The following is a 228,095-nucleotide window of genomic DNA, read 5'->3' as shown; positions in this document are numbered from 1 at the left end:
CGGAGCTTATGACCAGTAGCACAACGGCCGGTGCCGCCCATCTGGACACGTCCACCCAGCCTCCACTGCTGAGGATTACGGGGGATTGGACGCTTGCCCACTATGCCAACCTGAAGAAGCTGTCGGAAAAGCTCGACGGCCAGTACGACGCGGGCGCACGCATCGACCTCAACGGCCTGGGCGCCCTGGACACCGCCGGCGCCTCACTGCTGGTGGAATTGCTCGGCCCCGAGCGCATCGAACAATCCGCCGAACAGACCGACTGCAGCCTCTCGGCCGCCGACCGCGCATTGCTGAAAACCGTCTACCGCTCGCTGAACGACTTCTGCGTGCCGGTAAAAGAACCGGAAGAGGCCGCCGGCATTATGTTGCTGGCACGCATTGGCAGCGCGGTGTACACCGTCTGGCAAGACGGCATGAAGTTACTGGGTTTTATCGGCCTGATCCTCGAGACCTTCGCCCGTGGCGTATTCCGGCCCAAGCGCTGGCGCGTGACGCCGATGGTTGCGCATATCGAACAAACCGGCCTCGACGCGGCGCCCATCGTCGCCCTGCTGACCTTCCTGGTGGGCGCGGTGGTGGCGTTTCTCGGCGCCACGGTGCTGGCCAGTTTTGGCGCGAGCATCTTTACCGTGGACCTGGTGGCGTTCTCCTTCCTGCGGGAATTTGGCGTGTTGCTCACCGCGATCCTGATGGCCGGCCGTACCGCCAGCGCCTTCACCGCGCAAATCGGCTCGATGAAGGCCAACGAAGAAATCGACGCGATCCGCACCCTGGGCCTGGACCCTATGGAATTGCTGGTGCTACCCCGGGTGCTGGCGTTGCTGGTGGCGCTGCCGATGCTGACATTCCTGGCAATGATCTCGGGGATTATCGGCGGCGGCGTGGTGTGTGCGGTGGCCCTGGATATTTCGCCGGCGATGTTCCTCTCGCTGCTGCAATCGGACATTGGCGTGCAGCACTTCATCGTCGGCATGATCAAGGCGCCGATCTTCGCATTCCTGATCGCCGCCATCGGCTGCCTGGAAGGCTTCAAGGTCAGCGGCAGCGCCGAGTCCGTCGGCGCCCACACCACCTCCAGCGTGGTGCAATCGATTTTCGTGGTGATCGTGCTGGATGCGGTGGCCGCACTGTTCTTCATGGAGATGGGCTGGTGAGTCGCTTACGTCGTGCGCCCACCGAGGCGGTGATTGAAGTCCGTGGCCTGTGCAACCGCTTTGGCCCGCAAAGCGTGCACGAGAACCTCGACCTGGACTTGTACAAGGGCGAGATCCTCGCGGTGGTCGGCGGGTCCGGCAGCGGCAAGTCGGTGCTGCTGCGCAGCATCATTGGCTTGCGCCAGCCGAGCGAAGGGCAGGTGCGGGTGTTCGGGCAGAACCTGCCGAGCTTGTCGGAACACGAACGTTCGATGGTGGAACGGCGCTTCGGCGTGCTGTTCCAGAAGGGCGCGCTGTTTTCCTCGCTGACGGTCACGGAAAACGTCGCCTTGCCGCTGATCGAACATGCCGGCCTCAGCCGTCCCGACGCCGAACACCTGGCGGCGGTAAAGCTGGCGTTGGCCGGGTTGCCGCTGTCGGCTGCCGATAAATACCCATCGTCACTCTCCGGCGGCATGATCAAGCGCGCAGCCCTGGCCCGTGCCCTGGCGCTGGACCCGGACATCCTGTTTCTCGACGAACCCACCGCTGGCCTCGACCCGATCGGCGCCGCCGCCTTCGATCAACTGATCCTGACCCTGCGCGATGCGTTGGGCCTGAGCGTGTTCCTGGTCACTCACGACCTCGACACGCTGTACACCATCACCGACCGTGTAGCGGTGCTGGCGCAGAAAAAGGTACTGGTGGCGGATGCCATCGATGTCGTCTCGGAAACCGACGACGCCTGGATTCACGAATACTTCCATGGCCCACGGGGCCGCGCGGCATTGGATGCCGCTCAACTGCTCAACGAGGTATGACATGGAAACCCGAGCCCATCATGTGATGATCGGTCTGTTCAGCGTGATCGTCGTGGTCGGTGCCATGCTGTTCGGCCTGTGGCTGGCCAAGTCCAGCGTCGACAGCGCATTCCAGGATTACGAAGTGGTGTTCAACGAGGCCGTCAGCGGTCTGTCCCAGGGCAGCGCGGTGCAATACAGCGGGATCAAGGTGGGCGATGTCACCAGCCTGCGCCTCGACCCGAAAGACCCGCGCCGGGTGCTGGCGCGCATCCGCCTGGCCGGGCAAACGCCGATCAAGGAAGACACCCAGGCCAAGCTGGCCCTGACCGGCATCACTGGCACCTCGATCATCCAGCTCAGCGGCGGCACGCCCCAAAGCCCGGAACTCAAGGGCAAGGACGGCAACTTGCCGGAGATCATTGCGTCGCCATCGCCGATCGCGCGCCTGCTGAACAACAGCAATGACCTGATGACCAGCATCAACCTGCTGCTGCACAACGCCAACCACATGTTCTCCCGGGAGAACGTCGAACGCCTCAGCAATACCCTGGACAACCTGCAACAGACCACCGGCGCCATCGCCGACCAACGCGGCGACATCAAGGTGGTGATGCAGCAATTGATACAGGTGAGCAAACAGGCCAGCGCCACCCTGGAGCAAACCACCGCGCTGATGCGCAACGCCAACGGTTTGCTCAACGACCAGGGTAAGCAGATGTTCGGCAGCGCCGAGAAGGCCATGCAGTCCCTTCAACAAAGCACGGCCACCATCGACACCTTGTTGACCAACAACAAGGACTCCCTGAACAGCGGCATGCAGGGTCTCAACGAACTGGCGCCAGCGGTGCGCGAGCTGCGGGAAACCCTGGGTTCGTTACGCGCGATTTCCCGCCGCCTGGAAGCCAACCCCAGCGGTTACCTGCTGGGCAGCGACAAGAACAAGGAGTTCACGCCATGAAGCGTGCTTACCAAATGATCGCCCCCGTTGCGCTGGCATTGGTCAGTGCGTGCTCGATCCTGCCCAAGGCGGATCCTTCGGACGTGTACCGGTTGCCTTCGGCGCAGACGGCCACGCAAGCCAGCCCTGTGGCCTGGTCGCTGCGCGTGGCCAAGCCGCAGACCAGCGAATTCCTCGACAGCCCACGAATTGCCGTGGTGCCCAACGGCGACTTGATCAGCAGCTACGCGAATTCACGCTGGAGCGATCCGGCGCCGGTGCTGTTGCGTAACCGGTTGCTGGATGGCTTCCAGCGGGATGGGCGGGTGACGTTGCTGAGTACCGACGAGACCAATCTGCAGGCGGACTTTGAGCTGGGCGGGCAGTTGCAGGCGTTTCAGAGCGAGTATCGCGGCAGCGCGGTTGAGGTAGTGATACGCCTGGATGCGCGGCTGGTGCGCGGGAGTGATCAGCGGATTATTGCCAGCAAGCGGTTTGAGGTGCGGCAACCGGTGGGGGATACCAAGGTGCCGGCCGTAGTCGCCGGGTTTGGTCAGGCTGGGGATGCGTTGAACAAGCAAGTGGTGGATTGGGTGGTGGGCCTGGGAAGCCGCGCTTTTGTGGCGAGGGAGCTTGCTCCCGTTGGGCTGCGTAGCAGCCCCAAAACCAGCCAATAAGCTTCGACTGACATACCTGCGAAACCTTGCTGGGGCCGCTTCGCGGCCCAACGTGAGCAAGCTCCCTCGCCACAGTTGACCTAGGTTTTAGCCGAAGAACCAGTAGCACACCGCAATCGCCGCCACCACGCCGGCAAACTCCGCCAACAACGCACACCCCACCGCGTGCCGCGCCCGCTGGATGCCCACCGAGCCGAAGTACACCGCCAACACATAGAACGTGGTCTCGGTACTGCCCTGGATCGTCGCCGCCACCAGCGCCGGGAAGCTGTCCACGCCCTGGGTCTGCATCGTCTCGATCAACATCGCCCGCGCCGCACTGCCGGAGAACGGCTTTACCATCGCCGTCGGCAACGCATCGACAAAGCGCGTATCCATGCCGGTCCAGGCCACCACATGGCGAATCCCTTCCAGGCCGAAATCCAGCGCGCCCGACGCCCGCAACACACCCACCGCACACAGCATCGCCACCAGATACGGCAGCAGGTTCTTGGCCACGTCGAAGCCTTCCTTGGCGCCTTCGACAAACGCCTCGTAGACCTTGACCTTGCGCAACGCGCCAATCACCAGGAACAGCATGATCAACCCGAACAGCGTCAGGTTGCCAAGGATCGATGACAACCCCGCCAGCGCAGTGGCTGAGAGCGTCGCCAGCAAGGCCATGAAGCCACCCAGTACCAGCGCCCCCGGAATCAGGTACGCCAGCACCACTGGGTCCCACAGCCGCAGGCGTTGCATCACCGCCACCGACAGCAGGCCCACCAGGGTCGAAGCGCTGGTGGCCAACAGGATCGGCAGGAACACAAGCGTCGGGTCGGCCGCCCCTTGCTGGGCGCGGTACATGAAGATCGTCACCGGCAGCAGGGTCAGGGAAGAGGCGTTGAGCACCAGGAACAGGATCTGCGCATTACTGGCGGTGTTGGGGATCGGATTGAGCTCTTGCAGCGCCTTCATGGCCTTGAGGCCGATGGGCGTAGCGGCGTTGTCGAGACCCAGGCCGTTGGCGGCGAAGTTGAGGGTGATCAAGCCGATGGCCGGGTGGCCGGCGGGCACTTCCGGCATCAGGCGGCGAAACAGTGGGCCCAGCGCCTTGGCCAGCCAGTCGACGATCCCGGCTTTCTCGGCGATGCGCAGGAAGCCCAGCCACAAGGTCAGCGTGCCGAACAGCAGCACCATCACCTCGACCGACAACTTGGCCATGGCGAAGATGCTTTCCACCATCGCCGCAAAGATGCCGGCGTTGCCGCCGATCAGCCATTGCGCCAGTGCAGACACCATCGCCACGATAAAAAAGCCAAGCCACAGGCCATTGAGCATCAGTTGAATCCCCCGAAAGATGGGGCGAATGATAGCGGGGCTGACAGAAACGACAAACCCCGGATTTTCCGGGGTTTGTGTAGGAGGCAGTCCTGGCGATCAGCCGCGACTGGTCTCGCCGGCCGGCAGCACTTGCTTGGTGCGCCAGTGCGGCAGCGAGTTCCAGTAGCGCTCGCCCTTGGCGTCGTCGTACATGCCTTCCCAGCGGGAGATGACCAGTACGGCCAGGGCGTTGCCGATCACGTTCAGTGCGGTACGGGCCATGTCCATGATGCGGTCGACACCGGCGATGAACGCCAGGCCTTCCAGCGGAATGCCCACGCTGCCCAAGGTCGCCAGCAGCACCACGAAGGACACGCCCGGCACACCGGCGATGCCTTTGGAGGTGACCATCAGGGTCAATACCAGCATCAGTTGCTGGCCAATCGACAGGTCGATGCCATACAGCTGGGCGATAAAGATCGCGGCGATGCTCTGGTACAGGGTCGAGCCGTCGAGGTTGAACGAATAACCGGTGGGTACCACGAAGCTGCAGATCGCTTTCGGCGCGCCGTAGGCTTCCATCTTCTCGATCACACGCGGCAGCACGGTTTCGGAACTGGCGGTGGAGTAGGCCAGTACCAGCTCATCCTTGAAGATGCGCATCAGCTTGAGAATCGAGAAGCCAAACAGGCGAGCGATCAAACCCAGTACCGCAAAGGCGAAGAACAGAATCGCGACGTAAACCAGGATCACCAGCTTGGCCAGCGGCAGCAGCGAGGCGAAACCGAAATTGGCGACCGTCACCGCGATCAGCGCAAACACGCCGATTGGGGCGTACTTCATGATCATGTGGGTGACTTTGAACATGCTCTCGGACACGCCCTGGAACATGGTCACCAGGGGTTCGCGCAGTTCAGGCTTGAGGCTCGACAAGCCGAGGCCGAACAACACCGAGAAGAAGATGATCGGCAGCATGTCGCCACGGGCCACGGCGGCGAAGATGTTCGACGGGATCAGGTTGAGGATCGTCTCGATGAACGCATGCTCGTGCTGAACCTCTGCGGCGGTGGCGGTGTATTTGGAGATGTCGACGGTACCCAGGGTACTCATGTCGATACCGGCACCCGGATGGAACAGGTTCGCCAGCAGCAGGCCGACCACAATGGCGATGGTGGTGACCACTTCGAAGTAAAGGATGGTTTTTACGCCGATCCGACCGAGCTTTTTCGCATCCCCAACACCGGCGATTCCGACAATCAGCGACGAAATCACGATCGGGATAACGATCATCTTGATCAGGCGGATAAAGATATCGCCAGCGGGCTGCAACACGTTGCTGATCCACCAGGCCTTTTCGGCACTGAAATGGTTAAGCACCGCACCGATTGCAATCCCCAGCACCAGACCGATGAGGATCTGCCAGGCGAGGCTTAGCTTTGCCTTCTTCATGTCATTACCCTTACTTCAAGTGGACTCAGGCAGATGCGCCAGCAGCTGGAACGCTCGAGAGCGAAAAAGTGGGTGCATCTGCCTCCGTAGAAGGTCACCGCAGTTGGCCGATATGGCTCACTGGCAGGCGAAAAAAGGCGCAACTATTCCGATGCAAGGAGGCGACGTCTAATGCCGTAAACGCCTACCCTATGCCGAATCGGCATGAGTTTTTTTGAGTTTTTCTGTCTGAACGGTCAGTTCGAATACGACATTTCGGCAGGCATAAATGCCGCGAACCGGCCATTTCAGGCTCGCGCAGGGTTTTTTGAAAAATTACGGTCGCGGTCGAAAACCCCTGAAAATTCCTACGCATACCATCGAAAAACTCGTCTGGCAGGAGACAAACTTTCTCGATAGATGGTCACGTGGAAACACCAGGAAATGGTTGAGGCGACGCAAAAAGGGAAATTGCCGCTATGGGCGGTATGACAGAAGCGGGCATAAGAGGCATAAGCCCGTCGCAAGTTCCACAAGCCATCGGCTTGCGAACTTGCGTCGCAGCTTTTCACCTGACCCGGCCCTTGCGCAGGCACTCCCTGTACCCGTAGGTCACGCCGATCCGATCGATCAGAGCAACCCGGCCCCTTGGTCATGCACCGCCCCGGTCGGGCCGTGCAAACAGAAAGAAGCGTGGCGCTCCTTTCTATGGACGATAAGCCGGTAGACGACAGGGTCGTCAGACCGAACCTAGTACCAATTCGGGTCTTTCTTGAGCTGTTCCATCAGCAGCTTTTGCATGCCTTCGTCCGGCTTGCCGAGAAAGCGGTAGTCGGCGTGCCGTGTCGGCGACTTGTCCGACGGCAGGCCCGCTGGCACTTCCACCAACATGGCGTAGGCATCTTCCTTGTCGAAGCTGAAGGCGACAATCAGGCGCTTGTTCAGGCACGTGTCTGCGGTTTCACAGAGTGGCCCTACCAAGTACTTGTCACCATCCTCTTCAACAGCGTTCATTTGTTCAGCGCTGCCCGACAGGTTCATCACCCATTCCGGCAGACGCTCTTCCTTCTTGACCACGCTCTGCCAGGTTTCGCGGTATTGCGGGTCCGCACTCAGCAGTTCGTTGACCCGGGACTGGCCATCATTTGCAGCCAGCGCCAGACCGCTGCCGCCCAACAACAGGGCGGCAGCCAGGGCTTTAAGGGACGAATTGAACATGCTTAGCCTCGGCCACGACGGCCAAAGAAGAAGGAAGCGATGAACATCACCAGGAAGACCACAAACAGAATTTTTGCGATACCCGTGGCGGTGCCCGCGATACCACCGAAGCCCAGGACTGCAGCCACAATGGCAATGATCAGAAATGTGATTGCCCAACTCAACATGGTGATTCTCCTTACGCTTCTTTTAGGGGTAACAGCGGTAGTGCATGCGGTCGCTCGATTAAAGGACCGTGTCTTGCCTAGAACACCCAGCGTTCCTGAGATGGCAGGTCGCCGAGGGTGGAATCTTGCTCAACCGCCGCCAGTTGCGGGGTTGTCACGTCGGCGCTGCTGCTACCGACCGAACGGAAATGGGTCTGGGTCATCATCGGACGTTCAAAATGCGCGGTGTGCTGCTGACTCTGCTGCCAATGCGCCAATTGCTGACCACCAATCAAGGTCACCATCAGGGCCAGGCTGGCAAACAGCCCCTGTTGCAGACGCAGTGGCGATACACGCAGTTGGGTGAGGCTTTGGCGAGTCATGCTGTATCTCTCCCGCATTCTGATTATTCGGTGATGAAGCTCGTACAAGGTGTATTGCAGCCTGCGTGCCAGTTTTTTAACAAAATAAAACTTAATAAAATCAATGAGTTAAAAACAAAAGCGCTTTGACACCACGAGCATCCTGCACGATGCCCCTATCCACGCCGTGCGAAATGCACGATGGTCACTGGTCGGATTGGGGGATCGGAAGGCAGCCTTCGACTGCCGAAGTGGCAGGAGGGAGAAAAAAACGCCACGAATGGGCGCCTCTGTAAGAAGAATCGCAGATAGCTGCGCGATGACGGCTTTAATCAATCAGAATAAACCATGCAACTTGCCCGATTATTCCGGGACTAAACAACATCATTCATTCTTAAGGAGCGCGGGACAGATGGAATCAGCCAAGGAACTTCAAGGCCGCATTCTTTTAGTGGATGACGAATCCGCGATCCTTCGCACCTTCCGTTATTGCCTGGAAGATGAGGGCTACACCGTAGCCACTGCCAACAGCGCTGCCCAGGCCGATGCCTTGTTGCAACGCCAGGTGTTTGACCTGTGCTTCCTGGACCTGCGACTGGGCGAAGACAACGGCCTCGACGTACTGGCGCAAATGCGCGTCCAGGCACCGTGGATGCGCGTGGTGATCGTCACCGCCCATTCGGCCGTCGACACCGCCGTGGATGCAATCCAGGCGGGTGCCGCCGACTACCTGGTCAAACCTTGCAGCCCCGACCAATTGCGCCTGGCCACGGCCAAGCAGCTGGAAGTGCGTCAGCTCTCTGCGCGCCTGGAAGCCCTGGAAGGCGAAGTGCGCAAGCCCAAGGACGGACTCGACTCCCACAGCCCGGCCATGATGGTGGTGCTGGAAACCGCCCGCCAGGTAGCAGGCACTGACGCCAACATCCTGATTCTCGGCGAGTCCGGCACCGGTAAGGGTGAGCTGGCCCGGGCCATTCACGGCTGGAGCAAGCGTGCGAAGAAATCCTGCGTCACCATCAACTGCCCGTCGCTGACCGCAGAGCTGATGGAAAGCGAACTGTTCGGCCACAGTCGCGGCGCGTTTACCGGCGCCAGCGAAAGCACCCTCGGGCGCGTCAACCAGGCAGACGGCGGTACGCTGTTTCTCGACGAGATCGGCGATTTTCCCCTGACCTTGCAGCCCAAGTTGCTGCGTTTTATTCAGGACAAGGAATACGAGCGCGTCGGCGACCCGGTGACTCGCCGCGCCGATGTGCGAATCCTCGCCGCCACCAACCTGAACCTGGAAGACATGGTGCGCGACGGTCGTTTCCGCGAAGACCTGTTGTACCGCCTGAATGTCATCACTTTGCACCTGCCACCCCTGCGCGAACGCAGCGAAGACATCCTGACCCTGGCGGACCGCTTCCTGGCGCGCTTCGTGAAGGAATATGCGCGGCCCGCACGCGGATTCAGCGATGAAGCCCGTGAGGCGCTGCTCAACTACCGTTGGCCGGGGAACATCCGCGAACTGCGCAACGTGGTGGAGCGCGCCAGCATTATTTGCCCACAGGAAAAGGTCGAGATCAGCCACCTCGGCATGGCCGAGCAGCCGACCAACAATGCCCCGCGTATCGGCGCGGCATTGAGCCTGGATGAATTGGAAAAGGCACATATCGGCGCGGTACTGGCCACCAGTGACACACTGGACCAGGCAGCCCGGACCCTTGGTATTGACGCGTCGACGCTGTACCGCAAACGCAAACAATACAACCTGTGAGCTGTAGCCTATGAAGCTTGCGATGAAGCTGCGCACTCGGCTGTTCCTGAGTATTTCCGCGCTGATCACCGTTGCCCTGCTGGGGTTGTTGCTGGGCCTGGTGAGCGTCATGCAAATGGCCAAGACCCAGGAGTCGTTGATTCGCAGCAACTTCATCACCCTGGACCTGGGGCTCAAGCTGCGGCAGACCCTCGGCGATCAGTTGATGATCATGCTCAACGAGCAGCCCAATCCCGCCGCCCTGGAAGCCTCCAAGCAACGTTATTTCGCCCTGTTGCAGCAAGGCATCGAACACGAACAAAAGGACACGACCACCAGCGGCTTTACCAAGGCAAAAACCGACTACCTGAGCTTTCTGGAGGCATTCGATAAAAATGAGAATGCCCCACCGGCCCTGCGTAACAACGACGAACTGACCAAGCGCTTCAACATCTTGCGCAACGGCCTGATCGCCGAGCACAAGCAAGCGCTGGAAAACATCAACGACACCGAACACAAGTCCCGTGAGCGAGCACTATTGATTGCCGGCCTGCTGGGCCTGGTGGGGTTGGCGGTGCTGATCATCGGTTTCGTCACCGCCCATGGCATTGCCCGACGCTTTGGCGGGCCGATCGAGGCGCTGGCCAAGGCCGCCGACAAGATCGGCCAGGGTAACTTCGAAGTCACGCTGCCCATCTCCTCGGCTGCCGAGATGAACCTGCTGACCCGACGCTTCGGCATCATGGCCGAGGCCCTGCGCCAGCATCAGGCAACCAATGTCGATGAGCTGCTCGCCGGGCAGCAACGTCTGCAGGCAGTGCTCGACAGCATCGACGACGGCCTGCTGATGATCGACCGCCAAGGCCGCCTGGAGCACCTTAACCCGGTAGCACAACGCCAACTGGGCTGGGACGAGAATCGCCTGGGCCAAGGCCTTGGTGACGCCCTGGGCCGCCCGGAACTGGATGAACAACTGCACCTGGTGCTGCGCGGCGGCAACCTGGAGCGCGCTCCCGAAGACCTGGAAGTGGAAGTCGAAGGCGAGCTGCGCCTGCTGACGTACAGCCTGACGCCGGTCAGCCATACCCAGGGGCACATTCTGGGCGCCGTGATGGTGCTGCATGACGTCACCGAGCAACGCGCCTTTGAACGGGTGCGCAGCGAGTTTGTGTTGCGCGCCTCCCATGAGTTGCGCACGCCAGTGACGGGCATGCACATGGCATTCGGGTTGTTCCGGGAACGGGCAAAGTTTCCTGCGGAGTCTCGCGAAGCGGACTTGCTGGATACGGTCAACGAGGAAATGCAGCGCCTGATGCAGTTGATCAACGACTTGCTCAACTTCTCGCGCTATCAGAATGGCTTGCAGAAATTGACACTGGGCCCATGTGATATCAGCGACCTGCTCGAACATGCCCGCGCCCGCTTCGCGGAGCAGGCGAATGCGCAGAACATCGAATTACTGGTGGAGGAACAATCCCCGCTACCGAGGCTGCATGCCGATCGCGCGCAGTTGGAGCGGGTGCTCGACAACTTGCTGGGCAATGCCCTGCGGCACACGGCCGACGGCGGGCAGATCCGCCTGCAGGCACGTCGCCATGGCGAACGGGTGATTGTCAGCGTCGAGGACAACGGCGAAGGCATTGCCTACGGCCAGCAAGGACGGATCTTCGAACCGTTTGTACAGGTAGGTCGCAAGAAGGGCGGTGCCGGGCTGGGCCTGGCGCTGTGCAAGGAGATCGTGCAATTGCACGGTGGCCGCATGGGGGTCTATTCGCGGCCGGGGCAAGGGACGCAGTTTTATATGGCGCTGCCCCTGTAGGAGCCGGCTTGCCGGCGATGACGACCCTGAGGACGTTATCGCCGGCAAGCCGGGCTCCTACGGTTATTGGTGATTCAGTGCCCGCAGGATAGCGGCACTCTCGGCATCCGGCGTCCCGTCAAACAGCGACGCCCGGAAGTGCATCTGGAACGCAGCCATCACGTGGCGCGTCGCCACATCCAGCTCGCCGGTCTGAGGCGTCGGATAGCCCAACTTCGCCAACTCTTCCTGGAACCAGGTAATGCTCGGCAGCTCAGCTGCGTATTGCACCTGGTAACGGGCAACCGCCTTGGCGTCCGGCCACATCCCCAACCCTTCATCCGCCAGGCGCTTCCAGGGGAACAACGGCCCCGGGTCCAGTTTGCGCAGTGGGGCAATGTCGCTATGACCGATGATGTTCCGCGGATCGATACCGTTGCGCTTGCTGATGTCCTTGAGCAGCACCACCAGCGACTGCACCTGCGCCTCGGAGTACGGGTACCAGACGCGGCCTGTCGGCAAGTCGCGATACCCCGGGTTCACGATCTCGATCCCGATGGAGCTGGAGTTGAGCCAGGTGCGGCCCATCCATTCACTTTCACCGGCATGCCAGGCGCGCTGGCTTTCATCCACCAGTTTGTAGATGGTGCCTGAAGCATCGTCGCCGATCAGGTAATGGCTGCTGACCTGGCCGTGGGTCAATAGCGCCAGGGAGCGCTCAAGGGACGCCGAGGTGTAGTGCACGATGACGAACTGCACCCGGTTGTCGTGGTTCACCGACGGATGATTGGTGTCCAAACGGGGTCCACTCGCACAGCCGGCGAGCAGGAGAAGCAGAAAGGCGGAACACAGAAGTTTCATGGCAGCAGACAATACGCTTAAGACGATAATGCAACAGTGTAACGTACCGTTTGCTGCCCAGCGGCCAAATGCGACATTTTAAACAAAATGGAACATTTTCAGGCCGCCTGCACCTGATTGCGCCCAGCGGCCTTGGCGCGGTAAAGCGCCTCGTCGGCGCGCTTGAGAGCCAGGTCACTGCGCTCTCCCGGCTGAAACTGCGCCATGCCCATGGACACCGTAATCGTCACCGGCTCGCCCTTGAAGTGAAACGGGCAGGCTTCGATGGCAGCCCGCAGGGTTTCACCCACTGCCAATGCTTCTGACAAGGATGAGTTGGGCATCAGCAGCACAAACTCTTCACCGCCAAAGCGCGCGATGAAGTCGTTGGGACGCAGGCGTTTGCGAAGCACCGTGGCGATGATCTTCAGCACCTTGTCGCCGGCCAGATGACCGTAGCCGTCGTTGATACGCTTGAAGTGATCGAGGTCCAGCATCGCCAGCGACAGGCTATTGCCACGCTGATGCCAGGCGTTGACCTCTTGCTCCAGGCGCTCGCTCCAGGCCGCGCGGTTGGGCAAGCCGGTGAGTGGGTCGATCAACGCTTTCTGGCGCTGAACCTCCAGATGCTCACGGTAGCCTTGGGCTTCTTGCTCCATATTGGCGACCCGCTCGGCCAGGCCTTTTAGACGGGCAGCCACTTCCTGTTCGCGCTGGTCACGCTGGTGCTGGTGTTGGTCCATGGTGCCGAGCAGCCCTTCGAGGTGGCTTTCCAGCACATGCTTGAGGCTGTCCAGGTCCGCCGCGTCCTGCACGCTGCTTTGCAAACCATCCACTTGTTCACGGATCTGCGTATCCAGTTCCCTGGCAGCCGAGCGACTGTCGGCGTGGCCGTCACTGGCCACCTGCAGGTGACCCTGGAACGCCTCGAGGCGCTCATTGAGCTGCTTGAGATAGGCCTCAAACTCATGTTGGCCACTGTCGGTAATCGCCAGCATCAACACCGCCAGGTCATCGAGAATCGGCAGCAGTTCGTACCAGTTCAAGCCGTGGGTCAGGCGTTCACGCATGGCTTCGGCCTGGGGCCGGTGACGCTCGGGCAGCGACAGGTCTTCCAGCAGGCCGAGCAGGGTGTCTTCGATGTGTTTGGCCACCGAGCTGTAAGACGGCTCGGGGGTGTCGGGCAGGGCGTAGACCTGATCCGCTTGCAGCTCGTCGGGGTTCAACTCTTCCAACTCGGCCGCCTCTTCCGGCTCGTCGGCCAGGACCGGCGGCAGGGAGAGACTGCCGATCTCGGTTCGCTCCGGTTCGCGGGCCTGCACCTGCGGCGCCTCGACCATGGCGGCGAGGGCACTCTCGAGAGCGGGCTCAACCTCCGTTTCGATCGGTTGTTCGGGCTCCAGCGATTCGATAATCGCAGCGGGTGCCTCGATGACGGGCGCGATGGTAACGACGGGCGGGGCAGCGGGCGTCACTTCGCTGACAACCTCAGCAGCCTTTACTTGCGGTTCGGGCTCAGGGGGCAACTCGACAGGGGCCGGAACCTTCGATTGCGGTGCAAAAGCCCGCAACGCCTGGGTCAGCTCCTCGGATTGCGCCGGCGCTTCAACTTCATCCACCGCCTTGGGCTTTGGCGCAGCAGGCGCCTGAACAGCAGGGCGGGATGGCGCGCGTGGCTCAACCTCCGGGGTTTCGACCGCAGCGTCCTTGGCGCCAAACAGGCGCTGCAACAGCCCCGGACCCGAACGGCTGGCCTCACCCTCCGGCTCCAGGTTACTCAGCGCCTGCCCTTGGAGGCCGCTCAGTTCACTCAGCAACAGCGGAATCTCTCGCGCCTGGCCGACCCGGCCGTCCAGCTGTTTGGCGAACGCCTTAAGCGGGCGGCTCACTTCTCGCGGCAACGGCAGTTTTTGCAACTGAGTGACCAGGGCCGTCAACGCCGTGCCTATCTGGTCTACCCGGGTTTCACGGCGCTGTTCCGAATCCAGCACGGCCTTTTCCAGGCGCGGCAACAATGCAGCGAGGGCGGCGTCCATGTCGTCCGTACGCACAACGTCGCGCATTTCCTTCATGCATTGGTCAACTGCGCGGTCGGTCCCTTCAGCCGCCAGGGTGCTGCGCACCAGCCCCCGGCGCAGCAGGTCGAGGCGGGCGGCCCAGCGACGCTCGAGCTTTTCTTGTTGCTCGATGCTTAACAGGTATTTTTCTTTCCAGCGCTGGGCGTCGTCGCTCATGCAAGGGGTCCGCGAGGGCCGGGGCTCAACGCGGGCAATGCATCAGCCGTGAGCGAACCCGGCAGACGAATCTCTACCGCGACGGGCAGGTGATCGGAGATGGGCTGCGCCAGCACCTGCACGCTTTCGAGTGTCAGGGTCGGGCTGAGCAGGATGTGATCAAGACAACGTTGCGGGCGCCAGCTGGGAAAGGTGGCTTCGACTTGCGGCGCCAGTAACCCAAGGTCACGCAACGGGGAATTTTGCAGCAGGTCTGTGGCATGGGTGTTCATGTCACCCATCAGCACCTGGTGTTTGTAGTTGCCAATCAACTCACGGATATAGGCCAACTGCATGGTGCGGGTTCGAGCCCCCAACGCGAGGTGCATCATCACCACCACCAACGCTTCCGGCCCTTCGCCGAACCGCACCAGAATCGCCCCGCGGCCTTTAGGGCCGGGTAACGGGTGATCCTCGATCGCCCACGGTTTCAGGCGGCTGAGCACACCGTTGCTGTGCTGGCCGAGTTTGCCAAGGTTGCGATTGAGTTGTTGATACCAGTAAGGAAAGGCACCGAGCTGGGCCAGGTGCTCGACCTGGTTGATGTAGCCGGAGCGCAGGCTGCCACCGTCGGCCTCCTGCAGGGCTACCAGGTCGAAGTCTCCCAGCAGGTCGCCGATCTTTTGCAGATTGCCGGCACGCCCGTTGTGGGGCAGCAGGTGCTGCCAGCCACGGGTCAGGTAGTGCCGGTATTTCTCGGTACTGATACCTACCTGGATATTGAAACTTAGCAGGCGCAACCGGCTGTCTGCCGGCAGGCCCGTGGATTCCAGGTGGTGTTCGTTGACCTTCGGGTCATGCAGGCCAACGACACGTTCAGTACCCCAGCGACGCATGACGGGCCCCTTACTTGGCTGCGCGCTCTTTGGCGATCAACTGGTCGGCCACGTTCAGTGCTTCCTTTTCGCCACCGGCACTGCCGATGTCGAAACGGTACTTGCCGTCGACGATCAGGGTCGGCACGCCTTGCACGCCGTATTTCTGGGCCAGTTCCTTGTATTGGGCCATCTTGCCCTTCACAGCGAACGAGTTGAATGTCTCAAGGAACTTGGTTTTGTCGACGCCTTGGGTGGCAACGAAATCGGCCATGTCATCAGGCTTGAGCAGACGCTTGCCTTCTTTCTGGATGGCGTTGAACACGGCGGCGTGCACCTTGTGCTCTACACCCATGGTGTCCAGGGTAATAAACAGCTGGCCGTGGGCATCCCATGGGCCGCCGAACAGGGCAGGAATACGTTTGAAGTTCACGTCCTCAGGCAGCTTCTCGACCCACGGATTGATGACCGGCTCAAACGCGTAGCAATGCGGGCAGCCATACCAGAACAGCTCCACCACTTCGATCTTGCCCGGTACGGAAACCGGGACAGGATTGGCCAATTCAACATAGGTTTTACCGGCTTCAAGCGGCACGTCGGCAGCTTGTGCGGTCATGCCGAAAAGGCTGGCAGTGACGAGAGCGGCGCTGAGGATCAGATTACGCATGCTTTACTCCTGGACAAATAAAGTCGCCTCACGCGACCTTTGTTGTGACAGGTCTACGCGGGCATGAGTTCGTTAGTGTAACGGCACCGGCCACAAAAAAGGGCGGCCTAAGCCACCCTTTTTATGCTTGCATCGACGGATTAATCGAGCGTTAACGTAGCCGGGACACTTAGTGCAGGCCCTGGATGTATTGGGACACGGCTTCGATGTCCTTGTTGCTGAGTTTCCCGGCGATGCTCTGCATGATCTTGGTGTCGCCGTCGTTGGTGCGATTACCTTCGCGGAAGTCCGTCAGCTGCTTGCCGATGTACTGGGCATGCTGGCCGCTCAAGTGCGGGAAGCCAGCAGCCGCAAGGCCTGCGCCGTTAGGCGAGTGGCAGCCGATGCAGGAAGGCATGCCTTTTTCCAGGTTGCCGCCACGGAACAATTCCTCACCGTGGGCCACCAGTTTCGGATCAGCAGCTCCCACGCTGCCCTTTTGGCTGGCAAAATACGCCGCGATATCTGCCAGGTCCTGATCGCTGAGGTTGGTCAGCAAGCCGGTCATTTCCAGGACCGTACGCTTGCCGTCCTTGATGTCGTGCATCTGCTTGGTCAGGTAACGCTCACCCTGGCCGGCCAGTTTTGGAAAGTTTGGCGCCGGGCTATTACCGTCCGGTCCATGGCAAGCACCACATACGGCGGCTTTCGCCTGGCCGGCAGTGGCGTCGCCTGCGGCATGGGCAACACCGGTGATGCCCAAGGTCAACAGCAGACTCACGATCAGTTTGTTCATCAGCTAATCCAACTACGGCTAAGGGTTAAAGAGTTATGGACCGGGTTTACTCACCATCAACTGAATGATGGCCTGGTAATCCTCGGTACTGCAGTCCATGCACAAACCACGCGGCGGCATCGCCTTGAAACCCTGGGTCACGTGTTGCACCAGCGTGTCCATACCTTGAGCCAATCTTGGCTTCCAGGCTGCCTGGTCACCCCGTTTCGGGGCGTTGGGCAACTGTCCGGCATGGCAGGCCCCGCAAACGCGGTTGTACACAGCCTCCGGATCCTGTGTAGCCTGCGCACTGTAAAGTGGCATCAAGACACCGAGGGCCAGCAGCCACTTGGTCATACATCGACCTTTTCAGGGTTTGAGAGCGTTTTGCGTTCTAATGCGCAATAAAGGTCTATCGCTCCCGTGAACTTCATCCTTCGCTGGGACAAAGCACACACAAAATCTGCGGCATTATATACTGGCGCTACTGAAACGGAAACGACACCGCTTGCCGCACCCATTCCCGGCACCGCCCACATCGGAAAACTCATGCAACTCAAGAATCCCATCCTCGGCCTGTGCCAACAGTCCACCTTCATGCTCAGCGCCGCAAAAGTCGACCAATGCCCCGATGACGAAGGCTTCGAAGTCGCATTCGCCGGCCGTTCCAACGCCGGTAAATCCAGCGCGCTGAACACCCTGACCCACGCCAGCCTGGCCCGCACCTCGAAAACCCCGGGGCGCACACAGCTCCTCAACTTCTTCAAGCTAGACGATGATCGGCGTCTGGTCGACCTTCCGGGCTACGGTTACGCAAAAGTACCTATCCCGCTGAAGCTGCACTGGCAGCGTCACCTGGAAGCCTATCTGGGTGGCCGGGAGAGTTTGAAGGGTCTGATTCTGATGATGGACATCCGTCATCCAATGACCGACTTCGACCTGTTGATGCTCGATTGGGCCGTCGCCAGCGGCATGCCGATGCATGTCCTGCTGACCAAGGCCGACAAGCTGACCTACGGCGCAGCGAAAAACACCCTGCTCAAAGTGCAGGCAGAAATCCGTAAGGGTTGGGGTGATGCGGTCACTATCCAGCTGTTCTCGGCGCCAAAACGCATGGGCCTGGAAGATGCCTACACCGTGCTGGCAGGCTGGATGGAACTGGCTGACAAGGGTTCGGAGGTCGCCGAGTAAAAACTCGGGGCAAAAAAAACCCCGGACTTCGTATGGGGAGGGGAAGTTCGGGGTCCAAGTTCCGGACCGCTAGGGCGGGGTCCAGATATCTGCCAACACTTAACACAACATAGGAGCATTGAAGGGCTTCACCACCCATTCAGTAACTCTGAGTAGCAATTCACGGGTTAAGTTCCGGCACGTTCAAAAAACTATTGGAAATAACCCGCGGCGTTTTCCGATCTATAGCGCCACCGCGGCATGACGCCGCGGCCCAAGCCCAGCGCTTAGTGCGCCTCGTCCCAGTTGTCGCCCACGCCGACGTCTACTACCAGCGGCACATCCAGCTTCACCGCCTCGCTCATGTGCTCACGAATCTTCGCGCTGACTTCAGCCACCAGGTCCTCACGCACCTCCAGCACCAATTCATCGTGCACCTGAAGGATGACCTTGGCGTCCAGGCCCGAGGCCGTCAGCCAGTTGTCGACCTTGACCATGGCCTTCTTGATGATATCGGCTGCAGTGCCCTGCATCGGCGCGTTGATCGCCGTACGCTCGGCGCCAGCGCGCTCCTGGGGCTTGTTGGAGTTGATATCCGGCAGGTACAGGCGGCGCCCGAACAGGGTTTCCACGTAGCCCTGGTCAGCCGCCTGGGCGCGGGTACGCTCCATGTACTCGCGAACCCCCGGGTAGCGGGCGAAGTACACATCGATGTAAGCCTTGGCGGTCTTGGTGTCGACGCCGATGTCCTTACCCAGCTTCTGGGCGCCCATGCCGTAGATCAGGCCAAAGTTGATCGCCTTGGCACTGCGACGCTGATTGGACGTGACCTCGGTCAACTCAACCTTGAACACCTCGGCCGCCGTGGCGGTGTGCACGTCCAGGTCGTCGCGGAACGCATTGAGCAAGCCTTCGTCCTTGGACAAGTGCGCCATGATGCGCAGCTCAATCTGCGAATAGTCCGCCGCCAGCAGCTTGTAGCCCTTGGGCGCGACAAATGCCTGGCGGATGCGCCGGCCTTCGGCGGTACGCACCGGAATGTTCTGCAGGTTCGGATCGCTGGAGGACAGGCGCCCGGTCGCCGCGACGGCCTGGTGATAGGACGTGTGAACGCGCCCGGTACGCAGGTTGATCTGTTCCGGCAGGCGGTCGGTGTAGGTGCTTTTCAGCTTGCTCATGCTGCGGTACTGCATCAGCACTTTCGGCAACGGATAGTCATCTTCAGCCAATTTGGCCAAGACTTCCTCGGCCGTCGACGCCTGGCCCTTGCCGGTCTTCTTCAGCACGGGCAGCCCGAGCTTCTCGTAGAGAATCGCTCCCAACTGCTTGGGCGAACCGAGGTTGAACTCCTCGCCGGCGATTTCATACGCCTGGCGCTCCAGGTCCACCATCTTGTTACCCAGCTCGATACTCTGGATACCCAGCAACGCCGCATCCACCAGGGCACCCTGACGCTCAATGCGCGCCAGCACCGGCACCAGCGGCATCTCGATGTCGGACAATACGCTGGCCAGGGTAGGAATAGCGGCGAGTTGCTTGTGCAGTTCCTGATGCAAGCGCAGGGTCACGTCGGCGTCTTCCGCCGCATAAGGCCCGGCCTGCTCCAGGGCAATCTGGTCAAAGGTCAGTTGCTTGGCGCCCTTGCCGGCGATGTCCTGGAAGCTGACGGTGTCGTAGTCCAGGTATTTCTTCGCCAGGCTGTCCATGTCGTGGCGAGTCGCGACGGAGTTCAGCACGTAGGACTCAAGCATGGTGTCGAAGGCGATGCCGCGCACGGTGATGCCATGTGCCGGGTCGCCGCCGATGGCGCAGTTGGCCAGGATATTCATGTCGAACTTGGCGTGCTGGCCGACCTTGAGTTTTTGCGGGTCTTCGAGCAACGGCTTCAGGGCCAGCAGGACGGTGTCCCGGTCCAGCTGTTCCGGCGCACCAATGTAGGAGTGGGTCAGTGGAATGTAGGCCGCTTCGTGGGCCTGTACAGCAAAGGACACGCCAACCAGTTGGGCTTGCTGGGCATCGATACCGGTGGTTTCGGTATCGAAGGCGAACAGCTTGGCATCGTTGAGTTTCTTCAGCCAGACATCGAATTGAGCCTGGGTAAGGATGGTTTCGTACACCGATTCCACAGAAACCGGGGCGACCGTCTCAACCGCTTCTTCAGTGACAGCCGCCGAGGGCGCCGCACTCAACTCGACCCGCTTGGCATCACGCTGAATCTCGTCAATCCAGCTCTTGAACTCCAGCAGCGTGTACAGCTCCAGCAGTTTCTCGCGATCCGGCTCGATCAGGTGCAAGTCGTCCAGGCCCACATCCAGCGGCACGTCGATCTTGATCGTCGCCAACTGGTACGACAGGAACGCACTTTCCTTGTGTTCTTCGAGCTTGGCGACCAGGGTCTTGGCGCCACGAATCGGCAGGGTCGGCACGATATCGAGTTGCTCGTAGAGCTCTTTCAAACCACCGTTGACGCCCACCAGCAAGCCGGAAGCGGTCTTTGGACCAATGCCCGGAACGCCCGGGATGTTGTCGGACGAGTCGCCCATCAACGCCAGATAATCGATGATCTGCTCGGGAGCGACACCGAATTTCTCCTTCACGCCCTCAACGTCCATGGCGCTACCGGTCATGGTGTTGACCAAGGTAATGTGCCCGTCCACCAGCTGCGCCATGTCCTTGTCACCGGTGGAAATCACCACCGGCCGGTCAGCGGCCGCGCTGCTGCGGGCCAGGGTGCCGATCACGTCGTCCGCTTCAACGCCTTCGACGCACAGCAGCGGGAAACCCAGGGCGATCACGCTCTGGTGCAGCGGCTCGATCTGCACGCGCATGTCATCCGGCATGCTCGCGCGGTTGGCCTTGTATTCGGCGTACAGGTCATCGCGAAATGTCCCGCCCTTGGCGTCGAACACCACCGCGAACGGGCTGTTCGGGTACTGCTTGCGCAGACTTTTGAGCATGTTCAGCACGCCCTTGACCGCGCCGGTGGGCAGGCCTTTGGAAGTGGTGAGCGGTGGCAGCGCGTGAAAGGCGCGGTACAGGTAAGAAGAACCGTCCACCAGGACGAGGGGGGCTTGGCTCATGAGCAGGATCAACCTTTTCGGCGGGTCAGGCGCTAGAATAGCCGGACCAATGACGACAAAGGGACAAGGTTATCATGCGTACAGTAAATCGCCTGTTGTTGACCGGCTTGATTGCACTTACTCCGATGGCGGCCATGGCGGCAGATACTGCCCCCACGGGCGACCCGGAAGTCACCATTCGCACGGAAGGCGACAAGACTATTCAGGAATACCGCCAGAATGGTTTCCTGTACGCGATCAAGGTGACCCAGAAAGGCTTTCCGCCGTATTTCCTGGTGCGCGCGGACGGAACCGATGCGAACTTCATCCGCTCTGACCAGCCGGATATGCTGATCCCGTCATGGAAGATCTTCGAATGGAAATGATTTCTTAACTTTAATCGGCGCTGCTCCCCGCAGCGCCCGTAACGGCAGTTTTAACCATGTCTGTGTTCACCCCCCTGGCTCGGCCCGAGCTGGAAACCTTTCTTGCCCCTTACGGGCTCGGCCGCCTGCTTGATTTCCAGGGGATTGCCGCTGGTAGTGAAAACACCAATTTCTTCATCAGCCTGGAACAGGGCGAATTCGTCCTGACCCTGGTCGAACGCGGCCCCGTGCAGGAAATGCCGTTCTTCATCGAACTGCTGGACGTGCTCCACGACGCCGACCTGCCGGTGCCTTACGCCCTGCGCACCACCGACGGCGTGGCCTTGCGCGAATTGGCCGGCAAACCGGCGCTGCTGCAACCGCGCCTGGCGGGCAAGCACATCAAGGACGCCAACGCCCAGCATTGCGTGCAAGTGGGTGAATTACTCGGCCACCTGCACCTGGCCACCCAAGGCGAGAAGGTACTGGAGCGCAAGACTGATCGCGGGCTGGACTGGATGCTCAGTGAAGGCGCGCAACTGATTTCGCACCTCGACGCGCAACAACAGGGCCTGCTGCAAGCTGCGCTGGATGAGATCGAGGCGCACAAGGCGCAGATCCTCGCGCTGCCCCGGGCAAACATCCACGCCGACCTGTTTCGCGATAACGCGATGTTCGAAGGCACCCACCTGACCGGGCTGATCGACTTCTACAACGCCTGCTCGGGGCCGATGCTCTACGACGTGGCGATTGCCCTGAATGACTGGTGCTCGGACGCCGACGGCGTGATCGACGGCCAGCGGGCACGGGCATTGTTGGGAGCGTATGCGGGATTGCGGCCGTTTACCGCCAAGGAAGCGGAGCTGTGGCCGACCATGTTGCGTGTGGCGTGCGTGCGGTTCTGGCTGTCACGCCTGATTGCCGCGGAATCGTTTGCCGGGCAGGACGTGCTGATTCACGACCCGCGAGAGTTTCAAGTGCGTTTGGCGCAACGCCAGCAGGTCAAGACTCCGCTGCCGTTCGCGTTGTAGCACACGGTCAGTGTGGGAGCTGGCTTGCATGCGATAGCGGTGGGTCAGTTACATTTGAGTCAGCTGGCCCACCGCTATCGCAGGCAAGCCAGCTCCCACATTTGATCTGCGTTGTGGCTTATAAAGACTCCAGACACCCAGCCAGGTCATTCCCCAGCTTTTCCAGCACCTGCTCATACCCCTGGGCCGAGGCCGGCGTGTATCCGCCCAACGCATCCAGCTCCGCCAGCTTCACCGGCAAACCGGCCACCAGCGTTTCCGCCAGACGCGGCCGCAGCGGCGGCTCGCTGAACACACAGGTCTTGCCCACTTCCTGCAACCGCGTGCGCATCGCCGCCACATGCTGGGCGCCCGGCTGCACTTCCGCGGCCACGCTGAATACACCGGTGTGCTTGAGGCCGTAGGCATCCTCGAAGTAATCGAACGCCTCATGGAACACGAAGTACGGCTTGCCGGCGACATCCGCCATACGTGCTTTCAAGCGCGCGTCCAGCGCGTCCATACGGCCATCAAACGCCTTCACGTTGCTCTGATACCGCTCGGCGTTGGCTGGGTCAGCAGCACTGAGGTCCGCCGCCATGCGGTTCGCAATCACCCGGGCATTGACCGTCGACAACCACAAATGCGCATCCAGGCTACCCGGGCGATGATCGTGATCGTGTTCGTCGGCATCTTCAGCGTGGGAGTGGCTATCTTCGGTGAACCGGCGCAGTTTCATCCCCGCAAGGTCCTGCACGGCTACCGTCGGCAAGCTGCGGCCTTTCAAGACGCGTGGCAGAAAGCTCTCCATGTCCGGGCCAATCCAGTACAGCAGGTCCACCGACTGCACGCGCCGTACGTCGGAAGGCCGCAGCGCATAGTTATGCGGCGACGCGCCCGGCGGCAGCAATACCTCGGGAATCGCCACGCCGTCCTGCACGGCGGCGGCAATCAGCTGTAACGGTTTGATGCTGGTCAGCACCCGAACCTCCGCCTGGGCGGCACCTGCAAGCAACAAACTGGTGACAAATACGACAAAAACGGGAAAAAGTCTGGACACGATGACCACTCAAGGAGGCAGGAACAGGTAACATAATAACGTCTCTCACAAATATCTGTCGCCGCTCATGCCTAAAACACCGCTTGCCAGCCGTCCCCATGACCACTCTCACTGCGTGCACAGCGCACTGTCAGAGGCCGACGCCTTGTGCGCGCGCCAAGGCCTGCGCCTGACCGCCCTGCGTCGCCGGGTGCTGGAGCTGGTGTGGCAAAGCCACAAGCCGCTGGGTGCCTACGACATCCTCGGCGTGCTCAGCGAGCAAGATGGCCGCCGCGCCGCGCCGCCCACGGTGTACCGCGCGCTGGACTTCCTGCTGGACAACGGCCTGGTGCACCGCATCTCGTCGCTCAACGCCTTTGTCGGCTGCAACCACCCGGAACACGCGCACCAGGGCCAGTTCCTGATTTGCCGCGAATGCCACGCCGCCATCGAGCTTGAGCAAAAAAGCATCAGCGACAGCATCATCAAGAGCGCCGGCGACGTCGGCTTCAAGGTCGAAGGGCAAACCGTCGAAGTCGTCGGTGTGTGCTCGGGCTGCCAGGGGGCTTGATGAGCACTGCGTTAATCCGCCTGGAGCAGGTCGGGGTCACGTTCGCCGGGCAAAACGTGCTGGACAACATCGCCCTGAGCGTCGAACCGAGGCAGATCGTCACGCTGATCGGCCCCAACGGCGCCGGCAAGACCACCCTGGTGCGCGCCGTGCTCGGCCTGCTCAAGCCCGACAGCGGCAGCGTATGGCGCAAGCCGAAGCTGCGGGTCGGCTACATGCCGCAAAAGCTGCATGTGGACCCGACCTTGCCCCTGTCGGTGCTGCGCTTCCTGCGCCTGGTGCCCGGCGTAGACCGTGCCCGCGCACAGTCGGCCCTCAAGGAAGTCGGCGCCGAACAGGTGATCGACAGCCCGGTGCAAAGCATCTCCGGCGGCGAAATGCAGCGCGTGCTGCTGGCCCGCGCCTTGTTGCGCGAGCCGGAACTGCTGGTGCTGGATGAACCCGTGCAAGGCGTCGACGTCGCCGGCCAGGCCGAGCTGTACAGCCTGATCACCCGCCTGCGCGACCGCCACGGTTGCGGCGTGCTGATGGTCTCCCACGACCTGCACCTGGTGATGAGCACCACCGACCAGGTGGTGTGCCTCAATCGCCACGTGTGCTGCTCCGGCCACCCGGAACAGGTCAGCGGCGACCCGGCCTTCGTCGAGCTGTTCGGCAAGAATGCCCAGAGCCTGGCGATTTATCACCACCATCACGACCACGCCCATGACCTGCATGGCGCCATCGTCGATGACCCCGCCGCCACCCACACCCACGTTCATGGAGATAGCTGCAAGCATGGCTGATTTTCTGCTCTACGCCCTGCTGGCAGGCTTGGCTCTGGCGCTTGTAGCGGGCCCACTGGGCTCGTTCGTGGTCTGGCGGCGCATGGCCTATTTTGGCGACACCTTGTCCCACGCCGCGCTGCTGGGCGTGGCCATGGGTTTTCTGCTGGATGTGAGCCCGACCATCGCCGTCACCGTCGGCTGCCTGTTGCTGGCGGTGCTGCTGGTGACCCTGCAACAGCGCCAGCCGCTGGCCTCGGATACGTTGCTGGGCATCCTGGCGCCGAGCACCTTGTCCCTTGGCCTGGTGGTGCTGAGTTTCATGCATGAAGTGCGCATCGACCTGATGGCCTATCTGTTCGGCGACTTGCTGGCGATCAGCCCCACCGACCTGGCCTGGATCCTCGGCGGCAGCGCGGCGGTGCTGGTGTTGCTGGTAACCCTGTGGCGCCCACTGCTGGCAATTACCGTCCACGAAGAACTGGCCACCGTCGAAGGCTTGCCCGTGGCGGCGCTGCGCATGACCCTGATGCTGCTGATCGCCGTGGTGATTGCTGTCGCGATGAAGATTGTCGGCGTATTGTTGATCACATCGCTGCTGATCATCCCGGCCGCTGCGGCCCAGCGTCACGCCCGCTCGCCGGAGCAAATGGCGGTTGGCGCCAGCCTGTTGGGGATGCTTGCGGTGTGTGGTGGCCTGGCGCTGTCCTGGTTCAAGGACACCCCGGCCGGGCCGTCGATTGTGGTCACGGCGGCCGCCCTGTTTCTGCTGAGTTTTGTCCTGCCCCGTCGCGGGGTGTAGACTTGCTCGCTTTTTGCGCAATTAGAGAGTCGCAGGAATGAAGCTGTTCAACTTCCGTTATCTGCTCCTTGCCGCATTTTCCTTGCTGCTGGGCGCCTGCCAAAGCACCCCGCCCGCCGCCCCAGAGGCGCCGGACGCGCGTGCTGCGGCCATCGCACAGCTGGAGCAAAACCTCGCCAGCAGTGAACTGGCCACCGCCGAAGACGAGCTGGCCGCGCTGCAGGCCCAATCGCCCAACGACCCGGCATTGGAGTCTTATCAGCGCCAACTGGCCGAAGCCTACTTGCAGCGCAGCCAGATCGTCCTGCAAAAAGGTGACGTCAACGCCGCCGCCACAGCCCTGAGCCGCGCACGGGCATTGATGCCCAAGGCACCGGCGCTGACCGGTGGCGTCAACAGCGCGATCACCCACGCCCGCAAAGTCGAGCTGGATAAAGCCGAAGCTGCGCTGAAAGCCGCCGAAGCCAAGCCACCCGCCAGAGTCATCGACCCTGCGGCCGAAAGCACCACGGTTGCGCTGAACCTCACCGACATCGAGGCGTTGCGCCATCAACTGGATGAGATCGCCACCGATGTGGTGAATTACCAGTGTGACGTGAGCATCCAGGCGCCGCGCACCGAAGATTACCCATGGCTGGCCACATTGCTGACCAAACGGGTGAAGCGCATTGATTCGGGGTATGACCTGAAGATTCACCGGCAGATCCTGAAGAAGGTTCCGGCGCAGGTTGTGCTGATTCCGCGCAAGACCGAATAAAGCATCGCAGGCAAGCCAGCTCCCACACTTGAATGTATTCACAATTCAAAATGTGGGAGCTGGCTTGCCTGCGACAGCGGTCTTACAAACAACCAATAACTTAAGCCGGAACAGCTTTAGCCTTCGGCTCCCGATCCCAGACCCGATGCTGGGCAATCGCGGCAAAAAACGCCTTCAACGCCTTCGCATCACCGCCCACTATCAGCCCCGCATCCGCCTCAAGCTTGAGCACATCCAGCAACTGCTTCGCCTCACCGGCCAAGGCAATCGCCTTCAAGTGCTTGTACGCCTCCAGCAAGTAATGCAACGCCACGCCATCGCCGCTCAACGCCTGCACTGACTTGGCACCGCCCGGCACAAACACCGCATCGAACGCCACCGACGGCAAGCCCTCCATGGAGGCATCCACCGGCAGGCTCTTGCCATCGGCCGTCGTCACCGGCGCCGAGGTCGGCCCCAGCAGCTTGGCGTGCGCACCGGCGGCTTCCAGCGCCTTCTTCAGCGCCGCAATCGCGGCACCATCAACACCGTTCGCCGCCAGAATCGCTACTTTCCGGGTCTTGATATCACCCGACAGCAAGTTGGCCTGGCTCAATGCCGGCGAACGTTCCGGAGACGTCTTGCGCTCCGGCACCGTGCCTTTCTTCGGCGCTGGCAAGCCCAGGTTCTGCGCCACACGCTTGGCCAGCTCCAGGTCGATGTTGGCGAGGATCTCGTTCACCTGACGCGCCCGGATGAACTCGCGCTCCACCTTGCCCAGCTCGAAGCTGTAGGCCGCGATGATGTGCTCCTGCTCGTGCTTGCTCATGCTGCGGAAAAACAAGCGTGCTTGGGAGAAGTGATCGCCGAACGACTCACTGCGCTCACGGATCTTGTGGGCATCGATGCGCTCTGGATACGTCTCAAAACCACCGTCTTCGGCAGCCGGCGGGGTTTCTTTCGGCCAGCCACCATCAATCGAGTTCGGCTCGTAGGAGGCACGCCCCTTGTCGATGGTGGTGCGGTGCATCGCGTCACGCTGCCCGTTATGGAACGGCGCGACCGGACGGTTGATCGGCAGCTCATGAAAGTTCGGCCCGCCCAGTCGGCTGATCTGCGTATCGGTGTAGGAAAAAAGGCGACCTTGCAGCAGCGGGTCATTGGAGAAGTCGATACCCGGCACGATATGTCCCGGACAGAACGCCACTTGCTCGGTCTCGGCAAAGTAGTTGTCCGGGTTGCGGTTGAGCACCATCTTGCCCAGCGGCGTGATCGGCACCAGCTCTTCGGGGATCAGCTTGGTCGGGTCGAGGATGTCGAAATCGAACTTATGCTCGTCTTCCTCGGCGATGACCTGCACGCCCAATTCCCATTCCGGGTAATCGCCGCCTTCGATGGATTCCCACAGGTCGCGACGGTGGAAGTCGGTGTCTTTGCCCGCCAGCTTCTGCGCCTCGTCCCACACCAGGGAACAGGTGCCGACGGTAGGCCGCCAGTGGAATTTGACGAAGTTGGATTTGCCCTCGGCATTCACCAGGCGGAAGGTATGCACGCCAAAACCCTGCATGGTCCGCAGGCTCTTTGGAATTGCGCGGTCGGACATGGCCCAGATCACCATGTGCGCCGACTCCGGTTGCAGCGAGACAAAATCCCAGAACGTATCGTGGGCCGAGCCGCCGGTAGGAATTTCGTTGTGGGGCTCAGGTTTTACCGCATGCACGAAGTCAGGAAACTTGATCGCGTCCTGAATGAAAAATACCGGCATGTTGTTGCCCACCAGGTCGAAGTTGCCTTCGTCGGTGAAGAACTTCACGGCAAACCCACGCACGTCACGCACGGTATCGCCCGAGCCGCGCGGGCCCTGCACCGTGGAGAACCGCGCAAAGACCGGGGTTTTATGTTCGGGGTTACGCAGGAACCCGGCCTTGGTCAGCGCCGAATGGTTTGCATAGGTCTGGAAATAACCATGGGCGCCGGTGCCGCGGGCATGGACGATACGTTCCGGGATGCGTTCATGGTCAAAGTGCGTGATTTTCTCACGCATGATGAAGTCTTCCAGCAGCGAGGGGCCACGGGAGCCGACCTTCAAGCTGTTCTGGTTATCGGAAACCTTCACGCCCTGGTTGGTGCGCAGCGCCTGGCCGGTCGCGTCGGAGCGGAAAGTTTCCAGGCTTTGCAGCTTGGCGTTGGTGTTGCCACGGTCCAGAGTGTCGGTACCCGCAAGTTCGCTCTTGGGCGGGGTAACTGGCTTTTTAGTGCTCATCAGACAAAAACTCCTCGTTTGCGTAGGCCAGAGCGATCCCCGGCTCTTCTTGAGCAAAACCCCAGGCACGGCACCCGGGAATTTCGAGTTGCTTAAGTAGTGACTGACACGGTTTTGCACCGTTCCTTTTTTATGAACTTTGATCGCGTTATTGCCAAATCGCTGGTCGGATGAGAAATAAATGCTAAGAAACGCTATACGGACAGGCTAAAATGCGCGCCCGGCTAACCGCTGATCCCTTTTTAATGCGCCCCACAAGGTTCGCTACGTGATCGAGTTTCATAACGTCCATAAAACCTACCGGGTCGCCGGTAAGGATATCCCCGCGCTGCATCCCACCAACCTGCGCGTCGAAAATGGCCAGGTGTTTGGTCTGATCGGCCATTCCGGTGCGGGAAAAAGTACTTTGCTGCGTCTGATCAATCGCCTGGAGCAACCCAGCGGCGGTCAGATCAAGGTCGATGACGAAGAAGTCACCGCCCTCGACGCCAACGGCCTGCGCCGTTTCCGGCAACAGGTCGGGATGATCTTCCAGCACTTCAACCTGCTGGCGTCCAAGACCGTTGCCGACAACGTGGCGCTGCCGCTGACCCTCGCGGGCGAACTGTCCCGCAAGGAAATCGACCTGCGGGTGGCCGAACTGCTTGCCCGGGTCGGCCTGTCCGACCACGCCAAGAAGTACCCGGCGCAGCTGTCGGGCGGCCAGAAGCAGCGCGTCGGCATCGCCCGCGCCTTGGCCACCAAGCCGAAGATCCTGCTGTGCGACGAAGCCACCAGCGCCCTCGACCCGCAGACCACGGCCTCGGTCCTGCAACTGCTGGCCGAGATCAACCGCGAGCTGAAGCTGACCATCGTGCTGATCACCCATGAAATGGACGTGATCCGCCGGGTCTGCGACCACGTGGCTGTGATGGATGCCGGTGTGATCGTGGAGCAAGGCACCGTCGCCGACGTGTTCCTGCACCCCAAGCACCCGACCACCAAGCGTTTCGTGCAAGAGTCCGAGCAAGTCGACGAAGGCGAGCAGCGTGATGACTTCGCCCACGTGCCGGGCCGCATCGTGCGGCTGACGTTCCAGGGTGAAGCGACCTACGCGCCACTGCTGGGTACCGTCGCCCGCGACACGGGTGTGGACTACAGCATCCTTGCCGGCCGTATCGACCGCATCAAAGACATCCCCTACGGGCAACTGACCCTAGCCGTCACCGGTGGTGACATGGAGGCCGCGTTCGCCGCCTTCACCGCGGCAGACGTCCATATGGAGGTGCTGCGCTAATGGAAATCCTGTTGAGCTTTTTCTCGAATATCGACTGGTCGGAAATCCTGCTCGCCACCGGCGACACCATGACCATGCTGTTCGGCTCGCTGCTGTTCACCGTGCTGCTGGGCTTGCCGTTGGGCGTGCTGCTGTTCCTGTGCAGCCCGCGCCAGCTGTTTGAACAAAAAAACCTGTACGCCCTGCTGTCGCTGATCGTGAACATCCTGCGCTCGCTGCCGTTCATTATTCTGCTGATCGTGATGATTCCGTTCACGGTGCTGATCACCGGCACGTCCCTGGGGGTTGCCGGTGCGATTCCGCCACTGGTGGTGGGGGCCACGCCGTTCTTTGCGCGCCTGGTGGAAACCGCGCTGCGTGAAGTGGACCGCGGGATTATCGAAGCGACCCAGGCCATGGGCGCGACCACCCGGCAGATCATCACCAACGCCTTGCTGCCCGAAGCTCGCCCCGGCATCTTCGCGGCGATTACGGTGACGGCGATTACACTGGTGTCCTACACGGCCATGGCCGGTGTGGTGGGTGCCGGTGGCCTGGGTGACTTGGCGATCCGGTTTGGCTATCAACGCTTCCAGACCGACGTGATGGTAGTCACCGTGGTGCTGCTGTTGATCCTGGTGCAAATTCTGCAAACCGTCGGCGACAAGCTGGTGGTGCACTTTTCTCGAAAATAACGGCTATTGCCGGCGCGAAGCCGGCCAATACCCGAACAAGGAGCTTGTTGAATGAAAAAACTACTGGTTGCTTTCGCCGCCGTTGCCGCGTTTTCCGCCCACGCCGCCGAAACCCTGACCGTGGCCGCGTCCCCGGTGCCTCACGCTGAAATCCTCGAATTCGTGAAGCCGGCCCTGGCCAAAGAAGGCGTGGACCTGCAAGTCAAAGTCTTCACCGACTACGTCCAGCCCAACGTACAGGTGGCCGAAAAGCGCCTGGACGCCAACTTCTTCCAGCACCAGCCGTACCTGGACGAGTTCAACAAAGCCAAGGGCACTCACCTGGTGAGCGTCGGCGCTGTGCACCTTGAGCCTCTGGGCGCTTACTCCAGCAAGTACAAAAAACTGGAAGAGCTGCCAAGCGGCGCCAACGTCGTGATCCCGAACGACGCCACCAACGGCGGCCGTGCGCTGTTGCTGCTGGCCAAGCACAACCTGATCACCCTGAAGGACCCGACCAACATCCTGTCGACCATCAAGGACATCACCGGCAACCCGAAAAACCTGAAATTCCGCGAACTGGAAGCCGCCACCCTCCCGCGCGTGCTGACCCAGGTCGACCTGGCGCTGATCAACACCAACTACGCGCTGGAAGCCAAGCTGGATCCATCCAAGGACGCCCTGGTGATCGAAGGCAATGACTCGCCTTACGTGAACATCCTGGTGACCCGCGAAGACAACAAGGATTCGGACGCGGTGAAGAAGCTGGTAGCAGCCCTGCACACCCCGGAAGTGAAAGCGTTCATTCTCGAGAAGTACAAAGGCGCGATCCTGCCGGCGTTCTGATCCATCAAATGTGGGGGCTGGCTTGCCTGCGATGGCATCGCTGCGGTGTATCAATAACACCGCGCCGCCTGTATCGCAGGCAAGCCAGCTCCCACAGTTTCAAGCGCTACACGCCCGGCAACACCTTGGGCATATCCCGCAGCCGGATCCACGGCTCATTGCGCCACCGCAACACACTCAAACTTGCCGTAGACCAGGCCAACCCACTCAGGGCCGGGCCTTCGCTTGCCTGCTGTTTACCGCGCAGCGCGGGCACTACTTCGTGGGTCAACCATTGGCGCAGGGCACGGTTTTCCGGGCAGTAGTGGTAGATCAACATCGCGTACACGCCGGACTCACTGAGCATCAAGGTTGACGCAGCGCGGCCGTGAGTGGTGGCGGTTAGTGTTTGTTGTTGGTCAGGATCGAGCTTGCGCAGCAAGGCTTCGTTGAGATGCAGGCCCATCAGATGGCCAATGTCGCGGGCGCTGAACCAGGCTTGGCCGTCGATGAGGATGGCGTGCAGTTGCTGGTGATGACGGGTGAAGACTTCGGGGGTGAAGGGTGGGTCGGGGGTAAGTGTTGTCATGGGCTGGCTCCTAACGTATTGAGGGGCCGCCAAGCACTACTTCCACGTAATGGGTGGCGGCTGTACGCAGGTGTGGAAGACCGGGACGTTAGGCACCCGGCGCGCTCGAAAGCGCCCCGCGCACAACCACCATAAAACACAGACGATAAAAAGCGCCTGACTCTAGGTGGCGCTTTGTGCGCCTAACGATATAAGGGCTTCCACACCCTGTCACTGAATTTGCAGCGACAGGGCAAAGACTAGTCAGTCGACGCATGCCAAACAAGTTCGCGCCCACCACTACAGGTTGCGGGAAAAGTCCGACGACACACATTCATGCGCTGTGCACATAACCCTGTGGGAGCTGGCTTGCCTGCGATGGGGCCGTGTCAGTCACATATCTGCTGCTGACACACCGCTATCGCAGGCAAGCCAGCTCCCACATTTGATTTGTGTCGCTCAGGGAATTGTCGCCAGGCTTATTTACGCTGCAGCAACCCCGGAAATTGCGCCACCAGCTTCTGATTGTTCAACGGCGCTCGGATAAACCCGCGCTGCGTCCCATCCGGTCCGATCAGCGCCAGGTTGCCGCTGTGGTCGACGGTGTAGTTGGGCTTGCTGGTGTCCGCCGGAATAAACGGAATGCTCACTGCGTTCGAAACCTTCTGCACCTCCTCAACATTCGCGCCGGTCAGGCCTTCGAACTGCGGATCGAAGTAACCCAGGTACTGCTTGAGCTGCGCCGGGGTGTCGCGGTTGGGGTCGACGCTGACCAGGATCACCTGCAACTTGTCCACAACGTCTTTAGGCAGCTCGCTCTTGATCTGCCGCAGTTGGGCGAGGGTGGTCGGGCAGATGTCCGGGCAGAAGGTGTAGCCGAAGAACAGCACGCTCCACTTGCCTTTCAACTCATTGACCACCACCGGCTGGCCGTCCTGGTTGGTCATGGTCACCGCCGGCAGCTGGCGGCTTTGGGGCAGCAGGATGATGCCCGCGTCGATCAAGGCCGTCGGGTCGCCCTGACCTTTTCCGCTCAGTACTTTGTTGACGGTCAGGCCCATGATCAACGCGACAATGGCCACCAGAATGAAGACAGTTTTTTGAGTTCGAGTCATAGGTTCAACAATAGGTAATGGTCTACGAGCAGGGCGATAAACAGCGCGAACAGGTACCAGATAGAGTACTTGAAGGTGTTGATCGCCGCGTGCGGCCGACTGCCACGGTACAGCACCCAGGCCCATTGCAGAAAGCGCCCACCCAGAACCAGCGCGCACACCAGGTACAGCACGCCGCTCATGTGGATCACATACGGCATCAGGCTGACCGCCAACAGGGCGAAGGTATAGAGCAGGATATGCACCTTGGTGTAATGTTCGCCATGGGTCACGGGCAGCATCGGGATGTCGGCCTTGGCGTATTCCTCCTTGCGGTGAATCGCCAGGGCCCAGAAGTGCGGCGGGGTCCAGGCGAAGATGATCAACACCAGCAGCAACGGCTCGGCACTGACGTGGCCGGTGACGGCGACCCAGCCCAGCAACGGCGGCGCAGCGCCGGCGAGGCCACCGATGACGATGTTCTGCGGCGTGGCCCGCTTGAGGAAGCCGGTGTAGATCACCGCGTAGCCCAGCAGCGACGCCAGGGTCAGCCACGCGGCCAGTGGGTTGGTAAACGCCAGCAGCAACGCCAGCCCGGCCACCGCCAGCACCATCGCGAACGTCAGCGCGGCAGCAGGTGATACACGCCCTTCCGCCAGCGGGCGTTTATGGGTGCGCGCCATCAACGCATCGATGCGCCGGTCCACCACATGGTTGACCGCCGCCGCGCCACCGGCACACAGGGCGATCCCCAGGTTGCCGAAAATCAGCACCGGCCACGGCACCCCGGCGCGGGTGGCGAGAAACATGCCCACCAGCGAGGTGATAAGCATCAGCACCACTACTTTTGGCTTGGTCAGCTCCAGGTAGTCACGCCAGATCGCCTGGCTATGACGCTCGCCGATCAAGGTCGCCATGGCATCTCTCCTTTGAGGGTTATAAGGCCCGACACGTGTTTACGCGGGCTGAAGCGCCAGCCGAACGGCAACTGGTGCCGCACCCGGACCAGGCTGGTGCGGGCGTGGTAATTGACCAACACCAGCGTCAGCAGCAACGCTGCACCGCCGGCGTTGTGAGCGACCGCTACCGGCAGTGGCAGGTGGAAATACACGTTGCTCAGGCCCAGGCAGATTTGCGCCGCCAGGGCGATCAGCAACAGGCCGGCCAGGCGGGTCATGCCGACTACCTTGAGTTGCCAGGCCAGGCCCAGCAGCACGACGGTAACCAACAGCGCGCCAATCCGGTGAGTCAGGTGAATCGCCGTGCGCGCATCACTGTCCAGTTGGCCACCGAGGTAATTGGGGCCGATATGTTGAGTCAGGTGGAAACCATTGGCGAAATCCGCCGCCGGCCACCATTGGCCGTGACAGGTCGGCAGGTCGATACAGGCCACCGCCGCGTAGTTGGAGCTGACCCATCCACCCAGCGCAATCTGGCCGATCACCAACACCAGCCCGGCCGTGGCCCAGTACTGCAAACGCCTGGGAACGATCAGCGCCGGCAGCACGCCGGACAATCGCAGCGTCAGCAAAAACAGCAGGCTCAACGTCGCGAACCCGCCCAATAAATGCCCGGTGACCACCTGCGGCCAGAGCTTCAGCGTCACCGTCCACATGCCAAACGCCGCCTGGGCAAACACCACCGCCAGCAGGAACAACGGCAGCTTCAATGGCTGCCCCGGATGATGCCGATGGGTCCAGGCGCGCGCCGCCAGCAGCACGATCAGCAGCCCGAGGGTGCCGGCGAAGTAACGGTGGGTCATCTCGTTCCAGCCCTTGTCCGCCTCTACCGGCGTGTCCGGGTAATGCAGTTCGGCATGGGCCAACTGGGCTTCGCTTTTCGGCACGCTGATAAAGCCATAGCAACCCGGCCAGTCCGGGCAACCAAGGCCGGCGTGGGTCAGCCGGGTATAGGCACCCAGCAGCACCACGATCAGGGCCAGCAGGGTGGCAAACAGCGCGAGGCGAAATCCAGGTTTGGCCATGACGGTGTCCTTATCCGATGTTCGACAGTTTCAACAGCAGGCGCAGGTCGTTGAGCAGGTCCTTGCCCTTGACCCGGGCGTCGTAGCGCAGCACCAGGTTGCCGTGGGGGTCGACGATCCACAGCTGGGCATCACCGCTGCCCTGGGCGGCGGCGTCTTTATTGAAGGTCGACAGGTCCAGGGAATAACGCTGCAGTTGCGGGTATTCGGCCTTGAGCTTGGCGTCGTAGGCAGTGCTTACCGGCTGCGCGCTGGCCAGGGCGTGGCTGGCGCGGGAGGCGTCACGACCCAGGCCGATCTGGAGTTGGCGTGCGAGGTACACCAGTTGCTGGCAGTCGGCGGCGCAGGCCGTGGGTGCGGTGACCAGCAGTTGCCAGCGGTCTTCGTCGGCCTGCACGCCGATGTCGGCGCGGGTCTGGCCATTGCCGATCATCTCGCCGTGGTAGCTGCGGCTGTCCGGCACCCAGAACTGCAGCTTGTACATGAAGGTGGCGAGCACCATCGGGCCGATCACCATCAGCAGGATCAGGATCAGTTGCCAGCGGCCCTTGCGCCGATTGGGCGCTGCTGGCGCGTCAGACATGTTGAGTGGATTCATGGCCGCTCCCATGGCGCTTCTCCTTTTTTGTGTTGTGCCATCCGAGGTAGAGGTAAAGACCGAACAGCGCCACCGCCATGGCGAACCACTGCACGGCATAGCCCAGGTGTTTTTCCGGGCCCATGGCAACCACGGGCCAGTTGGTTTCGTAGGTGGCCGGGCCCGCTTCAGCCCGCACTTCATAGGCGAATCCGCTGCGATCCAACTCGGCCCACAATGCTTCGGGATGCAGTGCAGTCAGCAATCGCGGCCACTTTGCGCCCGCCGGATCGGCGTGCAGCTGGAAGGTCTCGCCCGGGGCTACATAGACCCAAGCGTCGACATTCAGCGGTTGTTCGGGGGTATTGAAAGCGGGCGGCGTGCGCCGGTCCGGCCAGGGCAGCCAGCCGCGATTGAGCAACAGCCACTGGCCGCTGGCCTGATCATGGAACGGTTGCAGCAACTCGACGCCGACCTTGCCGTCACGAAAGCGGTTATCCAGCAACACGCTGTGCTCGGCGTCGAACTGCCCGCGCAAATGCACACGACGGAACGCCGGATCTTCGGTGGCCTGCAATTGCGTACTGCTCATGGGCTCGGCAGCGCGGCGCTCGGCGTAGGTTTCCAGCAGCGCCTGTTTTTCGTGACCACGGGACAGTTGCCAAAAGCCGAGGAACACCAGCAACGGCAACAGCACAAGCACCACCAGCGTCGGCGCAATACCGGGGCGAAAGGGTTTCATGGCATTGCCGCAGAGGTCGGTGCTGCGCTGGCTATACTGAATCTCATTGCTCGCCCCCTCCAAAAAAGAGCCCCGGAGCCCACCATGCTCAAAGCAGCCATTGCCCTGATGCTGATTGCTACCGTCGTGAGCCTGTTCAGTGGCTTGTTCTTCCTGGTCAAGGACGAGGGCAACTCCAATCGCCTCGTCACTGCCTTGACCGTGCGTGTGGTGCTGGCCGTGATCACCCTGGGGCTGATCACCTGGGGGTTCTTCAGCGGCCAGCTGGTGTCTCATGCGCCCTGGTGAAAATCCTCAAAGCACGTAAACGAAGAAAAACAGCCCGATCCACACCACGTCCACAAAGTGCCAATACCAACTGGCCGCCTCGAAACCGAACTGGTGCTCGTTGTTGAAATGCCCCTTCAGGATGCGCATCAGCATCACAAACAAAATGATCGTGCCGATGGTCACGTGGGCGCCGTGAAAACCGGTGAGCATGAAGAAGGTCGCGCCGTACACGCCGGAACCCAGCGTCAGGCCCAGTTCCTTGTAGGCGTGGATGTATTCCTCGGCCTGGAAGCCGAGAAACGCCCAACCCAGCAGCACGGTGATCGCCAGCCAGATCTTCAGCGCGCCGCGATGGCCTTTGCGCAAGGCGTGGTGGGCGATGGTGATGGTCACGCTGGAACTCACCAGCAAGATCGTGTTGATCAGCGGCAGGCCCCACGGGCTGATGGTGCCCTTGGGCGCCGGGAACAGTTTCGGGTCAGGATTGTTCAGCAGCGGCCAGGCAAATTCGAAGTTCGGCCACAGCATGTGGGCGATGCCCTTGTGGCCTTCGCCCGCCAGCCACGGTGCCGACATATGCCGTACATAAAACAGCGCACCGAAGAAGGCGATGAAGAACATCACCTCGGAGAAGATGAACCAGGTCATGCCCCAGCGAAAGGAGCGGTCCATCTGCGAACTGTACAAACCGGCACGGCTTTCCTTGATCACCGCGCCAAACCAGCCAAACATCATGTAGGCCAGCAGCAGGCCGCCGACGAAAAAGATCAGCGGGCCGTGGGATTCCGGGCGTGCGGCCTTCAGGTCGTTGAACCAGGTAGCCAGCCCGAACACCGTAATCAGCATGCCCAACGTGGCAATTATTGGCCATTTGCTTTGCGCTGGTACGTAGTACGTATCATGAGTCGACATGTATTCGTTCTCCTAATCGAGCCCGCAAGCAACGCCTAGCCGCCGGTATGGACAGCCACGGGCGGTTGGCGCGCGGTGATATCGAACAGCGTGTACGCCAGGGTCAAATGCTTCACATCCTTGGGCATGTCGCGATCGACAATGAAGCGCACCGGCATCTCTATGCGCTGGCCTGGCTGCAGCACTTGCTGGGTGAAGCAAAAACACTCGGTCTTGTGGAAGTACATCGCCGCCTCGGCGGGCGAAATGCTCGGCACCGCCTGGGCCGTCATCGGTTTGTCGGTGGGGTTGTAGGCCACGAACAGCATCTCGGTGACCGCGCCAGGGTTGACCACCACCTCGTCGGCCTTGGAGTGGAACTCCCAGACCATGTCGATGGCATTGGTGGACAAAAACTGCACACGCACCTGGCGCGTCGGGTCCACCACCTGCTCGCCTTCGTACTGCCCGGCGGTCTTGCCGTTGATGCCGAACGCCTTGCACATCACGTCGTAGATCGGCACCAGGGCAAAGCCGAAGGCGAACATCGCCACCACCAGGATCAGCAGCCGTGTGACAAGGCGCTTGATGGGCACGGACTCAAGCATGGCGGCCACCTACGAATGAATGCTCTGTGAATGGCTTTTCTGTGGGAGCTGCCTTGCCCGCGATGCTGGCAACTCGGTTTTTCAGGCACACCGAGGTGATGCCATCGCAGGCAAGCCAGCTCCCACAGGGTAGGGAGGTGTTCATTTGACCTCCGGCGGCGTGGTGAAGGTGTGATACGGCGCGGGCGAAGGGATGCTCCACTCCAGCCCTTCGGCGCCATCCCACGGCTTGGCCGGCGCGGGCGGGCCGCCACGGATGCACTTGATGACGATGAACAGGAAGAAGATCTGCGTCGCGCCAAAGGTGAAGGCACCGATGGAGGAGACCATGTTGAAGTCGGCGAACTGCAGGTTGTAGTCCGGCACCCGACGCGGCATGCCGGCAAGTCCTACGAAGTGCATCGGGAAGAACGCCATGTTCATCCCCACGAACGACAGCCAGAAGTGCAGCTTACCCAGGGTTTCGTCATACATGTGGCCGGTCCATTTCGGCAGCCAGTAGTAGGCCGAGGCGAAGATCCCGAAGATCGCGCCAGGCACCAGTACGTAATGGAAATGCGCCACCACGAAGTAGGTGTCGTGGTACTGGAAGTCAGCCGGGGCGATGGCCAGCATCAGCCCGGAGAACCCGCCGATGGTGAACAGAATCACGAAGGCCACGGCGAACAGCATCGGCGTCTCGAAGGTCAGCGAGCCTTGCCACATGGTGCTCACCCAGTTGAACACCTTCACCCCCGTGGGCACCGCGATCAGCAGCGTGGCGTACATGAAGAACAGCTCGCCCACCAGCGGGATGCCCACCACGAACATGTGGTGCGCCCACACGATGAACGACAGGAACGCGATGCTCGCCGTGGCGTACACCATCGAGGTGTAGCCGAACAGCGGCTTGCGCGAGAAGGTCGGGATGATCGAGCTGACGGCGCCGAAGGCCGGCAGGATCATGATGTACACCTCGGGATGCCCGAAGAACCAGAACACATGCTGGAACAGCACCGGGTCACCGCCGCCGGCGGCACTGAAGAAGCTGGTGCCGAAGTGGATATCCATCAGCATCATGGTCACGCAACCCGCCAGCACCGGCATCACCGCGATCAGCAGGAAGGCTGTGATCAGCCAGGTCCAGACGAACAGCGGCATTTTCATCAGGGTCATGCCGGGAGCGCGCAGGTTGAGGATGGTGGCGACCACGTTGATCGCGCCCATGATCGAGCTGATGCCCATCAGGTGGATGGCGAAGATGAAGAAGGTCACGCTTTCCGGCGCATAGGTGGTGGAGAGCGGGGCGTAGAAGGTCCAGCCGAAGTTCGGCCCGCCGCCGGGCATGAACAGGGTGGACACCAGCATCAGGAACGCCGCCGGCAACAGCCAGAAACTGAAGTTGTTCATGCGCGGCAGGGCCATGTCGGGCGCGCCGATCATCAACGGGATCATCCAGTTGGCCAGGCCGACAAACGCCGGCATCACCGCCCCGAACACCATCACCAGGCCGTGCATGGTGGTCATCTGGTTGAAGAACGCCGGCTCCACGATCTGCAGGCCCGGCTGGAACAGCTCGGCGCGGATCACCATGGCGAACGAGCCGCCGAGCAGGAACATGGCGAAGCTGAACCACAGGTACATGGTCCCGATGTCTTTGTGGTTGGTGGTCAGCACCCAGCGCATCAGGCCCTTGGCGGGGCCGTGAGCGTGGTCACCGGCATGACCGTGGTCATCGATCACAGCGCTCATGGCTTTTCTCCTGCGAACGAGTGGGCGGGACGGTTCAGGGAATACGCAATGAAGGAAGTCATTTGCTTTCCGCCTGTTTCAGAGCCAGCACGTCTTTAGGAGTGACCATGTCGCCTTTGTTGTTGCCCCAGGCGTTGCGTTCGTAGGTCACGACCGCCGCGATATCGACTTCCGACAGTTGCTTGCCGAACGCCGCCATGGCGGTGCCGGGCTTGCCGAAGTACACGCGGTGCAGGTGGTCTTCCTTGGCTCCCGTGGCGATCGGCGAGCCTTTGAGCGCCGGGAACATCGGCGGCAAGCCCTGGCCTTCGGCCTGGTGACAGGCTACGCAGGTGGTGTGGTAAACCTTGTCGCCACGGGCCACCAGCTCATCCAGGGTCCATTCCTTGGAGGTCAGCTCCTTGAGCTTGGCCGCCTCTTCCTTGCGCTCGCCGAGCCAGGTGTCGTAGTCGGCCTTGGACTTGACCTCAACCACGATGGGCATGAAGCCATGGTCCTTGCCGCACAGCTCGGCGCACTGGCCGCGGTAGATGCCGGGCTTCTCGACCCGGGTCCAGGCCTCGTTGACGAAGCCGGGAATCGCATCGCGCTTGACCGCAAACGCCGGCACCCACCACGAGTGGATCACATCGGCGGCCGTCACCAGGAAACGCACCTTGGCGCCCACCGGCAGTACCAGCGGCTGGTCGACTTCCAGCAGGTAATGCTCGCCTTTGACGGCCTGGTTATGGATCTGCTCGGCGGGCGTGGCCAGGTTGCTGAAAAACTCCACATCCTGGCCCAGGTATTTGTAGTGCCACTTCCACTGGTAGCCGGTGACCTGGATATCGATATCCGACTCGGTGCTGTCGTAGATGTTGATCAGCGTCTTGGTGGCCGGAATGGCCATCGCCACCAGGATCAACAGCGGCACCACGGTCCAGAGAATCTCCACCGTCGTACTCTCGTGGAACTTGGCCGCCACCTGGCCCGTGGAGCGCCGGTGAACGATCATCGACCAGAACATCGCGCCAAACACGACAATGCCGATCACTACACAAATCCAGAAAATGGTCATGTGCAGGTCAAACACGGCGTGACTGACTTCAGTGGCCCCTGGCGCCATATTCGTTGTCCAGGCGGCTTGCGCCTGGCCGAATACTGACCACAACAGTAGGCCCATCCAAACATGTGGATGTCGCGTCATTGCGGGTTCCCCTTATCGTTCTTGTTATCCCGCCGGTTTGCACCTGCGGCCAAGGGAGCGGCTTCCATACTGCTTACAACCGCTAAGCCTTGCCTGCTCATGCAGTCGGGCGTCATCAGCTAATTGCGTACAAAACCGAGTATAGACAGCGACCGCCACCCCGCAATGTGATCGGGCAAATGAACGAAAATGGACGAACCGACCACACAACAGGACAAGTGGAGCGACTTATCCGACGAACGATGGCGATTTGATATAACAGCAGTGCATAACCATGAAATAATTATGACAAATGCGTCTTAGGCTCTCGTATAAACGAGCTACCTTATGCTCTCCCTATTTCCTACGCCTGCACCACTGGAGCTTTCATGAACACCGCCGCATTGCGCGAGCAGATTTCCCGTGCCCATCAACACGAATCCAGCACTGGCCAGCTTGCTCAGCAGCTGGAAGTTCAGTTACCGCACCTGCACCCGGCGATCGCCCTGCCTGATGTCGACGCCAAGGGCGTGATGACGCGTTTTGTCAGCGCCTACATCGACCAGGTCCCGGATTTGCTGGACGCGGCCAACGATGTCGCCCGTGAAGCCGGCATTGAGAGCCAGATCAAACCGGTACTGAAAATCGCCGAGCATTTCTTCCTGCAGCCGCCAGCGATCCTGGCCGGGCATGAGGGCCTGGACGGTTTGCTGGACGAGGCTTACCTGGCGCATCGGCTGGTGGAAGAGGTCAACGATCTGTATATCAAGCACTTCGGCCAGCCGTTGATCCCGCTCGATACCACCGTGGCGAACGTGATTGCCCACCAGTTGATCGGCGAGACATTTGCCAACCAGCTGGATGAAGCGGTGCACCACGCGGTGGATGAGATGCTCAACGAAGACAGCTTTGCGCTGGAGTCGGTCGAGACTTACCGCGACAAGCTCAAGAGCCCGGACACGGAAGCCGCGTGGAAACGCTGGCCGTGCCTGTCGCGGCAGTTGGGTGTGGGGCTTGAGCTGGACCAGCCGGCCTAAATCTCCCGACCGACATAGATCAAATGTGGGAGCCGGGCTTGCCCACGATAGCGGTGTATCAGCCAATACATTCTTTGCTGATCTAACGCCATCGCGGGCAAGCCCGGCTCCCACGGGGTTATGCAGGGATCACACAGCAGCTGAACCTATCCCGGTCGTTGTCCTGACTCTGCCTTCCAACCTGCGCTTCAACCCTCGCGCCTCGATCACCAGCGTCGAGCCCTTGGCCGCATTCGCCCGCCCCCATTCCTCCAGCAGCTCAAGGCAGGAGTGGTCGATGTAACTCAGGTTACTGAGAGGCACGTGCACGGTCGTCCCGGCAGGTACCGTCGACAACACCTGGGTCAACGCCGGCACCTTGAGAAAGGTCGCAGCCCCCGTCAAGCGCAGCTCCATCTCGCCCTCCGGCGGCAGGTCGATCAGGCTTATCTTCAAGCGTGAAGCCTTGAACGCGAGCTTGACCAGCGTCAGCCCGAAGCCCACCAATACACCCGTCAGCAGGTCGGTAAAGATGATCGCCAGGGCCGTCGCCGCGTAGGTGAACATCGGCATCCGTCCGTAACGCGCCAAGCCACGAAACGCCTTCATGTCCACCAGCTTGATCCCGGTGTACACCAACACGCCCGCCAGGCTTGCCACCGGAATGCTTTGCAGCACGCTGGACAGCAACAGCACGAACGCCAGCAACCACAAGCCGTGGAACATCGCCGACAGCCGCGTGGTGGCGCCGGCCTGGACGTTGGCCGAGCTGCGCACGATTACGCCGGTCATCGGCAGGGCGCCCACCAGGCCACACAGCATGTTGCCCACACCTTGTGCCGACAATTCCTTGTCGAAATCGGAACGTTGCCCGGCGTGCATACGGTCGACCGCCGCCGCCGAAAGTAATGTTTCAGCGCTGGCGATAAACGCCACGGCGAACGCGGCGATCAACAGGTTGGGATCTGCCAGGTTCAGCAGGTCGCTGGGGCGCAGCCAGTCGATGGCATCGGCGAGGTTTTCCGGCACCTCCACACGCTTGACCTGCAGCGCCAGCACCAGGCTGGTAACCGTCGCCAAGCCCACACCGAGCAGGGCGCCCGGCACGAAGCGCAGTTTTTGCGGGCGAAACTTGTCCCACAGCCACATCACCAGAATCGTCGACAGCCCGAGCAAACCGGCCTGCCAACCGAGGCCGCCACCGAGGGTCGGTATCGCCTGGACCAACGCCGCCGGAAAGCCGGCGAGGTTATCCAGCCCGGAAGGTTTTGGCACACCGTCGAGCATCACATGCACTTGAGACAGGACAATCAGCACCCCGATCCCCGCCAGCATCCCGTACACCACCGCCGGCGCAGTGACGCGAAACCAGCAGCCCAGGCGCAAACGCCCGGCTACCAGTTGCAGGAAGCCCGCCAGCAACAGGATCGGCCCGAGCATGGCCATGCCATGCTGGCGCACCAACTCGAACACCAGCACCGCCAAACCCGCCGCCGGCCCGCTGACTTGCAGCGGCGACCCCGCCAGCCAACCCACTACCAAACCGCCGATGATCCCGGTGATCAGGCCCTTGGCCGGTGGCATCCCGGAAGCAATCGCGATCCCCATGCATAACGGCAGGGCGACCAGAAACACAACCACGGAGGCCAGCAGCTCCCGTGGCAGTACAGCTTTTAATTGAGCAGCACGCATGATGACTCTCCCGAGGCATTCGCCGGGCGTGGCAAGGCCTGGCTGCTCGAATGGCAGCCATCGCTTTACCCGACAGGGGGATTGTTTTAGAAGCGCGCTTTAGGCGTCGCGGATGGGATCGGCTGGGTGCCGTTCAAAGGCAGGAACGCTGCCTGATCCGCATCGTAGGCCCTGATTTCGCTGGTCTCGATGTCATAGACCCAGCCATGGATGAACAGATGCCCGTTGGCCATGCGCGAGGCCACCGACGGGTGGGTGCGCAGGTGTTGTAACTGGGCGATTACGTTTTCTTCGGTCAGCACGTGCATGCTCTCGTGCTCGTTGGCGCAATCGCAGTTGTCCTGGACCATGGTCTTGGCGACCTCGGCATGGCGCAGCCAAGCCTTTACGGTGGGCATTTTTTCCAGGCTCAAGGGGTTGAGCACCGCGCGCATGGCGCCGCAGTCGGAGTGACCGCAAATGATGATGTGCTGCACGCCAAGGGCCAGCACCGCGTACTCGATGGCCGTGGAAACACCGCCGTTCATCTGCCCATAAGGCGGCACGACGTTGCCGACGTTACGGGTCACGAACAAGTCGCCCGGGGAGCTTTGGGTGATCAGCTCGGGAACGATGCGCGAGTCGGCGCAAGTAATAAACATCGCCCGTGGGCTCTGGGCCGTGGCGAGTTTTTTGAAGAGTTCTTCCTGCTGGGGAAAGATCTCGTTATGGAAATGCAAAAAGCCTTCAACGATGTGCTGCAGCGCTGCATCGGCGGACTCCGCCTCGTGAGGGGCTGAAGCCGACACAGCCAACGGCTGTTTATCCTTGTCACTCATGATTCATCCTCTTGGTTGGAGCAGGGGAGTTTTCCAGTGCGGTTGGCGCGCAGACCATGGCGCCGACTCATTAGTCACTCGATGAACAAGGTACCCGCCGAAACTTAACTGAAACTGAATGAACCGCTCTAGATCGGGGCTCTCAGTGATGTCAAAACGCGACCATGCCTGCAAGGCAATGCGCTTTTACCCAGCAGTCTACAACAATGCCATCTGTCTGCCCGGCGGACAAAACGCCGTGCAATCCAGATTAAACCCTTCCCGGCGGTTCAGCCCCAAGCGTTTGATCGCCTTGGCGAAACGTTGCGCCAACAGATCGGCAAACGGCCCTTCGCCGCGCATGCGTACACCGAAGCGACTGTCGTAGACCTCACCGCCGCGCACCTGGCGCACCAGGCTCATCACATGGGCCGCCCGCTGCGGGTAATGAGCCGCCAGCCACTCCTCGAACAGCGGTGCCACCTCCAGGGGCAGGCGCAGCATCATGTACGCCGCGCTTTGTGCCCCAGCGGCATGGGCTTCGGTAAGCAGGCTTTCCAGCTCGCTGTCGTTGATCATCGGAATCATCGGCGAACACAAAACGCCTACCGGAATCCCTGCCTCGCGCATCACCCGGATCGCCCGCAGCCGGGCCTTGGGCGCCGCGGTGCGTGGCTCGAGAATGCGCTTGAGCTCATCGTCCAGGCTGGTGAGGCTGATCATCACGGCCACCAGCCGCTGCTGTGCCAGCTCGGTCAGCAGGTCGAGGTCGCGCAGGATCAGCGAGCCCTTGGTAATGATCGTCACCGGATGACGATAGCGCAGCAGCACTTCGAGGGTCTGCCGGGTGATCTTGTACTCGCGCTCGATGGGCTGGTACGGGTCGGTATTGGAGCCCAGGTTGATCGGCGCGCAGGTGTAGCCCGGTTTCGACAATTGCTGCTCCAGCACTTCGGCAGCGTTGGTCTTGGCGATCAGCTTGGTTTCGAAATCCAGCCCCGGCGACAGGTCCCAATAGGCGTGACTGGGCCGCGCATAGCAATAGATACAGCCGTGCTCACAGCCGCGGTACGGGTTGATTGCCCGGTCAAACGGGATATCCGGCGAGCTGTTGCGGGTGATGATGGTTTTCGCGGTTTCGATACGGACTTCGGTGCCCTGGGTCTGTGGCACTTCCTGATACCAGCCGTCGTCTTCAGCCACGCTGACGGTGGGCGCAAAACGGTTGTGCAGGTTGGTGGCCGTGCCGCGCCCGCGAGGCGGCAAAGGAATGCTCATGGTCAGACCTCGATATGTGTATGCATATACAGTATTCGAAGATCATGTGTTCGGCCAGCACCGTTCAGCAGGCGAGAGCCATAACAGTCCTCACACAGGCAAAAACGCAACTTCCTACTTCTAATTAAATATGAAATAAATCGCCACATATGAGGCATGGATTTAGCTTTAAGTACATCGCTATGATCAGCGCCTTAATTCACTCCACACCCAAAGGATATTTATGTCTCAGGATGAACTACGTTTGACGTGCGAAGACTTTGAAAAAGACAACAGCCCGGAAGTTCTGCTGGAACGCTTTACCGAAGGTAAACTTTCGTACGCGATGTATGCCTCTTCTTCCAATAAAGACGGGCACTACGACACGACTTCCTCGCCCACAGACCTGGACAATGACGGGGATTATGATGATGAAGACAAAGCTCTATTCTTGATCCTTGCCAATACTTTTGCGAAAACCTGTGCTCGCCGATAATTAGAGACTAGGTGCCGGCCTTATATATAAATAATTACAAGGCCGGCACACTTACAGTGTAATCGGAAGTTTATTCCTCCCTGACAACCGCAGTATTTTTTCGCAGTGTTGCAACTTGTGAAGTTGTCACCGCATTTGCTTTATTACCCCAACTGTCTCGCACAAAGTTCACTACATCTGCCACTTCCTGATCCGACAACCGCCAGGCAAACGCCGGCATGGTGAAGGTCGAAGGCGCCGTATGCGTAGCCGGCAACGTGCCGCCGTTCAACACGATGTTGATCAACGAAGTGGCGTCCGTTGTCTGCAACACCGGGTTACCCGCCAACGCCGGGAATACTCGGGTGTAGCCATGGCCGTCAGTACGGTGGCAGGCCGCGCAGTTGTCGATGTACACCGAGGCCCCCGGCTTGCTGTCATCGCCCTTCCACAGCGCGTCGGCGACCTGTTTGTCGTATTGGTGCGGCTGATCCTTGGGATCCACCGCCGGCAGGCTCTTGAGGTAACGGGCGATAGCCGTCAGGTCTTCTTCGGACATGTACTGCATGCTGTGGACTACAACATCGCTCATGCCACCAAACACTGCACTACGATCACTGCGGCCGGTCTTGAGGAACTGCACCAGCTGTTCCTCGCTCCAGCTCCCCAGGCCATCCTTGTGATCACCCCGCAGGCTCTTGGCAATCCAGCCTTCCAGCGGCGCACTGCCGGACAAGAACGTACTGCCATCTGTCGCACTCAGGGACTTTTCTTGCATGGTCAGCGCCCGTGGCGTGTGGCAGGCGCCACAGTGACCGAGGCCTTCCACCAGATACGCGCCACGGCTGGTCACCGGATCGGCACCCGCCTCGGCCTTGTAATCCTCGACCTTGGGCGCAAACATCCAGCGCCATCCCGCCAACGGCCAGCGCATGCTCAGCGGCCAGGGAATGTCACTGTCCTTGTTCACCTGCGCCACCGGCTCGACGCCCTTCATGAAGTACGCATACAGCGCCTGCATGTCGCTTTCGCTCACCCGCGCATAAGACGGGTAGGGCATTGCCGGGTAAAGGGTACTACCGTTCTTGGCGACGCCATGGCGCACGGCCTTGTCGAAGTCTTCGAAGCTGTAGTCGCCCAGGCCGGTTTTGTCCGGGGTGATGTTGGTGGAGTAGATAGTGCCGATCGGGGTTTCCATCGGCAGGCCACCGGCGAACGGCTTGCCACCCTTGGCGGTGTGACAGGCCACGCAGTCACCCGCTCGGGCCAAGTATTCACCCTGTTTGACCAGGTCGGTTTCAGCCGCACTCACCGAGCAACTGCTGAACAAGGCCAGGGACGCGATAACAAATGCTTTCATGGTCATCGCTCCTTATGCCTGAACCAGTGGGCCGGGGTTTTTCAGGTACTGCTCACGAATCGCCCGCGCCGACCAGTAGGTCAGCGCCGCCACCAGGCCCGTAGGGTTGTAGCCCAAGCCTTGTGGGAACGCGGAGGCGCCCGGGACAAACACGTTGTGTACGTCCCAGCACTGCAAGTAGCGGTTCAAGGCACTGGTTTTCGGGTCGGTGCCCATGATCGCGCCACCATTGAGGTGAGTGGTCTGGTAGGCCGCGGTGTTGAAGTGCTCACCGACTTTTTTGCCCAGCAGGGCAATCGCCTTGGGGTTCATGGCTTCGGCGATCTTGCTCATTTTGTCGACCATGAAGCGGTTCATCTTGATGTCGTTTTCCTGCCAGTCGAAGGTCATGCGCAGCAGCGGCAAGCCGTAGGCATCGCGGTAAACCGGGTCAAGATCAAGGTAGTTACCACGGTAGGATTGATGGGCGCCGTGGGCATCCATCGACACCTGGTGGGTGTAGTAATCGGCGGTGGCGCGCTTCCAGGCGCTGCCCCAGGCTGGCGTCCCCGGCGGGTTGGAAGTACCGGCAATCGGTCGGCTGCCCGCCTGGTTGACCCACATTGGCGAGCCGCCCACGAAACCGTGAGGCCCATGGTCGAAGTTGTCGGCGTTGAAGTCATCGATCGCCACGCCATTGCCGCCGGCGCCGATGAAGTTGTTGGTGTGCACGTCCTTGTCGAAGAACGCCTTGATGGTAGCCATGTTCTGGTAAGCAAAGTTCCGCCCCACCACGCCCTCGCCGGAGATCGGGTCGTAGGGTTTGCCGATGCCCGACAGCAGCATCAGGCGCACGTTGTTGAACTGGAATGAACCAAGGATCACCAGGTCCGCCGGCTGCTCGCATTCGCGGCCTTGGGCGTCGACGTAGGTCACGCCGGTGGCCTTGCGCTTGGTGCTGTCGAGGTTGACCTTCAGCACGTGGGAATTGGGCCGCAGTTCGAACTTGGGCTCCTGGCGCAACGCCGGCAGGATGTTCACGTTCGGCGAAGCCTTGGAATACATGTAGCAAACGTAACCGCTGCAGAAGCCGCAGAAGTTGCACGGGCCCATCTGCGCGCCGTAGGGGTTGGTGTATGGCCCCGATGTATTTGCGGAAGGCAGGTTGTAGGGTTTGTACCCCACGGAGGCAGCGGCCTTCTGGAACAGCTGTGCGGACACGGTGTTCTTCTGCGATTCCAGCGGGAAATGATTCGAGCGATCCGGCGCGTAAGGGTTGCCACCCTTGCCTTCGCCCACCAGCTGGCCCTTCACCGTCCAGGCTTGGCCGGAGGTGCCGAAGACTTTCTCGGCATAGTCGAAGAACGGCTCCAGCTCTTCGTAGCTGACGCCGAAATCCTGGATGGTCATGTCCTTGGGAATGAAGTTTTTCCCATAGCGCTCTTCGTAATGGCTGCGCATGCGCAACTCGATCGGGTCCACCCGAAAGTGCACGCCCGACCAATGCAGGCCGGCACCGCCGACGCCGTTGCCGGGCAGGAAAGCGCCCAGTTGGCGGTTCGGCATTGCGACGTCATTCACGCTATGGCGAATGGTCACGGTTTCCTTGGAGATGTCCTGGAAGAGTTTTTTACGCACGCTGTAGGTCAATTCGTCGATGACCTGGGGATAGTTGCCGTCGGGATAAGTGTCCTGCATCGGTCCGCGCTCCAGCGCTACCACGTTGAGGCCCGCCTCTGTCAGCTCCTTGGCCATGATCGCGCCGGTCCAGCCGAAGCCGACGATCACTGCATCCACTTTCTTCATGATGGTCGCCACGTTTATGCCCTCTCGCCACGGATCGAAACAGCCGGGAAGGGGTATTGCTCGTTGCGTTCAACCCAATCCATGAAATCGGCGCGGGCGCCGGGGAAGCCGATCATGGTCCAGCCGACCATGCCTTTGTTGCCACCGTGGACCGGGTCGCAGAAGAACCCCTCCTTGGTGTTTTGCAGCAGCAGGTTGAAGAAAATCTTCGGCGGAACGCTGTCGAACTGCGCGTCGCCGGCCTCCAGACGCTGGAGCAATTTTTCCTGGGTAGCGCTGTCTTGCTCGGCAAATAGCTTGCCGTTCATCGCTTTCGACCAGGCATCCGTGGCGGCGATGCCGAGGCGATAGATCTCCTTGGGCACCAATTTGCTCTGCCAGCCCATTTCAGGCGGCGCGTCGGCATTGAACGGGCCCTGCATGAACCACAGGGCGCCAGCCGCGTACGGCGTGTTCATCTGACGGTCGATGTATTCCGGTGCTCCGGCTTCCAGGGCGCCTGGGCCTTGGTCGTCAGCCGGGATCAAGCGGGCAACCGCCGCGTTGATAAAGGCCCATTCCTCGGCAGTGAAATAGCTCGGCTCATAGACCTTGCTGCTGACTGGCGCTTTTTCGGAACTGGCTTGAACCGGCTCGGGAACCGCCATCAGCATCGAACCGCCCAGGCCCGTGCTGGCGACAGTGACCACCGGGATCAAGGTCAAGGATTTGCGCAAAAACTCACGCCGGGGGTTGTCTTGATCTTGATCAGACATGGTGGCACCTCATCATGTGGTCACGGATTTATCAGTCGCTTCGAGGAGCAACTTATTAGTTTTGGCAGAAAATGGGATCCAAAGGACCCAAAGGGATAGAACACAGCAGCAATCAATAGTTACAAAGGATAGCAGGCTAAGGATCGAGGAGAATCGATTCAGCCGGAAAAAACAGCAGCCGTTCACGATTCTTTGACGAGAGCCTCACGCGGCATTGACCCCCCTTGGGCGAATCTGGGCCCCATCAGCCCTTTCCTATTCGGTTACATCGCCCATGTTCAACCATCAATTACTGCCTGCCCTCAGCCTGGCGTTCATGGCGCTGTTTTCCACCGTGCAGGCCCACGCCGAAGAGCTCACGCCCATGCGTTCACTGGAATGGGCTCAGCCAGTGGGAAGCCAATACAACCTGTATCAAATGACGCCCACGCTCTATCGCAGCGCTCTGCCGGATAGCGGCGCTGTTCCTGTACTGGAAAAACTCAAGATAGGTACGGTGATTAACTTTCTACCGGAGTCCGATGCCAGCTGGCTGAAAACACCGGGAATCAATCAGGTGCAGTTGTCCTATCGCACCAACCACGTCGACGACGCCGATGTGCTCGCGGCGCTGCGTGCCATTCAGGACGCCGAAGCCAGCGGCCCGGTGCTGATGCACTGCAAACACGGCTCCGATCGCACCGGCCTGATGGCGGCGATGTATCGGGTGGTGGTTCAGGGGTGGACCAAGGAGGAGGCGCTGAGCGAAATGACCTTGGGTGGCTTTGGCGCAAGCAGCGGCTTTAAAGACGGCGTTCGCTACATGATGAAGGCCGATGTCGACAAGTTACGCACGGCACTGGCCAACGGTGAGTGCAGCACCAGCGCCTTTGCACTGTGCTCGATGAAAAGCTGGCTGAATACCGCGGACACCGCCAAAGACGCGACAGCAGAAAAAACAGCCTTGGTGATCACCCCCTGAGCCATCCGCTCAGGGGGCGTAAACCCGTCAGTCTTTTTTCAACTTCGGATTAGGGAAGAACTGCACCGCCTGCACCTTGGGATCCGGTGCTTTCAGGGCCGAGGTATTCACCCGCGTACCCAATTCCTTGGGCACTGACAGACCTTGCTCATTGAGCGTGTCGGAATAACCGCAGGCCACGCATTCGCGGTGCGGCACGTCGTCCTCGCTCCACATCATCAACTTGTCCGGCTCGCTGCACGCCGGGCAGACCGCCCCGGCGATAAAGCGTTTTTTGGTTTTCACAGGTGCTTCACTCATGCTGCCGCGTCCTCACTCAGGCCGCTGTGGCGCAAGAGTGCGTCAATCGACGGCGCACGTCCGCGGAAATCGACGAACAGCACCATCGGCGCCTGGGAGCCGCCACGGGCCAGAATCGCCTCGCGGAACGCCCGGCCTGTCTCGGCGTTGAGTACGCCATCTTCTTCGAACTTGGAGAAGGCATCGGCCGACAGCACTTCCGCCCACTTGTAGCTGTAATAACCCGCCGCGTAACCGCCGGCAAAGATGTGCGCGAAGCTGTTCGGGAAGCGGTTGTAGGCCGGCGGACGCATCACCGAGACCTCGTCACGCACGCCTTCAAGCACCTGCAACACACTGCGGCCGTCGCCGTGAGTGGCGTGCAGCTCAAAGTCGAACAGCGAGAATTCCAGCTGGCGCACCATCATCAGGCCGGACTGGAAGTTCTTCGCCGCGAGCATTTTTTCCAGCAGGTCCTGAGGCAGCGGCTCACCGGTTTCATAGTGACCGGAAATCAACGCCAGGCCTTCGGGCTCCCAGCACCAGTTCTCCATGAACTGGCTCGGCAACTCCACCGCATCCCAGGCCACGCCGTTGATGCCGGACACGCCAGCGTGTTCAACACGGGTCAACAGGTGATGCAGGCCGTGGCCGAATTCGTGGAACAGGGTAGTCACTTCATCGTGGGTCAGCAGGGCAGGCTTGCCGCTGTCGGCCGGGGTGAAGTTGCACACCAGGTTGGCCACCGGGCTTTGCAGCACGCCGTCAACAGTGCGGCGACGGTCCCGGGCACCGTCCATCCAGGCACCGCCACGCTTGTTGGCGCGGGCGTACAGGTCGAAGAAGAAACGGCCGACGTGTTGGCCGTTTTCCTTGATTTCGAACAGGCGGACGTCCGGGTGCCAGGTGTCGAAGCCTTTCTGCTCGGCGATCTCGATGCCGTACAGGCGTTGAACAATGGCGAACAGGCCGCTGAGCACCTTGTCGATCGGGAAGTAGGCGCGCAGGGCTTCCTGGGCGACGCTGTAGCGTTGTTCACGCAGCTTTTCGCCGTAGAAACCGCTGTCCCAGCTTTGCAGGTCCGGGCAGCCTTGTTCGCCAGCGTAAGCCTTGAGCTGTTGCAGGTCCTGGGTGGCGAACGGCTTGCTGCGCTTGGCCAGGTCCCGCAGGAAGCTCAGCACCTGGTCGCTGGACTCGGCCATTTTGGTGGCCAGGCTCAGTTCGGAGAACGAGGCGAAGCCCAGCAGTTGTGCCAGCTCCTGACGCAGGTCGAGGATCTGTTCCATGACTGGGCCGTTATCGTTCTGACCGGCATTCGGGCCTTGGTCCGACGCACGGGTGCAGTAGGCCGCGTAGATTTCTTCACGCAGGGCGCGGTCGTGGGCGTAGGTCATCACCGCGTAGTAGCTCGGGAATTCCAGGGTGATCAGCCAGCCGTCGAGGCCTTTGGCCTGGGCGGCGGCGGCCATTTGTGCCTTGGCCGAATCGGTCAGGCCGGCGAGGGTCGCTTCGTCGGTGACGTGCTTGGTCCAAGCCTGGGTGGCATCGAGCAACTGGTTGGAGAACTTGCTGCCCAGCTCGGAGAGCTTGCTCTGCACTTCGGCATAACGTTTTTGCTGCTCCGGCGGCAAATCGATACCCGACAGGCGGAAGTCACGCAGGGAATGTTCCAGGATAGTTTTTTGCGCCACGTCGAAGCCGGCGGCTTCCGGGCTGTTCGCCAAGGCTTCAAAGGCCTGGAACAGTTCGCGGTTCTGGCCCATCTCGGTGGAGTAGGCGCTCAACGCCGGCAGGCACGCCTCGTAGGCTTCGCGCAGTTCGGCGCTGTTGCACACGGCGTTCAGGTGGCTGACCGGGCTCCAGGCGGCGCCCAAACGGTCATTGAGTTCGTCCATGGCCAGGACCAGCCCGGCCCAGGTCGGATTTTTACCCTGGCTTTGCAGGATGCCTTCGATGGCAACACGGTTGTCGGCGAGGATCTGTTCGATGGCCGGCTGTACGTGCTCGGCACGGATCGCCGAGAACGGCGGCAGGTCGTAGGACTGCAGAAGAGGGTTGTTCGCGCTCACGGTTGGCACCTTGGCTGAAGAAACATGTAAGAACAAAGATGGGGCCATCTTAATTACAATCAACGCCCACCGCAGCTATCAGCAGAAGAGAGAGAGCCTATCGTGACCCTTCGCACCTACCAGAATCACACGCCGGCCTTGGCCGCCGGGGCTTTCGTCGATGCGTCGGCGGTGGTGATCGGCGACGTCGAAATCGGCGACGACAGCTCGGTATGGCCGCTGACGGTGATCCGCGGCGACATGCACCGCATCCGCATCGGTGCGCGCACCAGCGTGCAGGACGGCTGCGTGCTGCACATTACCCACGCAGGGCCCTTCAATCCTGATGGCTTCCCGCTGCTGATCGGTGACGACGTGACCATCGCCCACAAGGTCATGTTGCATGGCTGCACGGTGGGCAATCGCATCCTGATCGGCATGGGCAGCATTGTGATGGATGGCGCCGTGGTGGAAGACGACGTGATCATCGGTGCCGGCAGCCTGGTACCGCCGGGCAAGAAACTCGAGAGCGGCTTTTTGTATGTGGGCAGCCCGGTTAAACAAATCCGCCCGCTGACTGACAAGGAACGGGCGTTTTTCACCTACAGCGCGGCGAACTACGTGAAGCTCAAAGACCTGCACCTGGCCGAGGGCTTCGACCAATGACAAGGATCCCCATGCATTACCAAACCGTTTTGTTCGACCTCGATGGCACCCTCACCGACCCGCGCGAAGGCATCACCCGCTCGATCCAGTACGCCCTCGCCAAACTGGGCATTGATGAGCCGGACCTGACCAAACTCGAACACTTCATCGGCCCGCCACTGCTGCAAGCCTTCATGCAGTTCTACGGCTTCGACGAGGCCAAGGCGTGGGAGGCGGTGAATTTTTACCGCGAGCGCTTCAAGGTCACCGGTCTGTATGAAAACAGGGTGTTTGACGGCGTGATGCCGCTGCTGGAGGCACTGAACGGCCAGGGCCGCCAGCTGTATGTGGCCACGTCCAAACCTTGGGTGTTTGCCCGGGAAATTGCCCGACACTTTGATTTTGCCCGGCACTTCAAAGTGATCTACGGCAGCGAGCTGGACGGCACTCGCACCAACAAGGTCGAGCTGATTGCGCACCTTATGGCAGAAGAAGGCCTGGACCCGGCCAGCACCTTGATGATTGGCGACCGCAAGCACGACCTGATTGGTGCCCGCAGCAATGGGCTGGATTCGGCGGCGGTGGGTTATGGATTTGGCAGCCATGAGGAACTGAGTGCCGAGGCGCCGACCTGGCATTTTGAAACGTTGGCCGAGATGCATCAGGCGTTTTTGCAACGGCCATAAAACAATCTCGTAGCAGCTGTCGAGCCCCAGCGAGGCTGCGTCGGGCGCGACTCGGTTCCAGCCTGGCTTGATCTGTGCAGTGCGGCCTACGCAGCCTCGCTGGGGCTCGACAGCTGCTACGGGGCTTCCAGTGTTCTCAGTGCCGCCTTACGCTGATCCACCGGCAACCCGCCCAGCCTCTCCACCGCTACAAAAAACCTCACCCAATCCCCGCCTTCCTCCCGGAACAACGCGGCAAACGCCGGCACCCACTGGTCATACAGACCAAACGGCAACAACCTTGCGTTGTTCATCGGCAGGTTCATCCAGGCGTCATAGCGCTTGTCGCCGGCCCACTGGCTATCGCGCATTTGCCGGTAGTCACGGCGCAGGCGTTCGAATTCGGCCGCCTTCGCCTCACGCATGGCATCTGCCGCCAGCGGCTGGGTGTACAACTGTTCCAGGCGCTTGCGGGTGTCGAGCACCAGCCGGGTGAACTGGTCGCGCTGCTTCAACGTCGACTCACTGGCAGGCGGCAAACCCTGGGCTGCACGCCACTGGCGGGTGCCTTCCTGCTCGACAAAGGTGGCGTACGACTCGTTGAACTCGGTGTCGTCCTTCACATAAAACCGCTGGTGCGCCAGCTCATGAAAAATCAGCGTGGCCAGGCGCTCATCGCCCCAATTCATCATCGAGTTCATGATCGGATCGTTGAACCAACCCAGGGTGGAATAGGCCTCGACGCCGCCAATCGACACGTCCATGCCTTGCTGCTTCAACAACGCCGCCTGGCCGCGCGCGGCACCCTGGTTGTAGTAACCGCGATAGGCCACGCAACCGGCAATCGGGAAGCAGTGGGTCTGGGGCGAGAGGGAAAATTCAGGCGTGGCGAAGACGTTCCAGACCACGTACTGGCGGCCGATATCGGCATACAGACGGTAACTCTGGTTATCCGGCAGGTGCAGGTGTTCGCTGGCGAAGGTGCGGGCTTTTTGCGACTGCGCCAAATGCTCGCGCAGCAGCTGCGGGCGCGAGGGGTCGGCGATGACCTTGGAGACCGGCTCCCGGGCCCGCAGCAATTGCAGTTGGCCGTCTGCCAACTGACTGTAATAACTCACGCTGGAACAGCCGCCGAGCAACAGCAGCATCAACCCGGGAAGTAAACGCCTGACCATTCGAACCTCTCGCCGGTAATCATCCCGCCAGACTATCTCGCCTGGGGGGAATTTTTCCATGGCGTGGCGTGTTTATACTCATAGGGAGCTTGCTGCAGAACGCAGCCGCTCAAAACCATTCCTACAGTTGAGTGCTTAACATGCGTCAGCTACTGCTTCCCGTCGCCGCGATTTTTCTCAGTGCCTGCGCGTCGACGCCGCTCCCTGCGGTTGACCCGCAACAAGCCTGGGTCGACTTCGCCACACCGACACCCGGTGCCAAGCTGGTGATGGCGCAACGCCTGGACGGAAAGAACCTGAACGACGGGCGCTTTTTCCAGGTGCCGCCTGGCAGCCATGAATTGATGGTGCGTTTTGATTTCGAGGTGCCTACCGGCGGCAGCTTCGGCGGGTTTGGCCAAACCACTGACCGCACCTGCTTCATGACCCTGCAATACGACCGTTTCGAGGCCGGCCAGCGTTATCGCCTGGAAGGGCGGTCACTGGGCTACAACCCGAATATCCGGCTGTACAACAAAGCGGGTCAGTTGCTGGCAGAAGAACGCAGCGTCAACTGCATCTGATCAGTCGTTGTTCTTCTGGTAGATGATGCGCTTGGTGCCGTTTTCACAAGAGCCGACGATCATGGCGCTGTCATGATTTTTGGCCTCTTCTGCGGTGATGATTTCCAGGGTGTAGGACGGAATCGCTTTGGCCTGGATTTTGACCTCGATCTCTTTCCTCAGCTCTTCACAGTCTTTCGGCGCGGCCAGTGCCGACGTGGCCAGCGCACCGCAGATAACCGCCAAGGCAATACGTTTCATGTGTGAAGCTCCCTGAATGCATGCGCACGGGTGTGCGCTGAGTCTGCAATCGGCTATTCGACCATACCTGAACGTGTAGGAGCGAGCTTGCTCGCGAAAAACGTCAACGATAACGCGCACCGCCTGGAAGAGCGCGGCGCCTTTGAGCTCTTCGCGAGCAAGCTCGCTCCTACAAGGGTTGATCAACTAACGAGGGTGCCGTCCAGGGTGATTTTGGCGTTCAACACCTTGGACACCGGGCATCCTTCCTTGGCCTTTTTGCTCAATTCATCGAACTGCGCCTGGCTCGCGCCCGGGATCTTGGCCTTGAGGATCAGGTGCACTGCAGTGATCGCAAAACCACCGTCCACCTGGTCCAGGGTCACTTCGGCCTGGGTGTCGATGCTATCGGCCTTGAGCCCGGCGTCGCCGAGAATCATGGAAAAGGCCATGGAGAAACAACCGGCATGGGCCGCACCGATCAGCTCTTCAGGGTTGGTGCCCTTGCCGCCTTCGAAACGGGCCTTGAAGCCGTAGGGCGCTTCGCGCAGCACGCCGGTTTCCGTGGAGATGGAACCCAGGCCAGTCTTCAGGTCGCCTTCCCAATGCGCGGATGCTTTTTTAACGATACTCATAGCGGTCTCCTCGAACGGTGGTTTTGCGTCAGTAAGGGTTCTGAGGATAGACGCCCCGGCAAAGTTCATCTTGTCGGAGAAACCTAGCGATTAAGTAGGAAATTTCCGCTTCGCTATTGAATCTCGGGTATATGCCCTCATTGCATAGGACATGCACATGAAGCGGCAGGTTTTGGTTCGTCTAAGAAGCCTGCGCCCCTATTGGAGAAGCAGGCTTATGAAATCGCTGTCCGACGTAAAGTTCTCGACCCTCGACCTGGTGCCCGTGCGCGCCAACGGCAGCCCGGCGCAGTCGCTGCGCAATTCCCTGGACCTGGCCCAGCATGTGGAAAAATTCGGCTACAACCGTTTCTGGGTGGCCGAACACCACAATATGGACGGTATCGCCAGCTCGGCGACCTCGGTTTTGCTGGGTTATCTGGCCGGCGGTACCTCGACGATTCGCGTCGGCTCCGGGGGTGTGATGCTGCCCAACCACGCACCGTTGGTGATCGCCGAGCAGTTCGGCACCCTGGAAAGCCTGTACCCGGGCCGCATCGACCTGGGCCTTGGCCGTGCGCCGGGCTCCGACCAGATGACCGCCCGCGCCCTGCGCCGTGAACGCTCCGGCAGCGCGGACGATTTCCCGGAAGACGTGGCCGAGCTGATGGCCTACCTGGGCCCACGCACGCCGGACCAGCGGGTTATCGCCGTGCCGGGCACCGGCACCAACGTCCCGGTGTGGCTGCTGGGTTCAAGCCTGTTCAGTGCGCAACTGGCGGGCGAACGCGGTTTGCCTTACGCCTTTGCCTCACATTTCGCACCGCGCCTGATGCATGAAGCGATTCGCGTCTATCGCAACCACTTCAAGCCGTCAGCCGTGCTGGACAAGCCCTACGTGATGCTCGGCATCCCGCTGGTGGCCGCCGACACCGATGAGCAAGCCGATTACCTGGCCACCTCGGTGTACCAGCGGATCCTCGCGTTGATGCGTGGGCAAAGCCTGGTGCAGCGCCCGCCGGTCAAGACCATGGACGGCCTGTGGCTGCCCCATGAGAAAGACGCGGTCGGCAGCTTCCTTGGCCTGGCCATGGTGGGCAGCCCGCAGAAGATCCGCGCCAAGCTGGAAGTGCTGGTGGAGCAGACCGGCGCTGACGAGCTGATCTTTACCTGTGACCTGTACGAGCACGCCGACCGGATTCATTCCTACGAGTTGCTGGCGCAGATCATGAAGGGCTAAACCCCAGGCATAAAAAAACCGACGCACTTGCGTCGGTTTTTTATGTCTGCAACACGGGATCACCCGCGCTTGTAGGCAATTTCCTTGGTACCGGCTTCACAACTGCCGACAACCGTGTGGTCACCAGGTGCAGCACCTTTGTCCACGATTTCCAGGGAGTAGCCTGAAGCGCCCTTAGCGTCGATTTTCGCCGCAATCTCGCTTTTCAGCTCTTCACAAGGCTTGCCCGCCGCCAGGGCTGTGCCCGCAATGCTCAACAAACCTACCGCCAACAAAAAGTTCTTCATCCGTCACTTTCCTTGGGTTGATCGAAAGGAAGCACGCCAACGCTCGTCACGTCGACGTACCTAAAGGTTGTAGCGGAGTTTATGGCAATCGGCCAGCGCGCAAGTTCAACCGGCTGGATCAACTACTGGCAATACGGAACCCTACCTTGAGGGTGACCTGGAAATGCGCGGCCTTGCCGTCCTTGATGTGGCCACGGGTTTCGGTCACTTCAAACCACTCCAAGTGCTTGATGCTCTTGCTGGCTTCCGCCAGGGCATTGTTGATGGCTTCCTCGATGCTGGTCGTGGAAGAGCCCACCAGTTCGACTTTCTTGTAGGTGTGATGATCACTCATAAGGTTTTTCTCCTGGGTGGTTTATGAAGCCTAGCAGTGAATTCTCGTACTGCTTCTGGCGACCATTCCCACGCGAAAGTTCAGATTTACTGCACTTTCTGAAACCGCCGCAGTCGGAAACAACACACGCCACTCAATCACTCCAGGAGAGCCCACATGGCCAACACCTCTTTACGCAAAGCGTCATTGGAAAGCATGGAAGCCGAGATTTCGAGCCTGCTCAAATCTCTGGAAAGCCTCAAGGACGATGCATCCGACGAGTCGCGCAAAACCCTGAAGGCCCTGAAAAGCAATGCCGAGAACGCCCTCAAGCATTCCCGCCACCTGATCAGCGATGCCTACGAAGAAAGCAAAGTCAAAATCCGCGAAACCAGTGTTGCAACACGGGACTACGCGCAAGAGCACCCATGGACTACCGCCGGTGTCGCCGTTGGTGCGCTGGGCCTGCTGGCGGCTTACTTGCTGTGCAAACGCGGCGACTAAACGTCCTGGCGCGCCAGCTCAGCCTTGAGCCACTGCGCCAGTTGCCGGGCGCGCCCATCCGCGGCGCGCTTGGGTAGCCACAACGCCAGTTGCGCCGGGGTTTCACTGAAACCCCACGGCGCAACCAGGCGGCCCGCTCGCAGGTCCTCTGCCACCAGCGGCTGCGGCGCAATCGCCACCCCCAACCCTGCCACCGCTGCCTCCAGCAAATAATACAAATGCTCGAAACCCTGGCCGTACTTCAACGCGCCGGCGTCGATCCCGTGGTGCTGAGCCCAACTGGGCCAGGCTTGTGGGCGCGAGGTGGTGTGCAACAGGGTTTCATTGCGCAGTGCCTCGGCAGGCGCCTGGCGCAATCGTTCGTAATGGGCAAAACGCGGGCTCATGACCGGGCCGATGCGTTCGCTGGCCAATTCGTAAACCTGCATATCCGCCGGCCACGGCGGCTCCGCGAACACCAGCAGTGCGTCCAGCCCCGGGCGACGCGGGTCGAGATCGCCTTCGCCTGCGGACAGGTGCAGGCGTAAATCCGGCAAATCCGTATTCAGGCGGCCCAAGCGCGGGATAAACCAGCGGGCCAGCAGGCTGCCGGAGCAGCCGAGCACAAACGGCGCGTCGGCACTGCTTTGAGTGAGTTCGGCGCAGGTGTCCCTTAAACGCTCGAACGCCTCGAAACTCGCATCCCGCAGGCGGATACCGGCATCTGTGAGTTTGAGGCCGCGCCCGTCCTTGACGAACAGGCTGACACCGAGATGCTCTTCCAGCACCTTGAGCTGGCGGCTGACCGCCCCATGGGTGACGTGCAGTTGCTCGGCAGCCTGGCTCACGCTGTTCAGGCGAGCGGTCGCCTCAAAAGCGCGCAGGGCATTCAGCGGGGGAAGATCTCGGCTCATCTGTGAGTTTTCCTGACAGGTTGTGGCGATCTTATCGGTTTTCAGCGCCCAGCGTCAGGGGTAGAGTGACCGTCATTGCCTCTTACATATTTTCTACCTGGAGCGTCCCATGACTCAGTCCCAGACCGATTTACGCAACGGCCCAGATGCCAATGGCCTGTTTGGTTCGTTCGGCGGCCGCTACGTGGCGGAAACCCTGATGCCGTTGATCCTCGACCTGGCCCGCGAATACGAAGCGGCCAAGATCGATCCGGCCTTCAACGAAGAACTGGCCTACTTCCAGCGCGACTACGTCGGACGTCCAAGCCCGCTGTACTTCGCCGAACGCCTGACCGAATTCTGCGGCGGCGCCAAGATCTACCTTAAGCGCGAAGAGCTGAACCACACCGGCGCCCACAAGATCAACAACTGCATCGGCCAGATCCTGCTGGCGCGGCGCATGGGCAAAAAACGCATCATCGCCGAGACCGGCGCCGGCATGCACGGTGTGGCCACTGCCACCGTCGCCGCGCGGTTTGGCCTGCAATGCGTGATCTACATGGGCACCACCGACATTGAGCGCCAGCAGGCCAACGTATTCCGCATGAAGCTGCTGGGCGCCGAAGTGATCCCGGTCGTCGCCGGCACCGGCACCCTGAAAGACGCGATGAACGAAGCCCTGCGCGACTGGGTGACCAACGTCGACAGCACCTTCTACCTGATTGGCACCGTGGCCGGCCCACACCCTTACCCGGCGATGGTTCGCGACTTCCAGGCCGTGATCGGCAAGGAAACCCGTACCCAGCTGCAAGCCCAGGAAGGTCGGCTGCCCGACAGCCTGGTGGCCTGCATCGGCGGCGGTTCCAACGCCATGGGCCTGTTCCATCCGTTCCTGGATGACACCAGCGTCGACATCATCGGCGTCGAGGCGGCCGGCTACGGCATCGAAACCGGCAAGCACGCGGCGAGCCTCAACGGCGGCGTACCGGGCGTACTTCACGGCAACCGCACGTTCCTGCTGCAGGACGACGACGGCCAGATCATCGACGCCCACTCGATTTCCGCCGGCCTCGACTACCCGGGCATCGGCCCTGAACACGCCTGGTTGCACGACATCGGCCGCGTTCAGTACACCTCGGTGACCGACGACGAAGCCCTCGACGCGTTCCACAAATGCTGCCGTCTGGAAGGGATTATTCCTGCACTGGAAAGCGCCCACGCCCTGGCCGAAGTGTTCAAACGCGCACCGACCTTGCCGAAAGATCACCTGATGGTGGTGAACCTGTCCGGCCGTGGTGACAAAGACATGCAAACCGTGATGCACCATATGGAACAGTCCCAGCAGGAGAAACACTGATGAGCCGCCTGCAAACACGTTTTGCGCAACTGAAAGAACAAAACCGCGCCGCCCTGGTGACCTTCGTTACCGCCGGCGACCCGGGCTATGACACCTCGCTGGCGATCCTCAAGGGCTTGCCGGCGGCCGGTGCCGATGTGATCGAGTTGGGCATGCCCTTCACCGACCCGATGGCCGATGGTCCCGCCATTCAACTGGCCAACATCCGCGCGCTGACTGCCAAGCAGAACCTCACTAAAACCCTGCAAATGGTCCGCGAGTTCCGCAAGGACAACAGCGACACGCCACTGGTGTTGATGGGCTACTTCAACCCGATCCACATGTACGGCGTGTCACGCTTTATCACCGATGCGAAAGAAGCCGGCGTCGACGGCCTGATCGTGGTCGACATGCCGCCCGAGCATAACGGCGAGCTGTGCGACCCGGCCCAGGCCGCCGGTATCGACTTTATCCGCCTGACCACGCCGACCACCGACGACGTGCGCCTGCCGACCGTACTTAACGGCAGCTCCGGGTTTGTGTACTACGTGTCGGTAGCCGGTGTGACCGGTGCCGGTGCCGCGACCCTGGAACACGTCGAAGAAGCCGTGACCCGCCTGCGTCGCCACACCGACCTGCCGATCAGCATCGGTTTTGGCATCCGTACCCCGGAGCAGGCCGCTGCAATCGCCCGCCTGGCAGACGGTGTGGTGGTGGGGTCGGCACTGATCGATCACATCGCCAATGCCAGCAATGATCAGCAGGCCATCGACGGTGTATTGACCCTGTGTTCGGCGCTGTCGGAAGGTGTGCGCAACGCCCGTAAGTAAGCGGCTCGTAAGCGGTAGGTAAAGTTCCTGATACAGAGGAATCATGCTGGCAAATCAGTACCTAAGCTAACAAGACCAAGGGATTTCGAACGTGGTTCGAAATCCCTTTTTTGTTCGTGCAGTACTGAGGAAACAGCCCCATGAAAATCCCCAAACGTTTGATTGCAGGTGTAGGCGTGCTGGTGCTTGGCGCCAGCGCCCTGGTCCAAGCTGCGCCCTATGACCAGGGTGGCGGACCTGACCGTGGTGGGCCACAAGGCCAGCACGATCAACGTGGCGATGACCATCGCGGGCCGCAGGACAACCACCGTGGCGGCCCTCCTCAGGACTTTGGTCCTGTGAGACAGGTCATCCGCGACAACCATGGCGACTTCCGCCGTGGCGCACCACCGCCTCCCGGTATCCACCTGGAGCGCGGCCAGCGCCTGCCGCCAAACTACTACGGCGAGCGCCTGGACCCTCGGGCGCTGGGCCATCTGCCGCAATACCCAGGTTACGAATGGCGCCGCTCGGGCGGGGATATCGTGTTGATCGCCGTGGGCACCAGCATCGTCTATCAGATTCTGGATGGCGCGCTGTACTAGAGCCGGACTGCTTTTGTGGCGAGGGAGCTGCTGTGGCGAGGGAGCTTGCTCCCGCTGGAGTGCGCAGCGCTCCCAGGATTTTGGGGCCGCTGCGCAGCCCAGCGGGAGCAAGCTCCCTCGCCACAGCAGCTCCCTAGCCATAGCAAGCTCCCTCACCACAGGTATTCAGCAGTCGCTAAATTTCGATACGTTCGACCTTGCCCACCAACAGGATGTAGGAAAGCGCCCCCAGCAACGCCAGCACCGCGATATACGTAATCGCCGGCGCAAACGAATCCCCGGTGGCCAGAAAGCCAATCACGATCGGGGTGGTGATCGCCGACAGATTGCCGATGAAATTGAACACCCCACCCGTCAGCCCCAGCAGCCTTGCCGGCGCCAGGGTCGACACCAGCGACCAGGTGATCGACGCCAGGCCATTGCCGAAAAACGCCACCGCCAGAAAGGCAATCACCCACGCCGTGGAGTCAACAAAGTTGGCGCCAATGATCGCCGTGGAAATCAACAGCCCGCCAATGATCGGCAGCTTGCGCGCAAACCCCACCGACGTCCCCCGGCGAATCAGCCAATCGGAAAACAGCCCCGAACACAGCACGCCGACAAACGCCGCGAGAAACGGCAGCGACGCCAGCAGGCCGGATTTGATGAAGTCCATGCCGCGATATTTCACCAGGTAGGTGGGGAACCACGTCAGAAAAAACCACAACGTGGAGTTCAGGCAGAACTGCCCCAGGTAGATCCCCCATAACTTGCGCTTGCTCAGCACGATGCCGAGGTCGACCCAACTGAACGGCGCCTTGGCCGCCTGCGCCTGGATATCCACCAACCCGCCGCCTGCGCGGATCAGCTCGATTTCCGCCGCATTCGCACCCTTGAAATCCCGAGGCTCGCGGTACACCGCGTACCAGATCAACGCCCACACAATGCCCACGCCGCCGGTGGCGACAAACACCATGTGCCAGCCAAAGGTGTGTTGCAGCCAGGCCAGTACCGGCGTGAGAAACGCCAGCCCGACGAACTGCCCGGAGGTGTAGACCCCAATCGCCGTGGCCCGCTCACGCTCGGGAAACCAGGTGGTGACCACCCGGCTGTTGATCGGGTAAGCCGGGGCTTCGAGGGCACCGACCGCCATGCGCAATACGAACAGTGCGATAAAACTGGCGGCGAAGCCGAGCATCACCGTGGCGATTGACCACAGCAGCAGGGCGACGCTGTAGAGAATGCGCGGCGGCACCCGGTCCACCAGCCAGCCGCCGGGGATTTGCATGGCGGCGTAGGTCCAGCCGAACGCGGAGAAGATCAGCCCGACATGCACCGGGTCAATCCCCAGCTCACTGGTCAGGGCCGGGGCGGCAATCGACAGGTTGCTGCGGTCCAGGTAGTTGATCACCACCGTGATGAACAGCAGCACCATGATGAAGAAACGCTTTCGGCTGGGCGTGACTAAAGAAGCCTGCCCGGTGAAGGACTCGGATTGCATGGGGTTGCCTCTTCTTATGATTATTGAGGACGGGTCTTACTGAAGAAACCGCGGTTCATGTGGGAGCTGGCTTGCCTGCGATGGCGGCGTGTCAGTGCCGCGGATGCAAGCTGACACTCCGCTATCGCAGGCAAGCCAGCGCCTACAGAGACCGTGTTCCGTCAGGAATAAAGGCTTACCACTCGGCAAAACTGCCATCGGCATGCCGCCAGATCGGGTTGCGCCAGCGATGCCCGATGGCCGCGCGTTCGATCACGTATTCCTCGTTGATCTCGATGCCCAGGCCCGGCCCGTTAGGGATCTTCACAAAGCCCTGGTCGTAGTCGAAAACCCCCGGATCGCGCACGTAATCCAGCAGGTCATTACTCTCGTTGTAGTGAATGCCCAGGCTCTGTTCCTGGATGAACGCGTTGTAGCAAACCGCGTCCAGTTGCAGGCACGCCGCCAGGGCAATCGGGCCGAGCGGGCAGTGCAGGGCGAGGGCCACGTCGTAGGCTTCGGCCATGTTGGCGATCTTGCGGGTTTCGGTGATACCGCCGGCGTGGGAAGCATCCGGCTGGATGATGTCGACGTAGCCTTCGCTGAGCACCCGCTTGAAGTCCCAGCGCGAGAACAGGCGCTCGCCAAGGGCTATCGGGGTGCTGGTGAGCGGCGCCAGCTCTTTCAGCGCTTCGTAGTTTTCGCTGAGCACCGGCTCTTCGATAAACATCAGTTTGTAGGGGTCGAGTTCTTTCATCAGCACCTTGGCCATGGGCTTGTGCACCCGGCCATGGAAGTCCACGCCGATGCCGACGTTGGGGCCAACCGCATCACGTACGGCGGCGACGTTGGCCAGGGCTTGGTCGACTTTTTCGAAGCTGTCGAGAAATTGCAGCTCTTCGGTGCCGTTCATTTTGACGGCGGTAAAACCACGGGCCACGGCTTCCTTGGCGGCGCGGGCGGTGTCTGCCGGGCGGTCGCCACCGATCCACGAATACACGCGGATCTTGTCACGCACCTGGCCGCCCAGCAGGTCGCTGACCGACACGCCGAGGGCCTTGCCCTTGATGTCCCACAGCGCCTGGTCGATACCGGCGAGGGCGCTCATATGGATCGCGCCGCCACGGTAGAAGCCGCCGCGGTAGAGCACGGTCCAGATGTCTTCGATATTGCGTGGGTCTTTGCCGATCAAGTAGTCGGACAACTCTTCGACAGCGGCCGCCACGGTGTGGGCGCGGCCCTCGACCACAGGCTCGCCCCAACCAGTCACGCCCTGGTCGGTTTCAACCTTGAGGAAGCACCAGCGTGGCGGGACGATGAAGGTGGTCAGTTTGGTGATTTTCATCTTCTTGTCTCTCTTGTAGATGGAGAACGCTAATCAGCCCAAGGCATTCCAGGCCGCGACGTAGGCCTGGGCATTGCTTGCCACCTGGGCGACGCTCATGCCTGGCTTGAACAAGCCGGAGCCGAGGCCGAAGCCTTTGACGCCCGCGTCGAAAAATACCTGCATGTTGTCCGGGGTGATGCCGCCCACCGGCAGCAACACCGTGCCTGCGGGCAGTACCGCGAGCCAGGCCTTGACCACCGCCGGGCCCATTTGCTCGGCCGGGAACAGTTTCAGCACGTCGGCGCCTTCGGCCAGCGCAGCAAACGCTTCAGTCGGCGTGGCCACACCCGGCGACAGGTACAGGCCCGCAGCCTTGGCGGCACGCAGCACCTTGGCATCGCTGTGGGGCATGACGATCACCTGGCCGCCGGCCGCTTTGACTTGATCGACCTGTTCCGGAGTCAGCACCGTGCCCGCGCCGATCAGGCAATCGGCAGGCAGGCTGTCCCGCAGGATGCGGATGCTGGCGTAGGGATCCGGCGAGTTGAGCGGTACCTCGATCACCCTGAAGCCCGCCGCGTACAGCACCTCGCCGATCGCCAGCGCGTCGTCCGGTCGCAGGCCGCGCAGGATCGCGATCAAACCGTTGTGTGTCAGTGCTTGCTTGAGCATGTCGGGCCTCTCGTCAGGTTGCAGGCAGCAGCCCCGCCGCCATGGCCAGCTGCCAAAGGCCACGCTCGGTAGCCTCCTGCGCCAAGGTCACGTGGGGGAAGCCACAGAGTTGGAGTGCACGCTGGTAGCGGGTGCAGAGTTGGGTTGCGCCCACCAGTACGATGTCGCGCGCCTGGGCCTGCTGGCGGGTGCGCAGGCCCATGAGTTCGTGGCCGATCAGCAGGCCGGACAGGTAGTCCGGTTGCTCGTCGGGCGCCAGTTCGCCGGTCAAGCCCAGGGTGCGGGCGCTGAATAAGGTCGATAACAGGCCGGCCTGGCCATCCACCGACAGTGCCACCTGCACGCCGCGATCAAAAGCGACGGCCTGGAACTGTTCGGAAGGACGTTGGGTGCGACCCAAAATGCTGTGTTGGCTGAGCACGGCGAACAGCTCGCCGGTCATGAAGGTGTCGAAGTGAGTGATGCAGCCTTCCACCACCTCGACCCACTTGGAATGGCTGCCCGGCAGGCCGATCAAGACGTCGCGCCCGGTATTGGCGGACAGGCTTTGCAACACGCCGAGAACCTGGGTTTCTTCGCCGCGCATCACGTTAGGCAACGCGCCGCGTTGAATCACCCCGGGAACGATGTGCACCGCGGTGCCCCGCAGGCTGCGCACAACATGCAGCGCCTGGCCAAGGGTGGCGACATCGGCCGGGGTGTCGCGGTAAACCGCTTCGCTCCAGCCCTGGGCGCTGCCGACCATGCCGCAGGCGATGACGGGGAGGCCGGGCTGGGCCTCGAGCCAGTCACCGCAGGCCGCATCGAATGCCAGCTCGAAACCGTTGCTGCTGCGAACGCCGGCAATGTCCCGGGGTTCGGTGGGCAAGTGCATGATCCCCGACGCCAGGGCGCGTCGTTCGATAACGACGCCTGCCGGGCCGAGCTTGTAAGCACGAAGGGAACTGGTTCCCCAATCGAGCGCGATCAATTGCGCCTGCATCGCTTCACCTGAGTGTTCTGAGCGGATGAGGCGAATATAAACCCAAGACCGTCAAAGTCTCAATATATAAATATCAGTCCCATATATAGGGAATAGAAGCACTCAGAATATCGACAAGTCCAGCGTGCGCATCGCCCCCATCCAGATCGCATGGTCGGTGTGGTCCTTGAGGTCATCACCGGTGGTGGGGTGCAGGAACACCACCAGGCCGTTGCGGTTGAGCGCCAGCCACGGCAGGACGACGCCGATGTATTCCGGGTCGAACGCCAACTGGCAGCTCCAGTCCGGGTGCGGGCCTACCGGGCGCTCATGCACGCGGCCCATGCGCAGCGGGAACATCTGCGCGGCGTCTTCGCAGAGTTTGCGCGCCTGGTCGATAGTGTTGGCGTCGAAGTAGATATGGGCGTGGTAGCCCTTGATACGTTGCATGACAGGCTCCGGGCTCAATGATCGGCAAATCCTAGACCGCAATGGACGGCAGGGCCAGGCCGGTCAACGATTGTGCGCTGCTGGCCTGCTCGGCCATCAGCCAGTCGACGAAACGCTCGATCAACTGGCTGCGACGTTTGCGCTGGGGCAGCACCACGTAATAGCCGAAGCGCGAGATCACCGTGTCGCCAATCGGCCGGCACAGCCAGTTTTGCTCCAGCAAGTTATCCACAAGATGGCGCCAGCCAATGGCCACGCCCTGGCCGGCAATCGCCGCCTGGATCAACAGGGTGTAGTTGTCGAAACGCAGTTGGCCCGGGGTGGGCGCGGTAGTGATACCCAGCTCGCGGAACACGCCGCCCCAGTCGAACCACTGGTTGTTGTTTTGCTGGCGCAGGTGCAACAAGGGAAACTCCAGCAGGCTCTGCAACGGCAGCGGCGCGTCGCGGTCCTGGATGAGCTGCGGGCTGCAGACCGGGAACACTTCCTCGTTGAACAGCCAATGGCTGTCGCCCTGTTTGAAACGGCCATCACCGAACAGCACCGCCACATCGATATCGCTGCGCAACGTGGCGTGATTGCGCTCACTGGTGACCAGGCTCACGTCCACCTGCGGGTTGGCTTCATGAAAACGGTGCAGCCGCGGCATCAGCCAATACGCAGCGAAGGCAAAGTCCGTCGCCACCTGCAGGACTTCGTGCTGGTCCTGCTCGGCAATCGCACTCAGGCCCTGGTTGATGCTCTGCAAGCCGGCCTGCACCTGTTCGAACAACAAGGCGCCCGCATCGGTCAGCTCGATGCCCCGGTAAATGCGATCAAACAGGCGCACTTTCAGCCGTTCTTCCAGGCGCTTGATCTGCTGGCTGATGGCCGGCTGGGTGGTGCCCAGCTCCATGGCCGCCGCCGTAAAGCTGCGTTGGCGCGCGGCGGCTTCAAACGCGCGAAGCAGATCAAGTGACAGGTTACCGAGGGATTCATACATAAGCTGTGCTTATCCTAGACATTGCTTCTCATGGGCTTTACCACGTTTTCCATGGCCTGCATGCTCATTCGCATAAACATCGACTATGGAATGCCGCGAAACCATGAAGCGCAAGAACATTCTTTTCATCATGGCCGATCAGATGGCCGCGCCGATGCTTCCGTTCTACGGTCCTTCGCCTATCAAACTGCCGAACCTGAGCCGCCTCGCCGCCGAGGGCGTGGTATTCGACGCCGCTTACTGCAACAGCCCGTTGTGTGCACCGTCGCGCTTTACCCTGGTGAGTGGCCAGTTGCCGAGCAAGATCGGCGCCTACGACAACGCAGCCGATTTCCCCGCCGATGTGCCGACCTATGCCCACTACCTGCGTCGCCTCGGCTACCGCACGGCGCTGTCGGGCAAGATGCACTTTTGCGGCCCCGACCAACTCCACGGTTATGAAGAACGCCTGACCAGTGATATCTACCCGGCCGACTATGGCTGGGCAGTGAATTGGGATGAGCCAGACGTGCGCCCCACCTGGTACCACAACATGGCGTCGGTGCTGCAAGCCGGGCCGTGCGTGCGCACCAACCAGCTGGATTTCGACGAAGAGGTGGTGTTCAAGGCCCAGCAATATCTGTTCGACCATATCCGCGAAGACGGCGACCAGCCGTTCTGCCTGACCGTCTCCATGACTCACCCACACGACCCGTACACCATTCCCAAGCCGTTCTGGGACCTGTACGACGACAACGACATCCCGTTGCCCACAACCCCGCCACAGGCCGATCTCGACCCTCACTCCCAACGCCTGCTCAAGGTCTATGACCTGTGGGACAAGCCGCTGCCGGTGAACAAGATCCGCGATGCGCGCCGCGCCTACTTCGGCGCGTGCAGCTACATCGACAGCAACGTCGGCAAGCTGCTGCAAACCCTGGAAGACACGGGGCTGGCCGACGACACCATCATCATCTTCTCCGGCGACCACGGCGACATGCTCGGCGAGCGCGGGCTCTGGTACAAAATGCACTGGTTTGAAATGGCCGCCCGGGTGCCGCTGCTGATCAGCGCGCCGGGGCAGTTTGCCGCCGGCCGGGTGACCGCCGCCGTGTCCACCGCCGACCTGCTGCCGACCCTGGTGGAACTGGCCGGCGGCGAGCTGGACCCGAGGCTTGCGCTGGATGGCCGCTCGCTGGTCTCGCACTTGCGAGGGCAGGGCGGCCACGACGAAGTGTTCGGCGAATACATGGCCGAAGGCACCATCAGCCCGCTGATGATGATCCGGCGTGGCGCCTACAAGTTCATCTACAGTGAGGACGACCCTTGCCTGATGTTTGATGTAAAAAACGACCCGCACGAGCGGGAGAACCTCAGCCAGTCACCGGAACACCGGCCACTGTTCGAGGCGTTTTTGAGTGAGGCGCGGGCCAAATGGGACATCCCGGCGATTCACCAACAGGTGCTCGCCAGCCAACGCCGTCGCCGCCTGGTATTCGAGGCGCTGACCCAAGGCAAGCTGAAGAGCTGGGACCACCAGCCACTGGTAGACGCCAGTCAGCAATACATGCGCAACCATATCGACCTCGACGATCTGGAGCGCAAGGCACGTTTTCCACAACCCTGCCAAAACCAATAAAACTGAGGGGAAGGCCATGCAAAAGTTATCCACCGTGGTGAGCGTTGCGCTGCTGGCACTGAGCAGTGCCGGCGCCTACGCGGACTCAAGCTGCGACACCGTGAAGATGGCCGATCCGGGCTGGAGTGATATCGCCGCGACCAATGCCATTACCGGTTTTTTGTTGAACGGCATGGGCTACAAGGCCAAGGTCGATACCCTTGCGGTGCCGATCACCTTTGGCGGGCTCAAGGACGGCCAGGTGGATGTGTTCCTGGGTAACTGGATGCCGGCGCAGCAGGGCTTCTACGACAAGTTCGTGGCCAATGGCGATGTGGTGCAACTGGCGAAGAACCTCGACGGCACCGAGTTCACCCTCGCCGTGCCGGACTATGTGTGGGACGCCGGGGTGCACGACTTTGCCGATCTGAACAAGTTTGCCGACAAGTTCGACAAGAAGATCTACGGCATCGGTTCGGGTGCACCGGCGAATATCTCGTTGCAGGAAATCATCAAGAAAAACGACTTTGACCTGGGCCAGTGGAAGCTGATCGAGTCCAGTGAACAGGCGATGCTGGCCGAAGTGTCCCGGGCGGTGAAGAAGCAGAAGTTCGTGACCTTCCTCGGCTGGACGCCGCACCCGATGAACGTGCAGTTGAAGATGCATTACCTCAAGGGTGGGGAAAAGTACTTCGGTGACACCGGCAGCGTGTATACGTTGACCCGCAAGGGCTACGCCCAGGCTTGCCCGAATGTGGGCAAATTGCTGACCAACCTGAGTTTCACCCAGGAGATGGAGAACGCCATCATGGCTGAGGTGGTGAACAAGAAGGTCAGCAATGCCGAGGCGGCGAAGGCGTGGATCAAGGCGAATCCGACGGTGCTGGACAAGTGGCTCGATGGGGTTAAAACCGTCGATGGGCAGGATGCGCTGGCCGCTGTAAAAGCCAAGCTCTAACGGCTGACGCCGCACCCTGTGGGAGCCGGGCTTGCCCGCGATAGCATCACCGCGGTGTCCCTGTAGGACCGAGGCGCCTGCATCGCGGGCAAGCCCGGCTCCCACAGTCAGCGGACTCCCACAGTCCGGCGTTTGTCCTGATACCCTGATTCAAACCTATCAATCCGAGCCCTAAATGCCCCGGCCCAACCGCCATACACTCTTCCCCTTCCTCAGCTGGCTCCCGCGCCAAACCCGCGCCAGCGTCGGGCGAGACGCGATCGTCGGCCTGAGCGGTGCAGTCCTGGCATTGCCGCAATCCATTGCCTACGCGCTGATCGCCGGTCTCCCACCGGAGTACGGCCTGTACGCCGCCATCATCCCGGTGTTGATCGCCTGTTTGTGGGGCTCCTCCTGGCACCTGATCTGCGGTCCCACGGCGGCGATTTCCATCGTGCTTTACGCCAGCGTCAGCCCACTGGCCGTGCCCGGCTCCCAGGACTACATCACGCTGATCCTGTTGCTGACGTTCCTGGCCGGCGTCTTCCAATGGCTACTGGGCATGCTGCGCTTTGGCGCCCTGGTGAATTTCGTCTCGCATTCAGTGGTGCTCGGCTTCACCCTCGGCGCAGCTGTGGTCATCGCCCTGGGGCAACTGCCCAACCTGCTGGGGCTGGATCTGCCCAGCCAGGCCACCGCAATCAACAGCCTGCTGGCGCTGATCAACCATGCCGGGGAGTGGAATCATCCTTCACTGGTGCTCGGGCTCGGCACCTTGCTGGTGGGGGTGCTGCTGAAACTCTGGGTACCGCGCTGGCCAACACTGTTGATCGCGCTGGCCCTGGGCAGCCTGATCCCCTGGCTGTGGCCGGCGGTGTTCGGGCAGGTGGCGTTGGTCAGTTCATTTGTCGGCAAGTTGCCGCCGTTCAGCCCGCTGCCGATGGACCTGGACATGGTCCTGCGTCTGCTGCCGAGTGCCGTGGCGGTGGGCATGCTCGGGCTGGTGACCAGCCTGTCGATTGCGCGCTCGTTGTCGGCCCGCTCACAACAGTTGCTCGATGCGAATCAGGAAGTGCGCGCACAGGGTTTATCCAACATCGTTGGCGGATTTTTCTCCGGGTACCTGTCGGCAGGTTCCTTCACCCGCTCCGGCCTGAGCTATGAGGCGGGCGCCTGTTCGCCGCTGGCGGGGGTGTTTTCCGCGCTGTGGGTGGCGCTGTTTGCGCTGTTCGGCGCGGCGCTGATCGCGCATATCCCGATCCCGAGCATGGCCGCGAGCATCCTGCTGATTTGCTGGGGGTTGGTGGACCACCGTGGTATTCGGGCGTTGTTCCGGGTCAGCCGTGCGGAGTTCGTAGTGATGAGCCTGACCTGCATCGCCACGCTGTTGCTGGAGCTGCAGACCGCGATTTACGCAGGAGTGCTGGCGTCGCTGTTTTTCTACCTCAAGCGCACTTCGCAGCCGCGAATCCAGCAATGGCGGGACGGTGAGGACGATGTACTGCGGGTGGGCGGGTCGATCTTTTTCGGCGCCAGCCATTACCTGCAAGTGCGGCTGCAAAGCCTGCACGGCCAGCGGGTGGTGATCGAGGCGCAGCAGATCAACTTTATCGACTATTCCGGGGTGGAGATGCTGCACCAGGAGGCGCGCCGATTGAACGGGTTGGGGCGCAGCCTGGCATTGCGCAAGGCCCGGCCACAGGTGGTGGAGGAGTTGAAGAAACTGGAAGGGGCCGACAAATGCCCCCTCCATTTCGAAGACTGAACGCGGTTGAAACTGTAGGAGCTGGCTTGCCTGCGATAGCGGTGTATCAGTGCCAAGTGTGTAGCTGACCCACCGCTATCGCAGGCAAGCCAGCTCCCACATTTGGATTTGCGTCAGGCCAGTTGCCTGCGCAGCTCAGCTAAAACCGGCGCCGAATCCGGGCGCACACCGCGCCACAGGAAGAACGCTTCCGCCGCCTGTTCCACCAGCATCCCCAGCCCATCCATCGCCACCGCAGCGCCTTGCTCACTGGCCCAGCGGCAGAAAGCCGTAGGCTCTTTGCCGTACATCATGTCGTAGCAAAAAGTCTTTCCGGGTTCGATCAGGCTGCCGGCAATCGGCGGTACATCGCCTGACAGGCTGGCGGACGTGGCGTTGATGATCAGGTCCACCGGCTCACGCAGCCAGTCGAAACCGCTGGCAGACACCGGGCCGAGATCGTCGAACAGCTCGGCGAGTAACTCCGCCTTTTCTACGGTGCGATTGGCAATGATCAGCGAACCCGGTTGCTCAGCCAGCAATGGCTCCAGCGCACCGCGCACCGCGCCACCGGCCCCCAGCAGCAGGATGCGTTTGCCTTGCAGGCTGAACCCGGCATTCACCGTCAAATCCCGCACCAGGCCGGCGCCGTCGGTGTTGTCTCCCAGCAGGTTGCCGTCGGCGAGCTTGCTCAGGGTGTTCACCGCGCCGGCCCGCTGGGCGCGCTCGGTCAGGGTGTTGGCCAGGCGATAGGCCTCTTCCTTGAACGGTACGGTGACGTTGGCACCACGGCCTTGTGCGAAAAATGCTTTTGCACAGCCGGTAAAATCCTCCAACGGCGCGAGCAAGGTGCTGTAGTCCAGTTGCTCGCCGGTCTGTTCGGCGAACAGGCGGTGAATCAGCGGCGACTTGCTGTGGCCAATGGGGTTGCCGAAGACGACATAACGATCCATCAGACCGCCGCCTTGGGCAGCACGCCCAGCCAGTCGCGGTCTTGCAGGAAGTAGTCGGTGAGGCGCGCTTCTTCGCTGTCGGGGGCGGCTTTCCAGTCATAGCTCCAGCGCACTTGCGGTGGCAGCGACATCAGGATTGACTCGGTGCGCCCGCCCGATTGCAGGCCGAACAGGGTGCCGCGGTCGTAGACCAGGTTGAACTCGACGTAGCGGCCACGGCGGAATTCCTGGAATTCACGTTGCTGCTCGGTATAGGCCATGGCCTTGCGGCGCTGGACGATCGGCAGGTAGGCGTCGATGTAGGCATCGCCGATGGCGCGCATGAAGGCGAAGCTGGTGTCGAAGTCCCACTCGTTCAAGTCATCGAAGAACAAACCGCCGATGCCCCGGGGTTCGTTGCGGTGCTTGATGTGGAAATAGGTGTCGCACCAGGCCTTGTAGCGTGAGTAGACGTCCGGGCCAAACGGCGCGCAGGCCTGCTCGGCCACGCGGTGCCAGTGGATGCAGTCTTCTTCGTTGCCGTAGTAGGGCGTCAGGTCGAAGCCGCCACCGAACCACCACACCGGCTCTTCGCCTTCTTTTTCGGCGATGAAAAAGCGCACGTTGGCGTGGGACGTCGGCACATGCGGGTTGTGCGGGTGGATCACCAGCGACACACCGAGGGCCTCAAAACCGCGACCGGCCAATTCCGGGCGATGAGCACTGGCGGACGGTGGGAGGCCGCTGCCAAACACGTGGGAAAAGTTAACGCCGCCTTTTTCGATCACCGAACCGTTTTCGATCACACGGGTGCGACCGCCGCCGCCGGCAGGCCGGGTCCAGGCGTCTTCGATAAAGCGAGTGTCCGTCTCGAAGGTTTCCAGGGCGCTGCAAATGCGGTCTTGCAGGTCAAGCAGGTAGGCTTTGACAGCCTCGGTGCGGGTAGTCATGACATCACCTTGAATCGGGCAAAGCTACACGAGGCCATTGGGCGTCGGCGGCAAATGGGCGCACAGGATACCACTGCACCCACTACTGCCGCAGTTGACGAAGATCAAGCTTAGGAGTCCGATAGGGGGCTACGCGAAATGACTTAAGGAGAGTGCAGATGGCCAAACGTATCCAGTTCCGTGCCCATGGCGGCCCCGAAGTGCTTGAGTATGTGGACTACACCCCGGCAGAACCCGGCCCGCAGCAGGTTCGCGTGCAGAACAAGGCCATTGGCCTGAACTTCATCGACACGTATTTCCGCAGCGGCCTGTACGCGCCACCGGCCTTGCCGTCGGGCCTGGGCGCTGAAGGTGCCGGCGTCGTGGATGCCGTCGGTAGCGAAGTGACTCAATTCAAGGTGGGCGATCGCGTGGCTTACGGCAGCGGCCCATTGGGCGCCTACAGCGAATTGCATGTGCTGCCTGCCGCCAACCTGGTGCACCTGCCGGACGACATCAGCTTCGAACAGGCCGCCGGTGCGATGCTCAAGGGCCTGACCGTGCAATACCTGCTGCGCCAGACCTATGAGTTGAAGGGTGGCGAAACCATTCTGTTCCACGCCGCTGCCGGTGGTGTCGGTTCGCTGGCGTGCCAATGGGCCAAGGCCCTGGACGTGAAGCTGATCGGTACCGTCAGCTCGCCGGAAAAGGCCGCGTTGGCCAAGTCCCTCGGCGCCTGGGAAACCATCGACTACAGCAAGGAAAATGTCGTACAGCGCGTACTGGAACTGACTGACGGCAAGAAGTGCCCGGTGGTGTACGACGGCGTAGGCAAGGACACCTGGCTCACCTCGCTGGACAGCGTGGCGCCACGTGGGCTGGTGGTGAGTTTTGGGAATGCGTCGGGCGCTGTGGATGGGGTGAACCTGGGGATTCTGGCGGCCAAGGGCTCGCTGTATGTCACCCGGCCGACTTTGGCGACCTACGCCAACAACCCGGAAAACCTGCAGGCGATGGCGGATGATCTGTTTTCAATGATCATCAGCGGGAAATTGCAGATTGATATTAACCAGCGGTATTCGCTGGGGGATGCGGCGAAGGCGCAGACGGAGTTGTCGGCGCGGCGCACCACTGGGTCGACCATTTTGTTGCCATAAGGCTTTTGGGGCTCTGGCACCTGTAAGGGCCCCATCGCGGGCAAGCCCGGCTCCCACAGTTGATCTTCAGTGCACACAAAATATGTGTTCAACAGAGATCCCTGTGGGAGCCGGGCTTGCCCGCGATGGCCGCGACTCGGTCTCAAGACGGGCGCACAACCTCACCCGTCGCCAGATCCCGAATCAGACTCGGGTTCTTGCGCCCCCCCAGGTTCCCGCCCAACACCCGATCCACCTGCCCACGGAAATACTGCTCCACACGAATCCGTGTGCGCGCCGCCGGGCGGCCTTGTGGATTGGCCGAGGTGGAAATCAACGGCCCGACCAGCGAGCACAAATCCCGCACCTGCGGATGATCGGTCACCCGCAACGCCACCGTGTCATGCACCCCGGTAATCCATTCGGGCAACAAATCCTGATGGGGCACGAGCCACGTATTAGGGCCGGGCCAAGTGCTGGCCATGCGGTCCATCCACACATCCGGGAAATCTTCGAAGAGAAAATCAAACTGGCGGATATTGTCGGCAATCAGGATCAGGCCTTTATCCACAGACCGGCCCTTGATCGCCAGCAGCCGATCCACCGCTTCCTCGTTCCAAGGGTCACAGCCCAGGCCCCAGACTGCCTCGGTTGGATAGGCAATCACCGCGCCTGCGCGAATTTCTCGTGCGGCTTCTCGCACACGCCACCTGTTGACCATTGCTCACTCTCCGGACTAAAGCTCTGCGCAGTTTACCGATCTTCGTTACAAAACCTAGCCGCGCGCAAGCCAGCGTCCGCTTTCGCAGATCACCCGGCCCTCCAGTTCCAGCTCCGTGAGGCTGGCCAGCACCTCGGACAAGGCCCTTCCGCTGGCAATCGCCAAGGCTTCACTGGTGTGCGGCGCGGCGTGCAACAGCGCCACCAGCGGATGAGTGACCGCCACCGGCGCCGGGCGGGACAGTGCCTGCCAGCCACGCAAGTTTTCGAGGATGTGTTCAATGGTTTCCACCAGCACGGCGCCATCGCGAATCAACTGATGGCAACCTTTGGCGCCTGGGTGATGGATCGAGCCGGGAATCGCGTAAACCTCGCGCCCTTGCTCAGCCGCCAGCCGCGCGGTGATCAGCGAACCACTGGCCATGCTGGCTTCCACTACCAGCACTCCAAGGGACAGGCCGCTGATAATTCGATTGCGCCGTGGGAAGTTGCCGGCCTGGGGCGCAGCGTCCAACGGAAACTCGGAAACCACCGCGCTGCCTTGGGCAATCATCGCCTCGGCCAGGCGTCGGTGGCGCTGTGGATAAAAATTTTCAAGCCCGGTGCCCAGCACGCCGATTGTATGCCCCCCGACATCCAAAGCCGCCTGGTGAGCAGCACCGTCAATACCCAGGGCAAGGCCACTGGTGATGACAAAACCAGCACTCGCCAGGCTGCGGGAAAACGCGGCGGCGGTGTCCATTCCTGGCCTGGAGGCACGGCGGCTGCCCACCATCGCCAGTTGCGGCTTTTCCAGAATCGCCGGGTTGCCGGCAACGAATAACAGTGGGGGCGCGTCATCCAATTCTGCGAGCAACGCGGGGTAGTCTGGCTGGTCCCACATCAGCAAATGCTGGGCCGGACGCTCCAGCCAGCGCAACGCGACGCTGGCGCCATCACGCACTTCCTCGCTGCGCCGGGCATCGGCACTGGTCATCTTGAGTCCCAGGGAACACCAGGCACTGGCCGGTGCGCTGATGGCTTTTGACGCAGAACCAAATGCCTCGATGAGTTTTTTAAAGCCCTTGGGACCCAGCTCCGGCAGCCTGTGCAAGCGTAGTCGGGCTTCCAGTTCTGCCGGGGAAATTTCACGGTCATTCGTCGGTAACATTTGATCGTCCTTGATCGGAACAAGCTGTGGATAACTCTGTTGGTAACTTATTTAGCAACCTAATTATTGCCTTCGATCAGGCACCTCAAACCGGTCCCCCACCGCCAGGGAGCGCGACGCGCTGATCACCAAGCCGTAACTGAGTTTTTCGTAGGTGCGGAACACCATGAGCGTTCCCACAGGCTCGTCGGGAATCTTCACCGGGGCGCCGGTTACCCTGTCCCGAACGGTTTCCCCGGTGTTCACCACGGCCAGCAAATGACCTTCCATCAGGCCGTTACGCCGGCCCTTGTTCAATGTCACCGCGTCCAGTACGCCGATCTGTGTCACGCCTCGGGGCACGTCGATGATGCGCCCGGCAATCGCCTCGGCAGGCCACTGAATCACCAGGCTCGTGAGATCGGTGGGGGCTTGGGGGCTGAGCAGTCGGTCCCCGGGACGCACCTCCTGGGTCACCCGCTGCACGCCCAATGTGCTGACATCGCCCGCGGTCACAAAACGCGCGGTGCCGATGTCGTCAGCGTTGATGCCCAGCAATTCCTGGCTTTCAGGGTCGGTGTAGGCCTTGCCCCGGCGAAAGATCCCGTAGGTTTGGACGGCGGGGTCCAGGGCGCCCCGCGCATAAACGCGCTCGCCGTTGGCGCCCAATACCCGCCCGGCATCTGCTGCAACAATATAGGGAGCGTGGTCCAGTTCCTGGGGCGTATCGAGCATGCGGTTGTGCAGTAAAAAGCGCTGGATGGCTTGCTGGGTATGAAGCGCCAGCGGCTGACCAGCCTGTGGAAAGCTGGCGGGAACCTGGGCAACAACGGCCTGGGCCCACAGCAGCAAGACGAGTAGCGATTTCCTCATGGGGTGAATCTCCTTTATTATGTGCATTCGCGTGAAACGCCTTGGCCTTCGCGGCTTCCGGACGTTTTCCCACGGCACTTACACCGGCACAGCAGGGATCCATCCCCGGCGCCGACTTGCCTTTACCTCACATGTGCAGCAATTACGCTTATGGCTATTTTGAACATCCTCGAATTTCCGGACTCACGCCTGCGCACCATCGCCAAGCCAGTGGCCGTAGTGGACGCCAAGGTTCGTCAGTTGGTCGATGACATGTTTGAAACAATGTATGAAGCCCCGGGTATCGGCCTCGCCGCGACCCAGGTCGACGTGCATCAGCGCGTCGTGGTCATGGACCTGTCCGAAGACCGCAGCGAGCCTCTGGTGTTTATCAACCCTGAGTTCGAAACCCTGACCGACGAGATGGGCCAGTACCAGGAAGGTTGCCTGTCGGTGCCGGACTTCTACGAGAACGTCGACCGTCCCCAGCGCGTCAAGATCAAGGCCCTGGACCGTGACGGCAAGCCGTTCGAGATGATTGCCGAAGGCCTTTTGGCGGTGTGCATCCAACACGAATGCGACCACCTTAACGGCAAGCTATTTGTCGATTACCTGTCCACGCTTAAACGCGACCGGATCAAGAAGAAGCTGGAAAAGAAGCATCGCCAGCAAGCTTGATTCCCTTCTTTCAAAGGCTTGCTCCGGCAAGCCTTTTTCTTTTGTGAGACGTTTCCCATGACCGAGCCACTGCGCATCGTTTTTGCCGGCACCCCCGAATTCGCCGCTGAACACCTCAAGGCCCTGCTCGCCAGCCCGTATCAAATCGTGGCGGTCTACACCCAGCCCGATCGCCCGGCCGGTCGTGGGCAAAAACTGATGCCCAGCCCGGTCAAGCAGCTGGCGCTGGAAAACAACATTGTGGTGTTGCAGCCGCCGACGCTGCGCAACGCCGATGCCCAGGCGGAACTGGCGGCGCTGAAGCCGGACCTGCTGGTGGTGGTGGCGTACGGTTTGATCCTGCCCCAGGTCGTGCTGGATATCCCGCGTCTGGGCTGCATCAACAGCCATGCCTCGTTGCTGCCGCGCTGGCGCGGTGCGGCGCCGATCCAGCGTGCGGTCGAAGCCGGCGACGCCGAAAGCGGCGTGACCGTAATGCGCATGGAAGCAGGCCTGGACACCGGCCCGATGCTGCTGAAAGTCACCACCCCGATCACCGCTGAAGACACCGGCGGCAGCCTGCACGATCGCCTCGCCGAAATGGGCCCGCCGGCTGTGGTCCAGGCCATCGCCGGCCTGGCCGCCGGCACCCTGGAAGGCGAAGTACAGGACGACAGCCTCGCCACCTACGCCCACAAGTTGAACAAGGATGAAGCCCGTATCGACTGGAGCCGCCCGGCCGTGGAGCTGGAGCGCCTGGTACGGGCCTTCAACCCATGGCCGATCTGCCACAGCACCCTCAATGGCGAAGCCTTGAAAGTACTCGCCGCTACCTTGGCCGAAGGCAAGGGCGCACCCGGTGAGATCATCGGCGCCAGCAAGGACGGCCTGCTGGTGGCGTGCGGTGAACAGGCGCTGTGTCTGACCCGTCTGCAATTGCCCGGCGGCAAGGCGCTGAACTTCAGCGATTTGTTCAACAGCCGCCGTGAGAAATTTGCCGCAGGCATCATCCTCGGCCAAGCGGTAGACGCCCAATGAACCCACGTCTGGCCGCCGCCAAGGCCCTGGCCGCCGTACTCAACGGCAAGGCTTCCCTCAACAGTTCGCTGCCGATCCAACTGGATAAAGTCGAAGACCGCGACCGCGGCTTTACCCAGGACCTGGCCTTCGGTACCGCCCGCTGGCAGCCACGGTTGTCGGCGCTGGCGGCCAAGCTGCTGCAAAAACCATTCAAGGCGGCGGATGCCGATGTCGAGGCGCTGCTACTGGTAGGCCTGTATCAACTGCTCTACACCCGCGTGCCAGCCCACGCCGCCATCGGCGAAACCGTCGGTTGCGCCGACAAGCTGAAAAAGCCTTGGGCCAAGGCCCTGCTCAACGCCGTACTGCGCCGCGCCCAGCGCGAAAGCGAAGCGCTGCTGGCCGAGCTGGAACATGACCCGGTGGTGCGCACCGCCCACCCGCGCTGGCTGCAAAAATCCCTGAAAGCGTTCTGGCCCGAGCAATGGGAAGCCATCTGCGCCGCCAACAACGCCCACCCGCCAATGATTTTGCGGGTCAATCGCCGCCATCACACCCGCGATGCTTATCTCTCTTTGCTGAGCGAAGCCGGTGTCGCGGCCACGGCCTGTGTCTACAGCCAGGACGGCATCGTTCTTACAGAGCCAGGCGATGTGCGTAACCTGCCAGGCTTCGCCGAAGGCTGGATCAGCGTGCAGGACGAAGCCGCCCAACTGGCCGCCGACCTGCTGGACCTGGCCCCGGGCCAACGGGTGCTGGACGCCTGCTGCGCCCCCGGCGGCAAGACCTGCCACATCATGGAAGTGCAGGCAGACCTGGCCGGCGTCGTCGCCGTGGACCTGGAAGCCAAGCGCCTGGTGCGCGTGCGGGAAAACCTCGCCCGCCTGGGCCTGAGCGCCGAGTTGATCGCCGCCGACGGCCGCGACACCGCCACCTGGTGGGACGGCAAGCCGTTCCAGCGCATCCTGCTGGACGCGCCGTGTTCCGCCACCGGCGTGATCCGTCGCCACCCGGACATCAAGCTGACCCGCCAACCTGACGACATCGCAGCGCTTGCCGTGCTGCAAGGTGAGTTGCTGGACGCGCTGTGGCCAACCCTGGAAGTCGGCGGCATCCTGCTGTACGCCACCTGCTCGACACTGCCGACCGAAAACACCGAGGTCATCGAAGCCTTCCTCGCCCGCACCAGCGGTGCACGGGAACTGGACCTCGACATCCAGGCCGGGATCAAGCAGCCTCATGGCCGGCAGTTGCTGGCCCAGGAAGGCGGCCACGACGGGTTCTATTACGCCAAGCTGATCAAGATTGCCGCCGCTCGCGGCTGAATGGTTTTAAGGGAGTGACCGGATGAAAATCATCATCCTCGGCGCAGGGCAGGTTGGCGGTACGCTGGCCGAGCATTTGGCCAGCGAAGCCAACGACATCACCGTGGTCGACACCGACGCGGAGCGCCTGCGGGATTTAGGCGACCGCCTGGACATCCGTACCGTACAAGGCCGCGCCTCGTTTCCTACGGTGCTGCGCCAAGCCGGCGCCGACGATGCCGACATGCTGGTGGCGGTCACCAACAGTGACGAGACCAACATGGTCGCCTGTCAGGTCGCCCATACCCTGTTCCACACCCCGACCAAAATCGCCCGGGTGCGTGAGGCGGCGTACCTGACCCGTGCCGGACTGTTCGACAACGACGCGATCCCGGTCGACGTGCTGATCAGCCCGGAACAGGTGGTGACCCACTACATCAAGCGCCTGATCGAACACCCGGGCGCCTTGCAGGTGATCGACTTCGCCGAAGGCAAGGCGCAGCTGGTGGCGGTCAAGGCCTACTACGGCGGGCCGCTTGTGGGCCAGCAACTGCGCCAGCTGCGCGAGCACATGCCCAACGTCGAGACGCGGGTGGCAGCGATCTTCCGTCGCGACCGGCCGATTTTGCCCCAGGGCGATACGGTGATCGAGGCTGACGATGAGGTATTTTTCATCGCTGCAAAAGCGAATATTCGCGCGGTGATGAGCGAAATGCGCCGTCTGGATGAAACCTACAAACGCATCGTCATCGCCGGCGGCGGGCAGATCGGTGAGCGCCTGGCCGAGGCCATCGAGAGTCGCTATCAGGTGAAGATCATCGAGATGAATCCGGCACGCTGCCGGTACTTGTCCGACACCCTCGACAGCACCGTGGTCCTGCAAGGCAGCGCCTCGGACCGTGACCTGCTGCTGGAAGAAAACATCGCCGACGCCGACATCTTCCTGGCCCTGACCAACGATGACGAAGCCAACATCATGTCGTCGTTGCTGGCCAAGCGGCTGGGGGCGAAGAAGGTGATGACCATCATCAACAACCCGGCCTATGTCGACCTGATCCAGGGTGGCGATATCGACATCGCCATCAGCCCGCAACTGGCGACCATCGGCACCTTGCTGGCCCACGTGCGGCGTGGCGATATCGTCAGCGTGCACTCGTTGCGCCGGGGCGCGGCGGAAGCCATCGAGGCGATCGCCCACGGTGATTCGAAGTCGAGCAAGGTGATTGGCAAGGCGATCCGCGATATCGGCCTGCCGCCGGGTACCACCATTGGTGCAATCATTCGTGATGAAGAAGTGATCATCGCCCACGACGACACGGTAATCGCCACGGGTGACCACGTGATTCTGTTCCTTGTGGATAAAAAACATATCCGCGATGTGGAGAAGCTGTTCCACGTGGGCCTGAGCTTTTTCTGATCAAACGGAGTGACCGACATGCTCGAATCCCTGGAAAAAATGCTCGCCAAGGGTGTGGATAATTCACTGCTGCGGTTTGGTTTGGGCAAGGGTTATCTGGATCTGAAGGACAACGCCAAGGCAGCGGAGCATTTGCAGAAATGCGTCGAGTTCGATGCGAAGTATTCGGCGGCGTGGAAGCTGTTGGGTAAAGCGCAGTTGGGGCAGGGTGACAACGTCGCCGCACGACACGCTTGGGAGAAGGGCATAGAAGCGGCCCTGGCCCATGGCGACAAACAGGCCGAAAAAGAGATGACGGTGTTCCTGAAGAAACTCGACCGCCAGGCCTGAGAGAGACTCCTGTAGGAGCTGGCTTGCCTGCGATGCAGGCAACTCGGTCTTTCAGTTACACCGAGGTGATGCCATCGCAGGCAAGCCAGCTCCTACACTAGATCTGCATGGGTCTACAGATCGACGTACATCAGTACCAGCGCGCCTCACCCGGCGGGCGTTTCTTGAAGCGCTTCATGCTCCACATGTACTGGCTCGGGTAAGCCCCCACATACCGCTCCACCACCTTGCTCATCGCCGCACACGACGTCGCGGTGTCGGTGCTGTACATGTCTTCCGGCGCCGCTTCCAGGATCACTTTGTAGCCCGAGCCATCCGGCAGCCGCAGGGCATGCAGGAACACCCCGACCGCCTTGTGCCCCGCCAGCATGTTCGGCACGAACTTGCTGGTCAGCGCTTGGGTGGCGAAGAACGGTACGAAGATCCCGGCGGATTCCGCCGGCTCCGGGTCGGCAGGAATTCCCACCTGGCCGCCTTTACGCACCTCCTTGATCACACTCAGGATGCCTTCCTTGGTGGAAGCCGCCACGCGGTTGCCCAGTTGCACCCGCTGTTTGCGCAGCAAATCATCAACCGCCTTGAGCTTGGGCGGGCGGTAGAAAATGATCGGTTTGCACTGGCTGCAATAGAAGTGGTTCAACACTTCCCAGTTGCCCAGGTGGCTGGTGATACCCACCACGCCTTTGCCCGAGGCCAGGGCTTCGTGCAGCACTTCCAGGCCTTCGACCTCACGCACCAGGTCGATGGAGCGCTGGGCCGGCCAGATCCACGCACAGGCGCTTTCGGTCAGGGATTTGCCGATGTCCATCAGGCTACGGCCCACCAGGCGCTCGCGCTCGGCCGGGTCCATGTCCGGGAAGCATTTGGACAGGTTGATCCGCACCGTCTCGCGGGAGCGGTTGGGGGTTTTCCACATGATCCAGCCAATTGCCGAACCGACCGCTTGCACCGCGCGCCAAGGCAGCAGGGCAAACAACCGAAGAGCGCCTACCAGCAAGGCGCCTTTAAACTTTTCCACAGGTCACTCCTGATCGTGTGTGGTGCGCAAAGCCGCCATTCTAACCGGCGTTGGCGAGGTCCGCGTAACGGTCGCAGTCCTGAGTGTGGTCCATGACCATGCCCGAGGCCTGCATGAACGCGTAGCAGATGGTTGGCCCGACGAACGTGAAGCCGGCTTTTTTCAGGGCTTTGCTCATGGCTTCAGCCTCCGGTGTAATCGCCGGGACCTGGCTGCGATCCTTGAAATGATTGACCTTGGGCACACCGCCCACAAACGACCACAGAAACTCCACTGGGTCCTCTAGCGCCAGCCAGGCGGCGGCATTGCGCCGGGTGGCATTGAGTTTCAGGCGGTTACGCACGATGCCCGGATCGAGCATCAGCGCCTCGATCTCGGCATCGCTCAGTTGAGCCAAACGTTGCGCATCAAAACCGAACAAGACCTTTCGATAATGCTCGCGTTTGCGTAAAACGGTGATCCAGGACAGGCCCGCCTGGAACCCTTCGAGCAAAAGCAACTCGAACAGTCCCAGCGCATCGCGCAGCGGCGTTCCCCACTCCTGATCGTGATAAGCCATGTACAGCGGATCTTCAGAACACCAAAAGCAGCGTGGCATAAGGCTCCAGGGGATGGTGGCGCGGCCGAATCGGGTATACTCCCGCTCTTTAAATCGCAGCCCAAGTAACAGGTGAATTTCGTGAGCCAGCCTACGCCAGCCGTGCGTACCTTCCAAGACTTGATCCTCGCCCTCCAGCAATACTGGGCCGAGCAAGGTTGTGTGGTACTTCAGCCCTACGATATGGAAGTAGGCGCCGGCACTTTCCACACCGCTACCTTCCTGCGGGCCATCGGCCCGGAAACCTGGAACGCCGCTTATGTGCAGCCCAGTCGTCGCCCGACTGACGGCCGCTACGGCGAAAACCCGAACCGCCTGCAGCACTACTACCAGTTCCAGGTGGTGTTGAAGCCGAACCCGGACAACTTCCAGGAGCTGTACCTCGGCTCGCTGAAACACGTCGGCCTGGACCCGCTGGTCCACGACATCCGTTTCGTCGAAGACAACTGGGAATCGCCAACCCTCGGCGCCTGGGGCCTGGGCTGGGAAGTCTGGCTCAACGGCATGGAAGTGACGCAGTTCACTTACTTCCAGCAAGCCGGCGGCATCGAGTGCTACCCGGTGACCGGCGAGATCACCTACGGTCTCGAGCGCCTGGCCATGTACCTGCAAGGCGTGGATTCGGTCTACGACCTGGTGTGGGCTGACGGCCCGTTCGGCAAGGTCACCTATGGCGACGTGTTCCACCAGAACGAAGTGGAGCAGTCGACCTACAACTTCGAACACGCCAACGTCGAGAAGCTGTTCGAACTGTTCGACTTCTATGAAAGCGAAGCCAAGCGCCTGATCGAACTGGATCAGCCGCTGCCGTTGCCGAGCTATGAAATGGTTCTGAAGGCATCCCACACCTTCAACCTGCTGGACGCCCGCCGCGCCATCTCGGTAACCGCGCGCCAGCAATACATCCTGCGTGTACGCACCCTGGCGCGTTCCGTCGCCCAAGCCTACCTGCTGGCTCGCGCCAAGCTGGGCTTCCCGATGGCAACCCCGGACCTGCGTGATGAAGTGTTGGCTAAGCTGGAGGCTGCACAATGAGTGCTCAAGATTTCCTGGTTGAACTGGGCACCGAAGAGCTGCCACCCAAGGCACTCAACACCCTGGCCGATGCGTTCCTGGCCGGTATCGAAAAAGGCCTGCAGACCGCTGGCCTGAAGTTCGCCGCAAAGAAGGTCTACGCCGCGCCGCGCCGCCTGGCTGTGTTGCTCACCGCGCTGGAAACCCAGCAGCCGGACCGCAGCATCAACCTCGACGGCCCGCCACGCCAGGCCGCCTTCGATGCTGAAGGCAACCCGACTCAAGCCGCCCTGGGTTTCGCCAAGAAGTGTGGTGTTGAGCTCAGCGAAATCGACCAGAGCGGTCCGAAACTGCGTTTCAGCCAGGTGATCACCGGCAAGCCGACCGCCAGCCTGTTGCCGACCATCGTCGAAGACTCCCTGAACGACCTGCCTATCCCCAAGCGCATGCGCTGGGGTGCGCGCAAGGAAGAGTTCGTGCGTCCGACCCAATGGCTGGTGATGCTGCTCGGTGACCAGGTCATCGACTGCACCATCCTCGCCCAGAAGGCAGGCCGTGATTCCCGTGGTCATCGCTTCCACCATCCTGAAGCCGTGCGCATCACCTCGCCGGCCAACTACGCCACTGACCTGCGTGCCGCCTACGTGCTGGCGGACGCCAATGAGCGTCGCGAGCTGATCAGCAAGCGCACCGAAGAGCTGGCCCGCCTGCAGGAAGGCACCGCCATCGTGCCGCCAAGCCTGCTGGACGAAGTGACCGCTTTGGTTGAATGGCCAGTGCCGCTGGTGTGCTCATTCGAGGAACGTTTCCTCGACGTGCCGCAAGAAGCGCTGATCACCACCATGCAGGACAACCAGAAGTATTTCTGCCTGCTGGACGTGGACGGCAAGTTGCTGCCGCGCTTCATCACCGTGGCCAACATCGAAAGCAAGGACCCGCAGCAGATCATCGCCGGTAACGAAAAAGTCGTTCGCCCGCGCCTGACCGACGCCGAGTTCTTCTTCAAGCAAGACAAGAAGCAGAAGCTCGAAGACTTCAACCTGCGCCTGCAAAACGTGGTGTTCCAGGAAAAACTCGGCAGCGTCTACGACAAGGCGGTGCGGGTTTCCAAGCTGGCGGCCTACATTGCACCACGCATTGGTGGCGACGCGGCCTGGGCTGCGCGTGCCGGCCTGCTGTCCAAGTGCGACCTGGCCACCGAGATGGTCGGCGAGTTCCCGGAAATGCAAGGTGTTGCCGGTTACTACTACGCCCTCAATGACGGAGAGCCGGACGACGTCGCCCTGGCGCTGAACGAACAGTACATGCCGCGCGGCGCTGGCGCCGAGCTGCCGACCACCCTCACCGGTGCGGCCGTGGCCATCGCTGACAAGCTGGATACCCTCGTCGGTATCTTCGGTATCGGCATGTTGCCTACCGGCAGCAAAGACCCGTATGCCCTGCGCCGTGCCGCCCTGGGCGTGCTGCGCATCCTGATCGACAAGAAGCTCGACCTCGACCTGACCCAGGCCGTGGTGTTTGCTGTCGGCCAGTTCGGTGCCAAGGTCAAGCAAGCCGGCCTGGCCGAGCAAGTGCTGGAGTTCGTGTTCGACCGCCTGCGTGCGCGTTACGAAGACGAAGGCGTGGACGTTTCGGTCTACCTGTCGGTGCGTGCCCTGCAACCGGGTTCGGCGCTGGACTTCGACCAACGCGTGCAGGCCGTACAAGCCTTCCGCAAGTTGCCGGAAGCCGATGCCCTGGCCGCCGTGAACAAGCGTGTGTCGAACCTGCTGAGCAAGGCCGACAACCTCGGCAATGCCGAAGTCGACCCGGGCCTGTTCGCCGATGCCAAGGAGTTCTCGCTGAACTCGGCCATCGCCAAGGCAGAAAATGCAGTGAAGCCGCTGATCGCCGAGCGCAACTACGCCGAAGCACTGGCGCGTCTCGCGACTTTGCGTGAGCCGGTGGATGCGTTCTTCGAAGCGGTGATGATCAATGCCGAAGACGCAGGTGTGCGGAAAAACCGCTACGCCATGCTGGCGCGTCTGCGTGGCCTGTTCATCAATATCGCTGACATTTCCGTACTGGGCTGATCATGTTGAAACTGCTGATTCTCGATCGGGACGGAGTGATCAATTACGACTCCGACGCTTACATCAAATCGGTGGCGGAATGGATTCCACTGCCCGGCTCGATCGAGGCCATCGCGCAGTTGAGCAAAGCGGGCTGGACGGTGGCCATCGCCACCAACCAGTCCGGCATCGCCCGCGGCTACTACGACATCGCCACCCTCGACGCCATGCACGCGCGCCTGCGCACGCTGGTGGCCGAGCAGGGCGGTGAAGTAGGGCTGGTGGTGTATTGCCCCCACGGCCCGGACGAAGGCTGCGATTGCCGCAAGCCCAAACCGGGTATGCTTAAAACTATTGCTGAACATTACAACGTGCCGTTGGCGGGTCTATGGTTTGTCGGGGACAGCCTCGGTGACCTGGAAGCCGCCAAAGCCGTCGACTCTCAGCCAGTTTTGGTAAAAACCGGGAAAGGCGAAAAGACCCAGGCTAAAACCCTGCCGGTAGGTACCTTGATTTTTGACGATCTGGCGGCGGTTGCCGCAGAACTTATCAACAACTAGCAGCCCTTCTGACTTCCTGACCAAGGACTGTTCGGGAGCGCGCTTTTAACAGGCGGGCGTTGTCCCGCAACGGTAAATGCCGCCATGTCGATTTTGCAGGCCATCAGAACCTTCTTCTTTTACCTGCTGCTGGGCACCAGTTCCTTTCTGTGGTGCACCCTGAGCTTTTTTATCGCGCCTTTTCTGCCGTTCAAGGCGCGCTATCGTTTCATCAACGTCTTTTGGTGCAACTGCGCGTTGTGGTTGACCAAGGTGTTCCTGAACATTCGTTTCGAGATCAAAGGCGCCGAAAACGTCCCGGACCAGCCTTGCGTGATTCTGTCGAACCACCAGAGCACCTGGGAAACCTTCTTCCTGTCTGCGTACTTCTCGCCCCTGAGCCAGGTGCTCAAGCGGGAGCTGCTGTACGTGCCGTTCTTTGGCTGGGCCATGGCCATGCTGCGACCGATCGCCATCGACCGCGACAACCCCAAGGCCGCACTCAAGCACGTGGCGAAGAAGGGCGACGAGTTGCTCAAGGACGGGGTTTGGGTACTGATCTTTCCGGAAGGTACGCGGGTGCCCTACGGCACTGTGGGCAAGTTCTCACGCGGCGGTACAGCTTTGGCGGTGAACGCCGGCCTGCCGGTGCTGCCGATTGCCCACAACGCCGGCAAGTTCTGGCCAAAGACGGGCTGGGCCAAGCGGGAAGGCACCATCACCGTGATCATTGGCGAACCGATGTATGCCGAAGGCGAAGGCCCACGGGCGATTGCAGCGCTGAACGACCGTGCCCAGGCATGGAATGAAGCGCAACAACGGGCCATGGGTTCACTGCCGCCGGAGCCGGTCGTGGTCGACACGCCGGTGATTTGAGTTTCTGTGGATAACCTGTGTACGGTTTGTTGGCGAATTGAGCTTTTTAGCTTATAGGCTGCTGATTTAATTACATATTTCTCAAGCTCATAAAACAGCGGAAAAGGTGCATAAGTTTTTCCCAGCCTCGCTCAGAGACGATTTAAAGTCATAAAAAAAAGCCCCACATCTGTGATATGGGGCTTTTTTATGGCTTTTTTCAAAGCGATCTGCAAACCAGCAAGCTCTTACCGAGACAGCGCATTCTGACTGGCATCAACCATCGCCCGCGTGAGCATTAGAAAACTGTCATCGTCGAGGCTCCCATTGCTGACTTTAGCCGCCAGATCCCCAAGCGCACCGGAAAATTGATCTTTGTAACGGAGGTCAAGGGCAGCCACAAATCCCCGGGCCTGATCCTGGTTGCTTATTACCGGTTGAGACAGTGGTTGAGGTTGCTGCGTATCAACGTTAGTCGGCGCATTAAGGGCAGGCGAAGAAAGCGACAGATGTGGACCGTTCATGAGTTACTCCAAGACATTTCAGAGCACTTGGGTGGCGAAGGCCTCATGATCAGTTCCATTCTTTCCCTTCTAACAATGGAAACAGGAGTGTGAACGTCGTGCCTTTACCGACAAAGCTCTCACAAAAGATCCGACCTTGATGTCGGTCAACTACAGCCTTGACCATCGTCAGCCCCAATCCTAAACCCTCCACATCCTTCACTGAATCAAAGCGCCGATATTGAATGAACAAATCGGGCAAATCTTCAGGGGCAATACCTGGGCCTTGATCGCTGATCCGGCATCTCAGCCCTTGGTCCGAGCAATTCAAGCTCAAGGTTACCCTCGTTCCAGACGGGCTGTATTTGACAGCGTTTTCCAACAAATTGAACAAGGCACGGGTGAGCAGCGATTGATCCGCCCAGACCATCTCGTCGCCGTCTTCATCCAGGTCGTGAACCAGCTGTATACCTTTCAACTGCGCGTGCACCGCGACTTGATCAAATGCATCCAGCACCAGCATGGCGAACAGGCTGGGCTGGAACTGATAACCGTCAGATTCAGCTTTCGCCAGTTGCACGAATGATTCGGTCAGGTTGAGGGCACGGCGGACCTGTTGTTCGATCTGGGCAAATATCGGCGCGGCGCTGTCCTGGACATCCAACAAGGCGAGGATCGCCGAATGCGGCGCACGCAAGTCGTGGGACAGAAAGCGCAGCAAGGTTTCCCGCTGCTGCTGGGCGTCGCGCTCGATACTCAGGTCTGTGAGGCTCAGCAGCCAGCCCAGGGCCACGTCACCGTCTGCGGGTAGCAGTGGGGCCAGGTCGAGGCGCAGGCTGCGATTCAGGGTGTCACGAAACTCGATGATTTCCAGCGCCGCCAGGGCAGGGCGAACGCCGCCCTGCAGCGGTGGATAACCCAAAGCGGCGAGCTGTTCCAACAGGTTTTCAGCCGCCAGTTCGTTGCCGAACACATCACGGGCGATCCGGTTGGCCAGCAGGATATTGCCCTTGGGGTCGGTAATCAAAGTCGCTACAGGCAAACACTCCAGGCCATCGGCCATAAAGCGTCGAGTGTCCCGAGTTCGGCTGACCGCCTGTTCAAGGGCGAAGATTCGTCCCTGCAATACATCGCCCTGGCTGGCGGGCGCCCGGCGGCGCTCAGGGAGTACTTTGGGCTCGTTGTCCAGGCGTGCCAGTTCCCAGCCGAAGTAGGCCAGGATCACGCTCAGGCGCCGCCAGTTCCAGATCAGGTAGCTGAGGAGCATGCCAATCAGGCTCGCCGCCGGCGACCACCAATGGCCCAGGCGCAACAGGCCCCATGAACCGAGAAGCGCGGCGCCCATGCAACCGAGGGTCAGCCACAGGGCATAACGCGGGCGAAGTAGCAGAAGGCCCAATAGCAAGGCGACCATCGCGGTGGCCAACAGCGTCGTCATCCACACGGGCAGATCGACGATGCTGCGCCCTTGCAGCAAGCCATTGAGGATGTTTGCCTGGATCTCCACGCCCGGCGTGGTACCGACGCTGGCCGACAGCGGCGTGACATAACGGTCGCCCATGCCCGGTGCAGTAGCGCCGATCAGGATCAAGCGATCGCGCAGCAGCTCGGGCGGCACCTCCCCACGTAATACGCTGGTATACGGCACGCTGGGGAAGCCGGCGCCACTTGCAATGAAAGGAATTCGAATGGCATTTTCCCGCTGCCAGTTGGCGCTGTCCGATGGACCAGGCGCGCCCGGCATCACGGATTGCTGGCCGCTCAGTTCAAAGGCCAGCCAGGCGAGCTGCGGCGTCATATTCCCTGGCGGACCTTCGCGCAAATACAGGCTTCGAACGATACCGTCACTGTCCGCTTCTACATTGATATGGCCGACACTCCTGGCGCAGTCACGCAGCGGCAGCACAGGCAGGATTTGCGCCACAGGCTGGCCATAGCGGGGCGTGCCTTCACGGATCAAGGGCAACAGGACGGTCCCGGCGTTGCACATCGCCTCGGCCAGGCGCAGGTCATTGGCCGGTTCCCGGGCGGGCTCGCTGAAGATCACATCAAACAGAATGCCTGCAGGCTTGGCCGCAGTCAGCCTATCCAGAAGGTCGGCATGTACGCGCCGGGACCACGGCCACTGGCCGAGTTCTTTCAGGCTTCGGTCATCAATGGTTACCAGCAGGATGCGGGGATCCACCGACAACGGTGCCAGGCGACGCAGGCTGTCATACAACAGATTATTGAGGGCCAGACCTGGGCTCAGCGACAGAAACGCCGTGATGGGCAACAGCAAAAGGCTGACCCAAAGCCATTCGCGCACCAGCCCATTGAACAGCCGCTGCGCCTGAGTCGGCTGGCGCTTTTCAGCCCTGTGCCACAGCCTCACCGGCACGCTTCCGAAGCGCTATTGCACACGCGTCGTAGGCGGGTAATAGAAGATGTCATAGACGCCGGTTTCTCCCTCCAGCCCGTGTTCATCATAGGCCGACAAGCGAACGTGATAGAACGATGCTTTCAGCCCAGTGAAGCGCATTTGTGGCTTATCGGAGAAGTTTTCCTGCTTGATATTCAGAAACTCCTTATCGGTCGCGACCTGAGCCCTGTACCGCTGGGCACCGGCCAATGGCCGCAGGAACAGAGTCCAGACAGGCGCGTCACCCTTTTGGCCGTCCTGGCCGACCAGCCGCGGTGCATCAAGCAGTTCCACGGGTTTGAGTTCACCTTGTTTCTTGAACGCCAGGCCCTGCCGGGCACCGACCTTCACTTCACCCGCCACCGGACCGGTAATGGGTTTTTTCTTGATGGGACGCGGGGTCGCTGGAGCATCATCACGATTGACCGCCACTTGCCCATTGAGCACTTCCACCAGCGATTGTTCGCCATCGTTGCGCACACGGAAATGCGTACCGCGTACACCCAGGACGCCCACCGGGGTCATGATCTGGAAACGGTCATAGTCGCTGGCACGCTTGATCACGTAAGCCTCGACCTGACCTTCTTCAAGAATGACCTGGGGGATGGATTGTTCTTCGACCAGATGCAGCCGGACCTGGGAGCTGGACGGCAAGACAATACGCGAGCCGTCCCCCAGCAGCAGGCTGACAAACGCCGCCGGTGAGGTTTTTACGCTCTCTTGTTCATCGATTAGCATGCCTTCTTCCAGGACCGTGGACACACCCTTGGCATCCAGTTTCCAGGCTTCACCCGTCAAGTGCTGCACCACCGCCGGAAGAGGCTGAGCGCGGCACATCTGGTTGTCGTCAATGTAAGGCGCGCGCGGAGGGGCGGGACGTGCCAAGGCCGGCAGACTCACTACGCCAAGCGTAACGATCAATCCAGAACCCAACAGGGTAGAAACGGCAAAGCGGAATCGGCAGGGGAAAAAGGTCATGGCGCTCGTCAAGATTCTAGTTCTAATGGGGCATCAGAAAGCACGTTCAGGAAGCGTCTTACAGCGGGAAGACCTTGAGTACCGTCTACGATACTCGATGAGGTATCGCGGTCGATAGCCGAAATGTCTGGGGAGTGGGATCCATGCTGAAGATGACACGTCCCTGTGTCGGAGCACTTCCCTCGCCCCAATCCGTGTGTCATCCAGCGACAGCGAATTTACCTACAACATAGGTGCATCGGATCGATTCGCAACATTTGTTCAGATTTGGCGGTACTTAAAATACCCAGCGTTGGGTCTGCTGCTGTTCGCGGAGCTGCTGAAACGGTGAGCTGGCGAAGCCCATACCATCACCGGGCTCACTCAAGGTTTGACGCTCATCGAACGGCGCTGGTGTTACCGGCTTGGATGCGCCCACCGTTTCCGTCCCCAGGGTTGCCGCCACTACCACCAACACCAGTCGTCCCCAAACACTAACCTTCTCTAGAACGGCCTCACGTCTCGAAACAGCATAAAACCAGATTGCCATTGATCCTTTTCCTGAAGGTCTCGAGCCGGTATCTTCCCAGCTTGGGTATTGACGAATTCCAATGGCTTACGGCCATTTGATATCAGCGTACCGAGAGATTCAGAGGGCCTGAGAATCTGGCCATAATTGTTCAGATTCAACGCCCGCATTCTTCAATAAGAAAGGACCCTGCCATGCGTGTCGCAATACTGGATGACGAACCTGCCGAACTGCGGCGGGTGGAACAGACACTGCGACAAATCCCCAGCGCTGCGGATCAGCCATGGACCCTGCACTGCTTCGAGCGTGGAGAAGACCTGCTACGCCAACTGCGCCGGGAAACCTTCGACCTGCTGATCCTGGACTGGCAACTGCCCGACCTCAGCGGCCTGGCGTTGCTGCGCTGGACCCGCGAGCACATGGAAGCGCCACCTGCCGCCATCATGCTCACCAGCCGCGATGCCGAGAGCGATATTGTCCAGGCGTTGAACAGTGGCGCGGATGATTACGTCAGCAAGCCGTTTCGTCCCAACGAACTGAAGGCACGGGTGAACGCCGTTCTGCGGCGTCACGGCCTGCAAAAGACCGCGGCCAGTGAAGTGTTGACCTTCAACGACCTGACCTTTGATGATGCTGAACTCACGGTGAGCAGGGCAGGGAAACCCATCAGCCTGACGGAACGTGAATACCGCCTGGCTCGGTGCCTGTTCGAAAACCTGGCCCGGCCGCTGTCTCGGGAATATCTGTATGAGCGGTTCTGGACCCATGAAGAAATGGTGTCATCACGGCCGCTGGATACGCATATTTATCGGCTGCGGAATAAGCTGGGACTGACAGCGGATCGGGGTTGGCAGTTGCTGACGATTTATGGGTATGGATATCGGTTGGAGAGTGTAACGGCGGCTACCGAGGATTGAGATGTTCCACGTGGAGCATTTATAAAACCCCGTCTTCCACCCAATAAAAAAGGCCAACGCTAAGCGTTGGCCTTTTTTGTTTTGCGCTACGACCTGATCAGAAGTCCAGGTTGGACACCGCCAGGGCGTTGCTCTCGATGAAGTCACGACGAGGCTCGACCGCATCACCCATCAGGGTGTTGAAGATCTGGTCCGCGCCAATGGCGTCTTCGATGGTCACACGCAACATGCGACGCTGAGCTGGGTCCATGGTGGTTTCCCACAGCTGATCCGGGTTCATTTCGCCCAGACCTTTGTATCGCTGAATGGTGTGACGCTTGGTGCTTTCAGCCATCAGCCAGTCCAGGGCTTCCTTGAACTCTTTTACGGCTTTCTTTCGTTCGCCACGCTGAATGTAGGCACCGTCGTCCAGCAGGGTGCTCAGTTGCGCGCCGAGGGTGACAACCGTCTTGTAGTCGTTGCTGCCGAAGAAGTCGCGGTTGAAGGTGACGTAGTTCGACAGGCCGTGGGAGATCAGTTCGACCTCTGGCAGCCAGACGTTACGTTCACGGTCTTCACGCAGGCTGGCTTTGTACACCAGGCCAGATTTTTCAACGGTGCGCAGACGCACTTCGTACTGGGCCAGCCAATCCTGCATGTGTGCATGATCGCCCAGCTGTTCCAGGGTGACGGCTGGCAGGTAGATGAAGTGCTCGGTCAGCTCCTGAGGGTACAGGCGCGACAAACGCTTGAGGGTCTTCATCACCATGCGGAAGTCGTTTACCAGGCGCTCCAACGCTTCACCGGAGATGCCCGGGGCTTCGTCGTTCAAGTGCAGGCTCGCATCTTCCAGGGCCGACTGCGTCATGTACTCTTCCATGGCGTCGTCGTCTTTGATGTATTGCTCTTGCTTGCCCTTTTTCACTTTGTACAGCGGCGGCTGGGCGATGTAGATGTAGCCGCGCTCAATCAGCTCCGGCAACTGACGGAAGAAGAACGTCAGCAGCAGGGTACGGATGTGCGAACCGTCGACGTCAGCATCGGTCATGATGATGATGTTGTGGTAGCGCAGCTTCTCGATGTTGTACTCATCGCGGCCGATGCCACAGCCCAAAGCGGTGATCAAGGTGCCGACTTCCTGCGAGGAAATCATCTTGTCGAAACGCGCCTTCTCGACGTTGAGGATCTTACCCTTCAACGGCAGGATGGCCTGGGTGCGACGGTTACGACCCTGCTTGGCGGAACCGCCAGCAGAGTCACCTTCCACCAGGTACAGTTCGGAAAGGGCAGGGTCTTTCTCCTGGCAGTCAGCCAGTTTGCCTGGCAGGCCAGCGATATCCAGTGCGCCTTTACGACGGGTCATCTCACGGGCTTTACGCGCCGCTTCACGAGCCCGCGCCGCATCGATCATCTTGCCGACGACCAGCTTGGCTTCGTTCGGGTTTTCCAGCAGGAAGTCGGAGAAGTACTTGCCCATTTCCTGTTCAACCGCGGTCTTCACTTCGGAAGACACCAGCTTGTCTTTGGTCTGGGAGCTGAACTTCGGGTCCGGAACCTTGACCGAGATAATCGCAGTCAGGCCTTCACGTGCATCGTCACCGGTGGTGGCGACTTTGTGCTTCTTCGCCAGGCCTTCCGCTTCGATATAGGTGTTCAGGTTACGCGTCAGTGCCGAACGGAAACCCACCAGGTGAGTACCGCCATCGCGCTGAGGAATGTTGTTGGTGAAGCACAACAGGTTCTCGTTGAAGCTGTCGTTCCACTGAAGGGCGATTTCAACGCCGATGCCGTCTTCACGCTGGATGTTGAAGTGGAACACCTGGTTGACCGCAGTCTTGTTGGTGTTCAGGTATTCAACGAACGCACGCAGGCCGCCTTCGTACTTGAACAGCTCTTCCTTGCCGCTGCGCTCGTCCTTGAGGACGATACCCACACCGGAGTTGAGGAAGGACAGTTCACGAATCCGCTTGGCCAGGATATCCCAGCTGAAGTGGATGTTTTTGAAGGTATCAGCCGAAGGCTTGAAGTGAATCTGCGTACCGGTGCTTTCGCTGTCACCGACGATTTTCATCGGTTCCTGTGGAACACCGTGGACATAAGTCTGTTCCCAGATCTTGCCGCTACGGCGCACGGTCAGGATCAGCTCTTCGGAAAGGGCGTTTACTACCGAAACACCTACACCGTGCAGACCGCCGGATACTTTATAGGAGTTATCGTCGAACTTACCGCCGGCGTGGAGCACGGTCATGATGACCTCTGCCGCCGAAACGCCTTCTTCTTTATGCACATCTACCGGAATGCCGCGACCGTTGTCGCGTACGGTAATGGATTCGTCCGGGTGGATGATGATGCTGATGTCGTCGCAGTGACCGGCCAAAGCTTCGTCGATCGAGTTATCGACCACCTCGAACACCATGTGGTGCAGACCGCTGCCATCATCGGTATCACCGATGTACATACCGGGACGTTTGCGTACGGCATCCAAACCTTTAAGCACTTTAATGCTGGTCGAGTCGTACGTATTCGTATTTTCTTCGCTCATGCCTTCACTCCCGATGGTCGTGGGTCTGGGTGATACGGCCTTGTTCCACGTGGAACAAAGCGACTGGCGTTTCCGTCTGCCAGCCTTCCCTCAATAATTCGTGGTCTACACAGGTGATAAACACCTGGCAGCGTAAGTCTTCCAACAAGCGGCATAACGCACGGCGGTGCTGCTCGTCCAGTTCGGACGGCAAGTCATCCACCAGATAAATACACTGCCCGCGCCGGGTCTGGCTAACCAAATGCCCTTGGGCGATACGCAGGGCGCAGACCACCAACTTTTGCTGACCGCGGGACAAGATATCCGCAGCATTATGTGCGCCCAATCTAAGGCGCAAATCAGCCCGTTGTGGTCCGGCCTGGGTGTGACCAATTTGCTGATCCCGCTGTAAGGACGTCGCGAGCACTGCACTCAGTTCCCGGTCTTTGTCCCAACCACGGTAGTAGCTCAACGTCAGCCCCTCGAGTTCAAGCAACTCGCTCAAGGTCTGCTCAAAGACTGGTTTCAAGGCTTTGATATAGGCACGGCGGTATTCATCTATTTCAGCGCTGGCCAGGCACAGTTCCCGGTCCCAAGCAGCTTGCGAAGCGGCGTCAAGTGTACCATGCCGCAGCCATGAGTTCCGCTGCCGCAGGGCCTTCTGCAGGCGCTGCCAAGTGGCCATGAAACGCGGTTCCACGTGGAACACTCCCCAATCGAGGAATTGTCTGCGGATCTTTGGTGCACCTTCCAGCAAGCGGAAGCTGTCTGGGTTGATCAGTTGCAGCGGCAGAATTTCCGCCAGTTGCGCGGCACTGCGAGCGTTTTGCCCGTCGATGCGGATTTGAAACTCTCCCTGCCGGTCTCGAGATATCCCCAGGCTGCTGTGACCGCCTTCCGCCAATTCGACTTGGCCAAATACCGTGCACGCCAGTTGTTCGTACTGAATCACCGGTAATAGCCGCGCACTGCGAAAGGAACGGGCGAGCCCCAGCAAGTGAATGGCTTCCAGCACGCTGGTTTTGCCACTGCCGTTGGCGCCGTGGAGGATATTGATGCGGGGGGAGGGGGAGAAGGTCACCGGGTGCAAATTGCGCACCGCGGTGACCGAGACACGACTGAGGGACATCTAGCTTCTGCTGAACATGATTACAGGCGCATCGGCATGACAACGTAAGCCGAGTCATCGTTGTCGGATTCTTGTACCAGGGCGCTGCTGTTGGAGTCGGACAGGATCAGGCGGACCTGTTCGGTGGTCATCACGCCCAGCACGTCGAGCAAATAGCTGACGTTGAAGCCGATTTCCAGGTTGCCGCCGTTGTAGTCGACGCCCACTTCTTCTTCCGCCTCTTCCTGCTCCGGGTTGTTCGCCTGGATTTTCAGTTGGCCGTTGGCCAATTGCAGGCGAATACCGCGGTACTTCTCGTTGGAAAGAATCGCAGTACGGCTGAACGCTTCACGCAGGGCCTGACGATCGCCGATCACCAGTTTGTCGCCACCTTTAGGCAGCACGCGCTCGTAATCCGGGAACTTGCCGTCAACCAGCTTGGACGTGAAGGTGAACTCGCCGGTGGTCGCGCGGATATGGTGCTGACCCAACACGATGCTGACATTGCCGTCCGGCTCGGTCAGCAAGCGGGCCAGTTCCAGGATACCTTTACGCGGCACGATAACCTGATGGCGATCCGGCTGACCGATATCGGCTTTCATCGAGCACATAGCCAGACGGTGACCGTCGGTGGCGACGGCGCGGATGATGCCTTCAGAGACTTCCAGCAGCATGCCGTTGAGGTAGTAACGCACGTCCTGCTGGGCCATGGCGAAGCTGGTGCGCTCGATCAAACGGCGCAGTCGGCTTTGCTCCAGGCTGCAGGTCAGCGAGCCAGGACCTTCTTCCACGGTCGGGAAGTCGTTGGCAGGCAAAGTCGACAGCGTGAAGCGGCTGCGACCGGCCTTCACCACCAGCTTCTGCTCATCAACCTTGATGTCGATCAGCGCGTCGTTGGGCAGGCTTTTGCAGATGTCCATCAGCTTGCGCGCCGGCACAGTGATCTCGCCCGGTTCGGCGGGTTCTTCCAGCTGGACACGGCCGACCAGCTCGACTTCCAGGTCGGTACCGGTCAAGGACAGTTGCTGGCCTTCTACAACCAGCAATACGTTGGAAAGCACCGGCAAGGTCTGTCGGCGCTCGACGACGCCTGCGACCAGTTGCAGGGGTTTCAACAGGGCTTCGCGTTGAATGGTGAAATGCATGGTCTAGTCCCTTGCCTTAATAAGCTGCGCTGGTGTTCATCAAGTAGTCAGTGTACGCAGCAGGTTCTTGTAGTCCTCGCGAATATCCGCGTCGGATTCCTTAAGTTCGTTGATCTTGCGGCACGCGTGCAAGACCGTGGTGTGGTCGCGACCGCCAAACACATCACCAATTTCCGGCAGGCTATGGTTGGTCAGCTCTTTGGAGAGCGCCATCGCCACCTGACGGGGACGTGCCACCGAGCGCGAACGGCGCTTGGACAGCAGGTCGGAAATCTTGATCTTGTAGTACTCGGCCACGGTGCGCTGGATGTTATCCACACTCACCAGCTTGTCTTGCAACGCCAGCAGGTCTTTCAGGGATTCGCGAATCAGCTCGATGGTGATGTCGCGGCCCATGAAGTGTGAGTGAGCGATGACCCGCTTGAGCGCGCCTTCCAGCTCACGCACGTTGGAACGAATGCGCTGGGCGATGAAGAACGCGGCGTCATGAGGCAGATCGACTTTAGCCTGGTCGGCCTTCTTCATCAGGATTGCGACGCGGGTTTCCAGCTCCGGCGGCTCTACCGCAACGGTCAGGCCCCAGCCGAAGCGCGACTTCAGACGCTCTTCCAGACCTTCGATTTCCTTCGGATAGCGGTCACTGGTCAAGATGACCTGTTGGCCGCCTTCGAGCAATGCGTTGAACGTGTGGAAAAACTCTTCCTGGGAACGTTCCTTGCGGGCGAAGAACTGAATGTCATCGATGAGCAAGGCATCAACGGAACGGTAGAACCGTTTGAACTCGTTGATTGCGTTGAGCTGCAGCGCCTTGACCATGTCGGCCACGAAGCGCTCCGAGTGCAGGTACACAACCTTGGCGTTCGGGTTCTTCTTTAACAGGTGGTTACCCACAGCGTGCATCAAGTGAGTTTTACCCAAGCCAACGCCGCCATAAAGGAAGAGCGGGTTGTAACCGTGCTTGGGGTTGTCGGCGACCTGCCAGGCAGCCGCACGGGCCAACTGGTTGGATTTACCTTCGACAAAGTTCTCAAAGGTGAACGTGCGGTTCAGGTAACTGGTGTGCTTGAGCGCACCTTCTACCTGGACGGTGCGCTGTTCAGCACGAACCGGAGCCTGTTGGGAGCTGGCGCCGGCCATTGGGTCAAAGCTGTCGCGGGACGGCTCTTCATTTATAGGCGCGTTTTTCTGCGACGAGGATTTCGAAGGCGTCTGGGCAACCGTTGCTGGCGAGTTATTAACAGGTGCCGCCGCGGCCTGAGCCTGCGAAGCACTCGCTGCCAGCGGTGCATTCGGCGCAGCACGAGGTGCCGAGCTGCGTTTGCTGCCTATTAATAAGGAGAGTACCGGAGCAAGCCCGTTGCCGTGTTCGTCGAGCAATTCGAGAACGCGGCTCAGGTATTTCTCGTTGACCCAGTCGAGAACAAAACGATTGGGTGCGTAGACACGCAACTCGTCGCCTTCGGCTTCGACCTGTAGCGGACGGATCCAGGTGTTGAATTGCTGGGCAGGCAGCTCATCGCGCAAAAGCTCCACGCACTGCTGCCAAAGTTCCACTGACACGGATATCCCCTAAGTTGAAAGCCGGTGAGGCAAAAACAGCCGCCATTGTAGCGGCCAGCCGTCCACTTATCCACATGTAGGTTGCTCACAGGGCGCCAAGAATCAATGCCTTAACCGTAAAAAAGGCGACAAATGGTCTGTGCATAAGCTCTGTGGATAAGCGACCCTAAGCCCGTTGTACAAGTGGGGTCGAAAGTCTGTGGGTAACTGGCCTGTGGATAAGTAGCCATTCCACACACAGCTTATCCGATAGCGCAGCACAGGCAGAGCACCGTTTCTCCCCCGTGTTGTCATTCTCTGTACATCACGTGGAATATGGGCTGAAGGTAGTTATCCACAGAAGATCGCGTCCCTAGCTTTTATAAGCTTTACAGAAAAGCTTTAAATAACTTCCTTCTTTATTTTTATATCTATGGCATTGCTCGTGAAAGCCGAACCGAACGGATTCGGTTCAAATGCCTCCAGAGATCTAATTAAAGGAAAAGCTGGTTGGAAATTGACCTAGAGGCTTGCTTTCTCTAGAATCGCCGGTCTCTTAAAACGGGGGCCATTCCGGCCCGTTGTGGACGAACCAGGTAACACGCCATGAAACGTACTTTCCAACCAAGCACCATCAAACGCGCCCGTACTCACGGCTTCCGTGCTCGCATGGCCACCAAGAACGGCCGTGCTGTCCTGTCGCGTCGCCGCGCCAAAGGTCGTGCGCGTCTGGCAGTTTGATAATCCGGTACTGGTGGTGAGTCAGGACTTCAGTCGGGAAAAGCGTCTGCTAACCCCCCGGCATTTCAAGGCAGTCTTTGACTCCCCCACCGGCAAGGTTCCGGGGAAAAATCTCCTGCTCCTTGCGCGTAACAACGATCTGGATCACCCCCGTCTCGGGTTGGTGATCGGCAAGAAGAGCGTAAAGCTCTCCGTTGAGCGCAATCGCCTCAAGCGTCTGATGCGCGAATCGTTTCGCCTCCACCAGGAGACTCTGGTTGGTTGGGATATTGTTATCGTCGCGCGCAAAGGCTTGGGGGACGTAGAAAACCCCGAATTGATTCAGCATTTCGGCAAGCTCTGGAAACGTTTGGCTCGTACCAACAAGCCAACACCAGCTGTCAGCACCGAAACTGTAGGGGTAGACAGTACTGATGCGTAAACTGGCACTCGTTCCGATCCAGTTTTACCGCTATGCCATTAGTCCCCTGATGGCAAATCACTGTCGTTTCTACCCCAGTTGTTCCTGCTACGCGTTGGAAGCCATAGAAAATCATGGCCTTCTGCGCGGTGGCTGGCTGACCTTTCGTCGTTTAGGTCGCTGTCATCCGTGGAATCCCGGTGGTTATGACCCGGTTCCACCTATCCCTACCTCCCGTTCTTCTTCGATGGCCGAGTAATCATGGATATTAAACGCACGATCCTGATCGTCGCCCTGGCAATCGTGTCCTACTCTATGGTTCTTAAGTGGAACCAGGATTATGGCCAAGCTGCCCTGCCGACTCAGAATGTTGCTACCAATCAGTCGGCGCCGGCTATTCCGGACACGCCACTGGGTAACAATGCTGCCGCCAGTGCCGATGTACCCAGCGCGAATGCCGATACCAGCACCCCGGTAGAAACCCCGGTCGTCACCAATAAAGACCTCATCCACGTAAAAACGGATGTACTGGACCTGGCTATCGATCCACAAGGTGGTGATATCGCCCAGCTGAAGCTGCCGCTGTATCCACGTCGCCAAGACCATCCGGATGTTCCGTTCCAGCTGTTCGATAACGGCGGCGAACGTGTATATCTGGCGCAAAGTGGCCTGACCGGCACTGACGGTCCGGATGCTCGTGCTACCGGTCGTCCGGTTTATTCGACCGAACAGAAGACTTATCAACTGGCTGATGGCCAGAACCAGTTGAACGTCGACCTGAAATTCAGTCACGACGGCGTCAACTACATCAAGCGTTTCAGCTTCACCCGCGGTTTGTACGATCTGAAAGTCACCTATCTGATCGACAACGAAAGCGCGAAGCCGTGGACTGGCAACCTGTTTGCCCAGCTCAAGCGTGACAACAGCGCCGATCCTTCTTCCAGCACCGCCACCGGCACCGCGACTTACCTGGGCGCAGCCCTGTGGACAAGTAGCGAGCCGTACAAAAAAGTGTCGATGAAAGATATCGACAAGGGCGCGCTGAAAGAAACAGTCCAAGGTGGCTGGGTTGCCTGGTTGCAACACTACTTCGTGACCGCATGGATCCCGAACAAGGGTGATGCGAACCTGGTTCAAACCCGCAAAGACAGCCAGGGCAACTACATCATTGGCTTTACTGGCCCGACGTTGACCGTCGCTCCGGGTGCCAAGGCTGAAGCCAGCGCTACGCTGTATGCCGGCCCGAAAAGCCAGGCAGTCCTCAAAGAGTTATCCCCAGGTCTGGAACTGACTGTGGATTACGGCATTCTCTGGTTCATTGCCCAGCCGATCTTCTGGCTGCTGCAACATATCCACAGCATTGTGGGTAACTGGGGTTTCTCGATCATCCTGCTGACCATGCTGATCAAGGGGATCTTCTTCCCACTGTCGGCTGCCAGCTACAAGTCGATGGCGCGTATGCGTGCCGTGGCCCCGAAACTGGCCGCGCTGAAAGAACAACATGGCGATGACCGGCAGAAAATGTCGCAGGCCATGATGGAGCTGTACAAGAAAGAGAAGATCAACCCGCTGGGTGGATGCTTGCCGATTCTGGTGCAGATGCCGGTATTCCTGTCGCTGTACTGGGTTCTCCTGGAAAGCGTGGAAATGCGTCAGGCACCGTTCATGCTGTGGATAACTGACCTGTCGATCAAAGACCCGTTCTTTATCCTGCCGATCATCATGGGCGCGACCATGTTCATCCAGCAGCGTCTGAACCCGACTCCGCCGGACCCGATGCAGGCCAAGGTAATGAAAATGATGCCAATCATCTTCACCTTCTTCTTCCTGTGGTTCCCGGCTGGTCTGGTGCTGTACTGGGTGGTCAACAACTGCCTGTCGATCTCTCAACAGTGGTACATCACACGTAAAATCGAAGCGGCTACCAAAAAAGCCGAGGCGTAATTTACTCTGTGGATAACACCACTCAAGACGCCCCCTAGTGGGGCGTTTTGCTTTCCGTCACTTTTAGCCGGGTACCCGCCATGAGCGCTCCTCGTGAAACCATCGCCGCTGTCGCCACCGCTCAAGGTCGTGGTGGTGTCGGTATCGTTCGTATTTCCGGGCCGCTCGCCGGCGTGGCGGCCCAGGCCATCAGTGGGCGGGAGCTGAAGCCTCGGTATGCGCATTACGGGCCTTTTCTAGGCGCCGAAGAAGAGGTTCTGGACGAAGGGATTGCCCTTTATTTCCCGGGCCCGAACTCATTTACCGGCGAAGATGTGCTTGAACTTCAAGGCCACGGCGGCCCGATCGTTCTGGATATGCTGCTGCAGCGTTGCCTTCAACTGGGTTGCCGCCTGGCACGCCCGGGCGAATTCAGCGAGCGCGCGTTCCTCAACGACAAGCTCGACCTGGCCCAGGCCGAAGCGATTGCCGACCTGATCGAAGCCAGTTCTGCACAAGCCGCGCGCAATGCGTTGCGCTCATTGCAGGGTGCGTTTTCCCTACGTGTGCATAACCTCACCGAGCAGTTGATCAGCTTGCGCATCTACGTAGAGGCGGCGATTGATTTCCCCGAGGAAGAAATCGACTTCCTCGCCGATGGCCATGTCCTCGCGATGCTGGATAAAGTCCGTGACGAGTTATCCACAGTACTGCGTGAAGCCGGGCAAGGAGCCTTGCTGCGCGACGGTATGACCGTGGTGATTGCCGGCCGGCCCAACGCTGGCAAGTCGAGCCTCCTCAATGCCCTGGCCGGACGCGAAGCGGCCATCGTTACCGAGATTGCCGGCACTACACGGGATATCTTGCGCGAACATATCCACATCGATGGCATGCCGCTGCATGTCGTGGACACGGCCGGGCTGCGTGACACCGATGACCAGGTAGAGAAGATCGGAGTAGAACGCGCGTTGAAGGCAATCACTGAAGCCGATCGCGTGCTGCTGGTGGTTGATGCCACCGCGCCGGAAGCTGCGGACCCGTTCGCACTGTGGCCAGAATTCCTCGAACAACGGCCAGACCCCGCCAAGGTCACGCTGATTCGTAACAAGGCTGACCTGACGGGCGAAGCAATCGCCCTGGAAGTCAGCGACGATGGCCACGTCACCATCAGCCTCAGCGCCAAGTCGGCAGGGGATGGCCTGGAGTTGCTGCGCGACCATCTGAAGGCCTGCATGGGTTACGAGCAGACCTCGGAAAGCAGCTTCAGTGCTCGCCGCAGGCACTTGGAAGCGCTGCGGCATGCCAGTGCGGCCCTCGAGCACGGTCGGGCCCAGTTGACCCTGGCAGGTGCTGGTGAGCTGCTGGCCGAAGATCTGCGCCAGGCTCAACAGTTATTGGGCGAGATTACCGGTGCTTTCAGCTCCGATGATCTGCTGGGACGGATCTTTTCCAGCTTCTGCATCGGTAAATAACGTTTACCGTTCCCCAGACAGGCCATTCGGGCCTGTCTGTTCTGCCCGTTTCAGGGCATTCAATTCTTTTTTCTGAATAACGCGAACGTCGCGACGGCTTTCCTGCGTCCGGGATTTGCCTCATTTGACGCTTTTCTGTGGATTAAGCCCTGTGAATAACCGCCCCTGTGCCCAGTTGATAACAGGGCGTAAAACCTGAGTAAAAACCCCTCTGTGGATAACCACCTGTTTAATCCACAGGCTTACACCACTTATCCAAGGGCCTCCTTGGCACCTAACCACAGACTTTTGAATCTCTGTACATAAAGTAAATAAAGGCCTGTAGCGATCTATCCACAGAAACATGCCTCAGTAGAAATAAACATAAAAACAAAGATTTAATAAATTTCTCTCTTTTAATTTCTATTGTTCGTGATTCATCCACAGCTGGTTAAATTTTGTGCAAAGGGTTCTTTAGGAAGGGCGAAGTCCCTATACTTGCCGACTCGTTCGAAAACCTGATCTCGAACGCTCATTCCTAATTACCTACAGAAGCAGGCACGAGGTGCGTGGTGGATTTCCCTTCCCGTTTTGAAGTGATCGTCATCGGCGGCGGTCATGCCGGTACCGAGGCAGCACTGGCGTCAGCACGCATGGGGGCAAAAACCCTGTTGCTGACGCATAACGTGGAAACCCTCGGTGCCATGAGCTGCAACCCCGCGATTGGCGGGATTGGCAAAAGCCACCTGGTCAAGGAAATCGATGCCCTGGGCGGCGCGATGGCCATGGCTACCGACAAAGGTGGTATTCAATTTCGCGTATTGAACAGCCGCAAAGGCCCGGCCGTGCGAGCCACTCGTGCTCAAGCCGACCGGATCCTGTACAAGGCCGCTGTCCGCGAAACCCTGGAAAACCAACCGAACCTGTGGATATTTCAGCAGGCAGCCGATGACCTGATCGTCGAGCAGGACCATGTACGCGGTGTTGTCACCCAAATGGGCCTGCGTTTCTTCGCAGAATCCGTGGTGTTGACCACCGGTACGTTCCTCGGTGGACTTATCCACATCGGTATGCAGAACTATTCCGGTGGCCGCGCTGGTGATCCGCCGTCAATCGCCTTGGCACAACGCCTTCGCGAACTGCCACTGCGCGTTGGTCGCCTGAAAACCGGCACGCCGCCACGTATCGATGGCCGTTCGGTGGATTTCTCGGTGATGACCGAGCAAGCCGGCGACACACCGATCCCGGTCATGTCGTTCATGGGCTCCAAGGAACAGCATCCGAAACAGGTCAGTTGCTGGATTACCCACACCAACGCCCGAACCCACGAAATCATTGCCGCGAACCTCGACCGTTCGCCGATGTATTCCGGTGTGATCGAAGGCATTGGGCCACGCTATTGCCCGTCGATCGAAGACAAGATCCATCGCTTTGCCGACAAGGAAAGCCACCAGGTCTTCATCGAGCCGGAAGGTTTGACTACCCACGAGCTGTATCCGAACGGGATTTCCACTTCCTTGCCGTTCGACGTGCAAATCCAGATCGTGCAGTCGATTCGCGGTATGGAAAATGCGCACATCGTGCGGCCTGGCTATGCCATCGAGTACGACTACTTCGACCCGCGTGACTTGAAATACAGCCTGGAAACCAAGGTGATCGGCGGTTTGTTCTTCGCTGGACAAATCAACGGCACCACCGGTTACGAAGAAGCCGGCGCCCAGGGTTTGCTGGCCGGAGCCAACGCCGCACTGCGTGCACAGGGCAAAGACAGCTGGTGCCCGCGTCGCGATGAGGCGTACATCGGTGTGTTGGTCGACGACCTGATCACCCTCGGCACCCAGGAACCGTACCGGATGTTTACGTCCCGGGCCGAATATCGCCTGATCCTGCGGGAAGACAACGCCGACCTGCGCTTGACCGAAAAAGGTCGCGAGCTGGGCTTGGTCGACGACGCGCGTTGGGCTGCCTTCTGCAAAAAACGCGAAAGCATCGAACTGGAAGAGCAACGCCTGAAAAGTACCTGGGTTCGCCCGGGCACCGAGCAAGGCGATGCGATTGCCGAGAAATTCGGCACCCCGCTGACCCACGAGTACAACTTGCTGAACCTGCTGTCCCGTCCGGAAATCGACTACGCTGGTCTGATCTCGGTCACCGGTGGTGGCGCAGAAGATCCACAGGTCGCCGAGCAGGTCGAAATCAAGACCAAATACGCCGGTTACATTGACCGTCAGCAGGATGAGATCGCTCGTCTGCGGGCCAGTGAAGACACCAAGCTGCCTGTGGATATCGATTACACAAATATTTCCGGCCTGTCGAAAGAGATTCAAAGCAAGCTGGGGATAACTCGACCAGAGACCCTGGGCCAGGCTTCACGTATCCCGGGCGTCACGCCGGCAGCCATTTCGCTGTTGATGATTCATTTGAAAAAACGCGGCGCGGGCCGTCAGTTGGAGCAAAGCGCTTGAGTTCGTTGGTCACCTCGCAACACGCCGAAGAGTTATCCACAGGTGCTCGCCAGCTTGGCGTCAACCTGACCGAAGCCCAGCACGAGTTGCTACTGGGTTATCTGGCCCTGTTGATCAAATGGAACAAGGCTTACAACCTCACTGCAGTGCGTGACCCGGACGAAATGGTTTCTCGCCATCTGCTCGACAGTCTCAGCGTGATGCCGTTTATCGAAAACGGCCGCTGGCTCGATGTTGGCAGCGGTGGCGGTATGCCCGGCATCCCGCTGGCGATCCTGTTTCCCGAGTCGCAAGTGACGTGCCTGGACAGCAACGGCAAGAAAACCCGCTTCCTGACCCAGGTCAAACTCGAACTCAAGCTGGATAACCTGCAAGTTATCCACAGTCGCGTCGAAGCCTTCACGCCTGAACAGCCTTTCAACGGAATTGTTTCCCGGGCTTTCAGCAGCATGGAGAACTTCAGCAACTGGACCCGCCACCTCGGCGACCGCGACACCCGTTGGCTGGCAATGAAGGGCGTTCATCCAAGCGACGAGCTGTTAGCATTGCCGGCAGACTTCCACCTCGATAGCGAACACGCCTTGGCTGTACCCGGTTGCCAAGGCCAACGCCATCTGCTGATACTGCGCCGCACGGCATGATTGGGAACACAAGCAAGAATGGCTAAGGTATTCGCGATAGCGAACCAGAAAGGTGGCGTGGGCAAAACCACCACCTGCATCAACCTCGCAGCATCCCTGGTCGCTACCAAGCGTCGGGTGCTGTTGATCGATCTCGATCCACAGGGCAACGCCACCATGGGTAGCGGTGTGGATAAACACGGCCTGGAAAACTCGGTCTATGACTTGCTGATTGGCGAGTGCGACCTGGCCCAGGCCATGCACTTTTCCGAGCACGGCGGTTACCAACTGCTGCCGGCCAACCGCGATTTGACCGCGGCGGAAGTGGTGCTGCTGGAAATGCAGATGAAAGAAAGCCGTCTGCGCAGCGCCCTGGCGCCGATCCGCGAGAATTACGACTACATTTTGATCGACTGCCCGCCCTCGCTGTCGATGCTGACACTGAACGCATTGGTCGCCGCCGACGGGGTGATTATCCCCATGCAGTGCGAGTACTTCGCACTGGAAGGGTTGAGCGACCTTGTGGATAACATCAAGCGTATCGCCGAGCTGCTCAACCCGAACCTGCAGATCGAAGGCCTGCTGCGGACCATGTATGACCCGCGCCTGAGCCTGATGAACGATGTGTCGGCACAGCTCAAGGAACACTTCGGCGATCAGCTCTACGACACCGTGATTCCACGCAACATCCGCCTGGCCGAAGCGCCAAGCTATGGCATGCCCGCGCTGGCGTATGACAAGTCATCCCGCGGTGCCATTGCCTATCTGGCTCTGGCCGGTGAGATGGTTCGTCGTCAACGCCGCAATTCACGCACCGCTGCAGCCCAGCCAACTTAAGGAATCCCCATGGCCGTCAAGAAACGAGGTCTCGGACGTGGACTGGATGCACTGCTGAGTGGTCCGACTGTCACGACCCTTGAAGAGCAAGCGGTGCAGGCCGACGAGCGTGAGCTGCAGCACCTGCCGCTGGACCTGATCCAGCGCGGCAAATACCAGCCGCGCCGGGACATGGATCCCCAGGCGCTGGAAGAATTGGCGAACTCGATCAAGTCCCAGGGCGTGATGCAGCCGATCGTGGTGCGCCCGATTGGTGCAGGCCGCTTTGAAATCATCGCCGGCGAACGCCGCTGGCGTGCCAGCCAACAGGCTGGCAAGGAAACCATCCCGGCGATGGTGCGCGATGTACCGGATGAAACCGCCATCGCCATGGCACTGATCGAGAACATACAGCGCGAAGACCTCAATCCGATCGAGGAAGCGATCGCCCTGCAGCGTTTGCAGCAGGAATTCAAACTGACTCAGCAGGAAGTCGCGGATGCGGTGGGCAAGTCCCGGGTTACCGTGTCCAACCTGTTGCGTCTGATCGCACTGCCGGAAGTCATCAAAACCATGCTTTCCCATGGCGACCTGGAAATGGGTCATGCCCGTGCTTTGCTCGGTTTGCCGGAAAATCAACAGGTTGAGGGGGCGCGACACGTTGTCGCACGAGGCCTCACCGTTCGTCAGACCGAGGCCCTGGTTCGCCAGTGGCTCAGCGGCAAACCTGCACCGGTCGAAACTGCCAAACCTGATCCGGATATTGCACGCCTGGAGCAGCGCCTGGCCGAACGCCTAGGCTCTGCGGTGCAAATTCGCCACGGAAAGAAAGGCAAAGGGCAATTGGTCATCGGATATAACTCATTGGATGAGCTTCAGGGCGTTCTTGCCCACATCCGCTGAAACAATTGCTTCTGTAGCGCGCAGTCGGAAATCACTACCCGGCAGTTGAATAGGGGCAGAACCGCCCCTATACTCTGCGCGCATTTTGTCGGCACAAATTATGCCAAGTTATTGATTTCCGGCAGCCGACTATTGAGGAGCAAGAGTGATGGAAACCCGCACGCCAAACACGTCGCCGTTCCATCGCTTGGCCGTTTTCCCGGTTTTAGTGGCTCAATTTGTCATTTTACTGATCGCCTCTTTGGCGCTCTGGTATTGGTATGGAGTCGTAGCCGGGTACTCAGGACTCTGCGGAGGCCTGATAGCCTTGCTGCCCAATATGTATTTTGCTCACAGGGCCTTTCGGTTTTCCGGCGCCCGAGCAGCCCAGGCTATCGTCCGGTCTTTTTATGCCGGCGAGGCGGGGAAACTGATTTTGACGGCAGTGCTGTTTGCACTGACCTTTGCAGGTGTGAAGCCATTGGCGCCGCTAGCTGTATTCGGCGTCTTCGTGTTGACCCAATTGGTCAGCTGGTTCTCGCCCCTGCTGATGAGAACAAGACTTTCGAGACCTTAGGGCGTTTGAGGCAACCATGGCAGAGACAACCGCTTCGGGCTATATCCAGCACCACTTGCAGAACCTGACCTTCGGTCAGCTACCCAATGGCGGCTGGGGCTTCGCCCACACCGCAGCAGAAGCCAAAGAAATGGGCTTCTGGGCATTCCACCTGGATACTCTGGGCTGGTCTGTCGCATTGGGTCTGATTTTCGTCCTGATTTTCCGCATGGCGGCAAAGAAGGCGACTTCCGGTCAGCCAGGGGCATTGCAGAACTTCGTTGAAGTATTGGTCGAATTCGTCGATGGCAGCGTGCGTGACAGCTTCCATGGTCGTAGCGCGGTGATTGCACCGTTGGCACTGACCATCTTCGTCTGGGTGTTCCTGATGAACGCCGTCGACCTGATTCCGGTCGACTGGATTCCTCAGCTGGCCATCCTGATCTCCGGCGATCAGCACATTCCATTCCGTGCAGTTTCCACCACGGACCCTAACGCCACCCTGGGCATGGCCCTGTCGGTGTTTGCGTTGATCATTTTCTACAGCATCAAGATCAAGGGTATCGGCGGCTTCATCGGCGAACTGACCCTGCACCCGTTCGGCAGCAAGAACATCTTCGTTCAAGCCCTGCTGATCCCGGTGAACTTCCTGCTGGAATTCGTGACCCTGGTCGCCAAGCCGATTTCCCTGGCCCTGCGACTGTTCGGCAACATGTATGCCGGCGAGCTGGTGTTCATTCTGATCGCTGTGATGTTCGGCAGTGGTCTGCTCTGGCTTAGCGGCCTGGGCATTGTTCTGCAGTGGGCGTGGGCTGTGTTCCACATCCTGATCATCACCCTGCAGGCGTTTATCTTCATGATGCTGACCATCGTCTACCTGTCGATGGCGCACGAAGAGAACCATTAAGACCAGTTTCGACTAGTCTGATGTCCCTCCCGGTCAAACGGGAGGGGAGCCCTGAAGGGCTATGAAACGATTTGTTTTACCGCTTTAAAATCTAAAAAACCTAAACCATACGACGTAAAAGTCGGGAGGAAAGATGGAAACTGTAGTTGGTCTAACCGCTATCGCTGTTGCACTGTTGATCGGCCTGGGCGCCCTGGGTACTGCCATTGGTTTCGGCCTGCTGGGCGGCAAGTTCCTGGAAGGCGCAGCGCGTCAGCCAGAAATGGTTCCAATGCTGCAAGTTAAAATGTTCATCGTCGCCGGCCTGCTCGACGCCGTGACCATGATCGGTGTTGGTATCGCTCTGTTCTTCACCTTCGCGAACCCCTTCGTTGGTCAACTCGCCGGTTAATCACTCGTTTTTTCGAGTGATTGGTGTGTTGTGCAACGAACGAGCGAGGTATTGGCGTGAACATTAATGCAACCATTATTGGTCAGTCCTTAGCGTTCTTGATTTTTGTTGTTTTCTGCATGAAGTTCGTATGGCCTCCGGTCATCGCGGCTTTGCACGAACGTCAGAAGAAGATCGCAGACGGACTGGACGCTGCCGCACGAGCAGCTCGCGACCTGGAGTTGGCCCAAGATAAAGCGGGTCAACAACTGCGCGAAGCGAAAGCTCAGGCAGCTGAAATCATTGAGCAAGCCAAGAAACGCGGTAACCAGATCGTTGAAGAGGCTGTTGAAAAAGCCCGTATCGACGCTGACCGTGTGAAGGTTCAGGCTCAAGCCGAGATCGAGCAGGAACTGAACGGTGTCAAAGATGCGCTGCGTGCCCAACTGGGTGCTCTGGCCGTCGGCGGTGCTGAGAAGATCCTGGGTGCCACAATCGATCAAAACGCGCACGCGGAGCTGGTAAACAAACTGGCTGCTGAAATTTAAGCGAGGGCGATCATGGCAGAATTGACCACGTTGGCCCGACCTTACGCTAAGGCAGCCTTCGAGCACGCCCAGGCCCACCAGCAGCTGGCCTCTTGGTCAGCCATGCTCGGCCTGGCTGCAGCAGTGTCGCAAGACGACACCATGCAGCGCGTGCTCAAGGCCCCGCGACTGACGAGCGCAGACAAGGCCGCCACGTTTATTGACGTGTGCGGCGACAAGTTTGATGTAAAAGTGCAGAACTTCATCCACGTCGTTGCCGAAAACGACCGTCTCCCGCTTCTGCCGGAGATCGCCGCTCTGTTTGACCTGTACAAGGCCGAACAAGAGAAATCGGTAGATGTTGAAGTGACCAGTGCTTTTGCATTGAACCAAGAACAGCAAGACAAACTCGCCAAGGTTCTCAGTGCACGACTCGACCGGGAAGTGCGCCTGCAAGTTGCGGAGGATGCCACCCTGATTGGTGGTGTCATCATTCGCGCCGGCGACCTGGTTATCGATGGCTCGATTCGCGGCAAACTCGCGAATCTTGCCGAAGCATTGAAATCTTGAGTTTGAAGGGGCAGCAGAGCAATGCAGCAACTCAATCCTTCCGAAATAAGTGAAATTATCAAGGGCCGCATCGACAAGCTCGATGTGACCTCCCAAGCCCGTAACGAAGGCACTGTCGTCAGCGTATCTGACGGCATCGTGCGGATTCACGGTCTGGCCGACGTAATGTACGGCGAGATGATCGAGTTTCCGGGCGGCGTCTACGGTATGGCCCTCAACCTGGAGCAAGACTCTGTAGGTGCCGTTGTATTGGGCTCCTACCAGACTCTGGCCGAAGGCATGAGCGCCAAGTGCACAGGCCGCATCCTGGAAGTTCCGGTTGGTAAGGAACTGCTGGGTCGCGTTGTCGACGCACTGGGTAACCCAGTTGACGGCAAAGGTCCGCTGAACAACACCGAGACCGATGCGGTCGAGAAAGTTGCTCCAGGCGTGATCTGGCGTAAGTCGGTAGACCAGCCTGTACAGACTGGCTACAAGGCTGTCGATGCCATGATTCCTGTCGGCCGTGGCCAGCGTGAGCTGATCATCGGTGACCGTCAGATCGGTAAAACCGCTCTGGCGATCGACGCGATCATCAACCAGAAAGACAGCGGGATCTTCTGCGTCTACGTAGCTATCGGTCAGAAGCAATCGACCATCGCCAACGTGGTTCGCAAGCTGGAAGAAAACGGCGCCCTGGCTAACACCATCGTCGTGGCCGCCAGTGCTTCCGAATCCGCTGCACTTCAGTTCCTGGCACCGTACTCCGGTTGCACCATGGGCGAATACTTCCGCGACCGCGGTGAAGACGCGCTGATCGTTTATGACGATCTGTCCAAGCAAGCAGTGGCTTACCGCCAGATTTCCCTGCTGCTGCGCCGTCCACCAGGCCGTGAAGCTTACCCAGGCGACGTGTTCTATCTCCACTCCCGTCTGCTGGAGCGCGCATCCCGCGTTTCGGAAGAATACGTAGAGAAGTTCACCAACGGCGCAGTGACCGGCAAAACCGGTTCCCTGACCGCACTGCCGATCATCGAAACCCAGGCTGGCGACGTTTCCGCGTTCGTTCCGACCAACGTGATTTCCATCACCGACGGTCAGATCTTCCTGGAATCGGCCATGTTCAACTCCGGGATCCGTCCTGCAGTGAACGCCGGTGTTTCGGTATCCCGTGTGGGTGGTGCCGCTCAGACCAAGATCATCAAGAAGCTCTCCGGTGGTATCCGTACCGCTCTGGCTCAGTACCGTGAACTGGCGGCATTCGCCCAGTTCGCTTCTGACCTGGACGAAGCGACCCGTAAGCAACTTGAGCATGGTCAGCGCGTTACCGAGCTGATGAAGCAGAAGCAATACGCACCAATGTCGATCGCTGACATGGCGCTGTCGCTGTATGCCGCTGAGCGTGGGTTCCTGACCGACGTTGAAATCACCAAGGTCGGCAGCTTTGAACAAGCGCTGATTGCTTACTTCAACCGCGATCACGCCGAATTGATGGCGAAGATCAACGTGAAGGGTGACTTCAATGACGACATCGATGCTGGCATCAAAGCCGGTATCGAGAAGTTCAAGGCCACCCAAACCTGGTAAGCCGCAGCGGGGGCCGCGAGGCTCCCGCTTGCTAACCTGATAGGTGTTACATGGCAGGCGCAAAAGAGATTCGCAGTAAGATTGCGAGCATCAAAAGCACGCAAAAGATCACCAGCGCCATGGAAAAAGTGGCGGTCAGCAAAATGCGCAAGGCACAAATGCGCATGGCTGCTAGCCGTCCCTACGCGGAGCGTATCCGCCAGGTTATTGGTCATCTGGCCAACGCCAACCCGGAATATCGCCACCCGTTCATGATCGATCGCGAAGTAAAGCGCGTTGGTTATGTCGTGGTGAGCAGTGACCGTGGTTTGTGCGGTGGTTTGAATACCAACCTGTTCAAGGCCCTGGTCAAGGACATGGCGGTAAACCGCGAAAAAGGCGTCGAGATCGATCTGTGTGTGGTCGGTAGCAAGGGTGCGGCCTTTTTCCGCAACTTCGGCGGTAACGTCGTTGCAGCTATCAGCCACCTGGGTGAAGAACCGTCGATCAATGATTTGATCGGCAGCGTCAAAGTGATGCTGGATGCATACCTGGAAGGCCGGATTGACCGCCTGTCCGTGGTATCCAACAAGTTCATCAACACCATGACGCAACAGCCTACCGTGGAGCAGTTGATTCCATTGGTGGCCGCCCCGGAACAAGAACTCAAGCACCACTGGGACTACCTCTACGAACCAGACGCCAAAGAGCTGCTTGACGGCTTGATGGTGCGCTACGTGGAGTCGCAGGTGTACCAGGCGGTGGTCGAGAACAACGCGGCTGAACAAGCTGCGCGGATGATCGCGATGAAGAACGCTACCGACAACGCCGGTGATTTGATCAGCGATTTGCAGCTGATCTACAACAAGGCGCGTCAGGCTGCGATCACCCAAGAGATCTCGGAAATCGTCGGCGGCGCTGCCGCGGTTTAACGGTTCAAATATTCAGAGGATCCAGCTATGAGTAGCGGACGTATCGTTCAAATCATCGGCGCCGTTATCGACGTGGAATTCCCACGCGACAGCGTACCGAGCATCTACAACGCTTTGAAAGTCAAAAGCGATGCAGGCACCACCCTGGAAGTTCAGCAGCAGCTGGGCGACGGCGTGGTTCGTACCATTGCAATGGGTTCCACCGAAGGCTTGAAGCGCGGTCTGGAAGTCACTGACTCTGGCGCAGCCATCTCCGTACCGGTCGGTAAAGCGACCCTGGGCCGGATCATGGACGTCCTCGGTAACCCGATCGACGAAGCCGGTCCAATCGACACCGAAGAGCGCTGGGGCATTCACCGTCCTGCGCCTTCCTTCGCGGAACAAGCGGGCGGCAACGACCTGCTGGAAACCGGCATCAAGGTTATCGACCTGGTTTGCCCGTTCGCCAAGGGCGGTAAAGTCGGTCTGTTCGGTGGTGCCGGTGTAGGCAAAACCGTAAACATGATGGAACTGATCCGTAACATCGCCATCGAGCACAGCGGTTATTCCGTGTTCGCCGGTGTGGGTGAGCGTACTCGTGAGGGTAACGACTTCTACCACGAGATGAAGGATTCCAACGTTCTGGACAAAGTGGCACTGGTTTACGGTCAGATGAACGAGCCGCCGGGTAACCGTCTGCGCGTAGCACTGACCGGCCTGACCATGGCCGAGAAGTTCCGTGACGAAGGTAACGACGTTCTGCTGTTCGTCGACAACATCTATCGTTACACCCTGGCCGGTACTGAAGTATCCGCACTGCTGGGCCGTATGCCTTCCGCAGTAGGTTACCAGCCGACCCTGGCCGAAGAGATGGGTACTCTGCAAGAGCGTATCACTTCGACCAAAAACGGTTCGATCACCTCGATCCAAGCGGTATACGTACCTGCGGATGACTTGACTGACCCGTCGCCAGCGACCACGTTCGCCCACTTGGACGCCACCGTCGTACTGTCCCGTGACATCGCCTCCCTGGGTATCTACCCAGCGGTCGATCCACTGGACTCGACTTCGCGCCAGCTGGACCCGAACGTCATCGGCCAGGAACACTACGACACCGCTCGCGGCGTCCAGTACGTTCTGCAGCGTTACAAAGAACTGAAGGACATCATTGCGATCCTGGGTATGGACGAGCTGTCGGAAACCGACAAGCAGTTGGTATCCCGCGCTCGTAAGATCCAGCGTTTCTTGTCGCAGCCGTTCTTCGTGGCTGAAGTCTTCACCGGTGCCTCGGGTAAATACGTTTCCCTGAAAGACACCATTGCTGGCTTCAAAGGCATCCTCAACGGTGACTACGACCACCTGCCAGAACAAGCGTTCTACATGGTCGGCGGCATCGAAGAAGCGATCGAGAAAGCCAAGAAACTGTAATTCCGGCGCCCGGTAACGGGCGCTAATCAGGTTGAGGCAAGCAGATGGCTATGACATTCCATTGCGATATCGTCAGCGCGGAAGGGGAAATCTTCTCCGGTCAGATCGAGAGTGTGATTGCACACGGCGAACTGGGCGACCTGGGTATTAACTTTGGCCACGCGCCATTGATTACATCCTTGAAGCCTGGTCCGATCACTCTGACCAAGCTGGGCGGGGAACGGGAGGTGTTTTACATCTCCGGTGGTTTCCTCGAGGTTCAGCCGAACATGGTCAAGGTACTTGCCGACACCGTGCAACGTGCTGCCGACCTGGATGAAGCCTCCGCTCAGGAAGCCGTCAAGGCTGCCGAGAAGGCCCTGAACGAAAAAGGCGCAGATTTCGACTACGGTTCTGCTGCTGCACGTCTGGCCGAGGCCGCAGCTCAGCTGCGCACCGTCCAGCAGATCCGCAAGAAGTTTGGCGGCTAAGCCGTCAAGCCTCATGTGTGATTGATTAAAAAGGGTAGCCTCGGCTACCCTTTTTCTTTTTTAGCAAAACACTTCTTTGGTCTGAAGTCTGACCGCCCAGGATTGGTAGCCATTCATGTCTCTCGAAATCGTAATTCTTGCCGCAGGCCAGGGCACCCGCATGCGTTCGGCCTTGCCCAAGGTGCTGCACCCGGTTGCCGGCAACTCGATGCTCGGCCATGTTATCCACAGCGCCCGGCAACTTGATCCACAGCGCATTCATGTGGTGATCGGCCACGGAGCCGACGTGGTGCGTGAGCGACTGGCGGCGGACGACTTGAATTTCGTATTGCAGGACAAGCAATTGGGTACCGGCCATGCCACCGCGCAAGCGGTGCCGTTCATCAAGGCCGACACCGTGCTGATCCTTTACGGTGACGTGCCGTTGATCGAAGTGGAAACCTTGCAGCGCCTGCTCAAGCATGTGGTGCCAGGCCAGATGGGCCTGCTGACCGTTGAGCTGGATGACCCGACCGGCTACGGCCGCATTGTGCGCAACGCTGACGGCAAGGTCGCGGCCATCGTCGAGCATAAAGACGCCAGCGAAGCCCAGCGCGCCATCACCGAAGGCAATACCGGAATCCTCGCGGTGCCGGCCGATCGCCTGGCTGACTGGATGAGCCGCCTGTCCAACAATAACGCCCAGGGCGAGTACTACCTGACCGATGTCATCGAGATGGCTGTCAGTGATGGCCTGTTGGTCGCCACCGAACAGCCCCACGACCCGATGGAAGTGCAGGGCGCCAACGACCGCAAGCAACTGGCGGAGCTGGAGCGTCACTATCAACTGCGCGAAGGCCGCCGCTTGATGGCGCTGGGCGTGACACTGCGGGATCCGGCACGTTTCGATATGCGGGGTGATATCACTGTGGGTCGCGACGTGCTGATCGACATCAACGTGATCCTGGAAGGTCGCGTGGTGATTGAAGATGACGTGATCATTGGCCCGAACTGCGTGATCAAGGACAGCACCCTGCGCAAAGGCGTGGTGATCAAGGCCAACAGCCATATCGACGGCGCGGTGATGGGCGAGGGCAGTGACGCTGGTCCGTTTGCACGCCTGCGTCCGGGTAGCGTGCTCGGGGCCAGGGCCCATGTGGGTAACTTTGTAGAACTGAAAAACGCACAGATGGGCGACGACGCCAAGGCCGGGCACCTGGCCTACCTTGGTGATGCCGTGATTGGTGCGCGCAGCAATATCGGCGCCGGCGCCATCACGTGTAACTACGATGGCGCCAACAAGTACCAGACGACCATTGGCGAAGACGTGTTTATCGGCTCCAACAACTCGTTGATTGCACCCGTCAGCATTGGTGATGGTTCGAACACAGCGGCAGGCTCAACCATCAACCAGGATGTGGATAAGTCTCAACTCGCAGTGGCGCGCGCCCGCCAGCGCAACATCGACGGCTGGAAGCGCCCGGTCAAAATCAAGAAGACCTGAGTTATCCACAGTCTGATTGACCACCACTTTCACCTGTAGGAGCCGGCTTGCCGGCGATGACGGAGTGCCAGACAACATCAACGTTGGCTGTCAGACCGCTATCGCAGGCAAGCCAGCTCCCACAGTTGTTTAGTGTTGTTGCCAGACTTTTCGCAAAAATTGACCTCGCTCCCTTGACGATCCTCAGCCAATAGGTTTTGATTGCCTTCGTTATCTTTCGAAACGAAACTTATCATCACCATGTCGAAACGAAATACACCCCAACGTCGCCACAACATCCTTGCCATGCTCACTGAGCAAGGTGAAGTCAGCGTGGACGAATTGGCCAAACGTTTCGAAACGTCGGAAGTCACCATCCGCAAGGACCTGGCGGCCCTCGAAAGTAACGGCCTGTTGCTGCGTCGCTATGGCGGCGCCATCACCATGCCCCAGGAACTGGTCGGCGACCCGGCCCAGCCCATTTCGGTCTACAAGCGCGCCATCGCCCGTGCGGCCGTCCGGCGTTTGCGCGAACACGCCCGCATCATCATCGACAGCGGCAGCACCACCGCCGCCATGATCCCCGAACTGGGCCATCAGCCCGGCCTGGTGGTGATGACCAACTCCCTGCACGTAGCCAGCGCCCTGAGCGAACTGGAACATGAGCCGGTACTGTTGATGACCGGCGGCACCTGGGACCCGCATTCGGACTCGTTCCAGGGCCAGGTCGCCGAGCAAGTGCTGCGTTCCTACGATTTCGACCAGCTCTTCATTGGCGCCGATGGCATCGACCTGGAGCGCGGTACCACCACCTTCAACGAGTTGCTGGGGCTGAGCCGCGTCATGGCCGAGGTCGCCCGCGAAGTGGTGGTGATGGTCGAGTCCGACAAGATTGGCCGCAAGATCCCCAACCTGGAACTGCCCTGGAGCAGCGTCCATACCCTTATTACCGATGATCGCCTGCCGCTTGAGGCCCGCGACCAGATCCAAGCCCGCGGCATCACGCTGATTTGCGCGGCAGTCATCTAGGAGAAAAACCATGTGTGGAATTGTTGGCGCAGTCGCTGAACGAAACGTCACCGCCATTTTGCTCGAAGGCCTCAAACGCCTGGAATACCGCGGCTACGACAGCGCCGGTGTGGCGCTCTTTACCAACGCCGGCAAGCTTGAGCGCATGCGTCGCCCGGGCAAGGTCAGCGAACTCGAACAAGCGTTGGCCGGTGAGCCGCTGGTAGGCCGCCTGGGTATCGCCCACACCCGTTGGGCCACCCATGGCGCACCGTGCGAACGCAACGCGCACCCGCACTTCTCCGGTGACCTGGCGGTGGTGCACAACGGCATTATCGAAAACCATGAAGTGCTGCGTGAACAACTCAAAGGCCTGGGCTACGTCTTCACTTCGGACACCGACACCGAAGTCATCGCCCACCTGCTGAACCACAAGCTTAAAGACCTGGGCGACCTGACCAACGCCCTCAAGGCCACCGTCAAGGAACTGCACGGCGCCTATGGCCTGGCCGTGATCAGCGCCAGCCAGCCCGACCGCCTGGTCGCCGCCCGCAGTGGCAGCCCATTGGTGATCGGCCTGGGCCTGGGCGAGAACTTCCTCGCCTCCGACCAACTGGCCCTGCGCCAGGTGACCGACCGCTTCATGTACCTGGAAGAAGGCGACATCGCCGAGATCCGCCGCGAAAGCGTGTCGATCTGGGACGTCAACGGCAAGTCCGTTGAACGTGAAGCCGTGCAGTACCGCGACGGTGCCGAAGCCGCCGACAAGGGCGAGTTCCGCCACTTCATGCTCAAGGAAATCCACGAGCAACCGGCCGTGGTGCAACGCACCCTGGAAGGTCGCCTGAGCCAGAACCAGGTGTTGGTACAAGCCTTCGGCCCGCAAGCCGCCGAGCTGTTCGCCAAAGTGCGCAACGTGCAAATCGTCGCCTGCGGCACCAGCTACCACGCCGGCATGGTCGCCCGTTACTGGCTCGAAGAACTGGCCGGCATCCCGTGCCAGGTCGAAGTCGCCAGCGAATTCCGCTACCGCAAGGTGGTGGTGCAGCCCGACACCCTGTTCGTCACCATCTCCCAGTCCGGCGAAACCGCCGACACCCTGGCCGCCCTGCGCAATGCCAAGGAACTGGGCTTCCTCGGCAGCCTGGCAATCTGCAACGTCGGCATCAGCTCCTTGGTGCGCGAGTCCGACCTGACCCTGCTGACCCAGGCCGGTCGCGAAATCGGCGTGGCCTCCACCAAGGCCTTCACCACCCAGTTGGTGGGCCTGTTGCTGCTGACCCTGTCCCTGGGCCAGGTGCGCGGCACGCTGGAAGACGGCGTCGAAGCCAAGCTGGTGGAAGAACTGCGCCGCCTGCCGGCCCGCCTGGGCGAAGCGCTGGCCATGGACAGCACCGTGGAAAAAGTCGCCGAGCTGTTCGCCGACAAACACCACACCCTGTTCCTCGGCCGTGGCGCGCAATACCCGGTGGCGATGGAAGGTTCGCTCAAGCTTAAGGAAATCTCCTACATTCACGCCGAAGCCTACCCGGCCGGTGAGCTCAAGCACGGCCCGTTGGCCCTGGTGGATGACGACATGCCAGTGGTGACCGTCGCGCCGAACAACGAACTGCTGGAGAAGCTCAAGTCCAACCTGCAGGAAGTGCGCGCCCGTGGCGGCCAGTTGATCGTGTTCGCCGACGAAAAGGCCGGCATGACCAATGGCGAAGGCACCCACGTCATCAACATGCCGCACATCCACGACACCTTGTCGCCGATCCTCTACACCATCCCGCTGCAGTTGCTGTCGTACTACGTGGCTGTGCTTAAGGGCACTGACGTTGACCAGCCGCGCAACCTGGCGAAGTCGGTGACGGTGGAGTAAGCCTTAGCCGTACCACCAAAACCCCTGGTTTTTGACAAAATATTTTGACACCAGACAAAATATTCTGACACCAGACAAGATATTTTGACACAATGCCTAAAGCCCCTGATTTCAGGGGCTTTTCTTTATTATGTCCTCCACCATATGTCCGATTTTGGGTTGTGATCTTGCTAGAGGCGTAGTCTGGTACAGGTACTCAGACTTATTCACAGCGCTGATATTTTCCTAGCACTTTTTGTGCACATTCCATTTTTGAGGATATGTGGAGGCCGCAGAAGGCATGGGAGGTTGGCTTGCGTGGTCGTAGCTTCAAGACGCAGTCCGATATTGATCGGCATATCGAAAAAGGCTTTGGGCAAGGAAATCACGAGCTGTATTTGCCGTGGTTGCGTGTGCAAGACGTTCCATCGCATGGTCGGTCGCGCAAGGTTCATGGAGTAAAAGTTGATCGGCTTCATCACCTACTGTCTGATCTTGAATACGGGTATTTGCTCGTAGCCGAGTTTTCCTCTGATGTGGTGGATATTCGGGAGCAATTTCCCATCCTTCCGCAATCGGCGGTTCAGTCGATTGCCCTTGCTTTGAATATTCGCTATCCCGTTTATCCAGGTACCAAAGTGCCTTTCGTGATGACGACGGACTTTCTGCTGACCATCAAACAGCCAGATGGAAGCACGCGCTTAGCGGCTCGTACGCTCAAATACACCGAGTCGCTTAAGGCAGACAAAGGACTTGAACGTACCCTGGAAAAGTTTGAGATCGAACGAGCCTATTGGTCCGGTCAAGGGGTGGACTGGAACATCGTTACCGAGAAAGACCTCCCTGCCACTCTGATCCAGAACCTTGACTGGTTACGTAAATCAGCGACCCTCCAACGACATCTTCAGCAACGTCCACTGATCGAGTCGTTTCTAGAGGAGATCACTCGTGTGCGTGAGTATCCATGGCCACTTGACCGTGTGTTGCGCCATATAGCGGGCGCATTGTTCATCCCCTACACCGACACCAAGGCCATGTTCATGCATCTGGTTTGGCACAAAAACATCCTCTTGGAGCTGGCAGCGGAACGGCTTTCAATGAAGAGCTCGTTGCCTCAAATCGAAGTCGTATGGCCCTCCAGCGATAATGGCCACGAACTGAAGGTCGGTTGATATGGCATATCTTGGTAAGAATGATGTCCTTGAGGCAGTAACCGAACCCAAGCTATTGAAGGGCTTAGTGAGGGTTCTATGGGTTGATAAACGCAGCGATCAGATTGTGCTGATGACGATTGAACGCTCACCCAAGCGGCCATGGGTCATGCAGCTATCTGAGCTGAAAAGCTGGTTAAGCTCAGGCGATATCAAGTTTTTATCGGTTACTCCTCCAGCCTACATGTTGAAGGCGGAAGAAGACCTTTCTGATAAAGAGAAGGCATTCCGGGATAACAACTGGGCCCGTATTCAATCGCTTGTCGACACTGACCCTCCAGACGCTATTTTCCAGCCAGATGCTCTTGGTCAGATGGTCGCTGATCAGGCGCGCAAACTTGGGCTGCCGAACAAATCGGTGTATCGCTTGCTGTACCGATACTGGATGGGGGGGCAAGTACGTAACTCATTACTTCCAGATAGGGTTAACGCGGGAGGGCCAGGCAAACCTAAAAACTACCCAAACGGCCTTAAACCGGGGCGTTCGACGATGTTTCAGGGGGTCAAATCCACTACTCAATCGAAGGTACTGAGTGATACGGATAAAAACTGTATCAAGACTGGGTTTGCATTATTTGCCAAGGGATCTGTAGGGACCATCGCAGATGCTTACGTCAAAATGCTTCGGCGTTTTTATACGATTAAACCGATGCTGGGTGACGCAGGAGACGATGCGCCTTTGCTTCCTGCCAGCGAGCTACCCACGGCCAGACAGTTTGCCTACTGGGGTCACAAAGCTTTCGATGACATTGCAGTTCTGAGAGGTCGCAGTGGTGAGCGCAATTGGCAAAAAGACCATCGCCCGCTGAGCGGCACTGTTCGGGAGAACCTGCGTGGGCCAGGCCATTTATTTGAAATAGACGCCACCATTGCAGATGTCTATCTCGTCAGTCGTTACAACAGAAATTGGATTATTGGCCGTCCAGTTGTTTACGTCGTTATCGATACTTTTTCGGGAATGATCGTAGGCGTATTTGTTGGCTTGGAGGGACCAAGCTGGAATGGTGCCCGACAAGCGCTTTACAACGCGTTTACCTCAAAAGTGGAGTTCTGTGCTGCCAACGGCGTTGAAATTGAAGACGCCGACTGGCCTTGTCATCACCTACCGCACGAAGTTTTCGCAGATCGTGGTGAGATGCTTGGACAAGCTGCTGAGGGGCTTGCCTCCGGTTTGCGCATTAATTTGGGTATCGCGCCTCCCTATCGTCCAGATTGGAAAGCGATCGTGGAAAGCTCATTCAAAGTGTTGAATATCACGACGCAAATTCACTGGATTCCAGGAGCTGTACGTAAGCGAATTCTAGAGAGGGGTGAGCGTGACTACCGACTTGATGCCACGCTGAATCTCGCCGAATTTACGAAGATCATCATTGAGGGAATCCTTCACTACAACAGCCAAAATCGACAGCCAGCGCGACTCAATAAAGAGATGATTGCTGATCAGGTCGAGCCAACCCCTATGGGAATATGGGGGTGGGCGCTGAAGAATGATCGAATCGAGGTCAATACTCAGACGGAAGAGCTGATTTATCTGCACCTACTACCCCGAGATAATGGCTCAGTTCAGAAAGGTGGGATTAAGTTCAAGGGAATGTTTTACGTCTGCGACTGGGCCATTGAACAAAACTGGTTTGCACGTGCTCGGCATCGTGGTGTCAGCAGCATCGTCTGTTGGTATGACCCAAATAGTACTCAACATATCTGGATTCAAGGCCCGGATCGGCACTTCATTCGTTGTGATCTCCGAAACTCTGAGGTGCGTTATCACGGCGTTCGGTTCGAGGAAGTAATCGACATGTTGGAGATTGTTAAACAAGAGTCTCCTGAGAGCAAATACAGCAAGCTGGCGAGTCGTGTCGCACTGGACGCAACAATTTCGGACGTTGTGTCGAATGCGGTGAAGGAGAAAAAGTTGACGATGGAGCCGGGCTCGAAATCGCAGAAGCTCGGTGACATTCGAACCAACAGGTCCCACGAACGCATGCAAGAGCGTTCGGAGTCGTTAGTGCCCGAAGACTTGAGAGCCGCTAGTTCAAATCAGAGTAGCCAAGCCTTGAACACGGGGATTGGCGTCGCTGAAAATTACGCTGGCACCCGTAGTGCTGAGGTAATTGATCTGCTCAGTCGGTTCCGCCCGGGAGGTAGCAAATGAATCGGAGTGTCCAGAATTTCGCGAAGTACCATGAGTCTCCCGTTCTGGAGTTTCAAGGTAATCCGTTGATTGAGGCGTTACCTCCAATCCTTTCCGAGAGTGACGCTGCATCGCTGATCTCGCATTTTCCTCCGGTGGTTGACGAAGAGCGACAGCACGACAAGTCGGTTAGGCTCCATTGCATTGATCGCCTGCGTACCGTTGTTCAGCCACTACCGATTCATCTTGAGCTCGAATCAGCATTTTCTTCGCTGCTGCGAAGTGGATATGTAGGGCGCAACCCAATGTCTACAGCCACAGTTAGACACTTGCACTCGCTGTCAGCACCAGGAGGTTCAGACGGGTTTCGTTCAACGGCAACCACTTTCAGTCTTGTAGGGTTGAGCGGAATCGGGAAATCCACCGCTCTTGAGTCAATTCTTCGGCTGTATCCGCAAACGATCGTTCATCAGCGCTATGAAGGGCGTTCTTTTGTGCAGACGCAGATCACTTGGTTGAAACTGGACTGCCCTTTTGATGGATCGCTTAGCGGTTTATGCCGTGCTTTTTTCCGCGCTGTTGACCAGGCGATAGGCCAAGATCGGTATGCGAACAGCTATCGTGCGCGGAATGGATTGCCTGACCTCATCCAGCGCATGGAGCAGGTTGCGAGTACCTACTTCGTCGGTGCCCTATTGATCGATGAAATTCAGCATCTACGTTCCGCCCGTACTGGCGGTAAAGACAACATGCTCAATTTCTTCGTAAACCTGATCAACTCCATTGGCATCCCGGTCGTCTTCATCGGCACTAATTCGATGATTAGCCTCTTCTCTGATGTTCTGCGAAACGCGAGGCGAGGATGTGGTCTCGGTGTAACCGAGTTTCAGCGATTCGAAAAAGATGATCCGGTTTGGAGAATGTTGGTTGAGTCGCTATGGGAGTATCAGTGGTGTCGTGAAATCAGCCCACTGACAGATGAGTTGTTTGATGTGCTTTATGACTTGACTCAGGGGGTCACCGACTTTTTGGTGAAACTGCTGATTCTTGGGCAGCGCTTTGCGATCCAGAGCGGGGAGGAGCGCCTGACCTCCAGCACGTTCAGGCGCGTTTCTGACACCAAAATGCAAATACTCAAGCCGGCACTGTCGGCTTTGCGCAGCCGAGATCCCCGTCAGCTAGGCCGCTTTGAAGACTTGTTACCGATTGATGATCAACTTCAAGGCATGATGACTCTGAACGCGAACGAGGTACTTGATCGGCTGGCATTATTGCGAAGTATTACGCCAGCTCCTCGCATGGATCCTCCCTCAGAGAAAGTTTCAAGCACACCGAAAACCAAACCAGCTGGGGTGGACTCTTCAAGGTCATCAACTAAATCAGCTGTGATCGCGCAGGCTGAAGATCCGTTGCAAAAGTTAAGAGAGGAAGGCTGGTTGAACACTGACGTGTTCGAATTCTCTGCTCTGCATCGAAAGGTGTAGTCCGTGAGGTTGAAATGGATCATGAATTTCATTTCTTTCCCGCTGCCTGTCCCGATGAAACGCTGCATAGCCTTTTATCAAGGTACGTTCGCCTATCTGGATTAGGGTCTTGGTCCGCTGTGTTCAACGCAGCCCAAGGTGACGGGAGCTTCGCACGTGACCTTCCATTTCCGTGCCATTTGATTGAACTGGTGCAAGCGTTGCCATCGAGCGCGAGCCTCGGCCTCGATTCAATCATTGCCAGGCATACGCTACTACCGTACTTCCAACCGTTCCTAACCGAGCACCAGTTCGCCAACGCTCGGTTTCAAATGGCCTATCGGGGAGGGAATGGTCTTAAGACCCAACTCGGAATCATCGCCAGCCGCATAGAAACAACGTCTAGAACGCGTTTTTGCCCAACCTGTTTGATAACAGATGTCCGTGACTACGGTACGGCGTATTGGCATCGCGTACACCAATTGCCTGGCGTGTGTATCTGTCCCCACTGCCAGACGCCTCTTGTGATAGTCGATCATCACTGGCTAGCGAGAGGGCCTAGGAGACTTTACTTACCGCAGGATGAGGATATCCAAGCGCACGCGCACTCTTTACTTCTCAACGCCCGTCAGAGAGGCAGTCTACTTACCGTTGCCCGAAACTCTTTGCGTCTACTTGAAGCCAATGCCCCACCTCAGTCAGCCACGCTGATTCGACAAGCATTTTTGAAGGTGGTCATTGAACGAGGATTTGCTTCACCATCGGGTCGGCTATGCCTTGGTCAATTAGCGGATTATTTACGTAGGTACTTTCAAACGCTCCCCAAGAATGGAGAGTTCTTGGTCTTGAGAGGTGAGTTGGATGGCCTTCCCGCGAGTTGGGTAACCAAGATCTTGCGCAAGCCAAGGGGAACGCACCATCCCCTCAAATATTTGATGCTTGCGAGTGCTCTCGGTTTCGACCTATCCAGCATTCTACGTGCCAACGGAGTGCCGTCATGCATCCCTCCACGGCGTGTAGAAAAGGCTCCGCACATTGAGGAGCTGCACGCGAACATCACTATAGAATTGGCACAACAATCGGTTCCTAGGCACCATGTTTCAAAGCAAGCTGAACAGGTTGTTTGGGAGGGAGCTATTACAGGCGCTGAAGCTAAGGAAATAGCGCGTACAGCAAGGTTATCAGCAGCAACAGTTTACCGGTCGATTAGAGCTGTTTCCGGAGGCCCCGAGAGGTGGAAACAGCTGAAGTTCTTGAAGATCCGCGCTAAGAGACGTGAGCGTTTTTCGCGTCATTACCTGACCTTATTTGCGCACGAATGCCAAGATTACATTTGGTTGTACCGCAACGACCTGCGATGGCTCAAAGCTCATCTAGGTAAGACAGATGCTCACAAGGGAAACCGAAAACCAAGCAGTCCATTCGCTCAGTTGGACACGCTTCTAGCAGTAAAAATTATCGAGTGCGCACTATCAATTCGAGCGCTACCAGGTAAACCAGTACGTGTCTGTAAAACCCGGATCGGCCGTGAGCTCGATGCTTTATCTCGTTTTGAGAAACAGCTTAATCGACTCCCGCTTTGTGCCGATGCATTGGCCTCAGTGTGTGAAAGTACTGAAGATTTTCGTCGCCGCCGTTTGGTCTGGGCAACTGAAAATCTAATACGAATTGGTAGGCCAGTCACGCGCTCTGCGATATACCGAACAGCCTCTATCAGACCGCCAGGTAACTGTTAGCAATGGAAAACCGCTCAGGCTATATCTTGAGCCAAATATTGCTGTATTTCCTTTACGACATTGCGAGCGGTTCGAGTTACCCCAATCAACGTTGCGGAGGCCAAGCCAGTCCAGTCGCCGTAGCCAACTAGCCAAAGCCGAGGTTCGATTGAAGAGCGGTTGTCGTGAACGTCGACCCGCCCCTGTGAGTTGACCACGCCGAGCCCGCGCAGGTGGTTCAAAGAGGGAGCGAAACCAGTGCACCAGATAATGGCATCAACCGTGGTTTCATCTCCATTTTTCCAGACAACGCCGTCCGGCGTAAAAAACTCAAATGGTCGTACAGCTTTCAAAACACCACGTTCACGCGCTTCTTTCACCGACGGCACCATGACGATGTCACCCAATCCGCCGGTTGGTTGGGGTATGTCACGTCCTTCCTGATGGGCCTTCAGACGCTCAGTGGCACGCTCAAAAAGCACACGGCCATCCACGTCATCAGGCAAAAACATTGGGGCGTCCAGGGTCACCCAGGTAGCGTCCGCCATCTTGGATACCTCAGCGTAGATCTGGGCACCTGAGTTACCACCGCCGATAACCATTACCCGTTTACCTTGGAACGACTCGGCGCAACGGTAGTGCGCTGAGTGAATCTGCTGACCTTGATAAAGCTCGCTCTTCGGGTAATGGGGGATGCGAGGATTGCTCCAAGTCCCCGTCGCGCTGATTACAACTTTGGCATCCCAATGCTGATTTTCTGAGTGGACCCGCAGACCGAAACTCATAGGCTCAACGTTCGTGACCTTTACGGGACGCACGATAGGAAACCCGTACCTGCTTTCGTACTGAGCCAAGTAATCAACAACATGATCTCGACCGGGATTGCCATCAGTCACCGGTGGCATCGGCCACCCTGCGATTGAACTCCAGGCAGACGGTGAGAACAGCTGCAATGAATCCCATCCGTGACGCCACGCACCGCCGGCGCCTTGTTCTGCATCTAACAGAACGAACGACAGACCGGTGCGTTTGAGGAAGTAAGCCGTTGTCAGCGCAGCCTGACCTGCTCCGATGACCACCACATCCAGCAGTGTGTTTTGAGTGTCCATTAACTACTCCCTCCGGCTAAGACAAAGCTCTCAAAGTCGCTCGATGTAAGAGACGTGCGAAGGTTTTTGGATTGCTCGCGGTCGCAGCTGCTGTACTAACTCAACAGCTCGGGTACGCGAGCACCCTCTGTCGATCATGAGTTTTGCGGCGACCAGCCCTGTGCGTCCCGACCCACCTTTGCAATGAATCGCAATGGCTTGGTTTGCTTCCAAAAGCTCGGACAAAGCAGGGAGCGCCTTCTGCCACTTGGCCTCAAATTCAGCGTCGGGAGCCTCATCGTCCTCAATCGGTAACTGGAACCAAGCGAGTCCAGCTGCCTGGACTTGCCGACCTAACTCACCGACTCCGTTTTGAGTGAGTTCGGTGTCGGCCATCAGACTGACAATGGCTCTGGCGCCTGCGTTTTTCAGAGTGCCGAGCGCTTGCTGAAGCGGCTCATCCTGAGTACCCGGACACGGGGTAAAGATGAGAGTGCCCGTACCATCTGGCATTGCTAGGATCGAGAAAGGGTGAGACATGATGAGATCCTTAGATGGAGCGCTGATTCACTCGTTTCGACAGCTCTTCGGCCGACTCTTTGCGTTCCGAGTAGCGGTCTACCAGGTAGTCCTGACGGTCACGCAATAGCAGGGTGAACTTCATCAGTTCCTCCATCACGTCGACCAGGCGATCGTAGTAAGACGAAGGCTTCATACGTCCATCCTCGTCGAACTCGGTGAACGCCTTAGGCACTGAAGACTGATTGGGGATTGTCACCATGCGCATCCAGCGACCCAGAACGCGCAACTGATTCACCACATTGAAAGACTGGGAGCCTCCACAGACCTGCATGACTGCCAAGGTTTTACCTTGGGTTGGACGTACTGCACCCATCGCCAAAGGCACCCAGTCGATCTGAGCTTTAAAAACGGCGCTCATCGATCCATGACGCTCCGGAGAACACCACACCTGCCCTTCCGACCACTGCATTAGCTCGCGGAGTTCCACGACTTTCGGATGGGTATCCGGAGCATCATCAGGCAGTGGTAACCCTGACGGGTTGAAGATTCGTGTTTCCGCACCGAAGTGCTCCAACAACCGCGCGGCTTCTTGGGTTACCAATCGGCTGAATGAACGCTCGCGGGTCGACCCGTAGATCAGAAGGATGCGCGGTTTATGCGTGGACGGCTCACGAGGAGTGAGTCGCTCCATGCTTGGGACGTCGATGAGATCTGCTTCGATGTTTGGAAAATGGTCTTTCATAGTGACTCCTGGCACCAGCGGGACATGGCCTACAACGTGCCGATGCGGGCTAGCTCAGTTTTAAGCTCTTCTGTGCTCAAAGTAGCGATAGGCAACGAAATGAAGGCGTTTACCCGCTCCTGGATTTTGCTCAGGGTTTGCTGGAATGCCGCCTCAATTTGCGCTTCAGATCCCGTAGCTTCAGAAGGATCTGCCAGCCCCCAATGAGCCTTGAGCGCCGGGCCGAAGAAAATCGGGCAGGCTTCGCCGGCAGCCCGATCGCAGACCGTGATCACGATGTCTGGTGGTGACCCTTCAAAGGCATCGGATGCTTTACTGCTAAGGCCGTCAGTAGGGATACCTGCTGCTTTGAGCGTTTGAATCGCTCGCGTGTTTACGCGGCCACTTGGGAAGCTTCCGGAACTGACGGCTTCCATTCCTTCAGGAGCAAGGTGATTGAACACCGCTTCGGACAAAATGCTCCGGCAGCTGTTGTGGGTGCACATGAATAGGACTTTCATCGTGATCTCCAGGAATCAAAAGCTGAGGCGCAAAGCCAAGGCGCTCAGGGTGGCAATGAGGATTGGAAGCGTGAGAACCACACCGGTCTTGAAGTAGTAACCCCAACTGATGGTGATGTCCTTTTTAGCCAGCACGTGTAGCCAGAGCAGTGTGGCTAGGCTGCCGATTGGAGTGATTTTCGGACCAAGATCGCAGCCAATGATGTTCGCGTAGACCATGGCTTGATGAACTACGCCAGTCGCTTCCGTTGCATGGATCGAGAGCGCGCCGATGAGCACTGTTGGCATGTTGTTCATGATCGAAGAAAGCACGGCGGTCAGGAGTCCTGTACCCAGCGATGCCCCCCAAATGCCATATCCAGCGAAGACGTTAAGCAACTGAGCAATGTGGTCAGTCAGTCCGGCGTTCTTCAAGCCATACACCACCAAGTACATGCCCAACGAGAAGATCACGACTTGCCACGGGGCGCCCTTGAGCACCTTACTGGTGTTGATGGCGTGACCTTTGGCGGCGATGACGTAGAGCACCAATGCGCAGGCGGCGGCGATGGCACTGATGGGGATCCCCAGTGGCTCGACAACGAAAAAGCCGACCAGCAACGCGAGCAGCACCCACCATCCAGCCACGAAGGTTGCACGATCTCGGATCGCACCTTCAGGGGCATGCAGTTGTGCCAGGTCGTAAGTCTTGGGCAAGTCTTTCCGGAAGAACCACAGGAGCATTCCCAGAGTTGCAGCGATGCTGACCAGGTTGACCGGCACCATGATTGCCGCGTACTCGCTGAAGCCGATGTTGAAGTAATCGGCCGAGACGATATTCACCAGGTTGGAAACCACCAACGGCAAACTCGCTGTATCAGCAATGAATCCTGCGGCCATCACAAATGCCAGAGTCGCTGCGGGTGAAAAGCGCAGGGCCAGCAACATGGCGATCACGATAGGAGTAAGGATCAGCGCCGCACCGTCATTGGCGAACAGGGCCGACACAGCTGCTCCCAATAAGATGATGAAGGCAAACAACTTGCGGCTGCTGCCACCTCCCCAGCGAGCGACATGCAGGGCTGCCCACTCGAAAAAACCGGCCTCGTCGAGCAGCAGACTGATGATGATCACGGCGATGAACGTCGCCGTGGCGTTCCAAACGATATTCCATACCACCGGGATATCGCCAAGGCTGACCACGCCGCTCAACAACGCAAGCGCGGCACCCAATGAGGCACTCCAGCCGACACCCAGCCCTTTGGGCTGCCAGATGACCAGAACGATGGTGACAATGAAAATGAGTAGAGCGATTAGCATGCGGGCGACTCGTTTCGAAGGTTGGATCAGTCGCACACGGCCTGATTGACTGGACGATCATTCATTTCACAGAGCCGCTTTGTTTCTGTGTTCAACCAATGCTGGTTGGCATCGACGACACCTTTGAGCACTTCGATGACCCAGGTCGGCAGCTCGGGATGGAGTCTGTAGTAAACCCATTGGCCCTGCCGGCGGTCCGCCAGTAACCCCGAGGATCTCAGCAACGCCAGGTGACGAGATATTTTGGGTTGGCTCTGCTCCAGAGCGGCAGTCAGCTCGCATACACAGAGCTCACCTTCGCGGGCGATTAGCAGCGTGATTCGGGTCCGGGTGTCATCTGCCAAGCTTTTGAACAAAACGGTCGGGGTGATTACCTCGCTCATGAGGCCTCCAGGTGCTTGGTTTTAACCAATACAAATAATTTGATGCGTTCGTGGATATCGTGAAGGGCTCGTTTGAAGGCGTCCGGGTGGGAGCTGCTCACCGGGTCCTCAAAGTCCCAGGCAAGCACTTCACCTGCCTTGGGCATCGCCAAACATTCACGCGCAGATTTGTCACAGAGGGTGATCACGTAGTCGAAATGCTCGTCACGAAACTCTTCGATGGACTTGCTACGCAGGCCTTCGGCGCTAATGCCGACGTGGGCCAGTTCGGCAACGGCTCGAGGATCAACGTCAGTCGGTTCGGAACCTGCACTGAACGCTTCGAAACGCGCGTCGCTGTGTCTAAGCAGTGCTTCAGCCAGCTGAGATCGAGCGGAGTTAGCAACGCAGATAAAAAGCACTTTGATGGGGGCGCTCATGACCACACCTCACGCATATGGGAAATCGAATATACGATAATTCGAATATGCGGTAAAGCGAATGTGCTGGGCGGTTAGATGCGTCACCTCCAGTGAAGAAGGGCAGGCTGAGGATCGCTTGCCGGAATCGCTAATTTTCCCCATGCAAGCGAAGGGAATGCAGGCCTAGAAAGGTGGCTACTTAACTTTTTTGCTTGGTGTAGGCTCGTCCTCCGAGGGACATCTGGTAACCCGGAGGTCCCTCCCATTGGCGGGTTACGTTTGCTTTGGCCAATTCTTTTTCAACATCTATTCCTTCGCTCACCATTTTTTCCACATCCCATTCGAAGTAGCTAATGAGTGCGTTCCAAGCTTGATTAGGCAAAGACGACAGTTGAACCAAACTCGTAATATTGGGAGTTAATTTCAGACGGTGCATTTCTGATAGCGCTGAAATAATTCTGCGCAAGCGGAAGTGCCACACTGATTCAAAATTAGTTTCGAGCTGTTCGGATACCAGTGGAAATAGGCTATTCCGTTGAGGGAAGCCTGCTATTCTCTTCGGAAGCAATGCAAGCATGTTTCCAAGATTAACGCGGATCTGCATTTTGCTAATTTTATAAAGCTCATTAACACCATTTTTAATGATGTCTGCGTATTCGCTATCGAATTTGTGGGTTCTAGATTCTTCTGTTAGCGCAGTATTTGCTTTTTTTGAGAGTACGCCTAAAAGCCATTTTTTATCGTTTGCTGTAAGCCAAAGAGTAGCTTGGTACGCATGTTTCCATAAGTAATCCAAGGTTGCTCCCGGGCGGGCTTCTATGATGTTGTTAACTTTAAGGCGATGAAATGCTTTGGTGTTGTCAGAGCTTGTTTTGCTTTGTGGTTTTCTGGACTTTGTTCCAGTAAATAGTATTAGCTCTTCCGCAATTCTTTTTTCGAATGTCTTCACGTCCCCAAATAAATGGAGGGAAATGATGAGGTGTCGAGTGATTGGCATATCTAGCTGATCATTAACAGTGGTGGTTCTTATCCACTGATGGTACTTGCCTGACGCGTACGCGTTATCAATTCTCGATAAAAAATCATGACCAAATTTTGATTGGATACCTTCGAACATTTTCGTCGTCGCCATTAGGTTTCCACGAGCAAACCCATTTTTCTTGGCTTGTCGACGATAACATGCGGCTAATACCCCAGATGGAACTGCCGGCAAGTCACTATGCAGAAGGTCCTTTGCAAACTGCGCAAATTTCTGCTCGATTTCCGGCACTCTCGAAGGAGAGTGTGAGCCTAATGGTCTCCAGCCGCATACGCAGGAGCTGGTTACCATAGGTAATAGCTTGTTTTTTCGATAAAACGGATGAGTGCAAGTTGGACAGGCCTGCAATAAAGTCTCACCGTGTCTCCAGCAAGCTGTTACGCCCGGAATGTGATGAGATCGGTGCCAGTACGAATGCCCCGTCTCAATAAGATCCGATTGGGCACAGGAAAGGCAAATCTTAGCCATGCTATGAAAACTTACCTCTCTACGAGGAAGTCTGGATACGAGCGAAGTGCTATTGCCATCATGGTTGACTTTGGAGATGCCTAAGAACGGCGTGTAAGCAGGAAGAATGGTGTTGCACGTAAGCAACTCATTTAAATTGTCTCTCCTATCGCCAGGAAGCTTCTCTGCAAGGTCTTCGATTTGTTTAGGAATAATTTTGATGGAAAAAGGATCGGCACCAAAAAGATCTTGAAAAGTCTCACGCTCAGTTCTATTTCCCGAAAGTAAATGATACCGGGTAACTCGTGAGTGAAGGGTCTCGTCGGGCATGGACATTGGGAAGAACAGAATTTTTTGAGACATTCGTAAGACTTTAGGTGATGGTCACTTTTTCTCAGACTTTACAGGTCTAGAGAGGGTGCGATTTTTCGGGAGAAGGACAGCATCTGCCATTTCAGCAGCATTTGCTTGGCAGATATTCGTCACGGCTAAGGTCTTTCAGGCCGCAGCGTTGTTCGGTGGCTTTGGCGAAGCGGCGTAGCATTTCGATCGCGCCATCACGTGCTTCTTTCGATAAGTCGCAGGCTAGATTACGAGCTTCTCCCACCAAGTCCGACCGAATGCTTTCGTAGATGGCCATGCCTTCGGGGGTCACGGTGATTGCCAGTGCGCGGCCGTCACTTGCGTCCGGTACACGTTGAACTAGGCCCTGTTTGGAAAGCGAATCGACCAGCCGGCTGGCATTACTTTTGTCGAGAAAAAGCTCGCTGGCCAACGATTGAACGCGAACAGGTCCTGCCTTAATCACATGCTCAAGTGCGTAGCATTGAGTGACAGATAAGCCCTCGCAGCAGCTGCGATCTCTGTCACGAAACTGGTACACGCGAACCAAATGACTCAGCGCTTCATAGAGCTGTTCGGCATCCTGGTCGATCTGATCATTCGTTGGCATGGCACTCGGCTCGCAATTCCGGGGAAACGCTAATACCACCTTAGCAGTCGTAGCGACACATTTTTTTGGGCATAAGGGCCAGCGAAATTGTTCCAAGATATTAGTTGCGGCTCGCAACGTATTTTGCGATTGTGAATTGGAGATGAGGCTTGTTGGTCTCTGAGAGGCGGTTCTGGAAACGCTTGGAGGTACATGGATGTTGGTAGAAGCGCTTAGGACGAAAACAGGCTCCCGGTTACGGAACCTATGGAGCAGCTTTTCCATTCCTCTCCCTGTGGCAATGCTGCTGACTGCAATTCTGATCCCCATTCTTGCCGGGGCTAGCAGCGGTGACGTGTTCCAATCGCTGAGCAAAGGATTCGGAAACAACCTCGGCTATTTCGCCATCGTCATCCTGAGCGCGTTTTTCATTGCTGGCTGGATCTCGACGCAGGGAAGCGCTTCCTTCGGAAAGTTCGGTATATCACTGTCACCTTTGCTCGGTGCCGGCATGGTCTGTCCCGATACCGCCTACGCCTCTCTTGCTCCCATCGCAGGACAGCACAGAAAGTACATTGCGATCGGATGCTACTCGGGGTTCAAGCTTCTGATGCCCGCAGGCCCGCTGATCATTGGAATCGGGTTGGGGGCCAATACTCATGATCCGAAATTTCTGTATTTAGGGCTGCTGCTTACGGTCGTTACCTGGGTGGCCGGGACGATCTGGACTTACTGGACGACACGCTCAGACTTTTCATCCCCAAGTGATTTTACTGACTCAGCCGCGCCTCAGGACTCGGTTATCAGAGTCATTCTCCCTCTGGCTGTATTTTTCGTGCTCCTGATCACCGGCTACGTCATTCCCAAAAATCAGCACTCCGTAATCGAGTTCTTCACTACTCCCGTCGGTGCGCTGATCGCCACATCGCTGTTGATCGCAGTTAGCTGCAAACCTGGTGAGGTTCAAGATCTGCTGTCCAAAGCGATGCGTAGAACCAGCTCACTATTGTTTACGATCGGCTGTGCGTCTGCGTTGGGCCAAGCCCTCGGTATGGTGCTTCCGAAAGATCTGATTCAGCAGGCATTCAGCGCGTCGGGCAGCACCGCGCATATTTTGGTTGGGGTGTTCCTGCTGGCAGCGGTATTCAAAACACTAAATGGTTCTTCGCTTGCGACCTTTGCTGCCATCCCACCTGTTCTCTCGCCAATCTTGGCGTCGAGCGGAGTGGATTTGATGAGCGTCACGTTCGCCGTATGCCTGGGATCCTTCGTCGCCATTCTCCCTAACGACAGCTATTACTGGTTGGTCAAAACCGACGCCTTTCCCGAATACAGCACCGGCAGGTACATGCGCCTAGTGACCGCCGGCTCAGTTCTACAAGCATTGATAGGCTTGGCAGTCCTTCTGCTGATCTCGCTTTAACTTCGAATTCCTACAAAACCATCAGTGACTCCAGTCACCGAATCGTCGTGCCTGAGCTCAAGGAGAAAGAGAATGAAGTACCTGGTCGCCAGTACATTCGAAGGGGGGTATCAACCGCTCAACGCGATATCTGCAACCACAGCTCTACTCGATGCAGATATCGACGCGCAGCTGATCGATATCTACGTTGAGGGGCTTTCCCTAGAGAGATTCAGCGACGCAGACTTGGTCTTCATCTGCGTACCGCTTTTTGACTCTCTGACTGCGGGAACGCAGCTAGCCAAGCAGCTTAAAGAAGCGAAGCCCTCCCAGAAAATTTGCTTCTTCGGTCAATACGCGACCATCAATGCAAAAAGCCTGGCCTCTAAGTACGGTGACTACGCGATCGCAGGCGAGTGGGAAAAACCCATTGTCAGCTTGGCTAAACACCTGAGTGGCGAGCAGGGACAAGATCTGCGCGGAGTCATCGATCGTACTCGCGGCCTTTCCAGTGAAATCGTAGTACCTCAGTTGATCCGTGACGGGTTCCGCCTGCCACGCAGGGACTTGGCACCGCCTCTACACAAATACCCGCAACCTCAACTGGAAAAGTTGCTCGGCGAAAAGAAAGTCGTAGGTGGGGTCGAAGGGTCGCGCGGATGTCACCACAAGTGCTCCTACTGCTCTGTGTATGCGGCCTACGACGGCAAGGTACTTTTGGTCTCCGACGATCTTGTTGAGCGTGACGTTGCGAACCTCGTCGCGCAGGGAATGACTCACCTTACCTTTACGGATGCCGACTTTTTCAATGCCAAGAAGCATGGTTTGAAAATTATCCGAACCCTGCATTCGCAGTTCCCTGACCTCACGTACGACTTCACCACTCGCGTGGATCATATTCTGGAGAACAAAGACGCCATCAAGGAAATGGGGCAGCTCGGGCTTGCCTTCATCACCACCGCGTTGGAGTTCCCCAAGCAGGAAGTTCTCGACCAAGTCTTCAAGGAAATGAACGTACCCATGATCGAGGAGGCCTTGGCATTCCTGAAAGAGGCCGGCGTCAAGGTTAACCCGACCTTCATCACGTTCAACCCTTGGGTGAGCCTTGAGGACATGGCCGAGCTACACGATTTCATTGCTCGCAACGAGCTGGAGAACATCGTCGACCCCATCCAGTTTGAGACTCGGCTGCATCTCTACAAGGGCTCACCGTTGCTCAACAACGACACGGTGAAGGAACTGCAGTTGGAGGAGCACGAGTTTCATTTCGACTGGCAGCATTCGGACTCCCGTCTGGACAAGCTCTTTATGGACTCGGTCACACCACCGGAAGAAGGTGTGTTCAAACGTTGCTGCCTGAAATGCTAAGGAGATAACAGATGTCGTCACTTACTTTGTTGCAGGCGGCTCTCAGGCTGGCCAACCAAACTGAAGGCCTCCAAGTGCCCGGCCATATTGCCTGGCGCGCGCATAACGAGGCATTGAACAAGTCGATGAAGGATGGCAAAGACACTCTTTTCATCTGCTCCGCGAGCCGCAATGACGAACTCACAGCCCAGTTTGGGCAGGCTGATGGCGTAACGTTCAGTTCGAGTGCGATCGGAGCCGATCCCGCTGCGGCCGCGTTCGCGAACATTTACTGGGAAGGGTTCAATGCTGAGCCCGAATTTGGCCGAATCGCGCAATCGCTCTACGAGCGACTGCAACGTCATGGTCGACTGGTATTCCCGGCGATTCTGTCTGATGAGGAAGCCGTCTCGCTCAGGGCCTTCACAGTTGAGGGGTTGGAGTGCAGCAACGCGCTGACAGAGTCTGCTATTGCCGAGAAGCTTTGCGAAGCGGGTTTTCATGGCATCACTTATGAGCTGGCATCCGAAGTGCCTGTCTCCATTCAGGATGGCATTGAGTTCCGACTCTTCACCGTGAGCGCATACAAAGGTAAGGCCGGCGTGTGCCTCGACCAGGGGCATGCCGTTATCTACAAAGGCCCCTGGAAGCATACGGTCGACGATGACGGCCATACATACCAGCGCGGCGTCCGTACAGCGGTGTGTGAGAAGACCTTCAATCTGCTGATGTCAGCGCCTTATCAAGACCAATTCATCCCCGTGCGTTGCTATGTCGAGCCAGCCTTGGACAAGAGCGGCTTCTTCGACTGCAACACGCCTTCAATCCGGGATCCCAAGGTCACCAAAGGGCTTGTGCCCATCGCAGGCTCTGCCGAGGAATCGTGCTGCGCTGATGGTACTTCGTGCTGCTAAACGGGAGATGTGAGTAATGACTTCTGCAATTGAAAACACAATCATCGCTGACTACACCGAGGCGTTGAGCAACGGCAACGTTGTCCTTGAATCGCAACTGACTGAAAGTTGCTGCAGCGACGCCTACGGTGCCCAGTACCTGAAGAAAATTCCAAAGCGAATCATCGAAGCTAACTTCGGGTGCGGTAATCCGACCAAGTATGTGCGCGAAGGTGATGTCGTCTTGGACTTGGGGTCAGGGGCCGGTCTGAATTGCTACGTAGCTGCCCAAATCGCCGGCAGTAAGGGTGCTGTCTTTGGTATCGACATCAACCCGAGCATGTTGCAGATCGCTCGCGAAGAGGCGAATGCGTTTCAGAAGGCAACAGATAGCGCACCTTTGCGTTTCTACAAGGCCTCCGCGAGCAACTTGAAAATCGATCAGGAGCTGGCCGAGGAACGCCTGCGTACGGAGCCTTGTGCTGATTGGGCATCGTGGAAAAACTTCGAGCAGTTCATCAGCGATAGCTCTCAGTCCAAGCCTCTTATCGACAGCCAGTCTGTCGATCTGGTGATCTCGAACTGCGTGATCAATCTGGTTGGTGAAACCGAAAAGCAGAATGTTTTCGCCGAAATTTATCGGGTACTGAAACCAGGTGGCCGTTTTGCAATTTCTGACAACGTCTCAGATATCGCCATTCCTGACGAATTGAAACGAGACACCAAGCTGTGGTCGGCCTGCTACTCAGGCGTACTTCAAGAGCAGCAGTTCTACAAGCAACTTCAGGAAGTCGGTCTCACGGGAATAAAGATTGAGGCCCGGAACGACGCCTCAACCAAGCGAATTGGCTCTGTCCGGTTCTACTCCGTCACTGTCACTGGTACCAAGCCTGAAGTTCAGATTGGGAAGTCCGTGACGGTGATCTACCGAGGGCCTGGGCTTGAACTCACCGGCGATAGCGGCAGGGTTTACAAGCGCGGTGTACCCACGGATTTGGCCTCTCAGGATGCCTACCTTTCCGCAGACGACGCATTGTATGTCGTGGAGGGAAGTCAGCCCGTCAAGCCCAAGTCCTGCTGCTCGTAACAGCAGTTGCGGCTACGAGCCAGCTCAGTAGCCGCTCCCCTCAAATCCCTTGTCATAGAGCCTATCTAATGAGTACTTCACGGAAGATCTTGGCTGAGTTTCTCGGTACAGCAGTTCTGCTGTGCACCGTAGTTGGTTCTGGAATCATGGGTCAGCGCCTGGCGAACGGTAACGATGCGCTAGCGCTTCTGGCCAATGCGCTGGCAACCGGCGCGAGCTTGTATGTGCTGATCGTGTGCTTCTCCACTTTCTCCGGTGCGCACTTCAACCCGATAGTCTCTGTAGTCGACTATTTGCGCGGAGGACTGAGCAGTAAGCAACTGGGCCCATACGTGGCAGCTCAAACAACGGGTGCAATCTTCGGGGTATTCGCTGCGCATTTCATGTTCGAGCTGCCTGTGATCGAGTTCTCCCATCATGTTCGCACAGGGCCGTCGCAATGGTTCAGTGAATACCTGGCAACGTCGGGATTGGTGCTGACAATTCTGCTGTGCGATAAATATCACAAAGCAAAAGTGCCTCAGGTGGTTGCCGCGTATGTTGTCGCAGCATACTGGTTCACGTCCTCTACGAGCTTTGCGAATCCGGCGGTGACGATTGCTCGCGGGTTCACCGATACTTTCTCGGGGATACGGATATCAGACGTACCGCCATTCATCATTGCGCAGTTTTTCGGTGGGCTGACGGCGCTGTTCCTGGCGAAGGTTCTCGGTGGTAAAGAGGTCGTCGTGGATATCCCGCAGCCTGGACTCCACGAGCAGAAGCTACCAATTCAGTGAACGGTGCTCTCTGCGGTTCGTGGATGCGGTGAGCCCGTTTGAGGCAAAGTTCACGGTTCTATCGCGACATTCTGAAGGGCTGGGCCTAGGTGGTTCAGCCCTTCAAACGCGGTTCTTTAAGGGGCAGCAAGGGAAGACATGAATTATAAAGTGAGGGTTGCTACACCCGCTGATGCCTCTGACATCCAGGCTATCTATGCGCCGATGGTTTTGGACACGGTCATCTCGTTTGAGCTGACGCCACCGACTGTCGATGAGATGGCAGCACGAATAGCCGCAACACTGCCAACGTATCCCTATCTGGTAGCAGAGATGGACGGCAAGGTCGTTGGATACGCTTATGCCAGCCAGCATCGAGCCAGGGAAGCCTATCGTTGGTCGGTGGATGTCACCGTGTATGTCGACCCGTCAGTGCACCGAAAAGGGGTTGGTCGTGCCCTTTATCAGCAGCTTCTACCAGTCCTAGAGAAACAGGGGTTTCATGCAGCCTATGCCGGCATCGCCTTACCCAACGCGGGAAGCATAGGTATCCATGAAGCGCTCGGGTTCACCCACATCGGCACCTACCCCGAGGTTGGGTTCAAGCACGGCCAATGGCATAGCGTGGGTTATTGGCGCAAACCACTTTGTGCGGCGGCGCCGCCAATAGAAATCATCCCGTTCAGTGAGATAAAGGGAGAGTAGAGGAACGAGGTGTGATATGACCTAACTGCTATTCGTCGCCATCGGTACCAGGCGATTCGCTGGGAACTATGCTGAAGGATGTTTCTCATTCGAATCGGTTTTTTGATCGGCCGGAGGAACGAATGAATTTGGTAGGGTTTACCTCACTGCTTTCTGCAGGGGAGAAAACAAGCGGGTGCCAACTCGCCAACCCAGATGCAGTGGCCCTCGCCAATCTGCACTTTCCTTCCCGTGCCTACTGTCTTGTTGCTGATTGGGCAATATTGGACATCGAAGTTACAACACGTCAGAGAAAAGCCATCACCGATAGAGGGTTAATCCCTGCTCTGGTTTACGCTTTGACCGTTATCCAAGATAGCAAAGGCCGCTTCCCACCTGGCGATTGGGTTCGAACAACGTTGGCGGTTTCTTTCACTCATGGGTGTCTGTTTGAGACGAAAAATACGATTTATGTATTGATGGGGTTCGGTCGAAGGCTTCGCACAGATCTCGATATAGCGCTTAGCCTGTGTTGAGCCGTTGCAACAGTGAGTGCTCATAAGTCAGCTGGTTTCAATGCACATGTGCTCGTTCGATAGGATGTGCTGGAGCGCATTGGAATTTAAACTTGAGTTTAAATTGATCAAAAAACAGGCAAAAATCCACGTCTCAAGTCGATCTCAAATTAACTAATCAGTTTGCCTAAATCTTCATATTTAACAAATAGATACGTAGATTATGATGAGCGCCTCTATCTAGATAGCAGCTGCGCTTGGCGTTAACGTTTCTCCTGTAGCCATTTTTTTTGAGGTTCCAGGCAATGAATTCCGTCCTGTTTGTGATTGATAAAGCGCTCTCGGCTGATCCGTTGAAGCTAGCGTTGTGCTGTATCTTGCTTCTGAGTGCTGGTTTGCTGATGCATGCGTGGAGGTCGAAATGAGCGAAGTCGAAATGGGTCGTGCTGTGTCTGAATGGGCCAAAATGCCTGTCGATTGGATACGTGCAGGCGAGCTAGTCAACTTTGCGGATGAGTCCTATTCGGTAAAGTCGATGTGGTTGAAGGAGGATAAGTCCGCAAGAAACGCATGCATTTCCTCGCTCAAGCTTTACCTAGCGCTGTGCTGTCGGGCAGATTTCATAACTGGAAATGCGAGCGTGACTTATGAGGAGCTGATTCGGCTCACTGGCTTGTCTCGGCCAACTGTTGCGAAGGCGTTGACGCGACTAGAAGTAGAGGGGCTTATTCAGCGAAAAGCACAGGCCCTCAGGAAGGGGTCGAGCATCCTGATTTGCGGCTGGCTTGAAAGTAAAAGCTGGGCGAAGATCCCGAAACGCTGGCTTTACGATGGCTCGTCTGGAGCGAAAATTCTCATGCTTACTGAGTTCAACTTCAGCAGAGCGTCATTGTCGGCATTAAAGGTGTACGTAGCTTTACTTGCGTACAGGGACTCAAATCGAGGTGGCATCGCTATGCTGTCCTATGACCGGTTAGCGCTGATTACCGGTGTTAAGAGACACCACATCGCGGATGCCATTACTCGATTGTACGATCTGAGAATGATTTCATTCAGACAGGGTGACTTTTCAGAGGCATCTGATTTTTCTAGAACGAACCGCTATCTGGTTCGCGGACTCGGAGTTCGGTGGACTAAGGCAGACGAATTTGAGATACCTCAAAGCTCGACTCATAAAAATCGTCCAGGTGCTGCTGACATTGCAGCAGCTAATCGTTTTGTCTCAACCTCACATAAAGTTACGTAGTGCTAGGGGCTAGTTCTCGTTTAAAGCTAACTCCTCTCGAACGGAGAAAGGAGGAAGTGTCATTGCTCTCGGAAGTTGTACTAGTACCAGACACTGGTGCTTTGCTCTGGTAACGGCATTGTAAAGTAGCCGTCTCTGCTGCTCGTCATTTCCACGAATTGCCGCAGGCCAAAGCACAATCACTAGATCAAATTCTCTGTTTTTTGCTCCATGAACGGTTAGCGCTCGAATACCTGGCCCATCTCGTGAGCTTAGACGTCGTTGGTTTGAAAATGAGTGCCGTATTGTGTCCTCCATTTCTTCGCGAAGGACATGAGTCCTTCCCTTAGTCCGACGCTGTTTCTCTAGCCAACGCACGAAGTCTTGAGCAATCGGTGCAGGTTTTTCCGCCATCAATGCGAAAGCTTCCGCCAATGTGGCTTGGTCCGGCAAAGCCAGATCGTCAACGAATGTGTCGGCAAGCTTGGTCTCTGACTCTTCCAGAATTATGTTGTAGGGGCCGTTTCCTCTGCCTGTTGTTCGGGTGGCGACCCACGTGAGGATGCCGTGGGCAAATTGCCCCATTGTTGGGGTGATAATCGCGACCCGATTCCCCCCTCTATTCCAACCAATGCCATTAGAAACGTAAGAAGCGGCGAGAGCTGGTGTGGGTGTGTGGAAAATCTTAAAGAGCCCATTTGATGCTGGAGCCTGTGCTGATCGGATAGCAACGGCGGCGGCAAGGAGATTACGATCTGAGGTGCGCCTAGGCTGCTGAAGAAGTGCGTCGTGGCCAACAGCAGTTAACCAATCGCAGGCTGGATTAGGACGTAGTTCCTCGATGAGACATTGAAACTCATCTGCAGCAATTAGAAGGTCCACATGGGGAGCCATTGCCTGCACTATCCGCAGTCGGTTTGGCGTGAGATCTTGTGCTTCATCCACGACCACAACGGGATATGTCGCGGCAATCCAGCGGACAACGATATCGTGAGAAAGGAGATCCGCGGCGACCTGACACACCGCTTCATAATCATTGACTCTTGGATGTCCCATTTCTAATTGGGTTATTAGTGCTTGCCATCTACTGACGATTCGCCAAGCGAATCCATCGATTGTTGTGCACTCGTACTGTCGGCGCAGAAGAGCAACACCGCTCAGCCGATCGTCCAAGCGACGGCGCGACCCATGCATAAAGGTTAACGCCAAAACTTTCTGAAACGCCTGTAGAGGATGTCTTTCTAATCTCGTGGCTAGGTTTGCCATCAACTGATGAGTTTTTCCACAGCCTGCCGCGCCTGAAAAAGATTGAATTGTCATGGCTGGAACACCCAGACACCCTCTGGGTCGGCGACGAAATGTGCACTAGCAGTTCCCGCGCACGCCATAGCCAAACAGCTGAACAACTCTGCTGCTCTGGCACGGCAGAGAGGTGAGTTAACTATCGCGTCTGCCACCGACTCGTAGCAGATCACGTCCACTTTTTTATTTTTTAAGTGGGTGACGATGTCGGACACAGTTGAGGGGGCAACCTCCGTCAACTCCGTAAGCCTCCCAACTACGTCGTCTTCATCCGCAGCCAAGATCCAGCCTATGGCGTCTTCGATCATTTCGTCGTCAGCCCACCGTATTACTGATGAGGGAGCAGTGGGCTCTGCTAGAAGGCTTGTGATGTAGCGTTTACCGTCTCTGTCGCCGTCCACCAGGCAGCAGACCTTGTTATGAGTGGCTGACAGTAACTGGAACGTCTCGACCACTTTGGCATCCTCAGTGGGTACGACGCCGACCTCCAATCCAAACATAGATGGCATGCTCGTGGACCAACCCTCGGACAACATCAAAGGTCGTAGCACCGTTTTCAGTAACAAGAAATCAGCACGGCCTTCAGGCACCAATACACACGGGTGCATTAAAGCCGACAGGACGTCCACACGACTTTGCTGAAAAAACTTCCTCTTCCAATTCTGGGCATTTGGTAGCAACGGCTGTGATAAAAAAGGAAGGGCCGAGAGATGACCGTCGACATTTCGGAGAATCAATACAGAGGTTGGATCTGATACCGCAGCAATCAATGGGGAATGCGTAGTAATGAAGGTTTGGGTCGAAAGTGCTTGCACTCGTTGTACCAGCTGTTGCTGACCTGCTGGGGGCAGGTGAAGCTCGGGCTCCTCTAAGGCCATTAGAAATCCTTCACCTGCGGCTGCACGTCCTCGACCTAGTTCCAGTAGTAGTAACAAACCTTGCAGTGAAACCAAGCCGCTGCCCTGTCTGGCGGCGGGTACGCCCAGTCCTCCGACTACAGCGAAATGTGCTGCGACAGAGTCGAGGAGTGATCGACTATCAGTACTCGTCACCCGCAGTTGAACATGGGGTGCGTTCGGTATGCATCTCGCTAACTCAGCGTTGACGTTCTGGATCAGCGGTGAAATTCGATCATCGTTCTCGATTGGGGCCTCCGGACGCCTGAGCCGATCGCGCTCAGCTAAAATGGCTTCGGACGGTTGGGCTGCGGCTGCTTGCAGCGTACGCCGGAAAAGCTCACTCCCCCATGTAAAAACCTTGTCCCAGGTACGGCTCGCTCGCACGAGATAAAACCCAATTTCTTTTATCAAGCGTGGAGGAACGCCCACGGGCGAGTCGTCGGCGAAGGGATCCATCGGACTATCGTGATCGTGGAAGTAACGAACCATCTCGACCGAGAGCGAGTCGCGGTCGAAATAAGCTTGAGCGCCAATTTGGCAGCATAGCTTCGATGCCTCCTCGGTTCGAACCGCGCTGATCGTACCGTTGGCTTCGTCCAACCATTTAGGCACGCCTCTGCCGTCTCTAAACCAATCGGTATTCTGATAAGGGTCTTCGGAAGGAAAATCTGTGATTGTGGCTACAAGCTTTATTCGGTCGGCAGGCTGGGGATCTGAACCGTAAAAGTCATGTTCCGTGAGTTCCCTGATCATCCGCTCCCTTCCTAGAAGAAGCGTCAGTGCCTCTATCACCGTAGTTTTGCCGGTGTTGTTAGCCCCGATCAGCACAGGATGGTCTTTAAAGTGAACGCTTCCTGCACGGATACCGCGGAAATTTTGGATATCCAAGATCGCTACTCTCATCACATTTCCTTTGGACTGAACGAGCTAACAGAGAAAATTTCCTTTCCAGCAGTCGAGCCATGCCGACCCCCGAAGTAGTCAATATAGGAGAGATTCGGAGTAGCCCTTCCCGCAATTGGTGGCCATTTTGGGGGCGCGTGTCTGAATCGGCTTTGCATGCGTCACGTTTGGCCGATATGTTAATGAGCTGACAATGGAGGGGAAGCATGGAATTTGGTCAACAGTTACTTCGAGTAATGCTAGGGAACCTGCCTAAGATTGCCGGGCTTCTGCCTGAAAAGTTTAAAAAAAATGTGAAGGCGAGGTTTAACGATTTTAATATCTTTGCCACGCTGGGAGCCAATGACGACCTGAAACGTGCGCTGCGTTTGGCATGGATTGAGGCTGCCCTAAAGGTTGATAAATCAGCAAAGGATGCTTGTGCATCACCCGATTGGATGTCCAAAGCTTTAGACGTCGAAAATTTCTCACCTGTACTGCGTAAGCGGCTGAAAGCACTCCGTTACGCCGCCTTCGATCGAACTATTCCTCTTTCTGATTCACCGATCGATCAGCATTTGCAAAAGGTTATTAGTAAAACCCCTGCTACTTTGACAGGTGAGCAAGTGGATACCGGCTTAGCGATATCCAAAGCATTTCAAAAGATCACTGCAGACATACTGGGTTGCGAGTTAAGCGACATACCAGGCCCGTATCAGCACATAGCTGAGCGAGGTTTGATTGCTCCTGGCGGCGGGTCTATGTATAGCTTTGGAGATATGGTTCTTATCGTCTTCACGGAGTTGATTCAGGATCCCAAACGTTACCCACAAGCGGGAAGCGCTTTTGAGCTTGCGTTTAGTAACCTTGGCATTGAGCTGGGCCAGCAGTGTTTGAAGTTGTTGGAGGGGCAGGAGAGGCAGTTTGATCAACTGCTTGAGTCTTTAGATGTCACGCCAGATGGGAGTGGACTTGGGGAGTGGCTAGGTCGTGTCGATACAGCTTTGGCGTCAGGTTTCGAAAAACTGATTCTCGAACTGAACGGCTTAAACGCAAAAATCGATCAGAATACGGGGGCGGTAAAACAAGTTGATACAAAGGTGGCTCGGCTTGAGTTGCTCTTGGCAGAGGTTTACAAAAAACTTGGAGGCAATCAGGATCCGAGAGCACATCAAATTATTATTGATCAGGCACAGCTTCTGCTTCCTGACGAGCTAATAGATTTTCCACGTGCAGTACAAGAAATTGAATACGCCGTGTGTGCTGCTCTAGACATAATTAGTAAGGGTGGTACCGACCTTTATAAAGATCGATTTCTAGATGATGCCCATGCCAGCGTAATCCGATCAATTGAAACAGGCCAGATTGATCAAGGATCGCGAACTATTGATCAAGCCCTTGCAGAACTTGACCGGCGCGAGGAGTGTGAGCGTGAGATTGCAAAGCGTCAACGAAAGCAGCTACTCGAGCTATCGATTAAGCATGGAGCTGTAGCCCACGCCCCCGAGCGAGTTGCAGACGCTGAGGAAAAATTACTGGGAATTGAGCACCCAGATTGCCCCGTCATGAGCGAAGAATACCGATTACGATTTGTGCACTACTTTCAGGAAGGTGAGATGCATGACGTTAACTTCCTCCTGGATGTGGCGGTAGCTCTGGCGCGTAAGAGAGTCGAGCAAGCGGGTGACAGTCGCGAAAGTGGTGAGGCCCTGAGTTGGCTGGGTAAGTCCTTTGCGCGACTTGGCGAGCGAGCACCATCCAAAGATTTACTTCTGCGAGCGGAGGAAGTTTTTCGAGAGGCGTTAGACGACAGCTTCCAAACCGCTATGCCCATTGATTGGGCTATGGCCCAGAACGGTTTGGCCAACGTATTGCAGATCTTGGGGCGTCGTGAAAATAGCAGCGATAGATTTGTTGAGGCGGTAAGGATTTATCAAGCAGTGCTGTCAGTTTTTGTACAGGAGAATCTTCCTCTAGAGATTGCTGAGGTGCGTGCCAATCTAGGCGCTGTGCTGTTGGCTATTGGTGAGCGTGAAGCTAATCCTGGTCAGCTTCACGAAGCGGCCCAATCTCTCAGAGTCGCACTTGAGGAGCCAGCGCTTGAAGGCTCTTCTCTTGTGTGGGCAATGGCAAAGAATAATTTGGGTACTGTTTTACGGATAACCGGTGAACGAGAGGGGAACGACGAACTCCTTCGAGCGGCAGTCAACGCTCACCGAGCCGCATTGCAAAAGCGCACGCTTGAGGTCACGCCATTTCTTTGGGCTACATCGCAGAGCGATTTGGGCGCTGCGCTCCTGACTTTAGGTGAGCGTGTAGGAAATACAGATTTGATAAGGGAAGCGATTGACGCCTTTCAAGCTTCATTATCGGGACGTGCGCGTAATTCAGCACCTTTGGAGTGGGCCACAACACAGCATAATTTAGGCGTAGCATGCTGGAAAATCGGAGAGCTGGAAGGCGATATCGCGATGTTGACTCAAGCGAACAAGGCCTTCGAGCTCGCGCTGCAGGAGCGGACACCGCTGCGCGGGTTGAACCGCTGGGCAAGCACCATGAGCTCTTTGGGTAACGTTCTCCTCGAAATCGGTGAGCGTGAGAATAGCCCTGAAAAGATATTGAAGGCCAAGCAAACTTATGAAAAAGCATTAGATAAGCTCTCGCACGAGCTAGCACCTTGGGATTGGGCCTTGATAAAGCACAATCTTGGTAACGCCTTTCTAAGCCTCGCTGAACACGAAGATGGTTCTGTGAGCCTTCAGGCAGCTATTAGAGCATATCAAGATGCCTTACTAGTTAGAACCCTCGATCGCGGGAGAGCAGCTTGGGGAAGGACTAAGCTTTCACTAGGCAATGCATTTCTTTTCCTTGGGGAGCGCGAAGCAGATACTCAGTATCTAGATCGAGCGATTCAAGAGTATCAATGCGCGTTACCCCAACTGAGTCTGCAACATCGACATAGAGCGGAGCGCAGCATTGCGATCGCACAAGAAATTATTTACGAACTCCGTGGCTCAGAAGCGTGAATTACTGGTTTCGTTGGTGCCCTAGCGTCTTTGGCTTTCTACATTTTTTGTACACGCTTGCTTGAACAGTGCTTTTGCAGATCGCTGAGGGCTTTCGTTGCGACCTCTCAGTACACTCGATGTACATAGAGGGCGGTGTCAAAACATATGTCGAAAATTAGTACCGGCTTGGTGAGATTGCTTCTTCGGTGTCAAAATACTCACGTCAGCCGACGTATTCTGTTGGTTGGTTTCGCCCAGAATTTGCTGAACCGCTAGTGTCAGAATATTTTGTTTGGCACCAACTTGATTTAAAGAATCTAAACTGTCGCTAGATAATTAAAACTGTCGCAGCACAGGGGAGCGCTCGCTGGCTCCATTGATGTCGCGACAGGCTTCTCCCGCCCGGTTCCTAAATTGGCACCAATGCACCGGCGTTTCCGATGCTCTTGCAAATACGATCTGATGAGTCACTTACTTCCTTTGTAATGCGAAACCTCCTTATCAACAGGTATGCATCCGATATGGAGGTCTTTATAGAGCTGGCAAAGCGTGCCTCATTCAGTAGAGCCGAGGTAAAGAAATTGGCGTCGGCTATAGGATGGGGGTATGCGCCAGGCATAATGTCTTGCGTGATTAAACCAACTGCCACTTATGCGGAAGAAGATGCTCTATCTCTCTCGCCCGGTGCGTCGGAAGGCGCTTGAGGATCCTGCCGTGTTAGCAAAAGAATCGATCCATGTGAGCTTTGCCATATGTATCGAGCTGATGATGGCCGCTGCGGTCTTTGTCCACTTGAACGGCTTGGCTGAATGCTCGTTATGAGCAGTAATGAACTGGCGGATCGCGACTTTCAGATCAGTAACACTGGTGAAGACACCTCGATACAGTGCGCGTCTCTCCAGCTGTGAAAACCAGCCTTCCACCGCTTTTAGCCAGGACGCACTGGTCGGCGTGAAGTGCAGCTTGAAGCGCGGATGTTTTTCCAGCCAGGCCTTGATCGCTGGGGTTTTGTGGGTCGAACTGTTATCCAGGATCACATGGAGGTCCAACTCGGCAGGCGTGTTCTTATCAATCTGCCGGAGGAAATCCAGGAACTCCTTGGCCCGGTGCCGCTGGGTAATCCGGCCCATTACTTCACCGGTCATGATGTCGAACGCGGAGTACAAGCTCGCCGTGCCATGGCGCTTGTAATCATGGGTTCGCCGCTCGATCTGCCCAGGCCGAAGTTGCAGCATTGGCTGATTACGATCCAGCGCCTGGATCTGAGTTTTCTCGTCAAGCGACAGCACCATGGCGTTGTCCGGAGGGCTCAGGTACAGCCCGACCACATCGATGACCTTCTCAGCGAAGTGCGGATCGTTGCTGACCTTGAATGTTTTCAGTCGGTGCGGCTTGAGATCCGACGCAGCCCATATCTGCCGGACTTGCCAGGTGGTAACGCGAGCGTACTTGGCCATCAACCGGACGCTCCAGTGCGTTGCTTCCTTGGGAACCCGGTGCGTTGTCAGGGTCAGGATTTCTTTGACTTTCTCAGCACCCAGCTTCAAAGGCTGACCGCTACGCGGCAGGTGGTTCAGGCCATCGATGCCCGACTCCAGATAACGCTTTCGCCACTTGAACACGGTCGGTGTCGTGATCAGTAACTGCCCACAGATGGCAATGGGCGTCACCCCTTCATTGAGCAAAAGCAGTATCCGCGCCCGCTGAGCAAGGCTCTGCTCCAGCGTACTCATGCGCAGCCAACCTTGAAGCGTAAGAACGTCGGCGGGCTGCAGTGCAAAGGGAGCAATTGGACGAGGCATGCCTGGAACCATCTCGAGGCGAGGGGGGCACGGTATATCGTTATACGTTAGAAAATAAACTAACCGCTCACGACACCAGTATAAAACTTTCAAAGGTGGTTCATTGTTGTTGATATCAAATTATCTTTGAATTATGCTTGACGTGAAAGGCGGTAGTAGATTTTTTTAGTGTGATTTTAGCGCTTCATCCTCAGGCAAATATTTATTTTGCAAGGAGCTTTCTTTGAGCTTGGTCGCAACAAAAGTCTCAGCGGATGTATTATATGACATGTTTGAAATAGTTGAGGCTCAGACTTGGGTCAGAGCGTATTTAGATGAATTTACAGATCTGTGGAATATCTGTGATCATCGAAGCGAACAAGTATTTTTGAAAGAGCTGATAAAAGAATTTGTGATCCTGGACTCGGAAAAAGAGCGAAAGGCATACAGAGATCTCAGTGCTAAAATCACAGCTTGGGGGTTGAGTCCAGAAACCACGTGGATAGTTGCAGCCTGTAACGATAAGGAAATTGATGGCTCTGTAGCAGCCATGCAAAAGCTTAAGAATAAGTTAGATCCTTGTGATGATTGGCACCTTCGGATGTTACCTAGCATTCCTAGTGGAGTGAAGCATATACAGAACGGTGACCTCGTCGTGCTTTTTGATGACTTCATTGGTAGCGGTGGAAAGCTAATCGCAAAGGCAAAATGGCTGGCCAAAAACCTTTCGGCAATTGGAGTTGAAGATTTTACTCTTTATTATATGTCTGTAGCAGGTATGCGGTTTGGATGCGATCGGATTGCGGATGAAACCGGACTCGAAGTATTTACAGCAATATCTCTAGATCGAGCTATTTCAGACAAGTATGAGGCTAAAGTGGCTGATGAATATAAGCTACTTATGCTTGGACTGGAGCAGAAACTGCACGAAAACTATAAAAATAAAAAATTAAAAGACTTCAGCTTAGGGTTTTCCCAAAGTGAAGCGCTGTACTGCGTAGCAAATGATAATTGCCCTAACAATGTCTTCCCTGTGTTTTGGTGGGCAAAGTTGAAAAGTGGGGATAGCTTTAAAACCCTCTTGAGTCGAGCGGGCTGATCAATGAGCTCAAAAAGAACAGCGCTTAAAGAGTTTATTGAATTTATTTCTGATCGGAAGTGGCACGAAATTTATGATTTTCACTTTCAGTATGGCGTCTCCCCTCTGCTAATTATAGAAGTCATGGATTTTATGATCCGTAATGATTTAATTGTTAGGGAGGGTCGAAGCGTTAGACTTTCACCAGATCTATCTAATGCTAAGATCGCGTTGCTAAACAGGCTCCGTAAAACTCAACGGCCTAGTGTGTTGGATGAGTACACTCCTAAAACCTTGACCGGAGCACATCGTTATGTATAATGCCCGCGTTGGGGTCGGCTCTAGTAATCGAAGGTGTATCCGCCTTTATCATTCAGGCTGATTTTAGCCACGAATGAATTCAACTCTATCGCTCCACTCGCTTCGCTCGCTCCTCGATAGAGTTAAATCCATTCACTACGTGAATGAATTTAAGTGAAAAGAGCAAGCTGGTAGGGTCGGCCTTCAACACTACTTAGGTTTTCTATGCAGATAGATTTGCACGTACATATGCTCCTTGGTATTTCCACCGAGGAGGAGCTTTCTGTATTGTCACGTATTATAGCAAGCCCATCGAACTTCTATAGAGAATTCAAAATTCCAAAAAAAAGTGGTGGAACTAGGACAATAAGTTCTCCATACCCTTCCTTAGCGATTATACAGAGCAATATTCTGAATAATTTGTTTTTTCCTTTTGAGGCTAATTCCTCTGCCTCTGCCTATGCATATGTGAAGGGTAAGAGCGCGATTGATCATGCTCGTATTCATGTTAATGGTAGTGAGTTATTGAAGCTTGATATAAAGAACTTTTTTCCTAGTATTTCTAGGCAAATGGTCTTCGAAGCTCTTCAGAGAAATGGGGCTAAAGCTGATGTGTGTTTTTATACTTCTCTTATTTGTATCTTGGATAATGGCCTTCCACAGGGCGCATGTACAAGTCCCGCACTTAGTAATTTAGTGTTCAGCCCGATAGATGTCAGACTTACCGGACTGGCAAATTTTTTTGGTTTAAAATATTCTCGTTATGCAGACGATCTGGCATTTTCAGGGGAGTTTATACCTAGGGATTTGGCGTCATTGGTAGGTGAGATTTTATTGGAGTATGATTTTCATCTAAATCATAAAAAAACGCAGTTAAAGTTGGCTGGTAGGAAAACGATTGTAACGGGCGTCTCAATATCTTCTGGCCAAGTTAGGGCTCCGAAATCATTTAAGAGAAAGCTCAGGGCTCAGATTTATGAGTTGGAGAAAAATATTGGTAGTCTAGCGCGGCTGCCAGATTTTGATCCATTAATTTATGAGCGTTTAATAGGCCGAATTAATTATCTTCTCCAAATCGAACCTGAAAACAATTATGCGAAGGTGAAGAAAGCTTACCTGAGTAAATGCCATCAAGATTTTCTCGGACTTGTTGATGAGCAGATTATCAGTGCATTTGTGTAGTTTCGCTTGAGCTATAAAAATAGTATTCGACTGTTATCTGTTATATCGCGCAATTGAAATTATGCTTTAGATCGCTTTGCTAATACTTTCAAGCTTTTAGATTCCATACCTTTTACACCTTATTTCTAAGTTCTTTTTTCACCCGATAAACTGTTGCGACGCCACAACCTGCCAATGTTGATATTTGATCTGCTGATGCACCTGGAAACTTTTTTTAGAAGCACTTAGTGCAATTTCTCCGGCCAGATATGTCGTCGCGAGCAGCACCTCGCTTGCACATAAACTCGGCAACCCCCTACCTTCGCCGGCAGGGCTACTAGTTGGCCCTAGAGAAGAAATCGCTCCCGACTCGGGTAGGCTTTGTTCTCAAGTTTACACCGATGGTACGCATCCGCGTACAGGGGTGGTTAAGTGGGGAGTAGGCGATTGGAATAAATCGTTAATTGGCACAGACGGGACTCTGGCTCGTAAGTGAGAATGATGGAGTCAGATTGGGAGCTCCTCAGCCCCCGTCCAGCGGAAACCTATGCCTCAATTACGCGAGATATGCGCTGTGCTTAATACTCAGCAAACCCGGCCAACGCGCCAAGCAAAGGACGCCAGCCATGACGAGTTTATGGTACTTCAGCTTGTCAGAAAGCCAAGCGCACAAGAGATTGAGTTCTCAGGTTACTGATAAAAAAACCGCGCTAGGCGCGGTTTTTTTTGCGTGGAATTTGACGAGGTTTGCGAGTCAAAACTCCAACGAACAGCGGCACTTACAAGACTATCTCTAGGTACTCTGGGTTCCACGCAATGGAGACGCACTGCTATTTGAAGGCTTCGTATATCCAGGTGCAAAGATTGCGCTCTCGACACCATAGAGAGCCAGCGGGTCGCTTAACCATAACCGATAAGCTAGACCCTTGATGCTGTGATCAGGTGAGCAATCAACGTGGTATTGCTGCAGGACATAGCCCGCCATCGCTGCACGCACACGAAGCCGCATGACTCCATCTTCCATCCCGAAATCGCGAATAACTAGCTCGGCTGAATCTTTGTCAGGATGGGGGACTATAGGGAGGTCCAGCATTCGATTCCACTGATCATCATTCGACCAACTCTCTGCAGCTAGAGGCTTTTCCCCAATAACAACCTCAGCGCTGCTCATCCTAGTGAATACGAAATCTGCAAATTTTCCGCTCTTGCGATCAAATGCGCGAGCATGCCAACGGAGCCCATCACAACCGATAGCAAACGGAACAATCTCTCGCGTTGAAGGCCCCGATTTCGACGTGTACTCGATTCTTACCACTTGCCCAAGGCGAATTGCACGCGTGATAGGCGCGAGGATTTCGATCTTAGGGCGACTCAGCAACGACACTGATTCGTGTCGAATCAGTGAGCCTTCCCCTGAATCTACGCCATCCCCGAATCCTTGCGACAGAGTCACTAATACGCGTTCGGAAGCATGTATTACCTGAGGCACGAACTGCTCACGAATAACATAGTGCTTACTAACCGGATCAAGCTCAGTGTTTTCCGGGGCGAGTTCACGGTAGAGCGCAAAGTCGCGTGTGGCTGCTGCTGAAGCCACTCCAAAGCGTTCCATTAGATCCGAGCGCGATACGACTCCCAAAAAATAGAGGCGGAAGTCTATGAAGGCTAAGCGCTCCTGCTGTGCCTTGCTGTAATCGCTGAGGTCAATCATGTTTTCTCCGTTCGGTCGTCAACGGGTGCAACCAATCATTCATGTGTCGAGGATAACACATGATGGGTTGACGTGATCAAAATGATGATGATAGTATTAAATTATGGATTGGCCTCATGCTCTTTATGAGCATGCTAGCAAATCTCTAATGGAGATTTGTAGTGGAAGTTTGAGACCAGGAAATAGAAAAGCCGACCAAGGTACGAACTTGATCGGCTTTTGGGAAAAGACGTCTGAACAGGCTCCAGATGTCTCTCGCGCTTCAGGAAAAGCGTTGTGATGGTAGCCTCAATGGGTACCGTTCGCAAGGGAGCGAGTTTGTGTTCGAGCCTATCTCTGTGAGAGACGACTATGTCCCAGCAAGAGATGTTCGAAAAGCCGGACGAGGAAGGGGAGGTCATTTACCGTATGACCATCCGCACTAAGTCTGGAAAGGTGATACGACGTGCGAACGGCCAGCCGTTCCGCATTGTTCTTCGCCCAAAAGCGGCTTAATAGGCCGTCCACTCGACTCAGGGCATCAATTGATGCCCTGTATTCCCTTTAGAATGGATCACTCCCATGAGCCAGGATTTTTACGATCGAAACGGCACTCCGACCATCTATACCGATGACAATGTCCATCTTTTTAGTTTTGATGGGCGACCAGTTGGGTATTTTCATGGTGACGCCCTGTATTCATACGTGGGACAGCATCTAGGCCGTATTGCTAATGGATTGATACGCGACAATCACGGTCAAGTAGTATTTTTTTCCAGCAATGCTAATGGCGGCCCAATGAGGCCTATGCGTCAGTTGAAGCCTCTAAAAGGCCTTAAGCAGCTTAAACCCCTCAAAGGGCTACGGCAGCTCCAGCCCCTACGGCCACTACTTAACAACAGTTGGTCGCAGCTCTCCGGGCAACAATTCTTCCTTTGAGCAGCCGCCTCAGCCTGATAGCGCCCGAATGGTAGCAGTAAGGTATAGGCCATGCTTTTGTAGTAAGAGTTAGTCCCTTGCCACTATTGTCAAAATATATTGTTGAAAATCAGGGTCGGTTTGGTGGGATAGGCTGGGAGGTGTCAAAATTTCCGCCGAGCTGGGGCCTCCCTGTTGAGCCGTTTGTCCCAGTATTTGCTGAACTATCGGTGTCAAAATATTTTGTTCTGCACCAACCCCCGATATTCGGGGGTTTTGCTTTTTCAGGGGGATGACGTTTTGCAGGGAAAGGCTCCTTGAAAAACCAAGGATTTACTGGCCGTCATCAATAGGTGCTCAGTTTCAGCATTCCGAAAATCTAAAAATAAAATGAGAAAAAAGATAAGAAAAATAATCGGAAAAATGCTTAGAAAATAGTTGTATAAAGTAGGACTTCCATCCAGCTATTATTGGTCATCAGTGGAAAAACAAATCCGAAAATAAATCGGAAAATGGTGAAGAAATATGACGCAGGAATTTATCTCAGGAAATCACTGGTTGGAACCTGTTTGGCCATCCCCTGGTTTCCCTGCGTCAATTTTGCGTACCGCAGAGACCCTGTCGTTTCGTGCAGGAAAACTCACCGGTTTACTTCCGGGAGATACCGCCAGTCGTATCGGTGGCCTTATGCGGATCACCAATAGCTATTACAGCAATCTGATCGAAGGTCAGTACACCGAGCCTGTTACCTTGTCTGCTCGCGTACCAAGACGTGATCCGAAAGAGTTGCGCGAGCTTGCCGAAAGTCATATTGGTGTGCAGGAGTTGCTGGAACGAGCGGTAAGACGACCAAAGTCGATTGACGCTCCCTGGGAGATGTTTTTTGCACCAGGGCTCGTATCAGTGGTCCACCGCCGTCTGTTCACCGGTGCGAGCGATGAGGATTTGTGGTTAAGCGACGGGCGCTTGCTTGTGCCGGGACAACTGCGTGATGCGGCACAACGTAATGTTCTGGTGGGTGATCATGCCGCGCCAGCCTGGGAATCTGTAACGCCGATGCTGACACGCCTTCAACAGGTATACGGTCGGCAGCCTGACCTGACTTCGCGAATTCTCAGCTCACTTGCTTACCACCACCGCCTGGCGTTTGTTCACCCATTTGAAGATGGTAATGGCCGAGTCGTGCGCATGATCACGCATCTGCAGTTGATGCGGCTTGGGCTTGCTTCCCCACTGTGGTCCCTTTCCCGGGGGCTTGCACGAAAGCAGGACGAATACTATCGCCAGTTACGGGCTGCGGATCAGCCTCGTCGGGGAGATCTCGACGGTCGTGGTCAGTTGACTCAAAGCGGCTTGTTCGGATTTGTAGAGTTCATGCTGCAGGTCTGCATCGACCAGATGGAATATATAGAACAGACAATGGACCTTGTGAGCTTGCGCAAGCGACTCGAGAGGGTGATTGGTCTGGAGCCTCGATTTATCGAATCCGGTGTAAAACAGGAAATGGCCAAGGCCATCCACATCCTGCTGACTCAGGGTGAGGTTGCCCGTGCGGATTTCAAAACCTTTTCTGGCCTCCACGACCGAGTGGCGAGCGACCAGCTTAAAAAACTGATTGATATGGGGGTTGTCGAAGCGCCGTCAGCCAAGTCGCGCTCGATATTTCCCGGGCTCCCTGTCTGGTTTGCGCAAATGATCTTTCCTGATCTGCACCGGCGTTTTAATTAAAGGGCGAGTACACCTGATCAGGGCACAAACTCCACCTTCAGTCCCCGGCTGGCGCTGCGCCCCTGATCATCAGTGACCCGCAGCCGGTACTCCCCCGATTTACCCGGCCGCCAGTTCAGCGTGGTTTGCGGCGGGCCCTGGCCGATCAAGGTCTGGTCGGCAAACCAATACAGCGTCAGCGCATCACTGGCCGCGTTGGCGTTCAGCGGGATGCTTTCCTGGGGTTGCGACAGGCGCAGGTGATAGCTGACCTGGGTCAGCGGCGAGCGAATCTGCGGCGCTTCGCTCTGGTCGCCGATTCGATTGGGTTGGCAGCTTTTCTGCACATTGGGCGGCGTGCGCCGTGGTAGCCCGGCGGCGCGGAACAGCCGCTGCACATCGCTGGGCCAGAATTCGAAGACTTCTTCACGGGTGTACTGCGGATCGAACGGCGGGCACGCGGCCTTGCCGGTGCGGGTGTCGATCAGCACCGGGCGGTGCAGGTTGGACACGCGAATCGGTGACACGCCCGGGATGTACCAGGTCTTGCGGGTGCGCGGACACCAGCGGTTGGGCAACTCGCCGGAGGCGGCGCAGACGTCGATGCGGATCAGCCCGGCGGGCGGCTTGTCGGGTTTGATCACCACGTTGGGCAAGGCCAGGGGCAAGGCGTCGGCGATACGGAAGAACAGCGGCGCGGCGGTTTTCGCGCCGATAAACTCAGGATTCGGACGACCGTCGAAGTTACCTACCCACACCACCAGCACATACGGGCCTACGAGGCCGGCGCTCCACGCATCGTGAAAACCCCATGAGGTGCCGGTCTTCCAGGCCGTGCGCCAGTGGCGTCCCGGCAGCCCGTCCGGGCGCGGGTTGCGCCGCAGCATATCGCGCACCATAAACGTGGCCTGCGGGGTGAGTAGCTGGGCGCCGGTGGTTTGCGGTTGCTCCTGCAAGTAACGCAGGGGCCGCAAATGCCCGTCACCCGCCAACATCACATACAGCCGCGCCAGTTCCTCGGGGGTCATCTCGCCGCCGCCCAGGGCCAGCGCCAGGCCGTAATGGCTTTCGCCACGCAGGCCCTTAATGCCTGCGCGTTGCAGCAATCCATAGAGTGACGGTGAGCGGACCTGACTGGCCAGCCAGACCGCCGGGATATTGCGGCTGCGGATCAACGCATCGCGGGCTGTCACCGGGCCGACAAAACTGCCGTCGAAATTTTCCGGCTGGAAGTAGCCGAAGTTACTCGGCATGTCCTTGAGGATGCTCATGGGGTGAATCACCCCTTGGTCCAGCGCCAGGCCATACAGGAATGGCTTGAGGGTGGAGCCCGGCGAGCGCCGCGACAACACGCCGTTGACCTGGCCGTGGATGCCTGTGGATAAGTAGTCCGCCGAACCCACCAGGGCTTTTACGCTCTGGTCGCGACTGTCGACCAGAATCGCCGTGGCGTTTTCCACACCGCTGCTGCGGCGCTCGGCAATGAAACCGGTGATCAGGCGTTCCAGCAATTGTTGCAGCGGCAGGTTGAGGGTGCTGTTCAACTCGTTGCCGGTTTGCGACGCCAGCAACTGTTCGCTCAAGTGCGGCGCCAGAAACGGGATCTGCTGGCGGTTACGGGCTTCCAGGGGCAGGTCCAGCAAACTGTCATTACGCGGGTCCTGTGGATAAGTTTCCCGCCAGTCGGCCATCAGCCGTTGCCGGGCGGTTTGCAGCGATGGCCCGAAGCGCGCGCGGCGACCGGGTTGCTGGGGAATGACGGCCAGCGCCAGCGCTTCAGACAACGACAATTGCGCTGCGGACTTGCCAAAGTAAATCCGGCTGGCCGCCTCGGCGCCTTCGATATTGCCGCCCATGGGCGCCAGGTTGAGGTAGGCCTCCAGGATGTCGTGCTTGCTGTAACGTGCCTCCAGCCACAACGCCAGGGCCATCTGCTCCAGCTTGCCGGGTACCTGACGAGTGTTGAGATCCCACAGGCGCCTGGCCAACTGCATGCTCAGGGTTGAACCGCCCTGACGCTGGCCACCGCTGTAGGTGGCCATGGCCGCCCGCAGCAAGGCCGGGGGATTGACCCCCGGGTGCCAGTAGAAATTGCGGTCTTCCTTGAGCAGCAGCGCTTCAACCAGTGACGGAGAAATCCGCTCCAGTGGTAGCCACAGGCGATATTGCCCGTCAGCCGCCAGGGTCATGCGCAGCAGCGAACCGTCGTCGGCCAGCACCACCCGTGAGGAGGTGGCCGCCTGTTCCAGCGGTGCGTGGGGCCACAACCGCAGCCCCGCCAGAATCAACGCCGCTGCCAGCAGCGGCGTCAGGCGTTTAAGGCTTGGTAATTTCAAGCTGGCCTACTTTGCCGCGTCCTTGCAGGGTGGTTTCGTACATGCCCTCGGCGTAGGCCGGTGGCGTATTGAAGGTGCCTGCGTTGGTGGCGCGTACGCGGTACACGAAGGTGCCTACATCCCGCAGCGCGGTGCCGTACAACACCACTCGGTCATCACGCACATCAACATAGTCCGGCTGCCAGTTGCTCAGGTCGGTCTCGCCGATCGGCGCTTGCCAGGCGTCGGCTTCCTCGGTGTCTTCGCTGGTTTCAACGTACTCCGAATCGTCACCTTCGCTTTCCTCGCTGCTGGCCGCTTCCGGTTCCGGCGGCAAGTTATACACAGGCTCGACGCCACCCGGCAGCAAGTCGACCACGGCCACTTGCTGCACCTGATCACGGTCGGTGGCCCGCAGGCGCAGGCGCACCAGGAATTCATCACCTACGGCGACCTTGCTGACTGGATTGCCTTTGAGGTCGAGGTATTCGTGGATGATTTCCAGGCCGTTGTTGATCGGCTTGAGGTTGGCGCCCTTGTCATAACCCGCTTCGCTCAGCATGTAGAACGCCGCCGGGCCGTCGGATTTTTCCATCTGCAGTTTTTGCGTGCCGGCAGGCACCGCTGCACGTGGCGGCTGGCCGGCCATCTGCAACAACTGTTGCTGCTTGTCGCCGAGCCACGCGGTGGCCTTGAGAGTCATGTCGCTTTGGGCGCGCTGGCCATAGTTGTCCAGGGCCCGCAGCAACAGTGCCGCCGACAGCGAGTTGTAGCGCTGCTCGTTGAGGCGCTTGCCAAGTTTATCCAGCAGGCTGGCCGGCACGTCGTCGAGCAACTCGGGGAAGTGACGGGCCAGCAAATGCAGGTGCTCGGCGTCGTGCACCAGCGGGTCGTAATACAGGCCGTCGCTGTCCCACTTATCCGAGAGCGAGAGCCATGGCACCTTGCGGAACAGCGCATCGGCCTGACGATCCTGCTTGAGCAACTTGTAGCTGGCGGCCAGGTACGCGGCGCCAATGTCGTTCTGCCAGGTGTCCTTGAAGTAGCTTTCGTAGCGCTCGCGGATATCGCTTAAGGCGCCGCTCACCAGAATCCCCTGACGGCTCAACAGGTAACTGGCGTAGGCGCGGTTACGCAATTCCGACAGGCCTTCGCTCGGGCCGTTGGCCAGGTCAGTGAGGTAGGCGTTGGAACGTTGCAGCAAGTCTTCCGGCACCGGCAGCCCGCGTTCCCGGGCTTCGATCAGGAAGTCGGTGGCGTACAGGCTGGCGTACGGCGCCACGTCCGGGTTGGCCGCCCACAAACCGAAGCCACCGGCCTGGTTCTGCCGCTGACGCAGCATGCGCACCGCGCCGCTGAAGGCCTGCTCGGCCTCGGGTGCATTACCGCCCCAGATCAACGCCGGCATGGCCTTGGACACCAATTGCTCGGTGCAGGCGTAGCCGTAGTCATCCAGGTAATGCTTGAGGCCGTTGGCCCAGACCAGCGGCGAAGCGGCGACGCCCAATTGCACATCGCGCAACTGGCCGAACAACTCGCGGGTCGGTTTCAGCTCTTTGCTGGCGCTGTCGAAACGGCCCAGGCTCAGCGCCACCCGATGCTCGCTCAATGGCCGGATCGACGTGGTTTCCGCCACCTGGATCCGCTTGCCATCCGGCAGCACCGCGACGAAGCGCAAGTCCGCCGAGCCAAGGGTTTCACCTACCTTGATCTTGAACTCGGCGACGCCTTCCTTGCGCGGTTGCAGCGCCAGGGTGCTGGCCTTGTCGCCCTGTACCTGCAGGCCATCGCTGGTCTGCACTTCAAACTTCACGTCGGCTGCCGCTTCCAGGTTGCTGAACACCCCGGCGCTGACACTGAACACATCCCCTGGTGCGACAAAAGCCGGCACGTTCGGGGTGATCACCAGCGGCCCGCGCACTTCGGTGTTGGCCTCGCTGACACCCACGCTGTCGCTGTCCACCGCCACTGCAAACAGGTGCAGCTTGCCGTTGAAGCTGTCCGGAACCTGGTAATGCAGTACGGTTTCACCGGCCGGCAAGTCCACCAGGCCAGACCACCAGGCCACAGGCGGCTGATGTTTACGCTTGAACGGGTTGAGATGGTTGGCCAGGGCGCCTTCGGTATCGCCACCGGGCGCTGCCCCACTGAGCAGGCGGCTGAATTCCGGCAGGATCAGGTCAAGGATCTGACTGGTACCGACCTCCAGCGCACGTTTCTGGAAGAAGAAGCCCAGCGGGTCCGGTGTCTGGTAACGCGCCACCTGCAGGATGCCTTCGTCCACCGCATAGACCACTGCGCGGCCCGGGCGGTCGGCGTTGACCTTGATGTCCAGGGTCTGCCCCGGTTCGATCTTCGCCGGGCCTTCGACTTTCAGTGCCATGCGCCGCGCGTCCAGGTTGATGCTGAACGGCACCACGCCGTAGGACAGCGGGCTCATGTAGACCTCGGACGAACCGATGTCCCGCACGAACTGCACGTTGACGTAGGCATTGCCCTCAAGCCCGGCAGGAACGCGAATGTGTTGCACGCTGTTGGTGCTGTCGGCCTTGAACCACTGCTGGGTGTAGACCTTGTCCCGTTCGATGGTGATCAACCCGGCGCCGGTGTACGGCGCGCGAATGCTGATGGCGATCTCATCACCGGTGGCGTAGCTGCGTTTATCCAGGCGCAGTTGCAGCTCGGCGTTACGTTCCAGGGAGCGTGAGGTGTTGCCCCGGCCGGCGACGCTGTAGTCGATCTGGTTCAGCAGGTTGCCGTTGGCGTCTTTCAGTTGCAGGGTGAAATCACCCGGGGTGCCGGTGTTCAGGGTTTGCTTGGCGCCGTCCTTGGTCATCACCAGCGGCGAGGCCGGCTGGCTGATGTTCTTGATGCGCGACTCGTATTTGTAGGTGCCGTTGGACTGCTTCACCAGCACCGAAACGTAGCGGTGCTCGACCACTTCGCTGGTCAGGCCGTCGACTGCGACGGGCGTGAGGTCTGGCGCCACGGCCAGCCATTGCACTTCACGCGGGGCGTCCTTGGCGACGAACGACAGCGAATCCTTGCTCTTCACACCCACCAGGTACGGCGCCGCCGAGACCAGCAACGCGCTTTGTGCGGCGACGTTGCGACCGCCCTCGGCTTCGTACACCTGGGTCATCACTTGCAGGCGGTAGGTGCTGTTGGCGAAGCGTTGCAGGTTCAGGTCCAGCACGGCCTGGCCATTGTCGTCGACGGTGGTTTCGGCCAGGTCTTCGGAACTGGCTTCTTCCAGCGAGTCATTCAGGCGGAAACGGTAATCCGGGTAGCGATCAAAGGCCGCGAGCGTCGGGCTCAGGGACATTTTTGCGGTGACGCGACGGCCCGCCGCCGGAGCGCCGAACAAGTGCATCGCAGTGACCTTGGCCACCACCTGGTCCGGCGGGATCCAGCCCGGCACCGGCGTGTCGTGCAGGCTCAGGCTGACCTTCATGCGGTCCGGTTCAAAGTCGCGGACCTTGAAGCTGACGCTGCCCAGGTCAGTGCGCCGCTGCTTCTCGCCGATCAGTTGCAGGGTCGCGGTGTAATCGCCGGAAGGCGCCACTTCGCTGCTTGGGAAATCAAAAGTTTCAAAGCCGCTGGCGGAGAGCTTCAATGGCTGGCGAATCACCTCCAGGCCACGTGGGTCGGTGATTTGCAGCTCCACCGGCAGGCCTTGCAGCGCGCCTTTCCAGTCGCCGCTGCGCACGATCATGCCCAGGTGCGCGGTCTCGCCGGGCCGGTACAGGCCACGGTCGGTAAACAGATAAGCGCTGAGGCGATTGATCGCACCGTCTTCTTCCAGGCCGCCTACATCAAAGCGCGACAAATCCAGCTGTTGGGACTGACGGGCAATCGGCAGGAAGGATTGGTCGTTGCCACGACTGACCACATACATCAGCGGGGTTTTCTCGCGGCGCAGTTCATCCAGCTTGGCAAAGTGCGCATGGCCTTCGGCGTCGGTGCGGCCGCTGGCGACCGGCAAACCGTTGCGGCCGATGATATCGACCTGGGCGTCGGACACCGGCGAGCCGTTGCCGATGGACTGCACATAAACGTCGTGGCTGCCATCGCTGGAGCGCTTGGCGATGATGCCCAGGTCGGTGACCACGATGAAACGCAGGTCGCTGGTGGTGTTGCGTTCGTACTCGAAGGTGCGATCAGCCGGGTCGTCCTGCGGGCTGAGCTTGAGCACGAAAATGCCCCGGCGGCCGCCGTTGGCTGTCAGGTAGTTGCTCAGGTCGACGTTGTCGTAGACGGTTTTGGACGGGTCGCCAGCCGACAGCGGAATGTCCAGGCTCTGACGCTCCACCATCCGGTCGAAGTAGTCATTGGCAAAATTCGGTCGGGCAAAGCTGCCGCTGCTCTGGTCCACCAGGTGTTGCAACTGGTTGGGCAGCAGACGGGCGATTTCCACATGGGCGCCGGGCACGCCACGGGCCATGAAGCCCAGGCGTTTTTCGCCGGTGAGGCTGAGCAGGGCGCCGTCGGACAGGAACTGCAACGTGCGCGGATAGGCCGGCATGCTCACCAGGGAGGCTGTCGGATTTTTCGCCAGGTAGCCGCCGATGGCTTCCAGGTTGGCCGGTACCCGCACATACAGGGCGCGGCCAGGCGGGGCCTTGAATTTGAAGGCGTGCAGGGTATTCAGCGGTTCGACGCTCGGCACGTGGGTCAGCTTGACCTTGGTGCTGCTGGCCAGCAGCTTGTCGTCGATGTCTTGCAGGTTCCAGGGCCGGGTATCGTCCTCGGCTTTTTCCGGCAGCATCCAGGCCTGCACCTTGTTGGCGATGGTCTCGTCGGCCACGGCGCTGGAACTGCTGAACATCAGCACCGGCTCGGGCTCGCCGCGCTCGTTGTCGACAAAGCTGACTTCGGCGCCGGTAAAGGTCAGGCGATAGCGGCCGGGCACGGTGACTTCGGCCACCAACGGTGCAGCGCTGGCGTTGCCGCCGTCACGGGCCTTGAGGCCTTCATCGAGCTTGGCACTGACCGGGGTGCTTTCCAGCGGCGTGGCCAGGGCAGCCGAGCGCACAAAGGCGTTGAGCTTGTGTTCGTCGAAGGTGACTTCCGGGCGGTTGGGCAGTTGCGCGTCGCGGTAGGCCAAACCTTTACCCAGGGTGACCGAGGCGCGCTTGCGTACGCTGTCTTCGTCTACCGGGTGGGAAAAGTGGAAGGTCGCGACCAGCTGTTTCTGCGTCGGGTTGCTCGGGTCCTGGTACAGCTCGTTCTGCGCCAAGGTGGCGCGGAACGGCTGGGTGGAGAATTGGCTGGTGTATTGGCTTAGCAGTACGCCATCGGCCAACAGGTTCTTCTTGGCCAGGTCGATGGTGTAGTGGGCGTCGACGGGCCAGTCTTTTTCCGGGGTAAACACCAGGCTGCGGTCATCCGCCCAGCGCCAGGCGCCGGCGATGGCAGGCTTGAGGGTGATGCCTTCGGTGACCGGCTTGCCGATGGCCGCCAGCGGTGCCACGGATTCGGCGAAGCGAACCTGCAAGTTATCCACAACCGGCTGCGGCTGGGTGTAATCCGTCAGGTTGGGCTTGTGCAGCGAATAGCCCACGGTGTGGGGCTGCGGCAGGTGGGAATACCAGTGCCAGCCATACACGCCAGCGGCCACCAGCAACACCAGGGCCAGGACTCCGCCGGCCGCCTGGCGCGGATAAGCCCGGGCCTTGTGGCCGAGATTGACCAGGCCGTTGCCTGTGGCTTGCAGCCAGCGCGGCGGTTGCCACTGGCCAAACAGGCTACGGGCCAGCCATCGCACGGCGCTGAACAGAACACTCACCACTGAGATCAAGGCCCCGAAAAAACGGCGGCTGGTCGCTTTTAACGAATCAAACATGGTGAGCATCCCTGGCAATGTGTCGCGTATCTTACACGTCTCTTTGATACAAAAGATGACGGCAAATGCGCCGCAAAGCTCAGGCTTGCTGTACGAAGGTGAGGCGTATCGCAAAACCGATCAAAAGGCTGCCAAACAGCCATTGCTGAAGGCGCTGGGCGGACGGGCTACGCTCCAGCCAGCGGCCGATTCTGGCACCGGCCAATCCATAGCAACCGTCGAAAGCCAGGCCGACCGCCACCAGAATCGCGCCCAACAGGGCGAACTGTGCCGTCACCGATGCGCCGTGTGGATCGATGAATTGCGGCAGCAGTACGGAGCAGAACAGCAGCGCCTTGGGGTTGAGCAGATTGGTCAGCAGGCCGCGCTGGAAGGCTCCGCGCCAGGCGTGGGCCGGTGCGGTACCGTCCTCGGCGTTCAGGTTGGGCAGCAGGTTGGCGCGCAGGCACTGGATGCCGATCCACAGCAGGTACGCTGCCCCGCCCAGGCGCACCACATCGAAGGTCCAGGGCGCGACCTTGAACAGGGTCGCCAGGCCCATCCCTGCCAGCGCGACGTGGCAGGCCCTGGCCAGCCCCAAACCGGCTGCGGTTGCCAGCGCCATTGCCTTGCCCTGGCGGGCGCCGGTTTGCAGCAGCAGGATCATGTCCGGGCCGGGCAACAGGTACACCACCGCCAGCGCGAGTAAAAACAACCAGAGTTCTGCCATGTGCCTGCCCCTTGCGATAGGTGATTCGTGGGGCAATTTTAGGGGCGAAGGCCGGGGCAGGTGCTTGCGTAGTCAGCTGGAAAAGCGTCTAGTCTTGGCACAATCTGCCACTTCTGCCGGGCGAAACACTTCACTTATGCCAAATCTGAAACTGGATGCGTTTGACCGCAAGATTCTTGAAGCCCTGCAACGGGATGGCCGCCTGAGCAATGTGCAACTGGCGGATGAGATCGGCCTGTCGGCCTCACCTTGTTTGCGCCGGGTGCGACTGTTGGAAGAAGCGGGCGTGATCCGTGGTTACCAGGCGAGTCTTGACCGGGATGAAGTCGGGTTGGGGCTGACGGTGTTTGTCGGGGTAAAAGTGGAGCGGCATAACGACGAACAGGCGGAGGCGTTTCGGTTGGCGGTGACGGCGCTGCCCCAGGTGATTTCGGCGTTTCTGGTGTCGGGGGAATCGGATTTCCTGCTGCAAGTGGTGGTGCCGGATTTACGCGGGTATGAGCGGTTCCTGACCGGGAGTTTGTTGAAGTTGCCGGGGGTGAGTGATATCCGCAGCAACTTTGCGATTCAGACAGTGAAGACGCCGGGAGCGTTGCCGTTGGGGCATCTTCCCGGCTGACGATTTCTTATTGTGATGAGGACGCTTGTTGTGGTGAGGGAGCTTGCTCCCGCTGGGCTGCGTAGCGGCCCCAAAATCTTGGGAGCGCTGCGCACTCCAGCGGGAGCAAGCTCCCTCGCCACAGGGGTTGTGTGTGCTCGGGCTATTGGGGATGCAGGCATCCACCATCACCTTGGCCATTTCCACCAGGTGCATGACTGCGGGCGAAGTTTCGCTCAACTCCTGAGCGCAGTGAAGCAGGTCCGATGCATAGGCCAAGGCGTCTTCGAAGCTGAGTTCTGGATGCGTTGTGAAGAAAGGGAATAGGTGGCAGGGCGTTACTTTGGTCATGGAATAACTCCAATTGTGCGCCCAATGTTGAACGTTCGAGCTGCTAAACCCGGTCACTGAATTGACAGTGACGGACGCAGACTAGACGCCGAAAAGACGGGGCACAAGCGGCTGGGATTCTCTCGAAAATGTCCTGCGAAGGAAAGGGAAGGGACGCTCGAGCGGAGCATTTTCAGACTTTGTCGCAACCTTGAAAACACCGCAAAAAAGTGTGGGAGCTGGCTTGCCGGCGATGACTGACTAACCTTCAACAGTAATGTTGACTGTTAAACCGCTATCGCAGGCAAGCCAGCTCCCACATTGGAATTTAGTCGTGTTGGAGGTGGGTGTTTTCAGGTCCACCAATAGCGCACGAGATGGAAGAAGATCGGCGCCGCAAAACACACGGAGTCCAGCCGGTCCAGCATCCCGCCGTGCCCTTCGATCATGTGTCCCCAATCCTTCACGCCCCGGTCGCGCTTGATCGCGGACATCACGATCCCGCCGGCAAAACCCAGCAGGTTGATCAATAGCGCAATCAGGAACGACTGCCAGGGATTGAACGGTGTGGTCCACCACAGCGCCGCACCGATCAGCGATGACAACAGAATCCCGCCGACAAACCCTTCCACGGTCTTCGACGGCGACAGGTTGGGGGCGATCTTGTGTTTGCCGAACAGCTTGCCGCACACGTACTGCAGTACGTCCGACAGCTGCACCACGATCACCAGGTAGGCGATCAGCAGCAGGTTGCGGCCTTCATAGCCGACGATGTCCAGGGTCAGCAGCGCCGGGACGAAGGACACGCAGAACACCGCGATCATCAGCCCCCATTGCACTTTCGACGCCCGTTCCAGGAAGTGCGTGCTGTCACCGCCCAATGAAGCAAGGATCGGCAGCAGCAGGAACACGTACACCGGGATAAAGATCGAGAACAGCCCGTACCAGTCGAAGTAGATCAGCAGGTATTGCAGCGGCAGGGCCAGGTAGAACGCTGCTACCAGCGCGGGGTAATCGCTGCGCCGGGTCGGCGTGAGGGTGAGGAATTCCCGCAGCGCATAAAACGACACGGCGTAGAACAGCAGGATCACCGCGCCGGTGCCGAGCCAGAAGGCGATGCCGATCACCACCACCATCACCCACCAGGCGTTGATGCGCGCGTTAAGGTTGTCGATTACCGCGTTCGGCGAGCCACGGGTACGCAGTTTGAGGATCAGGCCGATCAGTGAGGCGAGCACCAGGATCGCGCCGATCCCGCCGAACAACATCAGGGTTTGGCTATCCATCTCAGGAATGCTCCGGGGCGAGGGCAAGCAAGGCGTCGCGGGTGCGGGCAAGGAACAGAGCCTTGTCTTCGCCGTCCTCCAGTTGCAGCGGTGCGCCGAAGCTGGTGGTGCACAGCAATGGCAGCGGCAGCACGCGGCCCTTGGGCATGACCCGGTTGAGGTTGGCGATCCACACCGGGATCAATTCGGCTTGTGGATAACTCTTTGCCAGGTGATACAGGCCGCTTTTGAAGGGCAACAGGCCGTCTTCCAGATTGCGCGTGCCCTCAGGGAAGATGATCAGCGAGTCGCCGTTTTCCAGAGCCTGGAGCATCGGTGCCAGTGGGTTATCCACAGGGTCCTTGCGCTCACGATCAATCAGCACGCCGTTGAACACCCGGTTGATGATGTAGCGGCGCAGGGCGCTTTTGTTCCAGTAATCGCTGCCGGCCACCGGACGGGTGAATTTACGCAGGTTCTGTGGCAACGATGCCCACAACAGTACGAAGTCGCCGTGGCTGCTGTGGTTGGCGTAATAGATGCGTTGCACCGGCACGGGCGCACAGCCAAGCCACAGGCTGCGGGCGCCGGTGACGGTGCGGGCCATGGAGGTAATCAGGGTGGCGACCACGGGTTCGAACATGAGGATTCCTTATCCGGCGAAGGGCAGCCAGGGGCTGGCCAGGATGACGGCCACGGTCAGCAGCACTTGCGCCGCCAGCAGGTAGGCTTGCTTGCGCAACAGTTTCAGGGCGCCGCGACGGCGTTCGGTCCAGGGCCGGCCGGCGCGCTTGGCGGATTGCAGGCCGAGGGCTTGCATGGCCTCGTCGAAGTCGGGCGTGCGCTCGATGTCGCGGGCCAGCAGGGCGAACAGGTCGGCGTCGAAGGCCACCCGCAGCGCCCAGTATTTTTCCAGCAGCCCGAGCACAATCATCCACAGGCTGAGGATCAGGCAGATCGGCGTGATGCTGGCCATCAGCAGTTGCGCCAGGCCAAACAGTACGCCGAGCAAGGTCAGGCCTGTGGATAACTGATCCAGGGCGCGGCCCCGGCGCAGCAGGCTGGCGACGACCTGTAATTCCATATCAGCGGGCATGGGGTAAACCCTCCAGGGCTTCACGGTGAGCAGGATGCAGGACCACACGTGGGCGTGCTGTACGAATAATAGCCACCGCCTCGTCGACATTGGCTGCGCGCCCGGTATGGAGCAGCCATGCGGCCACGGCGGTGGCGCTGCGCGAGTAACCGAGGGCGCAGCACACCAGCAGCGGCCCGGCTGAACGTAGCCGTTCAATGGCCTGGGCGGCTTCCAGGCATTGCGCCGCAGTGGGTGCCGTGAGATCGAGTACAGGCAGGCTGTAATAGGCGCGGCCCTGTGGATTAATCGGCAATTCGGCGCATAGATCGACGACGGCCTTGAATGAATCCATCTCAGTGCCTGCAGGAATTCGCCCCAGCCAAACGTTATCCACAACCTGATCGGGCTGTGGATGTTTACGTGTCCACAGGCGGGAATTGATCCAGGCGGCTGCCAGATAGGGCGCGAACAACCAGCGCGCCGCCGGAGTGAGTCGTCCGTCCGCACGCTTCTGAAAGCCCGAAACGCCCAGCACCAGGTAATTCGCCTTCATCAATCCAAGGGAAACCGCCGGCCAAAGCAGCCATAACCAACCGCCGCCGAGGCTGAACGCCAGGATCAAACACACCAACGATCCGAAGCCATAGCGCAATCCCAGCCGCCAACGCTGCCGGTCCCGGGTCAGATGGGCATTCAGCAGCGGGCTCGGATGCTCCAGCGGCCACAGCCATACGCACAGCCAGCCCGCGAGGGCGCCTGTGGGTAAGTCGATAAAGTGATGTTGATAAGTGGTCAGCACCGAAAGGCCGATCAACGCGAACCAGCCATGCACCAGCCAGCGCCACAGGCCCTGACTATGCCGCTGGTACATTATCCACAGCACCACCAGCAGGGCGATGTGCAGCGACGGTGCTTGGTTGAACGGCTTGTCGAACCCGGCGAGTACCGCAAACAGCCAGCCGAATACGCCATCCAGCTCCGGCCGTCCGAAGGTGAAGCGCAACGGCCAGATAAGGAAGCAGGTGACAGCAATCACCTGGGCCGTCAGCAGGCGCAGGGCGTGTTGTTTCAGTTCATGGCGGGTGCTTGGCAGCAGCAGGGAGAGGCCGTAAAGCAGGTCGATGGACCAGTAGGGCACGATGGTCCAGGCCCAGAACGGGATATGGGTTTCCCAGCCGAACACCATCGTACCCACGTCGCTGCGCTGGCTGGTGACCCACGTGGCAAAGCCGTAGGTGCTGAAAAACAGCGGCGCCAACAGCAGCAGCCACAGCACCGCCGGTTTTAACAGGCCCGGTTCACGCATGGGTCAGACCCGCTGCGCCAGGGACACGCTGAAAATCCCCCATTCATCCACGCGTTGGGTGATCTTGCGGAAACCGGCGGCTTCCACCAATTGGTCCATTTCCGCCTGGCTGCGCCGGCGCATCACCCAGGCTTGGCCCTGACGGTGGCTGGTGAGGGCGCGGGCGATCAGTTCCAGTTGCGGGTGCCACGGTTGGCCGGTGTACACCAGGTAACCACCGGGCTCCACAGCTTCTGCCAGGCCGGCGAGCGAGCCACCGACCATCGCGTTATCCGCAAACAGCTCATACAGCCCGGACACCACCGCCAGCGTCGGCTTGGGTTCCAGCGCCGCCAGGTCTGCCCGGTCAAACGCATCGCCTTTGACGAACCGGGCGATGTCGCCCAGGCCTTTCTCACGAATCAGCGCGCCACCGTCCCGCACGTTGATGTCGCTGTAGTCCCGCAACAGGATCGATTCCGGCAACGGCGAAACGCCCTGCAAGGCTTCCAGAATGTACCGACCATGCCCGGCGGCGATGTCGACGATGCGTACTTCCTTCTGCTCATCACGCAACTTGCCCATCGCCAGGCGCAGCAGCTCTTCCACGTTCAACTTGCGCTGGCGAATGCCGCGCCAGCCGATGGAGTTCAGGTAGTTGGTGTCGATCATCCGCCCCAGCCCGCCTTTGCCGGTGGGCGTATTGCGGTACACATAGTCCAGGGTGCTGCCGGAGTCGAAGCCGGTGTCGAAACCGAGCTTCACGCCATCCGACAGCTTGCTGCCCAGGCCCATGCTGGCGCGGGTCATGCGCCAGTAGAGGTCGCGCGGCGAGTTGCGCGGCAACGGTGCGGCCAGGGATTCGGATTCGGCGCAGGTCAGGCCTATCTTGTCGGCATCCAGCAAGTTGGCGCGGTCCAGCGGGTGCTCGAAGTTCTGCAGGATAAAGCGCCGGGCGCTGTTCAACGCCACGGCGCGGTCACGCTCACCGAGGGTGTCGTGGAAGAAACCGGGCAGGATGTGCAGTTCTTTCTTCAAGCTGCCGAGGCGGTCGAAAAACTGCTGCTGGGGTTTGCGGTGCACCACAAAGTCCGAGCCGGAGATCAACAGCTGGGTGGGCACCTGAATCGCCTGGGCATCGGCTACAACCCGGTCGGCCGCTTCGTACAGGCCCAGCAGCACATTCACCGAGATGGCTTTGGTAATCAGCCGATCAGTGTCGTAGGACGCCACGCGCTCCGGGTCATGGCTCAGGAACTTGGCCTTGACGTAACTGTTGACGAAAAAGTTGCCGCGAAACTTGCGCATCAACCCCAGGCCCGGGCGGGCGAAGGGCACGTAGAGCTTGACCTTGAATGCCGGGGAGGCGAGCACCAGCGAGCGAATCTTCGGCGCGTAGTCGTGCACCCACGTGGCCGCGATCACCGCGCCGACGCTTTGGGCGATCACCGCGAGGTTCTCTTCCTCAATGCTGTAGGTGGCGCCGATATGGTCGACGAAGGTCTGCACGTCCCGGGCGCTGGTGGCGAAGCTGGGGCTGTCGCCGCGTTCGCCGGGGGATTGGCCGTGGCCGCGGGCGTCCCAGGCGAAGAAGTCGAATTCCGGCAGGTTGAGTTCGTCCACCAGGTGGGCAATGCGTCCGGAGTGCTCGTGGCCGCGATGGAACAGCACGATCGCCTTGCGCGGCGCAAAGCCCGCCGGTGCGGTGGCGGGCCAGTGACGGTAGAAAAGCTCCACCCCGTCATGGGTGCTGAAGGTGTGCTCTTGCTGTTCACGCATCGCAAAATCCTTATGCAGAAGGGGAGATGTTCGTTTCTTCTTTCAAACCTTGGCGCACGCGGTTGACCAGGGTGTAGGCCAGCAACGCCGCGACCAGCCACATCACCGCGTCGACCCAACCGGCACCGAGCCAGCCCAGCGCCACGCCGGTGGCCAGCACACCGAGCACAAACGCCCGATCGCTCTTGCCCATGGGCCCGTCGTAGCGCCGGGAAGCCCCGACCATCGGCCCGAGCACGCCGGCGTACTCGCTGAACACCGCCAGCAGCGTCACCAGCAGTACCGGCGCCAGGCTGACCTCGGGGATCAGCGCAAACGGCAGGATCAGCGCGCTGTCGGCGATCACGTCACACAGTTCATTGAGGTAGGCGCCGAGTCGCGACTGCTGGCCGAATTCCCGGGCGAGCATGCCGTCGATGGCGTTGAGGGCCATGCGCAGGATCATCCACAGCGGGATCAGCGCAAACAGCCACACATGTTGAGCAAAGCTGGCGATCAGCAATCCCACCAGCAGGGAAACCACCCCGGCGAGCACGGTGATCTGGTTGGCGGTGGTACCGTTGTCGTAGAGGCGCTGCACCAGCGGACGCAGCAGGTTCTGAAAACGCGGTTTAAGCTGATAGATCGAAATCATGGGGAGTGACGCTTCCTTGTCCGTAAGCCCGCGAAAAACTGTGGGGAGTGTGCCGATTTATCACGGCTGAAACCAGTGATGGCTCGTGTTTCTGGGGACTTAGTCATGCCCTTCAGTTATCAGGGAGAAACAGATGTTGTTCACAACAAGGTTTTCGAGGTAGCTGAATGTCACCTTGACGTTGAGGTGAGTTTTTTGATCCATGGCATAGGTGTCAGAGCCGCCTTGTATTCCCAGAACACCGGGAAGTCTGGCCGGAGGAATGGAGTCCATTGGTGTTCCCAGAACGTTACGTATGAAGCTCTGGTCCATGTTCAATGTGAATGGAGCGGGCAGTTGGCCGATATAGACGGGCTGGCCTACGGTCTGCACCAAGATGATCAATACTTCTTTCAGACGATGGGTGTCCGCCGAGAACCAAAGTTCGATGCCGGCAATTGGCTTTTGGATCAAGTCTTCGTTGTCATCATCTTCAAACAGTGGCATCAGGGGGGCGCCAGAACCAGTACCCTCCCTCACAAGTTCGTGGTACTCACGACCGAGTGCTGTCACCCAATGCTGAATTTTTTCTGCATCCACCATCAGTACCACCCCTGATCTTCATTAGTTTTGTGCATTTTGGTGCGGGCTTCTTCAAGGTCCGCATTGGAGAAACCATTCTCGAGCATGTAGGGTTTGATCGCATCAAAGTTGCTATCTACCGCCCCGCGTAGATAGCGCGCGTCAAGTTGTTGCTTGGTTTTGGTATTTCTCCAGCCGTAAGTTTCGCTGTACTTTTGATGAATATGGGCGGGAATAGCGATGCTGGCAACGGACTTCATAACGGTATAAATCTCGTCTGAGGATAGTTTTCTCAGTTTCCTCAAGTAGTGTGTCAGAGCCGCCCGTGAAGGCATGTGATCCAGATGCAGTCCATTACGCGGCCGTCCGCTGAACGCACCGTAAGTATCTACCTCCAAAGGTTTCACCGCCGGCTTGGCAAACACCAAATACAACGGCGGCACACCAGAATCTGCAGGGAACGTGATAATCGTGTCTTGCCAGGTAACGTCCTCAGCATCCCGTCCGGGATAGTGCGTAATCCCCGTCTCCTGCCCCACCGGAATCGGATGCACCAGCAAGTTATCCAGCCTTTCCGGCGTACCCGGATAAGGCGTTGGCGCATTCACCACCGGGCCGTTATTCGGCGCCCAGGTGATGGAAATACCGTCCAGCACCGCCACCATTGCGCTCTTTTCTGCGTTCCATCGGGCCTCTGTCACTGGCACACGATCCGCGCCACTGCCGGGCCGCGTATGCAAGCCGTAAACTCGCGTGTCCCCAGCCTCATCCAGACGAAACTGGAAGCGCACCCGGGTACTGGCAACCCGCATGCCTGCCAATTGCTCCGGGCTGTACAGCGTCGAATCACCGATATCCCGTGGCCAAAAGGCCAACATCACAACATTCAACGCCGAACCGGCTCCGGCAGCCGCCCCGGTGAGTCTGCGAACCGCCCATGACCCAAGATCAGCCCCCAACACTCCCGCAACACGGCCTACCGAGCCAGTGGTTCCCGTCGAGCCCATCAGTGCCGCAGAGCCAAAATTCACCGCACGTTCGGGGGGCACGCCTGCGGCGATAGAACCGGGAGGCACTGAAACGCAAGACTTGGCGAAGACACAGTCGCTAGCGGGTCGAGTCATTGTGCCGGGGGAGGCGTAAGAGGCAGGGGCAACCGGGATGGATCGAGGAGTAGCAACCGCAGACATCTGTTCAAGTTGCCCAACACTGAACCGCTGCCCAAAAACATTTTGGTTAGCGATCAGTACCGGCGGTGGCGTGCATTTACAGATACATAAATCGCCATCAAGGGCGGCTTGTCTGCCGTCCCATATTTCCGACTGATACGAGCCGATATTGGCGATGAAACCGGTGGTGCCGCAAGCGGGACACAGCACCGAATCACCTTCCCGGGATATGGGCTGGCCCCCGATATTGGCCCGGTTGCAGCCGGTCAGCACGGTGCCGCCTGCCGTGGTTTTCGCCCCCACGGTGATATTGCAGCGCCTCATATCGCGCGCTCTATTTTTGGGCTGTCCATTGTCTTTCCTTTTCTCGCGCTCAAGCGCGCTCGAACACTGTAAAAGTGTTGATTCAAGAGGGAGCCTGAATGGCGGGGGAAAGATGCTGCTAAATAACCCTGGACCAAACAACTGACCGTTCGGTTAGGTGGTGTACTTGTTAGCAGAGCAAGGAGACTCTCTACGCTAGGGAATTCGTATGTTTTGCAATGACCAAACAAAAATTTCACGCCCCGCGTTATAGGGTAACCAATTGTTTCTTGGTGGGCGTTTGGGGATGCGAGTGGATCTGGACGCTGATGACGTGGCTATTGAAGGGCTGCCGCGTTTTCAGCAAGGGTTGTTTCATGCCCGCCGGTTAAGGCAGGCCGGCATTGGCCTGACGGTGCTGGCGGTTGGCGGCTGGATGCTGGCACTGTTTGTGGCGCTGTTCGCCCCGCTGTCGATCTGGCCGGTGGTGCTGATCAACTGTGCCTCGGCATTGCTGGTGTTGGTGGCCGGACTGCAATCGGCGTGGTGGGTCGCGGACTGGCGGGCCATGGCGCTGGAGGAACCGACGTCGCTGCTGATCGAACCGCCGCTGCCGGCAGAAGACTCCGGTTGGCTCAACCGTCTGTTCGGCCGCGTCGGTAGCGGCTTGCTGACGCAGATTGGCGCGCCGGTGTTCTGGCTGTGCGGCTGGTCGTTGCTGGCGCTGTTCAGCGTCCTGGAATTCTGGAGCCTGACATTGCCCGCCGCAGCGGTGGGCCAGGCTGCCAGCGTGGGCGCGGCTATCGCTCTGGCGCTGGCCTTCGGCCTGCTGGTGTTTGAACGGCGTATGGCCCAGGAAAGCACCGCCCAATGGCCGGAAGCGGCGCAACTGGCGCAATTGAGCCGGGTGGCAATTATTTGCCTGGTGATCAGTGCGATTTGTCTGCTGTTTGCCGGGGAAGAATCCGTGTGGCCGTTGCGCCTGGCGGTGTTGATCGGCCTGTTGCCGGCCCTGGTGGCGCTGGAGTTTCTGCTGCGAGGCCTGCTGTCGCTGTTCAGCCCGCGCCAGGAGCGCCTTGAGCCACGGCTGATGGCGCAGAGTTTTATCGCCGGGATGCTGCGCTGGCCGCCGCAACCGTTGCTCGCCCTGCAGCATGAATTGCACAACCGTTTCGGCATCGACCTGCGGCAGATCTGGGCCTTTACCTACATGCGCCGGGCGTTCCTGCCGGTGCTGGTGGTGGTGCTGGCCGTAGGCTGGATGCTGACCGGCGTGCATGAAGTCGCCCTACAAAGCCGTGGGATTTATGAACGCTTTGGCAAGCCGGTGGAGGTCTTCGGGCCTGGCCTGCATGCCGGTTTGCCGTGGCCGCTGGGCCGGGTGCTGAACGTGGAAAACGGTGTGGTCCATGAACTGGCCACCAGCGTTGGCGAAGCGGCGACCACCGACGTCGCACCCGCCGAAGGCCCGGCGCCGTTGATCGCCAACCGCCTGTGGGACGCCAGCCATGTGAATGACAAATCCCAGGTAATCGCCAGCAGCAGCGGCGACAAGCAGAGCTTCCAGATCGTCAATATGGATGTGCGCTTCGTGTACCGCATCGGCCTGAGCGACCAGGCGGCACTCGCGGCCACCTATAACAGTGCCGATGTGCCCACGCTGATCCGCAGCACCGCCAGCCGTATCCTGGTTCACGAATTTGCCTCGCGAACCCTCGACGAGTTGCTCGGCGAACAACGCAACAGCCTCGCCGACGAAATTGGCCAGGCGGTGCAGGCGGACCTGAAGAAACTCGACAGCGGCGTGGAAATCCTCGCCACCGTGGTGGAAGCCATTCACCCACCTTCCGGTGCGGCCAATGCCTACCACGCGGTGCAAGCGGCGCAGATCGGTGCCCAGGCGCTGATCTCCCGGGAGCGCGGCGCCGCCAGCGAGCAGACCAACCAGGCGTTGCTGCAAGCCAGCACCGCCCGCGACCAGGCCCAGGCCACGGCCCATGAGGTCAGTGCCGGCGCCCAGGCGGCGGACCTGCGTTTCAGCGCCGAACAAAAGGCCTATCAACAAGCTGGCCAGGCCTTCGTGCTGGAGCAGTACCTGAGCCAACTGAGCCTGGGCCTGGCCCACGCCAAATTACTCATTCTTGATCATCGCCTGGGCGCCAGTGGCGCACCGACCATCGATCTGCGTTCCTTTACCTTACCGGCCGACCCTGCGGTGCCGCGTAAAGCCGTTCAATAAGGAGTTCATCTGTTGAGCGCTCATTCTCACGATCACGCAGGCCATGGTCACCACCACGGCCATCATCATCACCATCACGACGATGAACAGGAAGCCGGCCCGTTCCCTTGGCGGCGCATGGGCTGGGCGGTGTTGCTGGTGCTGTTTGCCGTGGCTGCGGCGAGCCTGGTGCAGGTGCGTTCCGGCGAAGCCACGGTGATTACCCGCTTCGGCAACCCGTCGCGGGTGCTGCTGGAGCCGGGCCTGGGCTGGCGCTGGCCGGCGCCGTTTGAAGCGGCGATTCCGGTAGACCTGCGCCTGCGCACCACTTCCAGCGGTTTGCAGGATGTGGGCACCCGCGATGGCCTGCGGATCATCGTGCAGGCCTACGTGGCCTGGCAGGTGCAGGGCGACCCCGACAATGTGCAGCGTTTTATGCGTGCGGTGCAGAACCAGCCGGATGAAGCGGCGCGGCAGATTCGCACCTTCGTCGGTTCGGCGCTGGAAACCACCGCCGCCAGTTTCGACCTGGCCAACCTGGTGAACACCGATGCCAGCCAAGTGCGCATCGCCGATTTTGAAGCGCAGTTGCGCCAGCAGATTGATCAACAATTGCTCACCACCTATGGCGTGCGCGTGGTGCAGGTTGGCGTTGAGCGGCTGACCTTGCCCTCGGTGACACTGGCCGCCACCGTCGACCGCATGCGCGCCGAACGCGAGACCATCGCCACCGAACGCACCGCGGTGGGCAAGCGTGAAGCGGCGCAGATTCGCTCTGCCGCCGAGCGTGATGCGCGGATCGTCCAGGCGGACGCCACGGTGAAAGCCGCTGATATCGAAGCGCAATCCCGGGTGGAAGCCGCACAGATTTATGGCCGTGCCTACGCCGGCAACCCGCAGCTGTATAACCTGCTGCGCTCCCTCGACACCCTCGGCACCGTGGTTACGCCGGGCACCAAAATTATCCTGCGCACCGACGCTGCACCGTTCCGCGCACTGGTGGACGGGCCGAAGGATGTCCAGCCATGAGTGAGCGGGAAAGCCTCGACAGCCCGTGGATCCAGGCTGGACGGCTGACGTTCCTGGCGCTGTATGCGGTGACGGTATTGGCCGCGTTGGCGTGGGCGTTTTCCAACGTACGGCAGATCGACCCGCAGAACCGCGCCGTGGTGCTGCACTTCGGCGCGCTGGACCGGATTCAGAATGCCGGGCTGCTGCTGGCCTGGCCGCGCCCGTTTGAACAAGTGGTGCTGTTGCCTGCAGCGGACCGGGTGATCGAGCGCCGGGTGGAAAACCTGCTGCGTTCCGATGCGGCCACGCAAGCCGACCGCGTGGCCAGTTTTGCTACGCCCCTGAGCGACGCCCTGGCCGGCTCCGGTTACCTGCTGACCGGCGATGCCGGCGTGGTGCAGCTGGATGTGCGGGTCTTCTATAAGGTCACCGAGCCTTACGCTTTTGTGTTGCAGGGCGATCACGTGCTGCCGGCGCTGGATCGGCTGGTCACCCGCAGCGCCGTGGTGCTGACCGCCGCGCGGGATCTGGACACCATCCTGGTGGCGCGCCCCGAGCTGATCGGCGCCGACAACCAGGCGGCCGAACGTCGCGAGCGGCTGCGCGGTGATCTGGTGCGAGGCATCAATCAACGCCTGGCTGACCTTGCGTCCACCGGTCTTGGCCTGGGCATCGAAGTCACCCGGGTCGATGTGCAATCGAGTCTGCCGGGCCCGGCAGTTAACGCTTTTAACGCGGTGCTGACTGCCAGCCAGCAAGCCGACAAGGCCGTGGCCAATGCCCGCACAGACGCGGAAAAACTCACCCAGACCGCCAATCAGGACGCCGACCGCGCCGTGCAGGTGGCCCACGCCCAGGCCAGCGAGCGCCTGTCCAACGCCCGGGCGCAAACCGCCACCGTCGCCAGCCTGGCCCAGGTCAAGGACCCAGGCCTGTTGCTGCGCCTGTACCGCGAACGCCTGCCGAAGATTCTCGGCCAGGCCGGTTCCGTGACCACGGTGGACCCTAAAGACGATTCCCGCCTGATCATTCAGGGAGCCGAACAATGACTGCCCACGCCGCCCCGATGCTCTCATCGGCCGAACAACGCAGCGCCGCGCGGCAACTGACCCTGGCGATGCTCGCCCTGGGCCTGCTCAGCCTGGGCCTGGTATGGCGCTGGCTGGCGCCGGACCAGACCGGCGTCAGCCAATTGCTGCTGGGCGTTGCCTCGTTGCTGGTGGCTGTGCCCGTGATGCGCTCGGCCTGGTACAGCCTGCGTTATCCGAGCCTGCATGGCATCACCGACCAACTGATCGCCCTGGCGATGCTCGGCGCCTGGGCCACCGGTGACCTGCTGACCGCCGCGCTGCTGCCGATCATCATGATCTTCGGCCATGTGCTGGAAGAGCGCAGCGTCATCGGCTCCCAGGAAGCGATTCATGCCCTGGGCAAACTGACCCGCAGCCACGCGCGCCTGGTGCAGGCGGACGGCACGATTCTGGAAGTCGACAACGGCATCCTGAAGACCGGCGATATCGTCGAAGTGCGCGCTGGCGACCGGGTGCCTGCCGACGGCGTGGTGCTGTCGGGCCAGGCCAGCCTCGACACCGCGCCGATCACGGGCGAATCGGTGCCGCTGGAGGCGAGTGTGGGCGTGCAGGTGTTTGGCGGCGCGATCAACCTTGACGGCTTGCTGCGCCTTGAAGTGACCCGCACCGGCAATGAGTCGACCCTGGGCAAAGTCATCGCCCTGATGCAGAGCGCCGAACGCTCCAAGCCGCCGATCACCCGGCTGCTGGAGCGCTACGCCGGCAGCTACATGGTGCTGGTGTTGTTGCTGGCGGCGGTCACCTGGTTTGTCACCAATGACGCCCAGGCGATGCTTGCGGTGCTGGTGGCGGCGTGCCCGTGTGCGCTGGTGTTGTCGGCACCGGCCACGGCGATTGCGGGAATTGCCGTCGCAGCTCGTCATGGGATTCTGATTCGCAGCTCGGCGTTTCTTGAAGAGTTGGCGGACCTGACGTCACTGGTGGTCGACAAGACCGGCACCCTGACGTTTGGCACCCTGCGTTTGCAGTCCATCGACACCCGCGAGCCGGATCGGCAGGTGTTGCTGAATCTGGCGGCCAGCCTCGGCTCGGCCAGCAGCCATCCGGTCAGCCGGGCGTTGGCGGGGTTGGCGACTCAGGAGCAAATGCTGGTGCTGTCGGATATTCGTGAGCGTCAGGGCCTCGGTGTGGTGGCGAAGACGGAGCAGGGCGAAGCGGCTCTTGGCCGGCCGGAATTGTTTGAGCAACTGGGCATCGCGACCACGGCAGTTCCCACTCATGATGGCCCGATTGCCGGGTTGGCGTTGAACGGACAATTCCTCGCCTGGTTGCTGCTGGCGGACAGCGTGAAACCTGAAGCCCGCCAAGCGATGAAGGAGCTGCGTGAATTGGGTCTCGGTCGCCAACTGCTGCTGACCGGCGACCGCCAAAGCGTGGCCGACAGCCTGGCACTGGAAGTGGGCATCAGCGACGTCGAGGCCCAGGCCCTGCCGGAAGACAAACTCAACCGCGTATTGGGCGAAATCGGCAGCGGCTTCCGGCCCATGGTGGTGGGTGACGGGATCAACGATTCCCTGGCGCTCAAGGCCGGTGTGGTCGGCGTGGCAATGGGCGCGGGCGGGGCGGATATCGCCCTGGCGTCGGCAGACGTGGTGCTGATCGGCAGCGACCTGCGGCGCCTGGGCACGTGTGTGCGCTTGAGTCGCCAATGCCGGCACACATTGCAGGTCAACGTGATCATCGGCCTGGGCTGGACGCTGGCCATCGTGGTGTTCGCCGCATTCGGCTGGCTGGGCGCGGCGGGCGCCATGATTGCGGCGGTGTTGCACAACCTCAGCACGCTGCTGGTGCTGGGGAATGCGGGGCGTTTGTTGCGCTTTCAGGAGCCGCTGTTGAAGCTCGACGAATAAATTTTAAAATTTTTTCAGCCTCGCTGTAACGCCATGGGGGGACCTCACTCTAGTGCTATGTCGAGACTGAACAATCCGTTCAGACCGACTCCACAATCGATCATGAGGAATACACAATGAACATCAAATCCGCTGCTGCTGGTGCCGCCCTCGCTTTCGCTGCTGCCGGCATGTTTGCTGGTGTTGCTACCCAGGTGCAGGCAGCAGACGCGCCGATCCATTGCTATGGCGTCAACGCCTGCAAAGGCCAGAACGACTGCAAGACCAAAGACCACGCTTGCAAAGGCATGGGTTCTTGCAAAGGCCAGGGCTTCTTGTCGATGAGCAAAGCCATGTGCGACCAGAAAGGCGGCAAAGTCGGCGAGTAACCGACCACCGAGTGCCACCGCAGCGGGGCCCCCGCCGCTGCGGACACTTTCCCCAGGAGTGTTTTATGTCCGCCTCCCTTCCGAGCCTGGGTTACGGCCTGGGTTTACGCAGCGAGTACTACCAGCAGATCCTTGAACAATCGCCGGCGGTGGATTGGTTCGAAGTGATCTCCGAGAATTATCTGGTCCAGGGCGGCAAGGCCTTGTACTACCTGGATGCGATAGCCGAGCGTTATCCCCTGGTGATGCATGGTGTGTCCCTGTCCATCGGCGGGCCCCATGCCCTCGATATCGATTACCTGAAACAACTCAAGCAGCTCGCCGAGCGCATCCAGCCGGCGTGGATTTCCGATCACCTGTGCTGGAGCCGTGGCAACGCGCACCAGCTGCATGACCTGCTGCCACTGCCTTATACCGAAGAAAGCCTGTACCACGTTGCCGGTCGCGTACGGCAAGTGCAGGACGTGTTGCAGCGTCCTTTCGTGCTGGAAAACGTCTCCAGCTACGTGCGCTCCAAGGCGGACGAGTTTACCGAGTGGGAGTTTCTCAACGCCCTGACCCATCTCACCGGCTGTCAGCTGTTGCTGGACGTGAATAACGTCTACGTCAGCTCACGCAATCACGGGTTCGACGCCTGGGAATTTATCCGCAACCTGCCGCCCGAAAGCATCCGCCAACTGCACCTGGCCGGGCACATGGATTACGGCGACTACGTGATCGACACCCATGACCACCCGGTTTGCGATCCGGTGTGGGCGCTGTATCAGCAGACGCTGGAACACCTTGGGCCGGTCTCCACCTTGCTGGAGCGCGATGACCATTTCCCGCCGTTCCAGGAGCTGCTCGACGAACTGGCCAAAGCTCGCGAACTGGGCGCCAGCGCATTGGACAGGAGGGCGTTATGCGCCTGATCGACTGGCAATTGGCGTTCGAGCAGCATTTGCTGGCGCCGACGTTCACGGCCGACAAAGGCTTCAGCGCCACCTTGATCGGTGGCCCGACCCTGGATGTCGAGACGGGCCTGGCGATTTACCACAACGCCTATCACGCGCGGCTGCTGGAAGTACTGCGGGATGACTTCAGCGCCGTGTGGTACTGGCTGGGGGACGATGAGTTTGCGCAGATGGGTTCGGCCTATACCCGCCGTTATCCCTCGGCTCATTACAGCCTGCGCTGGTTTGGCGAGCGTTTCCCGGGGTTTATCCTCGAGCATTTTCCCGAGCAGGGCGCACCGCTGGCCGAGCTGGCACGGCTGGAATGGGCATTCACCCTGGCCTTTGACGCGCCGCAAGGCGAGCCGCTGACCGTGCAAGACATGGCAACACTGCCGCCGGAAGACTGGCCAGGGTTGCAGGTCCAGTTGGCGCCCTCGGTGCAGCAGGTGCTGTGTGATTTCAACAGCCTGGGCATCTGGCGCGCCAGCAAGGGCGAATGGGACTTCCCTGGCAGCGAGGCCTTGCCATTGGCGCAGGTGTGCCTGGTGTGGCGCCACCAGAATGTCTGCCAATACCGCAGCCTGGAGTCGGCTGAAGCCAGCGCGCTGGCGGGCATGGCCACCACCGGCTGGAATTTTTCCGAACTGTGTACCGAGCTGGCAGTCACTTATCAGGAGGGCGCGCCATTGCAGGCGGTTACCTGGCTGAAACAGTGGATCCAGGACGGCTTGCTCCAGCGGCGGGCACCATAGAAAAGGGCTATCGTTTCGATAGCCTGCTAATTTTTCCGTGGATGGTCTACCCTCATTTCAGACGTCTGAAACAAGGGGGGACTACTCATGCTCGCGCAACTTCCACCGGCCTTACAGAATCTCAAGCTACCGCTGCGTCTTCGACTCTGGGACGGCCATGAATTCAACCTGGGCCCGGATCCCAGTGTCACCATTGTGGTCAAGGACCCCATGATGGTTTCAACGCTTAGCCATCCGACGCTCAATTCACTGGGCGAAGCCTTCGTAGAGGGCAAACTGGAGCTGGAAGGCTCCATTTCCGAAGTGATCAGGGTGGTTGACGAGTTGAGTCATGCCCTGGTGGATGACGACGAGGACACTCGTCCGGTGCGCTCGATCCACGACAAGGCAACTGACGCAGCCGCTATTTCCTACCATTACGACCTGTCCAACGAGTTCTACCAGCTCTGGCTGGACCGCGACATGGCCTATTCCTGCGGGTATTTCGAGACCGGCAGCGAATCCCTCGACCAGGCCCAACAAGACAAATTTCGCCACCTGTGCCGCAAATTGCGGCTGCAGCCGGGGGAGTATTTGCTCGACGTGGGCTGCGGTTGGGGCGGGCTGGCGCGGTATGCCGCGCGGGAATTCGGGGTCAAGGTGTTCGGCATCACCCTGAGCAAGGAACAGCTTGAGCTGGCTCAAGAGCGAGTGAAAGCCGAAGGCCTGGAAGACCAGGTCGAACTGACACTGCTGGACTACCGCGATTTGCCCCAGGATGGCCGCTTCGACAAGGTGGTGAGCGTGGGCATGTTTGAACATGTGGGCCACGCCAACCTGGCGGAGTACTGCAAGATTCTAAACGGCTCGGTGCGTGAGGGCGGCCTGGTGATGAACCACGGCATTACCGCCAAGCATACCGATGGCCGGCCGGTGGGCCGTGGCGCCGGGGACTTTATCGAGCGTTATGTGTTTCCCAATGGCGAGTTGCCGCACCTGGCGATGATGACCGCCGAGATCAGCGAAGTGGGGCTGGAAGTGGTCGACGTCGAAAGCCTGCGCCTGCATTACGCGCGCACGCTGGATCACTGGAGCGAGCGCCTGGAAGACAACCTGGAGGCGGCGGGCAAGATGGTGCCGGAGCAGGCCTTGCGCATCTGGCGGCTGTACCTGGCTGGCTGTGCCTATGCGTTTGCCCGGGGCTGGATCAACCTGCATCAGATTCTGGCGGTGAAACCCCATGCCGATGGTAGCCATGAGCTGCCGTGGACACGGGATGACTTGTACCAGTAAACCTCTGTGCCTGTAGGAGCGAGCTTGCTCGCGAAAAACCGGAGGGCGCCGCGTTTATCCAGAATAAACGCGTCATCGTTAACGTTTTTCGCGAGCAAGCTCGCTCCTACAGGATTGGAGAGATAAGCCGTGCGACCCGCATGCCAAGCTGTTGCAGGCGGTGGGTCTGGCGGTTTTCTTCCTGGCTGATTTCATGGGCCAGGGCGAAATCGTCCAGCAGCATGCGCTCCACCTGGCTGGCGAAGGTGTCATCCACCGTCAGCAACATCACTTCGAAATTCAGCCGGAACGAACGGTTATCCAGGTTCGCACTGCCGATGGCGCTGATTTCGCTGTCTACCAACACCACTTTCTGATGCAGGAACCCGGGCGTGTAGCGGAAGACCCGAACCCCGGCGCGCACCGCTTCGATCGCATACAGGCTGGAAGCGGCATAGACGATGCGGTGATCGGGCCGCGACGGCAGCAACAGGCGCACATCGACGCCGCGCAACACCGCCAGCCTCAGGGCAGAAAACACCGCCTCATCGGGAATGAAATACGGGCTGGTGATCCACACCCGCTCGGTCGCCGCGTGAATCGCCTCGACGAAAAACAGCGAACAGGTTTCATAAGGATCCGCCGGCCCGCTGGCCAGCAATTGGCAGAGCACGCCGTCATCCGGGTAGGTATCCGGCAGCAGCAGCGGCGGCAACTCCCGCGCAGCCCAGAACCAATCCTCGGCAAACGACTCCTGCAAGCACGCCACCACCGGGCCGCTGACCTGCACATGGGTGTCACGCCACGGCGCCAGGGGCGGTTTCTTGCCCAGGTATTCATCGCCGACGTTATGCCCGCCGACAAACCCGGTGATGCCATCGACCACCACGATCTTGCGGTGGTTGCGGAAGTTGACCTGGAAGCGGTTTAGCCAGCCACTGCGGGTGGCGAAGGCCTTGACCTGCACCCCGGCGTCCCGCAGCGACTGCACATAACGATGGGGCAGGGCGTGGCTGCCGATGCGGTCGTACAGCACGAAAATCGACACGCCTTGGGCGGCTTTTTCCTTGAGCAAGGTGTGCAGTTGGCGGCCGAGTTCGTCGTCATGAATGATGAAAAACTGGAACAGTACGGCGGTCTTTGCCGACCGGATCGCCTCGAAAATCGCGCCGAACGTGGCCTCGCCATTGATCAACAAGCGCACCTGATTGTTCGCCAGGCACGGCATGCGCCCCAGCTTGGGCATGGCCCGCAGCGAGGCGTAGGCCTGGGAGTTGCGCGCGGCCAGCGCTTCTTCGACCCACGGGCGCCAGTTCAGCTCGGTGATCGCCTTGTGCATTTCCTGGTTGGCCTGGCGTCGCGCCTGAATGTAGGCGTCGAAGGTGCTGCGGCCGAAGATCAGGTAGGGAATCAGCGTCAGGTAAGGAATGAACATCAGCGACAAGGCCCAGGCAATCGAGCCTTGGGCGGTCCTGACGGTCAGCACCGCGTGGATGGCGGCAAGGGTGCCCAGAAAATGCAGCGTGGCAATGAAATAGGCGAGCAGGTGCGGGCCAAAGAAATCCATGGACAACGGTACTCCTGACAAACAAGTGCCTAACAGACCATGTTCGGCCCCGAATGTCGCTATTTTATTTGCTGTGCAACACTGGCGTTTTTGCGGCGTCTAACGCCGACAATTACCCAGGAGTTACCCGATGAATGCTCGTCTGCTTGGTTTGGCCATGGTTGTTGGTTTAACGCTGCCCGTGGCGGCGCAAGCGCAGATGCTGGCGCCGGGTTTGTGGGAATTGACCACCAGCAACATGAAGGTCGATAACCAGGACCTGCCGGACTTGTCGTTGATCCTCGGTCAGCTCAAGCAACAGATGACCCCGGAACAGCGCGCCATGCTCGAGAAACAAGGCATCACCATGGCCGGCAAAGGCGTGCAGGTGTGCCTGACACAAGCCCAGGTGGCGTCCGACTCCATCCCGCTGACCGACCCCCAATCGGGCTGCAAGCAGGAAGTGACGGACAAGACCGGCAACCAGTGGAAATTCCGCTTCAGCTGCCCGAAAGCCCAGGGCACTGGCGTGGCAACCTTCCAGAGCCAGCAGGAATTCACCACCACGGTTAACGGCACCTTCAACGCCACCGGCGTGCAGCAGAAGGGCAGCCTGGACACCCACGCGCAGTGGCTGGGCAGCAACTGCGGCACCGTCAAACCCCGCGCTTAAGAACCACCGCACCCAAGTGTGGGAGCTGGCTTGCCTGCGATTGCATCACCTCGGTCTCACTGAAAAACCGAGTCGCTCGCATCGCAGGCAAGCCAGCTCCCACAGTTGATTGGATTGTCAGTTCCGGACTCTCTTCAGCGCTGAAAATGCAGCGGCAAACCCTGGCAGCTGTCGTGCACGCGCCCGTCGTGCCAGGCCACGTGGCCGGAGACCAGCGTGGTGCTGACGCTGTGCCGGAAGCTGCGTTCGGCAAAGGGCGTCCAGCCGCAGCGCGCCAGGATCGGCTGGCCACTGACGGGCTTGCCGTGGGGCTCGGGCTGGATCAGCACCAGGTCGGCCCAATAACCTTCCCGCAGATAGCCTCGATCAGGGATTGCAAACAAGTCCGCGACGCGATGGCTGGTTTTTGCCACCAGCGTGGTCAGCGGCAGCAGCCCGTCGGCCACCAATTCCAGCAGCGCCGGCAGGGCGTGTTGCACCAGCGGCAAGCCTGACGGCGCTTCGCGGTACGGCAGCTGTTTTTGCGCCCAGGTGTGGGGCGCATGATCACTGCCGATCACATCCAGACGATCACTCAACAACGCCAGGCGCAGGGCGTTGCGGTCGGCGCGTGTCTTGATCGCCGGGTTGCATTTGATCTGGTGGCCCAGGCGCGTGTAGTCGCGGTCATCGAACAACAAGTGATGCAGGCAGACTTCCGCCGTGATGCGTTTTTCCGCCAGGGGCTTGTCTTCGAACAGCGCCAGCTCGCGTGCGCTGGTGATGTGCAGCACATGGAGGCGCGTGCCATGCCGCTTGGCCAGCTCCACCGCCAAAGACGATGAGCGATAGCACGCCTCGGCGTCGCGAATCAGCGGATGAGCCACGGTCGGTATGTGCTCGCCGAAGCGCTCACGCATCCGCTGTTCATTGGCCTGGATGCTGGGTGTGTGCTCGCAGTGGGCCAGGAGAATAGTCGGCACCTCGGCGAACAGACGTTCGAGAATCTTCGGATCATCCACCAGCATATTGCCGGTGGAGGCACCCATGAATACTTTGACGCCGGCGACTTCCCGCGGGTCCAGGGCGGCCACGGTGTCGAGGTTGTCGTTGCTCACCCCGAAGTGAAAACCATAGTTGGCCACCGAATGCAGCGCCGCGCGGCGCTTCTTGTCAGCCAGGGCTTCCAGGTTCAGGGTCGCCGGACTGGTGTTGGGCATGTCCATGAAACTGGTGATGCCACCGGCCACCGCCGCGCGTGACTCGCTGTAGAAACTGCCTTTGTCCGGCGCTCCGGGTTCACGGAAGTGCACCTGGTCGTCGATCATCCCCGGCAGCAGCCACTGGCCTTGGGCATCGATTTCCACCGCGGCATTGGCGTTGTCGATGCTGCTGGCGATCTTCTCGATACGGCCATTGGCGACCAGCAGGTCGGCCTCGAATGTCTGGCCTTCGTTTACCAGGCGGGCGTTGCGGATCAGCAGGCGGCTCATGGTCAGAACTCGTTTTGCAGGGCTTTGTAACCCAGTACCAGGTCGACATTGGTGCGCGCCACGTCTTCGGAAAACTCCGAAGCGCTGACACTCACCGGCGGGAATTGGGACAAGTCGGTGTTGGGGCCGATGCGGGTGGTGGAGGGCACGTAGAACGCATCGGGCAAGTCGCGGCCGTCGACTACGGAGTTGTGGCGCACCACGCAGCCGTCGCCGACGACGCAGTTGAACAGCACGCTGTTGAAGCCGATGAATACCCGGTTACCGACGGTGCAGGGGCCGTGGACGATGGAGCGGTGAGCGATGGAGGTGAACTCGCCAATGGTCACGGCGGCGCCGGATTTTGAGTGGATGACTACGCCGTCCTGGATATTCGAATTGGCGCCGATGGTGATCGGGTCCATGTCGCCGTTGGCGTCGACTTCGTCGGCGCGGATCACCGCGTAAGGGCCGACAAATACGTTTTCGCCGATGATCACCTTGCCGCAGATGATCGCGGTTTTGTCGACGTAGGCCGATTCGGCAATCACGGGCAGATCGCCGGAAGGGTTTTTGCGGATCATGGGTCTGGCTCCTTGAGGGGCGCGGTGATGATGTGTACGTGGCCGCCTTCGATGGCGTTGTAGAAACAGGTGGGCCGGCCCGTGTGACAGGCCGGTCCTTGCTGGTCGACGATCAGCAACACGGCGTCGCCGTCGCAATCCAGGCGCGCCTCCACCAGCTGTTGCCAGTGGCCGGAGCTTTCGCCCTTGCGCCACAGTTGCTGGCGCGAGCGGGACCAGTAGCAGACCTGCCCGGTGGCCAGGGTTTCGTCGAGGGCCCGGCGGTTCATCCAGGCCAGCATCAACACTTCGCCGCTGCCGTGTTGCTGGGCGATGGCGGCAATCAGGCCATCACTGTTCCACGGCAGGGCGTCGAGCACGCGGTCGAGTGGAAAGCGGCTGCCGACGGCAGCCCCTTCCAGGTCGAGCATGCTCAGGGTCATGGCTTGCTCAAGGCCGCGCACAGAGTGTTGAGGTTGTATTCGAACAGGCCGGTAAAGGTGCTTGCCGGGCCTTCTGCGGCCAGGGCGTCCGAGTACAGCGTGCCGCCGATTTGCGCGCCGCTTTCGTCAGCGATCTGCTTGAGCAGGCGCGAGTCCTTGATGTTTTCCATGAACACGGCTTTGACCTTGTCCTTGCGGATCTGGGTGATCAGCGTGGCGACTTCGGCGGCAGACGGTTCACGCTCGGTGGACAGGCCTTGAGGCGACAGGAACTCGATACCGTAGGCCTGGCCCAGGTAACCGAAGGCGTCATGGGAGGTCACGATGCGGCGGTTGCCCGGTGGCAGTGCGCCGAACTTGGCCTTGGCTTCAGCCAGCAGGCGGTAGATTTCTTTCAGGTACACCTGGCTGTTGTGCTCGTAGTCTGCCTTGTTGGCCGGGTCGGCAGCGATCAGCGCCTTGGTGATGTTGTTCACGTAGATAACCGTGTTGGCCAGGTTGTGCCAGGCGTGCGGGTCGGGGATGGTCTCGCCGTCCTCTTCCATGGTGTGGGACAACACGCCTTTACTGGCGGTGACCACAGTCGCCTTGGTCTCGGTGCTGGTGACCAGTCGATCCAGCCACGGCTCGAAGCCCAGACCATTTTTGATGATCACCCGGGCCTTGAGCAGCGCCTTGGCGTCGTCCGGCGTTGGTTCGTAGGTATGGGCGTCGGCGTCGGGGCCGACCATGTTGCTGATCTGGATATGATCGCCACCGACCTGGTGGGTCATGTCGTCAAGAATACTGAAGCTGGTAACCACCTGAAGCTTGTCGGCAGCCTGGGCCGTCGCGAACGACAGCGGCAGCAACACACTGAACAGCACGAGTAGAGCGCGCATCGGGAAACACCTCATTGGGATGTAAGCAAAGGCGGGCGGCGCAGCAAGCCGTGCACCGGACCGAAGACCACGGACAGCAGGTACAAGCCGCCAGCCACCAGCACAATGGCCGGGCCGCTGGGCAGCGAGTAGTAGAACGACAGCAACAAGCCAAGCCACACCGACAGGCATCCCAGCACCGCGGATATGGCGATCAACACCGGCAGGCGCCGGCTCCAGAAGCGTGAAGCAATCGCCGGCAACATCATCAAGCCGACCACCATCAGGGCGCCGATGGCCTGGAAGCCGATCACCAGGTTCAGCACCACCAGGGTCAAAAACAGGCCGTGGGCCAGCGGGCCCAGGCGGCTGACGGTTTGCAGGAACAGCGGGTCGAGGGTGTCCAGCAGTAGTGGCTTGTAGATCACCACCATGGCGATCAGGCTGAATCCCGAGACCCAGAGCATGCCGGTGAGGGTCGGCCCGTCGACCGCCAGGGCCGAGCCGAACAGCAGGTGCAGCAGGTCGAGGCGCTTGCCGGCGAGGCCGAGGATCAACACGCCGCTGGCCAGGGAAATCGGGTAGATGGCGGCGAGGCTGGCGTCTTCCTTAAGGCCCGTGCGACGGGTGATCCAGGCGGCGAGGCCGGCCATGCTCAGGCCGGCGCCCAGGCCGCCGATGGTCAGCGCGGGCAGGCTCAGGCCGGCAAACCAGAAGCCCAGGGCGGCGCCGGGCAGGATGCCGTGAGACACCGCGTCACCGATCAGGCTCATGCGCCGCAGGATCAGGAACACTCCCAGCGGCGCCGTGCTGCATGCCAATACCAATCCGCCGACGAGGGCGCGGCGCATGAAAACGAAGTCGAGAAACGGCATCCACAGGTGGGCGGCAAAGTGCATCAGGCCACCTGCATCTGAGGCTGTGGGCGGATCAGTTCTTTGCTTGAACCGAATACGCAGCCACTGCTTTTGATCTGCACCACTTGCTGGGTGTGTTGGCGCACGGAGCCGAGGTCATGGCACACCACGACCACCGTGCGGCCTTCGTCGTGCCAGGCGTGAATGTGTTTCCAGCACAGGGCCTGGCCGTCTTCGTCGAGGGCGGCGTGGGGTTCGTCCAGCAGCAATATCGGCGACTCGGCCAGGCTCATGCGAGCGAGCAGGGCGCGTTGCAGTTCGCCACCCGACAACGCCATCAACGGCCGATGCTCCAGGCCGCTGAGGCACCAGTCTTCGAGCACGGCACTCAGGCGTTTGGTGCGTTGTTCAGGGGGTTGCTTGCTGCCCCAGAAGCCGGCCGCCACCAACTCTTCGAGGCTTATAGGAAACTGGCGATCGAGGTTCTGTTGCTGGGGCAAAAACGACAGCCCACCACGGCGTGGAACATCAATCGTCACTTTCCCGGCCAGGGGCTTCTGCAGGCCGGCGATGACTTTCAGCAAGCTGCTTTTGCCGGTGCCATTGGCGCCGATGATGCCAGTGAGGCTGCCTTTTTCCAGGGTGAAATCTATAGCCGGGGTGAGAGGTTGGCCGGGAGCGCCCCAGCGCAAGGCGGTGCAGGTGATCATTCGGAAGGTCTCGTCCAGCGGCTTTCAGCTACGGCATCGTGCGCGTGCAGGCTTTCGGCGTGGATCACTTTCAAGTGGAAGGCAATGACCGCATCCGAGCGTTTCAAGGCGAGGTTAAGGCGGCGGGCGGCGTCTTCGCAGAACATCAGGTTCTGCCCGTTGGCCAGGGCGAAGGCTTGTTCGTCCGCACGCTTTACGGCGGTTTGTACGGCAGTGCCGAGGGCGGCTTCGGTTTCGTCGATCAATTGCGTCAGCGGCAGTGTGGGCTGATCGCCTTGAAGACGGACCTGCAACAGCGCGCTGCTGCGCTGGCTGTGGGGCGTGGCGACGATGCCGTTGGCGCTGCCCAGCCAGGTCAGTACGTCTTCGTGTTGCAGCGGTGTGTTACCGAAGTCTTCGATAAATTGCTGCTGAATCAATTGCCTGGCGAGGGCAGCCGAGCAAGGGCAGGTTGAAGAGTAAGTAACGTCAATTTTTAGTTCCACGTGGAACATCTGGTTTTCCAGACGCGCCTCGATGCTCACTGGATAGCTTTTCCAGCCGGCTAACGGGCTGACCAACGCGGGACGTTTCAGCAGCAAGTCTGCATGAATCCGCAGGTAGGCATTTGTGGATAAACCTTCATGACTGTCGAGAAAACGTTGCAATACACTGCGCAGCAGTGCTGGCGAAAGCGGCTGCTGTTCAAGCATTTCCAGCGCCAGGTAAAGCCGCGACATATGAATGCCACGGGCCTCGCCATCGTCCAGGCTGACGCCCGCATCAGCCTTGGCGCTGAGGCGCTGGCCGTCGATCTGAATGGGCAGGGCAATGCCGCACATGCCTACCCAATCCAGCGGCAAGGCTTGGCGTGAAGCCTGCGCGGCGATATCGGGCAGAGTCAGCGCGTTCATGAGCAGGTCCATCGTTGGAAATAAAAAGACATGTTATATTATAACCATTGAGTCGACGAAATTTTTTCTGCTCTGTCTTTTATTCAGTCATGTCGAGTACGGAAGCTCCTTTATTTGCGGTGTAAGTCATGCACAGACGTCAACTCCTCAACCTGCTGCTGGCCAGCGCGGTGTTCACCTTGCCCTTTGGCGTGTCTGCCGCGCAGATCCGCAATGCACGGCTGTGGCGCTCGGATAACAAGCTGCGGCTGGTGCTGGATCTCAGCGGCCCGGTGCAATACAAGACCTTTACCCTGACCGCGCCGGAGCGGTTGATCATCGATTTGAGCGGCGCGAAGCTGACCGGTGATTTCAGCCAGCTGGCCCTGACCAACAGCGGCATCACCTCGATTCGCTCGGGGCACTTTGGCCAGGGTGATACGCGGATCGTGCTGGATTTGAAGGCGCCGATGCAGCTCAATAGCTTTCTGCTGCCACCGCAGGATGGCCAGGGCCACCGCCTGGTGCTGGACCTGACCAGCGCCACCCATGCCCCTCAGCAAATCGCGGCAGCGCCTGCACCCTTGGCGGCGCCGGTGGACAAGGCCCATCCGAAACGCGACATCATCGTGGTGGTCGATCCAGGCCATGGCGGCAAGGATCCGGGTGCCATCGGTTCGAAGGGCCAGCGGGAAAAAGATGTGGTGCTGTCCATCGCCCAACTGCTGGCCAAGCGTCTGAAGCGCGAGAAGGGCTTCGATGTGAAGCTGGTGCGCAACGACGACTTCTTCGTGCCGCTGCGTAAACGCGTGGATATCGCCCGCCAGCACAAGGCCGACATGTTTATCTCGGTGCACGCCGATGCGGCGCCGCGGCTTACGGCGTCTGGCGCCTCTGTCTATGCGTTGTCCGAAGGTGGTGCGACGTCCGCCACCGCGCGGTTCATGGCACAACGGGAAAACGGCGCCGACCTGTTGGGCGCCACCACCTTGCTCAATCTCAAGGACAAGGACCCGATGCTCGCCGGGGTGATTCTCGACATGTCGATGAACGCTACCATCGCCTCCAGCCTGCAACTGGGCAGCTCGGTGCTGGGCAGCCTGCAAAGCATCACCACGCTGCATCAAAAGCGTGTGGAACAGGCCGGCTTTGCAGTACTGAAGTCGCCGGACGTGCCGTCGATCCTGGTGGAAACCGGGTTTATCTCCAACACCCAGGACGCCCAGCGGCTGGTCACCGCGCGCCATCAACAGGCGGTGGCAGACGGTTTATTTGACGGGTTGAAAAACTACTTCCAGAAGAACCCGCCGATGAACAGCTACATGGCCTGGGTTCAGGAACAGAAAAACGGCCAGGTCTAACAGCCGGTAATCCGGCTGCAGGTGAACTTGGCGCTGGCACCACCGGAACTGGAAAACCGGTTGATGGTGGTCCAGCCCACTCGCCGCGTGTAGCCCACCCACGCCTCACCGTCGGACGCCAACCCGGTAAAGAACGTCAGTTGCCCGTAGCGGCTGCTGGTCTGTGCCCAATAGCGTTTGCCGATCACCTCGAACCCCCGCAAATACGTAGTGCTGCCCACTGTCGCGACGCTGTAGGCATTGCCCTGCGCGTCGACGCACGCCAGCAGGTTGGCGCTGCGCGTGCAGTTGGCCAGCAGGCTTGGCACCTGGGCGCCGGCCTGGCCCGTCACCATCAGCAACACACCGCACAACAGGTATTTCATAGAGGCTCTCGGGGCGTTAATCGGCTGCCAGCATTGCGCCCTTCGTCACTCTGAGCAAGGGGGATTGGCTTATTTGCATTGTTATACTATAACATTAAAAAACAGCCTGACCCGTGAACCGCCTCCGATGACCGAACAAGACCTTCTCGCCCAACCGTCCGCCGATTATATGAATGAAGCCCAGCAGGGTTTCTTCCGCGAGCTGTTGCTGGCCCAGCGCAATGAGCTGCAAGTGCGCATCGACGCTGAATTCATGGTGCTGCGCGAACAGGAACCCAACAGCGACCCCGCCGATGTCGGCAGCGCCGAAGAACAGCGCCAATGGCAACTGCGCCTGCTGGAGCGCGAAAAAAAGCTGTTGGACAAGATCGACGAAGCCCTGGAGCACCTGGCCCGCGGCGAGTACGGCTGGTGCCGTGAAACCGGCGAGCCCATTGGCCTCAAGCGTCTGTTGCTGCGCCCCACGGCCACCCTGTGTATCGAAGCCAAAGAACGTGAAGAGCTGCGCGAACGCCATCAACGGGCGATTTGACCGGCCAACCCTGATGAGGAACACCTGATGCCCAATCGTCTCCCCGTTACTGTGCTGTCCGGATTTCTCGGCGCCGGTAAAAGCACGCTGCTCAACTACGTCCTGCGCAACCGCGAAAACCTGCGGGTGGCGGTGATCGTCAACGACATGAGCGAAATCAACATCGATGGCAGTGAGGTCCAGCGCGACGTCACCCTCAACCGCTCCGAAGAAAAACTGGTGGAGATGAGCAACGGCTGCATCTGCTGCACCTTGCGCGAAGACTTGCTGGAAGAAGTCGCAAAGCTCGCCAAGGAAGGCCGGTTCGATTACCTGTTGATTGAATCCACGGGCATTTCCGAACCGCTGCCGGTGGCCGAGACCTTCACCTTTCGCGATGAAGAAGGCCAGAGCCTGGCGGATATCGCCCGGCTCGACACCATGGTCACCGTGGTCGACGGCATGAACTTCCTGCTCGACTACCAGGCCGCTGAAAGCCTGGCGTCCCGGGGCGAAACCCTGGGCGAAGAAGACGAGCGCTCGATCACCGACCTGTTGATCGAGCAGATCGAATTCGCCGACGTAATCCTGATCAGCAAGATCGACCTGATCAGCAGCAGCGAGCGCCAGGAGTTGATGGCGATCCTGGAACGCCTGAACGCCCAGGCGGAAATCATCCCGATGGTCATGGGCGAAGTGCCGCTGGCGAAGATCCTCAACACTGGCCGCTTCGACTTCGAGCGCGCTTCCCAGGCGCCCGGTTGGTTGCAGGAGCTGCGGGGCGAACATGTGCCGGAAACCGAGGAATACGGTATCGCCTCCACCGCCTATCGCGCCCGTCGCCCGTTCCATCCACAGCGGTTCTTCGACTTTATCGATCGGCCTTGGGTGAATGGAAAACTGCTGCGCTCCAAGGGTTTTTTCTGGCTGGCCAGCAAACACCAGGACGCTGGCAGCTGGTCCCAGGCCGGCGGCTTGATGCGCCATGGCTTTGCCGGGCGCTGGTGGCGTTTCGTGCCGAAAACCCAGTGGCCGCAGGATGAGGAGGGTGTGGCCGCGATCATGGGCAACTGGCAGCCGAGCACCGGCGATTGCCGGCAAGAGCTGGTGTTTATCGGGCAGAACATCGACTTCGCGCAGATGACTGCCGAGTTGGACGCTTGCCTGCTGACCGACGATGAAATGGCCACAGGTGTCGAAGGCTGGCGCTTGTTGGCTGATCCCTTTGGCCCTTGGTTCGAAGAGGCAGCCTGATGCTGGCACCGACTCTGAAACTGCGCCCGGTGATTCGCCAGATCCACGGCGAAACCCCGGCTGTGCTCACCGATATCCTTGAAGACGGCGTAAACCTTGCCGTGTGGCAGCGCCAGTTGCCGCTGCACATCGCCGAGTTCGGCGCGTTGCTGGTGGCGCTCAATGAACCATTGGCCGAGTCGCTGGTGGTGGAGCTGAACACTGAAGACGCCGAACCCAACTTGCAGGACTTCGCCTCGGGTTGCCGCGACCTTGAAGGCTATGAAGGCTTTATCGCCGACGTGTCGTGGCTGGTCAGCGCCTTTGCCTGTTTGCTGGGTGCCAAGCGCATCGGCGTGCGTTTGCGGCTATTGGACAAGGCCATGTGCCCGCGCTTTCACGTGGACCATGTGCCGGTGCGGCTGATCACCACCTATGCCGGCATCGGCAGCCAGTGGCTGCGCGAAGGTGTGATGGAGCGGCGGCACCTCAGCCAGGCAAGTGCGGAGCCGCAAGAGCGCATCGAGCAAATCAACTGTGGCGAAGTGGCCTTGCTCAAGGGCGAAAAATGGCACGGTAACGAAGGCTTTGGCCTCATCCACCGCTCGCCGCCGCTGCAAGCCGATCAACGACGGTTGATTCTGACGCTGGATTGGTTGGCGTAACCGGGTAGGATCAAAGCTCTCTACACGGTCTGAATGATGCCCTCCATGCTGCAGAATATTCCCACCCACGTGATTGCCGGGCCTCTGGGCGCCGGCAAGACCAGCCTGATCAAGCACCTGCTGGCCCAGCGCCCGGCCAACGAGCGGTGGGCGGTGTTGATCAATGAGTTCGGGCAGATTGGCCTGGATGCAGCGCTGCTGACCCGTGATGACGACGGTATTGCCCTCGGTGAAGTGGCGGGCGGCTGCCTGTGTTGCGTCAATGGGGCGCCGTTCCAGGTAGGACTGGGCCGTCTGCTGCGTAAGGCCAAGCCCGACCGGCTGTTTATCGAGCCGTCCGGCTTGGGGCATCCGGCGCAATTGCTCAAGCAACTGCGGGAAGCGCCCTGGCAGCAGGTGCTGGCGGTGCAGCCGTGCGTGCTGGTGTTGGACGCCCAGGCGTTGGCGGCGGGCAAGCCGTTGCCAGGGGCTCAGCTTGAAGCGTTGGCCAGCGCCGGGCTGCTGGTATTGAACAAGCATGAAACCCTGAGTGACGCGCAGCGCGTAGCGATTGAAGAACAGCTACCCGAGCGGCCGATCTACTGGACACAGCAGGCTCAGTTGCCCTTGGCGCAGTTACCGGGTTTGAACGCCCAAGCCAGGGTGGCTGTGGATAACGTCGAGGTGCCCAAAGGTGTAGCGCAAATGCCGGCCATCTGGACGGATCCGACATCGCCGATCTGCCTCAGTCAGGGCCAGGAAGACGGCTGGAGCATTGGCTGGCGCTGGCATCCGAGCCAACAATTCGACCGGCGGCGCCTGCAGCAATGGCTGGAGCCGTTGGCGTGGCGGCGGGCAAAACTGGTTATCCACAGCCTGGACGGCTGGGTATCGGCCAACGCTGTGGATAACGCCGCCTTGGCCTGGCAGCCCAGCGAATGGCGGCGGGATTCGCGTATCGAATTGATCTTCAGCGAGGCGCAGGATGTTGCGCAATTGCAGCGTGCCTTGGCCGATTGCCGTCAGTGACGGGTCTTGCTGCTCCCGTGCTCCTGGCGCCACTGGCTTAGCTCGATGATTTCGGCGCTGGGCAGCGGGGTCTTGATCTCGAACGGGTAGGGCGCCAGCTCGATTTGCGCGCTGTGGGCGCCGAACTGGGTGATGGTCCCCGGGTGCCGCGTTTCGCCGGTCACGGTGAATTCAAAGTTGTAGATCCGCGCCAGGCGCCGCCGACCGCTGGCATCCTTCACAAACCCGATGCGCTTCAATGCCACGGCGCCATCGAGCAGCTCGATATCGAGCTTGGCGCAATGCTGCTTGACCCTTTCCAGCGCCCGCTCGCGCAGGCCGTGGTTGTGCCACAGCCAGGCGGCACCGGTCGCCAGCAGCATCAGCACGAAGATATTTCCGAGGGTCAGCATTCGATGAACTCCAACAAAGTAGGGCCAGCTTAACTGCGTCTCCGGTCTGTCGTACAGGCCGCGTTTAGTCGCATACTGCGCAGCCAGAATTTCAACGGCTTTACGGAAATCCCCTGCATGAAACGTACGCCCCATCTGCTTGCGATCCAGTCTCATGTGGTCTTTGGCCACGCCGGAAACAGCGCCGCCGTGTTCCCCATGCAACGGGTCGGGGTGAACGTGTGGCCGCTCAATACCGTGCAGTTCTCCAACCACACTCAGTATGGCCAGTGGGCGGGAGAAGTGTTGGCGCCGCAGCAAATTCCGGCGTTGGTGGAAGGCATCGCGGCGATCGGCGAGCTGGGCAACTGTGATGCGGTGCTGTCGGGCTACCTGGGCAGCGCGGCCCAGGGCCGGGCGATTCTTACCGGCGTGGCGCGGATCAAGGCGATCAACCCCAAGGCCCTGTACCTGTGCGACCCGGTGATGGGCCATCCGGAAAAAGGCTGCATCGTGCCCCAGGAGGTCAGTGACTTCCTGCTGGACGAAGCAGCAGCCATGGCTGACTTCCTGTGCCCCAACCAGCTGGAGCTGGACAGCTTTGCCGGGCGCAAGCCGCAGTCGCTGTTCGATTGCCTGGGCATGGCCCGTGCCTTGTTGGCCCGTGGGCCGAAAGCGGTGTTGGTCAAACACCTGGATTACCCCGGAAAACTGCCGGACGGCTTCGAGATGTTGCTGGTGACGGCCGAAGGCAGCTGGCACCTGCGCCGGCCACTGCTGGCGTTCCCGCGCCAGCCCGTGGGCGTGGGTGACCTGACGTCGGGCCTGTTCCTGGCGCGGGTATTGTTGGGCGACAGCCTGGTGGCGGCCTTTGAGTTCACGGCCGCGGCGGTGCACGAAGTGCTGCTGGAAACCCAGGCGTGCGCCAGCTACGAGTTGGAACTGGTGCGTGCACAGGATCGGATTGCCCATCCGCGGGTACGCTTTGAGGCGACGCCAATCGGGCTGTAGGAATATTCCTGATTGAGCGAGGCAAAGGACGTCCGGTACCATCGGCCGTCTTTTTGCCCTCTGCGTTCATCAAGGAAGATCATGTCGCTATCCCTGCTTCATTCGCCACGGGCATTGGCTGCCCTGGTTCTGGCATCTCTGCTCAGCGGATGCAGTATCCACGGCGCCTACACAGATGCCAGCGCGCCCGACGCGGCGAAGCTACGGTTCATCTCCAACACGTCGAACACCACCCTCGATATCTACGACGCACAACACTGCACGGGCCAGAACACGGGCATGCTCAACAACTTCCTGGTGGTGGACACCAAGCGCCGGGCCGATATGCTCGTGCCGCCGCCGGCCAAGGCCCGGGGCATGCTGGAGGTCAAGCTGGCGCCCGGCAAGGAAACCATGCTGGCGATCAACACCAACGGTGGTAGCTACATCTGCGGCAAGACCTTCAGCTTCACGCCCAAGGCGGGCGAGGAATATGAAGTGACCTTCGATATGGCGGGCGGCCGTTGCAGTACGCTGTTCCAGCGTCTGACCCAATTTAACGGCAAAGACGTGCGCATCCCGCAGCCGGTGTTTGATACGGGTTTCCCGGTGTGCCAGGGGCAAAGTCCGATATTCGCCAAACCGTTGCCCGATACGGCGCAGCGGACGGTGCTGATCGATCGGATCCTCGCGGAGAACGCGCAGGCGATCACAACCCTGGACCCGCCCAAGGCCGACAGTTCGATGTTTTCGCCGGAAAAAATCGACGCGCTGATTGCCAAGCGAAAGGCATCGATGGGCACGGTCACCTTGCCGGAGGAATACTGGACCCAGTACCGGCAGAACCTGAAGCTGTTTCATGACGAAGCTGCCGGGCGCCAGGCGCGGGCACTGGGCATGTTTACCGATGTGTACCGCCTGCGCTTGCGCAGTACCAACGACATCATGTTGCAGCAGTGGCTGCAGCCCACGGACAACGCTGTACGCCAGATGATTACTGCGAGTGACGAGTACATGCTGCGGTACTACATGAACACCAACAAGAGCGTGGCGCTGGACATCCTTAATCACCACATTGAGCGCATGGCCCAGTTGGACCAGCGCTTTGATGTGTGTGCGCGATTTGACGATTGCTGGCACTACTGATAACACCGCAGAACCCATGTGGGAGCGGGCTTGCCCGCGATGGGATCAACTGGGCTTGCCTGAAGCACCGAGGTGTCTGCATCGCAGGCAAGCCAGCTCCTACAGTTTGATTGGGTTTCCAGCTTAGGACTTACGGCGCGTCTGCCTTGATTTCCTGATACCGCTTCTCCAGCTCCTGGCGAATCTGCCGGCGCTGTTGAGCCTGCACAAACCGGCGCTTGTCTTCGCTGTTCTGCGGTTGCAGCGGCGGCACGGCGGCCGGTTTGCGCTGGTCATCCACCGCAACCATGGTGAAGAAGCAGCTATTGGTATGGCGCACCGAACGCTCGCGGATGTTCTCGGTGACCACCTTGATCCCCACTTCCATCGACGTGTTGCCGGTGTAGTTGACCGAGGCCAGGAAGGTCACCAGCTCGCCGACATGGATCGGCTCGCGAAAAATCACCTGGTCCACCGACAACGTCACCACATAGCGTCCGGCATAACGGCTGGCGCAGGCGTAGGCCACTTCGTCGAGGTACTTGAGCAGCGTGCCGCCGTGCACATTGCCTGAGAAGTTGGCCATGTCAGGGGTCATCAATACTGTCATCGACAGCTGGGTGTTTCCGGGTTCCATAGCACACTCACGGGTTGTAGGCATTGGGTGGGGAGGCACCTCTGCGGGTGCTGGAATCTTTGCAGAGCCATTCATAACGGGACGCTGGCCCTCGGCTTGCCGTCACGCCAGTGGCGATCTGTTTCCATATATTGCACCGGCTTTCTGTCGCAAGTCGCGGTGTTACCCTTCAAAAGCCCGCCTCAAGGGCAATTCTTACGATCAAGGCAGACTTTTCTTTCCGTTCATTGCGACCTTTCGGGGCGAATGCGTGGAAATGGGAAAAGCGCCAGTACCCCTCAAGGAGCCCCTCGCCATGCACGCCATCAGCTTTATCCAGGACCTGGCCGTGATCATGCTGGTGGCCGGGGTGGTGACGATCCTGTTCCATCGGCTCAAGCAGCCGGTGGTGTTGGGTTATATCGTCGCCGGCTTCATCATTGGCCCGCACACCCCACCGTTTGGCCTGATCCACGACGAAGACACCATCAAGACCCTGGCCGAGCTGGGGGTGATCTTCCTGATGTTCTGCCTGGGCCTGGAGTTCAGCCTGCGCAAGCTGTTCAAAGTCGGCGCCACCGCGTTTATTGCCGCGTTCCTCGAGATCATCCTGATGATCTGGATCGGCTACGAAATCGGGCGCTGGTTCGACTGGAACACCATGGACTCACTGTTCCTCGGCGCGATCCTCGCGATTTCCTCGACCACCATCATCGTCAAGGCACTCAATGACCTGAAGATGAAAAACCAGCGCTTTGCCCAGCTGATTTTCGGTGTGCTGATCGTCGAAGACATCCTTGGCATCGGCATCATCGCCTTGCTGTCGAGCATCGCCGTCAGCGGCACGGTCAGCTCCGGCGAGGTGTTTTCCACCGTCGGCAAGCTCTCGTTGTTCATGATTGTTGCGCTGGTCATCGGGATTTTGCTGGTGCCACGCCTGTTGGAGTACGTGGCCAAGTTCGAAAGCAACGAGATGCTGCTGATCACCGTGCTGGGCCTGTGCTTCGGTTTCTGCCTGCTGGTGGTCAAGCTGGAATACAGCATGGTGCTGGGCGCTTTCCTGATAGGCGCGATCATGGCTGAATCCCGGCAATTACTGAAAATTGAGCGCTTGATCGAACCGGTTCGCGACATGTTCAGTGCGATCTTTTTTGTGGCGATTGGCTTGATGATCGATCCGCAAATCCTCCTGCAATACGCCTGGCCGATTGCGGTGATTACTGTGGCGGTGGTGCTGGGCAAGATGTTGTCCTGCGGCCTTGGGGCGTTTATCGCGGGTAATGATGGCCGTACCTCGCTGCGGGTGGGGATGGGGCTGTCACAGATTGGCGAATTTTCGTTCATCATCGCCGCGCTGGGGATGACGTTGCAGGTTACCAGTGACTTCCTGTATCCGGTGGCGGTGGCTGTGTCGGCGATCACCACGCTGCTCACGCCGTATCTGATTCGTGGCGCAGACCCGCTGTCGCTGAAGATCGCGGCGGTGATGCCCAAGCGTTTGAGCCGGGTGTTCGGGATGTATGGCGAATGGCTGCGCAGCATTCAGCCCCAGGGCGAGGGCGCGATGTTGGCGTCGATGATCCGCAAGATCATTTTGCAGGTGGGTGTGAACCTGGCGCTGGTGGTGGCGATCTTCTTTGCCGGCAGTTTTTTCGCGGCGCGCATTGGCAGTTATCTGGAAGGCTGGGTCAGCGATCCGAGCTGGCAGAAGGCGTTGATCTGGGGTGGGGCGTTGCTGCTGTCGTTGCCGTTCCTGATCGCGGCGTACCGCAAGCTCAAGGCATTGTCGATGCTGCTGGCAGAGATGAGCGTGAAGCCGGAAATGGCCGGGCGCCACACGCAGCGTGTACGACGGGTGATCGCCGAAGTGATCCCGATTCTTTCGCTGCTGGTGATTTTCCTGCTATTGGCAGCCTTGTCGGCCAGTATCCTGCCGACCAACAAGTTGCTGGTGCTGATCGCCGTGGTGACGGCCGCAGTGGCCGCCGTGCTCTGGCGCTGGTTCATCCGCGTGCATACGCGGATGCAGGTCGCCTTGCTGGAGACCCTGGATAACCACAAGGATACCCCGGAGCACTGACCGGTTTTGTGGCGAGCGAGCTTGCTCGCGCTGGGCTGCGAAGCAGCCCCAAAACCTTCACCTCATATCCCGCCAGGAAGAGCGCGTTGCTCTGACAGGGGCTGCTTCGCAGCCCAGCGCGAGCAAGCTCGCTCGCCACAACAAGCACCCTCGGCACACAGTAGGTCTCAGCTTTCCAGCCAGACGTCCCGCGCCCAGTGCCACACCGACTCCCAGGTTTCTTCGGTGACGAGTTCTTCTTCGCCGGACCACAGCACCACAGTGCCGTCTTCTTCGACGCAGTAGTAGTCGTCGCCGTCCTGGCAAATCGGGATCATGCTGCGGTCGACACCGGCATCCCAGGCGTTGGCGGCAACGTCCGGCAGGTAGGTGTGGGACTGTGGGTCGGTGACGGTCACCGGCTCCAGGCTGCCGTAGACCACATCGCTGACGGTCAGCAGAAATTCACGGAAGACGAACGGGATATCGATGAACAGTTGTTCCTCGATTTCCACTAGTTGGTCTTCGTCAGGCAGCTCCAGAGGAACCGGTACCGGTTCGTTGGCTTCACGCAATTGTTCGATAACTTCTTCCACGGCCGGGATCCTCTTGCTAGATGGCGCGGTTTATAGGGGCGTTTTATACAGTAGCTCGCTATAAGTGCAACCGTGAAATAGAAAACCCCGGACAAGTCCGGGGTTTTTGCTACTGCGTATTCAAAGCGAGCAGGGATCAGCCGTTCTGGCGGATACCGGCCACCAGCCAAGGCTGGTTTTCGCCTTGCGGGCGTTCCATGTTCCAGCTTTCGCTGAACACTTCGCCCTGGTCGAAACGCGAGGTCTTCGACACGCCGCTGAAGGTCAGGGTGGCGATGGTCTTGTCGGCGCGGTCGTCCACACCTTCAAGCTGCACTTTCAGGTCTTCGATGTAGGTCGACTGGAAGCCGTCGCCCAGGTCGGCACGTTCGCGCTTGAGGAACTCCAGCAATTGCGGGGTCACGAACTCGGCGATCTTGTCCATTTCGTTGGCGTCCCAGTGCTGCTGCAGGGACTGGAAGTGGCTGCGGGCCGCTTCGACGAAACGCTCTTCGTTGAACCAGGCTGGCGCATTGATCACCGGGCGAGCAGCAGCCGGTGCGGCCGAACCACCAAACATCGAGTTCAGGGCTGGCTTTTGCTCGAACACTTCACGCTGCATCGGCGCGCCGGCTGGAGCCATGTGCTCCTGCTGCTTGCGGCGACGGGCGGCGATAAAGCGGAAGATCAGGAAGGCGATGACCGCCATGATCAGGATGTCGAAGATTTGCATGCCCTGGAAGCCGCCGCCCATGAACATGGAGGCGAGCAGGCCGCCGGCCGCGATACCGGCCAGAGGGCCCAACCAGCGCGAAGCACCGCCAGCCTTGGCAGCAGCGCCTGCGGCACCGGCAGCACCAGCGGTCGCAGCTGCGCCGCCCATGCCGCCGCCGGATGGGGCCATTTGGCTGGTCTGGTGGCTCGGCGCCGAGCCCATGGATTTGCCGCCACCGAAGCGCTTGGCGTTGGCGTCGAGGCTCATCGTCAGGCCGATGCACAACGCCATGGCGATGCTAAGAAAACGTTTCATAAAGGGAATTCCCATTTGTGGATTGCACGCGCGCCATGTTGCACAGGTGTGATGTCAGTGGCTAGCGGCATAGTGTTTCGGGCTTTTGCGTAGGGCCAATACCGAATCGTCTGTAGGACTTGTTACAGATATTGGCCCCACCCCTGCCAAATACAAGGGCGGACCCACATCCTTCATCTTCTACAGTTGTTTCAGATTGCTTCGAGCTTGGCGTAGCCCATCATCAGCCACTTGCTGCCTTCGGCGAAGTTCACCTGCACCCGGGCCTGGGCGCCGGCGCCTTCGAAGTTGAGGATCACGCCTTCGCCGAAGATCGCATGCTTGACCTGCTGGCCAAGGCTGAACGGCGTCTCGGGGATTTCCGAGCCGGCAAACATGCTGCTGGAGTTCTGCTGCTGGCCGCCGCCGAACGGTCGGCTGACGCTGTTGGACAGGCGCACTTCCTGAATCAGGCCTTTGGGCACCTCACGTACGAAGCGCGATACCTTGTTGTAGGTCTCGCTGCCGTACAAGCGTCGGGTTTCGGCGTAGGTCATCACCAGATTCTGCATGGCCCGGGTGATGCCCACATAGGCCAGGCGGCGTTCTTCTTCAAGGCGGCCGGGTTCTTCCAGGCTCATCTTGTGGGGGAACAGGCCTTCTTCCATGCCCACCAGGAACACGTACGGAAATTCCAGGCCCTTGGCGCTGTGCAAGGTCATCAGCTGGATGCTGTCTTCGTGCTCGTCAGCCTGGGTGTCGCCGGCCTCCAGCGAAGCGTGGCCGAGGAATGCCGCCAATGGCGTCAGGTCTTCGTCTTCTTCGGTGTTTTCGAACGCGCGGGCGGCGCTGACCAGTTCCTCAAGGTTTTCTACCCGGGCCTGGCCTTTCTCGCCTTTTTCCGCTTCGTGGTAGGCGATAAGGCCGGACTGCTCGATCACCGTCTGGGTCATCAGGTGCAGGGGCATTTCCATGCACTTGGCCGCCAGGTTCTCGATCAGCTCGACAAACACGCTCAGGGCGCCGGCGGCGCGGCCGGTCAGGCCTTTGTTGGCGATCAGCAGCCGCATCGCTTCCCACATCGACACATCGCTGTGGCGCGCGTGGTCGCGAATGGCTTCGACGGTCTTCTCGCCGATGCCACGGGCCGGGATGTTGATCACCCGCTCCAGCGCCGCATCGTTGCCACGGCCTTCGAGCAAGCGCAGGTAGGCCATGGCGTTCTTGATTTCGGCACGCTCGAAGAAGCGCTGGCCGCCATAGATGCGGTACGGAATGCGTTCGCGCAGCAAGGCTTCTTCCAGCACCCGCGATTGGGCGTTGGAGCGGTAAAGAATCGCGATATCGCTGCGGGCCAGGCCGGTTTTCAGGGCGCTTTCGATGGTTTCCACCACGTAGCGCGCTTCATCGTGCTCGTTGAAGGCGGCGTAGAGGTTGATCGCCTCGCCTTCGCCGCCGTCGGTCCACAGCTCTTTGCCCAGGCGCCCGGTGTTGTTGGCGATCAAGGCGTTGGCGGCCTTGAGGATCCCGGCGGTGGAGCGATAGTTCTGCTCCAGGCGAATGGTTTCGGCGTCCGGGAAGTCGTCGCTGTACTGGTAGATGTTCTCGATTTTCGCGCCGCGCCAGCCGTAGATCGACTGGTCGTCGTCGCCCACCACCATCAGGCTGTCGCCGCCCTTGGCCAGCAGGCGCAACCAGGCGTACTGCACGGCGTTGGTGTCCTGGAATTCGTCCACCAGGATGTGGCGGAAGCGCTTCTGGTAGTGCGCCAGCAAGCCCGGGTTGTCGCGCCACAGGTCGAGGGCGCGCAGCAGCAGTTCGGAGAAGTCGATGACGCCGGCGCGTTGGCAGGCCACTTCATAGGCTTCATAAATGCTGCGCATGGTGGCCAGGAACAGGTCACCGCTGGCCTGGATATGTTGCGGGCGCAGGCCTTCATCTTTCTGGCCATTGATAAACCACTGGGCCTGACGGACCGGCCAGCGTTGTTCATCCAGGCCCAGCTCGCGGATTACCCGCTTGACCAGGCGTTGCTGGTCGTCGCTGTCGAGAATCTGGAAGGTCTGGCTCAGCCCGGCTTCCTGCCAATGGGCCCGCAACAGGCGGTGCGCCAGGCCGTGGAAGGTGCCCACCCACATGCCGGCCGGGCTGATGCCCATCAACTGCTCGATGCGATGACGCATCTCGGCAGCGGCCTTGTTGGTGAAAGTCACCGACAGGATGGAATGCGGTGAGGCGTTCTCGACCTGGATCAACCAGGCGATACGGTGCACCAGCACTCGGGTTTTACCGGAGCCAGCACCGGCCAGGACCAACTGACGGCCAACGGGGGCTGCTACAGCCTGGCGTTGGGCATCGTTGAGGGAGTTCAGCAAAAGGGAGAGATCATCGCGCATCGGCGCATTCTAGGGTGCCCGGGGGAGTCGGGCAAATCCCAATGCCGGATGGTCGATGGAAAACTTCACCGGTCTGTTTTTGATAAGTGCCTGGTGATGACCGGTCGGTCATTGGCCACAGCCCGCGCCCCGTCTCACTCAAACCGTCTGGGACCAAGGTTTGCGGCCAATTATTGCGATATTTTAATGACGTAGAGCAGTTTGGCCCCGGCGTTTGCTTGTGTATGCTCCGTGCACGTTTCGGGCTCACCATTATAAGAACACTGCCTATGACCCTTAGCATTGACCTGGCTGGCCCCTCGGTGGCGCCGGCGCAGGTTATCCGCAAACACTACGCCATGGAGATGGCGGTCGAGCGCACGCGCCTGCTTTACCAAGGCTCCCTGCTGCCTACCTTATTAATGCTGGTGAATGGACTGGTCTGCGCCTGGTTGCTCTGGAGCCCGCAGCGCTACCTGCTGGACAGCATTTGGCTGGTGTGGCTGCTGGCGCTGGTGGCCCTGCGGGTGATTCAGGTGGCGGCGTTCGATTCCGCGATGCCCAGCCGCCAGGCGCAGCCGATCTGGCGGCGGATGTTCATGCTGGGGTCCGCGGTCAGTGGCCTGACATTGGCCAGCGCCGCCATCGCCCTGGTCCCGGTGGACAGTTTCGCGCAACAAGCCTGGGTGTTCGGCCTGCTGGGTGCGGCGACCTTGTCCGCCAGCGTTGCCTACGCCGTCAGCCTGCCGGCGTTCCTGTCGTTTGCCGTGCCGTGCCTGGTGCCGGCGATTATCTATCTGTTCTGGAGCGGCGATCCGCAGCAGCAGGGCTGGGGCTGTTTGGGCCTGATCCTGCTGGCGTCCCTGAGCCTGGTGGCGTGGCAGGTCAATCGCCTGATTCAGCGCGGGCTGCTGCGGCGTTTTCAGAACCAGGCGTTGATCGAGCATTTGCAGCAAGCGCAGCACCGTAGCGAGCAGCTCAATCAGGAACTGGTGCGCGAAGTGGAGCAGCGGCGCCAGGTTGAACAAGAGTTGCGCGAGGCACAGACCGGCCTGCAGCAGCGCGTCGATCAGCGCAGCCAGGAGCTGGACGCGGCGAGCCTGGCCCTGAGCAAAAGCGAGGCGCGCCTGGCGATGGCGTTGCAGGCCAGCGAACTGGGCCTGTGGGACTGGAACCTGCAAACCGACGAGGTCCACCACACCCAGCTCAAGGAGCTGTTCGGCCTGGAGCCGGAATACGTCACGGCGATGCTCAGCCATCTCAAACCAAGGCTGCACCCGGACGACTTGCCACTGCTCAAGCGTGCGCTGGTGGAGCACCTTAAAGGCCGCAGCGAGGACTACCTGGTGGAATACCGGGTGCGCCATGGCGCCGGCCATTGGGTGTGGATCCAGGACCGTGGCCGCGCCGTGGAGCGCTCGCCGAGCGGGCGTGTGACGCGGATGCTGGGCACCCGGCGCGACATCAGCGCCGGCAAGGCTCTGGAGGAGGAGCAGCGCCTGGCGTCGACGGTATTCGAGGCGGCCAGCGAAGGCATTGTGATTCTCGACCCGAACTACGTGCTGATCGCCGTCAACCAGGCGTTCAGCCGCGTCACCGGCTTCGACATTGACGACATGATCGGCCGCAATGTCGTCGAGCTGCCCAGCAGCCGCGACGCACGTCGCCACTTCCCGGTGATCCGCCAGGCGCTGCTCAGCCACGGCACCTGGCAGGGTGAGCTGGTGGAAACCCGCAAGAACGGCGAACTCTACCCGCAATGGCTGCAATTGAATGTGGTGCGTGATGTTCGAGGAAACGTCAGCCATATCGTGGGCTTCTTCGCCGATCTTTCTGCGCGGCGCGAATCCGAGGAGCGCATGCGCTACCTCACTCACTATGACGAATTGACCGGGCTGGCCAACCGTTCGCTGTTCCGCGAGCGGCTGCGCGAAGCCCACCAGCGGGTGCGCCAGGGCGGCCGCAGCCTGGCCTTGCTGCATATCAACCTGGACCGTTTCAAGCTGCTCAACGACAGCCTCGGCCATGAAGTGGCCGACCAGCTGTTGCAGAAAATGGCCCGCCGCTTGATCAACGCCTTGCCTGAGGCCGACACCATCGCACGCCTTTCCGGCGATGAATTCGCCGTGTTGTTCGACGCCTACGGCAACCTGTCGAGCCTGGCGCGGGTGGCCACACGGTTGCTGGCCAAGTTGCGGGTGCCGGTGACGGTGGAAGGGCACGAGCTGGTGGTCAGCGCCTCAATGGGCGTCAGCCTGTTGCCTGACAATGCGCGGGAAATCTCCGCGTTGGTCAGCCAGTCGAACATGGCCATGCAGCACGCCAAGCATCTGGGCGGCAACAATTTCCAGTTCTACACCGACAGTCTGCAAGCCAGCACCCTGGAGCGTTTGCAGTTGGAAAACCAGCTGCGCAAGGCGATTGATGAGCGTCAACTCACGGTGTTCTACCAACCGAAGTTGTGCCTGGCCAGCGGCAAGTTGAATGCCGCCGAGGCGTTGATTCGCTGGGAGCATCCCCAATGGGGCATGGTGCCGCCCGGCGATTTTATCGGGCTGGCCGAAGAGACCGGCCTGATCGTGCCACTGGGGGAGTTCGTGTTGCGTCAGGCCTGCTGGCAGGCCTGTGAGTGGCAGCGCCAGGGGCTGGCGCCGATCCGTGTGTCGGTCAACCTGTCGGTGCATCAGTTGCGCCAAGGCAAGCTGGTCAGCCTGGTGCGCCAGGTGCTGGAAGAAACCGGGCTGGATCCGCAGTACCTGGAGCTGGAGCTGACCGAAAGCCAACTGCTCGACAGTGTCGAGCACATCATCTTGACCTTCCAGCAACTGCGCGACCTGGGCGTGAAGCTGGCGATCGATGATTTCGGCACCGGCTACTCGTCCCTCAGCTACCTCAAGCGTATCCCCGTGGACTACGTGAAGATCGACCAGACCTTCATCCGGGGCCTGGGCCAGGGGCGGGAAGACGCTTCGATCACCCGCGCCATCATCGCCATGGCCCACGGCTTGTCGCTGAAGGTAGTGGCCGAGGGCGTGGAAGATCAGCAGCAGCTGGATTTCCTGCGGGCTGAGCAATGCGACGAGGTGCAGGGCTATTTGATCAGTCGGCCGATGGAAGCAGACGGCCTGGCGGATTTGTTACGAAAAAATGCCGATTTTCTGTAGTTGAGCCCAAGCCGCGCGCGGGGCTACATCAAGCCTGCCCGCTGAATCAGCGGGCAGCAGCGCGATTTAGTGATGCATCGAGCGGGCAAATCGGTAATTCTTGTAGTATAACTACAAGCTTGCTACATCCCTGGCTCCGCCCATAACAAGAGTCCTGCCCTTTGAACCTGTTGCAACATATCGCCCAGTCGCGCCACCTGTTACGCAAATCGGAACTCAAGGTTGCCGATCACGTGCTGCTTGACCCTGCGGCTGTGATGCACAGTTCCATGGCCGACCTGGCCCACAGCGTGGGTATCAGTGAGCCGACCATCGTGCGTTTCTGCCGCGCCATCGGTTGCTCCGGTTTCCAGGACTTGAAGCTCAAGCTGGCCCAGAGCCTGGCCGCCGGTGCGAGCTTTGGCCAGTTCGCGATTCACGAAGACGATTCCGTCGCCGACTACAGCCTGAAAATCTTCGACACCACCCTGCACACCCTGATGGAAGTGCGGGAAAAGCTCGACCCGGTGGAACTGCAAAAAGCCGTGACCGCCATGTCCCAGGCCCAGCGCGTGGAGTTCTACGGCTTTGGCGCGTCCGGCGCAGTGGCGGCGGATGCCCAGCACAAGTTCTTCCGGTTGCTGCTGACGGCGGCGGCCTACAGCGACCCGCACATGCAGGCGATGTCGGCGGTGACGTTGAAGCCTACCGACGTGGCGATCTGCATTTCCCAGTCCGGCCGTTCCAAGGATCTGCTGATCACCGCCAACCTGGTGCGTGAAAGCGGTGCGACCCTGATTACCCTGTGCCCGAGCCAGACACCGTTGGCGGAGCTTTCCACCGTCAACCTGGCGATCGACGTGCACGAAGACACCGAAATCTACACGCCGCTGACCTCGCGTATCGCCCACCTGGTGGTGATCGACGTGTTGGCGATGGGCGTGGCCATGGCGCGCGGCCCGAGCCTGGTCAACCACCTCAAGAGCGTGAAGCGCAGCTTGCGCAGCCTTCGGTTGTCGCCCAAATCCGTAAAAGCCCTCGACGACTGACTCAAGGGCATACTCGGTCAAAATGTGGGAGCTGGCTTGCCTGCGATAGCGATCTGTCAGTTGCCATCTTCATTGGCTGATGCACCGTTATCGCAGGCAAGCCAGCTCCTACAGTTGATCGTGTTTGAGCCTCAGAAGATTCATCGTCCTGTCATCCCCGCGCCGCCAAACCGTCATCGCCTGCGCCCATCCTGAACTCCCCGTACTCGCATTGGGAGACTCGAAATGGCTCGGCAATACGAAGAAAGCAACAGCACCGTCAAGACCCGCCGCCAACAGGAAGACCAGCGCCGCATGGCCTTCCGTCGTGCAATTGAAGACCGCTGCGATCAGCGTCAATTGCAACAGAGCATCAGTGACTATCCGGAACTCCATTGGCAGGCGCCCGCAGCTGCCCAGCGAAGCGCTCAGCCAGGGCGCTGATCTGCAGCCGCTCGCTGCGGATAAAGCCCAGGAACGCATGGGCAACCGGTGACAGGCGCTTGGCCTTGGCCTGCACCAGGCACCAACTGCGGTACAGCGGCAGCTCTTCCACCGGCAGCTCCTTGAGCCCGCCGGTGGCCAGTTCCAGGTTGACCGCGTGGCGCGTCAGCAACGCCACGCCCAGCCCGGCGGTCACGCACTCGCGTTGTGCTTCGGCGGAAGACACTTCTACCGTCTGGGTGAAATGCACGCGCTTCTCCTTGAAGTACTCCTCGCACGCCATCCGCGTCCCGGACCCCGGCTCGCGCAGCAGCAGCGTGTAAGGCTCAAGATCCTGCAGGCGCAACGGCCCTTGATGACTCAGCGGGTGGTCGTGGGGCGCCACCGCCACAATCGGGTTATTCAGGAACGGCAGGAATTCCAGGCCCATGTCCTGGGGCACCATGGACATGATCACCAGGTCATCCCGGTTATCCGAGAGCCGGCGAATCACCTGGGCGCGGTTGACCACCGTCAGGTGCAGGTTGACCTCCGGGTGCTGGCGCTTGAAGGCGGCAAACAGGTGCGGCACGAAGTACTTGGCGCTGGACTCCACCGCCAGTTTCAGCTGGCCTTGCAGCGAGCCCTGCATGTCCGAGAGCTGCATGTCGAGGTTTTCCAGGCGCCCGAAGATGTCGCGGCTTGCCCGTTGCAGGGCTTCAGCTGCTTCAGTCATATAGAGCTTTTTGCCGACGTAATCGAACAGCGGCTGGCCCAGCAGCTCTTCCAGCTGCTTGATTTGTAGGCTAACGGCCGGTTGCGTGAGTGACATTTCCTCGGCTGCGCGGCTGTAGGAACGCAAATCACAGACTTCATTGAAAATCTGCAACTGACGCAATGTCATACGCATCAATGACTTACGCATTATTCAAGCACTCCCGCCGACCTCTGATGCGACGACTATAAGTCTTTGCTTATACACAACCCAATTATTATTGATTTTTGTTAATCCCTGCAGGGGCATAGTGTGTGTCACGCGACTGCCATGAAACATTTGGTCACGCGCCGACCCGCCTCCAGGGTCGAAGTAGGTAGCAATCGGCTCAAGGGAATTTCCAAGTGATAAAAAAGATCCTGATCGCCAACCGTGGTGAGATTGCCGTACGTATCGTGCGTGCCTGCGCCGAGATGGGCATTCGTTCGGTCGCGGTCTATTCCGATGCCGATCGCCATGCACTGCATGTAAAGCGCGCAGATGAAGCCCACAGCATCGGTGCCGAGCCGCTGGCCGGTTACCTGAACCCGCGCAAGCTGGTGAACCTGGCGGTGGAAACCGGTTGCGACGCGCTGCACCCCGGCTACGGCTTCCTCTCGGAAAACGCCGAGCTGGCAGATATTTGCGCCGAACGTGGGATCAAGTTTATCGGCCCGTCGGCGGAAGTGATTCGCCGCATGGGCGACAAGACTGAAGCCCGCCGCAGCATGATCAAGGCCGGCGTACCGGTCACCCCTGGCACCGAAGGCAACGTTGCCGACATCGCCGAAGCCCTGACCGAAGGCGACCGTATCGGTTACCCGGTAATGCTCAAGGCCACCTCCGGTGGTGGCGGTCGTGGCATTCGTCGCTGCAATAGCCGTGAAGAACTCGAACAAGCTTTCCCCCGCGTGATCTCCGAAGCCACCAAGGCGTTCGGGTCGGCGGAAGTGTTCCTGGAAAAATGCATCGTCAATCCCAAGCACATCGAGGCGCAGATCCTCGGTGACAGCTTTGGCAACGTGGTGCACCTGTTCGAGCGCGATTGCTCGATCCAGCGCCGCAACCAGAAGCTGATCGAAATCGCCCCGAGCCCCCAGCTGACCCCGGAACAGCGCGCCTATATCGGCGACCTGTCGGTGCGCGCCGCCAAGGCCGTGGGCTACGAGAACGCCGGCACCGTGGAGTTCCTGCTCGCCGAGGGCGAGGTGTACTTCATGGAAATGAACACCCGGGTGCAGGTGGAACACACCATCACCGAGGAAATCACCGGCATCGACATCGTGCGTGAGCAGATCCGCATCGCGTCGGGCCTGCCGCTGTCGGTCAAGCAGGAAGACATTCAACACCGCGGTTTCGCGTTGCAGTTCCGCATCAACGCCGAAGACCCGAAGAACAACTTCCTTCCAAGCTTCGGCAAGATCACCCGTTACTACGCCCCCGGCGGTCCCGGCGTGCGCACCGACACGGCGATCTACACCGGCTACACCATCCCGCCGTTCTATGACTCCATGTGCCTGAAGCTGGTGGTGTGGGCGTTGACCTGGGAAGAAGCCATGGACCGTGGCCTGCGCGCCCTGGACGACATGCGCCTGCAAGGCGTGAAGACCACCGCCGCCTATTACCAGGAAATCCTGCGCAACCCGGAATTCCGCAGCGGCCAGTTCAACACCAGTTTCGTGGAAAGCCACCCTGAGCTGACCAACTACTCGATCAAGCGCAAACCCGAAGAGCTGGCCCTGGCCATCGCCGCCGCCATCGCCGCCCACGCAGGCCTGTGAGGAATATAAGAATGAGCAAGAAGATCTTCGTAACCGACACCATCCTGCGCGACGCCCACCAATCGTTGCTGGCGACCCGCATGCGCACCGACGACATGCTGCCAATCTGCGACAAGCTCGACAAAGTCGGCTACTGGTCCCTGGAAGTCTGGGGCGGCGCGACCTTCGACGCCTGCGTACGCTTCCTGAAAGAAGACCCGTGGGAGCGCCTGCGCAAACTGCGTGCGGCACTGCCTAACACGCGCCTGCAAATGTTGCTGCGTGGCCAGAACCTGTTGGGCTACCGCCACTACAGCGACGACGTGGTCAAAGCCTTCGTTGCCAAGGCTGCCGTCAACGGTATCGACGTGTTCCGCATTTTCGACGCCATGAACGATGTGCGTAACCTGCGGGTGGCCATCGAAGCGGTAAAAGCCGCCGGCAAACATGCACAGGGCACCATCGCCTACACCACCAGCCCGGTGCACACCGTCGAGGCGTTCGTGGCCCAGGCCAAGCAGCTGGAATCCATGGGTTGCGACTCGATCGCGATCAAGGACATGGCCGGCTTGCTGACCCCGTACGCCACTGGCGAACTGGTCAAGGCGCTGAAGGCCGAGCAAAGCCTGCCGATCTTCATCCACTCCCATGACACCGCCGGTTTGGCTGCGATGTGCCAGCTCAAGGCTATCGAAAACGGTGCCGACCATATCGACACCGCCATCTCCAGCTTCGCCTGGGGCACCAGCCACCCGGGCACCGAGTCGATGGTCGCGGCCCTCAAAGGCAGCGAATTCGACACCGGCCTCAGCCTGGAACTGCTGCAGGAAATCGGCCTGTACTTCTACGCCGTGCGCAAGAAGTACCACCAGTTCGAAAGTGAATTCACCGCCGTCGATACCCGTGTGCAAGTCAACCAGGTACCGGGCGGGATGATTTCCAACCTGGCCAACCAGTTGAAAGAGCAGGGCGCGCTGAACCGCATGAGCGAAGTGCTGGCGGAAATTCCCCGGGTGCGTGAAGACCTCGGCTTCCCGCCACTGGTCACCCCGACCTCGCAGATCGTCGGCACCCAGGCGTTTTTCAACGTACTGGCCGGTGAGCGCTACAAGACCATCACCAACGAAGTGAAGCTGTACCTGCAAGGCGGCTACGGCAAGGCGCCGGGCACCGTGAATGAAAAACTGCGGCGCCAGGCCATCGGCAGCGAAGAGGTGATCGACGTTCGCCCGGCCGACCTGCTGAAGCCGGAAATGACCAAGCTGCGCGGCGAAATCGGTGCGTTGGCCAAGTCCGAAGAAGACGTGCTGACCTACGCGATGTTCCCGGACATCGGGCGCAAGTTCCTCGAAGAGCGCGACGCCGGCACCTTGAACCCTGAAGTGCTGTTGCCGATTCCTGAAGCCGGCGGCGTGGCCCGTGCCGGTGGTGAAGGCGTGCCGACCGAGTTCGTGATCGACGTGCACGGCGAGAGCTACCGCGTGGACATCACCGGGGTTGGCGTCAAGGCTGAAGGCAAGCGCCACTTCTACCTGTCCATCGACGGCATGCCGGAAGAAGTGGTGTTCGAACCGCTCAACGAGTTCGTCAGCAGTGGCGGCAGCAAGCGCAAGCACGCTACCGCGCCAGGCCATGTCAGCACCGCGATGCCGGGCAATATCGTCGACGTGCTGGTCAAGGAAGGCGACGTGGTCAAAGCCGGCCAGGCCGTGCTGATCACTGAAGCGATGAAGATGGAGACCGAAGTGCAGGCGGCCATCGCCGGCAAGGTCACCGCCGTTCACGTGGCCAAGGGCGACCGGGTCAACCCGGGTGAAATCCTGATTGAAATCGAAGGCTGAACAACAGCCTTCGTGACTACCGCTTAAACCTCGGGGGGGCATGTGCCCCCTTTTTTTTCGCCTGCAGAATCAGAACGCCAGGGTCCATTGGCCGGTCAGGCCCTGGTTGCGACTGCTGCTGGCGAACTCTGCGGTGTAGGCCAGGCCCACGGTGTGTCGTTTCGACAGCGCCAGGTCGAGCCCGGTGTGAATGGCCACGCTGTCCCGGTCCAGGGAGGCGCCCTCAATCGTGAAGTTGCTGTTGAAGCCAGGCCTTTTTACCCAGGCGGAGGATTGGCGAACGCGGCTGCCCACATCGCCGTAGAGGTGTTTCCAGCTCGTGCTCAAGTGGGGTTTGAGGACCATTTGACCGTCCAGGGTGTAGGCGCTGGCCAGGCGAACGCCGAAGGTGCTGCTGAGATTTTGCTGGGTCTGTTTGTCGACGTTCAGGGCGTTGATGCCGCCTTTTTCCTGGTAACGGCCGCGGTGATAACGCTGGTAGCCCAGACCGCCGAAGGGTTCGGCACTGAAGCCGTCGGTGCCCAGTTGGTAGCCCAGCTCGGCGAAGGTATTCTGGCTTTGGGCGCTGTACTTGCCACTGAGTTGTTCCCGGTAATCCACCAGATTGAAGTCGACGCTGCGCTTGTTCTCGCCGGTGTGGCTGCTATGGATTGCTCCCAGGCGCAGCGCCAGAGGCCCGTCCTGACGTACTGCGTAACCGCCCAGGTGCCAGCTGTCCAGCGTGCCGTTGAAGCGGTTGGCACTCAGGTCGCTGGCGGATTTGGCGCCCAGCACGCCGACGCGCCAGGCGTGGTCCACCGCCCAGTCGGTGCCCAGCACCAGGCCCTGGGTGTGTTGCCGCAAGCCGAGGCCGCCGTGCTGCCCGTAGAGCTTGCCGCTGTTTTCCAGGCCCTGTAGCCAGACGCGTGGGGCATCGCCGGTGTTGTGTGTGTCACTCAACTGACGCATCGCTGAAAGCAGGCTGTTGTTCAGGGCTTTCTGGCTGTTCTGGGTGGCGGCAGCCAGGTTGGCATTCTGGCTGCCTGCCAGTTGCTCAAGGAACGCACCCAGGCGCCCGGGCTGCAAGTTGCCCAGCTCCCGGGCAAAATTTTCAACTTCGTACTCTTCCCACTCGTTCAGCTCGCCTGATGCCAGCAGCGTATCCAGGGCGTGATCCAGCACACGGGCGATGCTTTGGCCATTGTGGGCGGTAGCGTGGTCGGCGAAGTGAAAGTCATGGCTGGGCTCCGGATGAGCAGGGTAGCCGCCGACGGGTGTAGGGGTTATCCACTCACTGTCGGGCTCGATATCCCCGCGTGCCAAGGCGTGTTGGACGCTGGCAAGACCCAGGGTGAGGGTGATGGCGAACGCGATTTTTTTCTTTATGAACGGCATGTAGACCCGACCTCTTGATGGATGAGGCCGGGAATTTAGCGAGGTGACGGGCAGATAAATGTCAGGCTGCCGACCCGTCGCGTGCGGGAGAAGTCTCTAGTGGGCGACGATTAAAAACTCATCTGCCATTGCCCGATCAGCCCGTGATTGCGGCTGTTACTGCCTATTTCTCCGGTGTAGCCCACACCTAAGGTATGGCGGGCCGACAGGCCTACGTCCAGGCCGGCCTCTAGCAGCAGGCTGTCGCGGTCCAGGGCGCTGCCTTCGACATTGAACGCGGTGCCGCCCATCAGGAAGGCCTGGCGCGTGCTGCTGTCGACATCGCCGTAGGTGTGTTTCCAGCCGGCGCTGACCCGTGGCGTGAGGCTGATGCCATTGTCCAGTTGGCTCAGGTGCGCCAGGCGCAGGCCGAAGGTACTGCTGAAATTATCCTGGGTTTGCCCGTCGACATGCAGGGCCGCGGCACCGCCTTTTTCGTTGTAGCTGTCGCGGTGGTAGCGCTGGTAGCCGAGGTTGGCGAACGGTTCGGCACTCAGGCGCCCGCTGCCCATGGCGTAACCCAGTTCGGCGAAGGCTTGCTGGCTGTTGGCGTCGTAGTCACCTTTGGGCCGGTCGCTGAAACCGTCGAAGGCTACGGTGCGTTTGCTGTCGCCCTGATGCCCGCTGTAGGCGGCGCCCAGGCGCAAGGCCAGCGAGCCGCTCTGGCGCATGGCGTAGACGCCGGCGTGCCAGCTGTCGACGCTGCCGTCGACGCCCGTGGTGTCCAGGTCGGTCTTGGAGTAACCGCCCAGCACACCTACGCGCCAGTCCGAATCGATTGCCCAGTCGGCACCCAGCACGCTGCCTTTGGTGCGTTGGGTCAGGCCGTTGCTGCCGTGGTCGCCGTCGAGCTTGCCGTAGCTGCCGATGCCTTGCAGCCACAGGCGGCCCCGGGCATTGGGGTCATTGAGGTTGCGCGCCTCGGCGGGTACGCCGGTGGCGGCCAATACCGGCGTGTCTTTTTGATCGAAGCCCACCAGCAATCCTGCGCCTCCACCCAGTTGATGCATGGCGCTCAGCATGCTGTTGCCCACCTGGGCGCTGGCGCCAAGGGTGGCGCTGGTCAGGTTGGCGGTGCTGCTGCCCGCCAGTTGTTCGATGGCGGCACCGGCGCTGCTGTTGGTGGTGTTGAGCAGGGCGTTATACAGCGCGTTGTTCTTGCCCAGGCTCGCCAGGGCGTCGGCGGCGCTGGTGCTGTTGCCGGTGTTGGCGAATTGATTGAAGGCCACATCGTTGCGGGTATAGGTCAGGCCGACCTGGGTGGGGCTGTAATCCAGGGTCGGCGTGAGGAAGGCATAGTCGCTGGTGACCTTGCCGAACGTGCCATTGATACTGCCGGCTTGCAGCACCGTGTAGTGGCTCTGCCACGGGTAGGTGCCGCTGCCGGGATTGATCGCCAGGGTCGCGCCATTCAGGTAGGCGGTGCCACCGACCTGCACCGGGGCGCTGCTGCCGTCGGCGTTCACGCCATAGGCCAGGGTCGAGCCGCCGGTCATGGTCAGGTCGCGGGTGATGCTGGCGGTGCCGAGTGCGGTATTGGTCTGCAAGGTGCCTTTGACCAACAGGCTGCCGACGCTGCCGCCACCGGCATAAATACCGCCTTCATCGACGGTCAGGTTGCCGGCGATCCCGCCCTGGTTGATCAGCTTGGCGCCGCTGAAAATCTCGCCGCCGTCGCTGAAATCGCCGCTGCCGGTGAGGGTCCAGGTGCCTTGCTTGACGTCCAGCCATTCGAAGTTGCGGCTGTCGCCAAAACTGCCGCCGGCGGCGTCGTCCATGGTCAGGCGGTCGTAGCCCGTGCCGCCGTCCACCACGCCGACGAAGCGGCTGCCACGGAGCAGGGTCAGCGTGTCATCGCCGCCGCCCAGATCCAGGGCCAGGCCGTTGCTGCCGCTGATGGTGCCTGCGTTGACCACCGCGTCGGCAAACTCGCCGACGAACTTCACGCCGAAGCCGTTCAGGCCCTGGATGGTGCCATGGTTGATCAGGGTGGTGGCTGCCAGTCCCGGGCCGTCGCTGCCGTCGTCCACCAGGATCGCGTTGTTGGCACCGCTTACCAATGCACCGACGCCGTTGAACACGTAGCCACCGCCGAGGGCGATGCCTTCGCTGCCGTTGGCAAAGCCGTTCTTGTCCACGCCGCCGGCGCCCACGCCCTGGATGATGCCGTAGTTTTCGATGTGGGCGATTTTGTCGATGTCCACGCCATCGCCGTCGCCATCGGGTTGCAGCCCGGAATAGGCGCCGGTGATGGTGCCGTGGTTGATCACCGTGCCGTCGCCGTCAGAACCAAAGCCCGAGCCGTTGCGGCCGATCACCGTGCCGTAGTTGGTCAGCGTGGCGCCCAGGTCGGTGGTGATGCCGTGGCGCCCGCCGGAAATCAGGCCGTAGTTGGTCACCGTCACGCCGGTGGCGGAGTCGATGTCGACGCCGTCGAACTTGTCGTCCCGGGAGAAGGTGTCGCCGGTGGAAATCTCACCGTAGTTAGTGATGGTGGCGTTGGCGCCGGTCTTCATGCCGTCGCTGGCGTCGCCGCGAATCAACCCGCCCAGGCGGTTGATGATGGTGGTCGTGACATTGGGGCTGCGGATCGCATCCAGGTCCAGCCCTTGGCCGGTGGCGGAGCGAATGGTGCCGCTGTTGTCGATCAACAGGCTGCCGCTGGCGAAATTGCTGTCGATGCGCAGCGCGTCGTTGGCGCCCTGGATCACGCCGCCGGCGCGGTTGTAGATGCTGTAGTTGCGAGCGGCGGTGAGGTCGCCGTTGCTGTCGATGGCGCGGCCGCCGGTGGAGATGATGCTGCCGGAGTTGTCGATCACTACGCCATTGCCGCTGGTGCTGCCAGCCAAGGTGACGGCCACTTTATTGGTGGTGACGCTACCGGGTGCCGAGATCGTCAGCGAGTCACTGCCGCCCAGGGTGAGCGCGGTGGTGGTCGGGGTGTCGATCTGCAATGTCTTGGGTGGAGCGGGTGCTGCGTCAGCCAAACTGCTGCCCACCAGCAGGCCGAGGGTGAGTGCGAGGCGCTGGGGTGACGGAGGCATGGCGGACGTCCTTGTTTTTAGAAAAGAGTCGACCTGTATAGCGGAGGTTTTTTACAGAATGATGGCGGGGAGCAAAACGGGAGTAGATTTGCATTTTATTGCGTTGTAGGGCCCTGACTTCATCAGGATATGCATTTTAATGCATAAATATAATCTGCGACAAAGCGGTTTATGCACTATATTGCATTTTTGAGTGACCCAATTCCCCTATAGGTGCATTAAATTGCAGATGGCGACCACCTACCGATTGATGCTTCAGATATTTGCCAACGGCCGTTGGCATGACGCTGTGCGATTGGAATTTACTGAGCCGCAAAAGGGCTTCGACGGGCCTTGTCAGTTTGCTTATAGGCAGGACTATCTCGTCGAAAATCTTGAGGATATTCAGTTACCTTTTTCCAAAGCCGTTAGTGCGCGAGTGCCTTTGGATTGGGATGTTAAATTTCTGAAGACGGCCCCTGCCTTTCTACACGACATCGCACCTGCGGGTGCGGCAAAGCGATTTCTCATGGCGCATGTCGGTCGAGAGAAGCCTGACTATCTAAGTGCCGATTTATTTTTGCTGGGCCGCAGTACGCCAGCACCGATTGGCAATATGCGAATCAAGGAGTCAGTCGAGGTAGTGGATGACAGGCCTCCCATCGGGTTTCCTCGCAACGAGGTCGTTATACGAGACCAGAATTTCCTGGAGTATGCCTATGAACAAGGCGCGGCTATTGGCGGTGCAAGTGGGGCGGGCGGGGAAGCACCTAAGTTATTGATGGCTGAAGATGCAGAAGGGCTCCTGTATCCGGATGCCATATTGGTTGATGCGGATGTATCTCAACACTGGTTTATCAAGTTTGCCCGCAATAACGCGACCCAGAATGACCAAGACATATTGAGAAGCGAGTTTCACTACTACAAAGCACTCCAGGTACTGGGAATCGAAACGGTTGCCGCCCAGGGGCTTGCATTGGAAGAGGCCGCCAAGCCTAGCCTGTGGATGCACCGCTTTGATCGCAAGGTTACTGATCAAGGAGTCGAGCGTCTTGCTATTGAGTCGATCTACTCCCTGGCGAATGAGGTCATCCCTGGTGCCAGAATGGACCATATGGAGGTGATCCGGTTGTTGGTCAACCAATGGAACAGTGCGGGTCAGGGCGACCAAACAGACGAACTGGTGGCGGAATATCTGCGCCGGGACCTATTGAATAAAATTTTGGGCAACTCAGACAATCATGGACGTAACACTTCGATTATCCGGGGGGAGGACTCGTTGCGACTGGCACCGATTTATGATTTGGCACCCATGGTAATGGACGCTGAAGGTATTCCCCGAACAACCAAGTGGCCAAAAAACTTAGAAGTGGGCGGTCAGATAGATTGGCGCGGGGTGTGCGATGCGTTGGTTGGCATTGTGGATCCCGAACAAGCCTTTGAGCGGTTGCGCAAAGATGCCGATCATTTGCGTGCGTTGCCGGATATTTTGGCGGGCAGTGGGCTGCCGTCAGTCACTATGAACCATCGTCACATCCCCCTCGGGAAGCTTGACCAGCGATTACAGGAGTGGGGGTTGAGATGACGATTACCATTGATGCTCGTGCCCTTTTAATTGAGAGCATTGAGCAAGGGTTAGCGGATGGTTCGCTTGAGATAGGCGAAGCCGTGCGTCGCTTGCGAAACGAAGTCACCGGTCTTCACCAAAGCCAATTCGCCAAGATGTGCAAAATTTCAGTGCGCACCTTGGTACATATCGAACATGGCGAGGGCAATCAGACGCTCAAATCGTTGAATGCGGTATTCAGGCCGTTTGGGTTGAAGATGGGGGTGGTGAAGGTCCGTAGAAATATGTAGGAAAGGCGATGGCGGTGTGTCAGTCGACGCAGTCAGTGACTGAGCCACCGCTATCGCAGGCAAGCCAGCTCCCACAGGTGTTTGGTGGCGTTTTATAGATTCAGGTTCGGCACTCTGCCAGTGTTTTCAATTGACCGGAGCCCGCCTGGTTTGCATCCGACAGCCACGCTTCAAACCCCGCCCCAATCGCTGGCCATTCCCCATCCAGGATCGAATACCACGCGGTATCCCGGTTCTGCCCCTTGACCACCATGTGCTGGCGAAACACCCCTTCAAAGCTGAAGCCCAACCGCTCGGCCGCGTATTTGGAGCGGGCATTGCCGTTGTTGCACTTCCATTCCAGGCGACGGTAACCCTGTTCGAACGAGTACTTGGCCAGCAGGTACACCGCCTCGGTGCTTTTCGGTGAACGTTGCATCGGCGCGCCGAAGGTGACGTGGCCGATTTCGATGCGGCCCTGGGCCGGGACGATGGACATCAGGCTGAGGATGCCCTGTACGTCGCCGCTGGCTTTGTCGATCACGCTGAAGAAGTACGGGTCGCTGTTGGCTGCATGGTTGTTCAGCCAGGCATCGAAGGCGGCGCGCTCCAGAAACGGGCCGTAAGGCAAATAGTCCCACAACTTCGGATCGGCGCCCGGGCCTTGCAGGGCTTGCCACAAACCATCGCCATGGCGGGCCGGGTCGAGTTTTTCGAGGCGGATGAAGCGCCCTTCGATAACGGTCGCGGTGGGCGCCGGAACACCTTTCCAATCGGCCAATGATGTCGACATGCTGCTCTCCTTAAAGACCTTTGCGGAACTGGATAAAGCCGGGGCGTTCGGCGATGCGTTCGTACAGCTGGATGGCGGTGGCGTTGGTCTCGTGGGTCAGCCAGTGGACCTTGCAGCAGCCGTCGGCCTTGGCGGTGGCGTAGACGAATTCGATCAGTTTGCGCCCGACGCCGGTGCCGCGTTGGGCCGGGTCGACCAGCAGGTCCTGCAAGTAGCAGGAGTTTTCAATGCTCCAGTTGGAACGATGGTAGATGAAGTTGACCATGCCCACGGCCTTGCCGTCCTGCCAGGCCAGGGCCGAATGGGTCGGCTCATTGGCGTCGATCAGGCGTTGCCAGGTGTTCTGGCTGACGGCGTCCGGCAGCTCGGTGTTGTAGAAGCGCAGGTAGGCTTGCCACAGGGGCAGCCATGCGGCGTGGTCGGCGGCGGTGACTGGGCGAATCTCGATCTGGCTCATGTTGGCTCCTTGGGAATAAAGCGGGCGAGGGTCTGGTCGCGCACGTCGGTGCTGGCGGCCAACCCTTCGCGAACGCCGGCGATATCCGCCGCGCTGCGGTTCTGGCTGAGTTTGCGTTTGCCTTCCAGGCGCTGGATCGGCAGCGCAAAGCCGACGATGGCCTTGAGCATGCCGTCGATGTAGTCGGCCGGCGCGTCGCTGACTTTCCACGGCTGGGTACGATTGCCTTCGTGGCGGTCGGTGAGGGCGCTGACCAGCGCGAGCAGGCGCTCGGCATCGGTGAACACTTCCCCGGTACCGTAGGCGTGTACCGCGATGTAATTCCAGGTCGGCACCACTTTGCCGTGTTCGGCCTTGGCCGGGTAAAACGCCGGGCTGATGTAGGCCTCGGCGCCAGCAAAAATCACCAGGGCTTCGCTGCCATTCTGCAGGTCCTGCCACTGGCGGTTGGCTTTGGCCATGTGCCCGTACAGCGTGCCGTTGGGGCCTTCGTCGGGGTTTAGCAGCAGCGGCAAGTGGCTGGCTTGCAGGCCTTGCTCGCCACAGGTGATCAGCTGCGCCAGGCGAGTGTGCTGGATCAGTTGCTGGATTTCGGGCAAGTCGTCGAGGGCAAAGGCGCGTGGTGTGTACATGAAGATTTTCCTTGGCGAATGCTTGCATCCTAGGCAGGCTATTGGTTCGTTGTAAGAGCCATCTAGCACCAATTTCATAGGTCCAATGTCATGCCTCCGATTGAGCCACCGTTGTCGTTCAACCCCGCCGGAATTGAACTGGATCGCCGTCAGGGCCTGACGCGCCAGCTTTACCAGGCACTACGCCAGCGGGTGCTGGACGGGCGGCTGGTGAGCGGCACCCGGCTGCCCGCCAGCCGCGACCTGGCGGCGGCGTTGTCGATCTCCCGCAACAGTGTGGTGCGCGCCTACGACCAGCTGTATGCAGAAGGTTTTATCGAAGGTCGGGTCGGTGATGGCACTTACGTCGCGCAGTTGCCGCAAACCCGGGGCGTCGACAAAAAATTATCCACAAAAGTATCCACAGGGTTTTCCACAGGCTTATCCCCAGGGTTATCCACAAATTGGTTGGATTTACCTGTGGTTTCATCCAGCCAGGTTATCCACAGCCCCGCCTTGGAACGGGTGGAAATTAACCATTTGCCCCTCCCGCCGACGGGACCGCCACGGGCGTTTCGGGTGGGCGTGCCGGCCTTTGATCTGTTTCCCTTTGACGTGTGGGCCAAGCTGAATGCGGCTTTCTGGCGCAAGCCGGACCTGCAGCAACTGTGTTATGGCGACCCGGCAGGTGACGAGCGCTTGCGCGGCCTGATCGCTGCGTATTTGCGCAGCTCCAGGGGCATGCAGTGTACGGCTGAGCAAATAGTGATCACCAGTGGCGCACAGCAGGCAATCAGCCTTTGTGCACAGCTGCTGGTGGCGCCGGGGGACAGCGTGGCGGTGGAAAACCCGGGGTACCGCGCCGCAGGCCATGCCTTCGCGATTGCCGGGGCGAAACTTCACGGGGTGGCTGTCGACGGCGAGGGCATCGATTGCACGGCGCTGCATGCCATCGACCAGTGTCGCCTGGCCTATGTCACGCCTTCTCACCAGTACCCGTTGGGCGTGGTGATGAGCCTGGCGCGGCGCCTGGAACTGCTGGCCTGGGCCGAGCGCACCGGGGGCTGGATCATCGAGGACGATTACGACGGCGAGTACCGGTACAGCGGCGCACCGCTGGCGCCGTTGGCGGCGCTGGACCGCAGCGGGCGAGTGCTCTACGTCGGCACCTTCGGCAAGGTGGCGTTTCCGGCATTGCGCCTGGGCTATCTGGTATTGCCCCAGAATTTGGTGCAGGCCTTCGCCCGGCGCCGGGCGGTGGATGTGCGCCATTCCGAGGTCAGTACCCAGGCGGTGATGGCCGAGTTCATGGCGGCCGGGCATTTCCAGCGGCATGTGCGCCGCATGCGCCGCGCCGCCTTGAGCCGTTTGAACACCTTGCTTGGCGAATGGCCCGAGGGCATCGACGGCATTGGCAAACTGCCCAGTGTGGCGGCCGGCTTGCACCTGACGGTGCCGGTGGATGATCTGGCCCGGGAGCGGGTTCTGGTTGCCCAGGCCGCAGCGGTGGGTGTGGAAATCAACGGGCTGAGCAGCTATTGGTTGCCCGACTCCAGCCCCTTGCCCGACCGGCATGCCGGGCTGGTCCTGGGCTTCGCCGCCGTGCCTGAAGCGCAAATCAGCCTCGCGCTGAGCCGCTTGGGCCAGGCATGGGCATCCGCGGTAGTGAGTTAGCGGCACCCGCAGGTGCCGCCATTGCGCCGGTCAGGTGCCGGATTTGATCTTGGTCCAGGCCCGCGTACGTGCGCGCTCGGCATCACGGCCCAGGGGTTTCAAGGTATACAGCGTGGCCATGGCCGCCTCGGTGGGGTACAGGTTGGGGTTGTTGCGAATGGCCGGGTCCACCAGGCTGGTGGCGTCCTTGTTGGGGTTGGGGTAACCGACAAAATCGCTGATCGGCGCGATCACAGCCGGTTGCAGCAGGTAGTTGATAAAGGTGTAAGCGTCTTCCGGATCTCTTGCTCCCTTGGGAATCGCGAGCATGTCGAACCAGATCGGCGCGCCTTCCTTGGGCAGGCGCATGTCCACGGTCACGCCGTTCTTCGCTTCTTTGGCACGGTTGGCGGCCTGGGAGAAACTGCCGGAATAACCGACGGCCACGCAGATGTCACCGTTGGCAATATCAGCCATGTACTTGGACGAGTGAAAGTAGGTGATGTACGGGCGGATTTTCATCAGCAGCGCTTCGGCTTTGACATAGTCCGCCGGGTTACTGCTGTTGGGGTCCAGGCCCAGGTGCTGCAAGGCCAGCGGCAGGATCTCCGACGGCGAATCCAGCAGCGCCACACCGCACTGCTTGAGCTTGCTGATGTTCTCTTCGTTGAAGATCAGGTCCCAGCTGTCCACTGGCGCATTTGCACCGAGCGCGGCCTTGACCTTGTCCGGGTTGAAGCCGATGAGGATGGTGCCGTACATGTAGGGCACGGCGAATTTGTTGCCGGGGTCGTTGGCCTCGATCAGCTTCATCAG

General features: G+C 59.2%; 211 protein-coding genes (1 of these 211 only partly in view). 106 read left to right on the top strand and 105 right to left on the bottom strand.

Features of this window, described 5'->3' with window-relative positions; all coding sequences use genetic code 11:
- Nucleotides 1-8 precede the first annotated feature (8 nt).
- Genes V3W39_RS10660 through V3W39_RS10645 form a run of 4 tightly spaced genes read left to right on the top strand, consistent with a single transcriptional unit; the run spans nt 9 to nt 3,553 of the window.
- Nucleotides 9-1,157, top strand: a complete 1,149-nt coding sequence (locus tag V3W39_RS10660; protein WP_177043539.1) for an ABC transporter permease — start codon at nt 9-11, stop codon at nt 1,155-1,157.
- Nucleotides 1,154-1,957, top strand: a complete 804-nt coding sequence (locus V3W39_RS10655; RefSeq protein WP_010168669.1) for an ABC transporter ATP-binding protein — start codon at nt 1,154-1,156, stop codon at nt 1,955-1,957. Before V3W39_RS10660 ends, V3W39_RS10655 begins: the two co-directional genes overlap by 4 nt.
- Before the next feature lies 1 nt (nt 1,958).
- Entirely contained in the window at nt 1,959-2,897 is a 939-nt protein-coding gene (locus V3W39_RS10650) for an MlaD family protein (RefSeq protein WP_177043540.1), read from the top strand.
- Nucleotides 2,894-3,553: an ABC-type transport auxiliary lipoprotein family protein gene (locus tag V3W39_RS10645; RefSeq protein ID WP_330212605.1), complete on the top strand. Its 660-nt coding sequence runs from the start codon at nt 2,894-2,896 to the stop codon at nt 3,551-3,553. Before V3W39_RS10650 ends, V3W39_RS10645 begins: the two co-directional genes overlap by 4 nt.
- Nucleotides 3,554-3,640: 87 nt before the next feature.
- Here the strand turns inward: V3W39_RS10645 and V3W39_RS10640 are convergent, their stop codons facing one another.
- From V3W39_RS10640 to V3W39_RS10620, 5 genes are all read right to left on the bottom strand, one after another.
- Entirely contained in the window at nt 3,641-4,870 is a 1,230-nt protein-coding gene (locus V3W39_RS10640) for a nucleoside recognition domain-containing protein (protein ID WP_003214785.1), read from the bottom strand.
- Nucleotides 4,871-4,969: 99 nt separating this feature from the next.
- Nucleotides 4,970-6,301, bottom strand: a complete 1,332-nt coding sequence (gene gltP / locus V3W39_RS10635; protein WP_177043542.1) for a glutamate/aspartate:proton symporter GltP — start codon at nt 6,299-6,301, stop codon at nt 4,970-4,972.
- A 729-nt stretch (nt 6,302-7,030) separates the two neighbouring features.
- Nucleotides 7,031-7,498, bottom strand: a complete 468-nt coding sequence (locus tag V3W39_RS10630; protein WP_177043543.1) for an inhibitor of vertebrate lysozyme family protein — start codon at nt 7,496-7,498, stop codon at nt 7,031-7,033.
- 2 nt (nt 7,499-7,500) lie between these two features.
- Entirely contained in the window at nt 7,501-7,665 is a 165-nt protein-coding gene (locus V3W39_RS10625; RefSeq protein WP_003170804.1) for a DUF1328 domain-containing protein, read from the bottom strand.
- A 77-nt stretch (nt 7,666-7,742) separates the two neighbouring features.
- Nucleotides 7,743-8,027, bottom strand: coding sequence for a hypothetical protein (locus V3W39_RS10620; RefSeq protein WP_330212604.1), 285 nt, complete (start codon nt 8,025-8,027; stop codon nt 7,743-7,745).
- Nucleotides 8,028-8,418: 391 nt separating this feature from the next.
- Between V3W39_RS10620 and algB the strand changes: the two genes are divergently transcribed.
- Both algB and V3W39_RS10610 read left to right on the top strand, forming a co-directional pair.
- Nucleotides 8,419-9,765 (top strand): sigma-54-dependent response regulator transcription factor AlgB, encoded by a 1,347-nt coding sequence (gene algB / locus V3W39_RS10615; protein WP_076013329.1) that lies wholly within the window; start codon nt 8,419-8,421, stop codon nt 9,763-9,765.
- A gap of 10 nt (nt 9,766-9,775) precedes the next feature.
- Complete coding sequence (locus V3W39_RS10610; RefSeq protein WP_177043545.1) at nt 9,776-11,563, top strand: KinB sensor domain-containing domain; 1,788 nt, start codon at nt 9,776-9,778, stop codon at nt 11,561-11,563.
- 63 nt (nt 11,564-11,626) lie between these two features.
- On the opposite strand, the gene V3W39_RS10605 is transcribed toward V3W39_RS10610, so the two are convergent.
- The 6 genes from V3W39_RS10605 to V3W39_RS10580 all read right to left on the bottom strand — a co-directional run bounded on the left by V3W39_RS10605 (nt 11,627) and on the right by V3W39_RS10580 (nt 17,248).
- Complete coding sequence (locus V3W39_RS10605) at nt 11,627-12,403, bottom strand: N-acetylmuramoyl-L-alanine amidase (RefSeq protein WP_177112278.1); 777 nt, start codon at nt 12,401-12,403, stop codon at nt 11,627-11,629.
- A 98-nt stretch (nt 12,404-12,501) separates the two neighbouring features.
- Nucleotides 12,502-14,616, bottom strand: coding sequence for a GGDEF domain-containing protein (locus V3W39_RS10600; RefSeq protein ID WP_330212603.1), 2,115 nt, complete (start codon nt 14,614-14,616; stop codon nt 12,502-12,504).
- Nucleotides 14,613-15,491: an endonuclease/exonuclease/phosphatase family protein gene (locus V3W39_RS10595; protein WP_177043548.1), complete on the bottom strand. Its 879-nt coding sequence runs from the start codon at nt 15,489-15,491 to the stop codon at nt 14,613-14,615. Before V3W39_RS10595 ends, V3W39_RS10600 begins: the two co-directional genes overlap by 4 nt.
- 10 nt (nt 15,492-15,501) lie before the next feature.
- The gene (locus V3W39_RS10590; protein ID WP_177043549.1) at nt 15,502-16,137 is read right to left on the bottom strand and encodes a thiol:disulfide interchange protein DsbA/DsbL; all 636 of its coding nucleotides are present in this window, start codon (nt 16,135-16,137) and stop codon (nt 15,502-15,504) included.
- Between the two features lie 169 nt (nt 16,138-16,306).
- Nucleotides 16,307-16,912, bottom strand: a complete 606-nt coding sequence (locus V3W39_RS10585) for a c-type cytochrome (RefSeq protein ID WP_010168648.1) — start codon at nt 16,910-16,912, stop codon at nt 16,307-16,309.
- Nucleotides 16,913-16,945: 33 nt separating this feature from the next.
- Nucleotides 16,946-17,248, bottom strand: coding sequence for a c-type cytochrome (locus tag V3W39_RS10580; protein WP_177112282.1), 303 nt, complete (start codon nt 17,246-17,248; stop codon nt 16,946-16,948).
- A 192-nt stretch (nt 17,249-17,440) separates the two neighbouring features.
- Here V3W39_RS10580 and yihA point away from each other — a divergent pair, with 192 nt between their 5' ends.
- On the top strand, nt 17,441-18,082 hold the full coding sequence (yihA, locus tag V3W39_RS10575; RefSeq protein ID WP_177043551.1) for a ribosome biogenesis GTP-binding protein YihA/YsxC: 642 nt from the start codon (nt 17,441-17,443) through the stop codon (nt 18,080-18,082).
- A 266-nt stretch (nt 18,083-18,348) separates the two neighbouring features.
- Here the strand turns inward: yihA and polA are convergent, their stop codons facing one another.
- Nucleotides 18,349-21,141 (bottom strand): DNA polymerase I, encoded by a 2,793-nt coding sequence (gene polA, locus V3W39_RS10570; RefSeq protein ID WP_330212602.1) that lies wholly within the window; start codon nt 21,139-21,141, stop codon nt 18,349-18,351.
- Nucleotides 21,142-21,215: 74 nt separating this feature from the next.
- On the opposite strand from polA, the gene V3W39_RS10565 reads away from it, so the two are divergent.
- Nucleotides 21,216-21,506 carry a DUF2782 domain-containing protein gene (locus V3W39_RS10565; protein ID WP_177043553.1) on the top strand — a complete coding sequence of 97 codons (291 nt, stop codon included), beginning with the start codon at nt 21,216-21,218 and terminating at the stop codon, nt 21,504-21,506.
- A gap of 56 nt (nt 21,507-21,562) precedes the next feature.
- Nucleotides 21,563-22,516, top strand: a complete 954-nt coding sequence (locus tag V3W39_RS10560) for a homoserine kinase (RefSeq protein ID WP_177079069.1) — start codon at nt 21,563-21,565, stop codon at nt 22,514-22,516.
- Between the two features lie 118 nt (nt 22,517-22,634).
- Here the strand turns inward: V3W39_RS10560 and V3W39_RS10555 are convergent, their stop codons facing one another.
- A complete protein-coding gene (locus tag V3W39_RS10555; protein WP_259199984.1) occupies nt 22,635-23,564 on the bottom strand; it encodes a zinc ABC transporter substrate-binding protein in 930 nt (309 codons plus the stop codon).
- Nucleotides 23,565-23,622: 58 nt separating this feature from the next.
- Here V3W39_RS10555 and V3W39_RS10550 point away from each other — a divergent pair, with 58 nt between their 5' ends.
- Genes V3W39_RS10550 through V3W39_RS10535 form a run of 4 tightly spaced genes read left to right on the top strand, consistent with a single transcriptional unit; the run spans nt 23,623 to nt 26,428 of the window.
- Nucleotides 23,623-24,105, top strand: a complete 483-nt coding sequence (locus V3W39_RS10550) for a Fur family transcriptional regulator (protein WP_003214819.1) — start codon at nt 23,623-23,625, stop codon at nt 24,103-24,105.
- On the top strand, nt 24,105-24,890 hold the full coding sequence (gene znuC, locus V3W39_RS10545) for a zinc ABC transporter ATP-binding protein ZnuC (RefSeq protein WP_330212601.1): 786 nt from the start codon (nt 24,105-24,107) through the stop codon (nt 24,888-24,890). Before V3W39_RS10550 ends, znuC begins: the two co-directional genes overlap by 1 nt.
- Nucleotides 24,883-25,671, top strand: a complete 789-nt coding sequence (gene znuB / locus V3W39_RS10540; protein ID WP_010168631.1) for a zinc ABC transporter permease subunit ZnuB — start codon at nt 24,883-24,885, stop codon at nt 25,669-25,671. Before znuC ends, znuB begins: the two co-directional genes overlap by 8 nt.
- 37 nt (nt 25,672-25,708) lie before the next feature.
- Entirely contained in the window at nt 25,709-26,428 is a 720-nt protein-coding gene (locus V3W39_RS10535) for a PA5502 family lipoprotein (protein WP_177043557.1), read from the top strand.
- 100 nt (nt 26,429-26,528) lie between these two features.
- On the opposite strand, the gene katE is transcribed toward V3W39_RS10535, so the two are convergent.
- Nucleotides 26,529-28,670, bottom strand: a complete 2,142-nt coding sequence (gene katE / locus V3W39_RS10530) for a catalase HPII (protein ID WP_177130041.1) — start codon at nt 28,668-28,670, stop codon at nt 26,529-26,531.
- A gap of 268 nt (nt 28,671-28,938) precedes the next feature.
- Here katE and V3W39_RS10525 point away from each other — a divergent pair, with 268 nt between their 5' ends.
- Genes V3W39_RS10525 through V3W39_RS10515 form a run of 3 tightly spaced genes read left to right on the top strand, consistent with a single transcriptional unit; the run spans nt 28,939 to nt 31,445 of the window.
- Complete coding sequence (locus V3W39_RS10525) at nt 28,939-29,946, top strand: methionine ABC transporter ATP-binding protein (RefSeq protein ID WP_003214829.1); 1,008 nt, start codon at nt 28,939-28,941, stop codon at nt 29,944-29,946.
- Nucleotides 29,946-30,620: a methionine ABC transporter permease gene (locus tag V3W39_RS10520; protein ID WP_010168623.1), complete on the top strand. Its 675-nt coding sequence runs from the start codon at nt 29,946-29,948 to the stop codon at nt 30,618-30,620. The genes V3W39_RS10525 and V3W39_RS10520 overlap by 1 nt, the downstream gene beginning before the upstream one ends.
- Nucleotides 30,621-30,671: 51 nt before the next feature.
- A complete protein-coding gene (locus V3W39_RS10515; RefSeq protein ID WP_177043559.1) occupies nt 30,672-31,445 on the top strand; it encodes a MetQ/NlpA family ABC transporter substrate-binding protein in 774 nt (257 codons plus the stop codon).
- 106 nt (nt 31,446-31,551) lie between these two features.
- On the opposite strand, the gene V3W39_RS10510 is transcribed toward V3W39_RS10515, so the two are convergent.
- The 6 genes from V3W39_RS10510 to V3W39_RS10485 all read right to left on the bottom strand — a co-directional run bounded on the left by V3W39_RS10510 (nt 31,552) and on the right by V3W39_RS10485 (nt 36,389).
- Nucleotides 31,552-32,013 (bottom strand): BRO-N domain-containing protein, encoded by a 462-nt coding sequence (locus V3W39_RS10510; RefSeq protein ID WP_330212600.1) that lies wholly within the window; start codon nt 32,011-32,013, stop codon nt 31,552-31,554.
- A gap of 458 nt (nt 32,014-32,471) precedes the next feature.
- Nucleotides 32,472-33,107: an SCO family protein gene (locus V3W39_RS10505; protein WP_177119920.1), complete on the bottom strand. Its 636-nt coding sequence runs from the start codon at nt 33,105-33,107 to the stop codon at nt 32,472-32,474.
- The gene (gene cyoE, locus V3W39_RS10500; RefSeq protein ID WP_177079075.1) at nt 33,104-34,003 is read right to left on the bottom strand and encodes a heme o synthase; all 900 of its coding nucleotides are present in this window, start codon (nt 34,001-34,003) and stop codon (nt 33,104-33,106) included. The genes V3W39_RS10505 and cyoE overlap by 4 nt, the downstream gene beginning before the upstream one ends.
- Nucleotides 33,991-35,070: a COX15/CtaA family protein gene (locus tag V3W39_RS10495; RefSeq protein WP_177043562.1), complete on the bottom strand. Its 1,080-nt coding sequence runs from the start codon at nt 35,068-35,070 to the stop codon at nt 33,991-33,993. Before V3W39_RS10495 ends, cyoE begins: the two co-directional genes overlap by 13 nt.
- Nucleotides 35,071-35,080: 10 nt before the next feature.
- Nucleotides 35,081-35,680 carry a hypothetical protein gene (locus tag V3W39_RS10490; protein ID WP_177043563.1) on the bottom strand — a complete coding sequence of 200 codons (600 nt, stop codon included), beginning with the start codon at nt 35,678-35,680 and terminating at the stop codon, nt 35,081-35,083.
- Nucleotides 35,646-36,389 (bottom strand): SURF1 family protein, encoded by a 744-nt coding sequence (locus tag V3W39_RS10485; RefSeq protein ID WP_330212599.1) that lies wholly within the window; start codon nt 36,387-36,389, stop codon nt 35,646-35,648. Before V3W39_RS10485 ends, V3W39_RS10490 begins: the two co-directional genes overlap by 35 nt.
- An 84-nt stretch (nt 36,390-36,473) precedes the next feature.
- Between V3W39_RS10485 and V3W39_RS10480 the strand changes: the two genes are divergently transcribed.
- Nucleotides 36,474-36,677: a twin transmembrane helix small protein gene (locus V3W39_RS10480; protein WP_010168612.1), complete on the top strand. Its 204-nt coding sequence runs from the start codon at nt 36,474-36,476 to the stop codon at nt 36,675-36,677.
- Between the two features lie 6 nt (nt 36,678-36,683).
- On the opposite strand, the gene V3W39_RS10475 is transcribed toward V3W39_RS10480, so the two are convergent.
- From V3W39_RS10475 to coxB, 4 genes are all read right to left on the bottom strand, one after another.
- Nucleotides 36,684-37,571, bottom strand: coding sequence for a cytochrome c oxidase subunit 3 (locus V3W39_RS10475; protein WP_177043565.1), 888 nt, complete (start codon nt 37,569-37,571; stop codon nt 36,684-36,686).
- Between the two features lie 35 nt (nt 37,572-37,606).
- The gene (locus tag V3W39_RS10470) at nt 37,607-38,158 is read right to left on the bottom strand and encodes a cytochrome c oxidase assembly protein (RefSeq protein WP_008439615.1); all 552 of its coding nucleotides are present in this window, start codon (nt 38,156-38,158) and stop codon (nt 37,607-37,609) included.
- A gap of 141 nt (nt 38,159-38,299) precedes the next feature.
- On the bottom strand, nt 38,300-39,889 hold the full coding sequence (gene ctaD, locus V3W39_RS10465; RefSeq protein WP_177043566.1) for a cytochrome c oxidase subunit I: 1,590 nt from the start codon (nt 39,887-39,889) through the stop codon (nt 38,300-38,302).
- A gap of 58 nt (nt 39,890-39,947) precedes the next feature.
- Nucleotides 39,948-41,075, bottom strand: coding sequence for a cytochrome c oxidase subunit II (coxB, locus tag V3W39_RS10460; RefSeq protein ID WP_177043567.1), 1,128 nt, complete (start codon nt 41,073-41,075; stop codon nt 39,948-39,950).
- 368 nt (nt 41,076-41,443) lie between these two features.
- On the opposite strand from coxB, the gene V3W39_RS10455 reads away from it, so the two are divergent.
- Nucleotides 41,444-42,091 (top strand): hypothetical protein, encoded by a 648-nt coding sequence (locus V3W39_RS10455; RefSeq protein ID WP_177043568.1) that lies wholly within the window; start codon nt 41,444-41,446, stop codon nt 42,089-42,091.
- A 129-nt stretch (nt 42,092-42,220) separates the two neighbouring features.
- Here V3W39_RS10455 and V3W39_RS10450 read toward each other — a convergent pair whose 3' ends face one another.
- From V3W39_RS10450 to V3W39_RS10440, 3 genes are all read right to left on the bottom strand, one after another.
- Nucleotides 42,221-43,762 (bottom strand): SulP family inorganic anion transporter, encoded by a 1,542-nt coding sequence (locus V3W39_RS10450; protein WP_177043569.1) that lies wholly within the window; start codon nt 43,760-43,762, stop codon nt 42,221-42,223.
- A gap of 86 nt (nt 43,763-43,848) precedes the next feature.
- Entirely contained in the window at nt 43,849-44,580 is a 732-nt protein-coding gene (locus V3W39_RS10445; protein ID WP_177043570.1) for a carbonic anhydrase, read from the bottom strand.
- Between the two features lie 198 nt (nt 44,581-44,778).
- Nucleotides 44,779-45,837, bottom strand: coding sequence for a PA0069 family radical SAM protein (locus V3W39_RS10440; RefSeq protein WP_177079079.1), 1,059 nt, complete (start codon nt 45,835-45,837; stop codon nt 44,779-44,781).
- 223 nt (nt 45,838-46,060) lie between these two features.
- Here V3W39_RS10440 and V3W39_RS10435 point away from each other — a divergent pair, with 223 nt between their 5' ends.
- Entirely contained in the window at nt 46,061-46,312 is a 252-nt protein-coding gene (locus tag V3W39_RS10435) for a hypothetical protein (RefSeq protein WP_177043572.1), read from the top strand.
- 70 nt (nt 46,313-46,382) lie between these two features.
- Here V3W39_RS10435 and V3W39_RS10430 read toward each other — a convergent pair whose 3' ends face one another.
- The 3 genes from V3W39_RS10430 to V3W39_RS10420 are packed head-to-tail and all read right to left on the bottom strand — an operon-like array spanning nt 46,383 to nt 50,191.
- A complete protein-coding gene (locus V3W39_RS10430; RefSeq protein WP_330212598.1) occupies nt 46,383-47,651 on the bottom strand; it encodes a cytochrome c in 1,269 nt (422 codons plus the stop codon).
- Between the two features lie 12 nt (nt 47,652-47,663).
- The gene (locus V3W39_RS10425) at nt 47,664-49,448 is read right to left on the bottom strand and encodes a GMC family oxidoreductase (protein WP_177079081.1); all 1,785 of its coding nucleotides are present in this window, start codon (nt 49,446-49,448) and stop codon (nt 47,664-47,666) included.
- A 2-nt stretch (nt 49,449-49,450) separates the two neighbouring features.
- The gene (locus tag V3W39_RS10420) at nt 49,451-50,191 is read right to left on the bottom strand and encodes a gluconate 2-dehydrogenase subunit 3 family protein (RefSeq protein WP_259201124.1); all 741 of its coding nucleotides are present in this window, start codon (nt 50,189-50,191) and stop codon (nt 49,451-49,453) included.
- Nucleotides 50,192-50,465: 274 nt separating this feature from the next.
- Between V3W39_RS10420 and V3W39_RS10415 the strand changes: the two genes are divergently transcribed.
- Entirely contained in the window at nt 50,466-51,152 is a 687-nt protein-coding gene (locus V3W39_RS10415) for a phosphatase domain-containing protein (protein WP_330212613.1), read from the top strand.
- Between the two features lie 27 nt (nt 51,153-51,179).
- Here the strand turns inward: V3W39_RS10415 and V3W39_RS10410 are convergent, their stop codons facing one another.
- Nucleotides 51,180-51,452, bottom strand: coding sequence for a YheV family putative zinc ribbon protein (locus tag V3W39_RS10410; RefSeq protein WP_003214872.1), 273 nt, complete (start codon nt 51,450-51,452; stop codon nt 51,180-51,182).
- Entirely contained in the window at nt 51,449-53,548 is a 2,100-nt protein-coding gene (prlC, locus tag V3W39_RS10405) for an oligopeptidase A (protein ID WP_177130058.1), read from the bottom strand. Before prlC ends, V3W39_RS10410 begins: the two co-directional genes overlap by 4 nt.
- A 54-nt stretch (nt 53,549-53,602) precedes the next feature.
- On the opposite strand from prlC, the gene V3W39_RS10400 reads away from it, so the two are divergent.
- A complete protein-coding gene (locus V3W39_RS10400) occupies nt 53,603-54,145 on the top strand; it encodes a gamma carbonic anhydrase family protein (protein ID WP_177112297.1) in 543 nt (180 codons plus the stop codon).
- 11 nt (nt 54,146-54,156) lie between these two features.
- Nucleotides 54,157-54,810 (top strand): HAD family hydrolase, encoded by a 654-nt coding sequence (locus V3W39_RS10395; RefSeq protein WP_177130062.1) that lies wholly within the window; start codon nt 54,157-54,159, stop codon nt 54,808-54,810.
- A gap of 116 nt (nt 54,811-54,926) precedes the next feature.
- On the opposite strand, the gene V3W39_RS10390 is transcribed toward V3W39_RS10395, so the two are convergent.
- Nucleotides 54,927-55,964, bottom strand: coding sequence for an aminopeptidase (locus V3W39_RS10390; protein WP_177043579.1), 1,038 nt, complete (start codon nt 55,962-55,964; stop codon nt 54,927-54,929).
- A 140-nt stretch (nt 55,965-56,104) separates the two neighbouring features.
- Here V3W39_RS10390 and V3W39_RS10385 point away from each other — a divergent pair, with 140 nt between their 5' ends.
- Complete coding sequence (locus tag V3W39_RS10385) at nt 56,105-56,527, top strand: PA0061/PA0062 family lipoprotein (RefSeq protein WP_088421912.1); 423 nt, start codon at nt 56,105-56,107, stop codon at nt 56,525-56,527.
- Here V3W39_RS10385 and V3W39_RS10380 read toward each other — a convergent pair whose 3' ends face one another.
- Together V3W39_RS10380 and V3W39_RS10375 are read right to left on the bottom strand one after the other, a co-directional pair.
- The gene (locus V3W39_RS10380) at nt 56,528-56,767 is read right to left on the bottom strand and encodes a DUF1161 domain-containing protein (RefSeq protein ID WP_177043581.1); all 240 of its coding nucleotides are present in this window, start codon (nt 56,765-56,767) and stop codon (nt 56,528-56,530) included. It lies immediately after the preceding gene.
- Nucleotides 56,768-56,949: 182 nt separating this feature from the next.
- The gene (locus tag V3W39_RS10375) at nt 56,950-57,381 is read right to left on the bottom strand and encodes an OsmC family protein (RefSeq protein WP_177130066.1); all 432 of its coding nucleotides are present in this window, start codon (nt 57,379-57,381) and stop codon (nt 56,950-56,952) included.
- 217 nt (nt 57,382-57,598) lie between these two features.
- Between V3W39_RS10375 and V3W39_RS10370 the strand changes: the two genes are divergently transcribed.
- The gene (locus tag V3W39_RS10370) at nt 57,599-58,600 is read left to right on the top strand and encodes an LLM class flavin-dependent oxidoreductase (RefSeq protein ID WP_008439586.1); all 1,002 of its coding nucleotides are present in this window, start codon (nt 57,599-57,601) and stop codon (nt 58,598-58,600) included.
- Nucleotides 58,601-58,659: 59 nt separating this feature from the next.
- Here V3W39_RS10370 and V3W39_RS10365 read toward each other — a convergent pair whose 3' ends face one another.
- Nucleotides 58,660-58,887, bottom strand: a complete 228-nt coding sequence (locus V3W39_RS10365) for a DUF1161 domain-containing protein (RefSeq protein ID WP_177079086.1) — start codon at nt 58,885-58,887, stop codon at nt 58,660-58,662.
- A gap of 118 nt (nt 58,888-59,005) precedes the next feature.
- Nucleotides 59,006-59,221, bottom strand: coding sequence for a dodecin (locus V3W39_RS10360; RefSeq protein WP_017848986.1), 216 nt, complete (start codon nt 59,219-59,221; stop codon nt 59,006-59,008).
- Between the two features lie 156 nt (nt 59,222-59,377).
- Between V3W39_RS10360 and V3W39_RS10355 the strand changes: the two genes are divergently transcribed.
- Nucleotides 59,378-59,704 (top strand): DUF883 family protein, encoded by a 327-nt coding sequence (locus tag V3W39_RS10355; RefSeq protein ID WP_032885107.1) that lies wholly within the window; start codon nt 59,378-59,380, stop codon nt 59,702-59,704.
- On the opposite strand, the gene V3W39_RS10350 is transcribed toward V3W39_RS10355, so the two are convergent.
- Entirely contained in the window at nt 59,701-60,597 is an 897-nt protein-coding gene (locus tag V3W39_RS10350) for a LysR family transcriptional regulator (RefSeq protein WP_177043583.1), read from the bottom strand. The two genes, V3W39_RS10355 and V3W39_RS10350, sit on opposite strands and share 4 nt — an antisense overlap.
- A 109-nt stretch (nt 60,598-60,706) precedes the next feature.
- Between V3W39_RS10350 and trpB the strand changes: the two genes are divergently transcribed.
- The 3 genes from trpB (at nt 60,707) to V3W39_RS10335 (ending at nt 63,326) form a co-directional block, all read left to right on the top strand.
- Nucleotides 60,707-61,933: a tryptophan synthase subunit beta gene (gene trpB, locus V3W39_RS10345; protein WP_177043584.1), complete on the top strand. Its 1,227-nt coding sequence runs from the start codon at nt 60,707-60,709 to the stop codon at nt 61,931-61,933.
- A complete protein-coding gene (gene trpA / locus V3W39_RS10340; RefSeq protein WP_330212597.1) occupies nt 61,933-62,742 on the top strand; it encodes a tryptophan synthase subunit alpha in 810 nt (269 codons plus the stop codon). The genes trpB and trpA overlap by 1 nt, the downstream gene beginning before the upstream one ends.
- Before the next feature lie 140 nt (nt 62,743-62,882).
- Nucleotides 62,883-63,326 carry an anti-virulence regulator CigR family protein gene (locus V3W39_RS10335; protein WP_177043585.1) on the top strand — a complete coding sequence of 148 codons (444 nt, stop codon included), beginning with the start codon at nt 62,883-62,885 and terminating at the stop codon, nt 63,324-63,326.
- Nucleotides 63,327-63,501: 175 nt separating this feature from the next.
- On the opposite strand, the gene V3W39_RS10330 is transcribed toward V3W39_RS10335, so the two are convergent.
- The 6 genes from V3W39_RS10330 to V3W39_RS10305 all read right to left on the bottom strand — a co-directional run bounded on the left by V3W39_RS10330 (nt 63,502) and on the right by V3W39_RS10305 (nt 69,177).
- Nucleotides 63,502-64,806, bottom strand: coding sequence for an MFS transporter (locus V3W39_RS10330; RefSeq protein ID WP_177043586.1), 1,305 nt, complete (start codon nt 64,804-64,806; stop codon nt 63,502-63,504).
- Nucleotides 64,807-64,981: 175 nt separating this feature from the next.
- Nucleotides 64,982-66,130, bottom strand: coding sequence for a galactonate dehydratase (gene dgoD, locus V3W39_RS10325; protein ID WP_003213645.1), 1,149 nt, complete (start codon nt 66,128-66,130; stop codon nt 64,982-64,984).
- 33 nt (nt 66,131-66,163) lie between these two features.
- The gene (locus V3W39_RS10320) at nt 66,164-66,784 is read right to left on the bottom strand and encodes a 2-dehydro-3-deoxy-6-phosphogalactonate aldolase (protein ID WP_330212596.1); all 621 of its coding nucleotides are present in this window, start codon (nt 66,782-66,784) and stop codon (nt 66,164-66,166) included.
- Nucleotides 66,785-66,797: 13 nt separating this feature from the next.
- The gene (locus tag V3W39_RS10315) at nt 66,798-67,766 is read right to left on the bottom strand and encodes a 2-dehydro-3-deoxygalactonokinase (RefSeq protein ID WP_330212595.1); all 969 of its coding nucleotides are present in this window, start codon (nt 67,764-67,766) and stop codon (nt 66,798-66,800) included.
- Nucleotides 67,767-67,868: 102 nt separating this feature from the next.
- Complete coding sequence (locus tag V3W39_RS10310) at nt 67,869-68,195, bottom strand: DOPA 4,5-dioxygenase family protein (protein WP_093203349.1); 327 nt, start codon at nt 68,193-68,195, stop codon at nt 67,869-67,871.
- 31 nt (nt 68,196-68,226) lie between these two features.
- On the bottom strand, nt 68,227-69,177 hold the full coding sequence (locus tag V3W39_RS10305; RefSeq protein ID WP_177079090.1) for a choline sulfate utilization transcriptional regulator: 951 nt from the start codon (nt 69,175-69,177) through the stop codon (nt 68,227-68,229).
- 103 nt (nt 69,178-69,280) lie between these two features.
- Between V3W39_RS10305 and betC the strand changes: the two genes are divergently transcribed.
- The 3 genes from betC (at nt 69,281) to V3W39_RS10290 (ending at nt 73,476) form a co-directional block, all read left to right on the top strand.
- Complete coding sequence (gene betC, locus V3W39_RS10300; protein ID WP_177043590.1) at nt 69,281-70,795, top strand: choline-sulfatase; 1,515 nt, start codon at nt 69,281-69,283, stop codon at nt 70,793-70,795.
- A gap of 16 nt (nt 70,796-70,811) precedes the next feature.
- Nucleotides 70,812-71,732, top strand: coding sequence for a choline ABC transporter substrate-binding protein (gene choX / locus V3W39_RS10295; RefSeq protein ID WP_330212594.1), 921 nt, complete (start codon nt 70,812-70,814; stop codon nt 71,730-71,732).
- A gap of 175 nt (nt 71,733-71,907) precedes the next feature.
- The gene (locus tag V3W39_RS10290) at nt 71,908-73,476 is read left to right on the top strand and encodes a SulP family inorganic anion transporter (RefSeq protein ID WP_330212593.1); all 1,569 of its coding nucleotides are present in this window, start codon (nt 71,908-71,910) and stop codon (nt 73,474-73,476) included.
- 113 nt (nt 73,477-73,589) lie between these two features.
- Here V3W39_RS10290 and aroE read toward each other — a convergent pair whose 3' ends face one another.
- Both aroE and hemF read right to left on the bottom strand, forming a co-directional pair.
- Complete coding sequence (gene aroE / locus V3W39_RS10285) at nt 73,590-74,408, bottom strand: shikimate dehydrogenase (RefSeq protein WP_330212592.1); 819 nt, start codon at nt 74,406-74,408, stop codon at nt 73,590-73,592.
- Nucleotides 74,408-75,337, bottom strand: coding sequence for an oxygen-dependent coproporphyrinogen oxidase (gene hemF, locus V3W39_RS10280; RefSeq protein ID WP_003213625.1), 930 nt, complete (start codon nt 75,335-75,337; stop codon nt 74,408-74,410). Before hemF ends, aroE begins: the two co-directional genes overlap by 1 nt.
- Before the next feature lie 158 nt (nt 75,338-75,495).
- On the opposite strand from hemF, the gene V3W39_RS10275 reads away from it, so the two are divergent.
- A complete protein-coding gene (locus tag V3W39_RS10275; RefSeq protein WP_177043595.1) occupies nt 75,496-76,473 on the top strand; it encodes an NADPH:quinone reductase in 978 nt (325 codons plus the stop codon).
- A gap of 142 nt (nt 76,474-76,615) precedes the next feature.
- Here the strand turns inward: V3W39_RS10275 and V3W39_RS10270 are convergent, their stop codons facing one another.
- The 3 genes from V3W39_RS10270 to V3W39_RS10260 all read right to left on the bottom strand — a co-directional run bounded on the left by V3W39_RS10270 (nt 76,616) and on the right by V3W39_RS10260 (nt 79,174).
- Nucleotides 76,616-77,173, bottom strand: a complete 558-nt coding sequence (locus tag V3W39_RS10270; protein ID WP_177043596.1) for an L-threonylcarbamoyladenylate synthase — start codon at nt 77,171-77,173, stop codon at nt 76,616-76,618.
- Nucleotides 77,174-77,227: 54 nt separating this feature from the next.
- A complete protein-coding gene (gene dprA, locus V3W39_RS10265; protein ID WP_177079096.1) occupies nt 77,228-78,322 on the bottom strand; it encodes a DNA-processing protein DprA in 1,095 nt (364 codons plus the stop codon).
- Between the two features lie 63 nt (nt 78,323-78,385).
- Nucleotides 78,386-79,174: a peptidoglycan-binding protein gene (locus V3W39_RS10260; protein WP_330212591.1), complete on the bottom strand. Its 789-nt coding sequence runs from the start codon at nt 79,172-79,174 to the stop codon at nt 78,386-78,388.
- A gap of 150 nt (nt 79,175-79,324) precedes the next feature.
- On the opposite strand from V3W39_RS10260, the gene def reads away from it, so the two are divergent.
- Genes def through V3W39_RS10235 form a run of 5 tightly spaced genes read left to right on the top strand, consistent with a single transcriptional unit; the run spans nt 79,325 to nt 83,881 of the window.
- Nucleotides 79,325-79,831, top strand: a complete 507-nt coding sequence (gene def / locus V3W39_RS10255; protein WP_003213617.1) for a peptide deformylase — start codon at nt 79,325-79,327, stop codon at nt 79,829-79,831.
- Nucleotides 79,832-79,888: 57 nt separating this feature from the next.
- Nucleotides 79,889-80,848, top strand: a complete 960-nt coding sequence (gene fmt, locus V3W39_RS10250; RefSeq protein ID WP_330212590.1) for a methionyl-tRNA formyltransferase — start codon at nt 79,889-79,891, stop codon at nt 80,846-80,848.
- A complete protein-coding gene (gene rsmB, locus V3W39_RS10245; protein ID WP_177043600.1) occupies nt 80,845-82,155 on the top strand; it encodes a 16S rRNA (cytosine(967)-C(5))-methyltransferase RsmB in 1,311 nt (436 codons plus the stop codon). The genes fmt and rsmB overlap by 4 nt, the downstream gene beginning before the upstream one ends.
- A gap of 22 nt (nt 82,156-82,177) precedes the next feature.
- Nucleotides 82,178-83,551 carry a Trk system potassium transporter TrkA gene (gene trkA, locus V3W39_RS10240; protein ID WP_003213611.1) on the top strand — a complete coding sequence of 458 codons (1,374 nt, stop codon included), beginning with the start codon at nt 82,178-82,180 and terminating at the stop codon, nt 83,549-83,551.
- An 18-nt stretch (nt 83,552-83,569) separates the two neighbouring features.
- Nucleotides 83,570-83,881, top strand: coding sequence for a tetratricopeptide repeat protein (locus V3W39_RS10235; protein WP_177043601.1), 312 nt, complete (start codon nt 83,570-83,572; stop codon nt 83,879-83,881).
- Between the two features lie 130 nt (nt 83,882-84,011).
- Here V3W39_RS10235 and V3W39_RS10230 read toward each other — a convergent pair whose 3' ends face one another.
- Both V3W39_RS10230 and V3W39_RS10225 read right to left on the bottom strand, forming a co-directional pair.
- A complete protein-coding gene (locus V3W39_RS10230) occupies nt 84,012-84,899 on the bottom strand; it encodes a lysophospholipid acyltransferase (RefSeq protein ID WP_003213605.1) in 888 nt (295 codons plus the stop codon).
- A gap of 40 nt (nt 84,900-84,939) precedes the next feature.
- Nucleotides 84,940-85,497 (bottom strand): DNA-3-methyladenine glycosylase I, encoded by a 558-nt coding sequence (locus tag V3W39_RS10225; RefSeq protein WP_330212589.1) that lies wholly within the window; start codon nt 85,495-85,497, stop codon nt 84,940-84,942.
- An 81-nt stretch (nt 85,498-85,578) separates the two neighbouring features.
- Here V3W39_RS10225 and glyQ point away from each other — a divergent pair, with 81 nt between their 5' ends.
- The 4 genes from glyQ (at nt 85,579) to V3W39_RS10205 (ending at nt 89,977) form a co-directional block, all read left to right on the top strand.
- Nucleotides 85,579-86,532 carry a glycine--tRNA ligase subunit alpha gene (gene glyQ, locus V3W39_RS10220; protein WP_003213601.1) on the top strand — a complete coding sequence of 318 codons (954 nt, stop codon included), beginning with the start codon at nt 85,579-85,581 and terminating at the stop codon, nt 86,530-86,532.
- Nucleotides 86,529-88,583, top strand: coding sequence for a glycine--tRNA ligase subunit beta (gene glyS / locus V3W39_RS10215; protein ID WP_177043603.1), 2,055 nt, complete (start codon nt 86,529-86,531; stop codon nt 88,581-88,583). Before glyQ ends, glyS begins: the two co-directional genes overlap by 4 nt.
- On the top strand, nt 88,583-89,122 hold the full coding sequence (gene gmhB, locus V3W39_RS10210) for a D-glycero-beta-D-manno-heptose 1,7-bisphosphate 7-phosphatase (protein WP_177043878.1): 540 nt from the start codon (nt 88,583-88,585) through the stop codon (nt 89,120-89,122). The genes glyS and gmhB overlap by 1 nt, the downstream gene beginning before the upstream one ends.
- A gap of 84 nt (nt 89,123-89,206) precedes the next feature.
- The gene (locus tag V3W39_RS10205) at nt 89,207-89,977 is read left to right on the top strand and encodes a lysophospholipid acyltransferase family protein (RefSeq protein WP_003213596.1); all 771 of its coding nucleotides are present in this window, start codon (nt 89,207-89,209) and stop codon (nt 89,975-89,977) included.
- A gap of 227 nt (nt 89,978-90,204) precedes the next feature.
- On the opposite strand, the gene V3W39_RS10200 is transcribed toward V3W39_RS10205, so the two are convergent.
- The 4 genes from V3W39_RS10200 to V3W39_RS10185 form a co-directional block, all read right to left on the bottom strand.
- The gene (locus tag V3W39_RS10200; protein WP_259198928.1) at nt 90,205-90,480 is read right to left on the bottom strand and encodes a hypothetical protein; all 276 of its coding nucleotides are present in this window, start codon (nt 90,478-90,480) and stop codon (nt 90,205-90,207) included.
- 49 nt (nt 90,481-90,529) lie between these two features.
- Entirely contained in the window at nt 90,530-92,833 is a 2,304-nt protein-coding gene (locus V3W39_RS10195; RefSeq protein WP_330212588.1) for a CHASE2 domain-containing protein, read from the bottom strand.
- A gap of 18 nt (nt 92,834-92,851) precedes the next feature.
- Nucleotides 92,852-93,838 (bottom strand): FecR family protein, encoded by a 987-nt coding sequence (locus V3W39_RS10190; protein ID WP_330212587.1) that lies wholly within the window; start codon nt 93,836-93,838, stop codon nt 92,852-92,854.
- A gap of 277 nt (nt 93,839-94,115) precedes the next feature.
- The gene (locus V3W39_RS10185; RefSeq protein WP_177043607.1) at nt 94,116-94,367 is read right to left on the bottom strand and encodes a hypothetical protein; all 252 of its coding nucleotides are present in this window, start codon (nt 94,365-94,367) and stop codon (nt 94,116-94,118) included.
- 173 nt (nt 94,368-94,540) lie between these two features.
- Here V3W39_RS10185 and V3W39_RS10180 point away from each other — a divergent pair, with 173 nt between their 5' ends.
- Complete coding sequence (locus V3W39_RS10180; RefSeq protein ID WP_259198930.1) at nt 94,541-95,263, top strand: response regulator transcription factor; 723 nt, start codon at nt 94,541-94,543, stop codon at nt 95,261-95,263.
- A gap of 97 nt (nt 95,264-95,360) precedes the next feature.
- Here V3W39_RS10180 and gyrB read toward each other — a convergent pair whose 3' ends face one another.
- The 4 genes from gyrB to dnaA are packed head-to-tail and all read right to left on the bottom strand — an operon-like array spanning nt 95,361 to nt 101,576.
- Nucleotides 95,361-97,784: a DNA topoisomerase (ATP-hydrolyzing) subunit B gene (gyrB, locus tag V3W39_RS10175; RefSeq protein ID WP_177043609.1), complete on the bottom strand. Its 2,424-nt coding sequence runs from the start codon at nt 97,782-97,784 to the stop codon at nt 95,361-95,363.
- 4 nt (nt 97,785-97,788) lie between these two features.
- Nucleotides 97,789-98,892 carry a DNA replication/repair protein RecF gene (gene recF, locus V3W39_RS10170; RefSeq protein WP_330212586.1) on the bottom strand — a complete coding sequence of 368 codons (1,104 nt, stop codon included), beginning with the start codon at nt 98,890-98,892 and terminating at the stop codon, nt 97,789-97,791.
- A gap of 20 nt (nt 98,893-98,912) precedes the next feature.
- The gene (gene dnaN, locus V3W39_RS10165) at nt 98,913-100,016 is read right to left on the bottom strand and encodes a DNA polymerase III subunit beta (protein ID WP_003213582.1); all 1,104 of its coding nucleotides are present in this window, start codon (nt 100,014-100,016) and stop codon (nt 98,913-98,915) included.
- A gap of 39 nt (nt 100,017-100,055) precedes the next feature.
- On the bottom strand, nt 100,056-101,576 hold the full coding sequence (dnaA, locus tag V3W39_RS10160) for a chromosomal replication initiator protein DnaA (protein WP_330212585.1): 1,521 nt from the start codon (nt 101,574-101,576) through the stop codon (nt 100,056-100,058).
- A gap of 585 nt (nt 101,577-102,161) precedes the next feature.
- On the opposite strand from dnaA, the gene rpmH reads away from it, so the two are divergent.
- From rpmH to V3W39_RS33755, 25 genes are all read left to right on the top strand, one after another.
- The gene (gene rpmH / locus V3W39_RS10155; RefSeq protein ID WP_003213577.1) at nt 102,162-102,296 is read left to right on the top strand and encodes a 50S ribosomal protein L34; all 135 of its coding nucleotides are present in this window, start codon (nt 102,162-102,164) and stop codon (nt 102,294-102,296) included.
- A 16-nt stretch (nt 102,297-102,312) separates the two neighbouring features.
- Nucleotides 102,313-102,717: a ribonuclease P protein component gene (gene rnpA, locus V3W39_RS10150; protein ID WP_256390017.1), complete on the top strand. Its 405-nt coding sequence runs from the start codon at nt 102,313-102,315 to the stop codon at nt 102,715-102,717.
- Complete coding sequence (gene yidD, locus V3W39_RS10145) at nt 102,710-102,955, top strand: membrane protein insertion efficiency factor YidD (protein ID WP_003213574.1); 246 nt, start codon at nt 102,710-102,712, stop codon at nt 102,953-102,955. Before rnpA ends, yidD begins: the two co-directional genes overlap by 8 nt.
- Nucleotides 102,956-102,957: 2 nt before the next feature.
- On the top strand, nt 102,958-104,640 hold the full coding sequence (gene yidC / locus V3W39_RS10140) for a membrane protein insertase YidC (RefSeq protein WP_003213572.1): 1,683 nt from the start codon (nt 102,958-102,960) through the stop codon (nt 104,638-104,640).
- 80 nt (nt 104,641-104,720) lie between these two features.
- Nucleotides 104,721-106,091 (top strand): tRNA uridine-5-carboxymethylaminomethyl(34) synthesis GTPase MnmE, encoded by a 1,371-nt coding sequence (gene mnmE, locus V3W39_RS10135; protein WP_177119938.1) that lies wholly within the window; start codon nt 104,721-104,723, stop codon nt 106,089-106,091.
- Nucleotides 106,092-106,642: 551 nt separating this feature from the next.
- Nucleotides 106,643-108,535, top strand: coding sequence for a tRNA uridine-5-carboxymethylaminomethyl(34) synthesis enzyme MnmG (mnmG, locus tag V3W39_RS10130; protein ID WP_259198932.1), 1,893 nt, complete (start codon nt 106,643-106,645; stop codon nt 108,533-108,535).
- Nucleotides 108,532-109,176, top strand: coding sequence for a 16S rRNA (guanine(527)-N(7))-methyltransferase RsmG (rsmG, locus tag V3W39_RS10125; protein WP_003213561.1), 645 nt, complete (start codon nt 108,532-108,534; stop codon nt 109,174-109,176). Before mnmG ends, rsmG begins: the two co-directional genes overlap by 4 nt.
- A gap of 18 nt (nt 109,177-109,194) precedes the next feature.
- Complete coding sequence (locus V3W39_RS10120) at nt 109,195-109,992, top strand: ParA family protein (protein ID WP_003213559.1); 798 nt, start codon at nt 109,195-109,197, stop codon at nt 109,990-109,992.
- Nucleotides 109,993-110,001: 9 nt separating this feature from the next.
- Nucleotides 110,002-110,874, top strand: a complete 873-nt coding sequence (locus V3W39_RS10115) for a ParB/RepB/Spo0J family partition protein (protein WP_177043613.1) — start codon at nt 110,002-110,004, stop codon at nt 110,872-110,874.
- 148 nt (nt 110,875-111,022) lie between these two features.
- On the top strand, nt 111,023-111,430 hold the full coding sequence (locus tag V3W39_RS10110) for a F0F1 ATP synthase subunit I (RefSeq protein WP_177043614.1): 408 nt from the start codon (nt 111,023-111,025) through the stop codon (nt 111,428-111,430).
- A 16-nt stretch (nt 111,431-111,446) separates the two neighbouring features.
- Nucleotides 111,447-112,316 carry a F0F1 ATP synthase subunit A gene (gene atpB, locus V3W39_RS10105; protein WP_177043615.1) on the top strand — a complete coding sequence of 290 codons (870 nt, stop codon included), beginning with the start codon at nt 111,447-111,449 and terminating at the stop codon, nt 112,314-112,316.
- 133 nt (nt 112,317-112,449) lie between these two features.
- On the top strand, nt 112,450-112,707 hold the full coding sequence (gene atpE, locus V3W39_RS10100; protein ID WP_002555987.1) for a F0F1 ATP synthase subunit C: 258 nt from the start codon (nt 112,450-112,452) through the stop codon (nt 112,705-112,707).
- Between the two features lie 56 nt (nt 112,708-112,763).
- Nucleotides 112,764-113,234 carry a F0F1 ATP synthase subunit B gene (locus V3W39_RS10095; RefSeq protein ID WP_008439543.1) on the top strand — a complete coding sequence of 157 codons (471 nt, stop codon included), beginning with the start codon at nt 112,764-112,766 and terminating at the stop codon, nt 113,232-113,234.
- Between the two features lie 12 nt (nt 113,235-113,246).
- Nucleotides 113,247-113,783 carry a F0F1 ATP synthase subunit delta gene (locus tag V3W39_RS10090; protein ID WP_003213551.1) on the top strand — a complete coding sequence of 179 codons (537 nt, stop codon included), beginning with the start codon at nt 113,247-113,249 and terminating at the stop codon, nt 113,781-113,783.
- A gap of 21 nt (nt 113,784-113,804) precedes the next feature.
- Entirely contained in the window at nt 113,805-115,349 is a 1,545-nt protein-coding gene (atpA, locus tag V3W39_RS10085) for a F0F1 ATP synthase subunit alpha (RefSeq protein WP_003213549.1), read from the top strand.
- A gap of 50 nt (nt 115,350-115,399) precedes the next feature.
- Nucleotides 115,400-116,260, top strand: a complete 861-nt coding sequence (gene atpG, locus V3W39_RS10080) for a F0F1 ATP synthase subunit gamma (protein ID WP_003213547.1) — start codon at nt 115,400-115,402, stop codon at nt 116,258-116,260.
- Nucleotides 116,261-116,287: 27 nt separating this feature from the next.
- Nucleotides 116,288-117,667, top strand: coding sequence for a F0F1 ATP synthase subunit beta (atpD, locus tag V3W39_RS10075; RefSeq protein WP_003213545.1), 1,380 nt, complete (start codon nt 116,288-116,290; stop codon nt 117,665-117,667).
- A gap of 44 nt (nt 117,668-117,711) precedes the next feature.
- A complete protein-coding gene (locus V3W39_RS10070; protein ID WP_008439541.1) occupies nt 117,712-118,137 on the top strand; it encodes a F0F1 ATP synthase subunit epsilon in 426 nt (141 codons plus the stop codon).
- A gap of 115 nt (nt 118,138-118,252) precedes the next feature.
- Complete coding sequence (gene glmU, locus V3W39_RS10065; RefSeq protein WP_330212584.1) at nt 118,253-119,620, top strand: bifunctional UDP-N-acetylglucosamine diphosphorylase/glucosamine-1-phosphate N-acetyltransferase GlmU; 1,368 nt, start codon at nt 118,253-118,255, stop codon at nt 119,618-119,620.
- Between the two features lie 240 nt (nt 119,621-119,860).
- On the top strand, nt 119,861-120,628 hold the full coding sequence (locus V3W39_RS10060; protein WP_177043617.1) for a DeoR/GlpR family DNA-binding transcription regulator: 768 nt from the start codon (nt 119,861-119,863) through the stop codon (nt 120,626-120,628).
- 10 nt (nt 120,629-120,638) lie between these two features.
- The gene (glmS, locus tag V3W39_RS10055; protein WP_177130097.1) at nt 120,639-122,471 is read left to right on the top strand and encodes a glutamine--fructose-6-phosphate transaminase (isomerizing); all 1,833 of its coding nucleotides are present in this window, start codon (nt 120,639-120,641) and stop codon (nt 122,469-122,471) included.
- A gap of 293 nt (nt 122,472-122,764) precedes the next feature.
- Nucleotides 122,765-123,622, top strand: a complete 858-nt coding sequence (locus V3W39_RS10050; RefSeq protein WP_330212583.1) for a TnsA endonuclease N-terminal domain-containing protein — start codon at nt 122,765-122,767, stop codon at nt 123,620-123,622.
- Between the two features lies 1 nt (nt 123,623).
- Complete coding sequence (locus V3W39_RS10045; RefSeq protein WP_330212582.1) at nt 123,624-125,813, top strand: Mu transposase C-terminal domain-containing protein; 2,190 nt, start codon at nt 123,624-123,626, stop codon at nt 125,811-125,813.
- Nucleotides 125,810-127,276: an ATP-binding protein gene (locus V3W39_RS10040; protein ID WP_330212581.1), complete on the top strand. Its 1,467-nt coding sequence runs from the start codon at nt 125,810-125,812 to the stop codon at nt 127,274-127,276. Before V3W39_RS10045 ends, V3W39_RS10040 begins: the two co-directional genes overlap by 4 nt.
- 14 nt (nt 127,277-127,290) lie before the next feature.
- Nucleotides 127,291-128,991, top strand: coding sequence for a TnsD family Tn7-like transposition protein (locus V3W39_RS33755; protein ID WP_442968398.1), 1,701 nt, complete (start codon nt 127,291-127,293; stop codon nt 128,989-128,991).
- Between the two features lie 14 nt (nt 128,992-129,005).
- Here V3W39_RS33755 and V3W39_RS10035 read toward each other — a convergent pair whose 3' ends face one another.
- From V3W39_RS10035 to V3W39_RS09995, 9 genes are all read right to left on the bottom strand, one after another.
- Entirely contained in the window at nt 129,006-130,079 is a 1,074-nt protein-coding gene (locus tag V3W39_RS10035) for an ArsO family NAD(P)H-dependent flavin-containing monooxygenase (protein ID WP_330212580.1), read from the bottom strand.
- A gap of 30 nt (nt 130,080-130,109) precedes the next feature.
- The gene (locus V3W39_RS10030) at nt 130,110-130,598 is read right to left on the bottom strand and encodes a cyclin-dependent kinase inhibitor 3 family protein (protein WP_330212579.1); all 489 of its coding nucleotides are present in this window, start codon (nt 130,596-130,598) and stop codon (nt 130,110-130,112) included.
- A gap of 10 nt (nt 130,599-130,608) precedes the next feature.
- Nucleotides 130,609-131,322, bottom strand: a complete 714-nt coding sequence (gene arsH / locus V3W39_RS10025; RefSeq protein WP_330212578.1) for an arsenical resistance protein ArsH — start codon at nt 131,320-131,322, stop codon at nt 130,609-130,611.
- A gap of 29 nt (nt 131,323-131,351) precedes the next feature.
- A complete protein-coding gene (locus V3W39_RS10020) occupies nt 131,352-131,822 on the bottom strand; it encodes an arsenate reductase ArsC (RefSeq protein ID WP_330212577.1) in 471 nt (156 codons plus the stop codon).
- Between the two features lie 15 nt (nt 131,823-131,837).
- Complete coding sequence (locus tag V3W39_RS10015) at nt 131,838-133,121, bottom strand: arsenic transporter (protein WP_330212576.1); 1,284 nt, start codon at nt 133,119-133,121, stop codon at nt 131,838-131,840.
- 26 nt (nt 133,122-133,147) lie between these two features.
- The gene (locus V3W39_RS10010) at nt 133,148-133,504 is read right to left on the bottom strand and encodes a metalloregulator ArsR/SmtB family transcription factor (protein ID WP_169858144.1); all 357 of its coding nucleotides are present in this window, start codon (nt 133,502-133,504) and stop codon (nt 133,148-133,150) included.
- On the bottom strand, nt 133,501-133,923 hold the full coding sequence (locus V3W39_RS10005; protein WP_330212575.1) for an arsenate reductase ArsC: 423 nt from the start codon (nt 133,921-133,923) through the stop codon (nt 133,501-133,503). The genes V3W39_RS10010 and V3W39_RS10005 overlap by 4 nt, the downstream gene beginning before the upstream one ends.
- A 181-nt stretch (nt 133,924-134,104) precedes the next feature.
- Nucleotides 134,105-135,754: a TnsD family Tn7-like transposition protein gene (locus V3W39_RS10000; protein ID WP_330212574.1), complete on the bottom strand. Its 1,650-nt coding sequence runs from the start codon at nt 135,752-135,754 to the stop codon at nt 134,105-134,107.
- Between the two features lie 91 nt (nt 135,755-135,845).
- Nucleotides 135,846-136,343, bottom strand: coding sequence for a MarR family winged helix-turn-helix transcriptional regulator (locus V3W39_RS09995; protein WP_110601891.1), 498 nt, complete (start codon nt 136,341-136,343; stop codon nt 135,846-135,848).
- 196 nt (nt 136,344-136,539) lie between these two features.
- Between V3W39_RS09995 and arsQ the strand changes: the two genes are divergently transcribed.
- From arsQ to V3W39_RS09955, 8 genes are all read left to right on the top strand, one after another.
- Nucleotides 136,540-137,745 carry an arsinothricin export permease ArsQ gene (gene arsQ / locus V3W39_RS09990; RefSeq protein ID WP_330212573.1) on the top strand — a complete coding sequence of 402 codons (1,206 nt, stop codon included), beginning with the start codon at nt 136,540-136,542 and terminating at the stop codon, nt 137,743-137,745.
- Nucleotides 137,746-137,817: 72 nt separating this feature from the next.
- On the top strand, nt 137,818-139,092 hold the full coding sequence (gene arsL, locus V3W39_RS09985; RefSeq protein WP_330212572.1) for an arsinothricin biosynthesis radical SAM protein ArsL: 1,275 nt from the start codon (nt 137,818-137,820) through the stop codon (nt 139,090-139,092).
- Between the two features lie 11 nt (nt 139,093-139,103).
- A complete protein-coding gene (locus V3W39_RS09980; protein ID WP_330212571.1) occupies nt 139,104-139,985 on the top strand; it encodes a methyltransferase type 11 in 882 nt (293 codons plus the stop codon).
- Nucleotides 139,986-140,001: 16 nt separating this feature from the next.
- Nucleotides 140,002-141,051, top strand: coding sequence for an arsinothricin biosynthesis methyltransferase ArsM (arsM, locus tag V3W39_RS09975; protein WP_330212570.1), 1,050 nt, complete (start codon nt 140,002-140,004; stop codon nt 141,049-141,051).
- Nucleotides 141,052-141,119: 68 nt separating this feature from the next.
- Nucleotides 141,120-141,830 carry an MIP/aquaporin family protein gene (locus tag V3W39_RS09970; protein WP_330212569.1) on the top strand — a complete coding sequence of 237 codons (711 nt, stop codon included), beginning with the start codon at nt 141,120-141,122 and terminating at the stop codon, nt 141,828-141,830.
- Nucleotides 141,831-141,968: 138 nt separating this feature from the next.
- A complete protein-coding gene (locus V3W39_RS09965) occupies nt 141,969-142,514 on the top strand; it encodes an arsinothricin resistance N-acetyltransferase ArsN1 family B (RefSeq protein ID WP_330212568.1) in 546 nt (181 codons plus the stop codon).
- A 122-nt stretch (nt 142,515-142,636) separates the two neighbouring features.
- Entirely contained in the window at nt 142,637-143,029 is a 393-nt protein-coding gene (locus tag V3W39_RS09960; protein ID WP_330212567.1) for a DUF6957 family protein, read from the top strand.
- Nucleotides 143,030-143,429: 400 nt separating this feature from the next.
- On the top strand, nt 143,430-144,254 hold the full coding sequence (locus V3W39_RS09955) for a MarR family transcriptional regulator (RefSeq protein ID WP_330212566.1): 825 nt from the start codon (nt 143,430-143,432) through the stop codon (nt 144,252-144,254).
- A 9-nt stretch (nt 144,255-144,263) separates the two neighbouring features.
- On the opposite strand, the gene V3W39_RS09950 is transcribed toward V3W39_RS09955, so the two are convergent.
- Both V3W39_RS09950 and V3W39_RS09945 read right to left on the bottom strand, forming a co-directional pair.
- A complete protein-coding gene (locus V3W39_RS09950; RefSeq protein ID WP_330212565.1) occupies nt 144,264-145,553 on the bottom strand; it encodes an ATP-dependent helicase in 1,290 nt (429 codons plus the stop codon).
- Nucleotides 145,550-147,337 (bottom strand): ATP-dependent nuclease, encoded by a 1,788-nt coding sequence (locus V3W39_RS09945; RefSeq protein WP_330212564.1) that lies wholly within the window; start codon nt 147,335-147,337, stop codon nt 145,550-145,552. Before V3W39_RS09945 ends, V3W39_RS09950 begins: the two co-directional genes overlap by 4 nt.
- A gap of 206 nt (nt 147,338-147,543) precedes the next feature.
- Here V3W39_RS09945 and V3W39_RS09940 point away from each other — a divergent pair, with 206 nt between their 5' ends.
- Nucleotides 147,544-150,342 (top strand): tetratricopeptide repeat protein, encoded by a 2,799-nt coding sequence (locus tag V3W39_RS09940; protein WP_330212563.1) that lies wholly within the window; start codon nt 147,544-147,546, stop codon nt 150,340-150,342.
- Nucleotides 150,343-150,992: 650 nt separating this feature from the next.
- Here V3W39_RS09940 and V3W39_RS09935 read toward each other — a convergent pair.
- Nucleotides 150,993-152,126: an IS630 family transposase gene (locus tag V3W39_RS09935; RefSeq protein WP_330212562.1), complete on the bottom strand. Its 1,134-nt coding sequence runs from the start codon at nt 152,124-152,126 to the stop codon at nt 150,993-150,995.
- Between the two features lie 223 nt (nt 152,127-152,349).
- Here V3W39_RS09935 and V3W39_RS09930 point away from each other — a divergent pair, with 223 nt between their 5' ends.
- The gene (locus V3W39_RS09930; RefSeq protein ID WP_320395760.1) at nt 152,350-153,204 is read left to right on the top strand and encodes a phosphoribosyltransferase-like protein; all 855 of its coding nucleotides are present in this window, start codon (nt 152,350-152,352) and stop codon (nt 153,202-153,204) included.
- Between the two features lie 567 nt (nt 153,205-153,771).
- Nucleotides 153,772-154,665 (top strand): reverse transcriptase family protein, encoded by an 894-nt coding sequence (locus tag V3W39_RS09925; RefSeq protein WP_330212561.1) that lies wholly within the window; start codon nt 153,772-153,774, stop codon nt 154,663-154,665.
- A 772-nt stretch (nt 154,666-155,437) separates the two neighbouring features.
- Here V3W39_RS09925 and V3W39_RS09920 read toward each other — a convergent pair.
- A complete protein-coding gene (locus tag V3W39_RS09920) occupies nt 155,438-156,355 on the bottom strand; it encodes a helix-turn-helix transcriptional regulator (protein ID WP_320395758.1) in 918 nt (305 codons plus the stop codon).
- Nucleotides 156,356-156,916: 561 nt separating this feature from the next.
- Here V3W39_RS09920 and V3W39_RS09915 point away from each other — a divergent pair.
- Both V3W39_RS09915 and V3W39_RS09910 read left to right on the top strand, forming a co-directional pair.
- Nucleotides 156,917-157,273 (top strand): 4-fold beta flower protein, encoded by a 357-nt coding sequence (locus V3W39_RS09915; RefSeq protein WP_320395757.1) that lies wholly within the window; start codon nt 156,917-156,919, stop codon nt 157,271-157,273.
- A gap of 504 nt (nt 157,274-157,777) precedes the next feature.
- A complete protein-coding gene (locus V3W39_RS09910; protein ID WP_330212560.1) occupies nt 157,778-158,980 on the top strand; it encodes a Fic family protein in 1,203 nt (400 codons plus the stop codon).
- A gap of 17 nt (nt 158,981-158,997) precedes the next feature.
- Here the strand turns inward: V3W39_RS09910 and pbpC are convergent, their stop codons facing one another.
- The 3 genes from pbpC to V3W39_RS09895 all read right to left on the bottom strand — a co-directional run bounded on the left by pbpC (nt 158,998) and on the right by V3W39_RS09895 (nt 167,828).
- Nucleotides 158,998-161,295, bottom strand: coding sequence for a penicillin-binding protein 1C (pbpC, locus tag V3W39_RS09905; protein ID WP_177043620.1), 2,298 nt, complete (start codon nt 161,293-161,295; stop codon nt 158,998-159,000).
- A complete protein-coding gene (locus V3W39_RS09900; protein ID WP_330212559.1) occupies nt 161,276-167,119 on the bottom strand; it encodes an alpha-2-macroglobulin in 5,844 nt (1,947 codons plus the stop codon). The genes pbpC and V3W39_RS09900 overlap by 20 nt, the downstream gene beginning before the upstream one ends.
- A gap of 79 nt (nt 167,120-167,198) precedes the next feature.
- On the bottom strand, nt 167,199-167,828 hold the full coding sequence (locus V3W39_RS09895) for a LysE family translocator (protein ID WP_259198937.1): 630 nt from the start codon (nt 167,826-167,828) through the stop codon (nt 167,199-167,201).
- 145 nt (nt 167,829-167,973) lie between these two features.
- Here V3W39_RS09895 and V3W39_RS09890 point away from each other — a divergent pair, with 145 nt between their 5' ends.
- Nucleotides 167,974-168,447: an Lrp/AsnC family transcriptional regulator gene (locus V3W39_RS09890; RefSeq protein ID WP_026078018.1), complete on the top strand. Its 474-nt coding sequence runs from the start codon at nt 167,974-167,976 to the stop codon at nt 168,445-168,447.
- Nucleotides 168,448-169,109: 662 nt separating this feature from the next.
- Here the strand turns inward: V3W39_RS09890 and V3W39_RS09885 are convergent.
- The 8 genes from V3W39_RS09885 to V3W39_RS09850 form a co-directional block, all read right to left on the bottom strand.
- Nucleotides 169,110-170,042, bottom strand: coding sequence for a phosphatidate cytidylyltransferase (locus V3W39_RS09885; RefSeq protein ID WP_177043624.1), 933 nt, complete (start codon nt 170,040-170,042; stop codon nt 169,110-169,112).
- A 1-nt stretch (nt 170,043) separates the two neighbouring features.
- The gene (locus tag V3W39_RS09880) at nt 170,044-170,664 is read right to left on the bottom strand and encodes a lysophospholipid acyltransferase family protein (protein ID WP_177043625.1); all 621 of its coding nucleotides are present in this window, start codon (nt 170,662-170,664) and stop codon (nt 170,044-170,046) included.
- Nucleotides 170,665-170,673: 9 nt separating this feature from the next.
- Complete coding sequence (locus tag V3W39_RS09875) at nt 170,674-171,117, bottom strand: hypothetical protein (protein ID WP_330212558.1); 444 nt, start codon at nt 171,115-171,117, stop codon at nt 170,674-170,676.
- Nucleotides 171,107-172,405, bottom strand: a complete 1,299-nt coding sequence (locus tag V3W39_RS09870) for a phosphatase PAP2/dual specificity phosphatase family protein (protein WP_330212557.1) — start codon at nt 172,403-172,405, stop codon at nt 171,107-171,109. Before V3W39_RS09870 ends, V3W39_RS09875 begins: the two co-directional genes overlap by 11 nt.
- A gap of 3 nt (nt 172,406-172,408) precedes the next feature.
- Nucleotides 172,409-174,163 (bottom strand): bifunctional alpha/beta hydrolase/class I SAM-dependent methyltransferase, encoded by a 1,755-nt coding sequence (locus tag V3W39_RS09865; protein ID WP_330212556.1) that lies wholly within the window; start codon nt 174,161-174,163, stop codon nt 172,409-172,411.
- Between the two features lie 10 nt (nt 174,164-174,173).
- Nucleotides 174,174-174,797 carry a CDP-alcohol phosphatidyltransferase family protein gene (locus V3W39_RS09860; protein WP_330212555.1) on the bottom strand — a complete coding sequence of 208 codons (624 nt, stop codon included), beginning with the start codon at nt 174,795-174,797 and terminating at the stop codon, nt 174,174-174,176.
- A 99-nt stretch (nt 174,798-174,896) separates the two neighbouring features.
- Nucleotides 174,897-175,379, bottom strand: a complete 483-nt coding sequence (locus V3W39_RS09855) for a DUF6392 family protein (protein WP_218171053.1) — start codon at nt 175,377-175,379, stop codon at nt 174,897-174,899.
- Nucleotides 175,379-176,800, bottom strand: coding sequence for an S-type pyocin domain-containing protein (locus V3W39_RS09850; protein WP_442968397.1), 1,422 nt, complete (start codon nt 176,798-176,800; stop codon nt 175,379-175,381). Before V3W39_RS09850 ends, V3W39_RS09855 begins: the two co-directional genes overlap by 1 nt.
- Nucleotides 176,801-177,137: 337 nt before the next feature.
- Here V3W39_RS09850 and hflK (V3W39_RS09845) point away from each other — a divergent pair, with 337 nt between their 5' ends.
- The 8 genes from hflK (V3W39_RS09845) (at nt 177,138) to cfaB (ending at nt 186,327) form a co-directional block, all read left to right on the top strand.
- On the top strand, nt 177,138-179,069 hold the full coding sequence (hflK, locus tag V3W39_RS09845) for a protease modulator HflK (protein WP_330212553.1): 1,932 nt from the start codon (nt 177,138-177,140) through the stop codon (nt 179,067-179,069).
- A 9-nt stretch (nt 179,070-179,078) separates the two neighbouring features.
- On the top strand, nt 179,079-180,077 hold the full coding sequence (gene hflC / locus V3W39_RS09840; RefSeq protein ID WP_330212612.1) for a protease modulator HflC: 999 nt from the start codon (nt 179,079-179,081) through the stop codon (nt 180,075-180,077).
- Nucleotides 180,074-181,108 carry a protease modulator HflK gene (hflK, locus tag V3W39_RS09835; RefSeq protein WP_177043631.1) on the top strand — a complete coding sequence of 345 codons (1,035 nt, stop codon included), beginning with the start codon at nt 180,074-180,076 and terminating at the stop codon, nt 181,106-181,108. Before hflC ends, hflK (V3W39_RS09835) begins: the two co-directional genes overlap by 4 nt.
- Entirely contained in the window at nt 181,105-183,000 is a 1,896-nt protein-coding gene (locus V3W39_RS09830) for a cation-translocating P-type ATPase (RefSeq protein WP_177079122.1), read from the top strand. The genes hflK (V3W39_RS09835) and V3W39_RS09830 overlap by 4 nt, the downstream gene beginning before the upstream one ends.
- 116 nt (nt 183,001-183,116) lie before the next feature.
- Nucleotides 183,117-183,368: a BufA2 family periplasmic bufferin-type metallophore gene (gene bufA2, locus V3W39_RS09825; protein WP_177043633.1), complete on the top strand. Its 252-nt coding sequence runs from the start codon at nt 183,117-183,119 to the stop codon at nt 183,366-183,368.
- A gap of 65 nt (nt 183,369-183,433) precedes the next feature.
- Entirely contained in the window at nt 183,434-184,279 is an 846-nt protein-coding gene (bufB, locus tag V3W39_RS09820; protein WP_177043634.1) for an MNIO family bufferin maturase, read from the top strand.
- Nucleotides 184,270-185,055 carry a DNA-binding domain-containing protein gene (locus tag V3W39_RS09815; protein ID WP_330212552.1) on the top strand — a complete coding sequence of 262 codons (786 nt, stop codon included), beginning with the start codon at nt 184,270-184,272 and terminating at the stop codon, nt 185,053-185,055. The genes bufB and V3W39_RS09815 overlap by 10 nt, the downstream gene beginning before the upstream one ends.
- Before the next feature lie 87 nt (nt 185,056-185,142).
- Complete coding sequence (gene cfaB / locus V3W39_RS09810; RefSeq protein ID WP_330212551.1) at nt 185,143-186,327, top strand: C17 cyclopropane fatty acid synthase CfaB; 1,185 nt, start codon at nt 185,143-185,145, stop codon at nt 186,325-186,327.
- Nucleotides 186,328-186,433: 106 nt separating this feature from the next.
- On the opposite strand, the gene cls is transcribed toward cfaB, so the two are convergent.
- Nucleotides 186,434-187,873: a cardiolipin synthase gene (gene cls, locus V3W39_RS09805; protein WP_330212550.1), complete on the bottom strand. Its 1,440-nt coding sequence runs from the start codon at nt 187,871-187,873 to the stop codon at nt 186,434-186,436.
- Between the two features lie 130 nt (nt 187,874-188,003).
- Between cls and V3W39_RS09800 the strand changes: the two genes are divergently transcribed.
- Complete coding sequence (locus tag V3W39_RS09800) at nt 188,004-188,525, top strand: DUF3617 domain-containing protein (RefSeq protein WP_010168411.1); 522 nt, start codon at nt 188,004-188,006, stop codon at nt 188,523-188,525.
- Nucleotides 188,526-188,659: 134 nt separating this feature from the next.
- Here V3W39_RS09800 and V3W39_RS09795 read toward each other — a convergent pair whose 3' ends face one another.
- Genes V3W39_RS09795 through folE2 form a run of 7 tightly spaced genes read right to left on the bottom strand, consistent with a single transcriptional unit; the run spans nt 188,660 to nt 194,302 of the window.
- Nucleotides 188,660-189,997 carry a dihydroorotase gene (locus V3W39_RS09795; RefSeq protein ID WP_330212549.1) on the bottom strand — a complete coding sequence of 446 codons (1,338 nt, stop codon included), beginning with the start codon at nt 189,995-189,997 and terminating at the stop codon, nt 188,660-188,662.
- A 2-nt stretch (nt 189,998-189,999) separates the two neighbouring features.
- Complete coding sequence (locus V3W39_RS09790; RefSeq protein ID WP_177043639.1) at nt 190,000-190,560, bottom strand: gamma carbonic anhydrase family protein; 561 nt, start codon at nt 190,558-190,560, stop codon at nt 190,000-190,002.
- Nucleotides 190,557-190,982: a phosphoribosyl-AMP cyclohydrolase gene (gene hisI / locus V3W39_RS09785; RefSeq protein ID WP_177043640.1), complete on the bottom strand. Its 426-nt coding sequence runs from the start codon at nt 190,980-190,982 to the stop codon at nt 190,557-190,559. The genes V3W39_RS09790 and hisI overlap by 4 nt, the downstream gene beginning before the upstream one ends.
- Nucleotides 190,979-191,863: a metal ABC transporter substrate-binding protein gene (locus V3W39_RS09780; protein WP_177043641.1), complete on the bottom strand. Its 885-nt coding sequence runs from the start codon at nt 191,861-191,863 to the stop codon at nt 190,979-190,981. The genes hisI and V3W39_RS09780 overlap by 4 nt, the downstream gene beginning before the upstream one ends.
- 11 nt (nt 191,864-191,874) lie before the next feature.
- Nucleotides 191,875-192,741, bottom strand: coding sequence for a metal ABC transporter permease (locus tag V3W39_RS09775; protein ID WP_063033778.1), 867 nt, complete (start codon nt 192,739-192,741; stop codon nt 191,875-191,877).
- Nucleotides 192,741-193,409, bottom strand: coding sequence for a metal ABC transporter ATP-binding protein (locus V3W39_RS09770; RefSeq protein ID WP_177112336.1), 669 nt, complete (start codon nt 193,407-193,409; stop codon nt 192,741-192,743). The genes V3W39_RS09775 and V3W39_RS09770 overlap by 1 nt, the downstream gene beginning before the upstream one ends.
- Complete coding sequence (gene folE2 / locus V3W39_RS09765; protein ID WP_177079127.1) at nt 193,406-194,302, bottom strand: GTP cyclohydrolase FolE2; 897 nt, start codon at nt 194,300-194,302, stop codon at nt 193,406-193,408. The genes V3W39_RS09770 and folE2 overlap by 4 nt, the downstream gene beginning before the upstream one ends.
- Nucleotides 194,303-194,430: 128 nt before the next feature.
- Here folE2 and V3W39_RS09760 point away from each other — a divergent pair, with 128 nt between their 5' ends.
- The gene (locus tag V3W39_RS09760; RefSeq protein ID WP_177130126.1) at nt 194,431-195,642 is read left to right on the top strand and encodes an N-acetylmuramoyl-L-alanine amidase; all 1,212 of its coding nucleotides are present in this window, start codon (nt 194,431-194,433) and stop codon (nt 195,640-195,642) included.
- Here the strand turns inward: V3W39_RS09760 and V3W39_RS09755 are convergent.
- Nucleotides 195,639-196,007, bottom strand: a complete 369-nt coding sequence (locus tag V3W39_RS09755; protein WP_177043645.1) for a glutamine synthetase — start codon at nt 196,005-196,007, stop codon at nt 195,639-195,641. The genes V3W39_RS09760 and V3W39_RS09755 overlap by 4 nt on opposite strands.
- A 127-nt stretch (nt 196,008-196,134) precedes the next feature.
- On the opposite strand from V3W39_RS09755, the gene dksA reads away from it, so the two are divergent.
- The 4 genes from dksA to V3W39_RS09735 are packed head-to-tail and all read left to right on the top strand — an operon-like array spanning nt 196,135 to nt 199,424.
- Nucleotides 196,135-196,539: an RNA polymerase-binding protein DksA gene (dksA, locus tag V3W39_RS09750; RefSeq protein ID WP_177043646.1), complete on the top strand. Its 405-nt coding sequence runs from the start codon at nt 196,135-196,137 to the stop codon at nt 196,537-196,539.
- 27 nt (nt 196,540-196,566) lie between these two features.
- Nucleotides 196,567-197,772: a zinc metallochaperone GTPase ZigA gene (zigA, locus tag V3W39_RS09745; protein WP_330212548.1), complete on the top strand. Its 1,206-nt coding sequence runs from the start codon at nt 196,567-196,569 to the stop codon at nt 197,770-197,772.
- Nucleotides 197,772-198,416: a DUF1826 domain-containing protein gene (locus V3W39_RS09740; RefSeq protein WP_177043648.1), complete on the top strand. Its 645-nt coding sequence runs from the start codon at nt 197,772-197,774 to the stop codon at nt 198,414-198,416. The genes zigA and V3W39_RS09740 overlap by 1 nt, the downstream gene beginning before the upstream one ends.
- 45 nt (nt 198,417-198,461) lie before the next feature.
- A complete protein-coding gene (locus V3W39_RS09735) occupies nt 198,462-199,424 on the top strand; it encodes a CobW family GTP-binding protein (protein WP_330212547.1) in 963 nt (320 codons plus the stop codon).
- Here V3W39_RS09735 and V3W39_RS09730 read toward each other — a convergent pair.
- The gene (locus V3W39_RS09730) at nt 199,418-199,816 is read right to left on the bottom strand and encodes a DUF3301 domain-containing protein (protein WP_017476780.1); all 399 of its coding nucleotides are present in this window, start codon (nt 199,814-199,816) and stop codon (nt 199,418-199,420) included. The two genes, V3W39_RS09735 and V3W39_RS09730, sit on opposite strands and share 7 nt — an antisense overlap.
- 117 nt (nt 199,817-199,933) lie before the next feature.
- Between V3W39_RS09730 and pdxY the strand changes: the two genes are divergently transcribed.
- A complete protein-coding gene (gene pdxY / locus V3W39_RS09725; RefSeq protein WP_063033787.1) occupies nt 199,934-200,806 on the top strand; it encodes a pyridoxal kinase PdxY in 873 nt (290 codons plus the stop codon).
- An 81-nt stretch (nt 200,807-200,887) separates the two neighbouring features.
- Nucleotides 200,888-201,931, top strand: a complete 1,044-nt coding sequence (locus tag V3W39_RS09720) for a hypothetical protein (protein WP_330212546.1) — start codon at nt 200,888-200,890, stop codon at nt 201,929-201,931.
- A 130-nt stretch (nt 201,932-202,061) separates the two neighbouring features.
- Here the strand turns inward: V3W39_RS09720 and V3W39_RS09715 are convergent, their stop codons facing one another.
- Nucleotides 202,062-202,547 (bottom strand): acyl-CoA thioesterase, encoded by a 486-nt coding sequence (locus tag V3W39_RS09715; protein ID WP_177043651.1) that lies wholly within the window; start codon nt 202,545-202,547, stop codon nt 202,062-202,064.
- A 295-nt stretch (nt 202,548-202,842) separates the two neighbouring features.
- On the opposite strand from V3W39_RS09715, the gene V3W39_RS09710 reads away from it, so the two are divergent.
- Nucleotides 202,843-204,606 carry a cation:proton antiporter gene (locus V3W39_RS09710; protein WP_177043652.1) on the top strand — a complete coding sequence of 588 codons (1,764 nt, stop codon included), beginning with the start codon at nt 202,843-202,845 and terminating at the stop codon, nt 204,604-204,606.
- 167 nt (nt 204,607-204,773) lie between these two features.
- On the opposite strand, the gene V3W39_RS09705 is transcribed toward V3W39_RS09710, so the two are convergent.
- The 3 genes from V3W39_RS09705 to uvrD all read right to left on the bottom strand — a co-directional run bounded on the left by V3W39_RS09705 (nt 204,774) and on the right by uvrD (nt 208,565).
- Nucleotides 204,774-205,181, bottom strand: coding sequence for an SMI1/KNR4 family protein (locus V3W39_RS09705; protein WP_003213456.1), 408 nt, complete (start codon nt 205,179-205,181; stop codon nt 204,774-204,776).
- Between the two features lie 136 nt (nt 205,182-205,317).
- Entirely contained in the window at nt 205,318-206,190 is an 873-nt protein-coding gene (locus V3W39_RS09700; RefSeq protein ID WP_177043653.1) for a Tim44 domain-containing protein, read from the bottom strand.
- Between the two features lie 191 nt (nt 206,191-206,381).
- Nucleotides 206,382-208,565, bottom strand: a complete 2,184-nt coding sequence (gene uvrD / locus V3W39_RS09695; protein WP_003213452.1) for a DNA helicase II — start codon at nt 208,563-208,565, stop codon at nt 206,382-206,384.
- Between the two features lie 269 nt (nt 208,566-208,834).
- On the opposite strand from uvrD, the gene V3W39_RS09690 reads away from it, so the two are divergent.
- Together V3W39_RS09690 and hexR are read left to right on the top strand one after the other, a co-directional pair.
- Nucleotides 208,835-211,708: a GGDEF domain-containing phosphodiesterase gene (locus V3W39_RS09690; RefSeq protein WP_177119952.1), complete on the top strand. Its 2,874-nt coding sequence runs from the start codon at nt 208,835-208,837 to the stop codon at nt 211,706-211,708.
- Between the two features lie 161 nt (nt 211,709-211,869).
- Nucleotides 211,870-212,736, top strand: a complete 867-nt coding sequence (hexR, locus tag V3W39_RS09685) for a transcriptional regulator HexR (protein ID WP_010168370.1) — start codon at nt 211,870-211,872, stop codon at nt 212,734-212,736.
- Nucleotides 212,737-212,844: 108 nt separating this feature from the next.
- On the opposite strand, the gene V3W39_RS09680 is transcribed toward hexR, so the two are convergent.
- Nucleotides 212,845-213,024: a hypothetical protein gene (locus tag V3W39_RS09680; protein WP_256348109.1), complete on the bottom strand. Its 180-nt coding sequence runs from the start codon at nt 213,022-213,024 to the stop codon at nt 212,845-212,847.
- Between V3W39_RS09680 and V3W39_RS09675 the strand changes: the two genes are divergently transcribed.
- The gene (locus V3W39_RS09675; RefSeq protein ID WP_084250771.1) at nt 212,962-213,159 is read left to right on the top strand and encodes a PA3496 family putative envelope integrity protein; all 198 of its coding nucleotides are present in this window, start codon (nt 212,962-212,964) and stop codon (nt 213,157-213,159) included. The genes V3W39_RS09680 and V3W39_RS09675 overlap by 63 nt on opposite strands.
- Here the strand turns inward: V3W39_RS09675 and V3W39_RS09670 are convergent.
- The gene (locus tag V3W39_RS09670; RefSeq protein WP_177043656.1) at nt 213,089-214,063 is read right to left on the bottom strand and encodes a LysR family transcriptional regulator; all 975 of its coding nucleotides are present in this window, start codon (nt 214,061-214,063) and stop codon (nt 213,089-213,091) included. The genes V3W39_RS09675 and V3W39_RS09670 overlap by 71 nt on opposite strands.
- Before the next feature lie 194 nt (nt 214,064-214,257).
- Between V3W39_RS09670 and V3W39_RS09665 the strand changes: the two genes are divergently transcribed.
- Nucleotides 214,258-215,673, top strand: a complete 1,416-nt coding sequence (locus V3W39_RS09665; protein ID WP_003213442.1) for an acetyl-CoA carboxylase biotin carboxylase subunit — start codon at nt 214,258-214,260, stop codon at nt 215,671-215,673.
- 11 nt (nt 215,674-215,684) lie between these two features.
- Nucleotides 215,685-217,493: a sodium-extruding oxaloacetate decarboxylase subunit alpha gene (gene oadA, locus V3W39_RS09660; RefSeq protein ID WP_177043657.1), complete on the top strand. Its 1,809-nt coding sequence runs from the start codon at nt 215,685-215,687 to the stop codon at nt 217,491-217,493.
- 69 nt (nt 217,494-217,562) lie between these two features.
- Here oadA and V3W39_RS09655 read toward each other — a convergent pair whose 3' ends face one another.
- Both V3W39_RS09655 and V3W39_RS09650 read right to left on the bottom strand, forming a co-directional pair.
- Nucleotides 217,563-218,867, bottom strand: coding sequence for an autotransporter outer membrane beta-barrel domain-containing protein (locus tag V3W39_RS09655; RefSeq protein WP_330212545.1), 1,305 nt, complete (start codon nt 218,865-218,867; stop codon nt 217,563-217,565).
- 110 nt (nt 218,868-218,977) lie between these two features.
- A complete protein-coding gene (locus tag V3W39_RS09650; RefSeq protein WP_330212544.1) occupies nt 218,978-221,950 on the bottom strand; it encodes an autotransporter outer membrane beta-barrel domain-containing protein in 2,973 nt (990 codons plus the stop codon).
- 229 nt (nt 221,951-222,179) lie between these two features.
- Here V3W39_RS09650 and V3W39_RS09645 point away from each other — a divergent pair, with 229 nt between their 5' ends.
- Together V3W39_RS09645 and V3W39_RS09640 are read left to right on the top strand one after the other, a co-directional pair.
- The gene (locus V3W39_RS09645; RefSeq protein WP_330212543.1) at nt 222,180-223,514 is read left to right on the top strand and encodes a HipA domain-containing protein; all 1,335 of its coding nucleotides are present in this window, start codon (nt 222,180-222,182) and stop codon (nt 223,512-223,514) included.
- Nucleotides 223,511-223,786 carry a helix-turn-helix domain-containing protein gene (locus tag V3W39_RS09640; RefSeq protein ID WP_177043661.1) on the top strand — a complete coding sequence of 92 codons (276 nt, stop codon included), beginning with the start codon at nt 223,511-223,513 and terminating at the stop codon, nt 223,784-223,786. The genes V3W39_RS09645 and V3W39_RS09640 overlap by 4 nt, the downstream gene beginning before the upstream one ends.
- A gap of 100 nt (nt 223,787-223,886) precedes the next feature.
- On the opposite strand, the gene V3W39_RS09635 is transcribed toward V3W39_RS09640, so the two are convergent.
- Genes V3W39_RS09635 through V3W39_RS09625 form a run of 3 tightly spaced genes read right to left on the bottom strand, consistent with a single transcriptional unit; the run spans nt 223,887 to nt 225,647 of the window.
- The gene (locus tag V3W39_RS09635; protein ID WP_177043662.1) at nt 223,887-224,558 is read right to left on the bottom strand and encodes a GNAT family N-acetyltransferase; all 672 of its coding nucleotides are present in this window, start codon (nt 224,556-224,558) and stop codon (nt 223,887-223,889) included.
- Between the two features lie 10 nt (nt 224,559-224,568).
- Entirely contained in the window at nt 224,569-225,015 is a 447-nt protein-coding gene (locus V3W39_RS09630) for a GNAT family N-acetyltransferase (protein WP_259195409.1), read from the bottom strand.
- Nucleotides 225,012-225,647, bottom strand: coding sequence for an FMN-binding negative transcriptional regulator (locus V3W39_RS09625; RefSeq protein ID WP_259195410.1), 636 nt, complete (start codon nt 225,645-225,647; stop codon nt 225,012-225,014). The genes V3W39_RS09630 and V3W39_RS09625 overlap by 4 nt, the downstream gene beginning before the upstream one ends.
- 90 nt (nt 225,648-225,737) lie before the next feature.
- Here V3W39_RS09625 and pdxR point away from each other — a divergent pair, with 90 nt between their 5' ends.
- Nucleotides 225,738-227,300 (top strand): MocR-like pyridoxine biosynthesis transcription factor PdxR, encoded by a 1,563-nt coding sequence (gene pdxR, locus V3W39_RS09620; RefSeq protein ID WP_330212542.1) that lies wholly within the window; start codon nt 225,738-225,740, stop codon nt 227,298-227,300.
- 30 nt (nt 227,301-227,330) lie between these two features.
- On the opposite strand, the gene V3W39_RS09615 is transcribed toward pdxR, so the two are convergent.
- Nucleotides 227,331-228,095, bottom strand: partial view of a polyamine ABC transporter substrate-binding protein gene (locus V3W39_RS09615; protein WP_177079140.1) — the 3' portion only. Its footprint extends 327 nt past the window's final position; 765 of the gene's 1,092 nt are visible here — the last part of the coding sequence; its start codon lies off the right edge, out of view; its stop codon occupies nt 227,331-227,333.

Source organism: Pseudomonas sp. Z18(2022) (assembly GCF_036346535.1).
GTDB classification, from domain to species: Bacteria; Pseudomonadota; Gammaproteobacteria; order Pseudomonadales; family Pseudomonadaceae; genus Aquipseudomonas; species Aquipseudomonas yamanorum_A.
This window is presented reverse-complemented; position numbering and strand designations above follow the sequence as displayed.

Bases quoted from the DNA above. Each gene is read 5' to 3' on its own strand.
- V3W39_RS10660 (WP_177043539.1), top strand. From the start codon at position 9: ATGACCAGTAGCACAACGGCCGGTGCCGCCCATCTGGACACGTCCACC.
- V3W39_RS10650 (WP_177043540.1), top strand. From the start codon at position 1,959: ATGGAAACCCGAGCCCATCATGTGATGATCGGTCTGTTCAGCGTGATC.
- V3W39_RS10645 (WP_330212605.1), top strand. From the start codon at position 2,894: ATGAAGCGTGCTTACCAAATGATCGCCCCCGTTGCGCTGGCATTGGTC.
- V3W39_RS10640 (WP_003214785.1), bottom strand. From the start codon at position 4,870: ATGCTCAATGGCCTGTGGCTTGGCTTTTTTATCGTGGCGATGGTGTCT.
- gltP (WP_177043542.1), bottom strand. From the start codon at position 6,301: ATGAAGAAGGCAAAGCTAAGCCTCGCCTGGCAGATCCTCATCGGTCTG.
- V3W39_RS10630 (WP_177043543.1), bottom strand. From the start codon at position 7,498: ATGTTCAATTCGTCCCTTAAAGCCCTGGCTGCCGCCCTGTTGTTGGGC.
- V3W39_RS10625 (WP_003170804.1), bottom strand. From the start codon at position 7,665: ATGTTGAGTTGGGCAATCACATTTCTGATCATTGCCATTGTGGCTGCA.
- V3W39_RS10620 (WP_330212604.1), bottom strand. From the start codon at position 8,027: ATGACTCGCCAAAGCCTCACCCAACTGCGTGTATCGCCACTGCGTCTG.
- algB (WP_076013329.1), top strand. From the start codon at position 8,419: ATGGAATCAGCCAAGGAACTTCAAGGCCGCATTCTTTTAGTGGATGAC.
- V3W39_RS10610 (WP_177043545.1), top strand. From the start codon at position 9,776: ATGAAGCTTGCGATGAAGCTGCGCACTCGGCTGTTCCTGAGTATTTCC.
- V3W39_RS10605 (WP_177112278.1), bottom strand. From the start codon at position 12,403: ATGAAACTTCTGTGTTCCGCCTTTCTGCTTCTCCTGCTCGCCGGCTGT.
- V3W39_RS10600 (WP_330212603.1), bottom strand. From the start codon at position 14,616: ATGAGCGACGACGCCCAGCGCTGGAAAGAAAAATACCTGTTAAGCATC.
- V3W39_RS10595 (WP_177043548.1), bottom strand. From the start codon at position 15,491: ATGCGTCGCTGGGGTACTGAACGTGTCGTTGGCCTGCATGACCCGAAG.
- V3W39_RS10590 (WP_177043549.1), bottom strand. From the start codon at position 16,137: ATGCGTAATCTGATCCTCAGCGCCGCTCTCGTCACTGCCAGCCTTTTC.
- V3W39_RS10585 (WP_010168648.1), bottom strand. From the start codon at position 16,912: ATGAACAAACTGATCGTGAGTCTGCTGTTGACCTTGGGCATCACCGGT.
- V3W39_RS10580 (WP_177112282.1), bottom strand. From the start codon at position 17,248: ATGACCAAGTGGCTGCTGGCCCTCGGTGTCTTGATGCCACTTTACAGT.
- yihA (WP_177043551.1), top strand. From the start codon at position 17,441: ATGCAACTCAAGAATCCCATCCTCGGCCTGTGCCAACAGTCCACCTTC.
- polA (WP_330212602.1), bottom strand. From the start codon at position 21,141: ATGAGCCAAGCCCCCCTCGTCCTGGTGGACGGTTCTTCTTACCTGTAC.
- V3W39_RS10565 (WP_177043553.1), top strand. From the start codon at position 21,216: ATGCGTACAGTAAATCGCCTGTTGTTGACCGGCTTGATTGCACTTACT.
- V3W39_RS10560 (WP_177079069.1), top strand. From the start codon at position 21,563: ATGTCTGTGTTCACCCCCCTGGCTCGGCCCGAGCTGGAAACCTTTCTT.
- V3W39_RS10550 (WP_003214819.1), top strand. From the start codon at position 23,623: ATGCCTAAAACACCGCTTGCCAGCCGTCCCCATGACCACTCTCACTGC.
- znuC (WP_330212601.1), top strand. From the start codon at position 24,105: ATGAGCACTGCGTTAATCCGCCTGGAGCAGGTCGGGGTCACGTTCGCC.
- znuB (WP_010168631.1), top strand. From the start codon at position 24,883: ATGGCTGATTTTCTGCTCTACGCCCTGCTGGCAGGCTTGGCTCTGGCG.
- V3W39_RS10535 (WP_177043557.1), top strand. From the start codon at position 25,709: ATGAAGCTGTTCAACTTCCGTTATCTGCTCCTTGCCGCATTTTCCTTG.
- katE (WP_177130041.1), bottom strand. From the start codon at position 28,670: ATGAGCACTAAAAAGCCAGTTACCCCGCCCAAGAGCGAACTTGCGGGT.
- V3W39_RS10520 (WP_010168623.1), top strand. From the start codon at position 29,946: ATGGAAATCCTGTTGAGCTTTTTCTCGAATATCGACTGGTCGGAAATC.
- V3W39_RS10515 (WP_177043559.1), top strand. From the start codon at position 30,672: ATGAAAAAACTACTGGTTGCTTTCGCCGCCGTTGCCGCGTTTTCCGCC.
- V3W39_RS10510 (WP_330212600.1), bottom strand. From the start codon at position 32,013: ATGACAACACTTACCCCCGACCCACCCTTCACCCCCGAAGTCTTCACC.
- V3W39_RS10505 (WP_177119920.1), bottom strand. From the start codon at position 33,107: ATGACTCGAACTCAAAAAACTGTCTTCATTCTGGTGGCCATTGTCGCG.
- cyoE (WP_177079075.1), bottom strand. From the start codon at position 34,003: ATGGCGACCTTGATCGGCGAGCGTCATAGCCAGGCGATCTGGCGTGAC.
- V3W39_RS10495 (WP_177043562.1), bottom strand. From the start codon at position 35,070: ATGGCCAAACCTGGATTTCGCCTCGCGCTGTTTGCCACCCTGCTGGCC.
- V3W39_RS10490 (WP_177043563.1), bottom strand. From the start codon at position 35,680: ATGGGAGCGGCCATGAATCCACTCAACATGTCTGACGCGCCAGCAGCG.
- V3W39_RS10485 (WP_330212599.1), bottom strand. From the start codon at position 36,389: ATGAAACCCTTTCGCCCCGGTATTGCGCCGACGCTGGTGGTGCTTGTG.
- V3W39_RS10480 (WP_010168612.1), top strand. From the start codon at position 36,474: ATGCTCAAAGCAGCCATTGCCCTGATGCTGATTGCTACCGTCGTGAGC.
- V3W39_RS10475 (WP_177043565.1), bottom strand. From the start codon at position 37,571: ATGTCGACTCATGATACGTACTACGTACCAGCGCAAAGCAAATGGCCA.
- V3W39_RS10470 (WP_008439615.1), bottom strand. From the start codon at position 38,158: ATGCTTGAGTCCGTGCCCATCAAGCGCCTTGTCACACGGCTGCTGATC.
- ctaD (WP_177043566.1), bottom strand. From the start codon at position 39,889: ATGAGCGCTGTGATCGATGACCACGGTCATGCCGGTGACCACGCTCAC.
- coxB (WP_177043567.1), bottom strand. From the start codon at position 41,075: ATGACGCGACATCCACATGTTTGGATGGGCCTACTGTTGTGGTCAGTA.
- V3W39_RS10455 (WP_177043568.1), top strand. From the start codon at position 41,444: ATGAACACCGCCGCATTGCGCGAGCAGATTTCCCGTGCCCATCAACAC.
- V3W39_RS10450 (WP_177043569.1), bottom strand. From the start codon at position 43,762: ATGCGTGCTGCTCAATTAAAAGCTGTACTGCCACGGGAGCTGCTGGCC.
- V3W39_RS10445 (WP_177043570.1), bottom strand. From the start codon at position 44,580: ATGAGTGACAAGGATAAACAGCCGTTGGCTGTGTCGGCTTCAGCCCCT.
- V3W39_RS10440 (WP_177079079.1), bottom strand. From the start codon at position 45,837: ATGAGCATTCCTTTGCCGCCTCGCGGGCGCGGCACGGCCACCAACCTG.
- V3W39_RS10435 (WP_177043572.1), top strand. From the start codon at position 46,061: ATGTCTCAGGATGAACTACGTTTGACGTGCGAAGACTTTGAAAAAGAC.
- V3W39_RS10430 (WP_330212598.1), bottom strand. From the start codon at position 47,651: ATGAAAGCATTTGTTATCGCGTCCCTGGCCTTGTTCAGCAGTTGCTCG.
- V3W39_RS10420 (WP_259201124.1), bottom strand. From the start codon at position 50,191: ATGTCTGATCAAGATCAAGACAACCCCCGGCGTGAGTTTTTGCGCAAA.
- V3W39_RS10415 (WP_330212613.1), top strand. From the start codon at position 50,466: ATGTTCAACCATCAATTACTGCCTGCCCTCAGCCTGGCGTTCATGGCG.
- V3W39_RS10410 (WP_003214872.1), bottom strand. From the start codon at position 51,452: ATGAGTGAAGCACCTGTGAAAACCAAAAAACGCTTTATCGCCGGGGCG.
- prlC (WP_177130058.1), bottom strand. From the start codon at position 53,548: ATGGCCCCATCTTTGTTCTTACATGTTTCTTCAGCCAAGGTGCCAACC.
- V3W39_RS10395 (WP_177130062.1), top strand. From the start codon at position 54,157: ATGCATTACCAAACCGTTTTGTTCGACCTCGATGGCACCCTCACCGAC.
- V3W39_RS10390 (WP_177043579.1), bottom strand. From the start codon at position 55,964: ATGGTCAGGCGTTTACTTCCCGGGTTGATGCTGCTGTTGCTCGGCGGC.
- V3W39_RS10385 (WP_088421912.1), top strand. From the start codon at position 56,105: ATGCGTCAGCTACTGCTTCCCGTCGCCGCGATTTTTCTCAGTGCCTGC.
- V3W39_RS10380 (WP_177043581.1), bottom strand. From the start codon at position 56,767: ATGAAACGTATTGCCTTGGCGGTTATCTGCGGTGCGCTGGCCACGTCG.
- V3W39_RS10375 (WP_177130066.1), bottom strand. From the start codon at position 57,381: ATGAGTATCGTTAAAAAAGCATCCGCGCATTGGGAAGGCGACCTGAAG.
- V3W39_RS10370 (WP_008439586.1), top strand. From the start codon at position 57,599: ATGAAATCGCTGTCCGACGTAAAGTTCTCGACCCTCGACCTGGTGCCC.
- V3W39_RS10365 (WP_177079086.1), bottom strand. From the start codon at position 58,887: ATGAAGAACTTTTTGTTGGCGGTAGGTTTGTTGAGCATTGCGGGCACA.
- V3W39_RS10360 (WP_017848986.1), bottom strand. From the start codon at position 59,221: ATGAGTGATCATCACACCTACAAGAAAGTCGAACTGGTGGGCTCTTCC.
- V3W39_RS10355 (WP_032885107.1), top strand. From the start codon at position 59,378: ATGGCCAACACCTCTTTACGCAAAGCGTCATTGGAAAGCATGGAAGCC.
- V3W39_RS10350 (WP_177043583.1), bottom strand. From the start codon at position 60,597: ATGAGCCGAGATCTTCCCCCGCTGAATGCCCTGCGCGCTTTTGAGGCG.
- trpB (WP_177043584.1), top strand. From the start codon at position 60,707: ATGACTCAGTCCCAGACCGATTTACGCAACGGCCCAGATGCCAATGGC.
- trpA (WP_330212597.1), top strand. From the start codon at position 61,933: ATGAGCCGCCTGCAAACACGTTTTGCGCAACTGAAAGAACAAAACCGC.
- V3W39_RS10335 (WP_177043585.1), top strand. From the start codon at position 62,883: ATGAAAATCCCCAAACGTTTGATTGCAGGTGTAGGCGTGCTGGTGCTT.
- V3W39_RS10330 (WP_177043586.1), bottom strand. From the start codon at position 64,806: ATGCAATCCGAGTCCTTCACCGGGCAGGCTTCTTTAGTCACGCCCAGC.
- dgoD (WP_003213645.1), bottom strand. From the start codon at position 66,130: ATGAAAATCACCAAACTGACCACCTTCATCGTCCCGCCACGCTGGTGC.
- V3W39_RS10320 (WP_330212596.1), bottom strand. From the start codon at position 66,784: ATGCTCAAGCAAGCACTGACACACAACGGTTTGATCGCGATCCTGCGC.
- V3W39_RS10315 (WP_330212595.1), bottom strand. From the start codon at position 67,766: ATGCAGGCGCAATTGATCGCGCTCGATTGGGGAACCAGTTCCCTTCGT.
- V3W39_RS10310 (WP_093203349.1), bottom strand. From the start codon at position 68,195: ATGCAACGTATCAAGGGCTACCACGCCCATATCTACTTCGACGCCAAC.
- V3W39_RS10305 (WP_177079090.1), bottom strand. From the start codon at position 69,177: ATGTATGAATCCCTCGGTAACCTGTCACTTGATCTGCTTCGCGCGTTT.
- betC (WP_177043590.1), top strand. From the start codon at position 69,281: ATGAAGCGCAAGAACATTCTTTTCATCATGGCCGATCAGATGGCCGCG.
- choX (WP_330212594.1), top strand. From the start codon at position 70,812: ATGCAAAAGTTATCCACCGTGGTGAGCGTTGCGCTGCTGGCACTGAGC.
- V3W39_RS10290 (WP_330212593.1), top strand. From the start codon at position 71,908: ATGCCCCGGCCCAACCGCCATACACTCTTCCCCTTCCTCAGCTGGCTC.
- aroE (WP_330212592.1), bottom strand. From the start codon at position 74,408: ATGGATCGTTATGTCGTCTTCGGCAACCCCATTGGCCACAGCAAGTCG.
- hemF (WP_003213625.1), bottom strand. From the start codon at position 75,337: ATGACTACCCGCACCGAGGCTGTCAAAGCCTACCTGCTTGACCTGCAA.
- V3W39_RS10275 (WP_177043595.1), top strand. From the start codon at position 75,496: ATGGCCAAACGTATCCAGTTCCGTGCCCATGGCGGCCCCGAAGTGCTT.
- V3W39_RS10270 (WP_177043596.1), bottom strand. From the start codon at position 77,173: ATGGTCAACAGGTGGCGTGTGCGAGAAGCCGCACGAGAAATTCGCGCA.
- dprA (WP_177079096.1), bottom strand. From the start codon at position 78,322: ATGTTACCGACGAATGACCGTGAAATTTCCCCGGCAGAACTGGAAGCC.
- V3W39_RS10260 (WP_330212591.1), bottom strand. From the start codon at position 79,174: ATGAGGAAATCGCTACTCGTCTTGCTGCTGTGGGCCCAGGCCGTTGTT.
- def (WP_003213617.1), top strand. From the start codon at position 79,325: ATGGCTATTTTGAACATCCTCGAATTTCCGGACTCACGCCTGCGCACC.
- fmt (WP_330212590.1), top strand. From the start codon at position 79,889: ATGACCGAGCCACTGCGCATCGTTTTTGCCGGCACCCCCGAATTCGCC.
- rsmB (WP_177043600.1), top strand. From the start codon at position 80,845: ATGAACCCACGTCTGGCCGCCGCCAAGGCCCTGGCCGCCGTACTCAAC.
- trkA (WP_003213611.1), top strand. From the start codon at position 82,178: ATGAAAATCATCATCCTCGGCGCAGGGCAGGTTGGCGGTACGCTGGCC.
- V3W39_RS10235 (WP_177043601.1), top strand. From the start codon at position 83,570: ATGCTCGAATCCCTGGAAAAAATGCTCGCCAAGGGTGTGGATAATTCA.
- V3W39_RS10225 (WP_330212589.1), bottom strand. From the start codon at position 85,497: ATGCCACGCTGCTTTTGGTGTTCTGAAGATCCGCTGTACATGGCTTAT.
- glyS (WP_177043603.1), top strand. From the start codon at position 86,529: ATGAGTGCTCAAGATTTCCTGGTTGAACTGGGCACCGAAGAGCTGCCA.
- V3W39_RS10205 (WP_003213596.1), top strand. From the start codon at position 89,207: ATGTCGATTTTGCAGGCCATCAGAACCTTCTTCTTTTACCTGCTGCTG.
- V3W39_RS10200 (WP_259198928.1), bottom strand. From the start codon at position 90,480: ATGAACGGTCCACATCTGTCGCTTTCTTCGCCTGCCCTTAATGCGCCG.
- V3W39_RS10190 (WP_330212587.1), bottom strand. From the start codon at position 93,838: ATGACCTTTTTCCCCTGCCGATTCCGCTTTGCCGTTTCTACCCTGTTG.
- V3W39_RS10185 (WP_177043607.1), bottom strand. From the start codon at position 94,367: ATGGCAATCTGGTTTTATGCTGTTTCGAGACGTGAGGCCGTTCTAGAG.
- V3W39_RS10180 (WP_259198930.1), top strand. From the start codon at position 94,541: ATGCGTGTCGCAATACTGGATGACGAACCTGCCGAACTGCGGCGGGTG.
- gyrB (WP_177043609.1), bottom strand. From the start codon at position 97,784: ATGAGCGAAGAAAATACGAATACGTACGACTCGACCAGCATTAAAGTG.
- recF (WP_330212586.1), bottom strand. From the start codon at position 98,892: ATGTCCCTCAGTCGTGTCTCGGTCACCGCGGTGCGCAATTTGCACCCG.
- dnaN (WP_003213582.1), bottom strand. From the start codon at position 100,016: ATGCATTTCACCATTCAACGCGAAGCCCTGTTGAAACCCCTGCAACTG.
- rpmH (WP_003213577.1), top strand. From the start codon at position 102,162: ATGAAACGTACTTTCCAACCAAGCACCATCAAACGCGCCCGTACTCAC.
- yidD (WP_003213574.1), top strand. From the start codon at position 102,710: ATGCGTAAACTGGCACTCGTTCCGATCCAGTTTTACCGCTATGCCATT.
- yidC (WP_003213572.1), top strand. From the start codon at position 102,958: ATGGATATTAAACGCACGATCCTGATCGTCGCCCTGGCAATCGTGTCC.
- mnmE (WP_177119938.1), top strand. From the start codon at position 104,721: ATGAGCGCTCCTCGTGAAACCATCGCCGCTGTCGCCACCGCTCAAGGT.
- V3W39_RS10120 (WP_003213559.1), top strand. From the start codon at position 109,195: ATGGCTAAGGTATTCGCGATAGCGAACCAGAAAGGTGGCGTGGGCAAA.
- V3W39_RS10115 (WP_177043613.1), top strand. From the start codon at position 110,002: ATGGCCGTCAAGAAACGAGGTCTCGGACGTGGACTGGATGCACTGCTG.
- V3W39_RS10110 (WP_177043614.1), top strand. From the start codon at position 111,023: ATGGAAACCCGCACGCCAAACACGTCGCCGTTCCATCGCTTGGCCGTT.
- atpB (WP_177043615.1), top strand. From the start codon at position 111,447: ATGGCAGAGACAACCGCTTCGGGCTATATCCAGCACCACTTGCAGAAC.
- atpE (WP_002555987.1), top strand. From the start codon at position 112,450: ATGGAAACTGTAGTTGGTCTAACCGCTATCGCTGTTGCACTGTTGATC.
- V3W39_RS10090 (WP_003213551.1), top strand. From the start codon at position 113,247: ATGGCAGAATTGACCACGTTGGCCCGACCTTACGCTAAGGCAGCCTTC.
- atpA (WP_003213549.1), top strand. From the start codon at position 113,805: ATGCAGCAACTCAATCCTTCCGAAATAAGTGAAATTATCAAGGGCCGC.
- atpG (WP_003213547.1), top strand. From the start codon at position 115,400: ATGGCAGGCGCAAAAGAGATTCGCAGTAAGATTGCGAGCATCAAAAGC.
- atpD (WP_003213545.1), top strand. From the start codon at position 116,288: ATGAGTAGCGGACGTATCGTTCAAATCATCGGCGCCGTTATCGACGTG.
- V3W39_RS10070 (WP_008439541.1), top strand. From the start codon at position 117,712: ATGGCTATGACATTCCATTGCGATATCGTCAGCGCGGAAGGGGAAATC.
- glmU (WP_330212584.1), top strand. From the start codon at position 118,253: ATGTCTCTCGAAATCGTAATTCTTGCCGCAGGCCAGGGCACCCGCATG.
- V3W39_RS10060 (WP_177043617.1), top strand. From the start codon at position 119,861: ATGTCGAAACGAAATACACCCCAACGTCGCCACAACATCCTTGCCATG.
- glmS (WP_177130097.1), top strand. From the start codon at position 120,639: ATGTGTGGAATTGTTGGCGCAGTCGCTGAACGAAACGTCACCGCCATT.
- V3W39_RS10045 (WP_330212582.1), top strand. From the start codon at position 123,624: ATGGCATATCTTGGTAAGAATGATGTCCTTGAGGCAGTAACCGAACCC.
- V3W39_RS10040 (WP_330212581.1), top strand. From the start codon at position 125,810: ATGAATCGGAGTGTCCAGAATTTCGCGAAGTACCATGAGTCTCCCGTT.
- V3W39_RS33755 (WP_442968398.1), top strand. From the start codon at position 127,291: ATGGATCATGAATTTCATTTCTTTCCCGCTGCCTGTCCCGATGAAACG.
- V3W39_RS10035 (WP_330212580.1), bottom strand. From the start codon at position 130,079: ATGGACACTCAAAACACACTGCTGGATGTGGTGGTCATCGGAGCAGGT.
- V3W39_RS10030 (WP_330212579.1), bottom strand. From the start codon at position 130,598: ATGTCTCACCCTTTCTCGATCCTAGCAATGCCAGATGGTACGGGCACT.
- arsH (WP_330212578.1), bottom strand. From the start codon at position 131,322: ATGAAAGACCATTTTCCAAACATCGAAGCAGATCTCATCGACGTCCCA.
- V3W39_RS10020 (WP_330212577.1), bottom strand. From the start codon at position 131,822: ATGAAAGTCCTATTCATGTGCACCCACAACAGCTGCCGGAGCATTTTG.
- V3W39_RS10015 (WP_330212576.1), bottom strand. From the start codon at position 133,121: ATGCTAATCGCTCTACTCATTTTCATTGTCACCATCGTTCTGGTCATC.
- V3W39_RS10010 (WP_169858144.1), bottom strand. From the start codon at position 133,504: ATGAGCGAGGTAATCACCCCGACCGTTTTGTTCAAAAGCTTGGCAGAT.
- V3W39_RS10005 (WP_330212575.1), bottom strand. From the start codon at position 133,923: ATGAGCGCCCCCATCAAAGTGCTTTTTATCTGCGTTGCTAACTCCGCT.
- V3W39_RS10000 (WP_330212574.1), bottom strand. From the start codon at position 135,754: ATGTCTCAAAAAATTCTGTTCTTCCCAATGTCCATGCCCGACGAGACC.
- V3W39_RS09995 (WP_110601891.1), bottom strand. From the start codon at position 136,343: ATGCCAACGAATGATCAGATCGACCAGGATGCCGAACAGCTCTATGAA.
- arsQ (WP_330212573.1), top strand. From the start codon at position 136,540: ATGTTGGTAGAAGCGCTTAGGACGAAAACAGGCTCCCGGTTACGGAAC.
- arsL (WP_330212572.1), top strand. From the start codon at position 137,818: ATGAAGTACCTGGTCGCCAGTACATTCGAAGGGGGGTATCAACCGCTC.
- V3W39_RS09980 (WP_330212571.1), top strand. From the start codon at position 139,104: ATGTCGTCACTTACTTTGTTGCAGGCGGCTCTCAGGCTGGCCAACCAA.
- arsM (WP_330212570.1), top strand. From the start codon at position 140,002: ATGACTTCTGCAATTGAAAACACAATCATCGCTGACTACACCGAGGCG.
- V3W39_RS09970 (WP_330212569.1), top strand. From the start codon at position 141,120: ATGAGTACTTCACGGAAGATCTTGGCTGAGTTTCTCGGTACAGCAGTT.
- V3W39_RS09965 (WP_330212568.1), top strand. From the start codon at position 141,969: ATGAATTATAAAGTGAGGGTTGCTACACCCGCTGATGCCTCTGACATC.
- V3W39_RS09960 (WP_330212567.1), top strand. From the start codon at position 142,637: ATGAATTTGGTAGGGTTTACCTCACTGCTTTCTGCAGGGGAGAAAACA.
- V3W39_RS09955 (WP_330212566.1), top strand. From the start codon at position 143,430: ATGAGCGAAGTCGAAATGGGTCGTGCTGTGTCTGAATGGGCCAAAATG.
- V3W39_RS09950 (WP_330212565.1), bottom strand. From the start codon at position 145,553: ATGACAATTCAATCTTTTTCAGGCGCGGCAGGCTGTGGAAAAACTCAT.
- V3W39_RS09945 (WP_330212564.1), bottom strand. From the start codon at position 147,337: ATGAGAGTAGCGATCTTGGATATCCAAAATTTCCGCGGTATCCGTGCA.
- V3W39_RS09940 (WP_330212563.1), top strand. From the start codon at position 147,544: ATGGAATTTGGTCAACAGTTACTTCGAGTAATGCTAGGGAACCTGCCT.
- V3W39_RS09935 (WP_330212562.1), bottom strand. From the start codon at position 152,126: ATGCCTCGTCCAATTGCTCCCTTTGCACTGCAGCCCGCCGACGTTCTT.
- V3W39_RS09920 (WP_320395758.1), bottom strand. From the start codon at position 156,355: ATGATTGACCTCAGCGATTACAGCAAGGCACAGCAGGAGCGCTTAGCC.
- V3W39_RS09915 (WP_320395757.1), top strand. From the start codon at position 156,917: ATGAGCCAGGATTTTTACGATCGAAACGGCACTCCGACCATCTATACC.
- V3W39_RS09910 (WP_330212560.1), top strand. From the start codon at position 157,778: ATGACGCAGGAATTTATCTCAGGAAATCACTGGTTGGAACCTGTTTGG.
- V3W39_RS09900 (WP_330212559.1), bottom strand. From the start codon at position 167,119: ATGTTTGATTCGTTAAAAGCGACCAGCCGCCGTTTTTTCGGGGCCTTG.
- V3W39_RS09895 (WP_259198937.1), bottom strand. From the start codon at position 167,828: ATGGCAGAACTCTGGTTGTTTTTACTCGCGCTGGCGGTGGTGTACCTG.
- V3W39_RS09885 (WP_177043624.1), bottom strand. From the start codon at position 170,042: ATGGATAGCCAAACCCTGATGTTGTTCGGCGGGATCGGCGCGATCCTG.
- V3W39_RS09880 (WP_177043625.1), bottom strand. From the start codon at position 170,664: ATGTTCGAACCCGTGGTCGCCACCCTGATTACCTCCATGGCCCGCACC.
- V3W39_RS09875 (WP_330212558.1), bottom strand. From the start codon at position 171,117: ATGCCCGCTGATATGGAATTACAGGTCGTCGCCAGCCTGCTGCGCCGG.
- V3W39_RS09870 (WP_330212557.1), bottom strand. From the start codon at position 172,405: ATGCGTGAACCGGGCCTGTTAAAACCGGCGGTGCTGTGGCTGCTGCTG.
- V3W39_RS09865 (WP_330212556.1), bottom strand. From the start codon at position 174,163: ATGCGTGAACAGCAAGAGCACACCTTCAGCACCCATGACGGGGTGGAG.
- V3W39_RS09860 (WP_330212555.1), bottom strand. From the start codon at position 174,797: ATGATTTCGATCTATCAGCTTAAACCGCGTTTTCAGAACCTGCTGCGT.
- V3W39_RS09855 (WP_218171053.1), bottom strand. From the start codon at position 175,379: ATGGTGGATGCAGAAAAAATTCAGCATTGGGTGACAGCACTCGGTCGT.
- hflK (WP_330212553.1), top strand. From the start codon at position 177,138: ATGCGAGTGGATCTGGACGCTGATGACGTGGCTATTGAAGGGCTGCCG.
- hflK (WP_177043631.1), top strand. From the start codon at position 180,074: ATGAGTGAGCGGGAAAGCCTCGACAGCCCGTGGATCCAGGCTGGACGG.
- V3W39_RS09830 (WP_177079122.1), top strand. From the start codon at position 181,105: ATGACTGCCCACGCCGCCCCGATGCTCTCATCGGCCGAACAACGCAGC.
- bufA2 (WP_177043633.1), top strand. From the start codon at position 183,117: ATGAACATCAAATCCGCTGCTGCTGGTGCCGCCCTCGCTTTCGCTGCT.
- bufB (WP_177043634.1), top strand. From the start codon at position 183,434: ATGTCCGCCTCCCTTCCGAGCCTGGGTTACGGCCTGGGTTTACGCAGC.
- V3W39_RS09815 (WP_330212552.1), top strand. From the start codon at position 184,270: ATGCGCCTGATCGACTGGCAATTGGCGTTCGAGCAGCATTTGCTGGCG.
- cfaB (WP_330212551.1), top strand. From the start codon at position 185,143: ATGCTCGCGCAACTTCCACCGGCCTTACAGAATCTCAAGCTACCGCTG.
- cls (WP_330212550.1), bottom strand. From the start codon at position 187,873: ATGGATTTCTTTGGCCCGCACCTGCTCGCCTATTTCATTGCCACGCTG.
- V3W39_RS09800 (WP_010168411.1), top strand. From the start codon at position 188,004: ATGAATGCTCGTCTGCTTGGTTTGGCCATGGTTGTTGGTTTAACGCTG.
- V3W39_RS09795 (WP_330212549.1), bottom strand. From the start codon at position 189,997: ATGAGCCGCCTGCTGATCCGCAACGCCCGCCTGGTAAACGAAGGCCAG.
- V3W39_RS09790 (WP_177043639.1), bottom strand. From the start codon at position 190,560: ATGATCCGCAAAAACCCTTCCGGCGATCTGCCCGTGATTGCCGAATCG.
- hisI (WP_177043640.1), bottom strand. From the start codon at position 190,982: ATGACCCTGAGCATGCTCGACCTGGAAGGGGCTGCCGTCGGCAGCCGC.
- V3W39_RS09780 (WP_177043641.1), bottom strand. From the start codon at position 191,863: ATGCGCGCTCTACTCGTGCTGTTCAGTGTGTTGCTGCCGCTGTCGTTC.
- V3W39_RS09775 (WP_063033778.1), bottom strand. From the start codon at position 192,741: ATGCACTTTGCCGCCCACCTGTGGATGCCGTTTCTCGACTTCGTTTTC.
- V3W39_RS09770 (WP_177112336.1), bottom strand. From the start codon at position 193,409: ATGATCACCTGCACCGCCTTGCGCTGGGGCGCTCCCGGCCAACCTCTC.
- folE2 (WP_177079127.1), bottom strand. From the start codon at position 194,302: ATGAACGCGCTGACTCTGCCCGATATCGCCGCGCAGGCTTCACGCCAA.
- V3W39_RS09760 (WP_177130126.1), top strand. From the start codon at position 194,431: ATGCACAGACGTCAACTCCTCAACCTGCTGCTGGCCAGCGCGGTGTTC.
- V3W39_RS09755 (WP_177043645.1), bottom strand. From the start codon at position 196,007: ATGAAATACCTGTTGTGCGGTGTGTTGCTGATGGTGACGGGCCAGGCC.
- dksA (WP_177043646.1), top strand. From the start codon at position 196,135: ATGACCGAACAAGACCTTCTCGCCCAACCGTCCGCCGATTATATGAAT.
- zigA (WP_330212548.1), top strand. From the start codon at position 196,567: ATGCCCAATCGTCTCCCCGTTACTGTGCTGTCCGGATTTCTCGGCGCC.
- V3W39_RS09740 (WP_177043648.1), top strand. From the start codon at position 197,772: ATGCTGGCACCGACTCTGAAACTGCGCCCGGTGATTCGCCAGATCCAC.
- V3W39_RS09735 (WP_330212547.1), top strand. From the start codon at position 198,462: ATGCTGCAGAATATTCCCACCCACGTGATTGCCGGGCCTCTGGGCGCC.
- V3W39_RS09730 (WP_017476780.1), bottom strand. From the start codon at position 199,816: ATGCTGACCCTCGGAAATATCTTCGTGCTGATGCTGCTGGCGACCGGT.
- pdxY (WP_063033787.1), top strand. From the start codon at position 199,934: ATGAAACGTACGCCCCATCTGCTTGCGATCCAGTCTCATGTGGTCTTT.
- V3W39_RS09720 (WP_330212546.1), top strand. From the start codon at position 200,888: ATGTCGCTATCCCTGCTTCATTCGCCACGGGCATTGGCTGCCCTGGTT.
- V3W39_RS09715 (WP_177043651.1), bottom strand. From the start codon at position 202,547: ATGGAACCCGGAAACACCCAGCTGTCGATGACAGTATTGATGACCCCT.
- V3W39_RS09710 (WP_177043652.1), top strand. From the start codon at position 202,843: ATGCACGCCATCAGCTTTATCCAGGACCTGGCCGTGATCATGCTGGTG.
- V3W39_RS09700 (WP_177043653.1), bottom strand. From the start codon at position 206,190: ATGAAACGTTTTCTTAGCATCGCCATGGCGTTGTGCATCGGCCTGACG.
- uvrD (WP_003213452.1), bottom strand. From the start codon at position 208,565: ATGCGCGATGATCTCTCCCTTTTGCTGAACTCCCTCAACGATGCCCAA.
- V3W39_RS09690 (WP_177119952.1), top strand. From the start codon at position 208,835: ATGACCCTTAGCATTGACCTGGCTGGCCCCTCGGTGGCGCCGGCGCAG.
- V3W39_RS09675 (WP_084250771.1), top strand. From the start codon at position 212,962: ATGGCTCGGCAATACGAAGAAAGCAACAGCACCGTCAAGACCCGCCGC.
- V3W39_RS09670 (WP_177043656.1), bottom strand. From the start codon at position 214,063: ATGCGTAAGTCATTGATGCGTATGACATTGCGTCAGTTGCAGATTTTC.
- oadA (WP_177043657.1), top strand. From the start codon at position 215,685: ATGAGCAAGAAGATCTTCGTAACCGACACCATCCTGCGCGACGCCCAC.
- V3W39_RS09655 (WP_330212545.1), bottom strand. From the start codon at position 218,867: ATGCCGTTCATAAAGAAAAAAATCGCGTTCGCCATCACCCTCACCCTG.
- V3W39_RS09650 (WP_330212544.1), bottom strand. From the start codon at position 221,950: ATGCCTCCGTCACCCCAGCGCCTCGCACTCACCCTCGGCCTGCTGGTG.
- V3W39_RS09645 (WP_330212543.1), top strand. From the start codon at position 222,180: ATGGCGACCACCTACCGATTGATGCTTCAGATATTTGCCAACGGCCGT.
- V3W39_RS09640 (WP_177043661.1), top strand. From the start codon at position 223,511: ATGACGATTACCATTGATGCTCGTGCCCTTTTAATTGAGAGCATTGAG.
- V3W39_RS09635 (WP_177043662.1), bottom strand. From the start codon at position 224,558: ATGTCGACATCATTGGCCGATTGGAAAGGTGTTCCGGCGCCCACCGCG.
- V3W39_RS09630 (WP_259195409.1), bottom strand. From the start codon at position 225,015: ATGAGCCAGATCGAGATTCGCCCAGTCACCGCCGCCGACCACGCCGCA.
- V3W39_RS09625 (WP_259195410.1), bottom strand. From the start codon at position 225,647: ATGTACACACCACGCGCCTTTGCCCTCGACGACTTGCCCGAAATCCAG.
- pdxR (WP_330212542.1), top strand. From the start codon at position 225,738: ATGCCTCCGATTGAGCCACCGTTGTCGTTCAACCCCGCCGGAATTGAA.